The organism is Selenomonas sp. FC4001 (assembly GCF_000701565.1).
Lineage (GTDB): Bacteria > Bacillota > Negativicutes > Selenomonadales > Selenomonadaceae > Selenomonas_A > Selenomonas_A ruminantium_B.
In genome coordinates this window covers 1-176,787 of the sequence record NZ_JNJF01000006.1, presented here as the reverse complement: position 1 = coordinate 176,787, position 176,787 = coordinate 1, and the positions used below count along the sequence as shown (strand labels likewise).

Below are 176,787 nucleotides of genomic sequence, written 5' to 3'. Positions count from 1 at the left end.
ACTTATTTGACCAGCCGCAACCTCGGCCCCTTATCCTCTTTTCCCCCAGGCGCATCTCTATCTTCCGATGTTTTGCTCCCGTGGTCACAGATATTTAAGAGCATCCCCATGGCCACCATGGAGACCATCAGTGATGAACCGCCATAACTGATAAAGGGCAAGGGTACACCGACTACAGGCAGCAGTCCGCCAACCATCATAATGTTGGCAATGGCCTGTCCGGCTATGAGCACCATAATGCCCGTAGCCAGCATCTGTCCAAACTCATCCGGTGCCCGGTTGGCAATGCGCACGCAGAAGAGCACCAACAAAGCCAAGAGCAGGAATACCAGAAAGGCTCCCATATAGCCGTGCTCCTGACTGAAGATGGCAAAGGCAAAGTCCGTATGGGCTTCCGGCAAGTACTCGTACTTGCTGACACCTTCGCCCAGCCCCATACCCCAGAAGCCGCCGGAGCCGATGGTGGACAAAGACTGCACCGTCTGATAGCCCATCCCCTGCGCATCCGCCCAAGGGTCAAACCAAACCTTAAGTCGGGCCATACGATAGGGCTGAACATTGACCAAAATGAGAATGAGCAGGGCGAGAAATCCTCCCAGCCCCAACACATACTTAAAGGACATGCCGGCCACCACCGCCATGATAACGGGCACGCCCAGCACAATGGCTGCCGTTCCCATATCCGGCTCCAACTCGATGAGCACAGCCATCACCACGATGATGCCGTATTTCAGATTGCATACGTTGAACAATGAGTTGGCCTTGCCCCGCTTTATCCTTGCCGACAAAGTTGAGGCTGCAAGCATTAACGACACCAGCTTAGCCAATTCCGCCGGCTGAGCACCGAAGAGCCACCTTTTGGCGCCGTTAACCTCCGTACCGATAACCAGTACCCCGACCAACGACAGGAATGTCGCGCCAATGACCGCCAACATCAACGGCCCCTGCAAGGGCCGCCAGCGCCGGTAGTTAATCTTGCGGAAGACAAAGAACAGTACCAACCCGGCCAGCATAACCAATACATGGCGGCGCAAAAAGTGATAGGGATTTTCGTAATCCGTAGTGCCCAGCACAAAACTGGAACTAAAGACATTGATGGTTCCCAGCACCATCAGCACCACCATAATGGCAATAATGGGCTCCGCATCGTTATTCCAAATCTTTTTCCGAATCCGCACGAAAAAGCCTCCTTGTGCCTTATGCGAATATTACCTCACAACGGTTGATTTTCTCGCCAAAGCCGCTGAACTTGCGTTCATACTCCGTCATGATATTGTCCGGTCGATTCTCCGCATGGAGGTCAAAGGAAACATCCTGCACCTTGAGGCCCGCTTCCTCGAACTGCTCCAGAGAGAAATCAAACAGCGGACGGTTGTCCGTCTTAAAGTGAAGCTCGCCAGGCTTTTTCAGCAGCTTGCGGTATTTTTCCAAAAAGCCCACATGGGTCAGACGGCGCTTGGCATGGCGCTTCTTCGGCCAGGGGTCGCAGAAGTTCACATAGAAACGGTCCACTTCGCCTTCCGCGAAGATATTTTCAATGTTGTTAATATCAAAAACCAGCAACCGCACATTGGTCAGGCCTTTTTCCGCAACTTTTTTGGCCGCGGAATAAAGCACATCCTGCTGAGCTTCAATACCGATATAGTTAATGTCGGGATTGCGTTCTGCCAGCTGGGTGATAAAATCGCCCTTGCCAGTGCCCAGTTCCACATGCAGCGGTGCCTGGCGGCCGAAGATGTCTCCCCACTGGCCCTTTTTCTCCTCGCCAATTTCCTGGTCCTTGCTGAACACAAAGTCATCGAATTCATGGATAGCTTCATCTACCCAAGGCTTTCTCCGTAAACGCACAATCTTTCTCCTTACTTCTTTTCCAATCCATACTTCTTCAAATACCGGTACAGGGTTACACGGCTCACATTCAGGAGGTTAGCCAGTCGGCTCACATTGCCGCCGGCAGCCTGCCAAGCCTTTACAAAGACTTCTTTGTCTTCCTTCCACTTGTTGTCCGGCTTCACATCTCCCATAAGACTGATGTCATTGGGATTGATTTCCGTGTCACTCGTGTTGAAGAAGGCATACTCCAGCACGCTCTGCAGCTGCTTGATATTGCCCGGCCAGTCGTATTCCCGCAGCACACGCTCCGTTTCCGGCAAGATTTTCTTGGGCTGCATCTGATGCTGCTCTGCAAGCTCGCTGATGATATGGGAAGCCAGCTTGGGAATATCCTCCCGGCGGCTGCGCAGCGCCGGTACCCGCACGATGCTCTTGGACAGCGCTTCATAAAGGTCACGGTCAAAGAGGCCGCGTTCCGTGAGGCGCTTCAAGTCGCTGTCGCAGGCGGCGATGATGCGCACATCAATGCTGCGCTCCACCTGTTCGCCCACACGGCAGGCCTTGCCCTTGTTCAGGGCATCTGCCAGAGCCTTGGCGATATTTTTCGGCATCTTTTCAATTTCATCTAAGAACAGGGTACCACCAGAAGCCAGTTCCAGACGGCCCTGATGGCTGACTTCACTGTTCAGCACCACACCAAAGAGTTCCTGTTCCAAAAGTTCAGGGGTGGTATCGCCGCAGCGCAGGGTAATCAGCGGGCCTACCGCACGATTGCTGGCCTGATGAATGCCATGGGCCATACGCTGCTTGCCCGTACCAGCTTCGCCCTGAATCAGTACATGGTGTTTGTTCTTCGCCACGCGGGCCGCCTTGTTGCGCACGCTGGCAAAAGTCGTACCTTCTCCGACCATGGAACCCAAGCTGTACTTCGCCGTATACCCTGCCGCATGTGCAACCAACGTACGCAAATCTTCAATGGGCATGGAAACTACGACCACACTCTGCACAGCCTGGTCTTCATCACGTTCCAAGGGAACCACCGTGGTGATGTCCTCGTAGGTCTTGGCCGGGGTAATCCAGGTCACTTCTTTATTATAAGATGGTATCCCACGGAAGCCCTTATAGATAGGCGTATGCTGATAGTTCATAATCACATCATTGAGGTTGGATGCGCTGCGGCGGGCGCCAGGGTCACGTTTGGCGCCAATGCCTTCCAGACGGGTATGTCCCAGGCGGTTGGCATAGGCCACTTCCCCGCCGGGCAGTACATGATAGACAGCAAAGGGCGTAGCATCTAAGATAGCTTCATCCGCCTTGATGCGGATGGCTTCGTTCAAATGACGCTCCAAAGCCTTGCGCATGGTAAAGAGCAAAGAAATTACAGCATCCTGCGGCATGGCCACCTGCTCCATGGACACCAGGGTAATGATGTAGTTCAGTTCACCGCTGACCATAACCGGTGCCGAGCAGGCATCACCGAGCTGACATTCCTTAACCCACATCTCAGGGCCGAACATCCAGAACGGTGCCTTATGTTCCAAGGCCACGCTGATGGACGAGGTGCCCACCTGGTCAATACCCACATTCGCCCCTTCGATTTCGCCCGGGGTCATCTGATAAAAGGGCAGGGAATAGCTCTTGAGTACCGTGCAGTCTGCGTCAATAAGCAAAAGACTCAGGTTGTATTCCTGAAAAAATTCCTTGATGCCATCGGAAAGGTCGCTTAAATACTCAATGGCATCCGCATGCTTTAACTGAAGCTCGTGAAATTCCTCTTTGGTAAGCAGATGCTTAATGGCCATCTTCTCCAGGCCCACGCCGAACTTCTTGCTCTGCTGCCAGGAATCCGCCACCCAAGGATGGACGTTAGGGTCCAGTACACCCTCCTGGGCAAATTTTTCATAATAAGCTTCGAGCTTGGCACGGCTCCGATGCTCTCTAATCATAATTTATCCTCCCTAAGAACCGTTATTTTATCTACCTTTTCAAGCAGAATATCCTTCCGCAATTTCTTCCGGTCAATAAGTTTCGTACCTTACATTTTAACAAGCCTAAAAAATTACTGCAACAACTTTCGGAAAAAAAGTTTACATTTTTTGAAAAAAAACACGTAAATTCGTAAACATATCGCAAAACACCCTTGCAACAGCTGTCAAGACAGTGTATAATGCAACTTGTTATTTTTCATTGTCATGACAGTTGTCGTGTTATTTTTAGGAAAGAGGTATGATTATGATTTTACAGCGGCTGGAATCCCTGCCTGTGGGGAATTTCCACTACAAGCTCTTATTGCTGACAGGTCTGGGCTGGCTTTTTGACTCCATGGATACAGGTCTTATCGCCTTCGTACTGCCGGTACTGGCCAAGGAATGGGCTCTGACTCCCGCGCAGGTGGGCTGGATTGGTTCTATCGGCCTTATCGGCATGGCCTTGGGCGCTGTGCTGGCCGGCACTTTGGCTGACCGCATTGGCCGCAAGCGGGTATTTTCCCTGACCGTGCTCCTCTACAGTTTGTCCACGGGGATGTGTGCCCTGTCCTGGAGCTATGAATCTCTGCTCGTGTTCCGCTTCCTGGTTGGCTTCGGCCTCGGCGGCGAACTGCCCGTTGCCGCCACCCTCATGAGTGAGTACGCTCCGGCACATCTGCGCGGCCGTTTCATCGTCCTCTTGGAAAGTTTCTGGGGCGTGGGCTGGCTGGTGGCCGCCTGCATCTCCTATCTTCTGATTCCTGCCTTTGGCTGGCAGATTGCTTTCGTCATCGGTACCCTGCCCGCTCTCTATGTATTCCTGATTCGCCTGCACATGCCGGAATCCATCCGCTACCTGCTGACGAAAAACCGCATTAAGGAAGCGCAGGATGTCATCCTGATGCTCGAAAGAAAATTAGGCGTGGAAAGCAAGCCCTTCACCGGAGAAGTTGACATGTCAAAACTTTCCAGTCAAGGCACGGAAACCAAACCCAAGTTCTCCGCTCTCTGGAGCGCTCCCTTCCGCACCCGCACGGCCATGCTCTGGCTGGCCTGGTTCGGCATCGTCTTCAGCTATTACGGTATCTTCATGTGGCTGCCCTCCATCGTTTATGCGCAGGGCTTTGCCGTGGTCAAGACCTTTGAATACGTGCTCATCATGACATTGGCGCAGCTGCCCGGTTATTATGCCGCCGCCTGGCTCGTGGATGTAATTGGCCGCAAGTACACCCTGTCTCTGTTCCTGCTGCTCTCCGGTGTCTGCTCCTTCTTCTTCGGCAACGCCGAAACTTCCACCGCATTGCTCGCCTGGGGTTCGGCCATGAGCTTCTTCAACCTGGGTGCCTGGGGTGTTATCTACACCTACACGCCGGAACAGTACCCGACCGCCATCCGCGCACTGGGCAGCGGCTGGGCTGCCGGCTTCGGCCGTATCGGTGGCATGCTCGCCCCGATGCTCGTGGGTGTAATGCTCGGCAATGCCTTCGGTATGAACACCATCTTCCTGATGTTCGCCTCCGTATTCGTCATCATCTCTGCCGTAGTAATCCTCCTGGGTAAGGAAAGCAAAAAGAAAACCTTGGAAGAACTGGAAGTCGCCCTTGAAGGCTGATAACCAAAACAGATATTCATCATACGAAAATGTAAAAATATCTAAATAAACTTCGCAAGCCCATGAATACTTGTTCCTAAGCGATTTACGCGCCCCGCGCGTACTAGCGCAGGAATAAGCATTCATGGGCTTGCGGCACGTATGAGGAATTTATCTCTGATTCCCCATTGACTTTTTTTAGTACCTGCTTATATAATGAATTATCTTATTCATATTATTTTCATGCTCTAATTAATTGGAAAGGACTTGATTTTTTGTTTTTATTAGCGCTTTCACCAATCCTTTGGCTGGCTATAGCGCTGTGCGTACTGCACATGCAGCCGCACAAAGCCTGCCTCTTGGCTCTGCTCATCTCTGCTGTAGTGGGTATTGGTCTCTATGACATGACCACTATTCATGCGTTCCAGGCTTTCCTGGAAGGTGTAGCTCTTGCCTGCTGGCCGATTTTGCTGGTCATCATTGCCGCTATCTTCACTTACAACCTGTCAGAACACACCAAGGGCATGGAAGGCATCAAAAAGATGCTGACTTCCGTCAGCAACGACCGCCGCGTGCTGATTCTTCTGATTGGCTGGGGCTTCGGCGGCTTCATGGAAGGCATGGCCGGTTTTGGTACGGCTATCGCCATCCCCGCCAGCATGCTGGTTGGTATCGGTGTGAACCCAATCTTAGCTGCCAGCGTCTGCCTGGTTGCTAACTCCGTCCCCACAGCTTATGGTTCCATTGGTATTCCTCTGGTAACGCTGGGCAATGTCACGGGCACGGATGCCACGACGCTGGCTACTTACACCTGCCTGCAGCTGGCTCCGCTGACCATTCTCTGCCCCTTCATCATGACGCTCGTTGCCGGCGGCTCCTTGAAAGCCCTCAAAGGCATGACCATCATCTGCCTGGGTGCAGCACTGGGATTCCTGATTCCGGAACTGGCCGTAGCTCTTACCATGGGCCCGGAACTTGCCGTTGTCGCTGGTTCCATCGGTGCTATGGGTGCGATTGTCGCCTGCGCCAAAATGTTCCCGGTCAACGACCCGGCTTATGCTATGCCTGCCCATGAAGATGACGAGGAAAAGCTGACGATTGGCAAAGCCATCACGGCCTGGCTCCCGTTCATTCTGATTTTCGTCTTCCTGCTGGCTACCTCCAAGCTGATTCCGGCTATTCATGACCCGCTGAATCTCATCAAGTCCTCCGTACTGATTTATGATGGCGAGGGCGGCGCTCCCTATACCTTTACCTGGGTTGCTACTCCGGGCGTGCTGATTTTCCTGGCTGCCTTCATCGGTGGTTCCAAACAGGGCGCAGGTTTCGGCGAAATGCTGGGCGTCCTCAAAAACACGGTATACGGCCTGCGCTTCACCATTCTGACGATTATCTCCGTTATCGCTACGGCAAAAGTCATGGGCTATGCCGGCATGACCCACGAAATCGCTGAAGCTGCTGTTGCCGCTACGGGTACAGCTTACCCCTGCATTGCCGCCTTTATCGGTTCCATTGGTACCTTTATCACCGGTTCGGCAACGTCGAGCTGCGTGCTGTTCGGTAAACTCCAGACCGAAGCTGCGCAGGCTATCGGCGCTACGCCTGCCGCACAGGCATGGATTGCTGCTGCTAACGCTACGGGCGCCTGCGCCGGCAAGATGATTTCCATCCAGAGTATCGCCATTGCCGTTGCAGCCATCAAAACCGCTGGTGCTGATGGCAAGCTGCTGGCGTTCGCTGCCAAGGTTTACGTTCCCTTCATCATTGTGATGGGCCTTATCGTTTACTTCGGCCAGAGCTTAGTCGGTTAAAAATTTGCATATAAAAAAATCCCGGAATGACCGCCGTCATTCCGGGATTTTTTCTATGCATAATTCCTGCTGCTTGATTTTTCCGTTCTAATGCCTTCAGGATGTTTTGATAAAAGTTATGATGTGTTGAAGTGATGTTTATCACATGAAAGAACGCCTTCATCCGCTAAAATAATACCGATTTATGTGATTTTGTTTTGGGAGGGATGTTAACGTGAGCAATATCTTTCAGAAGTTCAAATATTTGATTCCGAAAGAGCGTTCTGTCAGCGGACATCAGCAGCTAAATGAAGGCGGCCGTGACTGGGAAAACACCTATCGGGACCGCTGGTCATTTGACAAGTGCGTACACTCCACCCATGGGGTTAACTGCACGGGTTCATGCAGCTGGAACATTTATGTCAAAAATGGTTTAGTAGCCTGGGAGAATCAGATTCATGATTACCCGGAAACCAGCCCGGATATGCCGGACTTCGAGCCCCGCGGCTGTCCCCGCGGCGCGTCATTTTCCTGGTATCTCTACAGCCCCCACCGCATCAAGTATCCCTACCTGCGCCGTGAGCTGGCGGAGGTTTGGCGAGAGGCCAAGAAAAATCATGCGACGGTGCTGGAAGCATGGCAAAGTATCGCCAATGACCCGGCCAAGATGAAACGGTATAAGGAAGTCCGTGGTCTCGGCGGTTTTGTGCGTTCCACCTGGGAGGAAGCTTCGGAAATCGTGGCGGCCTCCATGATTCATGCCGCGGTCAAATACGGACCGGACCGAAATTTCGGCTTTTCCGTTATCCCGGCCAAGTCCATGCTGTCCTATGCCGGCGGCTTACGCTTTATGCAGCTGATGGGCGGTGCCGGCCTCTCCTTCTATGACTGGTATGCGGATTTGCCGCCCGCCAGCCCGCAGGTTTGGGGTGATCAGACCGATGTGCCCGAGTCTTCGGACTGGTATAATGCCGGCTACATCATCACCTGGGGTTCCAACGTGCCCATGACGCGCACGCCGGATGCGCATTTCCTGGTGGAAGCCCGTTATAAAGGTACGAAAGTCGTTTCCATTGCGCCGGACTACGCCGAATCCACCACGGTTGCCGACACCTGGATTCCGCTCAAGGTCGGCAGTGATGCGGCCATGGCCATGGCTATGGGGCATGTCATCCTCAACGAATACTATTGGGGTGAACCGGCGGATTTCTTTGTGGAATACACGCGTAAATACACGGACTTCCCGTTTCTCGTGCGCCTGGAAGAACGGAATGGTAAATATCAGGCTGTCCGCTTCCTGAACGGTCAGGATATGGGACGCCAGGACAAGCACGCGGACTTCAAGCACTATGTGCTGGATGAAAAGACCGGCAAGCTGGTGGTGCCCAACGGTACCATGGGCGACCGCTGGGACCGCAAGGAAAAATGGAACCTCAAAGAGGAAAACAGCGACAATGGCACAGCCATTACGCCACAGCTTTCTGTCCTTGGTTCCATGGATAAAGTCGTAGAAATCGAACTGCCCTACTTCGGCAACGAGCGGGAAAACCGCATGCTGACCCGCGCCGTCCCCGCCAAGCGCATCAAGACCGCTGACGGTGAAGTACTGGTAACCACGGTTTATGACCTGACATTGGCCAACTATGCCATTGACCGCGGGCTGGGTGGCGAAGCAGCAACCTCCTATGAAGATGATGTGCCCTATACGCCGAAATGGCAGGAAAAATATACGGGCGTTCCAATGGAAACCGTGATTCATACGGCCCGGGAATTTGCCGATAACAGCCTCAAGACAAAGGGGCGTACCATGGTCATCATGGGCGGCGGCATCAATCACTGGTTCCATGCGGATGTAGTCTACCGCACAATTCTGAACCTGCTGCTCTTTGTCGGTGCCGAAGGCCGCAATGGCGGCGGCTGGGCTCACTATGTCGGTCAGGAAAAACTGCGTCCGGCCGAAGGCTGGCAGCGGATAATGACCGGACTCGACTGGAAGAAGCCGCCCCGCCTGCAAAACAGCACCTCCTTCTATTACTTTGCCGCCGACCAGTGGCGCAGTGATGAAGTGGATGTGGCCGATTTGACCGCAGCTGGTGTAAAGCCCCGCTATCGTCATGCTGGTGACTATAATGTCATGGCAGCACGGCTGGGGTGGCTGCCCTCCTACCCGACTTTTAATAAAGGAGGCCAGCAGCTACATGATGAGGCCAAGGCAAAAGGCATGGATGTGAAGGAATACATCGTAAGCAGCCTCAAGAACAAGAGTCTGGAATTTTCTGTAGAAGACCCGGACAATCCGGCCAACTTCCCGCGCAATCTCTTTATCTGGCGCAACAACCTGATTGGCTCGTCTGCCAAAGGCCATGAGTTCTTCCTCAAGTATCTCTTAGGCACGAAGAATGGCCTGTTCTCCGAAGAAGAAGGGCCCCATCGCCCCGAGGAAATCAAATGGCGGGAAGCGGCAGAACTCAACCAGCTGGATGGCGCGGCCAATGGCAAACTGGATTTGCTGATTGACCTGGACTTCCGCATGGCCAGCTCTGCCCTCTACGCCGATGTGGTACTGCCCACGGCTACCTGGTACGAGAAAGACGACCTGTCCTCCACGGATATGCACCCCTTTGTGCATCCCTTCCAGGCTGCCGTTAATCCCATGTGGGAAGCCAAGACCGACTGGGAAATCTTTAAGACCTTAGCGAAAAAAGTTTCCGAAGTGGCCAAGGAAGCAGATATCAAACCTTACCACGATGTGGTGGCTATGCCCATCCAGCACGACAGCGAAGGCGAAGTTGCCCAGGCCGAAGGCCGCATCCGCGACTGGAGCAAGGGCGAAGGCGAACCCATTCCGGGCAAGACCATGCCGAACCTCATTGAAACCGAGCTGGACTTCACCAAAGTCTATGAAAAATGGATTGCCCTGGGCCCCGGTGTTTCCGAAAAGATGGGCAGCCTGACCATGAACTGGGATTCTGCTGCCGAATATGCAGAAATCGGCCGGCGCAATGGCACGATCCAGAATAAGGATTATATCTCCTATGGGATGCCCTCGATCGAGGATGCCAAGCAGGCCGCCGATGCGGTGCTCGGTCTTTCCACCACCACCAACGGCAAAGTCGCTGTCAAGGCCTGGAAATCCCTGGAAAAAGAGACTGGTTTGTCTGACCTCACAAAGCTGGCCAAGGACCGCGAAGATGAGCGCTTCACCTTTGAACAGGTTGCGGTACAGCCTCGGGAGACCATTACCTCCCCCACCTTTACGGGCAGCAATCAGAACCGACGCTATACGCCGTTCACCACGAGCATCGAGGAACTTGTGCCCTTCCGCACGATTACAGGACGCCAGTCCTTCTTCCTCGACCATGAGATGATACGCGAGCTGGGTGAATCCATGGCGACCTATAAGCCTATCCTCGACTATCTGCCTATCAAGAATAAATTGGGCAGTACGAAGGAAATCACCCTGAAGTATTTGACGCCCCATAATAAATGGAGCACCCATTCCATGTACTTTGACAGTCAGCAGCTCCTGACCCTGTTCCGGGGCGGCCAGACCGTCTGGTTCAACGAAAAGGATGCGGCGGAAATCGGCGTCAAGGACAACGACTGGGTAGAACTTTACAACCATAATGGCGTGGTAGCCTCCCGGGCGGTGGTTTCCCCGCGCCTGCCCCGCGGCGTGGTCTATATGCACCATGCCCAGGACCGCCATATCAACGTGCCGGGCTCCAAGATTTCCGGCACCCGTGGCGGTACCCACAATACACCCACACGCATCCATATGAAGCCCACCCATATGATCGGGGGCTATGGACAATTAAGCTATGGATTCAATTATTATGGCCCCACAGGCAACCAGCGGGACATGTATGTGGTAGCCCGCAAGATGGAGGAGGTAGATTGGCTTGAAGATTAAAGCACAGATTTCCATGGTCATGAATCTGGACAAGTGCATTGGCTGTCATACATGCTCCATCACTTGCAAGAACGTCTGGACCAACCGCCCCGGCGCAGAATACATGTATTTCAACAACGTGGAGACCAAGCCCGGCATCGGCTATCCCAAGCACTGGGAAAATCAGGAAAAATGGAAGGGTGGCTGGGAGCTCAAAAACGGCGAGCTCCGCTTGCGCTCCGGCAATAAGCTGGAACGACTGGCCAAGCTCTTCTACCATCCCGACCAGCCGGAAATGGATGATTACTACGAGCCCTGGACCTATGACTATGAAACACTGATTACGTCCAAGCGCAAAAACCATCAGCCCATTGCCCGGCCCCGTTCCCTGATTACCCAGAAGCGTATGGAAATTAAATGGGGCCCCAACTGGGAAGACGATTTGGCCGCTGGCGAATCCGCCCGGCAGGATTACAATCTCCAAAATATCGCTGAGGATATTACCTTGGAGTTCCACGACCTCTTTATGAAGTACCTGCCCCGCACCTGCAACCACTGTCTGAATCCGGCCTGCGTAGCTGCCTGCCCCTCCGGGGCCATCTATAAGCGGGACGAGGACGGCGTGGTGCTGGTATCCCAGGACGGCTGCCGCGGCTGGCGTCACTGCATTCCGGCCTGCCCCTATAAGAAGGTCTACTTTAACTGGAAGACGAATAAGGCGGAGAAATGCATCTTCTGCTTCCCCCGCCTTGAAAATGGCCTGCCCACGGTTTGTGCCGACACCTGCGTAGGGCGCCTTCGCTATATGGGCGTACTGCTCTACGATATGGATAAGGTCAAAGAGGCTGCTTCGACGCCGGATAAGGGTGAAATATATCACAGTGTGCTGGATATTATCCTGGACCCTAGCGAGCCGGAAGTTATCAAGGCCGCTAAGGAAGCGGGCATTCCCGCCAACTGGCTTAAAGCTGCTCAGAATTCCCCTGTGTTCAAGATGGTCAAGGAATGGCAGGTGGCCCTGCCCCTGCATGCGGAATACCGCACCCTGCCCATGGTCTGGTATGTACCGCCCCTGTCCCCCATTACCCGGCGGGCCGAGGCCGATGTCTACCTGCCAGCCGTACAGGAAATGCGTATTCCCCTTTCCTACATTGCGGAGCTCTTTGCCGCCGGCAATGTAAGCGTGGTAGAAAAGGTTCTCCAGCGCCTGCTGGATATGCGTATGGTCATGCGCACCCAGGAAACCGGCGAAAAGCTTTCCCATAAGCTCGAATACGATGTGGAAACCTACAAAGATATGTACCGGCTGATGGGCATCGCCAAGTATAAAGACCGCTTCAATATTCCTGCAGGCCTTACCGGTGAATCGCAGGATAAGCTGCGGGAATTGCAGGGAAGCTGTGGCTATAACTGTCCAGGGGGGTGCTGATGATGAACAACAACCAGGAATATCAGACCACACTGGCCCTCGTGGCCTACCTCTTTGACTACCCGGATGCAGACTGGTGGGCGAAACTGCCGGACTGCCTTGACCAGTCAAAAAAATTGACCCGTCAACAGAATCGTCAGGTCCTTATGGATACGCTGAATTACATCGAAACCATGGGCCGAGAGGAATACGAGGACCTCTATGTACGCACCTTTGAATTTTCCAGCAACACCAATCTGTATCTGACCATGCACGACCGCACAGATTTCGGCAAACAGGCCCGGGAAATGCTGGAATTCAAGAATCTCTTCCTGGATAACGGCTTTGACCTGGATAAGGAGCTGCCGGATTTTTTGCCGGCCATCCTGGAACTGGCGGCTGCCTTATCCCCTGAGCAGGCAGGAAAGGTTCTGGCCGCAGCCCGGTCAAAGATTGAACTTCTGCGCCAGCAGTTTGTGAAAGCCACGCTAGCCCATACCTTCCTGCTGGATGTAATCCTAACCGAAGCAGATGTATTGGAGGGTAAGACAGCATGAATGAATTTTTCTACGGCGTGCTGCCCTATATCGCCCTGACGATTTTCATAGGCGGCACCATTATGCGCTACACAGTCTATGAACGCAACTGGACCACAAAATCCAGTGAGTTCCTGTCCAAGCGCGATTTGAAATGGGCAAATCCCCTTTTCCATATCGGCCTCTTCATGGCCCTTGGCGGTCACTGCGTGGGCATTCTCGTGCCCAAGTTCGTAACCGAGGCTGCAGGTACCGATGAGCATATGTACCACCTGATTAGCCTTGCCGGCGGCCTGCCGGCAGCCGTGCTGTTCTTAGGCGGCTTCTTATGGCTCTGCAAACGGCGCTTTGCCGGCAGTGACCGTATGCGGGTGAATACGAGCAGTATGGATAAGCTGCTCTATCTCGTACTGTTATTGACCATTGTCTCCGGCACCATTGGCACAGTGAGCAATATCCCCGACGGCTTTGACTACCGAGAATCCATTTCCCCCTGGTTCCGCTCCCTGCTCATGATGCAGCCGGATGTGAGCCTTATGGAAAACGTCCCCCCTGTTTTCCAGGCCCATATGCTGCTCTGGATGATAACGGCCATCCTATTCCCCTTTACCAGGCTGGTGCATTGCCTGAGTTTCCCCTTTGAGTATCTGCTCAGAAGCAATATCATCTACCGGAAGAAATAAGTTCTTACACAAAACGATACCCACATTCAAAAAGCCCGCTGACGATGTCAGCGGGCTTTTCCTGTAAATTGCAGTTTGTCAATACGTCATTAAATACAACCTGTTACAGCTCAGTTAGGCGGAGGTGGGAATACTTTTGCGCCGGGCAGGCCGGCGCATCCAAGCTAAGGAACGCTAACCTTACCGAGCGGGTCGTTTAGCAGAGACAGAAAAAGTACTCCCCCGTTCCCCCTGTTGACGCATTAACGAGCTGTTATTGAGCACGCACTAGCCAACAAACTGCAATTTATTCGATATTGCAGACTTCACAGCCGCAGTTCTCACATTGAATGGCTTCTTTGAGATAGTTGATGTCCTTGATGAAGATAAGATGGCCCCGGTATTCGATAATCCCGGCTTTCCTGAGCTCACTGAGCATCCGGTTTAAGCTTTCCCGGGCGGTGGCGGAATAATTGGCCAGCTCCTGATTGGTCAGCGGCACCGAAATCAGGATGCCGTCCTCGTCTTCCTTGCCGTAGCTGTTGGCCAGGCGGATAAGGGTGGAATAGAGGGCGCCCTTCTTGCCATAGAGCAGCAAGTCCCGGAACTTGGTATGCTGCTTGCGCATATGAGCACTGATAATCCGCAGAAGGTTCACCGCCATCTGAGGACGCTTTTCCAGATAACTCTGCAGCACAGGAAACTCTATGGCATAAACTTCTGCAGCACTTTGGGCAATGGCATTGAAGATATAGGTGGGATTTTCCTCATAGAGGGGCAGTTCCCCGATAATGCTGCTGCGGGCAGCCAGCCGCAGGGACAGCACCCGCCCGCTGGTGGCGTATTTCGTAATGAAAATCTGCCCCGTCCGCACGATGTAAAAATACCTCGCCGGATCCCCTTCATGAAACAGATACTCCCCATCGTGGAGCATCAGCACCTTTCCCGGAATTTCATAGAGCTGCCGTACCAATGATTCCATTTCCTTACCTCACTTGCCTAATAATCTTATCCTTATCATACAAGAATCTTTTCCCGAAAAAAGTGATATATGTTACAAGGCAGGTGATATTTGTTACTTACACGTTGATATTATTCAATTATACTTAATACGAATCAATACAACTGTGATAAAAGGAGCAGGTGATTAAGAAATGACAACAAACGCAGCCCTCAACGGCCTGGGCGAAAATCCCAGCCGCCAGGAAATACTACGCCATTGGGAACCGGAAAATACTGCCTTCTGGGAAAGCTACGGCAAAAAGATATCCAACCAGAATCTGGCCGTATCCACCTGGGCACTGGTGCTGTCCTTCGTGGTCTGGACCCTTTGGGCCACCATTGCCGCCAAGCTCAACACCGTAGGCTTCCACTTCAGCGACGAACAGATTTTCACCCTGGCTGCCCTGCCTGGGCTGGTAGGCGCCACCGGACGCCTCTTCTACACCTATCTGCCAGGACTCTTAGGGGGCAAGACCTCCACCCTCATCACCACCGCCTTGCTGCTGCTGCCCATCATCGGCCTGGGCAATGCCCTGCAGGATACCTCCACCTCCTACGATACCTTCGTGCTGCTGGTGGCCTTTATCGGCATTGCGGGCGCCAACTTCTCCGCCTCCATGGCCAATATCGGCTTCTTCTTCCCCAAGGCAAACAAAGGGCTGGCTCTGGGCATTAACGCCGGAGTAGGCAACCTGGGCGTATCCCTTATCTATCTGACAGCTCCCCTGCTCTTAGGCTGGAATCTTTCTTCCTTCTTCGGTGACGGCCTTGTAAATGCCAGCGGCGATATGGTCTATCTGCAGAATGTCTGCTACTTCTGGGCTATCCCTACGGTGATTACCTTAGCACTTATCGCCCTCTTTATGGATAATCTCCCCCTGCCCAAACAGAGCCCCAAGAGCATTCTCTCCATCTTCGGCAACAAGCACACCTGGCTCATGTGCTGGATTTACACCTGCGGTTTTGGTTCCTTTATCGGCTTTTCTGCCGCATTAGGCCTGCTGGTAGCTAAGGAATTTCCCGATGTGTCCTTCTCCATGGCCGCTTTTCTTGGCCCCTTTATCGGTGCAAGTGTACGTCCTTTAGGCGGCTGGCTGGCCGATAAGATGAACAGCGGCTCCCGGGTGACGCTGCTCTCCCTCTTTGTGATGCTGGGCGCCAGCCTGGTGACCCTGATGGGGATTCAGGCCCATAACTTCGTTCTGTTCTTCGCGTCATTCCTCGTGCTCTTCCTGACCACCGGCTTTATCAACGGCGCCTCCTTCCGCATGATTCCCTATATCTTTAACAATCCCTTCCATTCTTCATTGGTGACGGGCTTCACCGCCGCCATCGCCGCCTACGGCGCCTTCCTGATTCCCAAAATTTTCGGCTGGGCCTACTCCACTTACCAGAGTGTTGCCCCCGCCTTCTACATTCTGATTGCCTTTACGGTCAGCACCATTATCATCACCTGGTACTTCTACGACCGGAAGAACTCCGGCCAGAACTGCTGATACCTCAGCCATGGTCGCTGGCCAGTACCAGTCCTCGGACGGATTTTGCCCCGGCTTCCCTTAACACCCTGGCACATTCCGCCATGGTGGCACCGGTGGTCAGGATATCGTCCACCAACAAAACAGTTTTCCCCTGCAGCGCCTTTGCCTCTGTTACGGCAAAGGCGTTTTTGAGGTTCTCCGCCCGCTCCTGCTCGCTGAGCTCGTACATGGGCTTAGTCGCCCTCCGCCGTTCCAACAGACGCAGCAGCGGGATGTTTTGACATGTCAAAAAGCTGCCAAAAATCAACTCCGCCTGATTGAAGCCCCGCTGTTTTTCCTTGGCCGGATAAAGGGGCACCGGCACGGCTATATCCACCGCCGCCAGCAGCTCCTTAATGTCAGCCTCGTCCCCCGCTGCTGCCAGCAGACTTTCCAGATAGGGCAGATTGCTGCGCTGCTTTTGGTATTTCAGATGGCGGATTAAATCCCGCAAACTGTCCTTATATAAACCAAGTGCCCATGCGTCGGCTAAAAAAGCACGCATAGGCACGGAAAGAGGCAATCGATGAGGCTGCAAAGCCTGGGTGAGGCACGCAGGGCACCAGCCGCCCTTTTTCTCCACATAAGCATGGCACAGGGGACAATGAGGCGGAAACAGAAAATCCAACAGCGTTTCCCACAGATTAACCACGGCCAAAGAACCTCCGTTTCGGCCGCTTGTTTTCCCAAACCATCACGGCCTCCAATACGGAACCGGCCACACAGCGAGCCTTGTCGGAAATCGTGAAGCATTCTTCCTGCCCCATGGTGGGATGGATATCGGCAATCTTCTGCTCCTTCTTCACCTTGCTGCCCCGATGCAGGGCACCGCGCAAGACGCCGTCAATCGTGGCCTTTATCTCAATGTCACGGCCATCTTCCGTATGGAGCACCGCCAAGGGTTCTCCCTTTTTGACCATCAGGGAAATGGTACTCAGCACATCCACCGTGCCAGCTTCCGGCGCGAAAATCAAATGCTCCATGTTGGCGCTTTCTCCCACCGTGCTGCTCTGAATATCCTGACTGCGGGCAGAAAATCCCTCGTAAATCAAACGGCCCAGATTGTGGCCGCGCATGGTTTCCACCACCACATCGACATCACGGCCGGCGCAGAAGCCCGGGCCTAATGCAATGGTATGCTCTGCCATATCCTTGGTCGTACCATTGGTGCTATGGGAAAGAATGGCATCCACCAGCACCTGCGGCTTCAATTCCTTCACGCTGCGGGCAGTCGGATCTTCGAGCATCACGAGCTCACCCTTCTTCAAGCGTTCCTTGGCCTCGATGAGATTCTTGGCCTTATAACAGGTTATGCGCTCCACTTTGGCCTGACCGCGGTACATGGCCTCCGAAAAAGCCACACGCCGTCTGGTGGCCGATGGTTCTTTTTTCTCCAGTACCAGCACCCGGAACCCCGCCCGGTATAAAGCATGAATCGTCCCGCTGGCCAATTCGCCACCGCCACGCACAACAACCAAATGTTTCATTGCCTCTGCTCCTTCTCCGTTACAAATGTTATCTTTACTATTATACTATATATTTTCCTCCATGGTTTACGATAATTTCTCTCAAAACGTTAATTTTATTATTCATAAGTATTGCAATTATCAGATAAGTATGTTATTATGGAATCGTAAAGAGGAGATGGATACGCAAACCACTAGAAAAGTAATTCTGTCGTTTGAAATTTTAGCAGGTGGGTATCTAGCCGAAACAGGCTCTCTTCAAAACCTTACATACTTGTTTTACGAAAGGATGTGAGTGTTTATTGAAGAAATCACTTGGCAGGAGCTCTTTTGAAACCTAGCTAGCAAGTGCATTGGTGAAGTACAATAATATCCAACAGTCGAAAAAGAGACGTGATGATGGCTATGCCGCCAGACGTACTCAAAAGCAGTTGGAAGTTGGGAGCACAACGCTAGGATTGAGGAAGCACATACTGCTACCCCGGGTAAGTCTTTACGTTCATCTATGAGCATCGAAACTGTAGTAACCCTATTGTTATCGAATGAGAGATGACGCGCGCGCAACAAGTGAATCTGTGTATTCAAAAATGTTTCAGCTGAACATCCATATATTATGGAACACTGCGCAAGATTTCTGCTCGAGAGGAAATCTTTGCCGACAAATGAATATGAGAAGGATACGTTAATATCTATGAATATCCATAAATAAAGCCGGTACGCGATGCGTGCCGGCTTGCCTTATTTGCACTTGTTTTACCTGTTATCTTTCGGCATTATATGATAAAATAAAAGCGTAATAATCTATTTATAAGATTGGAGATGTTACTTATGGAAAATCCTATGCTCGGTAAAGTACAAGACCTCAGCCGTGGGGCTTTCATGACCGAAGCAGCCAGCTATTCCGGTATTGCCATGAAGGAAATCCTCATGGTGCTGCTCGTAGCAGCTTCGGCTTTTGCCACCATGATCAGCGGCTATGCCACCATGGTTACAACGGTAGTCGCCTGTGTGGGCTGCCTGATTATGACCTTTATCGTGAGCTTCAAGCCGGGGACGGCAGGCTTTATCTCCCCGCTGTTCGCTATCTTTGAAGGTGCTTCCATTGCTATGCTGTCCATGGTTGCAGAAGCCTTCTTGCCCGGTGTAATCATCCAGGCAGTAATGCTTACCTTCACCATCGCCATCGCCGCTGCTTTGGTATTCAGCCAAGGATGGATTACAGTAGATGGCAAGTTCATCAAGGGCGTTACCATTGCTTTAATCGGCCTGCTGCTCAGCTATCTGCTGCGCTTTGTCCTGGCCCACTTCTTCGCTGTGGACTTTGGCTTCATGGAAGGCGGCCTGATTGGCGTTGGCATCAGCCTTTTGATTATCGCCATTGCCACCGCCTGCCTGTTCATTGATTACCATCAGATTCAGGAAGCAGTAGCCCAGGGCCTGCCCAAGGACTACGAATGGTACTGTGCGTTCTCCCTGCTGATTACGCTGGTCTGGCTCTATGTGCGCTGCATTGACCTCCTGCTGACCATCAGCAATATGGGTGATGACTAAATCACGCAATAAAAAAGCTTGTGGATGATAAAAATCTGTCCACAAGCTTTTATTTTTGTCTTAAATCAGCTGTCTTCGTAAGGACGCACCCGCAGGGTCAGCCCCCGCGCATCACAGATGGCCTGGCATTTGGCGATTTCTTCCGGGCCTTCCACTTTGTCCACTATGGTCAGCACCACGTTCGGCACATACTTCTTGCAGTGCTCTGCAAAGTCCAGCATGGCCTCGTAGGACTGCAAGCCATACTTGGCTCTGGTCAGCTCGTAATAGCGCTCCGCATTGGAAGCATTGAGACTGATGGAAATGGTATCGAGAACACCCTGAAAATCTGCAGCGATTTCCCTGCCATATTCCAGTTCCCCGAGCCCATTGGTATTGAGACGGGTCGGCAGTTCCGGATGCTGTTCCTTCACATAATGCAGAAGTTCCGTAAGTGTTGCCAGCTGCATAGTAGGCTCACCGAATCCACAGAACACCACTTCCCGGATATATTCCCAGGGGACATCATCCAAGGCTGCTTTTAGCTCATCGACTGTGGGCCGCTTTTTCAGCCACAGGCTGGATTCTTCCGCCATCTTTTTCATATTGCGCAGGCAGAAGGTGCAGGCGCAGTTGCATTCATTGGTAATGTTGACATAGAGATTCCGCTTGCCTTCCGGCTGCTCTTTCAGGCTTTCCTCCAGAGGCAAGTACCTGCCCCCCTTGTGGGTTGCATAGACTAACAATTTACTTCAGCTCCCTAAGATATTCTTCAAATGGCAAACCATAATTCCAGGGCAAATCCAGTTTCACCGCATAGCCCAGACATTTCTTGATAAACTCCGCAGCCTTGACAGCGGCTTCCTCTAAGGATTCCCCGTTGATAAGGCTGCCGGCCACGATGGCAGCAAAGGCATCTCCGGTGCCGGAGCGGTCCCCCCCGACTTTTTCCACCGTGAGCACCTTGCCCCGGCCAGCCTCGTAGATAAAGTTCCGCAGGGAATCCTCACCATGCAGTCCTGTGATAATCACCTGTGACGGCCCCTGCGAAGCCAGTTCACTGGCCATATACTCCAATTCCTCGTTGGTCACCTGACCATCCTTGGGATAGGGAATATCCAGCAGGATGCAGGCTTCCGTGAGGTTCGGCGTCACCAAATCCGCATAGGCCAGCAGGCGGCGCATCTCCGCACACATCTCCATATTGTAGGAGCTGTAGAGCTTACCGTTATCCCCCATCACAGGGTCAACCATCACCCGGGTATAGGGCTGCTTGAAGCGGCGGATAAACTCCTCCACAATGGCAATCTGCTTCACCGAGCCCAAAAAGCCTGTGCAAATACCATCAAAGGACAGCTGGTTTTTCTCCCAGCTGTCCATATAGGGCTTCATCCTCGCTGTATAGTCGTCCAGATAGTGGTGCTCAAAGCCTGTGTGCACCGACAGGATGGCTGTGGGCAGCGGGCAGGCCTGAATCTTCATCGCGGAAATCAGGGGCAGCTCCACCGCCACGGAACAGCGGCCAAAACCGGTTATATCATTTATCAGGGCAATGCGTTTTTGACGTCTTCGCAAGGAATCTCCTCCCAGAATCTAGTGGTTAGCGGTTGTCCACCTTATCCATGGCCACCATATCGTGCTCCGCAAAACGGCGCCAGGCCAGTTCCTCGAACTTGGTACCGGGCTGTCCATAGTTGGCATAGGGATCAATGGAAATGCCCCCACGCGGCAGGAATTTGCCCCAAACTTCGATATACTTGGGCTCCATCAGCTTCACGAGGTCCTTCATGATGACATTGACAACATCCTCATGGAAATCCCCATGATTGCGGAAACTCACTAAATACAGTTTCAGGGATTTACTCTCCACCATCTTCTCATTGGGCACATAACTGATGTAGATTGTCGCGTAATCCGGCTGTCCCGTAATGGGGCACAGCGCCGTAAATTCCGGGCAGTTGAACTTCACCCAGTAATCATTCTCCGGATGACGGTTCTGGAATGTCTCCAAAATCTCCGGACAATAGTCATAGTGATACTTGACTTTCTTCTTGCCCAATAATGTGATATCTTCTTGTTCCTTGTTTCGCATTATGCTTCTTTCTCCAACTTAAGAAATTTCTCTTCAAAGTCGGCCACACTTTCCGGATGGCCGAACAAATATCCCTGAATGGCATCTGCCTTGCATTCCTTGGTCAAAAGCTCATATTCAGCTTCTTCTTCCACCCCTTCAATGCAGCAGTAAATGCCAATGCTATGGCAAAGGTCTACCACATACTGCACCAGACGGCGATCAAACTCATTTTCCAGAATCTTCTTCACGAATTCACGGTCAATCTTGACGATATCGCAGGAAAGATTCTTCAAAGAGGCCAACGAAGAATAGCCCGTACCAAAGTCATCCATGGCCACGGCAATCCCCATCTGACGGAAGGAATCAAACTGCTTGTTGATAAACGTCCAGTCCGCTACAATCTTGCTCTCCGTAAGTTCCAGCACAATGGAATCCGACGGCATATCATAACGCTCCAGACACTCCTCTACGAATTTCTTAAAGGATAAATCCTTTATTTGCTCGTAGCTCATATTGACGCTGACCCGGAAATTCGGCACATAACGCCGCCACTTCTTACAGGTCTTGATAGCCTGCTCTGCCACCCATTTGCCCACGGGTATGATGAGCTTGGTTTCCTCCAAAATGGGAATGAATTCCATCGGTGCCACCATGCGGCCCTTGGGATTTTTCCAGCGCAGCAGGGCTTCCGCACCGATAAGCTTCTGGTCACCGGCGCTGACCTGAGGCTGGAAGAACAGACTGAACCCTACGCAGCCGTTTTCCACGCTCTCCCAAATACTATCCCGCATGGAAATCGAGCGCACCCAGCGGTTGTACTGCTCTTTGCTGAAAATCGTATTGCGGTTCTTGCCTTCCCGCTTGGCAATATCCATAGCCGCTTCTGCATGCTTATGCAGCACCAGATAATCCTTCCCAGCCTCGGGATAGAATACGGTGCCACAGGAAGCCGTGCAAAAATACTGGTGACCTTCAATGTCCTGAGGGCGTGACAAGGCACTCTGCACGCTGGCAAAGATTTCCGCCACTTCCTGCTCCTTAGCACCGGGATAAATCAGGGCGAACTCATCCCCGTCCAGCTTGAACAGCGTGAGCTCTGAAGGGATAACATTGCCAATGATATCCGACACCCGCTTCAAGACCAAATCCCCGGTCATACGGTTATACGTTTCGTTGACAATCTTGAAATTATCCAGGCCCATCACCATAATGGCCCCGCCTTCACCAGTTGCCCGGTACTGCGCCAGCGCCATCTTGACCGCATGCTCAAACTGATACTTGTTCAGGAGGCCCGTCACCTCATCCGCCTGATTACGCTGAGCCATGCGGGACATGGTTCCCACAAACATATAGGGATTACCGTCACGGTCAAGTCCGACCCGGCCACGGCAGCTTATCCAGACATACTCGCCTTTGCGGGTCTTAACCCGGTACTCCATATTATGTTCACAAGGCACCTTAGAAGCCATGACCTTGGCGATTGAAGCCTGATAGCTCCCCCGCTCCTCGGGATGAACTAGTGGCATCCAATACTGGTCAAAGTCATACATGATTTCGCCGGGCAGGTCAAACTCATTGGCCAGATTCGGCGACACCATTACCAAATTTTCCTGTAAATCCGTAAAAAACAGATAGTCTTTGGCCGTCTTACCCAGCAAATCAAAATAGAAGCGGAAACGGCGCAAACAAGGGCTTAGGGGAATACGATTATTCTTTCTCATAATTATCATCCTACATTGCCGATTATCATTATTGGGGCAACATACCCACTTATCTATATGATATACCTAAACAGGGGTTATAAGCAAGTGAAAACAAGAAAAATACCGCCTATTATCAGCAAATGCCCCCGCCAACGGCGGGGGCATTATTGCTATTGCTTATGCAATTAGTGGTTGAAGATATTCTTCAGAGCCTGCTTATTCACATCGCGGTTAAGCTGTGCGAGATAAGTCGTGAGCTTGATGTTCTTCGGGCAGGCCTGTACGCAGTTCTGGCTGTTGCCGCAGCTGGTGATGCCGCCTTTTTCCATCAGGGCATTCAGGCGCTTCGGAGCGTCGAATTTTCCCAGCGGATGCAGGTTGAAGAGATATGCCTGAACCGTCGGGGACGGGCCGATGAAGTCGGACTGCGGACCAACGTTCGGGCATGCTTCCATGCAGCAGCCGCAGGTCATGCAGTGAGAAATCTCGTAAGCCGTCTGTGCGGTGTACGGGTTCTGAATCGGAGCATCCTTAACTTCCCAGGAACCGTCAACTTCAACCCAGCCCTGAATGCGTTTGAGGCTTTCAAACATAACAGAGCGGTCGATTAAGAGGTCGCGGATAACCGGGAACGTACGGGCCGGCTGCAGGCGGATGGGCTGTTCCAGATTGTCAATCAGGGAGCAGCAAGCCTGACGAGCTTTGCCGTTGATAACCATCATGCAGGCACCGCAAACTTTTTCCAGGCAGTTGCATTCCCAAACAACAGGAGCAACTTTCTTGCCGTCAACGGTGACCGGGTTCTTCTGAATTTCCATCAGGGCGGCAACAACGTTGAGGCCCGGACGGTAATCTACATCGAATTCTTGCGTATAGGGGGCCGAATCCGGGCCATCCTGACGCTCGATTACGAATCTGACTTTTTTCTGTTCTGCCATTGTTATTGTCCTCCCTCTTACTCTTTCTTAGCTACAGCGTAGTTACGCAGACGCGGCTTAATGAGAGAGTGTTCAAATTCACGATAGGAAACTTCCGGTTCACTGTTGGCAGCGTCAAAAGATACCACCGTGGTACGCATGAATTTCTCATCATCACGGCCAAAGAACAGCAAATCATCATTGCCATCGTCAGTCATGGCACGGCCAGTCTCAGCATCAAAATGGTATTTACCATTCTTTTCATCGAAGGCCTGCTTCTTAGCTGCATCCCAGGAATCGTAGTCGGATTTGAGCACAATCTTGGCATGAGCGCCACGGCTTTCATCACGCTGCAGAGCGGACTTAGTGATGGCCATAGCATAGATGATCATGTTGCGGAGCTGACGGACGAACATAGCTTCCTGGTTTGCCCAGTTGCCATGGTCCGTAACACCGATGTTATCCCAACGTTTGAGCAGGGCATGGAGTTCTTTCATGCACTGTTTGAGGCCGTTGTTATCGCGTTCGATGGACACATACTTGTACATGATGTCACCGAGTTCATGGTGCATCTGATGTGCATTTTCCGCACCGTTCATGTTGCGAATCTTATCGAATTCAGCAACGCATTCCTGACGGGCTGCTTCGAGTTCTTCAGCGGTGAGAGCGTCACCGAGCTTGCCGCTGCGAGCGAGGCGCAGAGCTTCCGGACCGGAAATCGTGCCGGAGTAGGTAGCAGACAGCAGGGAGTTTGCACCCAGACGGTTTGCACCATGGTACTGGTAGTCGCATTCGCCGGAAGCCATGAGGCCCGGGATGTTGGTGTGGTGTTCTCTGTCTACCCAGATACCACCCATGGAGTAATGGATGGACGGGAAGATTTCCATCGGCACCTTACGCGGATCCTGGCCTACGAAATCATCGTACATTTCGAGGATACCGCCGAGCTTGCGTTCGAGGTAATCAGCCGGGATATGGGAGAGGTCGAGGTATACGCGGTTCGGGTTGGTCATGCCGAGGCCCATGTGCACAACGACCTTGTAGATTGCACGGGAAGCAACGTCACGCGGTACGAGGTTGCCGTATGCCGGATACATATCTTCGAGGAAGTACCAGCGTTCTTTTTCGCCCGTCTGGGGGTTCTTGCGATATACCCAAACGCGGCCGCCTTCACCACGGCAGGCTTCGGACATCAGACGGTTCTTGTCGGAGCCCGGAATAGCCGTCGGATGAATCTGCAGGAATTCGGGGTTACCGATTTCTGCGCCCTGCTGGTAAACAGCAGATACGGCGGAACCATTGCAGATGGTGGAAGCCGTGCAGCGGCCATATACCTGGCCAGGGCCACCAGTAGCAAGGATTACCACATCAGCGGGGAAAGCCTGGATTTCGTTGGAGTTCATGTTCTGGGCAACGATACCACGGCAAACACCGTCTTTGTTCTTGATGATCTTGATGAATTCCCAGAATTCATATTTCTTTACGCCGCCCTTAACTTCCCAACGGCGAACCTGCTCGTCGAGAGCATAGAGGAGCTGCTGGCCCGTCGTAGAACCGGCAAATACGGTACGTTTGTTCTTCTGGCCACCGAAGTTACGGAGGTCAAGAACACCTTCCGGCGTACGGGTGAAAGGCACGCCCATGCGGTCAAACATGTGCACGAGCTTCGGAGCTGCTTCAACCATGCCCTTAACAGCCAGCTGGTCAGCCAGGAAGTCACCGCCGTATACCGTATCATCGAAGTGCTCATAGATGGAGTCATGCTCGCCCTTGGTATCCATGCAGGCGTTCATACCGCCCTGTGCGCACAGAGAGTGGGAGCGTTTTACCGGGCAATAAGAGAAGAGGTCAACCTTACCGCCGTCTTCGCAGATTTTCAGCGTAGCCATGAGGCCGGAGAGGCCGCCGCCTACGACAATAATCTTTTTTTCAGGTTTATTAGCCATTGAAATTCTCCTTTACTTTGCCATACACAAAGGCAATTACATCACAAAGTAGCTGCCCATAAATGCCAGGGTCACAAGGCACAGCACAGCGCAGAGGCCCATGCTCAGTGCACTAATCACATTCTGGACGCGGGGGCCTTTTGCAATACCCCAGGTCATGCAGAAGGTGGTGATACCATTGCAGAAATGGAAGATGGCAGCAAACATACCGAGGATGTAGAGAACGGCATAAACAGGATTTGCTACGAAGTAGTTCTGCAGAAGTTCATAGGAAATGGGCACGCCAGCGATACCTTTGGTGAAGATACGCAGGTAGAAGATGTGCCATACGAGGAACACTACCAGGAACCAAGCCGTCCAGCGCTGGAGAGCGAACTGCCAGTTGCGGACATAGCCATAGCGTTCCGGATTGTTCTTAGCCTGCAGGCAGATGTAGATGCCATAGATGGCATGGAAGAGCAGCGGTGCTGCGATTGCACCAATTTCCAGTCCGAGGAAAATCGGATGCGGAATGAGCTCCATCATTGCCAGGGCTCCGTTAAGTGCAGGAGCGCCGCCCAGAGCCATGGAGTTGGTGAAGATATGCTCAAAGAGCACCATGCCCAGCGCCAAGAGGCCCACTAGTGAATGCAGACGACGCACGTAAAAAGTTGTGTGAAACATTCTATACCTCCTAAAATAATTCCTGGAATAGCGGGCAAAATCTCGTGCCCGCCTTGTTCCACTCTTTTACCTTTATCAGTAGCCTTTCAGCGTACGATACTTAGCCTGATTCGTCTCGTAAAGGTTGTTGCCTTCACAGTCGATTACGACGATAGCGGGGAAGTCCTCAACGGTGAGGCGGGCCACAGCTTCAGGGCCGAGCTCAGGATAAGCGAGAACTTCATACTTCTTGACGGACTTAGCAATCAGGGCAGCAGCACCACCCACGGCAGCAAAGTAAGTCACGCCGTTTTTCTTCATGGACTCAACGACTTCCTTGGAGCGGGAGCCTTTGCCAATCATGCCCTTAATGCCCTGTTCGAGCATGGTCGGGGTGTAAGCGTCCATACGGCCAGAGGTCGTCGGGCCACAGGAACCGATGGGGTCACCCGGTTTTGCCGGCGTCGGGCCGAGATAATAAACCATCTGATTCTGCCAGTCAACCGGCAGTTTTTCGCCACGGGCAAGCGCTTCCGTCATTGCCTTGTGAGCAGCGTCACGGGCAGCGATGATTTCGCCCGAGATCAGTACCGCATCGCCTGCTTTAAGCTTGCGGCTCATTTCTTCCGTAAACGGAGTCTGAATCCGAATCTGTTCAGCCATTTATATTTCCTCCCGTCTTCCATCAAAGTACACGCTGTTTATGACGCATAGCGTGGCAGCAAATCGTTACAGCTACCGGCAGGCCTGCAATATGCGTGGGGCCCCACTCTACGTTTACAGCCAGTGCCGAGGTGTTGCCGCCCAGCTGGGGGCCAATACCCGTCTGATTGATGAGTTCGAGGAGTTCACCTTCCAGTTTGGCATATTCCGGCATCGGGTTGCGTTCGTCAACAGAACGCGTCAGAGCCAGTTTGGAAAGGAGGGCTGCTCTGTCCATGGTACCACCGATACCAACGCCGACAACCATCGGCGGGCACGGATTCATGCTGGCATGGAGGATGATGTCCATAACGGCTTTCTTAACGCCTTCCACGCCATCAGCGGGCACCAGCATCTTAACGCCGGACTTATTCTCGGAACCAAAGCCCTTCGGAGCTACGGTGATTTTGAGCTTGTCACCGGCTACAATCTTCGTGTAGATAACACCCGGCGTGTTGTCCTTGGTGTTTACACGGTTGAAGAGCGGTTCGCCGACCACGGATTTACGCAGATAACCTTCGGTGTAGCCTTTGGAAATACCGGCATTTACGGCATCTTCCAACAGGCCGCCCGTAATGTGCAGGTCCTGACCGACTTCCAGGAATACAATGGTCATGCCCGTATCCTGGCAGTAAGGACGGTCTTCTGCCTTGGCGATTTCCGCATTGCGGATAATCTGGTCGAGAACATTCTGACCGACCGGAGAAGTCTCCGTTTCTCTTGCCTTCTTCATGGCGTTATACACGTCATCCGGAAGGTAATAGGCCGCTTCTTTGCACATCTGTGCCACGGTTTCCGTGATTTGTTTTGCGTCAATTTCTCGCAAAGTAATCCCTCCCATAAATACACTTTATCACACATCAGCAGGCACATAATAACACATTTTCTATTAGTTTTCAAGCATTCTGAAAATGCCATCTAACCGCATAAATAGTGAATCGCGTTCACTTTTTGTATTCTTTGTTACCTCTTAGCGTGACTATTATCACATCAATATTAATATTAGATATTCGCAAAAAAAATCCTGCTAAAAGCAGGACTTTTTTATAAAAAAATATAAAATTTTTCTATTTGATAATGATTATACGATTAATAGAATTTATATTCTTATCAGTTTTACACAAGGAGATTTATCGGGCTGCAAATCCATCACCATGAACGAACCATTGCTTGCATCCCGCGGACGTGATATGCTGCCAGGATTTAATATCAGCACATCACCTTTCATCTCCTCTACTGCCACATGCGTATGACCGTAGACTGCAATATCTGCGCCGACATCCAAGGCTGCCTGCTGCAAATTGTTCAGGCCAAAATTCACGCCGAACAAATGGCCATGTGTCAAAAGGATGGTATGACCTGCAATATCGACGGTTTCATAGTCAGGCAGACGCCCCCCGGGCCAATCGTTGTTGCCTGCTACACGGATGACTTCCTTATCCGTCACCATAGCCAGATAGTCCGCGTCCATGGCAATATCCCCGGCAAAGAGCCACAGTTTCACATTCTTGGCTTCTTTACAGGCCAGCATCGTATCAAGATACTGATAGCCGCCGTGGCTGTCGCTGACAATGCCTATCTTCATGCCAGATGCTCCTCTAATTTCTGCGTAAGCTTGCGCAGAGCCCGTCCCCGATGGCTGATGCGGTTCTTTTCCTCCATGGTCAGTTCTGCCATGGTACGGCCAGCATATTCATTCGTATAGAAATACGGGTCATAACCGAAACCATTCTTGCCATGGGGAATTTTCCTTACGACGCCATCGCAGCGGCCATCTGCCGTCAGAAGCGTACCATCCGTATCCGCAAAGCAAAGGCTGCAGCGATAGTTCGCCGGAGATTCTTCCACATCGGCAATGCAGAGTTCTTCCAGCATCTTCTGATTGTTGGCCCAATCCTCGGCATTATAACCGGCATAGCGGGAAGAATACACGCCAGGACGGCCGCCCAATACAGCTACTTCCAGCCCGGAATCATCCGCGAGACAGGCACAGCCTGTTTTTTCCATATAAAACTTCGCCTTGATGGCCGCATTTTCTGCAAAGGTTTCCCCGTCTTCAATGGCATTGGGCAGCTGCCCAAATTCCGACAAAGCCACCACTTCCACAGGCAGATGTGCAAAAGCATCCTTCATTTCCCGAACTTTGCCTGCATTTTTCGTGGCAATGACAATCTTCTTCATGTAAAACTCCCCTAAAATTATCCTTCTCGGCCAACCAGCCAGACCAGTTGGCTCCCCAATATATCCTTCTCGTAGGAAATCAGCTCACGGCAGCCTTTCTCCCCCAGAGAAAGCAGGCTATTAAGTTCCTGATGGTCAAAGGGACGGCCTTCTCCAGTCCCCTGTACCTCCACGAACTTGCCAAACCCCGTCATCACGACATTCATATCCACCATAGCCGTAGAATCTTCCTCATAGCACAAGTCCAGCAGAGGCTCATTATCAGCGCTTATGCCCACACTGATAGCTGCGAGAAAGTCCTTGACGGGAAAGATTCCCCCCTTCTGATAGAAGGTCGCACAGGCCTCCACCAAAGCCACAAAAGCACCGGTGATGGAAGCCGTGCGCGTGCCGCCATCGGCCTGAATCACATCACAGTCAATCATGATGGTGCGCTCGCCCAAAGCCTTGGTATCCACCACAGAGCGCAGAGAACGGCCGATAAGCCGCTCGATTTCCTGGGTGCGGCCGGACTGTTTGCCCTTCACCGCTTCCCTCTGCGTGCGGGTTCCTGTGGCGCTGGGCAGCAGGGAATACTCCGCCGTAATCCAGCCTTCGCCAGTGCCTTTCAGAAAGAAGGGCACTCTTTCCTCCACGGTTGCCGCACAGATGACCTTGGTGTTGCCCATCTCGATAAGCACGGAACCGGCAGGATACTTTTGAAATTTGCGGTGAATTTTACAGGGGCGCAGTTCGTCTGCGGCACGGTGCCTAAAACGCTCCATATCATCACTCCTAAAAAAGAGCCGTGAACTAACACAGCTCTCCTTACAATCACTTTATTTGCTTTCCTGATACTGCTTGTAATTCTTGATAATGCAGATTGGCGTCTTCTGGGAAGCGTTGCCGAACGGATTATCAATGAGCAGATTGCGGGCAATCTCGCCGTCCGTACCTTCGGTAATGCCCACCACGCGGCTGCGCTTAAGGTCATTAACGTCAGCAATCATAGCACCGAAGCAGCCCAGGCGTTCCTTGATGCGCTTTACAACTTCATACGGTTCGCCCGGCCCGTAGACAATGCACTTATCAAACGGAGGCATGGTGCCCGTAACATCGTCAATCATGGCCGTTTCCTTGCCGCCCCAAACGTAGAACATCCCGCTCTTGCCAAAGATTTTGGCCACGAAGCCGGCGAACAGAGCAAAGGCTACCCGCCATTTGCCTTCTACGTCCATCAGGGACTGCATGCCATGCGGCGAAGCAAGAGAGCCGTAGTCCGGAATAAAGCGGCAGCAGAATTTTGCCAGACCGGAGATTTTGAGGTCCTCAGGACGCACGAAGCGGCCCTGGGTGATGGCTACTACAGATTCAGCGCAGCAGAGCAAATCGTTTTCCCCGATTTTATCTTTCGTGTAATGCTCGATGGCATCCACAATATCATCTTTTTCCGTCAGGATGCGCGTAGGCACCGGGATAAGTTTCATTTCGTCAGCCATTTCAGTGCCTCCTTAGTCCTTCACCAGCTGTACGCCAGCCAGTTTTGCAATTTCTTCCGCCGTGATTTCGATGCGCAGCTTGTTGTAATGCTGAACAGCACGGCCCGTTTCCTGCCAGATGAAGTCCACAGGCAGGTCAACCATATGGGACAGTGCTTCATCAAGGCTCATACCCTTGCGCGGGGTCAGCTTGATTTTGGCAAAGACGTTCAGGCTGTCTTCGCCGGCCTTGTCGCCCTTCTTCTGGATGATAACAGCTTCGAAGTAATCGTCCTCACGAACTTCGCCCTCACGCTCCGCCTTGGCACGCACTTCAATGCCGTCATACTGCTCGTAGGGCAGCTGGCTGCGGCAGATGGCATCCATGATGGTTGCGCACTGCTTGCCTTCATTATAGAAGTGCAGCTTCTTGGACAGAACAAGGCTGTTTTCGTCCTTGCTCAAAAGTTCTACCGGGCTGCTCGTATCCACGCGGATGTCCTCCCAGCCCAGATAGGCCAAAACGAGTTTCGTCACACAGATAACAATCAGGATGACGAGTAACACTATGGTCAAAAAACTCACGATAATTCCTCCCTAGAATTCCCTGCTTATTCTTTATTTTGCGCCTCTGCCACCGCTTTTTCTTTTTCCATAGCAGCCTGCAGACGCGTAAGATACTTTTCCGGCAGACGGGTGATATGCCCCGTCTCCTTGCTGGTGTAGACGTTCTGGGACTTGCCCGTCACCAGCACTTCCCCGGTCTCCTTCCGCAAGATGCGGTATTTGAAACACATCTTGACCTTGGTAAGAGCCGTGGCCGTGGTTTCAATGATGAGGTTATCATCAAACTTACCCGGAGAAACGTATTTGGCGCTGATGTCCGTAATGGGGAACACATAGCCGTCATCCATCATTTCCGTCAACGTAATGCCAATCTCGCGCAGGTAGGCCACGCGGCCGATTTCAAACCAACGGATGTAGTTGGCGTGATGAACCACCGCCATGGCGTCCGTGTCGTAGAAGTTTACATGATGTTCGATATTTACTGGCACAAGAATTCCTCCTTAACACTTTACGCACAATGTATAGACTAGAACAAAAACACCGTAAAGTCAAGTTATGAATGCCTTAAATCCGGTACATCTTCTCCAGCCGGGAAAGGCAGTTTTCCAGCCGTTCCAATTCCACCACATCCGTGACCTGACGGCCGGAGTAAAAGTACGTGACCGTCTGGGGATTGTGCTCCAGCTGATTGCGCTCCTTAAGGCGGCGGATAAGTTCCCGCACCGTGCCCTCATTGCCATCCACAAACTGCACATTGTCCGGCAAAAGTTCACGCAAGGTGTCCTTGAAGTAGTTGAAGTGCGTGCAGCCCAATACCAGCGAGGAGTATTTGCCCAAGTCAAATTGCGATAGTTCTCCCCGCAGGTAATCCGTCACCGCCGGCGAGTTGAACTCCTGGCGTTCTGCAAAAGTCACAAGGTCCGGCAAAGCCAGTCTATCCACCAGATGGTCCTTATCCACCTTTTCAATCAAAAGTTCCATCTTGCGCCCCTTTACGGTAATGGGCGTAGCCGTCACCAGCACGCGTTTCGTGCCGTCCATGTCCAGCGCCTTCTTGGCCGCCGGCTCCATGCCGATAATGGGCAAATCATAACGGCGGCGCATCTCCGCCACCGCTACCGAGGTTGCCGTATTGCAGGCCACCACAATGGCCTTCACGTCCTGTTTCAATAAGAAGTCAAAGGCCTCGCCCACAAATCTCTGCACATCTGCCGTGCTCTTGGTGCCGTAAGGAACATTATCCTCATCGGCGTAGAATATAAACTCCTCATGGGGCAGAACTTTCATGGCATGATGCAGTACCGAAAGGCCTCCCATGCCGGAATCAAAAAAGGCAATTTTCAACGCCCTCAACTCCTGAACTTGCAAATTCTATCTTTAATATGTAACGAAACAAAGTAGCAACGTATGATAGTATAGCGCAATCACCGTCATTTGACAAGTTCAGGGACCACCTGCTATAATAATTCTGTTGACTAATGGAGAGGTACTCAAGTGGTTGAAGAGTCCGGTCTTGAAAACCGGTAGGCTCGAAAGGGTGCGTGGGTTCGAATCCCACCCTCTCCGCCATAATGGAGTGGTACTCAAGAGGCTGAAGAGGACGGTTTGCTAAATCGTTAGGCTGGGTAACCGGTGCGGAGGTTCGAATCCTCTCCACTCCGCCACTAGAAAATACGGAGCTGCAACAAATGCAAAAGCATTTGCCGCAGCTCCTTTTTGCTGCCTGCAAAATACTATGCACGTTCTGTTTAACACCATTTTCTACACACATAAATTGCTGTATATCGGTGTTATTGCGAGCTTGCTTATATTTGGTTACAACTCAGTTTGGGTGGAGGTGGTAATACTTTTCGCCGTTGCACTAAATGACCCACAAGTAAATTTATGGGCTTTTTAGCTGCCTGCGCCGGGCAAGACCGGCGGCGCGTATGTTCAACCCAGTGTTTAGCCTGTGCCGTTTGTGGGCCAGTCCTCACTGCGTTCGGACAGTCGTTCCACAGCGAAAAGCATCACCACCTCCGCCCTAAGTGATGTCCGTACAAACCGTCATTTTCGCAGCGATAAGCTACAAGTACATCGATGTTCTTGTAACGGGAGCAACGAGTTCGTGTCAATAGCATAGACCGTATCTTGGGGCGAATGGGGAGTGATTTTTCTGTAGGGAGCGACTGCCTGAACGAAGTGAAGGCCGGCCCCTGTAGAAATCAGCTAAGCAAATACGCTGAAAGCAGCGCCGTTGGCCTGCCCGGCGCGAGTAAATGGACAGCTATTTTTTCCGAGGGGGTCGTTTAGCGGAAAACAGAAAAATTACTCCCCGTTCGCCCCTGACAACGTATGAACCAGATACCTTTAGCATGAACTGAACTCCACACAAACTGCAATTTGCACAACAAAAAGGCTCCGCAAATGCGGAGCCGTAATCCTCAATGGAGCTGATTATAGGACTTGAACCTACGACCTGCTCATTACGAATGAGCTGCTCTACCAACTGAGCTAAATCAGCAATATTTATGGAGCTGATTATAGGATTCGAACCTACGACCTGCTCATTACGAATGAGCTGCTCTACCAACTGAGCTAAATCAGCAACATCTGCCACTTTCCGTGACTGACAGACTATATTATAAGCGAAAGTGGCCACTTATGTCAACATCTTTTTTCAAAATCTTTTCAGACCGAACCAGCCGTCCTGTGCATTCCAGAAAACCTGTGCCCGCCAGTCCATATTTCCACGGGCAGTATAGCTCGTAATAATGAGCTGCTGGTTCTCAATGGTCGCCTTCAACTCATGCCATCTATCGGTACGGAATCCCAGATTGGCAAAGCTGTTCCAGGACACATAAGTGGTCCAAGCACCGCCAATATGATTGCCCACGAGCCAGTAGCCGCAGTTCTTACCCTCACGGGTAGCAGCGATTTCAAAAATACGCATAGCCGGATCTGCAGTTTCCACGGCTCTTACGCTGTAGTCCACACCGCTGTAAATGCCATCGAAGCTGCTGAAGGACAGGAAATCCTTCGTGCCATCTGCACTCATCAGGCGCAGAACCTTGCCATCCGACACGAACTTAATCTTTTGCCCATTCTCATCACTGGCCGTAACCGTTTTATTGGCAATGGTCATTGCCTGGCTTACACCGGTAATATTCATAGCACTGGCAGAAGCTGCAGAACCAGCTACTACGGAAGATGCCAACAATGCACATGCCAAAAACTTTGCCAATCGATTCATAAAAGAAACACCCCTTCTAAATTTGACTCTTAGTTATTATTCCACACTTCCGCCCAGATTCCTTCTAAAAATATAAAAATCCCCACAGGTATAAGTTCCTGCGAGGATTTTATATACAGCAATCAATGCTCACACAGCTGATAGTCCGTATCGCTGTCGATAATCTGCAGCATGACATCCGCAAACTGCGGGTCAAACTGGGTACCACGGCCCTTGGCAATTTCACTGCGCACCACATTCTGAGGCAGCACATCGCGGTAACTGCGCCGGGAAGTCATGGCATCATAAGCATCCGCCACGGCAATCACCCGGGCATAAACCGGAATCTGACTGCCGGCAAAGCCGTCCGGATACCCCTTGCCATCATAACGCTCATGATGGGAGCGGGCGCCCACGGAAAGCTCCGGGAACTCGGCTACCAAATCCAGAATCTCGGAGCCGATAACCGTATGCTGTTTAATCTGACCGTATTCATAATCCGTGAGACGTGTGGTCTTGTTGATGATGGCTTCCGGCACACCGATTTTGCCAATATCATGGAGCAGCCCCATAAAGTATATCTTGCGCTGCTCTTCCTCGAGCCAACCCAATTTATGAGCAATATGACGAGCATAGCGGGCCACACGCTGAGAATGACCACGGGTATAGGCGTCCTTGGCATCGATAGTCTTTGCCAGTGCCATAACCGTCTCTTCAAAGAGCCGTTCACTGGCCGCCAGCCGGTCTTCTGCCAGCTTGGTCTGCCGATGAACCTCTTCTTTTAATTTGCGGTGCAGGTACTCCATCTCCAGTACCTGTTCCACCTTTTTGACTACGATGATGGGGATAAACGGCTTGCGGATAATATCAGTACCGCCTGCCATAACCACCGCAGCCTCTGCCTTCTGTGTCTGGTCACTGCTCAGCATAATGACGGGCAAGTCTTCAAACCGAGAATCCGCACGCAACGTACGCAGAAGCTCAAAACCATCCATATCGGGGAGCTTGACCGACAACAGCAGCAAATCAACGCTATTCCTTTTAATGTACGTTAAAGCCTCGCCACCGGTCTTAACCCCGTCAAACTGCACACGGGGTTCAAGCATCTGCTGAAGTCGCATGCGGTCGCTGTCAATACCGTCAACCACCAGCACGGAAGTCTGCATCATTTGGGAAATTTGCATGTATTCGATCGTCCTTGCTTGACTAGAAAAAAACTCTGCAATTCATTTTGCCCTATTTTGCAGAAAAAATCAAGCATCCGACATGAAAATTTTAGCTATATATGCTCTGTTTTGCCGCCTGGTCCTTGAGAATGCTGATTAACACATCCGAAACCACCTTTTCCCAGTCAAACTCGCGGCTGTTCCGCTGCGGTGTCTGCTTTTTCCGCGGTTCCTCAGCGGCAGGCGGATAAGCATGGCGCTTGGCGCGCAGCATAGCTGCCTCGATATCACGATCCTGATGTCCCGAAGCATCCCAAGCCCGGGCCAATTTCCCATAAGCCATTTCCCACTGTTCCCGGTCGGAATAGATAAGTCCCTGATAGTAGTAAGTCCGCCAGACTGGATATATCTTATCATTGTGAGGAGTGGATTCTGCAGCGGAAAAATCATTCAGCGCCTGATTGTCCAGATTGCGCTCATAGTAAGCGCGGCCCCGCAGGTAATAAGCATAGGCTAGCGGACTGTCCGTCACCTTGCTGTCGGCGATGACCTTATCAAGTTCTGCGATAGCCCGGCGCTGTTCGCCCTGCTGAATGTAACGGGCACAGCGGTCAAAGACATCCTGCAGCGAATACTGGTTTTCCAGTTCCGTGCCGATTTTCTTCTTTTCCTGACCCTTGGCTTGCTTGTATTTCTCTAAGAGTTCCTCATTCTGCTTTTTGAGTGCATCCCGCTCCTGCTGCAACTTTTCCAGCTTGTTGCGGTTTTCCAGCAGATTTTTCAAGTCAATCTTATCCGTATCCACTTCACAGGTAAGGGTGACGGTGTATTTCCATACACCTGCCGTAAGTGTCGGTTCTGCCTTTTCCTGCATGACCTTCAGCACGGCACCGGATATAATCTTCACATCATCCGCACTAAGCTCCATATTTTGACTGCGGGAGTAGCTTTCCACATATACCCCTGCTTTTTCCGTAGCGGAGCGCATAGCCTCCTGTCGGGCTGCATCCTTGGCAATTTTCGGCGAATCATTTTCCCCCATGATGTACACGCCGCTGGCCGTTATAATCTGCGGGGCAGCCGCACCAATAGCCGGAAGCCCCACCAGACAGCACACAGCCCAAAGCAGGGCCCCCATCAACATCCTTCTCATCATATCCACCCTCCCCAGAATTAAGCTTCTACTTTTATATCGTATATTATACTACATAATTTAAGCAAAATTGTTGACAAAGTCATTAAAATTCAATTAAAAATTATGCCAAATACGACAAAAGGCGCCCAAGCGCCTTGTTGTCAATTATTATAGGTAGGAATAGCTTTTTTGGTCAGTTTACTGGTCAGCCAGCCAAAATTCATTGCCAAGTAGCGTCCCACCTGTTCTCCAATATATTTTTTGCCATAGTAGTCAGGGTGCAGCCCGTCGGTGGTATAGGTTGACCGCAGATTGCCCATGCTGTCCGTCAGAGCCGTGGCCACATCCACATGATACTGCTGGCGCATTACCCAGTCATTGACATACTGCTGATGTTTTTTCCAGTCATAAGGCGGCTGGTCAATATGTGCCCGGCTCACCATCATAGTCGGATTGATAGGCGTGGGCGTCAAAAATACCACGATAATGCCATAGGCATCGCATTTTTCCTTGATGGCCTGCAGATTGGCTACAGTCTGTGAGCCAAAGGTGCCCAGGCGATAGTCATTGACGCCACCCATTACGACCAAAACTCTGGGCGAAGCCGGCAGTACATCCCGCTCGAAGCGTTCCAGCATGGCCTCGGTGGTATTGCCGCTAAAGCCCAGATTCTTCACCGGAACCTGACTGTAGGATTCCCAGTCATAAAGCAGATACCCCGGCGATACCGACATCGCGCCGCCACCATGGGTAATGCTGTCCCCGAGTGCCGCAAAAGGAGGCTTCTCCCCTTCTACCGTGAAATAACTCTTTTCCGACCAGCCGCTCAACGGACTGCCGTCGCTGTTTAAGGAGCGCACCCGCCAGTAATATTTCCCCGGCAAGGTGTAGCCGCCATCCTCGTAAACATCATATTCGCCCCCCTGCAGGGTGCGGATAAGTTTTTCTCCGGCCTCTGTCACCCGATAGACTTGCACTTCATGCTGTTTGGCCTTGCCATAAGGAATCCAGGAAAATACCGGATAAAGGGGCATATAGTCCATGCGCTCAAACTGAGTAGTCGGCTTAGGCGCATTCACATTCAGCTTGCCGCCCGCCGTGATGGGTTTCGGCTTGGAAAAGTGCATATTCCCCACCGGCCTGCCGTTGTAGTCCAGCGGGCAGACCTTCCAGTAAAAACCTGCGGCCTCGGCACCAAAGGATGATAAATCCACCGTGAGACCGTTGGTATACACCTGATTATAGGTAAGGGCAATATTTTCCCGGGTATCTTCCGCCGATTTCAGGATAACCACCTGATAGCGCACCGCACTGGGGATTTCCTTCCATACTAATTGCACATTTTTTATCTGCATAGCTGTCTGCCCCTCACTTGGCGGGGCCGTCTTCTCCGTGTTGACCACCGTATGGCCAAAATTTATCCGCACATTGTCGGTCTGGGTTTCCGCGCTGGCACCGCCCATATTCAGCAACATGCCGGCAGCCAGGGCCAGCATTCCCGTCAACAGACGGACTTTTCCTGATTTCAACAACTGGCAAACCTCCTGAAAGCAACTAAAATTAGATATTACTATCATATCACGGAAAAAGGGTTGTGCCAACATTTGGCCAACCCTTTTAACCGGCAAATATCCTTGCCTATATTATGAAATTAGAAGCGGAAGCTGGACAGAGCAGCCTGCTGGTCCTGTGCCAGTTTGGCCAGTGCTTCACTGGCTGCGGCAATTTCCTCAGCAGAGGCGGACTGTTCTTCCGTGGCAGCGGATACAGCCTGCATTTCGCTGGCCACCTTGCCGCTGTAGCTGTTGATATCGTTCATCTCGCTGGCGATGTCATTGGTGGCATCTGCCATGGCGTTGATAGACTCCGTCACATGGCTGATTTCGCCGGATACACCGACTACCAGCTGATTGATTTCCTCAAACATGGTACGCAGGGATTCCACGCTCTGTGCGCCTTCCACCACTGCTTCACGGCCGGTACGCATAGAGAGCACAGCTTCTTCCGTATCGCCCTGAATCTCCTTGATGATTTTGGCAATTTTTTCAGCAGATTCCTTGGATTCCTGCGCGAGCTTGCCGACTTCACCGGCTACCACCGTAAAGCCACGTCCATGTTCACCAGCGCGGGCCGCTTCGATAGAAGCGTTAAGAGCCAGCAGATTGGTCTGCTCGGCAATACCTGTCATGGTATCTACGATTTCTCCGATTTCCTTGGAGCGCTCGCCCAGACGGTCAACCATCTTGGCAGAAGCCGTAACGGTTTCCTCAACATCCTTAATCTGGCGGACGGAATCATCGATGGCCTGATTGCCCTTTTCGGCGCGCGTAGCAGCGGCGTTGGAATTTGCCTCTACCTGGTCAGACTTCTGACGGATTTCTTCTACAGAAGCCTCGGCACTCTGAACGGCTTCATTGCTGTCCATGACAGATTTCTGCTGATGCTCAACAGATTCCACAACCTCCGTGGCAGACTGCGCTACCTGCGTAGCAGCCTGAGCAGCCTGACCAGCGCTGGCCGTAAGTTCCTCGGAGGAAGCTGCCAGCTGTTCAGCAGATTCGCTGACATGACGCATCAGCTTGTTCAGGGTCTTACGCATATCCTGCATAGCGGCATCCATCTGACCCAGTTCGTCCCCACGGGGTTCATAATTGCCATTGAGACGGAAGTCCCCATCCTTCATGCGGTTGCATTCCATAACCATTCTGTCCAGATTGGTCATGATATCGCGAACGATGAAGAAGGCAATGCCCATCAGCACCACAAAGCACAACAGAGTCGTAATAATCATCGCAGTCATAGTGCTGGCATTGCGTTCAACGATTTCCTCATTGAGTGCATCCGCATTGTCATCTGCTACCTTCTGCAAAGCTACAAGACTCTTTAATAGTTCCTGTGTTACACTGGCTTCCACGCCTTTGTAATACACCCAAGCTTCCTGGGTCTTGCCGGCATCTGCCAGCTTGCGGGCTTCCTGAATCCCATTTTTATATTCCGCCCACTTCTTTTCCGTATTGGGAATTTCGGCAGCTGCTTTATCTGCTCTCATGCCCAAAGCCTTATATTCCGGCCATTTCGTTTCATAGCTTTTCATCGCTTCGTCGATGGAAGCATTAATCTGTGCATCCTTCGGGTCGAGAATATGCTTTACAATGCGCACCTGAATCATACGCATGTAATTGATTTCATCGCCCAACATACGGGTTGCTTTCAGTTTACGGGAATACATGTTGTCAATATCGTCACTTGCCTGACTCATAGCCCGATAACCAGAAAAACTCAAAATTGCCATGCCCATGATGCCGATAACAACCAGCACCAATATCTTGGCTCCAATACGAACGTCCTTTAGTCTCATTTCCACACATGCCTTTCTACGTCGGCCGTATCCCTGCGGCCTCTCGATTTTACTTACGTCTTTTTTCCATTCTCGCTATATTTTTGCCAAAAATATGTGCTAACTTTATCACATGTTTAGGACTTTCGCACTAGGAAAGTTTATTCACAATTAACGAATTGATTATTATTTTTATACAAATTAAAGAATGACCGCTAATCTATTTGTGATTAGCGGTCATTCTTAGGATATATTTATATTTTTACTACCTATAGGCGACATTTTCCTTTAATAAATATCATCTATATTTTTTTCTTATGGTTGAAACTAAAATCATTATCAGCATATTTCCTAAAAACGGAAGTGAGACAACGCTTCCTGCTGACTCTGCGCCAACGTTGCCAGTGCTTCACTGGCTGCAGCGATTTCCTCTGCCGAAGCAGACTGTTCTTCCGTGGCGGCAGATACCGACTGCATTTCACTGGCCACTTTGCCGCTGTAGGTGTTGATATCATTCATCTCACCAACTATTTCGTTGGTGGCATCAGCAACCGAATGAATAGCTTCCGTAACTTGGCTGATTTCCTCGGACACTCCCACTACTAACTGATTGATTTCCTCAAACATGGTGCGCAGTCCCCCAACACTTTGTGCGCCTTCAATAACAGCAGACTTGCCAGAACGCATGGCGATAACCGCATCTTCTGTATCACTCTGAATTTCTTTGATGAGGCTCGCAATCTTTTCTGCAGATTCTTTGGATTCATGCGCCAGCTTGCCCACTTCTTCTGCCACCACTTTGAAGCCACGACCATGATCACCGGCGCGGGCCGCTTCGATAGAAGCATTCAGCGCCAACAAATTGGTCTGTTCGGCAATTCCTGTCATGGTGTCCACGATTTCCCCAATTTCCTTGGAACGTTCGCCCAAACGCTCCACCATCATGGCGGAGGAGGTTACAGTTACCTCCACATCCTTAATCTGACGCACAGACGCATCAATGGATTGATTGCCCGCATCTGCCCGCTGAGCAACAGATGCAGAATTTTCCTCCACCTTGGCGGATTTCTGACGAATTTCCTCCACGGAGCTTTCCGCATTCTGTATGGATACATTGCTTTTCATAACAGCTTTCTGCTGGTGTTCCACCGACTCCACCACATCCGTAGACGACTGCGCCACCTGCGTTGCAGCCTGAGCAGCCTGCCCGGCACTGGCAGAAAGTTCTTCAGACGAAGCCGCCATCTGTTCGGCAGATTCGCTGACCTTGCGCATCAAATCGTTGAGTTCCTTGCGCATTTCCTGCATAGCAGCTTCCATCTGTCCCAACTCGTCTCCACGCGGTTCGTAATGATCATTAAGACGGAAGTCCCCTGTCTTCATCTCATTACACTCTGCCACCATCTTGTCCAAAGTGGTCATAATGTCGCGGATGATGAAGAAGGCCACCGCCATCAAAGCAAGGAAACACAATACCGTCGTCACAATCATCATGAACATCTCATGTGCATTGGTCGCTGTGACTTCCTCATTCATCGCATCCGCATTGTCATTGGCCAGTTTCTCCAGATTATGCAGACTGGCCACCAAATCCTTGGTAATGCCATTTTCCATCTTTTTGTAATGTTCCCAAGCTTCCTGTTTTTTACCTGCATCCGTAAGCCGCTTTACTTCCATAATTCCTTGACGATATTCAGCCCATTGTTTCTCCACTTCGGGAATATGCGGGGCAACATTATCCGCCCGCATAGCCAGTTCCCGGTACTGTGGCCAGGTCTTTTCATAGCTTTCCAAAGATTCTTTCACATAGGCAACAATCTGCTCATCCTTAGGATCAATGATATGCTTGGTAACCCCCAGCTGAACTTTGCGGGTATAGTTGATTTCATTTCCCAACAGGCGGGTTGCCTTCAATTTGCGGTGGTACATATTATCCAGGTCATCCCCGGCCTTACTCATGGCACTATAGCCTGAAAAACTCAGAATCGCCATGCCGATAATACCTATTACCACCAACACCAAGATTTTAACTCCAATACGAATGTCTTTTAATCTCATTTCCTCACACGCCTTTCTACGTTGGCCGTATCCCTCGGCCGCTCGGTTCTGTTTACATCTTTGTGATTCTGTGAAAATCACTTTGGAATCATAACATGAATTTGGAGCCTTTTGCACTAGAAAAGTTTATTCACAATCGACAAATTGATGATTATTTTCGTATTAATTAGGACAAATTTATCTATTATTCTACTGTTAATAGATGTTTTATCACTATTGCACTATTTTTATTGCATATATTATGTAAACCTTACTAATTTAGTTATGTATATTTTTCGTATTCATCATACGAGTATGTAGGCCGAAATCATCCATAAAAAAAATTGACATGTCAAAATTTGACATGTCAATCTGAGAAATCCACCAACAGCCAGTACGTACTGCGGACGGGGACGTGTTTTGTGGACTTCGCTAAATGTCTGGCAGGATAAATGCCTACCTCGTTGCCACCCGCGCCGGTTACCACGGCGCATTAACATCGTTATGTATTGTTTATATTCCTCACCAACCAGCCTGACGGCAGTCGCTGCGTTCCACAAAACACGTTCCCGTCCGCAAGCAGCTTTTCTAACTGCACTCGTTAGAGCTAATCTCTTGCCTTGGCGCGGGTGCTTGCTTTTTGACCGCAGTCCGTTGCCGTAGGCTGGCGCCTAAGCGAAAAAAGCTAAACAAATCGTTGAAAGCCGCGCCGTGGTGACCGGCGCCTCCCTCCTAAGTCAACGGCATTCACGAGGGAGTCATTTAGGGCGGAGTTCAAAAAGTAAGTACCCGCGCCAGCAGTGCATGTGAACCAGAACCACAGTAATCATTGCTGCTGTTGGTATGCACTTCTCTCTGCCTGCAGTTCTTCAATCGTAAGATTCCGCAAGTAGGACTTATGCTCCTCATCTCTCTGATACACGAACCCTACATGGCTGACGAAGGGCTCAATCGTGGCGATTTTTAGGAGCGGCGTCACCACCAGCAGCTGCAAATCGAGTTTCTTGAACAGTTCCAAGCCGAAGCGGGCACTTTCATCCGAGCTCTTGAGGAAGGCTTCGTCAATGACCACGAAGCGGAAGGACTGCTCACCGGCGCGTCTGCCCCGCAGGCCGAAGTTATAGACAATGCTGGCGGCCAGTATCGTATAGGCCAGCTTTTCCTTCTGTCCGCCGGACTTGCCGCCGGAGTCGGTGTAGTGCTCGTATTCCTTGTCCATATCCGGAGCAGGATTGCGCCACAATTCCGAAGCCGCAAAGACAAACCAGTTGCGCACGTCGATAACCTCACTGCGCCAGCGGGCATCCACATCCGTCATGCCAGGACGGCCCTGCAGCCGTTCCAAAATTCTGGCAACCTGCTGAAATTTTTCCTCGCTGTAGCTGTTGTCCATATTCCCTGTCAGGGCATCATCGGTGCAGGCCCGCAAATCACGGCGGAACTGCTGAATGGTATCGCTGACGGCAGGATTGCATTCAATCTGAATGTAGCGTCCCTCATTGTAGTCGATTTCCGCCAGCGAGTCATTAATCAGCGCAATCCTGTCGTGAATCTCATGGCAGGCCTCCTCCAGATGAGTCTGGAACAGGGCAATCTGATTGATGGTGTTTTCCCGCAGCAGATGGCTGAACCGGCTTTCAAATTTCGGCAAGTCATCTTCCTGCAGACGGTGCAGCAGGGCCGTATAATCCTGATAGCCCTCCGGAGCAGCCAGCAGTTCGCTGGCCGACTCTGGATATTCCTGCCGGAACTCCGTCATGGCCTTGACCAGTTCTTCGCTGGTCTTTTGCAGTTTTTCCCCCAGCTGATGGGTGCGGGTGTTCAGCCACTGGTTATACTCCTTCTGCTGCAGGCTGCGCTTCTGCATATCGAACTGCGGACTGCCCAATTTCTCCAAGGCCAGGGCAGCGTAATGCTGCAACAGAGGATAGCCCTTCTCTCGGTCATCACTTTCTGCCCCGGCAAAGAGTTCCTCATCTATGACCATTTCCGCCTTGTGCAGGCGAATGCGTTCAGCCAGCTGGCTGCGCTGATTCTTATAGTCATCCAGCGCCGCATAACCTGCGCCGATTTCTCCTTTAAGACGCTGTTCTTCGGCCTGCAGTTGTTTGAGTACATCATTTTCCGCCCGCAGTTTTTCCACCTGGGCCTTGAGTTGTGCCATACGCTCCAGCAGCGGCTCTATATGAATTTCCGCAAAGGAGGTTACCACTCCGGCCCGGACGATGGCCTCGCTCTGCTCCCGGAGTTTTTTCACGGCCCGTTTCGCCTGATTTTCCTTCTGCAAGAAGAACTTCTGCTCCTCTCGCCGGTCTTCCATTTCCATCTGCAGGGCCTGAATCTTTTTGAGATTGGAAAAGCCCAATACATAATAGCGCTGGTCGTGGATATCGTGGCGGTCGTCCTTTTCGTGGCGCTTACCGCCAGTCTTGACCTGACCAGCTTTGGTCAGGGCAAATTTTGCCTGCCGGAATTCCTTGATGGTCTCACAGCAGATATGGTTGAAGCGGGTCAGAAGTTCCACTTCGAGCCAGGGAGCCAGCGGACTGTCCTCCTTGATATGGAGTTTCTGACACACGGCGTCCTCGTGCACATTGGCATTGACCTGTTCAGGGTAGGCCGGCACACGGAAGTAAACCATGCGCATCTTGAGGTCATGGCGTTCCATCCAGTCAGCCACTTCCCCATAGTGAACCTCTGGCACCAGCAGGGATATGCCGAAACTGCGCAGCAGACGCTCAATGGCGCCTTCCCATTCAGCCTCCTCCTCTTTCACGGCAATAAGTTCCCCGGCAAAGGGCATTTCGCTTTCGGCAAGATTCAGGGCCTTGCAGATTTCCTCGCGCACAGCGATGAATTTCTGGGGAATATTAGACTTGCGTCTGGCCAGCGAATCGATTTCTGCCTGAATGCGGCGCTCCTCCTGCTCCGCTTCCTGGCGGTTGGCCTTCATGGTGCTGGCTTCCGCCGTCAATTCTTCCTGCTGTGCCTCACACTCTGCCTTGCGGCTGGCCAGCTTTTCCTGCAGCAGGGCAAAATCTTCCTCGTCCACGGGCAAAGTCATTTCCAATGCGGAAAGCTCCTGCTGGAATTTTTCCCGGCTGGCTTCGCACTGCGCCTTGCGCTCCGTAATCTTGTCGAGCTGATGGCGCACTTCGTCGAGCTGCGCACCGCCGTTGCGGGCGATATTGCCCTGCAGTACCGTTAGCTCTCCCTGCTTTTCCTGCAGGCTCTTGCCCTGCTGCGTAATTTTCTCTTCCAGGCGCCTGAGCTGCGGCTCCATAGCTGCTAACTGCTCTTCTCTGGCCTTGTAGTCCTGCTGAGCATACCAGCTTTCGAGCACCTTCTGCATGGCCTGAAACTCGTCCTGCTGACGGTTGTCCCGGGCATAGCTTTCCCCGAGCACTTCGATGGGCTGGAGCATCTTCTGCTGTTTCTTGGCCTTCTGCACAGCCTGATGTGCAGCTTCCAAATCATGGTACTGCCGCAGCATCAGTTCCACTTCCTGCTCCGTCTCCGGCACTTCGAGCATATTCTGGCGCACGAAGCTCGTGAGGCTGTCCACCTTCTTCATGGACACGGTCTGTTGGAACAAATCCATGGCCTGTACCTGACGGATGCCGAAAATCTTGCGGAACTCGTGGCCATACTGCGGATAATCGTCAAAGGTCTTGATGAAGGCATCCTTTTCCAAGGCCTTGCGGAAGGCCCGCATATCCCCGCCAATCTGGGAGAACCTGTCCTTGATGGAAAGGGTCTTCTGCGCGAGCACATAGAAGCGCTTGGGATAGCTGGCCGTTTCCTCTGGGAACCAGAACACCTGTGCCAAAGTCACCGTGCGGCCAAAGTTCTTATCCGCAAAGACGCCCAGAATCACGCTGTATTTATTCTTATCGCGCAGGGCTTCGGGACGGCCGCCGCCGTTATCCGTGCGCTTTTGACCATAATAGCCCCGCACATAGGAAGTCAGACTGCGCTCCTTGGCACTGGCATCGGCCGCCTTGTTGTAGGTGACTTTCCGCGGGGGCACGAGCAGGGTCAGCAGGGCATCCACCAGGGTGGACTTGCCCGAGCCCACATCACCGGTCAAAAGAGACATTTCCCCGTTTAGCTCCAACGACCAAATCCGGCTGTCAAAAGTGCCCCAATTATAAACTTCCAGACGTTCCAAACGGAAGCCCAAGGGGATGTTTTCATTTTCCTCATTCGTTGCGAACAAATTCACCTAACAGCCCCTCCTCTCCCTCATTTTCATCGCTCTTATCTTCGGCTGTGCCCTGATGAAGCATCTGTCCATGGGCTTCGTATTCCGCCAGCTTCTCATTGAAATCGCTGAGCCACTGGGCATCCACGAAACTGCGCAGCACAGGGCGTACCTCGTACTCATCCTCCGAGCCCTTGAGCTTCTGCAAAAAGCCCAGCTGCACCACCTGTCCAATGGTGTGTTCCAAAGACTGACGGAATTTCATTTCGTTACCGGGCACAGGCAGGAAGGGTTCCATGCGCCGCATGATATCGGCAAAAGATATGACCAGACGGGTATCGCCGCTGGCGGTATCCTGTTCACCCAAAGCCTTTCTAAGCTGCACCAGCAGCATGGACACGGGGTAACTCAACTGATAGCGCTGTACCAGCCGGGGCAGACCTGCCGCGTCCTCCTGCTTGAGGTAAGCATACTCATCCACTTCATCTATAATCAGAATCAGGCCAATGCGCCGGAAATAATCACTGAGCGCACTCCTGTCATTTACGATAAACTGCCACAGGACTTCGTCCCTGCCACGGCTCACAATCCCCTTCAAAAGGGTTATCGCAGCCCGGGAAAAATTCTCTTCATTGCGTTCCGTCATTTCTTCTACTGTACTCAAAATGCCCCTGCTCCTTTCCGAAAGGTAATCTGCTCGCAGACCGCCAGTAATTTGCGGCCATCCCGCTCAAAGACCAGACGTTCCAGCCTGTCCTCAGTAAAGCCTGCCGCATCGCGGCTGGCCAGCACCAGATAGCCCAAAAGTTCCGACAGTCCCAGTTCCAGCGGATGAACCGCCAGAACCTCAGCTAGCGTCACCTCATCCCGCTCGGCCAGTAAATCTGCCACATTGGCCTTTAGTTTTTCCTTGTCCACCACGACCTGCTCGAAGATGGCGGCAATGCTGCCACTGCTGCCATCCCCCTCGGTAAGTTCCGGACTTTCGAGCCTGGTCTTCTTCGGCGGTGCATAAAGCCGCCGCTCCATGGGCAGCTGAACTTTGGGCAGGGTATCCATTTCCATGACCAGGCCAGAAGTCCCCGCTCCCCGCCTGTCTACAGCCTTGCTTTCGATGCTCTGAATGAGCTGATAGATGCTGCGCTCCTCCCGCAGATAATCCTCGTCCACATAGCGGCGAAGCTGGGCAGAAAGCTGCCCCAACGTCTTTTGGACGGCGGCTGCGGCCTGCACCCATTCCCGGTGAATATCCCGCAGACTGTGCTCCTGAACAATTCCCTGGACTGCTTCGGCGCTTTCCACCTGCTGCAGCGTCTCGCGCAAATCATCCTGCTGCTGGGACAGCATCAAAAAACGCCAAAAGGCCATAAAACTGCGGCCCTGTTCCGACTTGCGGATGATGTCGCTTTCGCTGAAAATCTTTTCCAAGAGTTCGCCCTTGCCGCGCGTCCACTTCACCACATCAGCCTGCACCTGACGCGTCAATTCCCGGAAGTTTTCCTCCACTTCGCGGAAGTCTGCCAGAATAGCTGTGGCCGTGGCCTCGGCCTGCAAAAAGCGCTCCTTGACCTGCACATCATCCAGCTGAGGCTTCACCTCGCCGGTTTCCTCGATGGCTTTGATTTCAGCGGCAATTTTTTCCTGCTGACTCGTGAGATACGCCAGCCGGTGCTCGGCATTGGTATCCGTTTCCTGGGCGATTTCGTGCAGGAGGTTGAACACCGTACGCAGGCGGGACTCTGTGCCGATAAAGTCCTGCTTGTGGAGGCTCAGCAGCCACTCCACCGCCTTCTGGGCCGGTGCTGTCAAATCGTAGTACCAGTCCCCATGGTATTCGTATTTTCTGAACCAGCCATAACTGCTGTCCGCCCACATCTCCAGATAATCCTTGGGCGAGCGGGCAAATTCTCCCTCCTGCCGGGTGCAGTCGTAGAGGAACATATCCAGTGCTTCCAACAACTCCTGCGCTTCAATGCCGCGGCGCTTAGGGCCAATAAACACCTGATAGAAAAACGCCGCCGCCAAAGGCGCATAATCAGCCCGCAACAGCCGCCAGGCGGCATGATTCTGCCGCAAATCCCGCAGGTGCTCGTAGCTCATGTATTTATTCTTTTTGGGCATAAAAATCCCCCTTATAAAAAAGCCTTCCCCTCCGGGAAGGCTATTATCATTTATGTGCTAAGTTCACTGCCAGCTCTGCATTATGAGCGGCCATATCCCGCAGCTGGGCGAGAAGCTCGCCATTTTTCTGCCGGAAAGTCTGTTTATCATTCCACTTGCGGCGGATTTCCATCATCAGTTCTTCGGCGGTAACATCCTTGAGGTTGCCCACAGGCTCTTCCCCAATGGAGGCCAGGAAGCGGTCAATCTTGGGGTCATAGGAGATGCCCAGCATGGGAACCCCCATAACGCCGGCAAAAATCAAGGCATGCAGGCGAATCCCCAGCATCAAATCCATATTCCCTACCAAGGACAGGAACTCGCTGGTGGTATACTCGTCTTTGAGCACCGTGCACTCCTCTTTGGTAAGAGAGGCGATAGCCTGAGCCGCCTTCACATCATCCGGGAACTGCATGGGGATGAATACCACCCTTGCACCCAATTCCCGCACCACCATATCGGAAACTTCCGCCAGCACTTCCTTATAATGGCGCCAGCCCTGCCATTCCCGCACGGAAATGCCCAATACAGGCTTGGCTCCATCCGCATGGTAGGCCTTGAAGATAGCCCGGCCGGCTTCCTTGCCTACAGGATGGATGGCCAGCACCGGGTCAGCGGTACATTCAATAATGGTTTTATGAATCCCCAACCGGGCCAGTTCCTTCAGAGAACCTTCATCCCGGACGGTGATTAAGTCCACATGATTGCCCAAAAAGCGCATGGCCATTTCCGCCACACGGCCGATAATCGGGCCGATGCCCTGCGCATAAAGCATGACCTTGGTGCCCAGAAAATGCGCGAGCATGATGATGAACATATAGTAATAGAGGCTGCGGCGGCTGGTGACGTTTTGCAGGAGACTGCCGCCACCGCTAATCAGGAGATCCGCCTGCCGCAGTTCCTTGATAATGGCGGGAAAACCCAGCCAGGAGATGGCATCCACTCCATGACGCTTGCGGGTATCCTCGGGGTCGGCAGAAATCACCGTAATATGAAGTTTTGGGTCCAGGTCACTGAGGACTTCCAGCATTGCGGAAAGCATTGCCTCATCCCCGGCATTTTTCGAGCCGTAGTAACCAGACACGACGATTCTGCTCATTACGCTGACTTACGCTCCTTTGCTCGTGAAATAACAGTCTGCCACAGCTGTACCAACATCATGGCGATGGCGCCGATACCGGCACCTAAGACAATGCCGCCAATGCCCCGCATAAAGGACATGAATACAGGCGTCCGCATATGGGCGAAGGTTTCTACCATAGAGCCCTGGCCGATGGTGGCAATGAGCACCAGGCCGAAGAAAATCATGGTGGGCCACTTGCGCCAGAAAGCCATAACCGCCATGAGGAAGGCCGGATGGCCAATCATCAGTTCCTTGGTACGGGGGCGGGCATAAAGGGCCTGTTCCAAAAAGGCGCGGAACTTGAGTTCGGCTGCCGATACCGGCATACCGGAGGTATGACCGCTGCGGGCCACAAAGACCACCCCGGCAACGAGTACCAGGAACAGCACAAACAACGTCTTGACCTTCACAGGCATATCCATGATTTTTTTGAGCTGATTCAGAACGCCGTCTGTATCGTCCATACGGCCGTCAAAGATATCAAAGCGCTGCAGGAAGGCAATGCCCACCAGAATCAGCGGCAGGACAAAGGTCAGCTTGATGCCACGGAAAATCTGGAATTCGAGCAGATATTCCGTATCCGCCAGCGATGCAGACAGGTAAGCCGCACCGATATAGGACAGTGTGCCCGTTACCAGCAGAGCGATAATGCCCGTGATGAGCATCTTGCCAAAGCCCAGCGTGATTTTATCCCGCAGATGACGGATTCGGTCCAGCTGGAAGATAACCGCCAGTGCCGGGAACAGGTTCGCGCTGGCCAAAGCTGCCAGCACACGAATTTTGGCGCCAGTGCCCATCAGAATCGGCACCATTGCACAGAGGGCAAAGATAACGAACAGAAGCCACTGCTTTTTCACTGCAGTATTGAGTGCCGGAATAACGAGGCTCAAATAGAGCACAGCTGCCGCTGCTACGCCGGCCATCACCAGCGCCCGGAGGTACTTGCTGGGATAGAAGGAAGCAAAGGTACCGGCAGGCCCCACCGTATAGCCATGAGCCACCAGAATATCATGCGTATCCTTGAAATACTGCATATTGGTTTCCATCAGGCTCATATTCGGCGAGGGCTTATCGTAAATCCGCAAGAGGTCGATGCGGATATTGCGTTCTTCGTCGGTGTTAGCCCAGCGTTCCACTGCGGTGGAAATTTTCAGCTTGGGCTGCTCGTCCTTGGGAATGGCGTAGAGGCGGACAATCTTGTCGTAACCAATGCCCTTGGCGATTTCCTCCATGCCGTCCTGCTTGTAGAACTGCAGCTGGGTCACACCTTCAATAAGACCCATGTTGAGATTGCGGGCCTTCATTTCATCAATGGTGGTCTGCAGGGACTTATTGGCACCGAGCACCTGAGAACCGGAGAATACCACTTCGGAGATATCCATGCCGTCCAGCCGCTTGAACACAGCCTTCACATCATCTTCCGTGCACTTGTTGAAGTTGCTGGGGCGGGCGATAACGTGGAAACCAGCCTTGTTCACCGCTTCCATTTCGTCCGTCGGCATGCCGATATCCATCTTCACGAAGGACTCGAAATGGGCCTTGGCGGCCATGACTTCTTCGTCCCCGACTTTCAGCAGCTGCACTCTGTCCTTGCCTAAGCGGCGGGGCACATCTTCTTTAAGTTCCTGCCAGGTGCGGGCATCATGGCCTACGATGTAGACTTCGTTGCCCTGAATCTTCCCCTCGGCCACCAGCTGACGCCACAAGGGATCTGTCAGCGTGCCGCTATGGTAACTCCCCAAAAGCTCACTGCCGGCAATGGCCGTAGCCTTGCCGTTGGCATTGAGTTTCTTAAAGGTGGTATCGTAAACTGCCAAAGAGGTGATGCCGGCTTCCTTGGCCTTAGCCATCACTTCCTCTGCTGGCAGGCCTTCCCTGTCGGCCAGTTCCAGCAAATCCTCATAATTGGTTGCCAAATCTATCTGGCGGTTGTTTTCCTCCACGCCATGTCGGGCAAAACTAATCATAAGAGAAGCGATTAAGCCAACCATTATAATCAGCACCAAGCCCCGGTTGTATTTGAAATCCTTCATTATCCTCTTTCCACCTTATTCCACATTCTCACGTTTAGCCGTAATCACGATGGCACCATTTGTCTGCTGCACATCGCTGATTTGCATCCCCATAGGCAACCGCCCCGGCGGAGCCAGCTGAATATTGCCGAACATCTCGCCTAACTTGGCTGTGCCCAATCGGCTGTTCTTAAAGGCCAGATGCGTCATCTGAAAATAGAGCGAGCCGCTTTCTTCAATTACATTTCCCTCTAATTCAATATCCACGAGCCGCCCAAAGAGTTTGGTATTGGCTGTGGCCAGCACGCCTGTTGGCGAGATGCTGACCTGCACATTTTCCACCTTGTCCAGCTTGCGGGTCAGGACTTCCTCAAGGTTTTCCTCATCCACGACACCCTTTAATTCCAGTTTGTCTGCGGATTTCAAGGCTACTTTTCCCGCCTTGAGCAAATCCCCTATGTTCAGGCGCACGTTTTCCCCGGAAAGGCTGAGTTCCCGGAAGTAGACCTGCCCCACCTTGGCCTGATGAGCCACAGCATGAAGATGCTGAATCTCACCCAAGGCCAGCAAGATTCCCGGACGGCTGTCCACCGACACCTGGGCATCACTGGTTACCATCCGCTGATTCATGCGGGTCTGCAGGGTTTCCCGCGCCAGCCAGGGAAGCAATGTCTCACTAAACACGATTATTATTATGAATAAAGCACCTGCAATAGTCAAGCCCTTTCGCAAAATCAGTGCCCCCCTTGAATGATACAAGCCTTCCCCCACTGGGGAAGGCTCATTACTTAAATTTCATGATTGGCCTTGGCGGCGAGGAATGCCCGGATGAAGGGGTCGATATCCCCGTCCATAACCGCCTGCACATTGCCGGTTTCCTGGCTCGTACGGTGGTCTTTGACCATCGTATAGGGCTGGAACACATAGGAACGAATCTGACTGCCCCATTCGATGTTCTGCTGGTCGCCTTCGAGCTTAGCCAGCTCTGCTTCCTTCTTTTCCATTTCGAGTTCAAAGAGCTTGGCGCGGAGCATTTTGAGGCACTGCTCGCGGTTCTGCAGCTGAGAACGTTCGTTCTGGCACTGCACCACGATGCCCGTCGGCTCATGGGTCATACGCACAGCCGAAGACGTCTTGTTGATATGCTGACCGCCGGCACCGGATGCGCGGTAGGTATCCACGCGCACATCGGCCATGTTGATGTCCACTTCCACCGCATCGTCAATTTCCGGCATGATATCGCAGGCCGAGAATGAAGTGTGACGGCGGGCATTGGCATCAAACGGCGAAATACGCACGAGACGGTGTACACCCTTCTCCGATTTCAGGAAGCCATAGGCGTTATGGCCCTTGATAAAGAGCGTAGCGGATTTTACGCCCGCTTCATCACCGGGCAACAAATCAGCGGTTTCCACGGTGAAGCCGTGGCGTTCAGCCCAACGGCCGTACATACGCAGCAGCATCTGCGTCCAGTCCTGAGCTTCCGTTCCGCCCGCACCAGCATGCAGGGTCAGGATGGCATTGTTACCATCATAGGGGCCGGAGAGCAGCACTTCAAGCTGCAGGGCTTCAAGGCCTTCGGCCACTTCATCGAGTTCGGACTTGACATCATCTTCCATGCTGGGGTCATCTTCTTCGAGGCCCATTTCCAGCAGGGTTTCCGCATCTTCGTGCTTGGATACCAGGGACTTATACTTATCCACGCTGGATTTTAAGTCCGCCAGTTCCTGATTGATTTTCTGGGCAGCTTCCGCATCATCCCAAAACGTGGGTTCGCCCATCTTATATTCGAGCTCAGCGATTTTTTCTTCCTTACGGGGAATTTCCAAAGACTCGCCCATATGGTCAAGTTTTTCCTTGAGTTCGCCTAAGCGGGGTTTCAAATCTTCTAACATTTTTTCCTTTCACACCTCATTTGGCAGTCCAAGTAACGGCTTGTCCGGGGAGTCCACCGGACTCCCGCGGCTTTACCATTCCTTCATTATGAATACTTAAACCATCATACCAGACATCATATACAGACTGCTAATCAGCTCAACGCCGCCCACAGCAATTTTTATATTTCTTGCCGCTGCCGCAGGGACAGGGGTCATTGCGGCCGACTTTTTCTGCAGCCTGTGCCTTGTGTGCCGTTGCCGTGCTGACTTCATCACCGTGGCTAGCCTGAGCGCTGCTCAGGTGGTCAGACAGCTGGGAGCGCTGTGCCTTAATGGTTTCTTCCATCTTCTGCTTCTGGGTGACGCTGGCTTCGACCGGCTCACCTGCTGCTTCGGCTTCCTGCTGCTGCGGCGTTACAATGCTCACATGATACATCAGGGAAGCAATCTGGTCCATGATGGCCGATTCCATTTCCTCGAACATATCGAGCGCTTCAATCTTGTATTCCACGAGCGGATTACGCTGGCCATAAGCCCGCAGGTTGATGCCGTCACGCAGCATATCCATGTGGTCCAAGTGTTCCATCCACTTGCTGTCGACAACGCGGAGCATAACAACCTTTTCGAGCTCGCGCATATTTTCTTCACCGAACAAGAGTTCACGCTGATGATAGCCGTCAGCAGCCGTCTGTTCGAGTTTTTCCTTCAATTCATCGCGGGAAAGTTCAACCAGTTCTTCCTTCTTCAAGGCCCCTGCCGGCGCGTAAATCTTCTCGGCATCCTCAATCAGGCCGTCAAGCTGCCATTCTTCCGGATAGAGCTGTTCGTTGGCATACTGATTCATCTCATCTTTGATGATGTGGTTGACCATGCCCATGATGTTTTCACGCAGGTTTTCGCCAAGCAGAATCTTGCGACGCTCACCGTACATGACTTCACGCTGCTGATTCATGACATCATCGTATTCGAGCACGTGCTTACGAATATCGAAGTTGCGGGCTTCGACCTTCTTCTGTGCATGTTCGATGGAGTTGGTGATGAGCTTATGTTCAATCGGCTCATCTTCTTCCATGCCCAGCTTGTCCATCATGCCGGCAATTCTATCGGAGGCAAACAGACGCAGCAGGTCATCCTCCAGGGACAGGAAGAAACGGGAGGCACCCGGGTCGCCCTGACGACCGGAACGACCGCGCAGCTGATTGTCGATACGGCGGGATTCATGGCGCTCCGTACCTACGATGTACAGGCCACCGAGCTCCGGCACACCTTCGCCGAGTTTGATATCCGTACCACGGCCAGCCATGTTGGTGGCAATGGTAACCGCACCGCGCTGACCGGCATCGGCGATGATTTCGGCTTCCTTTTCATGGAACTTGGCGTTCAGCACACTATGCGGAATGCCGTTTTTCTTGAGCACATTGCTGAGTTCTTCCGACTGCGTGATGGAAGTCGTACCGATAAGCACCGGCTGTCCCTTTTCGTGCAGTTCCTTGACGAATTTGCCTACCGCGCGGTACTTGGCCGCCTTATTCTTGTAGATAACATCCGGATAGTCAATACGCTGCACCGGCTTGTTGGTGGGCACCACGATAACGGGCAGATTGTAAATCTTCAAGAACTCGTCTTCTTCCGTCTTAGCCGTACCGGTCATACCGGAGAGCTTGTTATACATACGGAAGTAGTTCTGGAAGGTAATCGTCGCGAGCGTCTGGGATTCGCGCTGAATCTTTACGCCCTCCTTGGCTTCGATAGCCTGATGCAGGCCATCGGAATAACGGCGGCCTTCCATGAGACGGCCCGTGAATTCATCGACAATGATGACTTCATCATTGCGCACCACATAATCGCGGTCACGCTTCATGAGCGCCTTGGCTCTGAGCGCTGCCGTAAAGCAGTGAGACTGTTCGATATTTTCCGGGGCATACAGATTCGTAATGCCCAGCATTTTTTCAATCTTGGGAATGGCATTATCGGCCGGCGCTACCGTCTTCTGCTTTTCATCAACGGTGTAGTCCTCGCCCTCTTTGAGGGTGGCTACTGCCCGGGCCATGGTGGCATACATATCCGTAGACTTGGCACCGGGACCGGAAATAATCAGCGGCGTACGCGCTTCATCGATGAGGATGGAGTCCACTTCATCGACGATGGCATAGTTGAGCTCACGCTGTACCATCTGGTCCTGATGGATAACCATGTTGTCGCGCAGATAGTCAAAACCGAATTCATTGTTGGTACCGAAGGTCACATCACAGCTATACGCATACTTGCGTTCCGGGAAGTCCATATCGTGCACCACGAGGCCAACAGTGAGGCCCAGGAAGCGGTAGAGCTTACCCATTTCCTCGCTGTCGCGGCGGGCCAGATAGTCATTTACCGTAATAACATGGACGCCCTTGCCCGTCAGAGCATTGAGGTATACCGGCAGCGTTGCTACCAGTGTCTTACCTTCACCAGTACGCATTTCTGCGATACGGCCTTCATGCAGGCACATGCCGCCAATCATCTGTACATCAAAGTGGCGCATACCCAGCGTACGGCGGGATGCTTCGCGGACTACCGCAAAAGCCTCCGGCAGCAAGTCATCCAAAGTCTCGCCATTTGCCAGACGCTCCTTGAATTTTCCTGTATAACCCGTCAGCTTGTCGTCCGTCAGATTTGCCATCTGTGGCTCCAGGGCATTGATTTTTTCGACAACCTCGCGATAACGGGCAATCTCTTTATCGTTATTGTCGCCTAAGAATCTTTTGAGAAATCCCAGCAAACAAAATCACTCCTAACATTAAAAATAAACCTACCTTACAATATTAACAAAGACAGGTACATAAGTCAATTAAGGCCAGCTTATAAACCATAAAAGAAAGGACAACAGCGCCCTTCACTATTGTCCTTTCTCTTCCTATTTATTATCTTTATGCGCCTTTTTCCATTCTTCGGCATATTTTTTCCGCGCTTCCGCCTTATCCTTCTGGCGCTTCTCGTATTCCTTCTGCGAAATGGCCTGCAGGTATTCGTCCGGAATACGGCTCACAGCCTTGGGCTGCAGACGGTAAAGCTCGGCAAAATCAGCCTTGGCCTGCTCCGTGTTGCCCTGTTCATCTTCAATGACCGCCGCCAAATAATAGGAAACTGCGTTCTTTTTGTCAATTTCCTTCGCTTGGGCGATATCTGCCAGCGCCTTGTCCAGCTCGCCCAGCATATGATAGATGTCGGCCCGGTTCAAATACGTGTAGATGTTCTTATTGTCCGCAGCTACCGCCTTATCCGCTTCGCTGAGCGCTCCGGCAAAGTCACCGCTTACCGCCTTGGCCCGGGCGTTGATGGCCTGACTTTCCGCCAGATTGTCCATATTGCGGCTGGCAAAGACCCGCTGCATCTGCGCCAGCGCCTTGTCGCCCTGACCGTAATCACTGTAGGCGTCCGCATTCTCCCGCAGCTTCTTGACCGCCTTGCCGTCAGCATTCAATACTTCTTCCCGCCGTTCGGCAAGCTTCTGGCTCCGCTTGCTTTCTTCTGCCAGCATCTTGTTGCGGGCGCCGCTGGCCGCTTCCCCGGCATAGGCTTTTTCCACCAGTGACTGGAGTTTTGCCCCGGCCTGCGCCTTTACTAGAAATTGCTGCAGCAGCGCATTCACCCTGTCACTCGAAAGGCAGGTCAGATTTCCCTGCCCATCCTGACGAAAATTCCAGCCCGTGATGCTGTCGTAATCATGGAAGGCCTTGGCCAGCGCACCGGCTATGAGATAAGCCGTTTCCGCTGTATTGTCGTAATTCTCGGAGGTGGACTCTGCTGAAAGCAGCTTTTCCCCATCCACATAGATATACTTCCTATCCTTTACCGTCACATGCGCGCAGCCATAATCGGACATCATCTGCGCCAGCTTGTCTTCCCGCAGTTTCGTCTCGGGATGGTCGCTGTAGCTTTCCCGCTCCTGCCGCTTGGTGTCCGGGTCCTGATATTCCAGGAAATTCTGCGTTTCATAGGTCAGGTAGTAGGCCATGCGGGCCATGGCCGCTGCCCCGCCGCCGGGATTGAAACCGGCACTGGCCATCAGGTAAAAGCCCCCCTCGTCGGCCTCGTACTCTGTGGGCAACGTGATATTCTTGGCAATGGAATAGTTCACCAAACCGTTGAGCTTGTTCCAGTCCATGGAGTTGGTATCCATATTAATCATGCTCATGCCCATGTACTGCGCCACCGCCTGGGCATAATTCTTGGCACTGTGCTGTTCGAGGCCATGCGTCATTTCATGGGCGAATACCGATGCCAGCTCATCCGGCTCCATATTAAGCCCCCGCACCAAGGCCCGGTTGATGCTGATGTAGTTGGTAGGATAGCAGGCGGCATTGAAATCCTTGCTGTCGTTCACGGCCCAGACAAAGGGCAGGGAATTGACCTTGAGCACATAGTTCCCATTCGCCAGCAGCTGTGCCATGACGGAATTCACCACCTGCACATCGTTGTCGTTGCCATCAAGGCCGTTCTTCTGCACATCCTGAATCCGGCTCTGCACCTGGGCATTGACATCATTGCCCAGCGCCAGAATGCCAGCCAGACTGGACTTATAGGCCGCATAAACGCCCAAGGCCTGCGCTGCTGCCCCCCAGGCATCCACCGCCTCCGCTTTGGGCAGCGGCGCCGCCACACTTATTCCCAAGGCCCCCATCACGATAAGAGCCGTCAATTTTTTATGCCATTTGCTATTCTTCCACAAAAAAATCACCTCATATCCATAAGCATTTGCTTTATTCTACCACAAATTGATTAGAAATAGCTGAAAACACTTCGGATATAAGGTGATTTTATTCAGAAAAGAATCGTCTTATTTCGTATGGTTAAAGGCTGCCTTGCCCGGATAAACGGCACTCTTGCCCAGTTCTTCCTCAATGCGCAGCAGCTGATTGTATTTCGCTACGCGCTCGGAACGAGAAGGAGCACCAGTCTTAATCTGACAGGTATTGAGGGCCACTGCCAAGTCGGCAATGGTGGTGTCCTCCGTCTCGCCGGAACGATGGGAAACCACAGCGGTGTAACCGGCCTTATGGGCCATCTTGATGGCTTCCAAGGTTTCCGACAACGTGCCAATCTGATTGAGCTTAATGAGAATGGAATTGCCGCAGCCCATGTCGATGCCTTTTTTCAGGCGCTTCGTATTGGTGACAAAGAGGTCATCACCGACCAGCTGAACCTTGTCCCCAAGCTCTTTGGTCATCTTCTGCCAGCCTTCCCAGTCTTCTTCATCCAGACCATCTTCAATGGAGTAGATGGGATATTTTTCAATCAAGGACTTCCAATGGGCAATCAGTTCATCAGAAGTATACTCCCGGCCGGACTTCGGCTGCTTGTAATGGCCCTTGCCCTTCTCACTCTTCCACTCGGAAGATGCCGCATCCATAGCCAGCACAAAATCCTTGCCCGGCTCATAACCGGCATCCCGAATGGCCTGCAGGATGTGTTCAATGGCATCTTCATCGGATTTCAAATCCGGTGCAAAGCCGCCTTCATCCCCAACAGACGTGGTATTGCCTTCCTTCTTCAAGAGTTTCTGCAGCGCATGGAATACCTCTGTGGACCAGCGCAGAGCTTCGCGGAAAGTGGGAGCGCCCGCCGGCATAATCATAAACTCCTGCGTGTCCACAGAATTGGTGGCATGTGCGCCGCCATTTAAGATGTTCATCATCGGCACCGGCAGCTGATTGCCATTCAGACCGCCAAAGTAGCGATAGAGGGAAATGTCCTGCGCCGCAGCTGCCGCTTTGGCGGCTGCCAGAGACACGGCCAGAATGGCATTGGCACCCAGATTGGATTTATCCTCTGTACCGTCCAGCTCCAGCATAATACCATCCACAGCATAGCCATCCGCTGCATCCACACCGCTAAGTGCAGGCGCAATCTTCTCGTTGATGTTGGTCACGGCCTTGGAAACGCCCTTGCCGCCAAATTTATCTTTATCGCCATCCCGCAGTTCCAAAGCCTCGAACTCGCCGGTGGATGCCCCGCTAGGAGCTGCCGCCCTTCCCCGGGAACCATCCGCCAGTACCACTTCAGCCTCCACCGTAGGATTGCCCCGGGAATCAATAATCTCCCGGCCAATAACCTGCATGATTTGCAAATAATCCTTCATGGATATCCTCCTTATCTTCAACAAATGAATCTTACAAATCCATTATAATATAATCGATAAAGATTTTCAATATCATAAATCTCGTAAAAAAAATACATTTTTTCTTTTTTTGTAACTCAAGTTACATATTCTTTTCATAAAACTTTGCTATTATAAGGATGTCGATAAGAACTGCTTGGTTAATCCCCCAGGCTGGTGTTCTTATTGATTCCCTAGACAAGAAGGAATATCCCACCCTTCTTGCTTCCCATTTCTCAAATTTTTTATCATCCCTTCCCTAGAGGGCCACGGAGTCAATCCCACTCCGTGGCCTTTTGTTATGTAATAATATGGAAAGGGGGGGAATCGCGAATACGACTCCCCCCTTCCATATTTAAGATATTCAGATTTTATCTACCATATCTACAGCTGTCCATATATCAGTCATTTCCCCTAAAAGTTCCATCCGTAACAATACATTGCTTTTTCTTTTATCAAACTTCTGCACTGAACCTTCCATCCCCATCAGCTCACCCGCGATAAACTTCACACGTCCGTCCTCTAGAATTCCTTGGCTGATTTCGCCTGTCAATTTGCTGATGATCTTTTTCTCTTCTTCGGTAACAGTCTTCCCCCCTTCCCCTCGCTTCTCCAGCAGAGTATAGAAATGTTCATTGGTAAAATGAATGAGTGCCTTATATAATTTGACAAAATCATCACCATCGGCCAGCACATATCCTGGAAAAAGTGTTTCATACCGTAACCAGACAACACCTTGTTTCCTTTTATGTATAGGGCGTTTAGGCACCCAAAAATGAAAAGTCTGGGTAGGTGGGAAAGATTCCAATGCAGCCTTCACTTCGTCTTCTTTCCCTGTCGCTACGTGCAGTACAAACGTAGGCACCATGTTCACTCCCTTCCCAAATAATGACTTGCACTATCTTTTAATCCGGCCTCACTGTATATATTCATTCTTGTCCTCAATCTAAAATTGCCTTAAAAGTTTTTAAAATTATCATAAAGTCCCCTACCAGAGAGCGGTTCTGCACATATTCCCGATAATATTTAATCTTTATAGGCAACACTTCATTAATATACGCCCATTCCGGATCTTGAGCCCTACCTAATATTTCATTTTCAGAACGAAATACGATAGATGCATTGTCCGTAATACCTGGCCGCACCGACAAGACTTCTTCTCGCTCTTCTACTGTATATTTAGCAATATAACATGGAACCTCCGGACGTGGGCCCACTAAACTCATATCCCCCAATATCACATTAAACAACTGCGGAAGCTCATCCAGCTTATACTTACGCAAGACCTCACCACAACGGGTAACCCGTTTATCAGCCCCTACTGTTATCTGCGTTCCTCTGCTTTCCGCATCGAACACCATGGTACGAAATTTAAATATACGAAAATTAATACCATTTCTGCCTACCCGCTCCTGTCTAAAAAAAACAGGCCCATCCGAGTCAAAATGAACCCACAAGGCCAGCACAATCAACATCGGCGATAGAATTATAACACCTGGTATGGTAAACAGCAAATCAAACAATCGCTTTGCCATAAAATATAAACCTCTTACTGTTCCAACTCTTTTAGTGTATGCAATAAGCACTCTATTACATAATCTACTTCCTCATTCGTAAGTCTTGTATGAAGCGGCAAAGAGACTTCGTTAGCAAACTGGGCATATGCATTAGGATAATTCTTTATATCAAAGCCCATATTTTTATACGCAGTATGCATAGGTAGTGGTTTATAGTGAACATTTGTCGCTACGCCCTTTTCTGCCATCTTCTCAATAAAGGCGTTGCGGTAGCCTTCATCCTGTCCGATCAATCTGATCAAATACAGATGCCCACTGCTCCTAAAGCCGTCTCCAAAATGGCGAAGGACTTCCACTCCAGCATCTTTAAACCCATCATTATAACGAGAAATAATCTCCTGCCGTCTTGCCAGCATGGAAGGATAACGCTTTAGTTGAATCAATCCCATAGCAGCCATGATATCCGTCATGTTGCACTTATAATAGCACCCCTTAATATCATATTCCCAGGCCCCCAGTTTGGTCTTGGCCAAAGCATCCTTATTTTGACCATGAAGCGACAGTAACTGATAAGTCTTATATATTTCCTCATCATGGATACCAGGAATACTTCTCCATGTAGCACAACCACCTTCTGCAGTGGTAAAATTCTTCACCGCATGAAAAGAGAATGAGCTAAAATCGGCAATATTACCTGCCAACTTCCCCTTCCTCTCCGCTCCCAAAGCATGAGCACAGTCAGCTACCACAGCCACTCGCCCAATAGCCTTTTGTATTTCATTGGCTGGTTTGAACAGTTTCTGCTTTGACTCAACGATGTCAAAAATTTTCTCGTAATCGCAAATAACACCACCGAGATCAACTGGCACAATAGCCTTAGTTTTTTCGGTGATTGCTGCAGCCAATTTGTCATAATCCATTTCATAGGAGCCTGGCGCAGTATCTACCAACACAACACTAGCTCCTACATGAACTGCCGCACTGGCACTGGCAGTATAAGTATAGGCCGAGGTAATAACCTCATCCCCGGCGCCAATCCCCAGCACATGCATGGTCATCTCAAGCGCCGCTGTAGCTGAATTTAAGCATACAGTCTTATTCGTTCCCATATATTCCGAAAGCTGCTTCTCCAGCTCTTTGGTCCGCGGCCCGGTAGTAATCCAACCACTGCGCATAGCCTCCGCAACTTCCTTAATTTCCTCTTCTGTTATATCTGGTGGTGAAAATGGTATTTTCATTTGCTATTCCTCACTTTCCTAATATTATACTAATTACTTTATCCCCTGCATGACCGTCGCCGTACAGATTCATGGAAAAATCGAGCTTTTTAGTGAGCAACTCTTTTTCTGCTGCCAAAATCTTTTCTTTTTCGGCGCCCACTAAGGTGTTGTAACCATTCCTTACAAGTTCCACCCATTCGGTTTCATCCCTAAGAGTGATACATGGCTTTTGAGCAAAGAAAGCTTCCTTCTGCACTCCTCCACTATCAGTAAACACAGCCAAACAATTTCCCTGCAGATGAAGCATATCAAAATAGCCCACTGGTTCAATGCAGGTAATATGCTGCAGATTCATCCCCAGCTTATCCAGTACCTTTCTAGTGCGAGGATGAAGTGGCAACACAACCTTCGTCTTCTGGGCAATGGTCTCCAAAGCCTCAAAAATTCCTTTTATTCTAACCGGGTCATCAGTATTCTCTGCCCGGTGAACAGTTGCTAAATAATAATCTTCCTTCGCCAACGCTTTTATCTCATCACAGGCCTTGCCCTGAGCACGATAAAACAGAGCCGCATCATACATTACATCGCCAATGCACAGCATATTGGCCCCTAATTTTTCATAACCTTCAGCACGAAGATTATCCATAGCCGTTTCAGTTGGACAAAAGAGCCACTTGGAAACCCTATCCGTCAGAGCCCGATTGATTTCCTCCGGCATATTCATGTTGAAAGAACGAAGTCCCGCCTCCACGTGAGCCACTGGAATATGCAGCTTGGCCGCCGCCACAGAACCCGCCAATGTGGAGTCCGTATCCCCATATACCAGCACCACATCCGGCTTTTCGGAAAGTATTACTTCCTCCAGCTTTTCCAGCATCCGTCCGGTCATGGCACCGTGGGTGCCTCCACCTAAATGAAGATTATACTTTGGCTGGGGAATGCTCATCTCCTCAAAGAACACCTCTGACATATTGGCATCATAATGCTGGCCAGTATGAACGATAACTTCCTCAATATCAGCCTTCCCAACAGACTCATTATGCTTTTCAATGGCCCTGGACACTACTGCAGCTTTAATAAACTGCGGCCGTGCTCCTATTACTGTGATTATTTTCATTAATATTTATCCTCCTAACGCACCACATCCAGAAACATTTTCGCCAATGCTTCGTAATTATATTTTTCTAATACCGCTTTTTTGCCATTATTACCCATTTCACGCAATTTTTCCGGTGTTGACTGCAATAATTCACTAATACCAGATACCAGCGCCTCCACATTCTCCGCTTCAACGCTGACGCCGCAATTATATTCTTTGGCAAAATTATTCGGAGCATTAACCGCGTACAACAATGGCTTTCCGCTCATCATTGAATCGAATAATTTATTCATCCCGATGCCAAACTTAAACATTTTATTGTTAATAGCCGCTACATAACAAGCATCCAACAAAGCGGTAAATGATGGGACAGCCTTCTTTGGCACAGCATCAAAAAAAGCAAAGCATTTTTTATCAAGATTTAATTGTTCTGCAAGTCTTATCAAATACTCCTTGTAATTTCCGTTACCCAAAAATGCTACAAACAACTTGTTTTGATCGCATTTCGATAGGGCTTGCAACAATATATCCAGGCTATAAGACTTGGTATGGCTTCCAAAAAAACCAATTACAAAGCGTCCCTCCTGCTTTGCATCCATTATGGTATTTTTATATTGTTCTGGAATATCATTCATCGATGACCAATCAGCCAAATTGATACCATTTGGCACATGCGCAAATTTATCTCCAGCCATTCCATGTTGTACTAGATACTCTTTGGCACATGGCAAAATTGAAACCACCTTGTCCGCGTTTCGACAAAAAAAGTTTTCACCCATTTGCATTATCATAACAAAGGGGTGCCACTTGGACATACCATAAAGTTCCATTGGCGTAATTGGCCACATATCATGAATTTCGTGCACATATTTCGCATGAACACTATCGGCTATTTTTTTTGCTGGAAATGCATCCAAAGGATATGTGGAAGAAGAAATAACTACATCTGGGTTAAAATCGTCTATCATTCGATTAACATTAAAATATAACTTTGAAATAAATCGAATCATTGAAAGCAGCCGCCCTACACCATTTCCTGTATATTGTCCAGACTTAATCCACTGATATTCGATTCCATCAACCATATCTATCTGAAAATCTTTTTCCACATCAGGATTTTCTGTCCGCAAATGGGAATACTCCCCGGCAACTATGCGAACCCGATGACCATTTTTCACCCATTCCCTTGCAAGATAATACGGACGAAATTCCATGCCGTATTTCAGCCCGCCAGCATAATGATTAATATAGAGTATATTCATAGCTATCCCCGATCATTCAACAATTGCCTTAAAGGTCTTCAAGATAATAATAAAATCACCCCACACAGAGTGATTCTGCACATACTCCCGATAATACTTAATCTTTATCGGTAAAACCTCGTGAATATAGGCATATTCAGGGTCATCTGCCTGCCCCAAAATTTCATTTTCCGAACGAAATTCTATGGATGCATTATCTGTAATTCCAGGACGCACAGAAAGAACCTCCTGCCTCTCTTCCTCGGTATATTCAGCAATATATCTAGGTACCTCCGGGCGGGGCCCAACCAAACTCATATCTCCAAGAATGACATTAAAGAGCTGTGGCAATTCATCTAGCTTATAATGACGCAGTACCTCGCCGCTTCGGGTTACTCGCTTATCGATTCCAACAGTAATCTGCTTGCCTTGTTTCTCCGCATCCACCACCATAGTACGAAACTTAAAAATACGGAAGGGAACGCCATAACGCCCCACCCGTTCCTGCCTAAAAAAATGGGGCCATTTGAATCAAAATGAACCCATATAGCCAGCACCAAAAGCACCGGGGATAAAACGATTATCCCCGGTATAGTAAACACCAAATCAAAAAGACGCTTCAACATACTCTTTTCCCTTTTCTTTCTTTTTACCTTCCCCTCTGGGGAAGCACCTAAAGGCACTCAGAGCAAAGCTCCGTCGGTGTCAGTAATGACAACAGAGGTTTTTCTATAGTTCTTTCTGTGTTTGCAAAAAGCACTCTATTACAAAATCCACATCCTCATCCGTGAGCCTTGTATGCAATGGCAAAGTAATCTCATTGGCAAACTGATTATAGGCATTTGGATAATCTTTAATATCAAAGCCCATGTTCTTGTATGCCGTATGCATAGGAAGTGGCTTGTAGTGAACATTTGTTGCCACACCCTTTTCTGCCATCTTCTCAATAAATGCATTGCGATATTCTGCATCATGCCCCAGAAGTCTCACCAGATAAAGGTGCCCGCTACTCTTAAAATTATCACCATAATGGCACAATACTTCCACCCCAGCATCTTTCAGCCCCTTATTGTACCTTTCGATAATCTCTTGACGTCGTTTCAGAAGCCCAGGATAACGCTTTAACTGCACCAGTCCCATGGCAGCCATAATATCCGTCATATTGCACTTGTAGTAGCAGCCCTTAATGTCATATTCCCAAGCCCCCAGCTTTGTCTTGGCTAGAGCATCTTTATTTTGCCCATGGAGAGACAACAGCTGATAAGTCTTATAAATTTCCTCATCGTCAATACCTTGAATTGGTCGCCAGGTAGCACAGCCCCCTTCAGCGGTAGTAAAGTTCTTTACTGCATGAAAAGAGAATGAACTAAAGTCTGTTATATTACCAGCCATTTTACCATGCCATTCAGCACCAAGGGCATGAGCACAGTCGGCCACCACAGCCACACGTCCTATAGCCTTTTGGATTTTATTTGCAGGCTTAAAGATAGCCTTCTTGGACTCCACAACCTCAAATATCTTATCATAATCACAGACAACGCCACCCAAATCAACAGGCACGATTGCCTTGGTCTTTTCGGTAATGGCAGCAGCCAGCTTGTCATAATCCATCTCATAGGAATCAGGTGCGGTATCAACCAGCACTACTTTCGCTCCAGTATGCACTGCTGCACTAGCACTGGCAGTATATGTATAGGCAGAGGTAATAACCTCATCTCCAGCCCCGATGCCCAACACATGCATGGTCATCTCAAGAGCCGCAGTGGCAGAATTCAGGCACACAGTTTTATTGGTGCCCATATATTCAGAAAGCTGCTTCTCCAGCTCTTTGGTACGAGGCCCAGTGGTAATCCAACCACTGCGCATAGCCTCCCCGACTTCTTTGATCTCATCTTCAGTTATATCTGGTGGTGAAAACGGTATTTTCATATTTTGTTCCTCACTTAAAATAATATTATTTCACATCATTTATAAAAAGTGTTCATCTTGCGCAGCTTTTCTAATAATATTCTCTATTTTGTTTGTCTTATCAACTATAGAAGCAATATATAAAACTGAGTAAAATATCCCCACCAATAATACCAGCACAATCATTACAGACAGGTTACCTGCGTACACATTCAGTGCTGGAACAAACGTAAAAAAGGCTAAAATATTCTCTATTAAATATCGTTGATTATTAGCTACCTTTTCAATGTTATACTCAATATTTGCTTGATTGATGTTGCTTGGGACATCAGATATATTAGAAATTTCATTTGCCTCTGTCCTGTATATCTCTTCAATTCTATTACGATGCTTTATTTTACTATATTCTTCATCGGCTTTAAACCCACACCATATCAGTACAATCAAAATAATTATTTCGACTAGTATAACCCCCCAAAAACATTCATCCATCGTAATTGCTTTATAATATACTTCGTAAATTGTATAGATAACATTGCATAACAGTACAGCAGTCGGTAATAACACCAAACCGAACAGACCACGCTTTATCTTTCGACCCGTATATGCCCCATCTTCTATCCTTTCTCGATAATCCATTATTTACCAAATCCCTCATACAACTCCAGCAACTTCTTCTCTTCATTCTTCCAGTTGTACTGCGCAATAACCGCCTTATGGCCTTGTCTGCCCATTTCCTGAGCAACCTCAGGATTATCAAGCAAATATTTGCACGCATCACGTACAGCTTCCGGATTTGTCGGGTCTACGCATATACCGCAATTATTCTTCTCAACAATGTTTTTCCAATGTGGGAAATCAGAAGCAACAAAAGGCAGCCCAGCAGCCATATATTCAAACATCTTTATGGGCTGAGATGCGTAATGATTTTCTGCGGGCTGATACAGCACTATTCCTGCCATGGCCTTACCATAAAGTTCATTGACTTCTTTTCTAGTTATTTTTCCAATGTATTTAACCATCTAATTGCCCCCGTTGTATAGATTCTTCATTTTCCTTTTGCTCACCATCATTATCATCAGGAAAACACCAAAGCATCAGCAACATAACAAACCCACCATGGCTTACCATTATTGTTGTCAACACAGAATTCATAATATAATTTGCAAACCACAGGGCCAATCCCATAAAAATAATAGCATTTTTACCTTTTAAAACATAATCAAAACAACATAAGATTATCCCCAGAACAACTGGATATACCAAAACTCCATATACTCCCATGTTAACGAAGCAATCCCCTAATAATCCTGTATTTGCATGACCTAAAGGAGAGTTGAAGTACACATCCGATATATAATTTTCCAAACCTGGGCCTATACTATATTCTGGATTTATCCCCCAATAATTTGGGGTACGGTCAGCAAAATAACCAACATAAATATTTTGTAAGTACACAGGAAGAAAAACTAATCTTCTGAATATATCAGCTGGTATGGGGCTTCCCAAACTGGATAACATATCCAAAAAATCAGATTGATCACAAGCAATCACATGATAAATGTATTTAAAGCAAGCCAAAAACATACATATTAATGCCGTAGCTATATGAAAAACAATTACCCTTCCCATAGTTATCTTCATGGCTACCAAATAGATGACAACAGCCATAATAACACTTAAGAAAACACTTTTTTCTGCAGCAAGTGAAAAATGCATATACCATATAATAATCAAAAAAACTGCATATAAATATTTTTTTATATGCAAACAATATATCATCATTATGATTTCTATAGCATTAGCGAACCCCAAAACATAAACCAAAACACGTGGCATATTGCTCTGTATTGTTGAAAAAAATGCTCTTTGCTCATATACATTAATTCCATCCAAATATAACCTTCCACCAACAAAATAAAAAAATGTTACCAATATAGAGAATATTGTTATACTGCACATAATCGCAAAAAAAATTTTCTTTATTCTGCATATTTTATGGTAATTGTTATTTTTTATTTCAGATAATGTAGTGTTGGTGTAAAAAAAATAATTGATGCCAACCTGAACAAGCAATAAAACATAGAACAATATATTGTAATAATAACAACATTCATCAGAAATTACACCTGCACCATACATACTGAAAAATGGTATAACAGATAATAAAATCAATAACAAAATCACCTGCTGTGAAAAACTCGTTTTCAACTTATCCCTGTTAAAAATAAAGCAAGTATAAAAAACTATTAATAGCAAAAACAATATCCATGATAATGCATATTTATCAAGTGACTCATCCAATCCCAGCCGTTCCAGACCAGGAAAAATCCCCTGACAAAAAATATAAATAAAATCTATAAGTAGCCTATATATACAAAATAATGCCAACAATTTCGCATTATGTCCGTTTGGCAATTCTTCTACCATATATAACACCTGCAATCTGCACTACAGAAATAGCCAATGAGTATAACAATAAAGTATACTCCACAGATAAGAATCTTCCCGATAAAACAAACACGGTTACGATAAGGCTCAATGATATAATTTGTAATATCATATACTCACGCACCTTAACCGTTAATACATAAATACTACTAAGAGGCGAATACACCCAGCCTGTTGCCCCAGCCAATACCAGTAACTGTGCATACTTACCAGCCTCCTGCCACTGTGATCCCAAAACAACAGAAAAAACAACAGGAGCTAATGCTAAAACCAACACTGCATACACAATGCTTCCCTTGACTAACAAGGATGACACCTTTGAATATATTGAAAGGCAGTCACCTGTCTGCTGATAATTATAGCTGGCTTCCTGTTTAAAAACATCTCCCACTGATTTAGCTGCCAATGCTGTTGGCAAACTAATACAGCGATTAGCCATACTATAGTACCCTGTCACTGTTACACCATAAAAATAATTAAGCAAAAACGAAGGCACTTGAGCTGCAATATTATTAAAAACGTTACCTGGCAAAGCATATTTGACAAAAGCATTATAACGACGTAACACTCTGAAAATACATCTCATGTTTATAATTTTATAGTATTTAATAATAACGCCTTTGGCATTATAGCACAAATACCCTATAGCCAATATCTTTGCAATTACCATGCCTTTAATTAGCCCATAATCCACACCAATATAAAAAATAAATAAAGGTAATCCAACACATCCTATGGCGTTAATAACATTTGCAGTAACTGTCCTTTTGTATTGCGCCTGTCTTACAAACCACATATAACACACCTGATATGAACAGATAGCCAAAGTGTAAAGTCCCAACCATAGAGATATTCCATTAAAATACATGGACTGAAAGAACCCCCGCTGTCCATCCACTATATATATATATACAGTAAACACAGACATCATCACAATAGATATTGCTGTACTGATAAACACCGTCGCAGTTGCTAATGTAAATGCCACATAATTATATTTGGGAGCAATAATACTCAACTCATATTGGCCAGTCACCATAATAGCAACAACACTGCAAAATGACATGAATAGCTGATAAACACCAAAATCATCTGGTGTAAAAATTCGTGTCAGTACTGGTAATAATAGAATTGCTATTAGGTGTGAAGCAATATTCCCTGAAAATATTAATGCAACATTTTTATAGAATTTCCCAATTTGCATATATAAATATGCTCCTTTATATTACTTAAAATTAATTTTTACCGTTAACATTCCATACACCAAACAAATAATAAGGCCTGCTAGAAATCCAATTCCCACGATGAAGCCAGTTCTGGAGGGGATTGGACTAGTAGGCAAGGTTGCTTCACTGATCAAATTGAGCTGATAACCTTTTTTATTTTTTTGTCTAAGATTATCCCTAAGAAAATCCTGATAGGTTGTTTCCCATTTTATTACGTTGTTATATAAATCAATTTTCTTTTGGTAATACTCATTATTATCGTCTGGAACAATCTTATCAGCATTCAACTTACAGTAATTATCATATGCCTGCTTGGCAGAATTATATTTTTTTTCCAATTCCTTCATTACGTATTTCGTTTCCCAGTCATCGTGCTTTAGTCTTAAAGAATATGCCTTAAAATGCTCATAGGCTCCATTACATATATTTTGCGCTTCTTCCGGGGTCTGCCCATGAGCATATATTTTAATCATGCCATCAGTCATCTGGTTCTGTGCTCTTATAACCTTGCCACGATAATCAGTCGACAATAGTTCCTTGTTAAGTGACTGTTCGGCGTCTTCTGGTGATCCATCCGTTACAGCTTGCAAAACTCCATCTGTAGTTATTATTCTTGATAACGCTGTTACACGCTTATTATCATTGAACTCATTATACGCAGCATTGAAACCCACTGAAAAAATAAGCTCACTCTGATAAACCACAGGCCTTGATACGGCAAATAGCGAAGCCCCCAAAACACATAGCACCATTACAGTTGCTGGAAATTTATAGTGTTCTGTCAAATAACTTAATACTGTTTGGCCAAAATTTTTATTGTCCACAACACACATAATTTTTATACCACCTATGTCTTACATATCTGCCTTATCCCCACCAGATGTCAAAACATCATGAGGACCAGCCAAAATCAATGTCCCATCAACATCATTCATGGCCTCAACCATTACCATTTCTCCACGAATTTCACTTATGCCACCCGCATAGCAAACGATTGGCTCACGTTTATCAAACGGAGTACCATGGAATTCAATATCATCCAATTTAGGATAATTATTAATCACAACGACTTTACTACAACGCCCATTAAACTTTTCTGCGATATGCGGAGTAGCTGTCACCACTGCGTCAAACTGCTTCACACAATTAGTTTCATATAACTTGTACACCACAGATACCAGTTTTCTAACTGGAAATGGCAACCATTCTTTATCAAGAATTTGTCCTGGAACATCTTCATGGCTATCAAAAATAACCTTTTTCCCCAATTTCTTCAGCTTGACACCATAGGGTAATAATTCAGGATCATGAAAATGATATACATCACAATTCAATGCCATAGCCCGTTCATATACTTTTTTAGCAAATCCCCGCATACGCACTCTTCTGCTTTCAGGCTTTTCCCCGCAACCAACTATGTGTACACCATTTTCTTCGTGGTCAACCCCCTCAGCTACGAGATAAACATCATAACCAGCTGCTGCCAAGGACTGACACTCTTTTAAGAAAATTCTATCGTCATTCCAATCATGTGCTGATGTCATGTGACAAACTTTTTTTACCATAGCTCATTCTCCACATCATTTATATCCTAATATTTTTTTAATTTTTGGTTTAAGCCTATTTAGCAGTTTAAAAACTATCCCTCCGCGCCATATGCGATAATAAACTTTCGGAGTTCCTCCAAATCCTCTAAAAAAGCTCTCTATACCAGGAATCATTGAACCCTCAAAATCAAAGACTTTAGATACAGTAGCAGCAAATTTAATACCTTCCCACAAAATTGCTTCCTGGGCCCCTGCTGTGTTTTTTTCATAATCTTTGCCGCCCAGCAGATAATAACAGGAATGTTTATCATAAAGAAAAAAGGCTACCGAATCCACTTGCCCTGATTCCTTATTAACAGCTCCAATTATTTTACCCGCATTATGTTCAAATGCTTCTCTGTACAAGCGACGAAGGACAGTTTCTCCCATAGGGAGATCCCGACCTTGCTTTTTAAAAGTGTCCCCTACCAATCTCACCAAATCATCTTCTGATACATTATCTGTGATAAAATATTTTTTTCCAGCATTTTTTATCAGATTTCTAACTTTAGATTCCATTCCTTGAAATATACTATCTAAATTTTCAAGATTATCAATCACATATGTAAATTTTGGCTCCACATTGTATCCTGCCCAAATAAAGGGCAAAACATATTGAGCGCTATGATGAAAGTATAAATCTACATTTGGCGTTGTTTCGAGTCCCCTAATAAATTCCTCAGAGACCTGTTTTACTCGCTTTAATGTGGCAACTGACTTCATATTTGATTCTAATTTAAACCATGGACCAACATGCTGCGTTAATACTGGAAGCCCAAGATAGTCCATACCATATTTCTTGGCTTTTACATACGGCAATCGCCCTATGCAATTACCATTCTTGTCATTAACAGTAATTTCATTCCACTGTCCCAGTGCCACTACATCCAGCCACCACGGTTGCTCAAAAACACTGCCACATTCTGCAATTTCTTTATCGCTAACTGAACTATTCACCACAAACCTCGTCTAACATCGCAGAATAAAATTCTCTTTCATTCTTATCATCCAACATAGTATTATGCCATAAAATCACAAATTCACCATTATATTTTTTGCACTCATCCGCTAATTTCTTGATAACAGGCATAGCCTCATCATGCGATAACCCCATATAGTCATCATCATATAAAGTTCCATCCATAATAATCAACGGATGCTCTATCAGGGCCAGTTGTTTTCTTGTCTTTAAGTTAAAAACAGGAAAAGGGTAACACACACCGCACCTAAAACCTACATGACCAGCATAAGTCATCGTTGAATCAAATGAAATTCCAGCATCCTCATAATATTGCCAAGTATCTGGATTTTTCCACTTCAAATAATGTTGCCTGGCACCAACAAGAGGTGGAAGCTGATTTTTGATAAATACTTCATTCATAAAAGCAACTTCTTCTTTTATTTCATCCCTATCCAAATAAGAATCAAAGGAAGGGTGCAAACCAATATGGTGCCCTTCAGATACAAGATTTTTAATTGCATCTAACACATCAGGGTCATTCACCATATAATTTCCATCATACAATGATCTTTTCGAGTTCATAAAGAAAAAAATACTTTTTATATGATACTCAACACTTTTTTTTGAAATAAATGAAAAAACTTTATTTTTATTTTCAACATATATTTCTTTACAAAAACATAAATGAAAAGTGTCTCGAATACGTCCTATTATATCAGAAAAAGACCTCCTATATACAATATCCCCTGCAAAATGTCTCATAATCTGCAAAGGTGTATCATACAGCATTCCAAACGGTCTATCTATATCATGAGTTGGTATTACCTTATACTTGCGTACTTTCCTAATCAAGGCTGAATCCATTTTCTTTAGTAAGTACCATAAAATCTCAATATATTCATTTATAATAGGTCGCTCCAAAAAATTAAATTTATAGGCCAAAGACGATTCCACCGGAAAACGATCATAATGATCCCTATCTTTTACGACAAACTCTTCATAACGTGAAAGCATAAAAAAAGCCGCCCCAAATATATCAATCCCCAATCTGATATCTTCGTCCTGAACACTGACATATTCTTTTCCAGTAACTGCATTTCCAAAAATAATTGGGATATAGTGTGAACTTAAAACTCCACAGATTTCTTCACTCTGAGGATACCATACTGGCAGATTACCGATGGGCATACTTCTTTCGGTCAAATAGTCATCAGCTTTAATATCAAAAAACACATCATTAACATATAGGCGTTTATTATTTACCTGTAAGCAAACCTCTCTCCTGTCCTCAAATATTAACTCATATGGTATGCCTATGAAATATTTAAATATTACCTCAAAAATATATTTACGTTCAAGTGAAAAACCGTCTTTAGGTGCTTTTATCAATATATTATGATTATCTCCCATAAAAATTCCTCATCTACCACTTAAATAAAAATAGACCTCATTTATCAAATATCCCTATTCCCATCCACTACCTGCTTAAGTGCCTCCAAAAACTCATATCTCCACTCTTCATCCGGTTCGAGATAATTTCCCTCTCCCCATTCATTCCAAGCATCCAGCAGCAAATACTCAGACTGAAATATTGTTTTAGTACGTTTTAACTGTATTTCCATGTATTTTTTAAATATTTCAGGAGAAATATTTTTCATTACTGTGCCGTCGGCACCTCGTCTGGGAGTGTCATCATAATTTACAAAAGCACCGGGATAATTAGGTAAATTACCATACGGCTTTACCTCTATTACATTTTTCCACATTGTTTCGTAGTCCCAGACATCTTTTCTATATTTATCAATATTAAGCTTATTGCCTATATTTCGCTTAATTCGATTAATTATCTTGTTGCCGATCCCTGTAACCAACTTACTACGAGAAGCCTTGTGAAACCCATAATGAGCGATGGCTTCAACTTCTGGTATATCTTGAGGCTCTTCATTCACAGATATTAAATGAATACCGGCAAATCCATGCTCTTGTGCCATATCATTCCAAAGAGCAAACATTTCTTTTGCACATGTAATATTATTAATCTGATACACAAAAAATAGTGGTTTGTTATCCTTTTTAATATACCTATTATCCTTGAAAAAGTCCAATAAATAATAAAAATGCTTCTTCCAATCTTTTTCCTCACCATAAGTTTGTTCAAGAAGCATTCTCGTACCATGTTTTATACCCAAAGCTTCCTGTTCTACTGCCCAAGATGTGCCAGTGCTGTTCATAGCATTTGACCAGGTTCTGCACCAAGATTCATTTGCCCAAAAGAAACAGAAATTTTGTTTTATATCTTTCCATTGCAAAAGATTCTCTGCGGGCTTTTCTAATATTTTCCTTCCATTGAAATAATAATGAAAATAACAAAACCCATATACTCCGTATTTATTGGCCAAATTAGTCTGCCATTGTACAGTTTCTTTATCCAATAAATTATAATAATTACCGTTGAGTGGCTTTTTAGGCTGCGTTTGCCATTCAAATACAGGTTTTGCTTTTTTTACATTTGTCCACTCGGTAAACCCTTTCCCCCACCACTCATTATTCTCTGGTATCTCATGGTATTGAGGAAGGTATAAGGCTAATATTTTTGTTTGCATGAATTATCCTTTTAAAACATTAAAAACGATGTTTGTCTGCTTATAACATCCCACAACATAAATCTTACAACATTTTTCCACTAAACACTTATTAAATAAAACTACTAATATATTTTTGACTTATGGGATGCATAAAAAAATGATGATTATACCAAGGCACTCATCAAATACTCTCCAATAGCAAAATCAAGCGCATCATCAATATCAATACTTCTTCTCTTATCCATGATAAATGCTATTTCTCTATCATCTTTTAGGCTCGCACCACCACTATGATATTCCACCTTGCGAATAAATATGGCACCGTTTAACCGATAATACGTGTCTAGCTTTTGGCGCGGGGCAGCAGTATTTTTCTGCCTAAACTCAGTTAGCAACCTATCATCGCCAAGTGTCATTGTCCAAAGCGGGGAATGATCTACTTCGCATACCGAGGTCAATGCATCTACATCATGCTCATAAAAATCTTTGTATGCATCAGATATATCATTAGCGATTCTCAACGGAGAAGTAGGCTGGAGCAAACATACCGTATCAAAATTCCGTCCCACCTCTTTGTAATTATTCAGAACTTCCAATACCATATCCCAACTGCCAGCGGTATCAGAACTATTTTCTGCTGAACGTAAAAATGGCACATTTACCCCGTATTGTACAGCTATGTCAGCGTATTTCTTGGAATCAGTACTAACCATTATTTCATCGAACACACCAGATTCCTTTGCAGCTGTAATACTGTAAGAGAGTAACGGTTTACCATTCATAAGTTTTATATTCTTGTCCTTTAACCCCTTAGAACCGCTACGAGCAGGAATAATTGCTATATTTTTCATGAAATTACCTCAATATCAAAGAAAACTTTTTTCAAATCAATCTTATCTTCACTAACGATCATATGAATCTTCTTGGCGATTTTTTCTGCAGCATGGCCATCACCATATGGACTGACAACTTTATTGCATATCTCTTTAAAATCTTTGATCATCGCTCTTTCGATTGCCTTTACAATACTATCAGTATCTTCACCACAGTTTATTACACTCTCTGACTGTAAACGTCCTCGCTGCCGATCGCCAATATTTACCGTAGGCACATGAAATGCCGGGGTTTCTATTATCCCACTGGAGGAATTGCCCAAAACAAACTCGGCATATTTCATTAGTGAAAGATATCGCCTCACCCCAAGAGAGGTATATACATAGAGATTAGCGATTTCCTTTTCAGCTTCATCCAACAATTCATTTATCCTTGCGCCGCCCTGATCAGCATTGGATTTTGTCACAATAAAAATTAAGGACGGAAACGCTTTAATAGCTGCAAGAAAGGACTCTATCTGCTCATCGACACTGCCATTTTCCATTGTAACAGGATGATAAGTACAAAGAGCATATCCACAATCACTCAAACCGATACTTTGTAATGCTTCTCCTTTTGTCATATCAGCAACATGCATAATATTATCTATGCTGGTGGAACCATAATTAAACACACGGTCAGGGGCTTCACCCAGTTGTATGACCCTTTTACGGCTTTCTTCATTGGTAACGAAATGAAGATAACTAATTTTGGTTATGGAGTGCCTAATCCATTCATCCAAGGCTCCCTCTGTGGTATCACCACCACATAAATGGAATATTGGGGTATGGGTATTACCCGCCGCAATAGCTATTGCGAGCATTTCATAACGATCTCCCAGCAAAACAACGCCATCATATTTTTCTGACAAAAATAAATCAGTAAACTTAACTAAAGCATCTGCCTGATTAGCAGAAATATCAGCCCCAGAGGCTGATTGTACTGATATGGGTATTTTATGGTCTATCTGGTCATCTATTTCACTGACAGTCATCCCATACTGTTCACTAAGATGAGTTCCAGTAACAATTAATTCAACCTTAAAATTTTCGCTTTCAAATTCACGCAATTCCTTTATGACTGGCGACAAAAGTCCATATTCTGCCCTTGTGGCTGTAACTACAGCGATCTTTTTCATAGCTCAATCAACTCATCTTCATCAAAATTCCTTGGGGCAATTTTGCCAAGCACCTCATGCCATTTCATAGGAGAAATACCATTTCCAGGGCGTTTTGTGGTTATATTATTCTCAGAAAAAAACTCACCCTTGGCAATTTTACAAGACGTCACAATGCTTTTTCTTGCAATATCCTTATTACTAATTTCAGAAGCTGTAGGTTCCTTTACACCATTCCCTATAGCTTTTTCTGTATGTCGAATAGACCTTACCATCTGTGAAAGCTCATCTGGTTCAAGGCTGGCCCTATGATCAGGCCCCTCCATAGTTTTATCCAAGGTAAAGTGCTTCTCAATAACAGTTGCCCCCATGGCCACAGCAGCGATAGGAACCTCTATTCCTTTAGTGTGATCAGAATACCCAACTTCTTTACCCGTTTCTTTGGCAATAGTACGCATAGCGGATAAATTTACATCTTCATAGGGAGTGGGATACTGAGTATTACAGTGAAGCAGAACTATTTCCATTGTCCCGTTGTCCTCCAAAACCTTTACCGCATCTTTTATTTCCTGAATATCACTCATACCCGTGGAAAGAATAACCTTTCGCTTAGTTTTAGCTATTTTTTCAAGATAGGGCAAATTGGTAATCTCACCAGATGGAATCTTCCAAAAATCCATATTCAGTCTTTCCAGAAAATCGATACTTTCCAAATCAAATGGAGTTGATATGAAGCCAATACCGACCTCTTCACAGTATTCTCTTAAAGATACAAATTCATTCTCAGATAATGACAGCTTTCTCAGCATATCCAACTGGGACTCAGCTGCATCTGTCGTCTTCTTCTGATACTCAGCCTTTTCAGCATAGCGGGAAACTAACTTCTCCGGTACAAAGGTCTGAAATTTTATATAGTCAACACCAGCTTTTTTTGCCACATCAACCATTTTTTTTGCAGTGGATATTTCGCCATTGTGGTTAACCCCAGCTTCGGCGATAATCAATATCTTACTCATACAATTCTATCTCCAACTCGAATTTTACCATCGTATTCGTATTCCAATACTTCTATAAAAGTATCTTCTGTCTTCACATAAAAACCATGTTCACTTTTACCAAGAATTTGTCCTGGCTTACCAATATATTTTCTGGCACCTTTAATTTCCCTGACCTTATTTATCTTTATTTTAATCCCATTCAACATAGAGGTCGCCATTGGCCCTGGCTTACAAATTGCCCTGACAAAATTAAATAATTCCCGGCTTGTAGAGTTCCAATTTATTATTTCATCTCCTGGACCTCTCATCCCACAATACATGCCAATAAGGTCAATCGAAGCTTGTTGTATACACTTCACTGAACCATTTTGTATTTGCTTTATTGCTTCGTATAAAGTATCTGCACAGCCAGAATATGCTCTATGCAACAATGTTTCATAATTATCTTCATCTGTTATAGGATATGACTTCTGTAGGATTATGTCACCAGTATCAATTCCTTCATCGACATAATGTACAGTAATTCCAAATTCCTTTTCATCATTAATTAATGCCCAATTAAGAATATTTCTGCCGCGATAATATGGTAATTTACCTGCATGACAGTTAATAGTTTTCTGCGGTGGATAATTTATAGTTCTAGCCTTAAATATCTGATTAAAAGACATGGAAACAAACAAATCAACCGCATATTTATCAATTCTATTTAAGAATTCATCCGAATTAATATTTTCACTTAACTCTACAGGAATACTGTATTTCTCAGCAAGCGCAATTAATTTATGATCCCTATTATCAAATCTAACCGTAACGAATTTAATTTCAATTGTTTCATCTGCTATAAGTTTGTAAAATGCCTCGTGTGCCCATGGTCCATCACCAAAATAGCCTATTTTCATCATGCCACCCCCCGGCTTTCATATCTAGCCAACAAGGTATGGCATATACCCACAGGTACACTCAAGGAGAATATTAATCCCCCCCGCGGATTTTTAACTCCATAATATTTCATATTGCCCTCCAAATCACGCAACACAGTGCAATTGGCTCCTATAATTGCACTCTTACCAACTGATACTCCTTGTATCACCGTAGCATTTGCTCCAACAAACGCCGCTTCGCCAACCTGCACCTGGCCACACAATACTGCTCCAACAGCCACATGTGTAAAGTCACCAACAATGCACTCATGCTCAATCAATGCCTTCGTATTGATAATAGCCATCTTGCAAATACTGGCATCAGCATTTATTACTGCACATTTGCCGATAAAAGTACCTTCATCAATGACTGCACTACTAGACACTACAGCCGACGGGTCGATTATGATAGGTAAATTGAAACCAATATCCTTCAACTTTCTATAAAGCTGTTGGCGTATAGTCCCCTTTCCCATATAGCCAATACCAACAACAGCATTGGTTATACCTCCAGCAAAAATAGCTTCAAGCGCATCATCAGTTCCCAAATATCGGTACCAATCACTTGAAGCTTTACATCAGTATAACCAGCTATATGGTATTTTCCTTCCCGTTCAATACAGTCAGCCACACTTTTGGCGTGACCACCAAAACCAACCAGTACAATATCTTCCATATCATTTCTCAGAAATTATATTCAATTTCTGCTCCATACGCTTCATTTCCTCAAACTCCCCCATATCCAAGAATGAGTCTTCGCTTATTGGATAGGTGCCCACCTTGCCACCATTTTTCATAACCTTTTCCACCAAATGAGTCATGTGAAACATTGTACCATCTGGTATTAAGTCAATGGTTTCAGGATTAATAATGTACATACCAGTATTAATAAAATAGGACAATGTAGGCTTTTCTTCTATGGAAATAAGCTCTCCATTTTCACCTGAGTTAACGACACCATAAGGAATATTGATATTCTTCAAGGCAGACACCATGGTAATATCATTTCCACACTTGATGTGATGATTATATATATCGGCATAATCGGCCCGAATCAGTGCATCACAATTTGTAACAAACAACGGCTTATCAAACTTGTCATCAATCAGCTTAATACTGCCGCCAGTCCCTAAAGGCTTATCTTCCTCGACAAATTTTACATTATAATTAGGTGCCAAATCATTGAAATAAGACCTCAGCATCCCCTTTTTATAATTAACCGTCATGTAATATTCATCAATACCATATTCCACATAGCAGTCAATAATCCGCTCTACAATAGGGGTATCACCAATAGGAATCAAAGGTTTAGGCAAAATTTTGGTGTAAGGGTAAAGGCGAGTACCTTTACCGCCAGCCATAATAACAACTGGAACTCCTTTGAGACTTTTTTTACGATTTTTAATTATGCTTACTTCACGTGACAAAACAATATCGATTACTCTATTGTCACCATTTGTAATAGGAACAGCTGTAATAATCTTTTCCAACATCAAAGCCTTGGCATTGGTCTTCTCATTTTCAGTCAAATAAATGGGATTTTTATGCATGGCCTGCTCGGCTGGAGCCGTTAATTTACCGCCTTTTAAAATCCAGCGACGAATATCTCCATCAGTGATACAACCAACCAGTCTTGAAGCTTCATCTACAATAAATATCAGTCCAGCTTCAGCAGCATGTCCCTCAATTTTTGCCATTGCTTCAACCACAGTCAAAGGTAATTCAGTTACAAATTCCTGTATTCGCTCCTTATTCATGAGCAAACTCACCTAACACTTTCTTTACCTGCTCAGCCACGAACTCTATTTCGTCATTGGTTATCTGGGTACTTGAAGGCAGATTTAAAATTCTCTCCGCATAATATGGCGCCTTTTCCAGCTTATAAGTGACTTCATTCTTATATGGCACCTGCTCATTGATCAGTCCCCAAATGGCACGGGTCTGAACCCCGCACTTCTCCAATGCAGTGATTATTTCTCGCATGGTGGCTTTAACCTTATCACGATTGATTTCCAAGGAATAGAACCACATATTGGAATAAATATCCTCGCGGAAGCCTATCATCTTGCCCAGTTCAAAGCCTTCGAACAGTTCACAATAAAGCTGATAATTGGTCTGCTTACGACGAATAAACTCTGGCAATTCCTCCATCTGGGCCACTCCCAAGGCTGCCTGGAGATTTGTCATGCGGAAATTATAGCCCACTTCATTATGGATATAATAATGAACATCATCCTTCGCCTGGGTAGACAAATACCTGATATGGTCCACAACCTTTGTGTCGTTAGCAGTAACAGCGCCACCACCACCAGTGGTGATAATCTTATTTCCATTAAAGGAATAACAGCCAAAATCACCGATAGTACCAGCATATTTTCCAACAAGTGGCCCAGCAGTGTATTTACTGCCCAAGGCCTCAGTGGCGTCTTCAATTACTTTGAGATTATACATCTTGGCAATATCCATAATAGCAACCATATTAGCCATATTGCCAAAGACGTGAACCACAACTATTGCTTTAATAACCTGATTGTTATAACGGAGCTGAGAACCATCAAAGCGACACTCATTTTCACAAAATGCCTGTAATTTCACCGGATCCATACAAAAACTGTCATCACAGTCGATAAATACAGGAATGGCAAATTGATATTTTACAGGATTTACCGCAGCAATAAAGGTTAGAGGAGGAACAAGCACCACATCACCAGGCTTTACTTCAGCTTCCACCATAGAAAGATGCAGGGCAGCTGTACCGCTCTGACAAGCCGCTACATTATCCGTATGTAAAAAATCTGCAAGTTTTTCCTCCAGCTTGGTAATATATGCACCGCCAGTGGAAACCCATCCCTGATCTATGGCATCATCTACATATTTTCTTTCATTACCTTCAAAATTTGGTATAGATAAAGGTACAAATCTGCTCACATTTACATCTCCTTCGTTTTTTGCCTTCCCCTCTGGGGAAGATGGCAGCCGCTAGGCTGACGGATGAGGTTAATCCCCTAAAAGGCTGATGATGTCTTACATTTTGCTGTCCAGTGACTTTCCAGTCTCAATATGCTCAAAATTAGGTAAATACTCAGCCATAATAGCCACTACCTCTTCCTTGGTAGTACTATCCTTCTCAAATACAGCTGTTAGTTTATCAAACAAAGCTTCAATTTTTGCTTTATCTGGTATATCCTTACCAGTCACCACACCCAAAGATTTCAAACGATTCAAATCCACCTTTTCAGTATTGGTATAGAACTCCTCATAAGCCTTTTCACCAGAGGTATTGGAGCCAGAATAGTGAACTGGGTATCGCTTGCTGCCATTTTTCAACTCTACAGCCTTGTCAATAGCCTCTTCATCACTAGCACACTCCAGTACTTCATAGCCATGCTCTTCTAAGAATGCCGTGGCTATTTTATCAAATGTCATCATATGAGCTTCTTCTAGACGTGGGAAGAATATTTCCCGATTATTTCCCAGCATACAGGAAAGCATACAAATCTGCCCGCTTTCCTCCGGGGAAACGAAATAACGCTTTACATCAGACGGGGCACTTATAGGCTGAAGCTTATGCAATCTGGCAATAAATCCAGCTGGTAATGAGCCATTGGAAAAGGCCACATTGGCAAAACGTGCAGTCTTTACAGGGAACTTATCGGAATACGCAAAGATAACGTCCTCCATTATCCGCTTGCTGGCCCCCATTATATTCACTGGATTGGCAGCCTTATCTGTAGACACACAGAAATACACCTCCGGGGTAATTACTTCCAATAAATCCAAGAGCTTCTTAGCCTGCAAAACATTATTCTGCAAAAGAGCTTCCACAGAATAAATATCCTTTTCAGAGCGCACATGCTTATGGGCTGAAAAATTGGCTACAATATCAAAGCCCCCACGGTTCCTGAACATTTTTTCAAAAACAGGCGAGGCAAAATTCATAGGGTACGGAACATAATCCTCCGGTACATACATCCCCTTGGTGGACCGTAAATCACGTGTCAACTCTGCCAAGCCATTTTCATTTGTGTCCACCACAACAAGAGAGGCTGGCTTAAATGGCAGTATCGCTTTGATAAAGGACGAGCCAATAGATCCAGCCCCACCAATAACTAAAACGTTTTTTTCAGCTATTTTTTTACTTAACTGCTCTTTATTTGCTTCGATATCCTCAAGGAACATACTTTGTTCCCGCTTGGTAACGTATTTGTTTATGAAATCATCTAAACTAAACATTTTACACTAATCACCATACATGAAGAAAATAGAAAAATATCTTTACTTACCCTCAATTTTTTCGAAATAATCCATATATCTCAACTGGTCCTGAATTGTCTTTTTCTTGCCATCGTCAATTTCATTTATAAAAGACTCGACTTCCTTATAAAATCCTGGTTTGTATTCCAAATCTAACTTATCGTCAATTTCAATTGGATTTACAGCAACAGCCCCCAGCTCCTGAATGGACAATTGCTCCATGGGCTTAAAATACAATCTATGTTTACTAGTTAATATTTCAATTGCCCAACGGCCAGGAGCGGCCCAATTAGCCTGATAGCTAAAAAGTGCCTTATCTCTGGTCACCCCTGCGCCAGCATAAACGCAACCGCTCTTGTGCCAGTTTAATTCGCCAGTTATAAAACTAGCCATTTTTTCTGGCTCGCCCCCCAAGAAAAAAGCCAAATCGACTACATGTGTTGAATTAGCCAAAAACCACTCTTCTTTTACATCAGCTGGAGTAGGCAATGGCTCGATGACATGACTCCATTCGGTAAATTCAAAATTGAAGGATTTTATTCCACCATCTTCATGGATTACTTCCAAAGCTTTGGCAGTGGAAGCATAAAATCTTCTGTTATATGCCACATAGACTTTGGCATCATTTTTTTCTGCATAGCTACATATCTGTTCAATCTCTGCCTTGTTCATGCCAGCCGGTTTTTCCGTGAAAATTTTTTTTATGCCATACTCAAGCAGAGAACAGGTATTGGCACATAGATTCAAAATATCCGTGGCAACGATGGCATAGTCATACTTTTTGTCGTTGGTAGATAAATAGGCATCAATACCTCCACCAATCGCCGTGACAGAATGTTCCTCACCAAACTTCTTTGCCTTGTCTTCATTTCTCCCCACTACATCGGGCTCTATCCCCATAGCATGGAGGACCTTACAATACTCTGCTGCTATCACACCTGCACCTACAACTAAGACTTTTTTTAAGTTATTGGACATGAATTATTCTCCCATCCATTTTTATTAAAAAATTTTATAAGTGGCTCAATAAATTCCAAATGAAGTCTGCTTGATACATCATACTCGGTAAGACGTGACTCTCCAGTCAATAAAATATCTTCCATTACAAATTGTGTCATCTGGCTCTGATATGGCATAACAAAATCTTTTTCTATAAGGTCATATTCGCCATTCTTTACCATGCACATCATCTTTTGTTTGCTTTCAAAAATAATATACTGACCGACATCAGTAGAAATTGTAACCACGATTGGGACATTAGTATCCTTCATACAGGTAACAGAAAAAAATGAACACTTGCCGCTATGTCCCGATATGTTGCCATACACTTCCTTGAAACCAGCCCTCTTGCTATCTGTAATTATAGGAAGGAGCTCAATGGAATCAACTTTGGTTTCCGAACTGCCAGATAAGAATTCTATCAAATCTATTTGATGAATGGTATTGCATGCCAAGCCCCACTCACCGCCAGATATAGTAACTCGCATCTCCTTAGCATACTCCAGTTCTTTCTTTAGTTCCTGATAACATTCCATTTGTCGTCTGGCACAATTCACCCAAGCCTTTATGCTAAGTTCCTTTAGCTTACGGCCAACATACTCATAATCTTCAACCTTCTGGAAGAGCACTTTTTCGAATAAAATTTTCTTAACCGTGCAGTGTTCAATAAGTCTGTCAAACATTTCCCGCCGCCCATTAGCAGTCATGGCAAAAATGGCAAAATCTACCACCTTCGGCAACTCCTCAAACGAGGTAATCATAATGAGTGTTTTATTGTTGTACTTATTTTCCCACTCAAAGCTGTCTAATACATGCTTATTAATATCGTAGCAGTAAATAACCATTTCTAACTTTGAATTTACGATTGATTGCAAGTGACGTTTTCCTAAAGCGCCTACACCTATTATAGCGATTTGATACACCATTAGTTCCCCCTCTAATCTCCCCGAAAATGATTTTGTTTTTTAAGTAACCTCATTTTTTTTTATAAAATCATATACATATTCGTAAAAATCCTTATCTCTATATTTGGAATTGTTGTCAATAATAGCAATATTTTCTATTTTTTTATACGTCTCTTCATTGTATCTAAAAATATAATCCTCAAAATTGTTTACCGCTTCTCTATCAGATATATCCAATAATTTACATTTGAGAAGTTTAAATGAGTTATAACAGTCTTTATATGATTTTCTCGGAGTCAACCACATTTCTTTAGTATAAATATCAATAAAATTTTTTTTATACAGTATCGCTAAAAAAAACGCCGCACTATATTGATTAATCACCAACTCTGCATTTCTAATTAACTCTGGGGTCTTTCCTAAAATTATTTCTCTATTACCAAACATCCCATTTTCATACGACGATTTAGGATGCGCAGCAACCACTACCGGACATCCATATTTTTGCTCTAACTTTGAAAATAAATTACATAAATCTGATACATAAGCTTTTGAATCCTTTATTGGGAGCTCATAGCCTGTAGCTAAAAAAATCTCATCTCTATTAATCAGCCCTTGATCTAAAAATACTATATATTTCTTGCTATTATTATACCTCGAAATATTATCTTCTCTTAGATATTCCGAATAGGTTATTGTATGTACTAATATATTATTCTCTAACCATTTACTAAATGGTTGAGGCATAGAATAATAGGCTAATTCCGTGGTGACAAAATTACAATATGAAGGATATAACAACGGTCCAATTATACGGTACCAACAATCAACTAGATTATTTTTACTAACAGAATCAGTGAATCTACTTTTTAGCCACTTAAAAAAAAAGTAAAATGAACCCAAAAAATAACGACGTATAAACTGCCTTACACTTAGGATAAAACTAAACGGAAGCTTTTTTAAAAGTGCATACGACATGCCTGGTGAATAGGTTATATTAGCAAATTGCAATCTACGTTTATGTAGTTCTTTACGAATGAAATAACTAGTTTTACTGTACCCTTCATATGGGTAGCATAAAAAAAATGTCTTTGTATAGTCTAAATGTTCCACGTGATCAATAAACTCTTCTTGAGTATTAATATATTTAACATAATCTGCCTCATCTAACCTGATATTTTTTGAAACTTTTTTTATATTAATATCAGGATTCATCCCAATTAAACACCAAACTTCAATCTGCCATCCATGGCTCATCATTATATCGTAGCCAAATTTTATACCATCACCTGTATAAGGTAATCTTCTTTCAAATAAATATATTATTCTCATTACTATCTCATTCCCCCTGAACGAACAACTGAACAATATTAGTGTATATACATAACAATCAAATATTGTACGTATAATATAATATCTTATCTTAATCCCTACTTCAATAATAATTAACTTCCGGTTTTAAATTATGCAGTGCCTTCACAATAATAACCATTTATAGTTGGTCATCATCAATATCTCGTGATATTATTAGCTCTCTAAAATGACTTACCAAAGCATCTTGTGCTTTCGGCTGTTCTTCTACTGTGAGCAAATAATATTCTGTTGTCCCTTCAAAAATGTACTTCTCCAGTGTCTTAAAATATATTTTCATTTTTTTGTAGTAGTCTTTGTCAATACAATCATTACCAATCGTTTCAAAAGCTTTTTTACAATCTTCATTATTTTTTATATGAAAAACATTAGGCGCATATTGAACATAACTATATCCAAACATAAAACAAGGTATCCCTTGCGTTATTGCTTCTAAACCTGCTGTACCTGTTAGTGTTGCTACAGCTTTTGCATTACTTATTAAATCATATGTATTTTCTTGTAATGGTACGAACTCAACATTTGGACAAGCTTTAATTCGTTCATAAAAACGCAATGCACGATATGACGTTGCCAGTCTAAAGCTTTCTTCCACTTGACTTGGGTGCTCTTTAACATATAATATCCAACCTTGCGGAAGATGATAGGATAACATCTCAATCATCAACGCCTGATCAACAAAAATTCCTCCTAAAGGGGATGATGTATTTTCTGGTTGCATATGTAATGCAACATATACATACTTTTTTTTGTAATCAACAGCTACCGTATTATTTTGATAATAATCTAATGCAATATCATCTTCGTGGAAAACCTTCGTCCCATATAATCTTTCTTCAAACCATTTATATGTATCTATCGAAAAACTAAAGAGCTTTAATACAGCATGGATTGTAAAATATACCCTATAAAACAATCTCCATATATATCTCGTACAAGGCAAACTTGTATCTCTGTGCTTAATTTTTATAAGTTTTCTAATTAAACTATAATTTTTATACAAATATTTTTCAATATTTGAGTTAAAAATCGGTTCAGAAGGCTTCATGTAGAATGGTGTACGGTCTCCTTTACCAGTATAAAAATTAAACATTTCATCAATATGGGGTTTAAGAATAATATTTTTAATATCACTATTTTCATATCGCTTTAACAACTTCGTATAATTTTTTTCAAAATCTGGTAACTGATCATATATATCATTAAAAACATAAATTCGATTATAGTATGCCGCTGGAAAACCCGTAACTATCCTTATTCCCTTTACCTTACATAATATATAAATAACATAATCATAGGATTCATGAGTAGTACAAGGTGTAAAAAAAACATCTATATTATAACGGTCTAAAACGTAACTCCAAAAACGCAAATGTTGAATATAAATCCACCATCTATGGTTATATTCAACAGTTTGAGTACGTTCCATCATACAAAAAAGCTGTTTTTCATATTTTGCCACAGAATCAAGTAACGCCTCATCTACCGGTGGAGCTTCCGTCATTATCTCCTTCACATGGTTATAGTCACCTTTTTTCAATTTTTCTCTATTCAATTTCATCGTTGCAAACCGTGAAGCAACAACTCCTTTCTCTGATATATCACCATTAGCAAAAACAGCTATACATTCATTAATATCCAATTTTGATAATAATCGACTAATCCACTCGTCACTATAATTAGATGTTACACTACTAATTAGTATATTCATAGCAAGCCACCTCGTATAATCTTCACTTAATAACACACAATAAAAAAATACGACAAGTACTCCACCATTTTTTATATATGTCATATACATAAAAGAATAACTAAAGCACTTTCTCCAATATAAACTTAGTAATCAAATATATGTCCACTCAAATGCTATTCTACCTTTTAATGTCACTAATAACTTGTTTTCTCAACAACATTTCATAATACTTTGGTGCTAAACCCAATCCCGTTCTAATGAATCGCACTTTTTCTCCATGATTATCTCTCTAGCCTTCATATCCCCTAAAATATAATTGCTGTTTCTAATTTGCAAAGATTTCTTTTCCTGACCGATTATTGTGACTATAGCTTACCTCACCCAAAGATTCAAAGGTGTATTACATTCACGAACCTCCAAGTTCAGTTCTTCCATTTCCAAAGAAAAGGCACTGTCCACGCCACCATCAGCACGGGATAAGATAAAGTTCTTTTCGATTACGGTTGCTTACAACTCTATACTGGATACAGCTTCGCTAAAAACAATAGCATGGTCATACAACCCCACATCAAAATTAAATAAATGCCTCATGTGAAGTATAGGTATTATCTTAGCCCCCTTCGTTGAAGTAGGATAGCTACTTGGTTAACAGCCCCATGTAAAACATTAGCTTTCTATGTAATCGGAAGCACATAGCACCCAAACTCTTGTTCTTTCTTCTAAACACCCCTATATTATCCAATTCACAGCAGATAAAAACTACACCATGTCCTTCTTTACGCTATCGTTGTCCCAATGTTCCCCCAAATAAGATATCCATTTCTTATTACATTTGAAGAATCGCCCTTACCCACAATATTCGTACATCCATCACAGCTTCTATCCATTTTACAAATAACGTACTAATCCTAATCTATATTCGATTTCCAAGCAATAAAAGACGCAGGAGACAATGCATTCTCTCCAAAACTGTTTTTTTCAACTTCTAAAATTTCAATACGGCCATCTTTTTCACCTGAATTAAGTATTTCAACGAGATTACGATTATAGTCATTCACTTCTACATATTTTTTACATAATGCTCCATGCAGCGATGATGTAGAATAATATTCATAGCAAGGTTCTATATTGATACAAACTCTTGGTTTCATTTCTAGAATATAATCCAGAAAACCAGATGACAATTCTGGCACATACATCAAAGAATACGATGTAAATATAACGCCATTAGCTGGAAGCTGTATTTCTTTACTTAATTCAAAAAAATCACATTTTCCCATGTGGATATCAATATTGCATCTTTTGGCAAATTCACTGAGTGCCCAAACTCCATTGTCAGTGTACTCCAAACCATAAACACCACATGGATTAAAGTGCTTTGCCAGCTTCAGAAGCATTGAACCATAACCAGCCCCCAATTCAATCAAGGGACTATCCTCAACCCAATATTTTCCTATGAAATCCACATACTTTTCAATCTGTTTTTCATAGAATTCAATCATACTTCCTACACAAAACCCACCTTGAGAAGCTATGTATCCAGCAGTATCCCCCCCCCCGAGACTTATGATTTCTTCAAGCGTACTCTGGGAGTTTTCCATAAGATACTTCTTAACATCATGCCATTTCTCTTCATTGTATTCTCTTGATATTTCATATGGATTTTTGGAGTAATGTATATCCTCAAATAAAAGCCTATTAACCCACGGAGTATACTTTGGTAACTCATCTAATGATATGTTATACATACTTTCCTCTCCATTTATAATACAACAAAATATTTTGTTTTTTGATTAGCTTTTAAGTAACGAAGTCAGTCGTTCACAAACCCTGTCTGTGGATTTTCCATCTTCCCAAATCAGTGGTTTTCTGTTTTCTTCACCAACACTACTCACGTTTCCCGCCAATAATTCTTTTAATTCTTCTTTAGAATCAATACGCTTGGTTATCCCCAATATATTGGTTATACACATATCTTTTCCTACTAGTCCAGGTTGATAGGAAATTATTGGTACACCCCAAAAATACGAGTGCAATAGTGCCATGGTCGACATCCCTATCGCCAAGTCAAATTTTGGAACTACATCGTCAAGATTACCTGCAACTTCATAAGAAGAATACTTTTTTCGCATATATTCATTATCTTTGGGGTGAAATTTTATATTTACTTTTCTTCCCAAATCATTACATACATCTAATATATCTAAAAAAACGGATTCCTCAGTATAACCTAAGCTCGTGCCATATAGATCTGATACAGGATCCGATAAAAACAGTATATCACCATTTTTCTTTGTGTCAGATGCTCTTTTTGCCTTTGAAATGGCGATGTATTTATCAAGCCCCGGACTGCCTGTAATCTCCAGAATGTTCGCATCTATACCATCTTCAACTGCTTCCCTATAGGCTATTTCGTCCATTACAAAGTACTTTGTTGGAAAAATATACTTTTCACATTCCTGATAACAAAACCTCATTTTGTAATTAGACCAATAATCCAAAACAGCTACTGTAGGTATCCCATTAGAATTACATAAGTCAATGCATTTAACTTCGATATCATTTCCCCAGCTTGTTCCTGTGACCAGCATTCCCAATTCATCACTAACAATCATGGTTTTGATTTTCAGTAAAAGTTCTGAGCATTCCAAACCTTCGCCTGCCATTTTCTTACTGGGCCCTACCGGAAAAAAGCAACAAATTTCATTTGAAGTTTTTAATTTTTCATACACAGGATGTATTACATCATAACCGCCAGGATCATGACAAATCAAAACTATCTTTTTCATTTTGTTAGCAATCCCCTATTTTTCCATACCTTTTCGATAGCATACAAAAATTCGTCAACATTTTCTGGTTCATACGGTAAACGACACACATCTGCAATCAATAATTTCTCAAAATGCATTTTCTCCGTCACTGGACAAAGTCCCAATTCGTATTTCTGCGTTGCGGTATCTACCAAATCAAATGGATAGGTATTTCCTGTATTATATAGGTGTCTGTGCTTATACATATTGATGAGATAAATTGGCTTCATATAACCTTCACCTAATTCAAATCCTTCCGCTTTCATGGCGGATGCAAATTGTTCTCTGCTTATGCCCCATATCTCATCATCATACTGAATAGGATATACATAATATGAATGTGTGTACCCTTTTGGCACAGTGACACCTTGCAAGCCTTCAAATCTTTTAAGGCCGTCCGTAACCTGTTGCGCTAATTCTCTACGCTTTATCAGAAAATTATCCAATTTCTTTAATTGTTCCGTTCCAATGACAGCGTGTAACTCACTGATTCGATAGTTGCTGCCAATAATACATGTCTCCTTATCCCCCTCTTCGTCCAAAATTATTTCGCCATGATTTCTTACCAACTGGCATCTGTATGCCAACTTATCGTCATTGGTAAGGAGAACACCTCCCTCTCCACACTGAATCACCTTATGATAATTCAAGCTAAACACGCCAACATCAGCTATTGTTCCAGCTTCCATTCCATCTATAGTTGCACCGGGAGCCTGTGCATTATCTTCAATAACGTAAAGATTATGTTTCTTTGCTATCTCTTTAATTTTGGGCAAATTACTAGGCAAGCCAAAAATATTGACTGTCAATATTGCCTTCGTACGAGGAGTAATCCATTTTTCAATCTGTTTTGGGTCCATTGTATAAGTGTATTCATCTATATCTACAAATATAGGTATCGCCCCATTCAATAATATGGCACTGGCAGATGCTACCATTGTATACGGAGATACCAATACCTCATCCCCAGGACCAATTCCGCAAGCTGCTACTGCTATCTGTAATGCTGTGGTAGCAGAATTTACTGCAATGGCGTTTTTTGCTTTAAATCGTTTACAAAAAGCTGCCTCCATTTCTCTGACTCGTGGGCCACCTAAAAATCCTTCTCCTCTGTTAGCCAAAAAAGCCGATAAATGACCATCCTCCATTACATCTCTAACAGCATTGATTTCTTCTACGCCCGTGGTTGGAACCCAAGGTATTTCTCTCTCTCTTACAGGAGTTCCTCCTAATATTGCAAGTTCAGACATCATTAATTACCTCCCAAATAGTCAATAGTATAAAACGATAAATATTTTCAACATTTAAACTTTTTTGTGTATTTATCCATACGAATCTAATTTAACGCTCAGATTGTATCAACTAATTCCTTTACGCTTAATACCTTTTGTTAATTTCATTAAATCGGGATGAGCATCTATATATCTTATTACATCGACACAAGAGAAATCTTCATTCTCTGGATATAATGCATCAAACACAGCTTTAATTAATTTATAATCTCCTATCTCGTCAAGCGTTACTTCCAAATCAGGTCTATCCTCTTCCCCATCTGCCTTTAAATTAAAGCATTTATACTTGTCTGGATGTCGCGGGAAATAAATTGCCACATGCTCATGATCTAATGGGTCGTTTGAGATATCATTGACTTCTTGCAATGCCTTTTGTGAAAAAATTCGTATATCAAACCCATCCGGAAATGATCTTTCAGTTGCATTTGAAACGAAATCATAATCTTGAGTCATATAGATGTCAATCAACTTATCAATATGCCGCCAATCAATAAACGGACAATCTCCTGTGGTCTCAACAATGACATCGACAGAAAATTCCTTGGCAGCATTTAGTACTCGCAATAAAACATCATCTTCGCTCCCCCGAAAGTAACTGCAGCCAATTTCCTCGCATAATTCCACCACACCATCATCCGTGTCATTAACCGTTGTGGCCACAATAACATCATCCAAGTGCTTACTTCTTTTTAATCGTTCAATCATATGCTGAAGTAAAGGTTTTCCACAGCCTTGCATTAATACCTTTCCCGGCAGTCGTGTGGACGTCATTCTAGCTTCAATAATTGCTACAACTTTTGGTTTCATAAATAACAAATCTCCTTATTCGCTCCACTTACATAACAATAACGTATTATAGGCATCATTAACAGACGAAATAATATTTTCTTTTCCACATATAAGATTACTCATATGCGAATATAAATTCTTCATAGCTTCACCAGGTGCTATTGCAAGTGTTTTATTACGTACATAATTCTTTTCCCCACGATAAATATCCGATTCAGCTATATTATAAAAATATATTTTTTCTGCTGCACCATCATATTTCACTCTGCCTTTAGTAAATCTTAAATCAAATTCAAACGTGGTAACATACCCTGAGTCAACTGGTTGAAATATGATATGTTTACCATTAATATCATAAACTACTTCCCTACTGCAATCATCTTTAGAATAATCATTTACCTTACCTAAAGCAGAAAATTTTTTCATATTCTCAAACAAATATAACAACATATTAACCATATGAGAACCATTGTGAAGTAAGCCCTTGCCATAAAAAACCGTACCACCAAGAAAATTGCCTAATTCAGTAATATATTGCTTTAGATACGAAAATCCCTTTATAAATCTTCTGGAATAATTCACCTCGGCGTATATATTGCTCGTTTCAAGCAAATTTATAAGATTTTGCCCCTCGTTTATATCTACTGTTATGGGTTTTTCGATGATAATCATTTTGGGGTTATAACTCACTATTTTTTTAGTCTCTTGATAGTGATATCGATCCGGAACAGCCACACAAAATAAATCAATTTGTTCCTGAACCTCATCAAAAGATTTATATGCCATACCGCCCCATACATCAGAAGCTTTTTTGGCTTTTTCGATATCAACATCAACAAATCCAGCCAATCTAAACTGGTCATTTAATGTTATCGCATGCGCATGTGTTAAAATTTCCTTCGAATCCGGACTGTCATAAAATGCCGATATATTTCCTGCACCAATAATCAATGTATTTATTTTCATATTGTTCCTGCCCCACTGACTGAATATTTTACATAACAAATGACCAATCCACAGCAGTTCCTTTTCTTATATCACAACTTACTTCTTTTCCCAGCAACATATCATAGTATTTAGGTGCCAATCCCAATCCAGGTCTTATACACCTCATATTTTTCTCCGTAATTACATCCCCAGCCTTCATATCTTCTACAATATATAGGCTTCGTCTAAACTGCATAGATTTCTTTTCCTGCTCTGTTATTCCATAGCTGACATCGCCAAGAGCTTCAAAGGCAGTGTTACACTCACGAACCAACAGCTTCATTTCCTCAGGCTCCACGGAAAAAGCACTATCTACGCCACCATCAGCTCTTGATAAAGTAAAGTGCTTTTCGATTACTGTAGCTCCCAAAGCAATACTTGCCACAGCTGCACCAAAACCAAGAGTGTGATCAGACAGCCCCACATTACAGTTAAATAACTGTTTCATATGAGGGATAGTCATTATATTGGTCCCCATCGGTGAAGCAGGGTAGCTGCTGGTACATTTCAACAATGTCAGATCATCACAACCATTTTCCCTAGCTGTAGTAACCAAATCATCCAACTCAGACAAAGAGGCCATACCCGTGGAGGCAATAATCGGCTTACCAGTTGCTGCAACTTTTTTTATAAGCGGAATATCTATATTTTCAAAGGAAGCGATTTTATATATTGGATTTCCTAATTCTTCCAAAAAATCTACTGCCGTAGCATCAAATGGCGTACTAAAGCATATTATCCCTTTTTCTCTGCATCTATCAAAAATTGGCTTATGCCATTCCCAAGGAGTATATGCCTTTTTATAAAGATTATATAATGACTCCCCTTCCCATAGGCTATTAGGATCAGATATAAAAAATTCTCCATCCCTTTTATCAATAGTCATGGTATCCGCAGTATACGTCTGTAGCTTTAGCGCATCAACACCAGCACCTGCAGCAGCATCAACAATAGCCAACGCCCTATCCAGGGACTGATTGTGATTACCGCTCATTTCGGCAATTATAAATGGTTTGCTAGTTTTCATTTCTAGTCTCCTTAGCCTACAATAATTCTCCCCACCATAAAGGCCTCTGCATATTCTATTCCTACAGAGAACCCTCTTAACTTGGATAAAATCTCTACCGCTTCATATGAGCGCGAATGAGGATATTTTCTCATTTCTGATTCATACAGATGTAATGCCTTAATCTTTTTATCTAGATGCTTGTCAATATTGACATACATCTGTGGCATAAATATTTTGTCACCAGTGGGTATTTGCCACTCTGTGCTAGATAAAGTTTCAAAGAAATATAATTCCTTAACTGTGTTTCCAGGTAGCGGGCGACAAGCCGTAACTACAGCATTATGAGTGATTAGATGATCTATATTAACGTCACCAGCATGATGAGTATATACAATATCTGGGCAAAAGTTATCTACTTCTGCTTCAATCTGCTTCACCACATCCAAAAGCTCTACACTATCCATGCGGTTATCAGGGAAATCCAATAATGTTAATTTTTTCGCTCCAAGAAGTTCAGAAACCTTATGGGCATTTCTATGTAATTCGGATAGCTCTCCCTGACGAAGGCCAACATCCCGCTGATTATCGCGACTTGTTAGCCCTTCAGCCATAATCATTATATGAACTTCATCGCCATTTGCTACATGACGTAGTATTGTACCACCGCATCCAAGCACCTCATCATCTGGATGAGCAGCTACAACCAGAACTTTATGCGCCATTTTATTCACCCTTCACTGTAATTCTCACATCAGCTAAAACCTCATTTTCTAGCAATGAGGCACGACTGAATTCCAGCCTAAACTTTTCTGTTTCCAAAAAAGCCTTTGGATATGTATCCGCATCTAACATACGAATATAGTCAAATATCTGATTCAAATTATCACATAATTCAACATTGCCATCCGCTGGTTTACGGCGCTGAAATGTAACTATATTACCACTCTGTGGAACAGGTTCAACGTGATTCAATACTAAATCTATTATTATTTCCTTAGTAAGTTCAGCAGCTCGTAAGTAAATTTCTTCTGCAGTTCCCCACAAAGATAACGGAACCTTCTTATATACATCACCTGCGTCAAGTTCCTTATCACACTTTATAGCAGACAACTTCGTTTCATAAATACCTCTGGCAATAAGATTTTGTAAAGGACTACCACCACGACCAAAAGGCAAATCTGTCATGTGGAAAATCACACAACGAAAATTTTCATATACATCAGCAGGGATTATATGCGACCAATGCGGGAAAAATACCCACTCTGGCTGTAATTTTTGTAATTTCTCTTTAGTCAGTTCCTGCTTATCATCCCAATAAAGCACTTTAGCTGAGGTTCTCGCCTCAATTTCAGCTACATAACGACGATGCCACTCCTTATTGGACGCAATTACGATTCTCATTGCATGCCAACTTTCTTATAGTACTCATAACAATTCATTTCCAAATTTTCTTTTTTAGAAAATCTCAATCCTTCTAAAACACGTTGAGAAGCAATATTGTTACGTTTTACTTCCGCAACCAGTTCTGTCCCCATAGGCACTTCATTAACTAAAAGTTCAAAGAGTTTCTTTCCATATCCCTTCCCCCGATAAAGAACATCTACAGAAGAATCCATATCCCACATCTTCTCTTTGGCTGTCAAGCGAATCTGCCCTACAGGGACATCTCCTGCCATCAGCACAAAAATTCGCACGCCATCATCTGCCAATACCTTCTCAAACCACTTTCGATGGCTTTCCCAAGGAATGGGTTCTGTATTAAACGAATTTTCTCGGACAGCAGGTTCATTTACCCACCTAAAAAACACTTCTACATCTTCTCTATCTGCCCGACGCAAATAAACATTACCTTCCACAACATCCAGCTCCTATCACATCGCACCAAAAACATCCTCATCCACAAATGAGTCATCTCATCATCTGACTCATTTTTCTTTGCATAGGCAACAACTGAGAAGGTACCATCAACTTGTTTATCGCTTTGCAAATGTCTTCCTGACGCACCTTATCCCAATAGCCGAGATAGAAAATCAGCCCTTCCTTAGCACAATCTTCGCAAATCTGAACCTGATTCTCCGCAATAGCTGTTACAATCGCCGGAACCCCTAAGAAACAACGTTCCCAAGTGGTACTCCCTCCAGCTCCTAACATCAAGTCAGCCTCTGCCATCAATTCTGCCATATTGCTGACCTGACAAAGATACCGGAAGCCTGCCTGCTTGCAACGACTGGCAATGTCCTCTTTTCGTTCATTGCTTGCACCTACCACTACAGTAACCTGCAAATCATGCAATTCGCCTGTATCCCGTAAGGTTTGCAAAGCCTGTATCGCTTTGCTCGTTTCATCCGTGGCATCAACGCCACCATAAAACACCAGGATATTTCGTAATTGTCCATCACGAACTCGCATGGATTCCCTGATTTGGTAAAATTCTTCCCGCAGCAGTGCATATTTCGGACCTAAAATCAGTTGACAGTGTTCTGGCACAAGTCCCTGATATCTTGATTCCTTGTTCAGATAAAAGTTCTGGTCTAACAGGATATCACAGTCATGCTGCCGGTTAGCCAAATCATCGATGACAATAATTTCGCCCACATATGGTCGAAGTAAATTTTCCCAAATTTCGTCAATAGCATAGCTATCAACAAGCAGCCGGTCAACCTGTCCCAATGTCTTCACAATAGCAACGGTTTCCTCTGCATCCTGTTCTTGTGTGACCGTCAGCCACTTAGCATATCCAGTCAAATCATTCTTGCCTTCTACTGCAGGAAGCATTTTCAATACAAAGCCATTCTTCCAAACAAGGTCTGCCATATTCCCATTCAAATTCCGGCAAACAAATATGACATTATCCCCGTCCCTGCCATAACGCTGAGCTAAGGTCATACACCGCATAAGATGACCACTACCAATTAATGTGGAAGAATCTACCCTTATTACAACTTTCATTTTGTTAGAACCACCTAAAAAATATCGCCTATTCCTTACGAAACAAGAAGATACTCCATGTTTGAAAAAACGATATTTCAAAGACTGCTAAATAGCACACAAATTAGTACAAACCAGCCCCATGAGACACCATATTCCTTTAGGGACTGTTTTATTTATCTTTTACTTGATGTTTCGCTTAAAAACAGGATCCACTTTTCCACCTTTAAGAATATGGTCGACACTATCTCTTTCCACTGCCTCCTTGATAAGCGCAAAAGCTTTATCTGTTGCATTCAGATATGCCTCGGCCTCTTTTTCCGTATGCGATTTGTTCAGATTGTAAATAGCAAACACCAGAATGCCATTTTCTACCATAATCTGCGAATACACCGACTGAATATCGAGATAAGACAAGGAACCATGACCTTCAAACGAAACCCCCGCATGAGCTGGCAAACCACTTACGGAAAGTACTTCTTCCAAACCATACTTATGTATAAGTTTTTCAATACCATCACGCTGTATAGTACCAATTTGGGTGATATGCTCATAGAACCCCGGCTGTTCCAAAATTTTAATAGTAGCCAAAGCTGCCGCCATTGAGATACTATCACCGCCAAAGGTCGTGGAAACAAATACGCCCTGCTCAATCTGCTGCAGGATATCCTTACGGCCAGCTACAGCAGAAATAGGATATCCATTCGCCATGCCTTTACCAAAAGCAGCCAAATCTGGCACTACACCGAACATCTCTGAGCCGCCACCTAAAGCATAGCGGAAACCAGAAACTACCTCGTCAAAAATCAACAATGCGCCGTATTTATGTGCCAATTCCTTTACGCCATGCAAATAACCTTCCTGCGGACCATTGCTCTGCACCGGTTCCAAGATAACTGCAGCAACGTCATGCTTTTTCAACTTACTTTCCAAATCATTCAAATCATTGTATGTGAAATTAACGGTCAACTTACGTACAGCCTCAGGAACACCTTTATGATTTTCCGAAGCACCAATAGACCAGTCATGCATGCCATGATATCCAGACATCAATACCATTTCCCGGCCAGTAAAAGCACGCGCCAAACGAATGGCTGCAGTCGTTGCATCTCCACCATTTTTCACAAAGCGTACCATTTCTGCACAAGGCACGATTTCGCAAAGTTTTTCTGCCAATTCCACTTCCAGCTCAGACTGTAACGACCCACTGGCAAATTTATTAACTTGCTTAATAACAGCTTCATTAACGCTGGGCTCATTATAACCAACGGTAATTGGCCCCAAAGCACACATATAATCAATAAATTTATTACCATCTACATCATAAATATAGCAACCTTCACCATGATCCATATAGCTAGGTGCCAACCCCTGGCAAAAATATCGATAAGATTTACTATACGTCTGTGCCGCCAAAGGTGAAACCTGTAATTCTCTATTTAACAGCTCATGTGATTTTGTAAAGTTCTGCATGACAATACATCTCCTAAAAATTTAAATCATTTTATCATTTGCTAAAGACTTAGCCAATCCTTCGTTTCTCTGTATGCCTCTATTAATATCCATAAGTTCAGTTTTTTTTCTTAATAGTAATAAAATATCCTCCATACTGAAATCTTGATTAGCGCTATACAATTCAGCAAAAACTTGTGTAATAAACATAAAATCTTGAGGTTCATCTACTGTCCATCGCATGGATTCTAGATTTTCCTTACAAGGAATAGTTTCTAGTTTGAAATCATTTCCATGATTCCTTAAATATAATGTAACATGTTCACGTTCTGAAAGGAGCTTTGACTTATTCCACGCTTCTTCCAATGCCGAGAACTTCATTACTTCCGTATCCAAGCCATCAGGATAGTATTCACTTAGCGTTGTGTAATCATTACCATGTTTAATATGTGTATTAATTACATTATCAACAAGACGCCAATCTATTACCGGACAATCTCCTGTTATCCTCACTACATGCTGCGGCTGGTATTCACTTGCACATTGATAATACCGATCCAACACATCATCAAGATTGCCACGATAAACTGTCATCCCTGCATCTGCCACCACTAGGGCCAAAGGATCATCACTAGCTTCCGTACTAGTAGCAAGTACTATTTTATCTATCGTTTTACTTCGGCTTAACCGTTCGAGTTCATGTATAATCATTGGCTTGCCTGCCAATTCTTTTATTACCTTCCCCGGCAAGCGACTAGATGAACAACGTGCCTGCACTATAGCCAATACTTTCATTTAATTCATATCCTTTATTTTTTCCACAAGCTAGGCATAACAATGTCTGCCTCAATATCCCTAAATTCTTTAGCAATATCATTTATAATATTCTTGGAAATATCTTCTTGATAAATCTGAATATTTTCCTTTAACTGCTCTATATTATCCACACCAAAAACTAAATGGCTTATTCTGGACTGTTGTTTAACATAATTCATTGCCAAAGATATTCTAGATATCCCATGACGTCTGCACAGTATATCTATTTTCCTAACAATCGGCTTTGCTTTTTCCAAAAATGATGGGACCTCATCTTCATTCATTAATATCAGCCCTTGGATAAAAGCACTCCTCGAATGTATCTGAATATTATCCGTCTTTGCGTATTCGAAAACTCCAGCCTTTTCCATACGTTGATCAAAAATACTATACGGAAGCTGCATAAACTCTACATTTGGACGTTCAATACATTTTTTTGCTTCCTCTGGCTCATATACCGATACACCCACTCGCCTTACCAACCCATCTTGTTTCATTCGATTTAGCGTATCAATTATTTCATCATTAAATATATATCGGGCGCTATGCAATAAGTAGCTATCTAAATAGTCTGTATGAAGCCTAGATAAAGTATTCTCAAGATTATCGCGCATCACCTTATAATACTCATCTGATGTTACATCATCCAATAAATTAGGACGGAATTTAGAAATAATAAACAGCTTATCTCTAGTGATTGTTTTCTTCACCAAGAAACTCCCCACAACATCCTCAGCAGTACCGTAGGCGTTAGCAGTATCTATAGTACTGATACCATTTTGGGTGGCATAATCCAGCATCTCCACCGCCTGTTCAACACTTGGCTGTGTCTGACCTTTTATGCCATAATCCATGCCGAACTGCACAGTTCCTAAGCAAAGTTCCATGAAATCACCTTCTGTAATATGTTATAACTTTCTTTACAGCCTTAATTACCTTATCCTGTTCTTCATCTGTCAGTGAATAATACAGAGGAATAGATATAATTCTTTCATATAATTTCTCAGCGTTCGGACATTCACCCATCTTATACCCCAGTTTTTGATAGTATGGTAATGAATACACTGGTATGTAGTGAACATTGACTCCAACACCCTCGGCCTGCAAAGCTTCAAAAACTTCCAACCGTGTGGATTTTAATAAATCCAAGTTTAGCTGGATAATATAAAGATGACGAACCGTATCCGACTCAGCAATTTCCTTCTGCACAACTATCTCCGGCATAGCTGAAAATGCTTCATCATAACGCTTTACCAGTTCCTTACGACGTTTGCCAAACATCTCCAGTTTATCCAACTGACTGCTTAAAAGAGCTGCCTGAATATCCGTCATGCGGTAATTGTAACCAAGATCTACCTGCTGATAATACCAGCCACCTTCACTAGGCTTATCCATAAGCTCCTGGCTACGAGTAATGCCGTGAGTACGAAACAGCACAAGTCTCTTATATAATTCGTCATCATTAGTGGTAATGGCTCCACCTTCACCGGCAGTACATGTCTTAACTGGATGGAAGCTGAACTCCGTCATATCAGCCAAACTGCCCACTGGTTTACCATTGTACTTAGTTCCCAAAGAATGCGCCGCATCCTCAATGAAAATTAGATTATACTTATCACAAATAGCACGAATTTTATCTACTTCCACAGCCTGACCTGTAAAATCCACCGCTACAACTGCTTTGGTCTTGCTGGTAATCTTTGCTTCAATACTAGCTGGGTCTATATTGTAGGTTTCAGGGTTTATATCTGCAAATACTGGCTTAGCACCACAGTATAAGGCACAATTAGCTGAAGCTGCAAAGGTAATAGGGGTTGTAATAACCTCATCACCTGGACCAACTCCAGCAGCAAACATAGTGGCATGAAGTGCTGCTGTGCCATTAGCTATAAGGACTGCATACTTTGCCCCTGTGATTTCACACAGCTTCTTTTCAGCTTCTTCAATCTTTGGTCCACAAGTAAGAAAATCACTTTTTAAAACCCCAACTACTGCCTGAATATCTGCATCATCAATATACTGATGTCCGTAGCCAATTTTCTTGTCAAATACTGTCTTTCCACCGTTTATCGCTAACTCGTCCACTGTATTTGCCCCCGTATTATATACTACCAATCTTTACCCGATTTTTCTCAATCCAAGCCTGTAGCTGCGGGATAGTCATCCATTCCTTGTTGTTGTCAGAAGTATAGCTAAATCCTTCTGGAACCTGGGTACCGCCTTTTATCATATTCTCAATTTTACCCCAGTCACAAATCTGTGGCAAAATCTTAAAATGCTCAGGGTACTCATAGGTGAAATGGGCATCCTCCACACCTATCATCTGCTCATGAAGCTTTTCACCAGGGCGAATGCCAATCTCTATTTGCTCCGCCTTATCATCAACAGCTGTGGCAATATCACAGATATTCATGGAAGGAATCTTCTTCACATAGATTTCTCCGCCCTCCATATCGTCAAAGGCATGCCAAACCAGCTCAACTCCCTGCTCAAGTGAAATCATAAATCTCGTCATTCTTTTATCTGTAATAGTAAGCTTACCAGTCTTGGCAATTTCCAAAAAATACGGAATTACAGATCCACGAGACCCCATTACATTGCCATATCGTACTACCACAAATTTCGTTTTACCACCAGAATAGGAATTACCAGCTATAAAAACCTTATCCGAACAAAGCTTGGTAGCACCATATAAATTTACTGGTGAACTTGCCTTATCCGTGGAAAGGGCAACTACACGCTTAACTCCACAATCAATACAGGCATCAATAATATTCATGGCACCATTTACATTGGTCTTTATACACTCAAACGGATTATATTCCGCCGTAGGCACAATCTTAGTAGCAGCGGCATGAACAACATAATCAACACCATTCATTGCACGGTAAAGTCTATCCTTATCCCGCACATCACCAATAAAAAATCTGACTCTTTCATCCCCCTGAAACTTCTTAGCCATATTCCACTGCTTCATCTCATCACGAGAATATATAATAAGTTTCTTTGGGTTGTATTTCTTTAATGTCATTGGTACGAAGGTGTTTCCAAATGAACCTGTACCACCTGTGACTAATATTGTTTTATTGGTTAACACATCTGTCGCTCCTCACCCATATTTTATTTGCATATTATTACTGTCTTAATTCAGATAACTAAAATGCGTAGCTTTAAGTAAAAATCGCCATCAATAGGCTAATATTTTTAGATAAATGTTATTTTGTCCTTTTTAGTTGTAATTATCTTTCGGTGTAAATTAAAAATTAATTATATTTAGAAGATAATAGATACATTAATTACAGGTCATTCCCCGCTTTTATTGATGATTCGCTCTTATCATAGATATTATTAATATCATGAGCATCATAAAAATTGAAGCCTATGTTATCATTTTGCTTCCATGCCTGCATAAGATGATAATAACGTATGTCACTGTCAGCATCCATGGAAACATAGACTTTATTATGATATGACATATCTCACACCTTCTTAAGGTCACTTTTTGTATTGAATGCGTGTTATCTAAGTTCACGTTTTAAAAAAATCTATCTCCATAACAAGTATTTATCCCACTCAAAGGATTTGTACTAATAACAATATATAAGACAATCTACCATATGATTATATTATAATATATCATCAGCGTTTTCATTTCTTGCTATAACCCTTAGCAAAACGGGATCAGAGGTCTCGGTCTTTGAAAACCCAGTATTTTCATCTAAATACAAAATCTCAAATCCAAGTTTTTTTATAGCATCTTCCAATTCATTCTTGTTAATAAATCTTCTATAGTGATCATTATACAAATATGCGTTCTTTCCTACCAATGTCCCCTTACCATACAAATCATCATTTATGGTACGTGCCTCAATAAATAGAAGCCCTCCAGGCTTAATCGCAGTAGATATATTATTAAACAATTCTGATTGCTGCTTGTCATTAATAGCATGAAGTGTAAATCTGCTATATATATAATCATATTGACATTGGTACACTGCTTGGCATTTTACAAAATCATCACAAATAAACAAGGCGTTGGTATCAGTACTTGTAATATCATTCAACTTATCAATAGCACATTCAGATGCATCTATACCTGTTACATGCAGACCTTCATTAATAAAATATAAACTATCTCTACCATTACCACACCCAATTTCTAATAATTCAGCGGTGTTTCGATGTGTTCTCTTAGAAATATAGTTTTCATAAACATATTTAGCAAAATTACTAGGTATATCATTTCTTATGGTATTACCACTATATATCTTATTCCAATAAGCCCTGTCTCGATCATACTCATCATCATTCTTAGGAACCAATGAAATAATATCGCTTATATAATGTTTTACACTAATACTGCCATCATTATTAATAACAATATCTGGTTGTTTGGGCCATTCAACATTATCATTTATTCCCACAACATAATCTTTGGACGTAACATCGAGCTTGCTATACAACCCTTTTTTATCACGACGTACTAAAACGTCCATCGGTACATCAAGAAAAATTTCTATATAACCCGTAATATTATCACGATTCCATGATCTAACTTCATCAAACATAGCAACGGTACAAATTATCACCCATAAACCTTGATCAGCCAATATTTTACATAATTTGGAATATTTCTTAGCTCGTTTGAAACGATCATCTTTAGCATAGCCAACTTTTTCGCCAACAAATAGTTTTAACAAATCACCATCTAATATAATAACGTTATCGTGTGTTTTTTTCAATTCATAGTACAGAGCATTACCGATAGTAGTCTTTCCACTTCCGGACAGTCCAGTAATCCAATATACTCTTCCATGTTTATTACTATCATTTTTCATCAAATCTTCCTCCAAGATCCCATTCTTATTATTTGTTCAAATATTTCTTAACTAATTTTGTTCCATAATCTCCTAATATTTTTTTTACAATAATGCGAAAAGTTGTAGAAGGACGACGCTTATTTAGAATACCAATCAGTTGTTTATCTGCCGAAAAAAAACCATAATCTATGGACTCAAAGTCTAGATCTGTTGGTTTACAACCTCCATATAATCGTATTACTTCCTCAAATAATGCCCCGCGTAATTTATAGTAGTACTTTGTAATCTCCTCAATTATATCTTCATTAAACACAGAACTAAAGTGTGTTGATTTCAATTCATAAAACACACTATTAAAATGCAAGCTACCCGATTCTAACTTGAAGAAATCCAATAAATTCCTGGCATTTAATGGATCAATTGCCGAGCAATATAATCTAACCCCTCGCGTTGATACCATAAGAGAATATGTCCCATCTGAAACCATATAGCTTTTATTAAACGCCTCAGGCTTGGTATCTTGTCCAGAAAATAAATTCCTAGAATATATGTATTCACGGGCAACCGCACAAGGACTCACCAAGCCGAGTTCTTGTTTTATTATATTTTTCAAATCAATTGTGGAAATCAACTCGTAAGATATAGTTCCTTGTTGCTCAACATTCCAAATGACCAATGGACAATTTATTAGGAATGGAAATGGTTCGATAGCATGCGTGTAACCATCATGAATACCATGTCCCCAATAATCATCACCATGATCTCCATACAATACAACTGTGGTATTGCTATCTTTTTTACTATCTCGCAACATGGTCATTATTTGGCCTATAAACTCATCCAGCTTTTTAAAACGTTTTATAAAAATATCACATTGATTATCTGTAGAATCAACAGATAGATGATTATATCCTTCCAAATGGCTTTCAAGATTCGCCAAAAAAATAGCAAATTTAGATTTTTGTGTGATATAACTTTCAATATCATCAACTAAGAGTTCCGAAGTGCCAGATATAATATATTTATCCGAATTGGGGGCATATACATTCACATATTCCTCCGCCCCACCAACAACATCTGCGCTATAAATTTTAGTTGCATAACCTGAAGAACGCAAATCACTAAATAAGTCATGTTCTATTACAGGGGTAGAGAAAATTTCTTTAAGCTTTTTACATTTCTCAAACGCTTTATTGGTACCCAAAAAGAGGTCACTCATAACCATATATGTAGAAGTTGCTGATGAATAGTATTTTTTATATAAAATAGCCGATCTTAAAAGCCCCGATATATTAGATAATTCCTCTCTTAAATGCTCAAAAGTAACATTGTTTAAGCTTTCAAGATGTATTAGAATAAGATTTTTAGGCAATTTCATCCACCTCATACATATATTTACTTATAAATCCAACTATCCAAACATTACAGCATTCAATTAATTAATTTTACAAAACTGTAAATCAATATAAAATATTAGAATGCCCATTTTCTAATTTAACTTTAAAATCACATTGGTCCAAAGTGGAAACCCTATGAGCAATTGAGATAATCGTTATTTTACCTTTCAACTTCAAAATCGTATCTGTTATGCTTTTTTCGGTCTGATTGTCTAATGCAGACGTTGCCTCATCTAACACCAAAATTTTAGGGTCACGGTAAAGAGCTCTTGCTATGCCAATACGCTGTCTTTGACCACCAGATAATTTCACCCCTCGTTCACCGACCAAAGTATTTAATCCCTGTGGTAAAGAATTGATGAAATCCATTAACTCTGACATTCTCAATACTCTGGCCAATAGTATTTCATCTATTTCCCCCAGAGACACACCTAAAGCAATATTTTCACCTATTGTTCCATCTATAAGATATATATCTTGTGGCACATAAGCTAACATCGATTGCCACTCAGAAATATTATTGTAAATATTTTCATTATCACATAGTATTTCACCAGTACTAGGTTCAAGTAATCCCAAAAAAGTATCTACAAAAGTTGTTTTTCCGGCACCTGATGGGCCAACTATCCCCACGAACGTTCCCTTAGGTATTGTAAAAGATACTTCTCTGAAAATAGCATTGTCACTGTCAGGATATCTAAAGGATAAGTTATTAATACTTATCTGCGAACGAAAAGTAATTTCTGGCGACATGATATCTGACACCTGTTTTTCATGCGTAAGAAGCATTTTTTTTACATTGATTAAATCCGGATAAATCTCATCAAAAAAAGGGATCCAACTTTTTATTCCGTTGTAATATCCTATTATCCTGTTAGCACTCGGCATCAACCTAAATGCCGCTAATGCCAACACACCCAAAAGTGGAACTATTGTTTGAGGGTTTTCTCCAATTAAGGTTTTAAATATAATCAATAATAATAAACCAGATACTACTAAAACTTCAATTATTAATCTAGGACAGTCTGATAAAAGATATATTTTTTGAACCGCTAACGCGTATTTTTCATATTCTTTTCGAAATTCATTAACAAAAAAACTTTCTCTCTGCAAAATCTTAGTTTCTTTTACCGCACCAATCCCCTGATTAATCCACTTCAAAAATTCGGCTGATGCATCATTCTGCCTAATCCCTTGTAAATAAATCTGCTTCCTTAAACTTCTTATTATAAAATACATCATAATAGCCATAATCCCAGCAACAATCACAGCAGTAAATGCATCAACGAATACCAGCATCAACCAAATCATAAATGCTGTAATTAATTCGGTTAACAATAGGAAAACTGGCATAATTAATCCATTAAAAACATACGATCCTCCTTGATTAACATTTCGCAACAACAAGGAGGTATTATTACTAACATGAAACAAATACGGTTTATTAATATACAACTCAAATAATTTTTCAGAATATTTTATCTGATTTTTTCTGGCGAATGTTCTTTGAATATATATTTCTACACCTATATATATATTTTTTAAAATATATAAAATAATTAGCAACAATGACGCACAAACAATAAAATCACCATGTGTCGTAACGCCAATTCCATTTAATAATACAACTATATCCTCGTGATCCTGTAGAAAATCTTCCTGCCCAATTATTGATATAAGAGGTAATATTGACCCTATTCCGACCGATTCCAAAACCGCACCAATTAACATTAAAGCAATTAGCATATAGCACTGTTTTAATTGGCTAGGGGTTAATATTGCAAAGATTTTAATGAAGTCTTTCATCTATTCCTCGTTTGTATATGTTAACTTTTTTACTATGAGCCTTATCTCTTCATCACTAACATAAGCGCTCATAGGCAGGCTCATCACATGCTTAGCTGCCTCTTCAGCAATAGGCACGCTACCTCTAGTGCCAAGGTAGTCAAACATTGGCTGCTGGCTGAGTGGGATTGGGTAGTGTACCGCAGTAGGAATACCTACTTCTTTTAATTTTGCCTGAACTTCCTCCCGATTCTCCACCTGAATGGTGTACTGGGCAAATACACTGGTGTTATACTCCTCAATAAATGGAGTAACTACACCATCAATTTTCTTTAATGCTTCGGTATATTTTCTACCAATCTCAGCACGCATTTTTACTTCTTCTTCAAATACCTCAAACTTTGCCAATAAAATTGCTGCTTGCAAAGTATCCAGACGGCTATTCAAACCCATGCAAATGTGATGATACTTTCTGTCCTGGCCATGCTTGTGCAGAATTACCAGCTTTGCTGCCAACTCATCATCATCGGTAAAAATAGCGCCTCCGTCACCATAGCAGCCCAATGGCTTAGTTGGGAAGAAGCTAGTGCAACCAATGGTAGACAATCCACAAGATTTGCGCCCCTTATATGTTGCACCAAAGCTCTGTGCTGCATCCTCTACTACTGGCAAATTATACTTTTTAGCAATGGCAATGATAGCATCCATATCTGCGCACTGTCCGTAAAGACTTACCGGCATAATAGCCTTGGTCCTGTCGGTGATAGCTGCTTCAATCTTTGTAGGGTCAAGATTATAAGTTTTGGCATCAATATCCACAAATACCGGTTTAGCACCGATACGGGCAATTACTTCACCGGTTGCCACATAAGTAAAGGCTGTAGTAATAACCTCATCACTTGGCTTGATACCAAGTGCCATAAGGGCAATAAGCAATGCATCAGTTCCGCTGGCACAGGCAATACAATGCTTTACCCCAACAAATTCTGCCAGCTTTTGTTCAAGTTCAGTTACCTCAGGGCCAAGAATATATGCACCATGAGACAACACCTTGGAAATTCTTTCATCCAAGGATTTTTTTATTTTTTGCTGCTGGGCAGCCAAGTTACAAAATTGCACTGGAAAGGCCTCCTATAAATCTACATCAACGCCACAACGTTCACATTTCAAATGCTTGGCATCTGCTTTTACGATAGTGTCACCACAGGCACACATATAGCCATGAATCTTTGCCGGGTTGCCATATACCATGGCATAATCCGGCACATCCTTGGTTACAGTGGAACCAGCTCCTACAAAGGCATTTTTCCCCAAAGTAGTGCCACAAACTATGGTAGCATTAGCACCTATGCTGGCACCTCGTTTAATCAAAGTATCAGTGTAATCCGCTGAGGTATTTCTTGGAAATTCACAGCGTGGAGTCCGCACATTGGTAAATACCATACTAGGCCCACAGAATACGTAATCCTCCAAAGTTACTCCCTCATAAACGCTGACATTATTCTGTATTTTTACCTTATTGCCAATTTTTACCCCATTGCCAATAAAGACATTTTGGCCAAAGTTACAGCCCTCTCCGATTTCAGCATTGGAGGAAACATGACTAAAATGCCAGATACGGGTACCCTTGCCAATTTTTACATTATCATCCACATAGGAAGATTCGTGGACAAAATAATCTTTTTCCATTATTTGCCGAACCTCCCTACAAAATCCAAGGAGCTACAATTTGTCAAAGGTAATTTTACCGGCTTACCTTCGGCAGCGGATTTATAAATAGCCAATACTGTTTCCAAAGCATTCTTGCCCGCAACAGCATCCACGTATGGCTGACGATTATTTTTGATTGCATCCATCATATCTGCAAAGAGTTTTGTATGACCGTTGCCATATACATTACTGGTTGGCTCCTGAAAACCGCGATTTTCCTCATCCTCTGGCTGGCTGTCCGCAAAATCCCATACATCAATTGTGTTGGTGGACTTGCCACCCAGCTTTGCAGTACCAGTTTCACCAAAGATATAAAGGGTTTCTTCCAAGTTCTGTGGATACACATTGGTTGTGCCTTCGATGGTAGCAACAGCACCGTTAGCGAAGGTCAATACCGCCATGCCCAAGTCCTCAGCCTCCAGATAATCATGGAACTGCTGACGGGTTTGACCGTAAACCTCCACAATATCCTCCCCCATCATCCAACGGAGCAAATCAATACCATGAATGCACTGATTCATAAGAGCACCGCCATCCTGAGCCCAAGTACCTCTCCATGGGGCCTGCTTATAGTAGTTTTCATTCCTATTCCAGCGAACATGAATAGAACCATGGGAAAGCTTGCCAAAGCGCTTTCCCTCAATAGCTTTACGAAGCTTCTGCACTGCAATATTAAAGCGATTCTGATGACAGGCGGAAACCTTGACATTTTTTTCTTTAGCCAAATCAATAATGCGCTGGGCATCATCAATATTCATGGCCATTGGCTTTTCAATGATAACATTGACTCCTTTTTCGATACAATAAAGTGCGATTTCAGCATGAATACCACTTTCAGTGGCAATAGATACAAGCTCGGGCTTTTCCTTTTCCAGCATTTCCTTGTAATCTGTATATCTCTTTATGGAAGTATCATTATTAAGTTCCTTTTTGGCAAGCAAATTCTCCATTGCCTCAGGGAGCACGTCACACACAGCAACAAACTCAAGCTCATTATTTACTGCAGCTATTACATGATTGATCGCAATACGACCACAACCGATTAATGCGTATTTCATTATGTTTAGACTCCTTTACACCTCATCCGTCAACTTCGTTGACACCGACGGAGCTATGCTCCTAGTACCCTTGGGTGCTTCCCCTCAAGGGTAAGGCTTTTATAATCTCCAGTATCTCATACCAGAAATATCCAACTCATCCTTACGATAAAGGCTCTTGACATCAATAAGTACCTTTTCCTCATCTGGTAGCTCAGACTTAAACATGTCCTTAAGCTGCATCATGGAGAGATTTCTGTACGCCTTGTGGCCTACAGCCACGATAATACAGTCTGCTTTTGGCACGTCATTCATTGGTACCAAATCCACACCATATTCCTGCTTGGCAATGGCCTTATCGGCCCAATTGTCAACCACAACAGGCTGGATATCATATTCCTTCAGACGATTAATAATATCTGCTACCTTGCTGTTTCTAGTATCCGGGCAATTCTCCTTAAAAGTAATGCCCAAAATAACCACAGTGGCCTTTTTAGGCGCCATGCCAGCCTCTATCATCTGTTTAATGGCGGCATCAGCCACATAAGCCCCCATGCTGTCATTAACCTTGCGACCATTTATAATAATCTGGCTATGATAACCATATTTTTCTGCAGCATTAGTGAGATAATATGGATCAACCCCTATACAGTGACCGCCAACCAAACCTGGTTTAAATCCGAGGGCATTCCACTTGGTATTCATCCCGGCAATAACCTCGGCAGTATCAATGCCCATTTTGTCACATATCATGGCCACTTCATTTACAAAGGCAATATTGATATCTCGCTGGCTGTTTTCCACAACCTTAACTGCTTCAGCAGTCTTTATAGTAGACACTGGGAATGTTCCGGCCTTAATAACAATATCGTATACTTTCTTAATGACATTGGTCGATTCCTCATCCATGCCAGAAACAATTTTCTGGATGTTGGTGAGAGTATGCACTCTGTCACCTGGGTTTATACGCTCAGGGGAATAACCTATTTTCCAATCCACACCGCACTTTAATCCTGACTCTTTTTCAATTATTGGTACACAAATATCCTCAGTTACACCAGGATAAACTGTCGACTCAAATACCACCACTGTACCTGGCTTAATATTTTGGCCAACAGTTCTGGAAGCCCCCTCAACCGGTCTTAAATCTGGGGAGTTATCCTCTTTTACCGGGGTAGGCACTGCCACAATTATGAATCTTGCCTCTGACAGTTTAGTAGGGTCTGCAGTAAATTCCACTGTACTGTCTTTAATGGCCTCACCAATTTCATTAGTAGAATCTATACCGTTTTTATATTCTTCTACTCGCTTTTCATTAATATCAAAGCCTATCACCTTAACATGCTTAGCAAATTCAACAGCAATAGGCATCCCTACATATCCCAGTCCTATTAAAGCAATCTTATCCTTACCGCCAATTAATCCAGTATAAATGTCCTTAAATTCCATAATAAATTGCCTACTTTCTAAAAAAGGCATAGCTTCGCCATACGTCACTGTAGATTATTTTCTACAGTGGAATGAAATCTATATCCGCTGTCTTGCTAGCCGCGTAAACCACGTCGTCCCAGCAGTTTCAGTTTCATATTCAAGCTATGCTACTCTGCTATTTCCAACTCATCCAATTGTTTACTCTTGTATGTTGGAATCATGTGTTTTAGAGTTTTAAGAATAACCGCTTTATCTGTAGTTTCCTTAAGTATGTTGAAACTTTCTTTAAGATCATCCTCATCCAAAGGTTGAATTTGCGCTTTAAAGATTTTCTTGTGCTTGGTACTAGTAGCACCTTCTTCGCTGGTGAGTAGTTCCTCGTAAAGTTTTTCACCAGGTCTTAGGCCTGTATATACAATATTAATGTCTTTCCCTGGAACCAAGCCGTGCAGTCTGATTAGGTCTTCAGCCATATCTTTTATTCTTACTGGCTTCCCCATATCGAAGAGAAATACTTCCCCACCTTCAGCCTGACTACCAGCTTGGAGTACAAGCTGCACTGCTTCAGGTATAGTCATGAAATATCTGGTCATGTCCCTATGGGTAACTGTTACCGGTCCCCCTTGGGCAATTTGTTTTTCGAAAAGGGGAACCACACTCCCTCGGCTGCCTAAAACATTACCAAACCTTACGGTGACAAATTTGGTACCACTATGTTGATTAATCTCCTGCACTACAAGTTCTGCCGTACGTTTAGTAGCCCCCATTACGCTAGTGGGATTTACTGCCTTGTCTGTGGATATTAACACAAATATTTCCGCATGGTTTTGATCAGCTAAATCTGCTACATTTTTCGTACCGAATACATTATTCCTTACAGCTTCATCTGGTTGAAGCTCCATCAGCGGTACATGCTTGTGAGCCGCTGCGTGGAAAACCACCTGGGGCTGAAAACGGTGAAAAACCCTTGACATACGGTCTTTGTCCGTAATATTAGCAATAACCGTATGATAATTTTGCTCAGGGTGTCTTCGTGTCAATTCCTGATGAATTTCGTAGATGCTATTTTCTCCTCGTCCTAAAAGAATTATCTCTTTGGCACCGACCCGGCTTATTTGTCTTGCAATTTCTGAACCAATAGAACCACCAGCACCAGTGATAAGGACTGTTTTCCCCGCAATATAGCCAGTAATTTTTTCAAAATCCAACTGAATAGGGTCACGACGCAATAAATCCTCCAAACTGATTTCACGCATTTCCCCCATATCCAGCTCGCCATTTACCATGCTATAAATACCAGGCATAATACATACTTGTGCACCTGTAGATCGACAGACATTGTCAATATGACGAATAGTTTCTCCGTCAGCAGAAGGAATCGCAATAACTATTTTATCAACAGCTTTGGCTCGAACAATTGGAGCCAGCTCATCTACTGCACCTAAAATTGGAAAACCAGCTAAGCGACCGTTTCTTTTCTTCTCATCATCGTCTACGAATCCCACAATATTGGTAGTAGCTGCATTATTTTGTTCCAGTTCCCGCACTAACATCGCTCCAGCATCCCCAGCCCCCACAATCAGTAAGTTCTGGCGATCACCTTTGTATTCGGTAACAAAGTCAATGTTAATTTTAAACATCAAACGACTGACACCAATACCTCCCAATGTAAGAATCCAAGTAAGAATCGGAATACTACGAGGCATATAAGTGTCAGTCATGACAATAATGATAAAAATTAACATCTGCGATAAGGAGACTGCACCGATAAGCGCCACCAAATCCCGCATACGAGCATAATGCCAAATACGGTGATACATACCATAAATGTAAAAAATAGCTAGACTTATCAACACCATCCAAGGAATGCATCCTTGCACTATTGTTATTTCCTTAGTTGGCATTTTTCCCTCAAAACGCAACAAAACAGCTAATATAGGCGCTACTGCAAAGACAATTGCATCTATCAATATCAATTTAATTTTATCATGATAATTTTGTAGTATATTCACGGCTAACCATCATTCCTTATGTTTCCATTCTACCGCACTTAATAGGCATAAATTAACTTTCCTATTACCACATTCTGTGTATACAAGCGCTTATCCTATTTTTGATTGTAATTTGCACTACTAAAGATAATACCACTTGCATTTGTATATCGCAATACTTATTCTATAAATAAAACGCAAACAAAAAAGGTAGCATTCTCATTTCAAAATGAAAATGCTACCTCTTTGATATTCCCTTATCCATAATTCCCTTTCCCGCCATCTCCTCACAGCGAGTCTAGCATCTTAATCCCTTCATCAGCCTTTGGCATCAAGCCGTCGTACTGGCTGAAACCGTATTCCCCAGCAGATGCTGCTGTTCCAGTACGCTCGTGCCATCCAGTTTGGCTTCGGAAATCACACGGTTTCCTTCCACCTTCAGAATGACCAGCGAACCATCCGCCAGCAGTTTGGTCAGGGTCACTGCCCCCACACCACTTTCCACTTCGGAATCCGCTGCAGCCTCGCTCGATGTCAGCTTAGCCAGAATCTGGCCGAAAGTTCCCGCCGCCGAATGCAGATTGTAATCGGTTCTGGCTTTGGCTTCCTGCTGCCAGTAATTGAGGCTGCTGGTTGACGCAATCGTATTAATACTCATGCGTATCCTCCTTTCCACAAACGTCAGAAAAAAATCCTGCATCTATACTATCGTATAAATGCAGGATTAATTAATAGCTAATCACAAATTTTAATGAAAATTTAATTTGTTGTGCACGAAGAAAAATTCTTATTCAAACTCAATGGTTGCAGGCGGCTTGCCCGTACAGTCGTACATGACGCGGTTGACGCCCTTGACTTCGTTGACGATACGCGTGGTAACCGTCTGCAGAACTTCCCAGGGAAGCTGTGCGCTTTCCGCCGTCATAAAGTCAGAAGTCATAACCGCCCGCAGGGCAATGGCGTAATCATAGGTACGACCGTCACCCATAACGCCAACGGAGCGCATATTGGTAAGCGCGGCAAAATACTGGCCCAGATTCTTGTCAGCACCGGCTTTAGCCACTTCCTCACGGTAGATGGCATCCGCTTCCTGCACGATTTTGACCTTTTCTTCCGTAACCTCGCCGATGATGCGGATGCCCAGGCCCGGCCCCGGGAACGGCTGACGGCTCACGAGATATTCGGGAATGCCCAGTTCACGGCCGGCGTTGCGCACTTCGTCCTTAAAGAGCAGGCGCAGCGGCTCCACGATTTCCTTGAAGTCCACAAAGTCCGGCAGGCCGCCCACGTTGTGATGGGATTTAATCACCGCGGATTTGCCCAGACCGCTTTCGATAACATCCGGATAAATCGTGCCCTGCACGAGGAAGTCCACCGCACCAATCTTCTTGGCTTCTTCCTCGAACACACGGATAAATTCCTCACCGATAATCTTGCGCTTGGCTTCCGGCTCCGTTACGCCTTTGAGCTTAGCATAGAAACGGTCCTTAGCATTTACGCGGATAAAGTTCACATCATAGGGGCCGTTTTCACCAAACACTGCCTCTACCTGGTCACCTTCATCCTTGCGCAAGAGGCCATGGTCAACGAACACACAGGTCAACTGCTTGCCGATGGCCTTGGACATGAGGACAGCTGCCACAGACGAATCCACACCGCCGGACAGAGCGCAGAGCGCCTTGCCACCACCGATTTTTGCCTTGAGTTCTGCAATGGTCTTTTCCACGAAGGAATCCATCTTCCAGTCACCGGCACAGCCGCAGACATTGTAGACGAAGTTCTTGAGCATGGTCTGGCCCTGCACCGTATGCATAACTTCCGGATGGAACTGCACGGCGTAGAGGTTTTCCGCCGCATTTTCCATGGCGGCTACCGGACAAACAGGAGTATCTGCCGTAACCTTGAAAGAAGCCGGGGCACTGGCGATATAATCCGTATGGCTCATCCAGCAGATGGTCTTGGCATCCACACCCGCAAAGAGCTTAGAAGCCTGCTCTTGGATGGTGACTTCCGTCTTGCCGTATTCGCTGGTAGGTGCCGTATCCACCTTGCCGCCCAGCTTATGGGCCATCAGCTGGGAACCATAGCAGATGCCCAGCACCGGAATGCCCAGCTTAAAGAGTTCTTCGCTGCAAGTAGCCGAATCTTCCTTATACACGCTATTGGGGCCGCCAGTGAGGATAATGCCCTTGGGTGCCATTTCCCGAATCGCATCCAAAGACAAGGTATGCGGATGTACTTCGCAGTACACATGGTTTTCCCGCACCCGCCGGGCAATCAGCTGATTGTACTGCCCGCCGAAATCCAACACCAAAATCATTTCATTTGCCGGCTTGCTCAAAATATCTTCCTCCTGTTTTCTATATGTCCATAAAGCTTTTTAACGATTATATCATAAGGACACACGAATTAAAAGCGGTCAGCATATTTTCAACAAAGAACTAAAAAAAATTGTTTTATTCCTGTATACAGCTGAATATCTGCCTATATTCCCCTCTTTCTCCTTAATCCTCCCATTTTCTTCGCTTGCCTGGACGTTGGGAACTTGCTATAATAGCACCGTTGTGACATAGGGATGTTTCCTTAATCGGTAATATTTTTATTCTCACAGCGAGCGTACTGATTTTATATAGAGCTTTTATCCTAACCGGGTGAAGCATTCCCAACTTTTACCTGCCATTCCCCATGGCAGGATTTTTTTATATAAAACTCAAAAAGGAAAAGCCGCAGGCACGATAACCTGCGGCTTTTATCATATAATTCCTTTACCTGTAAAGCTTCCCCACTTTATTTCACAAAGAAAGGCATGTGTGTCATCACTTCCCCAAGTGACAATTGCTATTATACGATTGAATATTACCAAGGACAATACCACCAAAGTATATAATATGAGTCATTCTACTACTTTGGTGGTAGTCCCAATCAAAATAGCGAAACGTGCTTAGCAACGTTCATACTTTTTACACATGGCTTTCAGTTCTGCCGGTTCGAGTTCCAGCAAATAATCCGGCTTCAGACACCACTTCCAGTTGAGTCCTACGGTGCCTGGCGTATTCATGCGGCCGCGCTCGTCAAGTCCGAGCAAATCCTGCATGGGCGCAATGGCCAGTCTGGCCTCGCTCGCATAGGCAAATTTCAGCAGCCCTTTGGCAATCTCCTTGGGTCTGTCCATCGGCTTGTTCAGCAGGGCGGCCACCGCAGCTCGGGTGGCTTCATCAATGTCCTGCTTGTACCAGCCCACGGTAGTATTGTTGTCGTGAGTGCCGGTATAGACAATGCTGTTTTCCGGAGCCACAAAGCCCAACCGCCCCTGTTCGTTGAAGTGCAGGGTAAAGTGCAGGACTTTCATGCCCGGGAAGCCACATTCCTCCCGCAGGGCTTCCACCTCGTCGGTGATGATGCCCAAATCCTCCGCCACGATTTCAAGTCCCGGAACTTCCTTGCGGATGATGTCAAAGAATGCCTTGCCGGGGCCCTTACGCCAATGGCCGTTAATGGCCGTTTCCGCTTTGCCATCCACTTCCCAATAGGACTCGAAGCCCCGGAAATGGTCGATACGCACGATATCCACGAGCCGATGCAGATTTTCAAAGCGCTTCTTCCACCAGGCATAATTTTCCTTCTCCATGGCCTTCCAGTCGTACTGAGGATTGCCCCAAAGCTGACCATTCGCACTGAAGTAATCGGGAGGAACGCCCGCCACGGTCTTGGCCGTGCCATCTTCGTTCAAGTCAAAGAGTTTCTGGTTGGCCCAGACATCCGCACTGTCATGGGAAATGAAGATAGGCATATCTCCCATGATTTTAATGCCCTTGCTGGCTGCATATTCGTGAAGCTTGCTCCATTGTTTATGGAAGATAAACTGCACGAACTTGGCATAGCCCACATTCTCCTCCAGCCGCTCAGCCAGTTTCGCCAAGGCTTTTTTATCGCGGCTCTTGATGGGTTCCGGCCATTCATACCAAGCCTTATACTTAAAGTCCTTCTTGGCCGCATCAAAGAGAGCATAATCATCCAGCCAGCTGGCAGCTTCCTCGGTAAAGGCCTGGAACTGACCTTTTATCTCCACATCTTTGCTCTTCTGGAAAGCCAGCCATGCCTTCTTGAAGCATTTTTGCTTGAAGGAGATAACCCGCTCAAAGTCGATAAAGGAGGATTTGCTGGCATAAGGCATCTTTACTTCGGCCGGTGTCAGCCAGCCCTGCTCTAACAGTTCATCCACATCAATGAGCAGCGGATTTCCCGCAAAGGCCGAGGGTGACTGATAGGGTGAGTACCCAAAGCCCACCGGCCCCAGGGGCAGAATCTGCCAAACTTTCTGTCCGGCTTCTGACAAAAAGTCTACAAACTTATAGGCTTCTTTGCCCATATCCCCAATGCCGTACTTAGATGGCAGGCAGGTGGGATGCAGCAGGATGCCTGCACCCCGCTCGTATTTCCGGGGCAGTGGCTCATATTCGAGCAGTCTTGCCGTCAGCGGCGGCATTTTCACCGTCAGCTTACCCCGCACGGAAACAAGTTTTTCGACCTTCACACCTTCCACCGCCACCATATCCGCAAACTGCCCATCGGCAAAGTCGCTGATATCCAGCGTGACGGTATGGGATTCACTGCGGCTGCGGTTAAAGACGGCGATAAAGGCGCCACTGTCCGCATCAGCACCGAATACATCATGACCGCTGCGCACCACCCGGGCAAAGGCCAGAACATCTCCTTCTGCCGTCAGGGACAACAATTCACCGGTCTGTAAGGCATCGTGTTCATTGCGGGCCTTGATGATGGTGCGGTAGTATTCCCGCAGTTCCTCATCGCCGCCCTGCCATTTGTAAGGCCGACGGTTCGTGGGGTCCTTGAACCCCTCCATGCCGATTTCATCCCCATAATAGATGCATGGGACACCGGGATAAGCCATCTGGAACAGCGCCGCCATCTTGAGACGGGCCTTGCCCACCTTGTACATTTCCGGCGTGAGTTTTGCCCGGCATTGTTCAACGGCCGGCATGCCGTCGTAATAGGGCGTTTCCCCTAAGAGGGTAATAGCTCGCTGCACATCATGGCTGCCAATCAGATTCATCATGGCGTAGAAATTTTCCCGCGGATAATTTTCCCGCAGACTGTTCAGCTGCAGCATGGTATTATGAGCTGTCACATATCCGAGCAGATAATCCAGCAAAATCTTGCGGAAGGGATAATTCATGGCCGAATCCATTTCCTGACCGCAAAGATATTTTCGGGGCGTTCCATAGGCGATTTTATTGGAAGCATCCTCCCAAACCTCGCCTATCATCACGGCATCCTTATCCGACTTTTTGAGCTCTGCATAGAATCCCTGCGAGAAGGGTTCCGGCAATTCATCGATAACATCCAGACGCCAGCCCGCAATACCTTCCTTCAGCCAATGGTGGAGCACGCTGTCCGGTTTCCGGTAAATGAAATCCATATAGGACGGGTTGGTTTCCGTTACATTGGGCAAAGTGTCAAAGTTCCACCAGCAATCGTACTCATAGGGGAAATTGCGGAAATTATACCATTCATAATAGGGCGATTTTTCTGACTGAAAAGCACCTACACCTTCATACTTCCCCTTGCGGTTGAAGTACCGGCTGTTGCTGCCTGTATGGCTGAACACACCATCGAGAATGATGCGGATGCCCTTCTTTTTCGCCACTTCCACCAAATCCCGGAACTCCTCATTCGTGCCCAAGATGGGGTCAATTTTATGGTAATCCCCGGTATCATAATGATGATTGCTCTCGGATTCAAACACCGGATTAAGGTAAATAACGCTGATGCCCAATTCCTTCAGATAGTCGAGCTTGGCCATAATGCCGGCGATATTGCCGCCATAGAAGTCGTAAGATACGATTTCCTTGGTGTCCGGATCCTTGTAGTAGCAAGGGTCATCTGTCCAGCTGGCATGGTAAACAGCACCTTCTTTTTCGATGAGCTTATCTCCCTGACGATAAAACCGGTCGGGGAAAATCTGGTACATCACCGCATGCTTGAACCAGTCCGGAGTCTTTGCGCCCTTGTTGTAGACGGTAATCTGATAGGATGGCGGCACATTGGGATAAACACCACCGCTGCCCCCCAGATGCTCCATATTGTTGCCATAATAACAAGTACCATCACTGCAGGAAATAATGAAATAATACCAGAGCAGACAGCCCTTTGCCGGCATCTCCACTTCCAGAGAATAATAGCGGACCTCTGCCTCCTGAGGGTCTTTGGTGGTCAATGGCAAAAGTTTCTCCCCTTGTTGGTCCTGCCAAAGGCGCAGCAATACCTGATTAATCTGCTGCTTTGACTTAATCTGCAGCCCCAGTCTCACCTTGCTCCCTGCCTCAGCAGCCCCTATCGGACTGCGATAGTACACGTTATGGGAGTTATGTTCAACTTCATTGCGTACAAGCAACCTAACCCCTCCTTTTTTTGCGGTTAAGGGCGGCAAATGCTTGCCGCCCCGTACAACCTAATCCTTATTTATTTGCCAGCTGCTCATAGAGCTTCTTATATTCCTTAGCCGAATTATCCCAGCTGAAGTCCGTTGCCATAGCGTTGTGAACGATATGGTTCCATTCTTCGTAGTTTTCATAGGAACTCAGGGCACGCTTCAGCGCATACATCATCTCATGTGCGTTGTAGTCGCTGAAGACGAAGCCATTACCCGTCTGGGTGTACTTATCATACTGCTGCACCGTATCCTTGAGGCCGCCCGTCTCACGTACTACAGGAATCGTACCGTAGCGCATTGCTACAATCTGGCCGATACCGCAGGGTTCGTAATTGGAAGGCATCAGGAAGATATCCGCACCGGCATAGATGCGCTGTGCCAGTTCATTGGAGAACTTGATGTTGCCGGACACCTTGTGCGGGAAGCGCCATGCCAGACCCTTGAACCAGTCTTCATATTCCTTGTCGCCAGTACCCAGCACGATGAACTGGATATCCTCGTGCATGAGGATTTCATCCATCATGCGCACGATGAGGTCAAGGCCCTTGGCGGCTACCAAACGGGAAACCAGAGCGACAACCGGCGTACGGCGGCCTTCCGGCAGACCCAGCATCTTCTGCAGGGCAACCTTGTTGTCCATCTTGCGGTCCTGACTGTCCACATCGTAGGTTTCAAAGAGGTTCTTATCCGTCATCGGATTGTACACATCATAGTCGATGCCGTTGACGATGCCAAAGAGGTCATCCCGGCGGCTGCGCAGCAGGCCGTCCAGATGCTCACCGAAGTATTCATACTGAATTTCCTGTGCGTAGGTCTTGCTGACGGTGGATACATAGTCGGCGTAAATGATACCGCCCTTCATGAAGTTCACCGCATCGTAGAATTCCAAATCGCCGTTGTTGAAATACTTCCAGTCAAGTCCAAGTACATCCTCCATGACATTCTTGGGGAACACACCCTGATATTTGAGATTGTGAATCGTATACAGCGTCTTGATTTTCTGATAGCGTTCATCATCCATGTGCTCCAGCTTCAGGAACACATTCACGAGACCTGCATGCCAGTCATTGCTGTGAATGACATCGGGCCAGAAGTCCATAGCCGGCAGGAGGTTGAGTACCGCACGGCTGAAGAAGGAGAAACGCTCGGCATCATCGTCATAACCATAGAAGCCTTCTCGATTATAGTACTCCTGATTATCTACGAAATAATAGGTTACGTTGTTGTAAACCAGCTTGTCCAGACCGACATACTTGCTGCGCCAGGCAACTTCGAGTTCGCCGTCATAAACATGTTCCATCTGGTCTACAAATTCCTTGGCAATCGCACCATACTTCGGCATGATTACCCGGATATCCACGTCTTCTTTCAAAAGTGCTTTGGGCAAAGACCCGGCCACGTCAGCCAAGCCACCCGTCTTGACAAAAGGTACAGCTTCCGATGCTACATAAAGAACTTTCATTTCGGATTTCCTCCCTAACCTTTAAGCGTATGTTTCTAAGCATTAACCGCGGCTTCCTCCAGCGGAGTTTTGACCGCCCTCTTGCGAGTCGCAGTTTTGGATGCTGCCTTGGCCTTGGTAGTTGCCTTGGCCTTCGGCGCCTTGACTGCTGTGGTTTTCTTACTTGCCTTTTTCGTCGTTGTTTTCGCTGCCGTCTTTTTGGCAGTCCCTTTTTTCACCTTGGCTGCAACTTCTGTGGAATCTTTTTCCCCAGCAACTGCAAAGCCTCTGGCCTCCACCTGTTCATTCACCTCGGGAAAGGAGGCATTCGAGCCGTCCTGCCGCTTGAGGCGCAGATAAATGGTGGAAAGTGGCGGGATGGTCAGCTTAATGGACTGCTCCCGGTTGTGCCAGGGTACATCCTGGCTCTGGATTTCCCCTGCATTCTTCACGCCGCTGCCACCGAAGTCTTCCCCATCGGAGTTAAAGACCTCGATATAGCTGCCCTTGGCCGGTACGCCAATGCGGTAATCCTGATGGACTTCCGGCGTAAAGTTGCTGATGCAGATAACAAAGTCATTGCTGTCCTCCGCCTTGCGGATAAAGGAGACAATGCTGTTGTTATTGTCGTTGGGGTCAATCCACTGGAAGCCATTCCAATCAAAATCAACCTGCCAAAATGCACGGGTATCTACATAGAATTTATTGAGCGCCCTGGAATAGGCCTGCATCTTTCTATGCATATCAAATTCCTGTACCAGATGCCAGTCCAGACTGTCATCGAAGTTCCACTCGGCAAACTGAGCGAACTCACCGCCCATAAAGAGGAGCTTCTTGCCGGGATGGGCCATCCAGTACCCGAAGAATCCTCGCAAGCCTGCAAATTTCTGCCAGTAATCACCGGGCATCTTACTGATGAGAGAACATTTGCCATGTACGACCTCATCATGGGACAGGGGCAGGACAAAGTTCTCGGAGAAGGCATACATGAAGGAGAAGGTCACCTTGTCATGATTCCATTTACGATAAATGGAATCCAGGCTCACATACTTCAGCATGTCATTCATCCAGCCCATGTTCCACTTGTAGTTAAAGCCCATACCGCCCATATAGACGGGTCTGGAAATCAGTGGCCAGGATGTGGATTCCTCGGCAATCATCAGGGCCTGCGGATGGAATTTGAAGATGGCTTCATTGAGCTTGCGCAGGAAATCCATGGCTTCCAGATTCCCTGTATCGCCGTACTTGTTGGGCACCCATTCCCCGTCCTTGCGGCCATAGTCCAGATAGAGCATATTGGCTACTGCGTCAATGCGCAGGCCGTCAATATGGAATTCCTCAAACCAGAACATCGCGTTGGATATGAGGAAGCTCTGCACCTCTGTGCGGCCGTAGTCGAAGTTGGTGGTTCCCCACTCCCAGTTCTCCGCCCGCTGCTCATTGTCAGACTCGTAGAGGTTCTGGCCATCAAAGTGGCGCAGCCCCTGCTCGTCCTTGCAGAAGTGTCCCGGCACCCAATCCATGATGATGCCGATGCCATTCTGATGGGCGCGGTCCACGAGATAACGGAAGTCATCCGGAGTGCCATAGCGGCTGGTCACGGCATAATAGCCGGTAGCCTGATATCCCCAGGAACCATCAAAGGGATGCTCACAAAGGGGCATGAACTCAATATGGGTGTAGTTCATGTCTTTGACGTAATCAATGAGCTGGTCAGCAGCCTCCCGGTAGGAGAGATATTCCCCATCTTCCCCCCTGCGCCAGGAGCCTAAATGCACCTCATAAGTCAGCATGGGACGGTCGTAAGACGCTTCCCGGTTCTTCTGAACCTTCCAGGCATCATCGCCCCACTTGTAGTGGTTCATATCAAAGGTGCGGGAAGCCGTATCCGGCTTCTTTTCCGCATAGAACCCATATGGGTCGGCCTTCATGATATGCGGGCCTCCCCACTGTGGTTCAATGGCGTACTTATAAAGTTCGCCTTCCTTCATTTTTTCCACAAAGGCCACCCAGATTTCCCCATCGCCAATCTTGTGCATGGGTGTTACCCGGGTATCCCAGTTGTTGAAGTCCCCCACTACACTGACGGACTTGGCATGGGGTGCCCAAACTGCAAAGCGGATGCCTTTCTTGCTGCCCTGCTTTGCAAAATGCGCCCCCAGCATTTCATACGCATGATAGTTTGTGCCCTGATGGAACAAGTACAGGTCAAACTCGCTTAAATCCGAAGTCTTCAAATATTAATCCCCCTTAGCCCCTGAAACTTACGAAATTCTCACGGGTTTAACGTGCCAGATTTCGTTGGCATATTCGTCAATGGTTCTATCCGAGGAGAACTGACCGGAGTTGGCGATATTCATTGCCGAAGAAGTCAGCCAGCCCAGCTTGTTCTTATAGCGGCGCATGATTTCTTCATGACCCCAGGCGTAAGAGCTCAGGTCCTTCAAAATGAAGAATTCATCATTGCCGTGAATCAGGTAGTCATAGAGGGAACGGAAATCGCCATAGGTGCCATCAATGAGCTGGTTCATCACGAAGCGCACCATTTCATTGCTGTTGTATTCGTCCCAGGCAGAATAGGAACCCGTCATGTAATAGGACAGTACCTCCTCTGCCCGCAAACCGAAGATGACGCAGTGGTCATCGCCGCCATGGTCGCCACCGACTGCCTCGCGGATTTCGACGTTGGCGCCGTCCATGGTTCCCAGGGTAATGGCACCATTCATCATAAACTTCATGTTGCCAGTACCGGAAGCTTCCTTGGAAGCCGTGGAAATCTGTTCGCTGACATCAGCAGCAGGATAGACGATTTCACCAATGGATACACCGAAATTTTCGATAAAGACAATCTTCATCTTATCCTTGATGGATCTGTCGTTGTTGACCTTTTCCGCCACTGCATTGATCAGGCGGATGGTTTCCTTGGCGATATAGTAGCCCGGCGCAGCCTTACCACCGAAGATATAGGTGGTCGGAATCATATCATAGCCCTTATCATTTTTCAGCAGGTCGTACTGATACATGATATGGAGGATATTCATCAGCTGACGCTTGTAGGAATGAATTCGCTTCACCTGGATATCAAAGATACTGTCCGGATTAACCTTGATGAGGTTATGTTCCAGAATATATTTGGCCAAATGTTCCTTGCGCAGATGCTTGATTTTCCCCAGTTCTGCCAGGAAGGGCTTATCGTTTACATAATCGTTGAGCAAATCCAGCTGTTCCGGATAGCGGTGCCAGCGGCGGCTGCCCAAGGTATCATCAATAAGGCCGGCCAGTTCCGGATTGGCTCCCATCAGCCAGCGGCGATGCGTGATGCCGTTGGTCTTGTTATTGAACATCTTGGGATTGTATTCATAGAAGTCATGCAGCGTCGAAGCCTTCAGGATGTCGGAGTGAATCTTGGCTACACCGTTTACACTGTGACCGCCCACGATAGCCAGTCGGGCCATGTGCACCATGCCGTTTTCCAGAATGGACAGGGCCTGTACCTTGGCATCGTTGCCCGGATAGCGTTCCCGTACATCTTCGAGATGGCGGCGGTTGATTTCCTCGATAATCATGTAGACACGCGGCAGCAGTTCCTTGAACATATCCACCGGCCAGGTTTCGAGAGCTTCCGGCATGATGGTATGGTTGGTGTAAGCGATGGTGTTCTTGGTAATAGCCCAGGCCTCGCTCCACTCCAAACCGTATTCATCAATCAGGATGCGCATAAGTTCTGCCACAGCCACTGCCGGATGGGTATCGTTGATATGAATAGCAATTTTCTGGCTGAGGTCATGAATCTTCATGCCCGTCTTGACATAATGACGTACAATACTCTGCACGCCAGCAGAAGTCATGAAGTATTCCTGAATCAGGCGCATCTTACGGCCTTCCCAGGTACTGTCATCCGGGTAGAGATAACGCGTAATACTCTCAACAAAGTTACGGTAATCGTTTTTCTGGCGAATCTGTTCCTGCGTGAGATAACCGTAATCGGAGAAATCGCGGTTAACTTCCGCATTCCAAAGGCGCAGGTTGTTTACCGTACTGTTATGATAGCCAACAACCGGAACATCATACGGTACAGCCATAACCACCATGGGGTCTTCATGCACGAGTTTCAGGCTGCCATCCGGCATTTCCTTCATATAGGCATTGCCGTAGAACTTGACATCGATGGCCTTATCCGGCTTGCGATACTCCCAGGCAAAACCGTTCTTGAGCCAGTTATCGGGAATCTCAACCTGGTTGCCATTGATGATTTTCTGCTCGAAAAGACCATACTGATAGCGGATGCTGCAGCCGTGTCCCGGCAGATGATGAGCAGCCATGGAATCGATAAAGCAGGCAGCAAGTCTGCCCAAACCGCCGTTGCCCAGACCTGCATCCGGTTCTTCTTCGTAGATCTTATCCAAATCCAGCTTGAAGTCGCCTAATACGTCGCGAATAGCTTCTTCCAGCCCCAAATTAATCAGGTTGGATTTCAGCAGACGGCCCATGAGGAACTCAATGGAGAAATAGTAAATCTGTTTCTCTTCACGTTCCATATAAGCCTTGTTCGTCTTAATCCAGTTTTCAGAAATATACTGTTTAGCCGTAGCGGCTACCGTCTGATAGATTTCATTTTCCGTCAGTTCATCCAACTCACGGCCCCACATGATATGGGCGGTAGCAATAAAACGGGTCTTTAGTTTTTCTTTGAGCTTCTTAAACTCCGCATCGTTAACTTTTTTCTTTTCTTTTGCCAAAAAAAACACTCCCTTTTTTCAGCTTCAACACAACACAAGAAGAGACCGTCATAACTTGGCTTATGCCCGTTATAGGCAGATTGCCTCGTTACAACGGCCTCTCTAATATCAGATTACGACGTTCTTCGTGATAATCAGCGGGTAATTATTAGCACCTTTGAGCCATTTCTCCTTCGAGATAACCACGTTTTTGTCGCAGATGACATTTTCCACCAAGGAATCATCCTGTATATCACATTTTTGCATGATAATGGAATTCTTGATTTTTACGCCCTTGCCTACGGTGACACCTCGGAACAAAATGCTGTTTTCCACTTCGCCGCGAATGACGCAGCCATTAGCAATCAGCGAATTTTTTACCTTTGCTGTCTCCTTATATTGAACTGGGACCTCATCCTTGCCCTTGGTGTAGATGGAATTGTTGCCCATAAAGAGCTCTTCCCAAACCTCCGGCTGTAAAAGATCCATATTCGCTTTGTAATACGCAGCAGTCGAATCTACATGGGCTACGTAGCCATCGTGCTCGCAGGCATAGATGTTATACTCGTTTGCCCGGCGGATGATGCCATCCATCAGGAGATCCTGACCACCATGCTCGTAGGTATAACGCACCAATTCAACAAAAATGCGTTTCTCGATGAGATAAACATTCATCGCTACCTTGGAGTCATCATAAATGGCTGGTTTCTCAGCCAAATCCGTTACCAGTCCGTTTTCTGCTGTTTCCAGAACCACATTGCGGCCCGGCTGCTCTTCCTTTGCCGTGTAGTACACCATCGTGATATCCGCCGAGGTGTTCTGATGGAAGCGCAGCATCTGGGAAAAGTCTACATTATAGACGAAGCTGCCGCTGGTTAAGAGCACATATTTCTGACTGCTGTGTTCGAAGAAATCCAGATTGTGATAAAAATTCTTCAAATCGCCCTTGCGGATACTGTCTTCTTCACTTGGGGACGGCAGGTAGAACAGGCCGTCATGACGGCGGGCCAAATCCCAATCCTTACCGGAACGAAGATGGTCAAGCACAGAACGCGGCTTATCGGGAAGCATAACGCCCACATTCAGAATTCCGGAATTCACCATGCTGGACAACGTAAAGTCAATCAGCCGGTAACGCCCGGCAAACGGCATGGATTCCACTGCTCGCTTATCCGTAAGTTCACGAATTAATTTATTATCTTCTTGAAGATTGATAATCCCCATTACATCTTTCAATTTCTTCCACTCCTTGCTGTATCTAGGCTGTATCGATAGGGAAATGCTCAGCCGGCCTGCTTGCCGCTAGCTTCTGCCATGACGGTTTCACCTTCAGCGACTACCGTAATAGCACCCAGCTCACCGGTTACCTTGGCACCAGCTGCCACTTCGCAGTTCTGGGCCAGGATAGCGTAATCCACCACAGCGCCATCACGGATAACCGTAGAAGGCATGATGACGGAATTGGTTACCTTTACGCCCTTGCCGATGCGCACGCCCGGGAAGATAACGGAATTTTCCACTTCACCGAGAACCATGGAGCCTTCGCTGATCATAGAGTTCTTTACCTTGGCATCCGGGCCGATGTAATGCGGCGGCATGGATGCATTGGAGGAGTAGATTTTCTTCTCGCCCTTGAGGTCGAAGGGAGGTTCATCCTGCAGCAAATCCATGTTGGCCTGCCAGAGGCTTTCGATGGTGCCCACATCCTTCCAATAGCCTTCGAAGGCGTAAGAGTACAGGCGCGCATTGTCCTTCAGCATCTTCGGAATGATGTTCTTGCCGAAGTCATGGCTGCTGGTTTCGTCCTTGGCATCTTCTTCCAGATACTTCTTGAGGAAGTTCTTATTGAATACATAAATACCCATGGAAGCCAGATTGCTCTTGGGTTTAGCCGGCTTTTCTTCGAATTCTTCGATGCGGCCCGTCTTGTCCGTGTTCATGATACCAAAGCGCGGAGCTTCTTCCCAAGGCACTTCAATAACGCCGATGGTAGCCTCAGCCTTGTTCATCTTATGAGCTTCCAGCATCCAAGAATAATCCATCGTGTAGATGTGGTCGCCAGACAGAATGAGAACATACTCAGGATCTGCTAAATCGATGAAATTGAGATTCTGGTAAATGGCATCTGCCGTTCCCTGATACCAGTCAGCACCTTTTTCACGAGCATACGGCGGCAAAATAAAGATACCGCCATCCTTCTGGTCCAAATCCCAGGCACTGCCGGAAGCTAAGTAATTGTGCAGTTCCAGCGGACGATACTGGGTAAGAACACCAACCTTGTCAATACCGGAATTCGCGCAGTTACTGAGCGGGAAGTCAATAATGCGGTACTTTCCCCCAAACGGTACAGCCGGTTTTGCAATTTTTTTGGTTAGCGCGCCGAGGCGGCTGCCCTGACCACCGGCCAAGATCATGGCCAAGCATTCTGTCTTTCTCATAAAAAATCCCCCTTGGATATCATAGTAAACAATAATCTCCCCTTATTCGACTAAAGTTTACCTTTTATATATATTTTAACAGATATTCATCTGTTAGTATACAGTTTTTCCTGCTTTTTATCTATTTTTTACAGCAGAATTGAAATTGTTACATTTGTCATGCTATTATGACGCATATCATGGTAGAGACAGAACGCAACTACAGGTGATTGTATTCCACTAACAATCAATCTCATATTATTTAATATTCGCCCTGCGGCACCAATCTCCTGCTGCCATTGCAAAAAAATGTAAATAATTTTTTATAATTATTTTTGGCAAATGTGCGAAAATTTGCATTAATAAACGCAAATTCACAAAAATGTCCAAAACAGTGTCCCCACGAACATAGCAATACTGAAACCTGTCAGTGCATTGCTTACGGCCCGACCGTTTTTCCCCAAACAAAGTCTGGCTAAAGGACGCAATTCAAATGTTAGGAAAGACACACACATAAACATGACATGAGCGCTGTCTCCAACAAACCATTCATAAACCAGTATAAACGCCACCACAGCTATGGCCAGCATTTCCTTCGGTTGGTATACAGGAGTCTTTTGCGGATGCAATGCTTCATCATACTCCGCCCGACTCACTGGCACGCCATATTCATCTGTCTGCTTTTCCTCATCAACAAACCAGCGGTAACGCATCTTCCTCGCTCCTTAATAGTATTTGCGGGTCATGGTCACCAGCCGGGGCAGTCTGTCATAAAGCAGCTGTCCAGGGCAGGCAGTGGAATTATAATCCCGATGCCCCACGATATGCTGGCGGTCTGGAGCAATGCCATAGTAACGACAGAGGGCTGCCAAAAGTTTTGCCGCCGACTGCATCTGTGCCGGCTCCGGTTCGTTATTGTCGAATTCGCCCACAATGTTTACGCCAATCGTATGCCAGTTTTCTCCATAGCAGTGAGCCCCGAGCATATCCATAGGACGCCCCCGCTCGATGGTGCCATCCTTGCGGATGACGAAGTGATAGCCAATGCCGGCCCAGCCGTTATTCTTGTGCCAGCGGTCAATCTCCGCTGCGGATACATCCCGATTGGTATTACCCACATGATGAATGACGATAGCATCCGTGGTTTCCCGGTTCTGCAAAGAAGAGAATTCAAAATTCGTTTCCTGAATGGGAATTCCCAGCAGCGAATCACGTCCCTCAGCGTTCACTGCACCCCCATCAGCGTTCCAGGCTGCTTCCGCTGCCTTTGCTTTCCACAGTTGAGGCAGCAGTACCGCACCAGTACTCAGCAGTATCAAGTTTTTCAAGAAGTCTCTGCGTTTCATGCCAACCATTCCAATCTTACCAAACGACGGGTTATATTATAATATCTGTTTCTGAAAAAATTATGATAAATATTAAGAATACATTAGGGAATTTAGTCCCTGTCACTCACGCAAAGAAAAAGCACATCATTACTGATGTGCTCAAGACTTCATATTGGTGGCGGCAAAGAGATTTGAACTCCTGACACTGCGGGTATGAACCGCATGCTCTAGCCAACTGAGCTATGCCGCCAAAGTGGTGGGCAGGGATGGATTCGAACCATCGTAATCCGAAGATGACAGATTTACAGTCTGTTGCCTTTAACCACTCGGCCACCTACCCATTAACGCAACAAGCGTTAAGAACAAGATATATTATATCTATATTCTCAACGCTTGTCAATAATTATTTTTACATATAATTATTTTTTCTGCATCCAAACCGGAATATCAATGAAGTCTGCAGCCGGAGATACCGTCTGCTGTGCATCGCCATCAGCGGCAGGTGCACCCTGACTCAGATTAAGGTTCGGCATTACCGGCTGAGCAGCGGAAGGAGCTGCCTGCGGCTGTACACCGATGGTTTCCGGTGCATCAAAGCCCGTAGCGATAACGGTCACGCGAACTTTGTCACCCATGGTATTGTCAATGGACGCACCCCAGATGATGTTAGCCTGACTGTCAGCAGCATCATGGATGGCTTCGGAAGCCTCCTGAATTTCGTACATGCTGAGGTTTTCTTCGGCACCGGTGACGTTGAGGAGGATACCGCGCGCACCATCGATGCTCGTCTCCAGCAACGGAGAAGCAATAGCTGCCTTAGCAGCCTCAATGGCAGCACCTTCACCGGAAGCCTCGCCGATACCCATGAGGGCAGAACCGGCGTTACTCATAACGCTCTGCACATCAGCAAAGTCCAGATTTACCAGACCCGGCAGGGCAATCAAATCGGAGATACCTTTAACGCCCTGACGCAGAACATCATCCGCAATCTGGAAAGCCTGCGTAATCGGCGTCTTTTTATCCACGACCTGCATCAGGCGGTCGTTCGGAATCGTGATGATGGTATCCACATGCTGCTTGAGGTTCGCAATACCAGATTCTGCATTGCGTTCACGCTTCTTGCCTTCGAAGCCGAAGGGCTTGGTCACAACGCCAACCGTCAGCGCGCCGATTTCCCGTGCACATTCTGCGACTACCGGTGCAGCACCAGTACCAGTACCGCCACCCATGCCAGCGGTAACGAAAACCATATCAGCCCCGCGCAAAGCTTCCAAAATATCGTCGCGGCTTTCCTCGGCCGCTTTCTGCCCGATTTCCGGACGAGCACCTGCACCTAATCCCCGGGTGAGCTTCTCGCCAATCTGCATGCGCTTCGGAGCCAAAGACTTCAACAGCGCCTGAGCGTCGGTATTTACTGCGATAAACTCGACCCCCTGCAGTCCGAAGTTTATCATGCGGTTAACAGCATTGCTGCCGCCGCCGCCTACACCAATTACTTTAATCTTGGCCAACTGGTCGAGGCCATTATCATCCAATTCAAACACAGCGTTAACCCCCATGACGTTCGTATTCTATATCCCGTGCAAACAGTAAACTGTCCACCGGGATTTCTAGTCCACACAAATATACTCCTTAATTCTACCATTTATTGGCTTATAATGCTATAACTTTCCCGAAAAAAATTAACAAAAATCATAAATCCCCATTTATGCACGAAAAAAGGAGCCAAACGGCTCCATTTTATATCACTATGATGGCGAATTCACTGCGCTTTTTCATTGACCTTCACATCCGGGTCAACCAGCTTATCTTTCAGCCGGATAAAAGGCGCGGTATAACTGAAATCCACATACTCAATCTGATGGCGGGCATGGGGCAAATTCAGCAGGAAATCCCGGGTGAGTTTTGCCTTCTCATCCCAGCGTTCGAAATTCCCCAATCGTATCTGCACGGCTTGATTGGTATAAGCCATAATGGCGTCAGGATTGGTCACATTGACTTCGGACAGATGATTCAGGGCTTCCTCATCCAACTGGGACAGGAATTCCAACACCTTGGCCACCCGCTTGTCCTTGTTATCGTCCCCAATGTACATATCATGCATCTTGGTGCCGGTAATCAGCGGGATGGGCATCTTTCGCAGTTTTTTATAACTGCCAATGACCTTTCCCTGCCTGTCCAAATCCAGATAACCATACTCGCAGGCCACGGTTGCCACAGGCATCCGCTCCTTGACCTCAATCTCCAAAGTATCTGGCACGCGCCGCCGCACTACAGCGCTTTCAATGCGCAAATCCTTCATGAGATTTTGGGTAACTTCACTGGTCTGCAACTGAAACAGCGGTTCGCCCTTATGCAGCCGCCCACTGGTCAGGATATCCTCCTCATTCAGATAAGTATTCCCCGTAAGCACCACCCGCTGCAGAGTGAAAAGAGGCGAATAGACAATAATGGACATAATGCCGCCGCAGATGATGAGAAAGGCCAGCCCCTTTAGCAGGCGCCGGGGACTGCGGCGAAGCTTTTTCGGCGGCGGAAACTGGTTACCCAATTCCTGTTCTTCTGCCTCGGCTATTTCTTTTTCGTCCATTGTTTTGCCTCCTTTCATATCTGCCAGCAAACTTCAGCCGCCGCATTGCGCGAAGGCTTTTTTAGAAACCTGCCATTTCCAAAATACGCTCACACAGTTCCGGGAATTCAATGCCCATCGCCCGGCCAGCATCCGGTACCAGAGAGGTTTCCGTCATGCCCGGTACGGAATTCACTTCGATGACATAGGGCGTTTCATCCTCGCTGTACATCATATCCACGCGGGCTACGCCCTTGCAGCCACAGGCCGTGTAGGTCTTAATTGCCAGTTCCTGCATTTCACGGGTCTTTTCTTCGCTGACCGGCGCCGGAATGATATGCGCAGAAGCACCTTTCGTGTACTTGCTGTTGTAGTCATAACGGCCGGAAGTCGTCGTGATTTCGATAATCGGGAAGGCTTCCTTCTTATCTTCATCGCCCCAGACAGCAACGGTCATTTCGCGGCCCTTGATGAATTCTTCCACCAGGATTTCGTCATTGAAGGAGAAGGCTTCCTTGATGGCCGGTGCCAGTTCTTCCTCTTTTTCCACGATGTACACACCGATACTGGAGCCCTGTGAAGCAGCCTTAACCACTACGGGCAGGCCGAACTCGGCCAGGATTTCGCCAGCCAGGTCACGCTTCTGCTCAAAGCTGTTATAGGTATGGCATTTCGGTGTGGAAATCCCCTCACTGATAAAGACTCGCTTGGAAGCAGCCTTGTCCATGGTGATAGCCGCCGCCAGCACCCCAGAGCCCGTGTAGGGAATGCCGAGCATATCGAGCGTTCCCTGCAAGAGGCCGTCTTCACCGAACTTGCCATGCAGAGCATTGAACACCATCTTGGCGCCGGCTTTCTGAATGTCCATAGCAAAGGTCTGGGGATTGAGTTCCATGCCTTCGGCATTATAGCCTTTTTCCTTGAGAGCATCCAAAATGGCCTTGCCAGTACGACGGGAAACTTCGGCTTCGGTGGAAGTACCACCCATAACTACTACTATTTTATCCTGCTTCATTGTATCTTAATCCTGCTTTCCAATCTTACTTATTCAAGAGTTCCACTAATTCTTCGCCAGTCTTGTAGATATCCCCGGCGCCCATGGTGATGATTAAGTCGCCGTCCTGGGACTCGCTTTCCAAATACCCGGCCAGTTTTTCCCGCTGCGGAATGTAAATGACATCCTGACCGGACTGCTTGCGCACTTCATTGAGAATCGTCTCGCCGTTAATGCCCTCAATCGGCGCTTCACCGGCACTGTAGATATCCGTGAGAATCAGCCGGTCTGCAGAGACAAACGCCTTGCCAAATTCCTCATGCAAGAGCTGCGTGCGGGAATAACGGTGCGGCTGGAATACGCATACCAAACGCTGCGGATTCAGCTCCTTGGCCGCCTTGAGCGTCGCGGCAATTTCCGTCGGATGATGAGCATAATCGTCAACCACCCAGACGCCTTTCGCCCTGCCCTTGGTCTGGAAACGGCGCTTGGCTCCATGGAAGGCAGAAAGACCTGCCACCAGCTTCTCAAACTCCACGCCTATGGTAAGTCCCGTCACAATGCAGGCCAATGCGTTGAGCACATTATGACGGCCCGGAATGTTCAGAGAAACATGGCCCAGCAGTTCCTCACCATGCACCACATCAAAGGCAATGCCCTTGCCATTGGTCTTGATGTTTTTCGCCATGTAATCAGCTTCATGGTCAATGGCATAGGTATAGAACTTGCGGTCAACGACCTTGGCGATATTGCGCAGGTTCTCGTTGTCGAAACACAGTACAGCCCAGCCCGTTTCCTTGTCCACATTCTGAATGAACTGCGTGAAGGCCTTGATGATGTTCTCCATCGTACCGTAATGATCCATATGGTCATCTTCCACATTGGTGACCACAGCGATATGCGGATGAAGTTTCAGGAAAGAGCCATCGCTTTCATCGGCTTCGGAGGTCAGGTACTCGCTCTCGCCCAGAATGGCATTGGTGCCGAGGTCCGGCATTTCGCCGCCCACAACAACTGTCGGCGATACACCAGCCTTGGTCAGCGCCACGCCGAGCATGGAGGTCGTCGTGGTCTTGCCATGGGCACCGGCTACCGCAATACCCTTGTACTCATTGACGAGCGCCGCATTGATATCGGAGCGGTGTAACTTGCGGATGCCGAGGTCACGGGCCGCGAGCACTTCCGGGTTGTCAAAGGGAATGGCCGTGGATACCACAATGGCGTCGGCCCCCTTGACGTTTTCGCCCTTTTGGCCGTCCAACGTGATTTTTGCCCCCAATTTTTGGAGGTTCTGAATCACTTCCGAATCAGCTCGGTCGGAACCGGTGACTTCATAACCCAACTCCACCATAATCTTGGCCAGCGGGCTCATGCCGGCACCGCCAATGCCTACAAAATGAATTTTTTCAATATCCTTTAGCTCTTTCAGCCGTTTCATTTAGTCTTTCTCCCCTGTGTCATATCGATAACCATTTGCGCAATATCTTCTGCCGCCTGCGGCTTGCCCAAGGATTTGCTGGCCGCTGCCATGGAGGCAAGTTTCGCATCATCAGCCAGCAGTTCCTGCAGGGTGCTTTGCAGGATGTCGCTCTTAAGCTCGCGGTTCAGGATTACTTTTGCCGCCCCGGCCGCTTCCAAGGCCCGGGCATTGTGTTCCTGATGATTCTCGGCCGCATAGGGATAGGGAATCAAAATCGCCGGAATCCCCCGTGCGGTGAGTTCTGCCAGGCCTGTCGCGCCTGCCCGGTAAACCACCAAGTCTGCCATAGCCATGGCCTGCGGCATATTGTAAAGGTAAGGCTCCACCTTGATATTCGGTATTTCGGCTAAGTTTACACCTTTTTCAGCCAAATGCCCGATAATATCTTCATAGTCCAGCTTGCCCGTCACATGCAGATACTGCACTTCACGCTGTTTGGCCGCTTCGACGAGAACATCCACCATGGCATTGTTGATGCTGCGGGCCCCACGGCTGCCGCCGGAAATCAGCACCGTCTTTTTGGCCGGGTCAAAACCAAAGGCCTTAGCCCCTTCCTCCCGCGTTGCCGTAAGCACCGCCTTGCGGATAGGATTGCCGGTGCAGACAACCTTGCCTGCGGGAAAATGTTTCTCCGCTTCCGGCGTGCCCGCCGCAATGCGCGTGACGAACTTGGCGAGGATTTTATTGGTAATCCCCGGCACTACATTCTGTTCCTGAATCAATGTCGGAATCCCGAGCATGCTGGCCGCCATAAGTACCGGGCCGCAAACATAGCCGCCCGTACCGATAACCGCATCGGGCTTGAACTTCCGCACTACGTTCATAGCTTTAGCCACGCCCACAGCCGCCAGTCCTGCCCGCACAAAATTAGCAGGTGACAGGCTGCGCTTAAATCCCTGAATATCCACTGTAGCAAAAGGAATATTTTCCTTCGGGATAATATCGGCTTCCAGTCCTTTATGCGTACCGACATACAGGAAGCTGGTATCCGGATATTTTTCCTCAATGGTGCGCATAATGGTCAGCGCGGGATAAATATGCCCGCCGGTACCGCCACCGGAAATAATTATCTTCATCTTCATCCCTCTTACAACTTATTTACTAAATCCTTGAAGTTACGACCGCGTTCCGCCATGCCGTTGTACATATCGAAGCTGGCGCAGGCAGGCGACAGCAGTACCACCTGCGGTGCTTTGGCTAAGAAATGCGCAATTTTGACCGCTTCTTCCATGGAAAAACCGGCGCGATGAATATGCTCAGCAGGGTAACCGTTCTTTAAGGCCTCCTGTTCAAAACGGTCAGCGGCAGCGCCAATGAGCACCATATCCGTAACGCGCTCTTTGACACGGCTCAAGAAATCCGTCAAATCCGTCATCTTGTCATCGCCGCCCGCCAGCAGCACAATGCCATTATCAAAGGTTTCCAACGCCTTGATGGCCGAATCCGTATTGGTGGCTTTGGAGTCGTTGTAATACTCGACACCATCCAGCGTGCGAACGTATTCAATGCGATGCTCTACGCCGCGGAAGGATTTGAGCACCGGCACCATTTCTTCTGCCGTGCAGCCAGCCAGGAAGGCCGTCATGGCTGCAGCCAGCGCATTTTCCACATTATGGGCGCCCTTGATGCCCAATTCGCCGATGGTGCAGAGCGGATAATCTTCCCCATTCCAGGCAATGGTCAGCATATCTCCTTCAAGGTACGCACCTTCATGGAGATGCACCTGACGGCTGAAGAATACCACATGGGCGCTGGCGCGGTTTGCCATATCCTTTACGCGCTCGTCATCATAGTTGAGCACGAGGAAATCCTTGCCCTTCTGCTGGGCAAACATACGCTCCTTCATACGCTGGTATTCCTCGATGGAACCATGGCGCACAATATGGTCGGGGGTCACATTGAGGACCGTGGCCACATGGGGATGGAATTCCTCGGTGACTTCCATCTGGTAACTGGAAATCTCGGCGGCAATATAACCGTCCGCAGGAATTTCCAAAGCCACCTCCGACAAAGGCACGCCGATATTGCCGCCCACGCCGACCTTGTCATAGTGGCTTTCAAGCAGCAGACCGAGCAATGTAACCGTGGTAGTCTTGCCATTGGTACCGGTTACAGCGCAGATAGGCGCCTTCTTGAGCCGGTACGCCAGTTCCACTTCGCTGGCCACCCGGATTTTCCGTTTGTAGGCCTCCTGAATCAATGGAATACGGGCCGGTACCGCGGGGGAGACAATCACGAGGCTCACCCCGTCCAAGAGTTCTTCCGCCTGCGGGCCGAACACGCAGCTTACGCCCATGTCCCGCAGCTCTTCAAAATCATCATCCAAATCCGCTTCGTTCTTAGCATCACTCAGTGTAACCTGCGCGCCTAAACGGCGGGTGATTTTTGCTGCTGCAAAACCGCTGATGCCAGCGCCGATAATCAGTACCTTTTTGCCCGTTAAGTCCATGGTAAATCCCCCTAAATTATAACAGTTTCAGTGCCGTAATACTTGCCAGCAGGCCCACCGTCCAGAAGACGAAGACCACTTTCCATTCCGACCAGCCGCCCAGTTCAAAATGATGATGAATGGGGCTCATGCGGAACACCCGCTTGCCCGTAGACTTGAAGGAAGCCACCTGAATGATGACCGACAGCGCCTCACAGACAAACACGAGGCCGATAAGCGCCAGCAGCACTTCCGTATGGGTGAGGATGCCCAACGCCGCCATGGCACCGCCCAACGCCAAAGAACCTGTATCGCCCATAAACACCTTGGCCGGATGTGCATTGAAGCGCAGGAAGCCCACGCAGGCAGCAGCCATAGCCGTAGCAAAAATAGCCAAATCGCTGTGCCCGAGCAGCGTGCAGACCACAGCATAGGAGCTGGCGGCAATGGCTACCGTACCGGAGGCCAAACCGTCCAGACCGTCCGTGAGATTTACCGCATTGCTGGTGCCCACCATCACGAACAGCACCAGAGCATAATAGCCAACGCCGATATTGATGTGGCTGTCGAGCACCGGAAGCCAGATGGTCGTGTCAATGCCCAGCATCCGCGTGCCGATAACCATGGTAACCACCGCAATGATAATCTGCCCAAGCATCTTCTGCTTCGCTTTAAGACCCAGGTTCCGTTTCTTGACCACCTTGATATAGTCATCGAGGAAGCCCAGCACAAAATGCCCCAGCATGATAAAGAGTGCCAACAGAATTTCCGTGGAAAACGGTGCCGCAACGAGCGTGGCAATGGTAATCCCGAGGATAATCATAATGCCGCCCATGGTGGGGGTACCGCTCTTAGCCTGATGACTTGCCGGCCCTTCCTCGCGAATGCTCTGGCCAAACTTCAACTTATGCAGTTCCGGGATGAAAAACGGCCCGGTCAGCAAAACGAAACCTGCGGCGATGACGGCCGCCAATATAAAGCTATCCAATGTTATGCCTCACTATCTATATTTCAATCAGAGTAAATCAATAATCTTTTCCATAGCCATGCCACGGGAGCCCTTAAAGAGCAGGGTATCACCGGGCTGCAGCAGTTCATGGAGTTTTTCTGCCGCGTCTTCATGGCTTGCACAGCGGTAAACCGCCGTCATGCCTTTGTTTTCCGCGCCTTTAGCGATAAATTCGCCCATTTCGCCGCGGGTGACAAGTGCCGTGAAACCATGTTCGGCCACTTCCTCGCCCACATGCAGATGCGCTTCTTCGGATACGCTGCCCAATTCGAGCATATCGCCGAGCACCGCAATCTTGCGCCCCTTTGTAAGTTCCGACAGCGTATTGATGGCCGCCGTCATAGACATGGGGCTGGCGTTATAAGCGTCATTAACCACGTTCCATTCCTTGACCTGCTGCAGTTCAAAGCGCATCTTCGTGGCTTCGAGATGCGAAAGACCTTCGCGCACTTCAACTGGCGTCAGCCCCATGGCAAAACCTGCGGCAATGGCGGCCAACGTATTATAGACGTTATGACGGCCTACCATATTGACTTCATATTCATGGCGCTCATTGGCATAAGTCACCATGAACTTCGTCACATTGCCTTCCGTATGAATGGCCTCGCCCTTGACATCGGCCTCCTGTTCCAGACCGAAGGTCATGACCTTTACACCCTCTTTTGCGGCAGAACGCATACCGGCCACATATTTATTGTCGGCATTCAGGATAACCGTGCCGCCGGCTGGAATAGCTTCCACCAGTTCCTGCTTGGCCTTGGCGATATTTTCAAGCGAGCCTAAAAGTTCCATATGGGTTTCGCCCACATTGGTCACAATACCAATCTGCGGGGAAGCAATCGGCGCCAGCGCCTCAATCTGATGGAAGCCGCGCATACCGATTTCCACCACAGCTGCCGTATGTTCTTTCTTAAGCCCCAACAGGGTCAATGGCAGGCCGATTTCATTGTTGAAGTTGGCCTGAGTCTTGAGCACAGCACCTTTAGCCGAGAGCACAGCCGCCGTCAGGTCTTTGGTCGTGGTCTTGCCGTTGGACCCCGTGATGGCCACCACGGGAATTTGCGGGAACTTATCCCGCCATGCCTTGGCCATCAGCTGATAGGCTGCCAAAGTATCCTTAACCTGCAGAACCGTACCTGCACACTTTTCCAGCTGCTTTTTGTCGCAGGCTTCGCTTACGACTACACCGGCAGCGCCCTTTTCCAAGGCCTCAGCCGCAAAATCCTCACCATTGAAGCGCTCACCCTTGAGGGCCACAAAGAGCACACCTTCGCTGATTTTGCGGGTATCGGTAACGATGGCGCTGAATTCTTTTTTCTCTTCCTTATATATGTTGGCGCTGGTGGCCTTTACAATCTCATTAAGCGTAAACATCCGTCAGGCTCCTTTTTTCGCTGCCACAGCCTCGCGGGCAACTTCCTTATCGTCGAAGTGAATCGTCTTATCCTTCAGAATTTGATAATCCTCATGGCCCTTGCCCAGGATAATCACAATATCATCCGTTTCGGCAAGTTCCACGGCACGGAAGATGGCTTCACGTCTGTCGATAATGCACTCATGGTGCTTATCGCCGATTGTTTCCTTCACACCGGCTTCCACTTCACTCAGGATAAACGCGGGGTCTTCACTGCGCGGATTATCGGAAGTGGCGATAACCACATCGGCAAGCTCTGCCGCCAGTCTGCCCATAATCGGACGCTTCGTGCGGTCGCGGTCACCGCCGCAGCCAAATACCGCGATAATCTTCTTCTTCGCAATGCGGCGGGCCGTGTTGAGTACGTTTTCCACCCCGTCCGGCGTATGCGCATAGTCCACGATAATGGAGAAATCCTGTCCGGCCTTCACGAGTTCAAAGCGGCCCGGCACACTGGTGAATTTCAGCAGTGCTTTCTCAATCACTGCGGGGTCAATCTTCTCCGCAATGGCAGCACCCACAGCGGCCATGACATTATAGACATTGAAGATGCCCGTGATATGGAGCTGTAAATCCAGCTTGCCCAGAAATTCTTCTGTCAGGGTGAAATTTGCCCCGCTGGCCAAAACTTCCACATTGGTTGCCTGCAGGGAGGCCTTGTTTTCGATACCATAGGTCAAATGACGGCACTTGGCATGCTCGAGCATGGTCTTGCCAGCTTCGTCATCGGCATTGACCACGGCCGTCTTGTTTTCCTTAACGCCCTCTTTACCGAGCAGGTCAAAGAGCCTAGCCTTGGCCAGCTTGTAATTTTCCAGCGTCTTGTGATAGTCCAGATGGTCCTGCGTGAGGTTGGAGAACACCGCCGTATCAAATTCGATACCGGCCACACGGTTCTGGTCGAGCGCATGGGAGGAAACCTCCATGACCACATAGTCCATGCCCTTGTCCCGCATGATGGCCAATGTGTGCTGCAGTTCCACCACATCCGGCGTCGTATTGTGAATGGGGAATACTTCTTCCTCCATCATAATCTGAATGGTACCAATAAGCCCCACCTTGTAGCCAGCTTCGCGCAGGATGGCACGGATAAGATAGCTGGTCGTGGTCTTGCCATTGGTACCCGTAATGCCGATTACCCGCATCTTCTGCGCAGGGTAGTCATGGAAGAACGGCACGATAACGTCCAAAGCCGCTTTCAGCTCCGACACCTGCAGGACAGCAACACCTTCCGGCACGTCCACCGCCTCAGCAGAGCGGGTGGTCAGGATGGCCTTTGCGCCCTTCTCCACAGCCTGCGGAATAAACTTATGACCATCCACATGGAAGCCTTCTATGCACACAAAGAGTGTACCCTCTGCTGCCTTGCGAGAGTCATGCTCAATTCCCTTGATCTCTATATTCTTATCGCCGGTAACTACAGAACCATTTACCAGTTCTGCCAGTTGCGCTAATGTCTTCATATAATATCCTCCCTCGCCTCATAATGCGAACCGTTACCTATTATATAACGGATTGCAAAAAAATTACAGGATTTTTCTGCAGAAAATCCTGTAATTTTTGATATCTGGTCATTATTTCTCACTGCTAAAATAAGTCTGCTTAGGTACGCTCATTCCCAGCTGATCCTGTGCGATGGATTTGATGCGGTCCGGAGACTTGAGCTTGGCAATTTCAATCTTGAGCCGCTCGTTCTCCTGTTCCATCTGGTCAGCCTGCTGCTGGATGGCCACCAGTTCATAGCCGCGGCTGGCACTAATGCCGCTGCCCACCGTAACCAGGAGGGCCAGCACCGTCATCGTCAGGAACAGAAGCTGTCCATGGGAACGCAGGCGGGTATCCAGAACCGTCTTAAAGAGTGGTTCCTTCGGAGACTTGCGCAGTTCCTTTTCTTCCTCCGCAGGAGTCAGAACGCGCTCTTCCTCTTCATAATATTCTTCCTGTCTGGCCAGCATGGTCATCTGCCCCCCTTCTCAGCTATCGGTAACTTCTCGGCTATTCTCAATTTTGCGCTCTTGGAGCGGGAATTATGTTCCAGTTCATCGGCGGTAGCCTGAATGGGCTTGCCGATTATCTTGATTTCCGGCTGATGATTGCACATGCACACCGGCAGTTCTGGCGGGCAGATGCACCCACGGGAAAGTTCCTTGAGTACATTCTTGGCAATACGGTCTTCCAACGAATGGAAGGTGATGATGGCAATGCGACCGCCAGGCTTCAAATGTGCTACCGCCGTGCGGAAAGCCGTTTCCAAAATCCCCAGCTCGTCATTTACCTCAATGCGGACAGCCTGAAAAATCCGCTTGGCAGGATGACCGCCTGCCGCCTGCCGCACAGCTTTGGGTACGGCCTTGCAGATGATATCCACCAGCTCCCCGGTGGTTTCAATGGGCTTCTTAGCCCGTTCCTGTACGATAAACTGGGCAATGCGCTTGCTCCAGCGCTCCTCGCCATATTCCTTGAAGATGCGATTGAGCTCTTTTTCCTCGTAGCTGTTCACCACATCATAGGCGCTAAAATCCGCTTCCGGATTCATGCGCATATCGAGCGGCGCATCCTGTATGTAGGAAAACCCACGTTCTGCCGTATCAATCTGATGGGAGGAAACCCCCAAATCAAAGACCACGCCATCCACAAGCGGAGCATTCTCATCCGCAAGAATCTGCTCCAGATTGCGGAAGTTGTTGTGAACGATATCCACCCGGCACTTGGCACCTCTAAGCCGCTCCGAAGCTGCGCTAATGGCCGCCGCATCCTGGTCTATGCCGATAAGCCGACCCTTTTCCGTGAGCATGGAGGCAATCAGGCTGGAATGGCCGCCGCCCCCCAGGGTACAGTCCACATAGGTTCCCTCTTTAGTTGTCACGAGACCTTTAACCGTCTCCTCCAGCATTACGCTGATATGATGAAACTCCATGTTTCCTGAATCCTTCCCAACTTAAATTCCCAATTCCGCCAGTGACGCGGCAATAGTCGTAACATCCGGCTCCACTTCGCCGTTATAAACATTCCAATTATCTTTGCTCCACACCTCAATGCGATTGTCCACACCGGTGAGGATGACATCCTGCTTCAAAGCAATCTCCGCATGATTGCGCAGATTGGCAGGGATGAGAAAACGTCCCTGCTTGTCGCACTCCAGGGTTCGGGCCCCGGAGAAGAAAAAGCGGTTCACCGCCCGGGCTTCGGGCTTGGAAATGGGCAGGGCACGTAGCTTGGCCGCCAGTTCCTCCCAAGCCTGCTGGCCGTAAAGGAAGAGGCACTTGTCAAAGCCCTTGGTGATGATAAAGGTGACGCCTAATTCCTGACGGAAATCAGCAGGCAGAATGATGCGCCCTTTCGCGTCAATGGAATGGGTGTATTCCCCCATAAACATCCTGCCTCACCACCTTTACCACATTTTCTACCACTTTCTACCACAATTCCCCACTTTCGGTACTTTTTATTTTATAGCAAAACACGGCCAATATCAAGAGGTTATCCATAGTTCCCTGTGGATAAGTGAAAAAATCCTAACTTCTGGACTCAAAAGCCGGAGGAGAAGGACGGCAATAACTTTCGTCTGCTTATGCAGGCTTGCCTAACGCGACCGAAAGTCATTGCCGCCCCTCTCCTCCTTAATGTCGCACATTTCCCTTAACACTGCGATGTAAACAATGATGTAAGACGCACAAAAGCCGTGATGACAGATAATGTTTTTCCGAAGCGTTAGACAAGCCTGTATAAGCGCAGGAAAAATATTATCTGTTATCACGGCGGCTTAAAATCTGGATGTAAGCTCTATACGAAAACAGCCCGGTGGCTGATGATGCTTTTCCGTCGCGTTAGGCAAGCCTGTCAAAGCTACGGAAAAGTATTATCAGCCACCGGGCGTCTTAGTATATAAATGTTAACCTAACCGAACCTTAATTCTTCATCCAACCGAAGCTCTCAAAAATCGGCTGGAAACGTATGCGTTCAATAAAGTCCTTATTCGTTTCCTCCGTATGGAAGATAGGCACACGCTCCAAAGCATAGATATTGCTGGCCTTATCCACATTGCCGTACTTGATGGTAAAGGCAGCCTTATATCCTGCCTCCTTCACCATCTGGGCGATATGGAGATTATAAGTACCGGTGGGATAAGCTATATAATTAACCGCATGCCCCAGCTCGGCCTCGGCTTTTTTCTTGGAATCCACCAGTTCCGAGCGCAGTTCATCATCCGTCAAATCCGTCATGGACCTGTGATTCACCGTATGGGATTCGATATTGATGCCATTCTTATCCATCTCGCGGGCCTGGTCCCAGCTAAGATATCCCTTCTTGTGCTTATCGAGGAACCCCGTCACCACGAAGATGGTGGCCTTGAAGCCATACTTTTTGAGAATGGGATAGGCGTTGGTGTAATTATCCTCATACCCATCATCAAAGGTAATCAACACAGGATTTTCCGGCAGCGTGCTGCTGCCAGCCAAGGCATCGTATAATTCATCCGGCGTGATGGTATGGTACCCATTATTCCGCAGGTACTTCATCTGACTGTCAAAATCTTCCGGGCGCACCGCCAAGGAGATAAAGGTATGGTCAATCTTATGGTAATTCAGCACCAGCACCTTCGTGCCACTCTCGCTGTCCGCCACCATCGTAGCCTGCAATGGCTTGGGCTGCTGAGAAAAAATCACGGCGCCCGCCGCTGCCAATATGCAAACTATCATTATAATATAACGCCAGCTAAAAATTTGCCGCTTCATGCTCCGCCTCCGTCTCTAATCATACCTTGTCATTGTACAGCAAAACCCGCAAAAAAACCACACAAATTTATTTTTCCGTACCATTTGTTTCTTGTACCCTATGGGCTAACTATGTTATAATTCGGTTGTTGGTTAAATTAGTTTTATCGCGTTTTCGCATAGGAGGATTTTATAATGGCTATCACTAAGGACATGAGCATCATCGAAGTTGTACAGAAGTACCCGGACACCGTTGACGTATTCGTTAACGCTGGCATGGGCTGCCTGGGCTGCGCTGCCGCTCACTTCGAAAACATCGAACAGGGCGCAATGGCTCACGGCATCGACATCGATGCACTCATCAGCAACCTCAACGAAGTTGTAGGTGCTGAAGCATAAGTTTCATAAAGGCAATCGGCAGCAGCGAAACCATTTCTCTGCTGCCGATTTTTTTGCCGTCTGATAGAAGAATGTACAATACCATCGAAGGGAGTTTGATTTACTGATGTTTGTTCCATCCATAAAGTCCTGCGGGGCAGTCCTCTGCCTTGCCTGTTTGCTCCTTAGCGGCTGCGGCCAATCCGAAAAGGCCAGCCAGCCTGCCGCCCCTGCCGAGGAGCCCGCACCTGTGGAAGAAAAAGCTCCGGCTTATATCACCGCCGCGGATGATTTCAGCAACCTTACGCTGGACAATGCCGAAACGCCTGTTTATGACCACTATACGCTGGCCCAGCGCCGGGCCAAAGGCCTGACCACAGTCCTGCCCAAGATTACGCCTTACCGAGATAAAAAGGTGGCCTACCTCACCTTTGATGATGGGCCGGATGAAAAGAACACCGCTGCGGTGCTGGACATCTTAAAGCAGGAAGGCGTAAAAGCCACCTTCTATGTGCTGGGCAAAAATGTCAAAGCCTATCCGGATATAACCAAACGTATCTTCAACGAGGGCCATGCCCTGGGCAACCACAGCTATGACCATGACTACAAGCGCCTCTATGCATCTGCCGACAGCTATCTGGCAGAAATGGAACAGGCCGATGATGCCATCTATGAACTGCTGGGCGTGCGCCCTCTGATTACGCGTGCCCCCAGCGGCCGCATGGGCAACTTCACCGCCGCTTACGAAGCCATTATGGATGCCAACGGTTATGTGGAACATGACTGGAACGTAAGCTCTGCCGACGCTGCCCCCAACCATCCGGTCGCGCAGGATTTCATCGACAACATCTCCGGCCAGGCTGTGATGAACAGCGCCATCATCCTGATGCATAGCTCGGCAGGCCATGAAGAAACTGTCAAGGCCCTGCCGGAAATCATCCGCGTCCTGCGGGAAAAAGGCTACAGCTTCGGCGTAATTACCCCCATGACGCCCCAGCCCTGGTAAAATTTTAATTGGAAATTAATCCTCCTCACAAGGGATTTTAATCTTCGCTCCTTATAGTTATGGATATCAACTATAAGGAGCGATTGCTATGTTAAAGATAAACAACCTGCAGAAAAAACATCTGCTGATTGCCGGACTATCCCTGGCCTGCCTCGGCAGCTTCGGTGCCCAAACCTATGCCGCTAGCACCTCCCAGCCCCTTCCTATGGCAGATATCAGCATGCTGCCCGCACCACCTGACGGACAAAATCCCCCTGGCCCTCCTCCTGATGGCAAATTTGGCGGCATGCAGCAAGAACGCAGTGATGCCAGCAGCCTCAAAGCCAGTCAGATTATCGAACACACGAGCCAACTGACCGGTCAGAACCTTACCAATGACAAGACCGACGAAAATGTCCTGCTCGTGCGCAACGGCGGCATCCTCACCCTCACCGGCTCATCCCTTACAAAAACCGGTGACAGCTCCAGCGCCGATGCCAGCAATTTCAGCGGACAGAACGCCATTCTGCTGGCCAAGAACAGCACCGCCACACTGGAAAATCTGGAACTGACCTCTGACGCAGACGGAGCCAACGCCATCTTCGCCACTGGCGAAAAAGCCCAGATTTCGGCCAAGCATATCAAAATTCATACCAAGAACAACTCCTCCCGCGGCCTTGACGCAACTTACGGCGGCACCATCAAAGCCGAGGATGTGGACATCACTACCGAAGGCGCTCACTGTGGCGCATTGGCTACAGACAGAGGCGAAGGCAATGTGCTGGTAAATGGTGCCAAAATCCACACGTCCGGCGAAGGCAGCCCCTGCATTTACTCCACCGGCAACATCCAGCTCACCAATGGCGAAGGCACTGCAACCGGCAGCGAAATCGCCGTCGTGGAAGGCAAGAACTCCATTACCCTGAACCATTCCACATTGACCGGTCATGTAAAACACGGCGTTATGCTCTATCAGAGTTTTTCTGGTGACGCCAATGTGGGCGTAGCCAAGTTCACAGCCAAGGATTCCTCCCTGAACAACAACTCGGACGGCCCCATGTTCTACATCACCAACACCACCGCCGAAGCCACGCTCGAAAACACCCAGCTCAAGCAAGCCGGTGATATTCTCGTCAAGGTAACCAGTGACCGCTGGGGAGCCGAGGGGAAAAATGGCGGTGACTTTACCCTTAACGCCCAGAATCAGCAGCTCAAAGGACAAATCCTGGCCAACAATATCAGCAAAGTTGCCTTGAATCTTGGCGAAGGCAGCAACTTCCATGGAACCATCAATAGCGACAATCAGGCAGGAAGTGCCAAGGTCAGCTTGAGCAAGGGGGCCAACTGGCAGCTCACCGCCGATGCATATGTCACCTCCATCACCGATGAAGCCAGTGATTTCAGCAACATCAACAGCAACAAGCACAATATCTACTACGACAAAAACAGCAATCCCGGTCTTAACGGCAAAACCATCCACCTCCCCGGCGGTGGCAAATTGCAACCCATGCGCTAAAATTAAATCATCTACCTCTAAGGACGAATACCTACAGAAATAATCCTGTAAGTATTCGTCCTTCTTCGTCTGCGCCTTTCTGCTAACACACCCAATAACTTTTCATTAACGGCCTGCATCTTCTCTTTAATAAAATATTTTTCTGAATTATATATTATTTCTTTCATCTATGGTATAATATAAGCAGTAATCTGTTTGCAGGGAAGCAAGATACCCCTGATGGAGAGGAAGGGATGATGAATATGCTGACATCCAATCGCAAAGGCGTGCTTCGCAACTGCCCTATCTGTGAAAAGTTATTCAGCGATACCGGCATTGGCGTCTGCCAGAAATGCTATGACAAAATGCGGAATTACGAGACCCAGATAAATGAATTTGTTAAGACACATCCACACTGTACCGTAAAAGATATCGTCAAACAAACAAAGATACCACTGCGATTTGCTACCAATATGATTAATAAGGGGCAGTTCGTAGCTGGCGGTAAAATCAGTTACCCCTGCAGCCGTTGCGGCAAAGCCATTACCACCGGCCTCTACTGCGGCTCCTGCATGGCCAAGGTTCACGAAGCCACCATCACTGCCAAAAAACTAGAAGCCGAGCGCCGTGTAAAGGCTGAACAGGAACGTATCAAGAGAAAATATCTCCAAAAGAAAGAAAGCGGCTTGAATATCCTCAAAATACTGCGCGGAGAAAAATAAAAAAACTTATCCATAAAAAAGACTATACCAGCCAAAAAAGATTTGACAGGTATAGTCTTTTTCGCTATAATAGACAAGTGATTTGCGGGATGTAGCGCAGTTTGGTAGCGCGCCTGCTTTGGGAGCAGGATGTCGCAGGTTCGAATCCTGTCATCCCGACCATTCACTTAAACTTCGCGTCAGTAGCTCAGTTGGATAGAGCAACGGCCTTCTAAGCCGTGGGTCGGGGGTTCGAATCCCTCCTGACGCACCAGGAAATCCAAAGGTTCCAGCGTTTAGCTGGAACCTTTTTTGTGTTTTGGGGCATCACTCCGTCCAGCCTGCATGAATAAGCCACCAGACAGCAAGCGCTCCCATGGTAAGAAGCCCGCCCAATATCCGAAAGATATATACCAGAATGTCATAATTCCTGAGGGTTGCATAACTGTTATACGGATTGGCCGGTTCATAGTGCAGGACTATATCTTCATTTGTTTCTCCAGGTTCTGATAAACCAATATCCCCTTTCTTCTCATAGTGCTTTCCCTGTACATCATAGGCATATACTGGAAACCACATGTAACTTGTTTCAGAATTAAAATCATCGTATACCTCTTCTTGCAGCCAGCGAATTACGCATCCTGTTGTTTCCGCTGTACAAACCTCTAGTTTCCTTTTTGCCATCCACCTTATCCCACCAGCTGCAAATATAAAGATAAGACCTGTCAGCAGTATAAACGCGAGTACCCATAACGATTCAGACATATTTTTCCGTCCTTCTTGTACAATCTACATGAACTTCCTGCGGTTTGCCTTTCTACTTTTATCCCACCAGCTCATAAACGATATAGAAAAACACCAGCGATACGAATAGTGCCGTATAGCTAGCCAGTCTAAAAACCCGCACCTGTCTTAAATAGATTTCTTTATTCATGTAAAACTTATATGGCGCCTCCGGGTCGTAGTGAATGACTGTCGCTATCCCGGCTTCGCCTTCTTTCGGATAGGCTATGGGTTCTTCTTTTTCATAATGCTCGCCGCCTACATCATAGGAAACGATTGGAAACCAGCCATCTACGCCTGCTCTATAAGTGGAGTGATGATATTGCCAGCCTACAAGAACGCCCTGTACCTCCGCCGTATAGGTGTCAAATTTTTGCAGATGACTGCGATAAAGCACCTTGGATAAAATAAAAAACAGCAAACTAAAAAATAACGCCGCTGCAGGTACGGCCCACACCACTATTTGTTCCATAGAATCACTACTCCTTAAAATATTATAGATTATGCATTACGATTGCATTATACGGAGTGAATATTAAAATACAATTAACCAAAAGTATAAAAAAAGTACCGGATTAGTCTGCTACGACCAATCCGGTACTTTTCTTATCTCAGGAATACCACTCTGGTGTTATCCAGGAAGTGGGTTGCGCCGTTTTCGATGAGGACGCGGTTGGCGTCAGCCACAGAGAGTACTGGGGTGCCGCCATGGTTTTCTACATCAACAGCGCGGACAATCAGTGGGTTGCTGCCAGCGCGTCTTGCACCGCTCATGTCCTTGGCATAGGATGCCATGCCGTTTTCAATGACTTTGTCATAATCGAGGTTTTTATAACCGTAAATGGGGCTGCCGTTAACATTCTTGATTACAGGGCTCATGACCGGTTTCAGGCCCAAACCGCGGCAATCTACAATCAGTCCCGTGAAGCTGCCAATGGCTTTGCCATCCGGAGCCGTTGCAGCAGAGCTGCCATGTCCAGATGCCGTGGAAGTTTCCGGCGTAATCCAGCCGCCGCCATCATGAGGTTTCACCGGTGCAGGCAGAACGTTCGGCACCTGCTGCGGGAATGCTTCTCTTACAGCCGGACGGTCAATCACGGCACTAGCCAGGGAAGAAACACCGAACATCGGCACTTCCATGGTTACTTCATAACCGCCATCACTGGTCTGGCCTTCTGATACGATGCGGGCACCGCGAATGGTAGCCTTTACTTTCGTGCGAATCACATCGCTCTGTACAGCCGCCATATCCACAGTGGTTTCCGAATCCACGTTCACACCGCCCACGTATTCAGCCAGCTGACGGTAAGCATCCGCAATCGCCGCCCGCCGAGCCATCATACGTGCCTGCGCCATGGTTCGGGCACCTGCCGGAGCTACGCCGCCGCCGGTTGCCCGAATCACGTTGCTGTTCCAGTCCACATTTTCCGCAGCCAGAACCGTAGCCATAGAAGCTACCAGCATTGCTGCCACCAGGCTCATTAAGCCCAATACTTTTGCCAATCTGTTCATCATAATCCCTCATTTCTTCCCTATAATATTAATTTCTTTATCACGATGAAGTTATCTTGTCTTCACCTGTAATATCGCATGAAAAGATTAAAAAAGCATTGAAATCCGATTAAATTTTAATTAAAAATTGCTTTAGTCAGCTTTTTTCTTTTTATTATCCTTTTTGCTGTCTTTTGATTCCTGTGCTGCCTGCTTTTCCGCAGGCTTTTTCAGCTCGGCAATTTTCTTTTTGACCGCATCATTGACTTTGGCCCGCTTGTTTTTTTCCGTGCGTTCCACCATATCGTCAATATGGGCATAAGCGTATTTCAAAATGGCCTTGTAGAAAACACCGTCCACATCTTTTTCCGAGAGGTCGGCAATTTTGACGGCCTTGTCGGAAGTGGTGACACTGAGTACACCCCAATCCTCATCCAAATCTTCATGTTTAACCACCGTCACGGTGCCTTGGGCCAAATCAAAACGCAGGTATTCAGCGGTACCCACAAGGGCTTCGTAGCCTTCCATCGGCAACATCTTCCAGCGGCGCTTGGCCTGAACATCCTGAATCTGCACAGAATCATATGTTTTCAGTACCGGCACCAACATGATGTTGGCATCGAGAATCCCCTTGCTATCCTGTCCAAAGTACATATGCTGCTTGTTGAAAAAATAGTTTTGACGAGAGGTAGACTGCACCCACTGATAGATGTCCGGTGAAATCACCTCGTCTGCCTGTGCCTGTGGCTGTGCCATAAACAGCATGGCCGCCGCCAAAATTCCTGCGCCCCAACGCATTTTCATATAGAATCCCCCTAGCTCTAATTTACAACGTTTCTATTTTACACCTTTTTGCTGAAAAAATACTGAAGAAGTCAGTCATCCCGCTCCTTATAGAGTTCATCCAGTTCATAAGGCGTTTCCTGATAAACGTAGTAATTCAGCCAGTTGGCAAAGAGCAGATGGGCCACGCTGCGCCAGCGCACAATGGGCTTTTGGCTCGGGTCATCATTGGGATAATAATTCTGCGGGATATTCGGATTCATCCCCGCTTTGAAGTCCCTGTCATATTCCTGCTTCAGGGTTGTGGGGTCATATTCCGCATGCCCCGTGATAAAGAACTGGCGCTTTTCCAAATTGGCGATGATATACGGTCCTGCCGCTCCCTCGGCTTCCGCCAGAATGGTAAGCTCCGGCACCTTCAAAATATCTTCCTTGTGCTCCTCCGTATGGCGGGAATGAGGCACATAGAACACATCATCAAAGCCCCGCAGGAGTTTTTCATGTTCCACGCAGAGATGATGCGGGAACACGCCGAAAATCTTTTCGGGCACTTGGTACTTGGGAATCCCGTAATGGTAGTAAAGTCCCGCCTGAGCGCCCCAGCAGATATGGAAGGTGGAATAGACATGCTTCTTGCTCCACTCCATGATTTCTGCCACTTCGTCCCAGTATGCCACTTCTTCAAAGGCCATGTTCTCCACTGGAGCACCGGTGATAATCATACCATCGTATTTCTTATGGCGTACCTCATCAAAGGTGCCATAGAACTGCGCCAGATAATCCATGGACGTATGGCTGGGGGTATAGCTCTCGGTGTAGATGAAATCCACTTCCACCTGCAGGGGAGTATTACCCAGCAGCCGCAAAAGCTGTGTTTCCGTAATGTACTTAATGGGCATCAAGTTCAGAATAAGGATTTTCAGAGGACGGATATCCTGGCTGTAAGCCCGGTCGGCATCCATCACAAAGATATTTTCCCCTTCGAGAATATGCGTTGCAGGCAGCGCATTGGGTATCTTAATTGGCATCTAACTAACTCTCTCCTTACTCCAAGCCGTAACGATGTACCCAGGCACTATGGGTTTCCACGTAATTTCTCAGCTCGATGATATAACGATATTCTTCACTGTTGCGGCTCACCATGCGGTACTGACCATCAATGGCTGCATCCAAGGACTTCCAACCCGTTTTCGGCGTCCAATACTGGCCGGCAATGGCTTTTTCCGTAGCCTGCGGCAGGTTGACGGCCATCTTCAGGAACTTGATTTCCATGACCTGGCCATCGCTGTTCTTCACTTCCTGCCACTGCCAGAACACCAGATTGCTGCCCTGCATACGCATGGTGGAAGTGTCTACCTTGGTATGGGTATAGATGCCATCCGGTGAGGTGGAATCAAACACGGTCAGCCAGCGATTCTTGGCATTGACCCGTTCCATTTCCCGACTCTGATGAAAAGCCTGGTCTACCGTTGCCGCATAGAAATCTTCATTGAAGTTCTGGGAATTGATTTCCTTTTCCTTGGCCGCCGGATTTGCTTCCGACCAGATTACCTTGCCACTGGCATCATAAAAATGCTCCGCAATGCACTGCACCGTGCGGAACTGCGGACGAATAACCAGCTGCGCCGTGCTGAAATTCAGCTTGGAGGCATCCGGGAACTTGTCGCTGAGGCCATAGGCCTTCAACGTATCCTGCGCACCGCCGTAGCTGTAGGTGGTCTTCGTCCAGACCTGAATCTCCGTGGGCACCTTGCCATGTGCTGTTTCCACCGTGCGGGTCACCACCACGGATTCCGGGTCAAAATATTTGCTATAGTTATCATCTGAGGCCAACCAGTACCATTGTTCTTTCGCGTCAGCCGGCTTGCTTGTCTGCGTCGCTGCCGCCTTGGCCTGATGTTCAAAGTCAATATGTGCCGCCTGAACAGCCTGAGGATTTCCCAGCATAAGAGAACTTGCCAACAAACTCAGTCCGATAAAATTATACATTCGTTTATCCATAGTGTTCACCTCATGTTTCATCATCTAAAATTCAAGCTCACCTTACATTTTAGCGTATTTTCTTCCATCGGGCAATGCTACCCTGCTTAAAATGCCCAAAAGAGCGGCAATGGCGAGGCCATAGTTGGTCATGGGAACGCCCTGCTCCCGGCACGCCTTCACGCGGCTTAGCACCAGTTTGCGGTTGAACATGCAGGCCCCGCAGTGAATGATGATATCAAAGCCTCTTAAATCCTCTGGAAAATCCTTGCCCGACACAATATCAATCTGCAAGCCATCGCCGATTTTCTTCCGCAGCAGGCGCGGCAGCTTCACCCGTCCGATATCCTCCTGCAGTGGCTTATGGGTGCAGGCTTCAGCAATCAGAACATGGGCCGACTCCTTCAGCTGCAGGAGTTTTTCTGCCCCGGCTAAAAAGTAATCCATATCCCCCTTAAACGCGGCAAAGAGCACGGAAAAGGACGTCAATAGCGTGCCCTGCGGTTTTAAGGGATATACTTCCTTAAACGCCTGAGAATCGGTAATGATTAACTGCGGCGGCACCTTGAGCCTTGTCAAGGTGTCCTGCAACCTGTCTGTGGTACAGCAAAGGGCCTGACAGCCCTTGTCCAAAAGTTCCCGCAAGGTCTGCACCTGTGGCAGAATCAGCCGTCCCTTAGGTGCCTGAATATCCTGTGGCATCACGAGCAATACCAAATCTCCCACCTGACATAAATCCCCGGTAATCGATGGCTGTTCATAATCTTCGGGCAGGACACGGATTAGTTCCTGCCGCAATTCTTCGAGTCCCTGCTTCTTCACCGCGCTGACCTGCAGCGGGCAGACACCGGTGGCCGCCTCCACTGCCTTTGCCAGCGCCTCGCCAGCCGCCTCCCGTTCATCCGTGCAGCTGACCACCAATATCACCGGCGTTTTCTGCCGGCGGAAAATCGCCAGCCATTTCAACTCCTCTGCCATATCCAATCCACTGAATAACAGCAAAGCAATATCCGTCTCCCGGGCCGCCTGCTCCGTCTTCTCCACCCGCAGCTGCCCCAGTTCTCCTTCATCATCAAAGCCCGCCGTGTCAATAAACACCACCGGGCCAACGCCATGCAGTTCCATGGCCTTATAAACCGGGTCCGTGGTCGTCCCCGGCACAGCCGAAACAGTAGCCACAGATTGCCCGGTCAGCGCATTAATCAGCGAGGACTTCCCCGCATTGCGGCGGCCAAACAACCCAATGTGCAGACGATTCCCCCGCGTTGTATCGTTAAGAGTCAATTGAACATTCCTCCTCCCAACCTCATCTGTAATCAGTATAGCACATTCTCCGCAAAATATGATACACTAGGAAAGAACAAACGCAAAGGAGCGACCACAATGAGCAACTACGCAAACTTTCAAGTCGGGGAAAAATTCCCCCTGCCCATCAAAAACCAACAGGACGGCGGCCTTTTCCAAATTGACGCCAACGGCTGCATGTTCATCCTGCAGCTCTCCCGCCATGATGTCATCGCCGCCGAAGCCTTCCGCACCGGCAAGATGGAACTGGCTCTCTACGAACAGGACGGCCTGCTGTTCTTCCTCTATCAAATTGACGGCATCTTCAAAGAAGGCTGGGGCGATGCCCCCTTCTCCCTCTGCGGCGTAAAACCGGAGCTGCTCCCCACGGAAAAGAGCATGGCAGATGCCACCCTGCATCTTTATCTTGTGGACACCACGCTGCAGGTTTTACTGGCCCAGCGGGATGTTCCCATTCCGGCAGATTTTATGGCTATCCTCAATAAACATGTAGCGGCGCAGAAAGCTGCCACCTTGGACGAAGCAGCCCTGCGCCTTGCCGTCCAGACCATCTGGGCACAAAAAAGCCCCGCGCAAATGCGCGAGGCCGCCAGTGCCGTTATCGAGGTGCCACTCTCGATTCCCGTGCCACCTTCCAAACAAAAGTTGAATTAAAGGCAAAAAAATAGTGGGCACTTCCCACCTTGCGAGGGGAGTGCCCTTTTTCCATATTTCCATCATGCGACCCCGTCAGCCACACCTGCAATACCACGGCCATCGAGCCACTCAGCTACTACCTGCCGTTCAACGGACTTGCGGCCCATCTGAACCAGGTCGTCCATGTCATTTCCACCTGCATAAGCCTTGAAGTCGCTATGACCTAAGAGCTTTGCGGCCTTGGTGAACTGTTTGACGCGAACAGGGATAAAAACTTCTTCCATCCATTGCGAACAAATTTGTACTTTCATGATATATCTCTCCTTGTATCAAAAACTCGTGACTTCTCCTGACATTTGATGGAATAACCATCCACGGCTTTCTCGTCAGTTGTCACTGCAAGTACAATCCCCTGTACATTGCTTCCAGTTTTTTCTTACAAGGTATATCGATATTTTCTGAAAATACTTAAGGGTTTTCTGATGAAAATATGGAAAAATTTTCAGATACTTTTCAGTTCTGCATATAAGCTTCAATTACTGATACATCTTCATTTTACTCCTGTGCAATCAGTTTGTCAATATCTTGTAAAAATATTTTATTATCTGATTATTTATGATAAAAACAGCAGCCCACCGAAAGGCAGGCTGCTGATTCTACTTATTCCAGTGGCACAACTTCCCGCTGCCGCTGGGTGAAGCGGATTGTCTGTTCATAGCCATAGGAGCGGGCATAGTTCACCGCTTCGTCATGGTATGCGCCACAGTCCTCCGGCTTATGCGCATCCGAGGTTATGACAATGGGCAGGCCCTCCTGCGAAGCCACGCGCATGAACTTGTAATAAGGCGTAATCTCCGCAATCGGATAACGATAGAACGTCCCCGTATTGACATCCACCACCATATTCGCCTTTTTAAGCGCTGCCACTGCGCGAATCAGATACGGCGTGGCATCAAATTCCGGAATATAATGGAACAGGCGGATATTATACGGGTGCCCCAGAACATCGTAGAGTCCGGCAGCCGCCAACTTTTCCACTTCCTGCGTATACGCCTCATAGACGTCTGCCAAATCTTCCTTATCCCACTGCGCCATGATTTCTGCCGAATCATAAGCCCAGCCATTCAGGAAATGCACGGAGCCAATCACATAGTCAAACTTGTAGTCCTTGAGGATATCCCGCACCGCATCCTGATTCTGGAAGTTGCAGACTTCAATGCCGGTCTTGACCTTGTGCTTTTTCTTCAGCTTTGCCATAAAGGCAAAATACTCGTCCAAAGTATATTTGAACTTATTGGTCTTGAGCCATTTTTTCTGGAACTGACCAATGAAGCTGTCATCCAGAATCAAATCATCATAGTAAAGGCTCTCAAACTCCGGAAAGGTATGGGAATGCTCGGAAATGCCGATTTCTTCAAGGCCCAGCAGCTCTGCTTGATGGAAGAAGCCTTCCACCCATTCCTCATCATAGGAGCCCTTTTCAAAATGCATATGATAATCTGCCCGCATAACTACTCCCCCTTAGCCGCACAGTCCGTCGTCAATCAATTTCTGGATTCCCTGCAAAACGCCGTGCTCTACATTGCTGGCCGTGGTAAACCGTGCCAGCTCCTTGATTTTCGGATGGGCGTTGTCCATAGCAAAACTATAGTAAACCGAGCTCATCATCTCTGCATCGTTCATGTAATCGCCAAAGGCCGCACATTCCATAGGGCTGATATGCAGTTTCTTCTGCACGTGCTGAATGGCAATGCCCTTGTTGATGTCAAAGCGCATCATATCCACCCAGTAATCGCTGGATGTCGCCACCTGGAACGGGCCGCGGAATTTTTTCAGATAGGGATAAATCCGTTCCCCGGCCCGGCCCTGCTCATCATAGAACGAAGCCTTAATCATCTCATCATCGATTTCCTCGAAGCTGTCCACCACCTGGGTGCGGGTATAGTATTTGTGCAGTTCGTCGGCCAGCGTATCATTCATCTGACTGCTCAGCACATAAGCATCCTTCTTGCCGCAGAACACTTCGTAAACGCCCGGAATAGTCTGGGTCGCCTGCAAAGCCTTCATGCCCAGGCTCCGCCGCATAACGCTTGAACAAACTTCCCGGTCATGGTAGCGCACCATAGTGCCATTCTCCGCCAAAAAGAGGAACTCATCCTCATAGCCCTTGAAGGTTTCCAGCAGGGAATAATACTGCCGCCCGGAGCAAGGCGCAAAGAGCACACCTTTTTCCCGCAACTGGCGGATGATATCATCAAAGCCCTTCGGCAGCTGGCCGTTTTCGTCCAGCAAAGTACCATCCATATCCGACATGATAAGTTTAATCATTCGTCCACCTCGTCATCATTGAAAGCAAATATATCTCATTATAACGCTATCGAGCGTTTTTTGCCATAAGAAAAAGCCCTCCAAAATGGAAGGCTTGAAAATAATTTACCAGATAAAGAGACCAGCAATACCTGCGGACAGCAGGGACACCAGAATACCGGAAAGCAGCATATAGGCTACGTTGCGGGAGATGAGTTCATTCTTGTCATCATCCACCATGCTCTTGAAGCAGCCGATAATCATACCGAGCGTTGCAAAGTTCGCAAAGGAAGTGACGAACACCGTGAGCACGCCCTGCATATGACGGCTGAAGGTTGCAAGCGTATCCTGAACGCTCAGCATAACGACGAATTCGTTGGTCACGAGCTTCGTTCCCATGTACTGTGCCAGCTGGAAAGCCTCCCCGCTCTCCAGACCCATGAGCCAGGCAAAGGGGAACATGATGCAGCCCAGGATGTTTTCCAGGGTAATAGCCGGATGAATCAGCACCAGCAGCATATCGATGAGTTTTGCCAGTGCCACAAACGCGATAACGTTAGCGCAGATGATGAGTACCAGACGGCCAGCATTTAAGATGCTGTTGCCCAGGAAGGAGAAGAAGGGTTCTTTTTCTTCGCTGCCTTCGCCTACAGTTGCTACCGTATCTTCCGATTCTTTAATCTTCACCGGATGCAGAATGTTGGTGACAATCAAAGCATTGATGACGTTCAAAGGAATAGCCGTCAGAATGAATTCACCGGGCATCATCTTGATGTAAATACCCACCATAGCTGCCGTGATGCAGCTCATGGACATCATCGCAAGCGTCAGGCAGCGGTCAGCCTTCATGCGCTTTAACTGCAGGCTCGATACAGCCAAGGCTTCCGTGTTGCCAAGGAACATCATTTCGATAGCAAAGAAGGATTCAAACTTCGGTGCGCGGGTCAGGAAGGCCAGTACCTTACCTACCCATTTGATAACCCAGGGCAGTATCCCGATGTAGGTCAAAATATCGAACATCGGCACAACCAGGAGGATAGGCAGCAGAGCCGACGTGAAGAAGTTCATCTGCGGCACATGCACCCAGTCCGGGAAAGCAAAGGCAATACCTTCATAAGCTACACTGACCAGCCAGTTAAAGCCGGCAGCAGCGGCGATGATAATTTCACGGCCAATGGAAAAGGACGTCAGGAACCAGGCCAAAAATACATTAAGTGCTAAAAGCGCACCCACACAGCGCCACTGAATGGATTTTCGCTTTTTCGACAACAAGACACCAATGGCTACAAAGACAAAGATGCCAATAAGGTTTACTACTAAATACATGATTCATTCCCCCTTAGAGATTTGTACTTCCATGTCCTAATTGTTAATCATAGGACATGTGTCCTATTTTCGCACAAATCCGGTGTAATTGTCAATATATTAGAATTCTGTAAATGCATAAGGCATAATTTCTTCAAGGGTAACTACCTTCACATCACCCTTCATATTCGCCATGATGATGCGGGGAATCTTAAACTCCACCATCACCTGACGGCAGGCACCACAAGGCGAGCAGGGCCCCGGCGTATCGGCAATGAGCGCGATGGCGGCAAACTCCTGTTCCCCTTCGGATACGGCCTTGAAGATGGCCGTGCGCTCGGCACAATTCGTGATGGGGAAGCTGGAATTTTCGATATTGCAGCCGCCGTAGACATTACCTTTTTTCGTCAGCACGGCCGCTCCAACTTTGAACTTGGAATACGGCGCGTAGGCATTTTCCCGATATTTTTTCGCCGCGGCGATTAAGTCTTTATCCTCCACAGTAAAAACTCTCCTTCAATACATAATTATATGACAATTTATTGGGAAGCCTTCCCCTTGAGGGGAAGGTGTCAGCCATAAGGCTGACGGATGAGGTGGAAACGCTCAATTTGCCAATCATCACCTCATCCACCGCTAACGCGGTCCCCCTTCCCCTCAAGGGGAAGGCTTTTCTTAGTACTTCTCTACCAGGTCTTTTTCCACACGGGCATAAACCAGCGGTTTCTTTTCGGGAGCGTCCGCGCCGATAACCACGGATTTGCGGTAGAGGTCTTCGGCACCTTTAAGTGCTGCTTCCTTGGACGTATAGAGGGTAACGAGAACATCGCCCTTCTTCACTGCGTCACCGTATTTCTTATGGAGCATAAGGCCGGCGGAGAAGTCGATATCGCTTTCCTTCGTTTCGCGGCCAGCGCCTAAGATAACGGACATTTCGCCGATGGCTTCAGCGTTCATCTTCGTGATGAAGCCGTCTTCCTCAGCCTTGATTTCGGCCTTGAACGGAGCCTGAGCAAACTTGCTGTAGTCGCGCAGTACACTGTCGTCACCGCCCTGTTCCTTGACCATCGTGCAGAAGGTTTCGAATGCAGAACCGTCCTCGATGGCTTTTTCGGCCAGCTTGCGGCATTCATCCGGGTCGCCTTTGCCCACGAGATAGAGCATGTTGGCGGCCAGCTGCAAGGATACTTCCGTGAGGTCAGCCGGGCCATGTCCCTTCAGGACATCCATGGATTCGATTACTTCGAGGCTGTTGCCGATGCCAAGGCCCAGCGGCGTATCCATATCGGTAATGAGGGCTACCGTGCGGCGGCCTGCGCCTTCACCAATAGCCACCATCGTCTGGGCAAGTTTGATGGAATCATCGAGCGTCTTCATGAAGGCGCCGCTGCCCGTCTTAACGTCAAGCAGGATGCAGTCAGAACCTGCGGCCAGCTTCTTGCTCATGATGGAGGACGCAATCAGGGGAATGCAATCAACGGTTGCCGTTACATCGCGCAGGGCATAGAGTTTCTTGTCGGCAGGCGCCAGGTTGCCAGACTGGCCAATCAGGCTGATGCCGCATTTATTGACCGTATCGAAGAATTCCTTGCGGTCAAGGGCCGTCTTGTAACCGGGGATGGATTCGAGCTTGTCCACCGTACCGCCGGTATGACCGAGACCGCGGCCGCTCATCTTGGCCACCTTGCCGCCGCAGGCAGCGACAATTGGGCCAACAATCAGGGTCGTCTTGTCGCCGACACCACCCGTGGAATGCTTGTCGACCTTACGGCCTTCAATCGCAGAGAGGTCAATCATATCGCCGGATTTTGCCATCACCATCGTCAGCTGGGTGATTTCATGGTCCGTCATGCCGTTGAACCAAATCGCCATCAGCATGGAGGACATCTGGTAGTCAGGGATTTCGCCCTTGACATAGCCATCAATCATGAACTGGATTTCTTCATCCGTCAGAACCTCACCGTGTTTTTTCTTGGTAATCAGGTCGTACATTCTCATCGAAAACAGCCTCTTTTCTAAAGTTTAATCTTTGATAAAGCGCGGGAGCAGGCTCTCGCCCTTGGTTTTCAGGTCACAGTCAAACATGTCGGAAATGGTGGCGCCAATCATAGCAAAGGTGGGATACGTGCCCAGATTTACGCCTTCTTTGACATGCTTACCGTAAATCAGCAGGGGGATGTACTCGCGGGTGTGGTCAGTGCCCGGAGCGCCGGGGTCACAGCCGTGGTCAGCCGTAATCATCAGCACATCATCATCACGCATCTTGGCCATGAATTCACCGAGCTGCTTATCAAATACCGTCGCGGCATTTGCATAGCCGTCAATATCGCGGCGATGGCCATACTGCATATCAAAGTCCACGAGATTGACAAAGCACAGACCTTCAAAGTCTTCATCCATCACCTTGAGCGTCTTTTCCATGCCATCGACGTTGTCCTTGTTGATGCCCAAGGAACGGCTGACGTTTCTGCCCGCAAAGATATCGGAAATCTTGCCTACACCAATGGTATCGAGCCCCTTGCGGCGCAGAGCGTCCATCATGGTATCGCCCGTGGGGTCAAGGGAGAAATCATGGCGGCGGGAAGTACGCTGATAGTCCGGGAACTTGCCCACATACGGACGGGCAATAACACGGCCTACACCATGCTCACCCTGCAGGATTTCGCGCGCCGTCTTGCAGTAGCCATAGAGTTCATCCACGGGAACATCGGCTTCATTGGCGGCAATCTGGAATACGCTGTCTGCGGAGGTGTAGACAATCAGACCGCCCGTCTTTTCCTGTTCCTGACCGTAATCATGGATAACCGCCGTACCGGAATACGGCTTGTTGCAGAGAATCTTCTTGCCGAAAGCCTTTTCGAGCTTTGCAATGAGGTCAGCCGGGAAGCCGTCCGGATAGGTCGGCATGGGACGCTCGGACACGATGCCTGCGATTTCCCAATGGCCCGTGGTCGTATCCTTGCCGCGGGAAAGTTCACGCAGACGGGCAAAGGAACCCAGCGGCTTTTCCACCGGCTCGCCGCAGCCTACACCATCAATATTAAAGAGACCCAGCTTCTTCATATTCGGCGTGTCGTATTTCGAAGAACCCACAATAGATTTTAAGGTGTTGCACTCGCCATCGCCGAAGTCTGCTGCATCCGGTTCCTGGCCAATGCCGTAGCTGTCCAGAACGATAATAAACGCTCTTTTGAACTTGCCCATTATTTATCCACCTCGTCTTTCAGCACTTTCACCGCTGCGCTGGCTCCCAGACGCGTGCAGCCAGCTTCGATGAAGCCGACCATTTCCTCGCGGGTATGAATGCCACCCGCAGCCTTCATCTGTACGCCCTCACCGATGTTTTCCTTAAAGAGTTTGATATCTTCAAGGGTTGCACCCTTAGAACCAAAGCCCGTAGAAGTCTTGATGAAATCAGCGCCAGCTTCCGTTACGCACTTGCAGGCGGCGATTTTTTCTTCTTCCGTCAGGAAGCAGGTTTCCACGATAACCTTGAGCACGCGCTCGCCGCAAAGACGCTTGAGTGCACGAATTTCTTCGGTAACATATTCCGTTTCGCCGGCCTTGAGCATGCCAATGTTAATCACCATATCGATTTCTTCCGCACCATCAGCCAAAGCCTGTGCCGTTTCAGCAATCTTGGCCGCCGTGTTGCAGTTGCCGTTCGGGAAACCAACTACGGTTGCAATTTTAAGCTTGCCGCCATAATTCTCCCGAATCTTCGTGATGAAACAAGAAGGAATCATAACCGTAGCGGTATGATACTTCACAGCCTCCTCGCAGATTCCCTTTATATCCTCCCAAGTAGCCGTCTGTTTGAGCAGAGTATGGTCAACCTTGGACAAAATTTCCTGTGCGTTCATTGTATAGCCTCCTAGCTTAAAACCCGTGGGAACATCTATTCATCCCCTTTGTTATTCTTATTGTATCGCAATTCATCGCACAATAAAAGGACACATGTCTGTAAGTGTCCTTTTATTGGATAAAATTATTCGCTTTTTGTTCGCGCTGGTCAATTGCAGTATGTCGAGGAGTTCGTGGTAAAGGTATCCAACTCATACGTTGTCAGGGGCGAACGGGGAGTAATTTTTCTGTTTTCCGCTAAACGACCCCCTCGAAAAAAATAGCTGTCTAGATACCTGCGCCGGGCAAGCCAACGGCGCTGCTTTCAGCGTATTTACTTGGCAGCGTCCTACAGGGGCCGGCCTTCACTGCGTTCAGGCAGTCGCTCCCTACAGAAAAATCACTCCCCGTCCGCCCCAAACTACAAATTATGCAATCGGTGAGAACTCGTTGCTCCCGTTACAAGAACATCGATGTACTTGCTGCTTGTCATCACGAAAATGCCGTCTTATACGGACATCGCTTAGGGCGGAGGTGGTGATGCTTTTCGCCGTGGAACGACTGTCCGAACGCAGTGAGGACTGGCCCACAAGCGGCATATACTAAATACTGCGCTGAACATACGCGCCGCCGGTCTTGCCCGGCGCAGGTAACTAAAAAGCCCATAAATTTTACTTGTGGGTCATTCAGTGCAACGGCGAAAAGTATTACCACCTCCGCCCAAACTGAGCGGTAACAAATATAAGTAAGCTCGCATTAACATCGACATACTGCAATTAGCCTGCCAGTTCCTTCCCAGCCGCCAGCCGTTCTTCATACTCCCTGTCCAATATGCCCAGTATCACAAGATTCTCATACTTCCCATTGGTAATGATTGTCTCGCGAATCAATCCTTCCCGCACCATACCTTCCGACTCATAGAGGTGCAGTGCCCGCTCATTATAATCCTTGCAATCCAGCCAAGCCCGATGGAATTTCTTCACCGCAAAGCACCATTTCTTGATAAGCTGCATGGCCTCATGACCATAGCCCATGCCTTTCTTGGCAATAATCACATGGGTCCATTCCATTTCCTTGGCCTCGGTCTTTAACCCCGCCACGAGGAAATAGCCCACTTTTTCTCCGCTCTCCACTTCCTCCACAATCACATCCATGGAGGCCTCGCCTTTCGTGACGATATTGGTATGGAAATCCCTGTCAAACGGCACGATATAGGGCAGGTTATCTTCGGCGTATTCTAAATCGATAATGAAATCCAGGTCTTTTTCCGTGGCTTTCCGCAGGCGCAGGCGGGGCCCCGTTATTAAAATCTCGAACATAAAATCCCCCTTACTATTAATTTTCAGCTATCTATAGTATAATGATAGGGATTTTTTATTTCAAGCAATTATCGCAAGGGGGAATTACTTTGCTGAATATGGAATGGCTGAGCTGGTTTGACTGGACACATCTTATGGAAATGCTACTGGTCCCCGCCTGCATACTGGTGGTGGCCCTCACAGCCGGCATCACACTAAACCGCATGATAAAAAAACGCATCATGCATCGACTGACCACCGATGAAACCAGCTGGCAGAATATCCTGATTAACGCCCTGCAGGGAGTACCTATCTCCTTCTGCCTTGTGGTGGGCCTATACTGGATTGTCAACACCATTGACATCATCGAGCCGTTGGTGCGGATTTTCTCCTATATCCTCTTTACCGTGATTATCCTGACCATCACACGGGTTATCGCCCGCACGGTCAGCGGCGTTATCGATATGCAAATCGAGCGTTCCCAGCAGACTATGCCCAAAACCACACTCTTGAATGCCATCGTCAACGGCATCATCTACGCCATGGGCATCCTCGTCGTGTTACAATACTACGGGATTTCCATTGCCCCCATCCTCACCGCTTTAGGTGTCGGTGGTATGGCCGTGGCCCTGGCACTCCAAGAAACGCTGGCCAACATCTTTTCCGGCCTGCACCTGATTCTTTCCAAACAGCTGCGCTTAGGTGACTACATTCATCTAAGCTCCGGCGAAGAAGGCCGCGTCACCGACATCACCTGGCGTTTCACCACCATCGTTCCGGTCGGCGAAGGCAATATGGTGGTCATTCCGAACCAGAAAATCGCCTCCTCCATCATCACCAATTACAGCATGCCCCGCCACGATATCGTCATCAAAATTCCCGTAGGCGTCGCCTATGACAGCGACTTGCAAAAAGTGGAAGATGTGACGCTCGAAGTAGCCCGTCAGGTACTAGAGAGCCTCGGCGAAAAAATCGATGACAACCGCAAGCCCACTGTCCGTTTCTACAACTTCGGTGAAAGCAGCATCGATTTCAACGTGCTCCTGCACTCCGCCCGCTTTGATGACCAATTCCGCCTCAAGCACGAATTCATCAAAGCCCTGACCGCCCGTTTCCGCCAGGAAGGCATCGAAATTCCCTTCCCGATTCGGACCATCGTTCAGCAATAACGACAACAGAAACATGCAGATATCCACAGATTCCCGTCATGGCAATCTGTGGATAATTTTTTTTGCGCCTTTGGTGCGGGCTTCATGCGCCAATTTCCTTGTGGATAACTACGTGCACAAACACCTATATATAGTATTTCTATTGACTAAGCGCCATACATATTGTATAATTTCCTTACATTCACCACTTATTGTGGTTAGTCTTAAACACACCCCAACGGGTCATATAAATTAAAGGATAGGTGATTATCATGATGGTAAATGATGTAGCAGTAACCGTTGATGGTCTCAGCGATGTAACCGAGGCAGAAATCGCCCAGTACATTGGTTATGTAGAAGAACAGACCAACGAAAAAGTCAACGAACTGACCTTGACCCCTGCAGCTGACGGCCAGATTCATTTGGACTATGTACTCCAGCCGCAGAAATTTGAACGCATTCGCCGCATTACCGGTTATCTGGTAGGTACTATTGACCGCTGGAACAATGCGAAGCGCGCAGAAGAACACGACCGCGTAAAACACACGGTTATGCACTAAGCCAAAATGAAAATTCGCATTGCAGGCATTGTAGAGGAATCCATCGTGGACGGTGACGGCCTGCGCCTCTCAATCTTTACCCAGGGATGTCCCCATCATTGCCCTGGCTGCCATAACCCTGGCACCCATCCCGCCACCGGCGGCCGTGATGCCGATACGGACGAAATTCTCGCCCTCGTAGATGCCAATCCCCTGCTGGACGGCATCACCTTCAGCGGCGGGGAGCCGTTCCTGCAGCCCTCCCCCTTGACCAAACTAGCCCGTGAGGCCCATGCCCGCGGGCTTGATGTTTGGAGTTACACAGGCTACACCTTAGAACAGCTCGTTGCCAAGAAAAATCCCGCCATCGATGCTCTGCTGAAAGAACTCGATGTGCTGGTGGATGGCCGCTACGAAGAACGCCTGCGGGACCTGACCCTGAACTTCCGCGGCTCCAGCAACCAAAGAGTCATCGATATGAACGCCTACCGCAAGACAGGCAAGATTAAAACGCTATTTTAGTTCGCAATTCATAATTCGCAGTACGCCGCCAGCGGCCATACTTGCCACGCGCTGCTCGGTGGCTCGCTAAAAAATCTCCTTTGCCCTTAATTAAGCATGGTGAAAAGTCAAAACTCGCTACGCTCAAACAGTAGACTTTTCCCCAAGATATTAAGGTAGGCAAAGGAGATTTTTCTTTACGCTCGCTCGCCTAACGCTTCGCTTAGGCAAGTATGGCCACTGGCGGCTAGTTGCGAGGCTATCGCTTTTGCTCAGCCATGCGGCTGCTGCTAACTTTTCGGCGAGTTTTTGTCCCAACCAGCGATATAGTTGCATAATAATGGCTAGATAGTATCTTTGGCGGGGCGGCTGGATGTTGTCCTAAGCGGCGCGTATGACATTTCGCGTTAAGAAAATATTTTTTGCCCACCACCTAAAAAAAGCAAAGCATCTACTGTTTGAACGCAGTGAGTTTAGATGCTTTGCTTTTTATAATTGGCAAAAAATATTTTTAGCGAAATGCCATAGCACAGCGTGGACAACAGCCAGCCGCCCCGCCAGCCACTAGCCAACCAAGAACTACTTAACAACGAGCACCGGGCATTTCGCCTGTTCCACAATATACTGGCTGACACTACCCAACAGTACCCCTTTGACAATACCGAGCCCGCGGCTGCCCATAATAATCAAATCAATATCATTAGACGAAGCAAAATCCAAAATCACCACGGCCGGCGACCCCGTTTCCGAAAAGGCTTCCTTTTCAATCCCCGAGGGCACCATTTCCATCGCTCTGTCCAGAATAACATTTCCGGCCTTCGTTACCGCTTCCAGAATAGCATCCGACAGGCAGGCATTAATCGCCAACTGATTGATGTTGGCCACATAGAGAAAGTTGAGCTTTGCCTCACAGACCTCGGCCATAGCGATAGCCTCTGCCACGGCACGATCCGAACCTTCCGAACCATCCACCGGTACAAGAATATTTTTCATCATAATGATTACCCCCTCAAGGTCATTTAACCACCATCACTGCCGTTTGCGCCCGCTCAACCAATTCCTGGCTGACGCTGCCTGCAAAGAAGCCTTCCACGACTCCCAGCCCCCGGCCACCGGTCACGATTAAATCCGGCAGGCTTTCCTCAGCAAACTGCAAAATCTCCTCCACCGGCATCCCCGTGCGGGTATGATACGCATAATCAACATCATCCGGCATACAACCCTTGACCATGGTCTGGGTTGCTGCTTCATCACTGCGCACATCCCCGGCAATGACATCCGGCAGCCAGCTTTCCTCCTGCGCATCCGTTTCACTGGTAAAATAAGTCACATGGAGCACATCCAGCTTGGCTCCCATCTCATCAGCCAGATTTGCCGCAAACTTCAAAGCCCGCTTCGATGTATCGGACGCATCCACCGGCACTAAAATACGGGATAACTTCATCTGAACATACCTCCCCGTAATACTCTTTGTCTTTATACTTCGCGCCGCCGCCTGCAAAATCCTGCCCTGACAACGAGAAAATACATTGACATTTTCTCACGGATAATGCTACACTAAATAGAACATTTTAGATGATTATACTAGATAAAAATAACAATTATGTAAACCGCCATACAACGAGGAGGCCATATCATGTCCAAAGAAAAAGCCAGCAAACCAAACAATGCCGAAATTGTCGCCCAGACTACCATTGCTGGAGTCTATCAAGCCGCCCGCAATTTAGAGGGCATTGTCCGCAAAACCCGCCTGATTGAAAGTGACTTTTTCTCTGAACAGTCCGGCAACAAAGTCTACTTGAAACCCGAAAACCTCCAGCACACCGGCGCCTTCAAGCTGCGCGGCGCGTATAATAAAATCAGCCAGCTCACCCCCGAAGAGCGTGCCAAAGGCGTTATTACCTCATCTGCTGGCAACCATGCCCAGGGCGTGGCCTTTGCCGCACAGAAACTCGGCGTCAAGGCCGTTATCTGTATGCCCGCCACCACGCCAATCTTAAAAGTCGAAGGCACCAAAGCCCTCGGCGCTGAAGTCGTGCTCCACGGTGACGGCTTTGACGATGCCTATGCTTACAGCCTCGAACTGCAAAAACAGCACGGCTATGTCTATATCCACCCCTTCAACGACTTGCAGGTGCTTTTAGGGCAGGGCACCACGGCACTCGAAATCATCGACGCCTGCAAGGACATTGACGCCATCCTCGTCCCCATCGGCGGCGGCGGCTTTGCCTCCGGCGTAGCCCTGGCCACAAAACTCGTCAACCCCAACATCAAAGTTATCGGCGTAGAGCCGGAAAACGCCGCCTGTATGAAAGCCGCCCTCGCTAAAGGAAAAATCACGACCCTAAAATCCGCCGACACCGTAGCCGATGGCTGCGCCGTAAAGACGGCAGGCACACTGACCTACGAATTCTGCAAAAAATACCTCGATGATATCATCACCGTTTCCGAAATGGAAATCATGGGCGCTCTGCTCTCCCTCATTGAAAAGCACAAACTCATCGCCGAAGGTGCAGGTGTGCTGTCCCTTGCCGCCCTCTCCAAGCTCCCCTTCAAGGGCAAAAAAGTAGCCGCCATCGTCAGCGGCGGCAATATCGATATATCCACGATTTCCGCCCTGATTGAAAAGGCAAAAATTGCCCGTGGCCGCGTCTTCTGCTTCGGCGTACTCCTGCCGGATAAACCGGGCCAGCTCCTCAATGTCGCCCGCATTCTCGCCGAAGAAAACGCCAACGTCATCGAACTCAACCACAACCAGTCCAAAGTGACCGACAGTTTCAAAAAGGTAATTCTCGAAGTCACCTGCGAGACCAACAACGAAGAACACATCCAGCGCATCACCAAAGCCCTGCATGATAATGGGTATGAACTGGAACGGATTTACTGATGACGAACCCCGCTATGCAGAAAAAAGCTCTCGGCTTCTCACCAAGAGCTTTTTTTGTTTGCACTTATATTTTAGAAGGACAATAACATTAATCCTTTGCCACGCTGATCAGTTACGCCCATCCTGCCGCACAGGAACATACTGTGTCCTTTTTCCAGCCTTCTGCATTATCAAGACTCCATCGTTGCACATATTTGTCAATATAGAATATGCTTTGCTTGCCCCCACGGACAGTGCCTCCTCAACATCCCTGCGGGTAACCATCCCCTTGCTGGCTGCCAACTTCATCACGATTTCTTTTTCTGCCTCTGGCTGGTATGGCGTTACTATTTCTGGCTCTTCAGCAAAGTTTAGATTAAACAGTGTAGTCTTAAACGCCCCTGGTGCTGACTCGAAAACAGCCTGACGCTGACTATTTTTATACAGAGCTTTAATACGTTTTATACCAGTACCATAGCTTTCCACCAGTTTCAGCCTGTAAAATACATTTGCCAGACAGGCATTGCGTGACTGAGATACCCCCATCAGCACAGCCTCCATGGAAAGCCCCGATACCAATCCACCAAGGGACACGAATTCTATTCTGTCATCATATATGTTTACCAACGTACTGCCATTGAAACTGTAATCACGATGGATAATGGCATTGAGCAATGCTTCCCTGACGGCCGCTATAGGATAGTCTCTCTGCTCCTTGCGTCGCAGGCCTTCAATAGTTGATTTTACTGCTATATTTTTATCCAGAAAAGCATACCCTTCTTCCAACTGTGACAGCAACGAGCCACTAAACTCCTGATGATTGCGGAATACGACATCATCTGTGCCTTGGAATACGGCCACTTTTAGCGTATGTTCACACTGGTCAGACAACAGCAGGGCAAGATTGGTGAAAAGACCATCTTCACCAATCATGTTCAATGTACGCATCTGCACGGCCCCGCATTCCATTTCCCTCACGGCCATTTCTTTCTGAAAAGCCTCGAAGGTAAGCTCTTGGTTAAGGCTGCGACATGTTTCATAGGATTTGCCATATGACTCCACAATCATGTCTCTTATCCCTGCTTCACTGAGGGGTTGCGATGAGGTTCCCCGGCGTACATACACTCCAGTCGGCTTCAAGCCCTTGTCCTTCAAATAATACGGTCTGGCAGAACCAATGGACACTTCTACTGCAATCACGACCTTATTTTCTTGTTCGAAAGCTCGAATCTGCACAAAAGGCATAATGTCTGGTGCGATGCCATCTTTCAGACTTCCCGCCAGTCGCAACATGGTATCATCTGAATCTTCTACACCTGCCACCGAGCCATCATCGTTTATGCCTATATAAAGAGTGCCGCCTTCTGTATTGGCAAAAGCTACAATATCTTTGCGAAGCTCTTGAACATATACACGCTTGTACTCAATATCTACATTTTCTCTATTGGTCATCACGTTGTTCCTCTCTCATTCTCTTTCTTTCTCATTATAAAAGAGATAGAAAGAGAATGCAAGAGAATAACCCCACGTTTCCTCAAACTTTTACAGTCTGATACAACGCTACCTGAATACAAAGACTTTGCCCCCAATTTATTGGGCAAACTACAAGAATTAGACAAGCAACCGCGTCGTTTATCCTGATAATTACTCAAAAATAGCCTATGATATTTTTATAGAATCAGGCACTGCAAGAGCCCTGCCACACCGAACACGATGAATATCGCCGCCGACACTTTTTGCATAGTCGGGGGCGATATTTTTTTCTGCAGGTAGTTGCCAGCCACAAGTCCCATACCGTCGGCAATAATCATGCCGGCCACAGCACCGATAAAGACCATCAGCCAGCTATTCATTTCCGAAGCCAGCGCCACAGCTGCCAGCTGCGTCTTATCGCCCATTTCGCCAACGATGAATGTCAATGCTACGGTCATTACCGGCCCGAAGCGGCTGGCCTTGCATTCCTCTTCTTCCGCATCTTCCTCCCCCTTCAATGACCAAAGGCCAAAGCAGATAAAGAGGATAGAGGCGGCAATAGCCATTTTTTCCGCTGGCAGCAGACTGCCGATGGTGGCGCCCAAGAGCACCGCCATGGCATGTACCACGATTATCCCCAGGGTCATGCCCACAAACACCCGGCGGCTGTCGTAGCGGCCTGCCAGCGCCATCACGAGGAACTGGGTCTTGTCCCCCATCTCAGCGAAAAAAATCAACAAGAAAGATGCCCAAAATGCTTCCATCCATTCCACTCCTAAACTGTTGCAAATATGATATACACAATATAACACAGGTGCTCTCGAAAAAAGCAGGAAAATCCTCTCAGCCGTCGAATCTTTTTAAGTGCTGGGGGTGAAACCATGAGAGCGATTGTACATTGGAAAGGCGGTTCATCCGTCTCCATCGACGATATTTTGACCATCCGTTATACCGACAAAGACGGCCCTAAATTCCTGCAAAGCAATGATTTAAGTTCCTTTCAGTTTCAGGGAATTGATTCCTTCTCCTTCTTCACCAAAAAGGGACTGCTTATTTTTTCCGTGGCGGAAATCCTCTATATCGACTTCCGCGCCCGCTAGTGTACCTGATAAAATGAAAAGCCCTTGTCAAAGCTAAGTGCCATGACAAGGGCTTGATTTGTTAAGTGGTGCCTTCGAGCGGAATCGAACCACTGACACGGGGATTTTCAGTCCCCTGCTCTACCAACTGAGCTACAAAGGCAAAATGGCGACCCGAAGGGGACTTGAACCCCTGACCTCCGCCGTGACAGGGCGGCATTCTAACCAACTAAACTACCGGGCCATGTGAATGTGTCACTCACAGGACATAATTATACGGATAAAAGCCCTCGTTGTCAATAGCTTTTCACAAAAAAATAACCTTTCACAGCAGAAAGGTTATTTTTTCACCATTTAGTTCAAGGCTTCCACAAACTTCTTCAAGTCTTCCGCTGCTTTCGTCACACGGGACAGATTAGCCGTGATTTCCTCGGTGGAAGCGGCCTGCTCCTCACTGATGGAGCCAGTGGTTTCAATCGTCTTGGAAATGCCCTCAACGGCCTTGTTCATTTCATTCAGCGTGGACTGAATCTTTTCCGTTGCTTCACGGGACTGTTCAGCCAGCTTACGCACTTCTTCAGCTACGACGGCAAAGCCACGTCCTTGTTCACCGGCACGGGCTGCTTCAATGGCGGCGTTGAGGCCCAGTAAGTTCGTCTGGCCGGCGATATTGGTGATGAAATCGATGACCTTGATGGTATCCGCATTTTTTTCCTGCAGGAGCTTGGCCTGTTCTACAGACTCCTGACCTGCTTTGGCCAGCGCACTGGCACTTTTGGCTACCTGCTCGACTGCTTCATAAACCGTCTGGGTTGAAGTGGCGATTTCCTCAATCGCCGAAGACAGCCGTGCATTAATCTCTTCCCTGTTTTTGATATCCTCTGCCATTTATATTCCTCCCCATCTTAATAATTCACATCAATAGTCAACGCCCCATTTACATTTTCCTATAATGCCTTGCTCTTCTTTAATTCCACATACGACTCTAAAAACCTTCTTTTCTTTCGAAAAAATTTTCATAAGATTATCAAAAGGATTCTCGCCCTTGTGAACCGAATAAATACATAAAGATTGACCGTTACCGAAAAGGCACGAGGATATATGAACTAAGGAAGGAATTGCTATGGAAAATGGTATTTCACTATATCCCGGCCAGGGAACGCCCGTGGAGCAGAGCCTGGCCATCATCGAGGAAGCAGCTGGCTGTGGTCTGCGGCGGCTCTTTCTCGCTTTGCCTGAATATCCCACCGATTTGGGTGATATAAAAGGAGAATTGTCGGCCATTTTGAAGGCAGCCCGGCAAAATGATATGGAAGTTGTCGCTAACGTCACGCCGCAAACGCAGGAAAGGCTGGAACTTCCAGAACTAAGTCCCTCCCTGTTCCGTATCTGGGGCATCAAGACCCTGCGGCTGGCAGAGGGATTTTCCCCGGCAGAGATTGCCACCCTGTCACAGAATCGGCAGGGCATACGCATTGCCCTGAATGCCTCCACTGTCACCAGCAGGATTATCGCCGCTTTAGTCGAACTAAAGGCCAACTTCCGGCAAATCGAAGCCCTGCACAGTTTTTATCCACGCCCCTTTACCGGGCTAAGCGAGGACCTGCTTGTACGCAAGACCATGTTGCTGCACAAAGCCGGCATCCGAGTAGGAGCCTTTGTTCCCGGCGCTAACCGCCAGCATAATTTCTGCAAAGCTGGCTGTCCTACGCTGGAAAATCATCGGGAAGAAACTGCTTCCCTAGCGGCCCGTCATCTGGTGGCGTTGGGCATTGATGCCATCTTCCTCGGTGACCTGCCGCCACTGCCCGAGGAGCTGCAAGCCATCAGCCAGCTCTCGGATAAAGCAGTAACCCTGCAGGCCAAGTGGCTGACTCCCAATCCCCAATTACGGCAGCATTTACAGCATGTGTTCACGGCGCGTCAGGATGTGGCGCAAAACGCCGTACGGGCTGGCGACAGTCAGGATTTCTGGCAGGACACGGAGCTGCAGATTGCGCCGGAAAACGCCGTTTCCCGCCCCTTAGGAGCTATCACCATTGACAATGAACGGAATCTGCCCTATATGGGTGAAGTGCAGATTTGCCGCAGCAACCTGCCAGCCGATACGGGAGTAAATGTAGCTGCCCAGATTGATTCCCGCGAGCTCAATCTCATAGAGTACATCAGCCCTGGCCGGAAATTTTCCTTCATCTTCCACGAATGATTTGTGTTATAATAAAAGAATAAGTCGAACGAGGAAGGAAACATTTTTATGTCTGATACACTGACCGCGGATATGTGCGAGATTCATCACATACATCCCGATAAATTAAAAACCTGCGCCATGCGTAAGCTGGACGATGAAACCAGTTTGGAACTGGCAGATTTATTCAAAGTGCTGGGCGATAAAACCCGCATTAAACTGCTTTCCCTGTTGGCCGCTGAGGACGAACTCTGTGTCTGCGATATTGCCGAAAGCCTGCAGATGGGCCAGTCAGCCATTTCGCACCAGCTACGTGTCCTGCGGGCTGCCCGGTTGGTAAAATTCCGCAAATCAGGCAAAGAGGCCTTCTACAGCCTCGATGATGACCATGTGCTCATTCTCATGCACATGGGACTTGACCACGTACAGGAACATTGATTCCCTGTCAAACATTGACGAAAGGACGATGCCGATGAACAAGCAGTTGCTCAAAACAGGCTTAACCCTGGGACTGGCGCTCTTCATGTCGAGCGCGGTCACGCTGGCTTCCCCCACTCTGCAGGAAGGCTCCCATGGCCATGATGTGCTGCTCCTGCAAAAGAAATTGCAGGCAGTCGGCTATAAGATAACCAGCGTAGACGGCGTGTACGGCAGTGAAACCGAGCGGGCTGTTGCAGAATTTCAGCGGGATAACAAAATCCGTATCACCGGTATCGTCAATAACGCCACCTGGCGGGCTCTGCAAAAGGCGAAAAAGGTTAAATGGGGCGTGGACGTCCCCAAACCTGCCGCCAAAGAAAGTGGTACGCTCGCTTCAAAAGGGCCGTTGGCTCCCAACAATGCGCCCATTCTTGCCAAAGGTAAGGTCGGAGCCCTGCTGAAAACTGCCCGCTCTTATATCGGTGTGCCTTATGCGTTTGGTGGAACAACGCCCAAGGCCTTTGACTGCTCCGGCTATCTCCAATACGTCTTTGCCAAGAATGGCATCAATATCCCTCGTACTGCCGATGAACAATACAAGCTGGGGCTGCGCACCAACAGCAGCAAACAACTGGTTCCCGGAGATTTGGTTTTCTTCACCACCTACGAACCTGGCGCCTCCCACTGCGGCATCTATCTGGGCGACGGCGAATTCATCCATGCCAGCTCTAGCCGAGGTGTCCGGGTGGATGCCCTCTCCGATACCTACTGGGCACCGCGTTACTTAGGCGGTAAACACATCGTAAAATAATAGCAAAAGCCTTCCCTTTTTTGGGGAAGGATTTTTTTTGCACAATTTTAGAGACGACAAAAAAGCCATTGCCTCAGCAATGACTTTAATTTCAAGTGGCGGAGTGGAGAGGATTCGAACCTCCGCACCGGTTACCCAGCCTAACGATTTAGCAAACCGTCCTCTTCAGCCTCTTGAGTACCACTCCGTATATATGGCAGGGGCAGTAAGAATCGAACTCACAACCTACGGTTTTGGAGACCGTTGCTCTACCAATTGAGCTATACCCCTACATATTAAAAAATGGGGCGACTTATGGGGATCGAACCCATGCATGCTGGAGCCACAATCCAGTGTGTTAACCGCTTCACCAAAGCCGCCATGATAAAAAATCCCATATAGGGAAAAACTGGCAACGCCCTATCCTCCCAGTCCGTCTCCAGACAAGTACTTTCGGCGTATGAGTGCTTAACTACTGTGTTCGGTATGGGAACAGGTGGAACCACTCAGCTATCGTCACCAGATATTCTGTTGAGTATATATGCTACACTCAAAACTATACAGAAGAAA

155 protein-coding genes, 13 tRNA genes, 1 rRNA gene and 1 pseudogene are annotated in these 176,787 nt (G+C 47.1%); 25 read left to right on the top strand and 145 right to left on the bottom strand.

Going from position 1 to position 176,787, the window contains the following annotated elements:
• Nucleotides 1-2: 2 nt before the first annotated feature.
• From T320_RS03605 to T320_RS03595, 3 genes are read right to left on the bottom strand one after another with little or no spacing between them, the layout of a single operon-like run.
• On the bottom strand, nt 3-1,178 hold the full coding sequence (locus T320_RS03605; RefSeq protein ID WP_037353086.1) for an FtsW/RodA/SpoVE family cell cycle protein: 1,176 nt from the start codon (nt 1,176-1,178) through the stop codon (nt 3-5).
• A gap of 19 nt (nt 1,179-1,197) precedes the next feature.
• Complete coding sequence (gene trmB, locus T320_RS03600; protein WP_037353085.1) at nt 1,198-1,848, bottom strand: tRNA (guanosine(46)-N7)-methyltransferase TrmB; 651 nt, start codon at nt 1,846-1,848, stop codon at nt 1,198-1,200.
• 11 nt (nt 1,849-1,859) lie between these two features.
• The gene (locus tag T320_RS03595; RefSeq protein ID WP_026760031.1) at nt 1,860-3,779 is read right to left on the bottom strand and encodes a sigma-54-dependent Fis family transcriptional regulator; all 1,920 of its coding nucleotides are present in this window, start codon (nt 3,777-3,779) and stop codon (nt 1,860-1,862) included.
• Between the two features lie 286 nt (nt 3,780-4,065).
• Between T320_RS03595 and T320_RS03590 the strand changes: the two genes are divergently transcribed.
• The 6 genes from T320_RS03590 to narI all read left to right on the top strand — a co-directional run bounded on the left by T320_RS03590 (nt 4,066) and on the right by narI (nt 13,700).
• Nucleotides 4,066-5,412: an MFS transporter gene (locus T320_RS03590; protein WP_037353084.1), complete on the top strand. Its 1,347-nt coding sequence runs from the start codon at nt 4,066-4,068 to the stop codon at nt 5,410-5,412.
• Nucleotides 5,413-5,666: 254 nt separating this feature from the next.
• Nucleotides 5,667-7,202, top strand: coding sequence for an L-lactate permease (locus T320_RS03585; protein WP_037353083.1), 1,536 nt, complete (start codon nt 5,667-5,669; stop codon nt 7,200-7,202).
• Between the two features lie 214 nt (nt 7,203-7,416).
• Nucleotides 7,417-11,094 carry a nitrate reductase subunit alpha gene (locus tag T320_RS03580; RefSeq protein ID WP_037353082.1) on the top strand — a complete coding sequence of 1,226 codons (3,678 nt, stop codon included), beginning with the start codon at nt 7,417-7,419 and terminating at the stop codon, nt 11,092-11,094.
• The gene (narH, locus tag T320_RS03575) at nt 11,084-12,502 is read left to right on the top strand and encodes a nitrate reductase subunit beta (RefSeq protein ID WP_037353081.1); all 1,419 of its coding nucleotides are present in this window, start codon (nt 11,084-11,086) and stop codon (nt 12,500-12,502) included. The genes T320_RS03580 and narH overlap by 11 nt, the downstream gene beginning before the upstream one ends.
• A 2-nt stretch (nt 12,503-12,504) precedes the next feature.
• Nucleotides 12,505-13,038, top strand: a complete 534-nt coding sequence (gene narJ, locus T320_RS03570; RefSeq protein WP_037353107.1) for a nitrate reductase molybdenum cofactor assembly chaperone — start codon at nt 12,505-12,507, stop codon at nt 13,036-13,038.
• Nucleotides 13,035-13,700 (top strand): respiratory nitrate reductase subunit gamma, encoded by a 666-nt coding sequence (gene narI / locus T320_RS03565; protein ID WP_037353080.1) that lies wholly within the window; start codon nt 13,035-13,037, stop codon nt 13,698-13,700. Before narJ ends, narI begins: the two co-directional genes overlap by 4 nt.
• A 286-nt stretch (nt 13,701-13,986) precedes the next feature.
• On the opposite strand, the gene T320_RS03560 is transcribed toward narI, so the two are convergent.
• The gene (locus T320_RS03560; protein ID WP_037353079.1) at nt 13,987-14,661 is read right to left on the bottom strand and encodes a Crp/Fnr family transcriptional regulator; all 675 of its coding nucleotides are present in this window, start codon (nt 14,659-14,661) and stop codon (nt 13,987-13,989) included.
• 172 nt (nt 14,662-14,833) lie between these two features.
• On the opposite strand from T320_RS03560, the gene T320_RS03555 reads away from it, so the two are divergent.
• Nucleotides 14,834-16,177, top strand: a complete 1,344-nt coding sequence (locus T320_RS03555; RefSeq protein WP_037353078.1) for an MFS transporter — start codon at nt 14,834-14,836, stop codon at nt 16,175-16,177.
• Nucleotides 16,178-16,181: 4 nt separating this feature from the next.
• On the opposite strand, the gene T320_RS03550 is transcribed toward T320_RS03555, so the two are convergent.
• Nucleotides 16,182-16,850: a ComF family protein gene (locus tag T320_RS03550; protein ID WP_231465839.1), complete on the bottom strand. Its 669-nt coding sequence runs from the start codon at nt 16,848-16,850 to the stop codon at nt 16,182-16,184.
• Entirely contained in the window at nt 16,843-17,685 is an 843-nt protein-coding gene (gene yqeB / locus T320_RS03545; protein WP_037353076.1) for a selenium-dependent molybdenum cofactor biosynthesis protein YqeB, read from the bottom strand. Before yqeB ends, T320_RS03550 begins: the two co-directional genes overlap by 8 nt.
• Before the next feature lie 807 nt (nt 17,686-18,492).
• Between yqeB and T320_RS03540 the strand changes: the two genes are divergently transcribed.
• Nucleotides 18,493-19,215, top strand: coding sequence for a Bax inhibitor-1/YccA family protein (locus T320_RS03540; protein ID WP_037353075.1), 723 nt, complete (start codon nt 18,493-18,495; stop codon nt 19,213-19,215).
• Nucleotides 19,216-19,280: 65 nt separating this feature from the next.
• Here T320_RS03540 and T320_RS03535 read toward each other — a convergent pair whose 3' ends face one another.
• From T320_RS03535 to murI, 16 genes are all read right to left on the bottom strand, one after another.
• A complete protein-coding gene (locus T320_RS03535) occupies nt 19,281-19,940 on the bottom strand; it encodes a TatD family nuclease-associated radical SAM protein (RefSeq protein WP_037353074.1) in 660 nt (219 codons plus the stop codon).
• 1 nt (nt 19,941) lies between these two features.
• A complete protein-coding gene (locus tag T320_RS03530) occupies nt 19,942-20,769 on the bottom strand; it encodes a pyridoxamine kinase (protein ID WP_037353073.1) in 828 nt (275 codons plus the stop codon).
• A 25-nt stretch (nt 20,770-20,794) separates the two neighbouring features.
• Complete coding sequence (queF, locus tag T320_RS03525) at nt 20,795-21,286, bottom strand: preQ(1) synthase (protein ID WP_037353072.1); 492 nt, start codon at nt 21,284-21,286, stop codon at nt 20,795-20,797.
• Nucleotides 21,286-22,989, bottom strand: a complete 1,704-nt coding sequence (locus T320_RS03520; protein ID WP_037353071.1) for a bifunctional diguanylate cyclase/phosphodiesterase — start codon at nt 22,987-22,989, stop codon at nt 21,286-21,288. The genes queF and T320_RS03520 overlap by 1 nt, the downstream gene beginning before the upstream one ends.
• A gap of 167 nt (nt 22,990-23,156) precedes the next feature.
• Entirely contained in the window at nt 23,157-23,909 is a 753-nt protein-coding gene (sdhB, locus tag T320_RS03515; protein ID WP_037353070.1) for a succinate dehydrogenase iron-sulfur subunit, read from the bottom strand.
• Nucleotides 23,910-23,926: 17 nt separating this feature from the next.
• Nucleotides 23,927-25,834: a succinate dehydrogenase flavoprotein subunit gene (gene sdhA, locus T320_RS03510; RefSeq protein WP_026760019.1), complete on the bottom strand. Its 1,908-nt coding sequence runs from the start codon at nt 25,832-25,834 to the stop codon at nt 23,927-23,929.
• A 36-nt stretch (nt 25,835-25,870) separates the two neighbouring features.
• Entirely contained in the window at nt 25,871-26,497 is a 627-nt protein-coding gene (locus tag T320_RS03505; protein ID WP_026760018.1) for a succinate dehydrogenase/fumarate reductase transmembrane subunit, read from the bottom strand.
• Between the two features lie 75 nt (nt 26,498-26,572).
• On the bottom strand, nt 26,573-27,139 hold the full coding sequence (locus tag T320_RS03500; RefSeq protein WP_014423664.1) for a Fe-S-containing hydro-lyase: 567 nt from the start codon (nt 27,137-27,139) through the stop codon (nt 26,573-26,575).
• Between the two features lie 22 nt (nt 27,140-27,161).
• Nucleotides 27,162-28,004 (bottom strand): fumarate hydratase, encoded by an 843-nt coding sequence (locus T320_RS03495; RefSeq protein WP_014423663.1) that lies wholly within the window; start codon nt 28,002-28,004, stop codon nt 27,162-27,164.
• A gap of 273 nt (nt 28,005-28,277) precedes the next feature.
• The gene (locus tag T320_RS03490; RefSeq protein WP_037353069.1) at nt 28,278-28,763 is read right to left on the bottom strand and encodes a metallophosphoesterase; all 486 of its coding nucleotides are present in this window, start codon (nt 28,761-28,763) and stop codon (nt 28,278-28,280) included.
• On the bottom strand, nt 28,760-29,359 hold the full coding sequence (locus T320_RS03485; RefSeq protein ID WP_026760016.1) for an XTP/dITP diphosphatase: 600 nt from the start codon (nt 29,357-29,359) through the stop codon (nt 28,760-28,762). Before T320_RS03485 ends, T320_RS03490 begins: the two co-directional genes overlap by 4 nt.
• Before the next feature lie 17 nt (nt 29,360-29,376).
• Nucleotides 29,377-30,123, bottom strand: a complete 747-nt coding sequence (gene rph / locus T320_RS03480; protein ID WP_026760015.1) for a ribonuclease PH — start codon at nt 30,121-30,123, stop codon at nt 29,377-29,379.
• 54 nt (nt 30,124-30,177) lie between these two features.
• Nucleotides 30,178-30,837 (bottom strand): coenzyme F420-0:L-glutamate ligase, encoded by a 660-nt coding sequence (locus T320_RS03475; protein ID WP_026760014.1) that lies wholly within the window; start codon nt 30,835-30,837, stop codon nt 30,178-30,180.
• Nucleotides 30,838-30,849: 12 nt separating this feature from the next.
• Nucleotides 30,850-31,401 carry a hypothetical protein gene (locus tag T320_RS03470; RefSeq protein ID WP_026760013.1) on the bottom strand — a complete coding sequence of 184 codons (552 nt, stop codon included), beginning with the start codon at nt 31,399-31,401 and terminating at the stop codon, nt 30,850-30,852.
• Between the two features lie 26 nt (nt 31,402-31,427).
• Nucleotides 31,428-31,871, bottom strand: coding sequence for an acyl-CoA thioesterase (locus T320_RS03465; protein ID WP_026760012.1), 444 nt, complete (start codon nt 31,869-31,871; stop codon nt 31,428-31,430).
• A 76-nt stretch (nt 31,872-31,947) separates the two neighbouring features.
• Nucleotides 31,948-32,727 carry a glutamate racemase gene (gene murI / locus T320_RS03460; protein ID WP_037353068.1) on the bottom strand — a complete coding sequence of 260 codons (780 nt, stop codon included), beginning with the start codon at nt 32,725-32,727 and terminating at the stop codon, nt 31,948-31,950.
• Nucleotides 32,728-32,863: 136 nt separating this feature from the next.
• Here murI and T320_RS03455 point away from each other — a divergent pair.
• A tRNA-Ser gene (locus T320_RS03455) sits at nt 32,864-32,952 on the top strand.
• Between the two features lie 4 nt (nt 32,953-32,956).
• Nucleotides 32,957-33,047 (top strand) — tRNA-Ser (locus T320_RS03450).
• 763 nt (nt 33,048-33,810) lie between these two features.
• On the opposite strand, the gene T320_RS03440 is transcribed toward T320_RS03450, so the two are convergent.
• From T320_RS03440 to T320_RS02970, 96 genes and pseudogenes are all read right to left on the bottom strand, one after another.
• Nucleotides 33,811-33,886 (bottom strand) — tRNA-Thr (locus T320_RS03440).
• Between the two features lie 8 nt (nt 33,887-33,894).
• A tRNA-Thr gene (locus T320_RS03435) sits at nt 33,895-33,970 on the bottom strand.
• A gap of 72 nt (nt 33,971-34,042) precedes the next feature.
• Complete coding sequence (locus T320_RS03430) at nt 34,043-34,615, bottom strand: hypothetical protein (protein WP_026760010.1); 573 nt, start codon at nt 34,613-34,615, stop codon at nt 34,043-34,045.
• A 122-nt stretch (nt 34,616-34,737) separates the two neighbouring features.
• Nucleotides 34,738-35,778, bottom strand: a complete 1,041-nt coding sequence (locus tag T320_RS03425; protein ID WP_051608580.1) for an HD-GYP domain-containing protein — start codon at nt 35,776-35,778, stop codon at nt 34,738-34,740.
• Between the two features lie 91 nt (nt 35,779-35,869).
• Complete coding sequence (locus tag T320_RS03420; RefSeq protein ID WP_037353066.1) at nt 35,870-36,916, bottom strand: hypothetical protein; 1,047 nt, start codon at nt 36,914-36,916, stop codon at nt 35,870-35,872.
• Nucleotides 36,917-37,056: 140 nt separating this feature from the next.
• Complete coding sequence (locus T320_RS03415) at nt 37,057-38,427, bottom strand: SGNH/GDSL hydrolase family protein (protein WP_051608579.1); 1,371 nt, start codon at nt 38,425-38,427, stop codon at nt 37,057-37,059.
• A gap of 119 nt (nt 38,428-38,546) precedes the next feature.
• Nucleotides 38,547-40,253 (bottom strand): methyl-accepting chemotaxis protein, encoded by a 1,707-nt coding sequence (locus tag T320_RS03410; RefSeq protein WP_072023985.1) that lies wholly within the window; start codon nt 40,251-40,253, stop codon nt 38,547-38,549.
• Between the two features lie 330 nt (nt 40,254-40,583).
• Nucleotides 40,584-42,290 (bottom strand): methyl-accepting chemotaxis protein, encoded by a 1,707-nt coding sequence (locus T320_RS03405; protein WP_072023984.1) that lies wholly within the window; start codon nt 42,288-42,290, stop codon nt 40,584-40,586.
• A gap of 805 nt (nt 42,291-43,095) precedes the next feature.
• Entirely contained in the window at nt 43,096-46,494 is a 3,399-nt protein-coding gene (locus tag T320_RS03400; RefSeq protein ID WP_037353065.1) for an ATP-binding protein, read from the bottom strand.
• Nucleotides 46,472-47,137, bottom strand: a complete 666-nt coding sequence (locus T320_RS03395) for a DUF4194 domain-containing protein (RefSeq protein WP_051608576.1) — start codon at nt 47,135-47,137, stop codon at nt 46,472-46,474. The genes T320_RS03400 and T320_RS03395 overlap by 23 nt, the downstream gene beginning before the upstream one ends.
• On the bottom strand, nt 47,134-48,594 hold the full coding sequence (locus T320_RS03390) for a DUF3375 domain-containing protein (RefSeq protein ID WP_051608575.1): 1,461 nt from the start codon (nt 48,592-48,594) through the stop codon (nt 47,134-47,136). Before T320_RS03390 ends, T320_RS03395 begins: the two co-directional genes overlap by 4 nt.
• A gap of 46 nt (nt 48,595-48,640) precedes the next feature.
• Nucleotides 48,641-49,732 (bottom strand): polysaccharide pyruvyl transferase CsaB, encoded by a 1,092-nt coding sequence (gene csaB / locus T320_RS03385; protein WP_037353064.1) that lies wholly within the window; start codon nt 49,730-49,732, stop codon nt 48,641-48,643.
• Entirely contained in the window at nt 49,732-51,789 is a 2,058-nt protein-coding gene (locus tag T320_RS03380; protein ID WP_037353063.1) for a DUF5693 family protein, read from the bottom strand. The genes csaB and T320_RS03380 overlap by 1 nt, the downstream gene beginning before the upstream one ends.
• A 15-nt stretch (nt 51,790-51,804) precedes the next feature.
• On the bottom strand, nt 51,805-52,452 hold the full coding sequence (locus T320_RS03375) for an LmeA family phospholipid-binding protein (protein ID WP_143142254.1): 648 nt from the start codon (nt 52,450-52,452) through the stop codon (nt 51,805-51,807).
• 104 nt (nt 52,453-52,556) lie between these two features.
• Nucleotides 52,557-53,663: a peptide chain release factor 2 gene (gene prfB, locus T320_RS03370; RefSeq protein WP_026766192.1), complete on the bottom strand. Its 1,107-nt coding sequence runs from the start codon at nt 53,661-53,663 to the stop codon at nt 52,557-52,559.
• 139 nt (nt 53,664-53,802) lie between these two features.
• Entirely contained in the window at nt 53,803-56,406 is a 2,604-nt protein-coding gene (gene secA / locus T320_RS03365; RefSeq protein WP_037353062.1) for a preprotein translocase subunit SecA, read from the bottom strand.
• A 135-nt stretch (nt 56,407-56,541) separates the two neighbouring features.
• Complete coding sequence (locus T320_RS03360; protein WP_369793427.1) at nt 56,542-58,365, bottom strand: M48 family metalloprotease; 1,824 nt, start codon at nt 58,363-58,365, stop codon at nt 56,542-56,544.
• A gap of 99 nt (nt 58,366-58,464) precedes the next feature.
• Nucleotides 58,465-59,766: a phosphopyruvate hydratase gene (gene eno, locus T320_RS03355; protein ID WP_037353061.1), complete on the bottom strand. Its 1,302-nt coding sequence runs from the start codon at nt 59,764-59,766 to the stop codon at nt 58,465-58,467.
• 382 nt (nt 59,767-60,148) lie between these two features.
• Nucleotides 60,149-60,652, bottom strand: coding sequence for a transcription termination/antitermination NusG family protein (locus T320_RS03350; protein ID WP_037353060.1), 504 nt, complete (start codon nt 60,650-60,652; stop codon nt 60,149-60,151).
• Between the two features lie 73 nt (nt 60,653-60,725).
• Complete coding sequence (locus tag T320_RS03345; protein ID WP_037353059.1) at nt 60,726-61,319, bottom strand: sugar transferase; 594 nt, start codon at nt 61,317-61,319, stop codon at nt 60,726-60,728.
• Between the two features lie 14 nt (nt 61,320-61,333).
• The gene (locus tag T320_RS03340; RefSeq protein ID WP_037353058.1) at nt 61,334-62,539 is read right to left on the bottom strand and encodes a DegT/DnrJ/EryC1/StrS family aminotransferase; all 1,206 of its coding nucleotides are present in this window, start codon (nt 62,537-62,539) and stop codon (nt 61,334-61,336) included.
• A 10-nt stretch (nt 62,540-62,549) separates the two neighbouring features.
• Entirely contained in the window at nt 62,550-63,638 is a 1,089-nt protein-coding gene (gene wecB, locus T320_RS03335) for a non-hydrolyzing UDP-N-acetylglucosamine 2-epimerase (RefSeq protein ID WP_037353057.1), read from the bottom strand.
• A gap of 14 nt (nt 63,639-63,652) precedes the next feature.
• The gene (locus T320_RS03330) at nt 63,653-64,882 is read right to left on the bottom strand and encodes a glycosyltransferase family 4 protein (protein ID WP_037353056.1); all 1,230 of its coding nucleotides are present in this window, start codon (nt 64,880-64,882) and stop codon (nt 63,653-63,655) included.
• Between the two features lie 12 nt (nt 64,883-64,894).
• A pseudogene (locus tag T320_RS03325) lies at nt 64,895-65,371 on the bottom strand (sugar transferase); the annotation flags it as partial.
• A gap of 219 nt (nt 65,372-65,590) precedes the next feature.
• The gene (locus tag T320_RS03320; RefSeq protein WP_037353055.1) at nt 65,591-66,790 is read right to left on the bottom strand and encodes a DegT/DnrJ/EryC1/StrS family aminotransferase; all 1,200 of its coding nucleotides are present in this window, start codon (nt 66,788-66,790) and stop codon (nt 65,591-65,593) included.
• A gap of 39 nt (nt 66,791-66,829) precedes the next feature.
• The gene (locus tag T320_RS03315; RefSeq protein ID WP_037353054.1) at nt 66,830-67,408 is read right to left on the bottom strand and encodes a hypothetical protein; all 579 of its coding nucleotides are present in this window, start codon (nt 67,406-67,408) and stop codon (nt 66,830-66,832) included.
• Nucleotides 67,408-67,791: a glycosyltransferase gene (locus tag T320_RS03310; protein WP_051608574.1), complete on the bottom strand. Its 384-nt coding sequence runs from the start codon at nt 67,789-67,791 to the stop codon at nt 67,408-67,410. Before T320_RS03310 ends, T320_RS03315 begins: the two co-directional genes overlap by 1 nt.
• On the bottom strand, nt 67,784-69,199 hold the full coding sequence (locus tag T320_RS03305; protein ID WP_037353053.1) for a hypothetical protein: 1,416 nt from the start codon (nt 69,197-69,199) through the stop codon (nt 67,784-67,786). The genes T320_RS03310 and T320_RS03305 overlap by 8 nt, the downstream gene beginning before the upstream one ends.
• Nucleotides 69,171-70,424 carry a lipopolysaccharide biosynthesis protein gene (locus tag T320_RS03300; protein ID WP_037353052.1) on the bottom strand — a complete coding sequence of 418 codons (1,254 nt, stop codon included), beginning with the start codon at nt 70,422-70,424 and terminating at the stop codon, nt 69,171-69,173. Before T320_RS03300 ends, T320_RS03305 begins: the two co-directional genes overlap by 29 nt.
• 21 nt (nt 70,425-70,445) lie before the next feature.
• The gene (locus tag T320_RS03295) at nt 70,446-71,279 is read right to left on the bottom strand and encodes a YveK family protein (RefSeq protein ID WP_037353051.1); all 834 of its coding nucleotides are present in this window, start codon (nt 71,277-71,279) and stop codon (nt 70,446-70,448) included.
• A gap of 21 nt (nt 71,280-71,300) precedes the next feature.
• Nucleotides 71,301-72,011, bottom strand: a complete 711-nt coding sequence (locus T320_RS03290) for a glycosyltransferase (protein WP_051608573.1) — start codon at nt 72,009-72,011, stop codon at nt 71,301-71,303.
• A 15-nt stretch (nt 72,012-72,026) separates the two neighbouring features.
• Nucleotides 72,027-72,989, bottom strand: coding sequence for a GNAT family N-acetyltransferase (locus tag T320_RS03285; protein ID WP_037353050.1), 963 nt, complete (start codon nt 72,987-72,989; stop codon nt 72,027-72,029).
• Nucleotides 72,982-74,403: a polysaccharide deacetylase family protein gene (locus T320_RS03280; protein ID WP_037353049.1), complete on the bottom strand. Its 1,422-nt coding sequence runs from the start codon at nt 74,401-74,403 to the stop codon at nt 72,982-72,984. Before T320_RS03280 ends, T320_RS03285 begins: the two co-directional genes overlap by 8 nt.
• Nucleotides 74,404-74,447: 44 nt before the next feature.
• Nucleotides 74,448-75,596, bottom strand: coding sequence for a glycosyltransferase WbsX family protein (locus T320_RS03275; protein WP_037353048.1), 1,149 nt, complete (start codon nt 75,594-75,596; stop codon nt 74,448-74,450).
• A gap of 146 nt (nt 75,597-75,742) precedes the next feature.
• Nucleotides 75,743-76,429 carry an acylneuraminate cytidylyltransferase family protein gene (locus T320_RS03270; RefSeq protein ID WP_037353047.1) on the bottom strand — a complete coding sequence of 229 codons (687 nt, stop codon included), beginning with the start codon at nt 76,427-76,429 and terminating at the stop codon, nt 75,743-75,745.
• The gene (gene neuC, locus T320_RS03265; protein ID WP_037353046.1) at nt 76,426-77,589 is read right to left on the bottom strand and encodes a UDP-N-acetylglucosamine 2-epimerase; all 1,164 of its coding nucleotides are present in this window, start codon (nt 77,587-77,589) and stop codon (nt 76,426-76,428) included. The genes T320_RS03270 and neuC overlap by 4 nt, the downstream gene beginning before the upstream one ends.
• The gene (gene neuB / locus T320_RS03260) at nt 77,586-78,584 is read right to left on the bottom strand and encodes an N-acetylneuraminate synthase (RefSeq protein WP_037353045.1); all 999 of its coding nucleotides are present in this window, start codon (nt 78,582-78,584) and stop codon (nt 77,586-77,588) included. Before neuB ends, neuC begins: the two co-directional genes overlap by 4 nt.
• A complete protein-coding gene (locus tag T320_RS03255; RefSeq protein ID WP_051608572.1) occupies nt 78,581-79,468 on the bottom strand; it encodes a methionyl-tRNA formyltransferase in 888 nt (295 codons plus the stop codon). The genes neuB and T320_RS03255 overlap by 4 nt, the downstream gene beginning before the upstream one ends.
• A complete protein-coding gene (locus T320_RS03250; protein WP_072023983.1) occupies nt 79,465-80,034 on the bottom strand; it encodes an acetyltransferase in 570 nt (189 codons plus the stop codon). Before T320_RS03250 ends, T320_RS03255 begins: the two co-directional genes overlap by 4 nt.
• Nucleotides 79,989-80,162 carry a PglD-related sugar-binding protein gene (locus T320_RS14550; protein ID WP_156032724.1) on the bottom strand — a complete coding sequence of 58 codons (174 nt, stop codon included), beginning with the start codon at nt 80,160-80,162 and terminating at the stop codon, nt 79,989-79,991. The genes T320_RS03250 and T320_RS14550 overlap by 46 nt, the downstream gene beginning before the upstream one ends.
• Nucleotide 80,163: 1 nt before the next feature.
• Nucleotides 80,164-81,243, bottom strand: coding sequence for a nucleotidyltransferase family protein (locus T320_RS03245; RefSeq protein ID WP_037353043.1), 1,080 nt, complete (start codon nt 81,241-81,243; stop codon nt 80,164-80,166).
• Complete coding sequence (locus tag T320_RS03240; RefSeq protein ID WP_037353042.1) at nt 81,236-82,414, bottom strand: LegC family aminotransferase; 1,179 nt, start codon at nt 82,412-82,414, stop codon at nt 81,236-81,238. Before T320_RS03240 ends, T320_RS03245 begins: the two co-directional genes overlap by 8 nt.
• A 96-nt stretch (nt 82,415-82,510) precedes the next feature.
• Nucleotides 82,511-83,719 (bottom strand): polysaccharide biosynthesis protein, encoded by a 1,209-nt coding sequence (locus tag T320_RS03235; RefSeq protein ID WP_037353041.1) that lies wholly within the window; start codon nt 83,717-83,719, stop codon nt 82,511-82,513.
• Nucleotides 83,720-83,761: 42 nt separating this feature from the next.
• The gene (locus T320_RS03230) at nt 83,762-84,718 is read right to left on the bottom strand and encodes a Gfo/Idh/MocA family protein (protein WP_037353040.1); all 957 of its coding nucleotides are present in this window, start codon (nt 84,716-84,718) and stop codon (nt 83,762-83,764) included.
• Nucleotides 84,703-85,665: a Gfo/Idh/MocA family oxidoreductase gene (locus T320_RS03225; RefSeq protein ID WP_037353039.1), complete on the bottom strand. Its 963-nt coding sequence runs from the start codon at nt 85,663-85,665 to the stop codon at nt 84,703-84,705. Before T320_RS03225 ends, T320_RS03230 begins: the two co-directional genes overlap by 16 nt.
• Before the next feature lie 39 nt (nt 85,666-85,704).
• Entirely contained in the window at nt 85,705-86,976 is a 1,272-nt protein-coding gene (locus T320_RS03220; protein ID WP_037353038.1) for a hypothetical protein, read from the bottom strand.
• Nucleotides 86,977-87,136: 160 nt separating this feature from the next.
• Complete coding sequence (locus T320_RS03215; RefSeq protein ID WP_037353037.1) at nt 87,137-88,726, bottom strand: hypothetical protein; 1,590 nt, start codon at nt 88,724-88,726, stop codon at nt 87,137-87,139.
• Between the two features lie 354 nt (nt 88,727-89,080).
• On the bottom strand, nt 89,081-89,206 hold the full coding sequence (locus T320_RS15105; protein ID WP_156032726.1) for a hypothetical protein: 126 nt from the start codon (nt 89,204-89,206) through the stop codon (nt 89,081-89,083).
• 410 nt (nt 89,207-89,616) lie between these two features.
• Nucleotides 89,617-90,456 (bottom strand): methyltransferase domain-containing protein, encoded by an 840-nt coding sequence (locus T320_RS03210; RefSeq protein ID WP_037353036.1) that lies wholly within the window; start codon nt 90,454-90,456, stop codon nt 89,617-89,619.
• A gap of 45 nt (nt 90,457-90,501) precedes the next feature.
• Nucleotides 90,502-91,497, bottom strand: coding sequence for a polysialyltransferase family glycosyltransferase (locus tag T320_RS03205; RefSeq protein ID WP_037353035.1), 996 nt, complete (start codon nt 91,495-91,497; stop codon nt 90,502-90,504).
• The gene (locus T320_RS03200; protein ID WP_051608570.1) at nt 91,494-92,771 is read right to left on the bottom strand and encodes a DegT/DnrJ/EryC1/StrS family aminotransferase; all 1,278 of its coding nucleotides are present in this window, start codon (nt 92,769-92,771) and stop codon (nt 91,494-91,496) included. Before T320_RS03200 ends, T320_RS03205 begins: the two co-directional genes overlap by 4 nt.
• 105 nt (nt 92,772-92,876) lie before the next feature.
• Nucleotides 92,877-93,617 (bottom strand): cytidylyltransferase domain-containing protein, encoded by a 741-nt coding sequence (locus tag T320_RS03195; RefSeq protein WP_037353034.1) that lies wholly within the window; start codon nt 93,615-93,617, stop codon nt 92,877-92,879.
• 15 nt (nt 93,618-93,632) lie between these two features.
• Nucleotides 93,633-94,565: a Gfo/Idh/MocA family protein gene (locus T320_RS03190; RefSeq protein WP_037353033.1), complete on the bottom strand. Its 933-nt coding sequence runs from the start codon at nt 94,563-94,565 to the stop codon at nt 93,633-93,635.
• A gap of 28 nt (nt 94,566-94,593) precedes the next feature.
• The gene (pseI, locus tag T320_RS03185) at nt 94,594-95,613 is read right to left on the bottom strand and encodes a pseudaminic acid synthase (RefSeq protein WP_037353032.1); all 1,020 of its coding nucleotides are present in this window, start codon (nt 95,611-95,613) and stop codon (nt 94,594-94,596) included.
• A gap of 11 nt (nt 95,614-95,624) precedes the next feature.
• Nucleotides 95,625-96,317 carry a PIG-L deacetylase family protein gene (locus T320_RS03180; RefSeq protein WP_037353031.1) on the bottom strand — a complete coding sequence of 231 codons (693 nt, stop codon included), beginning with the start codon at nt 96,315-96,317 and terminating at the stop codon, nt 95,625-95,627.
• Nucleotide 96,318: 1 nt separating this feature from the next.
• Nucleotides 96,319-96,996, bottom strand: coding sequence for a formyl transferase (locus T320_RS03175; RefSeq protein ID WP_037353030.1), 678 nt, complete (start codon nt 96,994-96,996; stop codon nt 96,319-96,321).
• Nucleotides 96,993-97,451 carry a GNAT family N-acetyltransferase gene (locus T320_RS13840; RefSeq protein WP_051608569.1) on the bottom strand — a complete coding sequence of 153 codons (459 nt, stop codon included), beginning with the start codon at nt 97,449-97,451 and terminating at the stop codon, nt 96,993-96,995. Before T320_RS13840 ends, T320_RS03175 begins: the two co-directional genes overlap by 4 nt.
• 52 nt (nt 97,452-97,503) lie before the next feature.
• Entirely contained in the window at nt 97,504-98,544 is a 1,041-nt protein-coding gene (gene pseG / locus T320_RS03165) for a UDP-2,4-diacetamido-2,4,6-trideoxy-beta-L-altropyranose hydrolase (protein WP_037353029.1), read from the bottom strand.
• Nucleotides 98,545-98,706: 162 nt separating this feature from the next.
• Nucleotides 98,707-99,996, bottom strand: a complete 1,290-nt coding sequence (locus tag T320_RS03160; protein ID WP_037353028.1) for an aspartate aminotransferase family protein — start codon at nt 99,994-99,996, stop codon at nt 98,707-98,709.
• Between the two features lie 21 nt (nt 99,997-100,017).
• Complete coding sequence (locus T320_RS03155; protein WP_037353027.1) at nt 100,018-100,770, bottom strand: cytidylyltransferase domain-containing protein; 753 nt, start codon at nt 100,768-100,770, stop codon at nt 100,018-100,020.
• A gap of 14 nt (nt 100,771-100,784) precedes the next feature.
• Complete coding sequence (locus T320_RS03150) at nt 100,785-101,678, bottom strand: aldo/keto reductase (RefSeq protein ID WP_037353026.1); 894 nt, start codon at nt 101,676-101,678, stop codon at nt 100,785-100,787.
• A 4-nt stretch (nt 101,679-101,682) separates the two neighbouring features.
• Entirely contained in the window at nt 101,683-102,876 is a 1,194-nt protein-coding gene (gene pseC / locus T320_RS03145; RefSeq protein ID WP_037353025.1) for a UDP-4-amino-4,6-dideoxy-N-acetyl-beta-L-altrosamine transaminase, read from the bottom strand.
• A gap of 16 nt (nt 102,877-102,892) precedes the next feature.
• Nucleotides 102,893-103,888: a UDP-N-acetylglucosamine 4,6-dehydratase (inverting) gene (gene pseB, locus T320_RS03140; RefSeq protein WP_037353024.1), complete on the bottom strand. Its 996-nt coding sequence runs from the start codon at nt 103,886-103,888 to the stop codon at nt 102,893-102,895.
• A 529-nt stretch (nt 103,889-104,417) separates the two neighbouring features.
• On the bottom strand, nt 104,418-105,629 hold the full coding sequence (locus T320_RS14795) for an adenylyl-sulfate kinase (protein WP_037353022.1): 1,212 nt from the start codon (nt 105,627-105,629) through the stop codon (nt 104,418-104,420).
• Nucleotides 105,630-105,657: 28 nt separating this feature from the next.
• On the bottom strand, nt 105,658-106,983 hold the full coding sequence (locus tag T320_RS03125; RefSeq protein WP_037353021.1) for a sulfatase-like hydrolase/transferase: 1,326 nt from the start codon (nt 106,981-106,983) through the stop codon (nt 105,658-105,660).
• Between the two features lie 88 nt (nt 106,984-107,071).
• Complete coding sequence (locus T320_RS03120) at nt 107,072-108,814, bottom strand: ABC transporter ATP-binding protein (protein WP_037353020.1); 1,743 nt, start codon at nt 108,812-108,814, stop codon at nt 107,072-107,074.
• On the bottom strand, nt 108,815-109,897 hold the full coding sequence (locus tag T320_RS03115; RefSeq protein WP_304412710.1) for a DegT/DnrJ/EryC1/StrS family aminotransferase: 1,083 nt from the start codon (nt 109,895-109,897) through the stop codon (nt 108,815-108,817). It lies immediately after the preceding gene.
• A gap of 27 nt (nt 109,898-109,924) precedes the next feature.
• Nucleotides 109,925-110,482 carry an acyltransferase gene (locus T320_RS03110; protein ID WP_037353018.1) on the bottom strand — a complete coding sequence of 186 codons (558 nt, stop codon included), beginning with the start codon at nt 110,480-110,482 and terminating at the stop codon, nt 109,925-109,927.
• The gene (locus tag T320_RS03105) at nt 110,482-111,561 is read right to left on the bottom strand and encodes a Gfo/Idh/MocA family protein (RefSeq protein ID WP_037353017.1); all 1,080 of its coding nucleotides are present in this window, start codon (nt 111,559-111,561) and stop codon (nt 110,482-110,484) included. The genes T320_RS03110 and T320_RS03105 overlap by 1 nt, the downstream gene beginning before the upstream one ends.
• A 99-nt stretch (nt 111,562-111,660) precedes the next feature.
• Nucleotides 111,661-112,989: a nucleotide sugar dehydrogenase gene (locus T320_RS03100; protein WP_037353016.1), complete on the bottom strand. Its 1,329-nt coding sequence runs from the start codon at nt 112,987-112,989 to the stop codon at nt 111,661-111,663.
• Between the two features lie 149 nt (nt 112,990-113,138).
• Nucleotides 113,139-114,983, bottom strand: a complete 1,845-nt coding sequence (locus tag T320_RS03095; protein WP_051608567.1) for a polysaccharide biosynthesis protein — start codon at nt 114,981-114,983, stop codon at nt 113,139-113,141.
• A 310-nt stretch (nt 114,984-115,293) separates the two neighbouring features.
• Nucleotides 115,294-115,620, bottom strand: a complete 327-nt coding sequence (locus T320_RS03090) for a hypothetical protein (protein WP_026759994.1) — start codon at nt 115,618-115,620, stop codon at nt 115,294-115,296.
• 129 nt (nt 115,621-115,749) lie between these two features.
• Nucleotides 115,750-117,282 (bottom strand): glutamine-hydrolyzing GMP synthase, encoded by a 1,533-nt coding sequence (guaA, locus tag T320_RS03085; protein ID WP_081824763.1) that lies wholly within the window; start codon nt 117,280-117,282, stop codon nt 115,750-115,752.
• 621 nt (nt 117,283-117,903) lie between these two features.
• Complete coding sequence (gene malQ, locus T320_RS03080) at nt 117,904-121,377, bottom strand: 4-alpha-glucanotransferase (protein ID WP_037353014.1); 3,474 nt, start codon at nt 121,375-121,377, stop codon at nt 117,904-117,906.
• A gap of 64 nt (nt 121,378-121,441) precedes the next feature.
• Nucleotides 121,442-122,878, bottom strand: a complete 1,437-nt coding sequence (gene glgA, locus T320_RS03075; RefSeq protein ID WP_026759991.1) for a glycogen synthase GlgA — start codon at nt 122,876-122,878, stop codon at nt 121,442-121,444.
• A gap of 35 nt (nt 122,879-122,913) precedes the next feature.
• Entirely contained in the window at nt 122,914-125,094 is a 2,181-nt protein-coding gene (gene glgB / locus T320_RS03070; RefSeq protein ID WP_037353013.1) for a 1,4-alpha-glucan branching protein GlgB, read from the bottom strand.
• 27 nt (nt 125,095-125,121) lie between these two features.
• Nucleotides 125,122-127,596: a glycogen/starch/alpha-glucan phosphorylase gene (locus T320_RS03065; protein ID WP_037353012.1), complete on the bottom strand. Its 2,475-nt coding sequence runs from the start codon at nt 127,594-127,596 to the stop codon at nt 125,122-125,124.
• Nucleotides 127,597-127,704: 108 nt separating this feature from the next.
• Nucleotides 127,705-128,811, bottom strand: coding sequence for a glucose-1-phosphate adenylyltransferase subunit GlgD (gene glgD / locus T320_RS03060; protein WP_156032722.1), 1,107 nt, complete (start codon nt 128,809-128,811; stop codon nt 127,705-127,707).
• Nucleotides 128,812-128,858: 47 nt separating this feature from the next.
• Nucleotides 128,859-130,013: a glucose-1-phosphate adenylyltransferase gene (locus tag T320_RS03055; protein WP_026759988.1), complete on the bottom strand. Its 1,155-nt coding sequence runs from the start codon at nt 130,011-130,013 to the stop codon at nt 128,859-128,861.
• A gap of 353 nt (nt 130,014-130,366) precedes the next feature.
• On the bottom strand, nt 130,367-130,705 hold the full coding sequence (locus T320_RS03050; RefSeq protein ID WP_026759987.1) for a hypothetical protein: 339 nt from the start codon (nt 130,703-130,705) through the stop codon (nt 130,367-130,369).
• A gap of 12 nt (nt 130,706-130,717) precedes the next feature.
• On the bottom strand, nt 130,718-131,320 hold the full coding sequence (locus T320_RS03045) for a peptidoglycan recognition protein family protein (protein WP_231465838.1): 603 nt from the start codon (nt 131,318-131,320) through the stop codon (nt 130,718-130,720).
• Nucleotides 131,321-131,493: 173 nt separating this feature from the next.
• Nucleotides 131,494-131,570 (bottom strand) — tRNA-Met (locus tag T320_RS03040).
• A gap of 4 nt (nt 131,571-131,574) precedes the next feature.
• Nucleotides 131,575-131,660: transfer RNA gene (locus tag T320_RS03035), tRNA-Tyr, on the bottom strand.
• Between the two features lie 79 nt (nt 131,661-131,739).
• Entirely contained in the window at nt 131,740-132,864 is a 1,125-nt protein-coding gene (gene ftsZ / locus T320_RS03030; RefSeq protein WP_026759986.1) for a cell division protein FtsZ, read from the bottom strand.
• A 218-nt stretch (nt 132,865-133,082) separates the two neighbouring features.
• The gene (locus T320_RS03025) at nt 133,083-133,910 is read right to left on the bottom strand and encodes a cell division protein FtsQ/DivIB (RefSeq protein WP_026759985.1); all 828 of its coding nucleotides are present in this window, start codon (nt 133,908-133,910) and stop codon (nt 133,083-133,085) included.
• Nucleotides 133,911-133,971: 61 nt separating this feature from the next.
• Nucleotides 133,972-134,904: a D-alanine--D-alanine ligase family protein gene (locus T320_RS03020; RefSeq protein ID WP_037353010.1), complete on the bottom strand. Its 933-nt coding sequence runs from the start codon at nt 134,902-134,904 to the stop codon at nt 133,972-133,974.
• Nucleotides 134,905-134,929: 25 nt separating this feature from the next.
• Nucleotides 134,930-136,321, bottom strand: coding sequence for a UDP-N-acetylmuramate--L-alanine ligase (gene murC, locus T320_RS03015; protein ID WP_026759983.1), 1,392 nt, complete (start codon nt 136,319-136,321; stop codon nt 134,930-134,932).
• Nucleotides 136,318-137,439, bottom strand: a complete 1,122-nt coding sequence (murG, locus tag T320_RS03010; protein ID WP_037353009.1) for an undecaprenyldiphospho-muramoylpentapeptide beta-N-acetylglucosaminyltransferase — start codon at nt 137,437-137,439, stop codon at nt 136,318-136,320. Before murG ends, murC begins: the two co-directional genes overlap by 4 nt.
• A gap of 11 nt (nt 137,440-137,450) precedes the next feature.
• Nucleotides 137,451-138,812 (bottom strand): UDP-N-acetylmuramoyl-L-alanine--D-glutamate ligase, encoded by a 1,362-nt coding sequence (gene murD, locus T320_RS03005; protein WP_037353008.1) that lies wholly within the window; start codon nt 138,810-138,812, stop codon nt 137,451-137,453.
• A gap of 16 nt (nt 138,813-138,828) precedes the next feature.
• On the bottom strand, nt 138,829-139,779 hold the full coding sequence (gene mraY, locus T320_RS03000; RefSeq protein ID WP_026759980.1) for a phospho-N-acetylmuramoyl-pentapeptide-transferase: 951 nt from the start codon (nt 139,777-139,779) through the stop codon (nt 138,829-138,831).
• 27 nt (nt 139,780-139,806) lie between these two features.
• Entirely contained in the window at nt 139,807-141,174 is a 1,368-nt protein-coding gene (gene murF / locus T320_RS02995) for a UDP-N-acetylmuramoyl-tripeptide--D-alanyl-D-alanine ligase (RefSeq protein ID WP_037353006.1), read from the bottom strand.
• A 3-nt stretch (nt 141,175-141,177) separates the two neighbouring features.
• Nucleotides 141,178-142,677 (bottom strand): UDP-N-acetylmuramoyl-L-alanyl-D-glutamate--2,6-diaminopimelate ligase, encoded by a 1,500-nt coding sequence (locus tag T320_RS02990; protein ID WP_037353005.1) that lies wholly within the window; start codon nt 142,675-142,677, stop codon nt 141,178-141,180.
• Between the two features lie 111 nt (nt 142,678-142,788).
• The gene (gene ftsL / locus T320_RS02985; RefSeq protein WP_329811655.1) at nt 142,789-143,175 is read right to left on the bottom strand and encodes a cell division protein FtsL; all 387 of its coding nucleotides are present in this window, start codon (nt 143,173-143,175) and stop codon (nt 142,789-142,791) included.
• Nucleotides 143,172-144,131: a 16S rRNA (cytosine(1402)-N(4))-methyltransferase RsmH gene (rsmH, locus tag T320_RS02980; protein WP_026759976.1), complete on the bottom strand. Its 960-nt coding sequence runs from the start codon at nt 144,129-144,131 to the stop codon at nt 143,172-143,174. The genes ftsL and rsmH overlap by 4 nt, the downstream gene beginning before the upstream one ends.
• A gap of 21 nt (nt 144,132-144,152) precedes the next feature.
• Complete coding sequence (gene mraZ, locus T320_RS02975; RefSeq protein WP_037353004.1) at nt 144,153-144,590, bottom strand: division/cell wall cluster transcriptional repressor MraZ; 438 nt, start codon at nt 144,588-144,590, stop codon at nt 144,153-144,155.
• 529 nt (nt 144,591-145,119) lie between these two features.
• Entirely contained in the window at nt 145,120-145,911 is a 792-nt protein-coding gene (locus T320_RS02970; RefSeq protein ID WP_231465837.1) for a polysaccharide deacetylase family protein, read from the bottom strand.
• Between the two features lie 210 nt (nt 145,912-146,121).
• On the opposite strand from T320_RS02970, the gene T320_RS02965 reads away from it, so the two are divergent.
• From T320_RS02965 to T320_RS02940, 6 genes are all read left to right on the top strand, one after another.
• Nucleotides 146,122-146,325: a DUF1858 domain-containing protein gene (locus tag T320_RS02965; protein WP_014423547.1), complete on the top strand. Its 204-nt coding sequence runs from the start codon at nt 146,122-146,124 to the stop codon at nt 146,323-146,325.
• A 106-nt stretch (nt 146,326-146,431) separates the two neighbouring features.
• Nucleotides 146,432-147,310, top strand: a complete 879-nt coding sequence (locus T320_RS02960; RefSeq protein ID WP_037353002.1) for a polysaccharide deacetylase family protein — start codon at nt 146,432-146,434, stop codon at nt 147,308-147,310.
• Between the two features lie 88 nt (nt 147,311-147,398).
• Entirely contained in the window at nt 147,399-148,805 is a 1,407-nt protein-coding gene (locus T320_RS02955) for a hypothetical protein (protein ID WP_051608565.1), read from the top strand.
• A 233-nt stretch (nt 148,806-149,038) separates the two neighbouring features.
• Nucleotides 149,039-149,506 (top strand): hypothetical protein, encoded by a 468-nt coding sequence (locus tag T320_RS02950; protein ID WP_051608564.1) that lies wholly within the window; start codon nt 149,039-149,041, stop codon nt 149,504-149,506.
• Between the two features lie 85 nt (nt 149,507-149,591).
• A tRNA-Pro gene (locus tag T320_RS02945) sits at nt 149,592-149,668 on the top strand.
• A 14-nt stretch (nt 149,669-149,682) separates the two neighbouring features.
• Nucleotides 149,683-149,759 (top strand) — tRNA-Arg (locus T320_RS02940).
• A 53-nt stretch (nt 149,760-149,812) separates the two neighbouring features.
• On the opposite strand, the gene T320_RS02935 is transcribed toward T320_RS02940, so the two are convergent.
• The 7 genes from T320_RS02935 to hydF form a co-directional block, all read right to left on the bottom strand.
• A complete protein-coding gene (locus T320_RS02935) occupies nt 149,813-150,250 on the bottom strand; it encodes a DUF3592 domain-containing protein (protein ID WP_037353001.1) in 438 nt (145 codons plus the stop codon).
• Between the two features lie 58 nt (nt 150,251-150,308).
• Nucleotides 150,309-150,740 (bottom strand): hypothetical protein, encoded by a 432-nt coding sequence (locus tag T320_RS02930; RefSeq protein ID WP_037353000.1) that lies wholly within the window; start codon nt 150,738-150,740, stop codon nt 150,309-150,311.
• A 134-nt stretch (nt 150,741-150,874) separates the two neighbouring features.
• Nucleotides 150,875-151,780, bottom strand: coding sequence for an LPP20 family lipoprotein (locus tag T320_RS02925; RefSeq protein ID WP_037352999.1), 906 nt, complete (start codon nt 151,778-151,780; stop codon nt 150,875-150,877).
• A gap of 132 nt (nt 151,781-151,912) precedes the next feature.
• The gene (locus tag T320_RS02920; protein ID WP_026759941.1) at nt 151,913-152,563 is read right to left on the bottom strand and encodes a hypothetical protein; all 651 of its coding nucleotides are present in this window, start codon (nt 152,561-152,563) and stop codon (nt 151,913-151,915) included.
• 71 nt (nt 152,564-152,634) lie between these two features.
• Nucleotides 152,635-153,570, bottom strand: coding sequence for a homoserine O-acetyltransferase MetA (metA, locus tag T320_RS02915; protein WP_026759940.1), 936 nt, complete (start codon nt 153,568-153,570; stop codon nt 152,635-152,637).
• Between the two features lie 16 nt (nt 153,571-153,586).
• The gene (locus tag T320_RS02910) at nt 153,587-154,543 is read right to left on the bottom strand and encodes a hypothetical protein (RefSeq protein WP_231465836.1); all 957 of its coding nucleotides are present in this window, start codon (nt 154,541-154,543) and stop codon (nt 153,587-153,589) included.
• Between the two features lie 42 nt (nt 154,544-154,585).
• A complete protein-coding gene (gene hydF, locus T320_RS02905) occupies nt 154,586-155,806 on the bottom strand; it encodes a [FeFe] hydrogenase H-cluster maturation GTPase HydF (protein WP_037352998.1) in 1,221 nt (406 codons plus the stop codon).
• A 99-nt stretch (nt 155,807-155,905) separates the two neighbouring features.
• Between hydF and T320_RS02900 the strand changes: the two genes are divergently transcribed.
• Nucleotides 155,906-156,481, top strand: a complete 576-nt coding sequence (locus T320_RS02900; RefSeq protein ID WP_037352997.1) for a hypothetical protein — start codon at nt 155,906-155,908, stop codon at nt 156,479-156,481.
• Between the two features lie 62 nt (nt 156,482-156,543).
• Here the strand turns inward: T320_RS02900 and T320_RS02895 are convergent, their stop codons facing one another.
• The 9 genes from T320_RS02895 to T320_RS02855 all read right to left on the bottom strand — a co-directional run bounded on the left by T320_RS02895 (nt 156,544) and on the right by T320_RS02855 (nt 165,237).
• Complete coding sequence (locus T320_RS02895) at nt 156,544-156,774, bottom strand: hypothetical protein (RefSeq protein ID WP_026759936.1); 231 nt, start codon at nt 156,772-156,774, stop codon at nt 156,544-156,546.
• A gap of 349 nt (nt 156,775-157,123) precedes the next feature.
• Complete coding sequence (locus T320_RS02890) at nt 157,124-157,972, bottom strand: PHP domain-containing protein (protein WP_026759935.1); 849 nt, start codon at nt 157,970-157,972, stop codon at nt 157,124-157,126.
• Between the two features lie 12 nt (nt 157,973-157,984).
• Nucleotides 157,985-158,791: a Cof-type HAD-IIB family hydrolase gene (locus tag T320_RS02885; RefSeq protein ID WP_037352996.1), complete on the bottom strand. Its 807-nt coding sequence runs from the start codon at nt 158,789-158,791 to the stop codon at nt 157,985-157,987.
• Between the two features lie 105 nt (nt 158,792-158,896).
• A complete protein-coding gene (locus tag T320_RS02880; RefSeq protein WP_026759933.1) occupies nt 158,897-160,096 on the bottom strand; it encodes a NupC/NupG family nucleoside CNT transporter in 1,200 nt (399 codons plus the stop codon).
• Between the two features lie 99 nt (nt 160,097-160,195).
• The gene (locus T320_RS02875) at nt 160,196-160,576 is read right to left on the bottom strand and encodes a cytidine deaminase (protein ID WP_026759932.1); all 381 of its coding nucleotides are present in this window, start codon (nt 160,574-160,576) and stop codon (nt 160,196-160,198) included.
• A 174-nt stretch (nt 160,577-160,750) separates the two neighbouring features.
• Nucleotides 160,751-162,073 (bottom strand): pyrimidine-nucleoside phosphorylase, encoded by a 1,323-nt coding sequence (locus tag T320_RS02870; RefSeq protein ID WP_037352995.1) that lies wholly within the window; start codon nt 162,071-162,073, stop codon nt 160,751-160,753.
• A 24-nt stretch (nt 162,074-162,097) separates the two neighbouring features.
• A complete protein-coding gene (locus T320_RS02865) occupies nt 162,098-163,279 on the bottom strand; it encodes a phosphopentomutase (RefSeq protein ID WP_037352994.1) in 1,182 nt (393 codons plus the stop codon).
• Nucleotides 163,279-163,938: a deoxyribose-phosphate aldolase gene (gene deoC, locus T320_RS02860; RefSeq protein ID WP_037352993.1), complete on the bottom strand. Its 660-nt coding sequence runs from the start codon at nt 163,936-163,938 to the stop codon at nt 163,279-163,281. Before deoC ends, T320_RS02865 begins: the two co-directional genes overlap by 1 nt.
• Before the next feature lie 756 nt (nt 163,939-164,694).
• Nucleotides 164,695-165,237 (bottom strand): GNAT family N-acetyltransferase, encoded by a 543-nt coding sequence (locus T320_RS02855; protein WP_037352992.1) that lies wholly within the window; start codon nt 165,235-165,237, stop codon nt 164,695-164,697.
• A gap of 98 nt (nt 165,238-165,335) precedes the next feature.
• On the opposite strand from T320_RS02855, the gene T320_RS02850 reads away from it, so the two are divergent.
• From T320_RS02850 to nrdG, 3 genes are all read left to right on the top strand, one after another.
• Entirely contained in the window at nt 165,336-166,385 is a 1,050-nt protein-coding gene (locus T320_RS02850; RefSeq protein WP_037353088.1) for a mechanosensitive ion channel family protein, read from the top strand.
• Nucleotides 166,386-166,636: 251 nt separating this feature from the next.
• Nucleotides 166,637-166,924 (top strand): anaerobic ribonucleoside-triphosphate reductase, encoded by a 288-nt coding sequence (nrdD, locus tag T320_RS02845; protein ID WP_026759926.1) that lies wholly within the window; start codon nt 166,637-166,639, stop codon nt 166,922-166,924.
• Between the two features lie 6 nt (nt 166,925-166,930).
• Nucleotides 166,931-167,425: an anaerobic ribonucleoside-triphosphate reductase activating protein gene (nrdG, locus tag T320_RS02840; RefSeq protein ID WP_026759925.1), complete on the top strand. Its 495-nt coding sequence runs from the start codon at nt 166,931-166,933 to the stop codon at nt 167,423-167,425.
• 558 nt (nt 167,426-167,983) lie between these two features.
• On the opposite strand, the gene T320_RS02835 is transcribed toward nrdG, so the two are convergent.
• Both T320_RS02835 and T320_RS02830 read right to left on the bottom strand, forming a co-directional pair.
• Nucleotides 167,984-168,400 (bottom strand): universal stress protein, encoded by a 417-nt coding sequence (locus tag T320_RS02835; RefSeq protein ID WP_026759924.1) that lies wholly within the window; start codon nt 168,398-168,400, stop codon nt 167,984-167,986.
• Nucleotides 168,401-168,419: 19 nt separating this feature from the next.
• Complete coding sequence (locus tag T320_RS02830) at nt 168,420-168,848, bottom strand: universal stress protein (protein ID WP_037352991.1); 429 nt, start codon at nt 168,846-168,848, stop codon at nt 168,420-168,422.
• 192 nt (nt 168,849-169,040) lie between these two features.
• Between T320_RS02830 and ilvA the strand changes: the two genes are divergently transcribed.
• Nucleotides 169,041-170,291, top strand: a complete 1,251-nt coding sequence (gene ilvA, locus T320_RS02825; protein ID WP_037352990.1) for a threonine ammonia-lyase — start codon at nt 169,041-169,043, stop codon at nt 170,289-170,291.
• A gap of 108 nt (nt 170,292-170,399) precedes the next feature.
• On the opposite strand, the gene T320_RS02820 is transcribed toward ilvA, so the two are convergent.
• Together T320_RS02820 and T320_RS02815 are read right to left on the bottom strand one after the other, a co-directional pair.
• The gene (locus tag T320_RS02820) at nt 170,400-171,722 is read right to left on the bottom strand and encodes an RNA-binding domain-containing protein (protein WP_037352989.1); all 1,323 of its coding nucleotides are present in this window, start codon (nt 171,720-171,722) and stop codon (nt 170,400-170,402) included.
• A 218-nt stretch (nt 171,723-171,940) separates the two neighbouring features.
• Nucleotides 171,941-172,507: a TMEM165/GDT1 family protein gene (locus T320_RS02815; protein ID WP_037352988.1), complete on the bottom strand. Its 567-nt coding sequence runs from the start codon at nt 172,505-172,507 to the stop codon at nt 171,941-171,943.
• Nucleotides 172,508-172,624: 117 nt separating this feature from the next.
• On the opposite strand from T320_RS02815, the gene T320_RS02810 reads away from it, so the two are divergent.
• Entirely contained in the window at nt 172,625-172,843 is a 219-nt protein-coding gene (locus tag T320_RS02810) for a hypothetical protein (RefSeq protein WP_026759919.1), read from the top strand.
• A gap of 66 nt (nt 172,844-172,909) precedes the next feature.
• Here the strand turns inward: T320_RS02810 and T320_RS02805 are convergent.
• The 3 genes from T320_RS02805 to T320_RS02795 all read right to left on the bottom strand — a co-directional run bounded on the left by T320_RS02805 (nt 172,910) and on the right by T320_RS02795 (nt 173,710).
• A tRNA-Phe gene (locus tag T320_RS02805) sits at nt 172,910-172,985 on the bottom strand.
• Between the two features lie 4 nt (nt 172,986-172,989).
• Nucleotides 172,990-173,066, bottom strand: a tRNA-Asp gene (locus tag T320_RS02800).
• A gap of 110 nt (nt 173,067-173,176) precedes the next feature.
• Entirely contained in the window at nt 173,177-173,710 is a 534-nt protein-coding gene (locus T320_RS02795) for a methyl-accepting chemotaxis protein (protein WP_026759918.1), read from the bottom strand.
• Nucleotides 173,711-173,945: 235 nt separating this feature from the next.
• Here T320_RS02795 and T320_RS02790 point away from each other — a divergent pair, with 235 nt between their 5' ends.
• From T320_RS02790 to T320_RS02780, 3 genes are all read left to right on the top strand, one after another.
• A complete protein-coding gene (locus T320_RS02790; RefSeq protein ID WP_037352987.1) occupies nt 173,946-175,028 on the top strand; it encodes a MupG family TIM beta-alpha barrel fold protein in 1,083 nt (360 codons plus the stop codon).
• 120 nt (nt 175,029-175,148) lie between these two features.
• On the top strand, nt 175,149-175,445 hold the full coding sequence (locus tag T320_RS02785; protein ID WP_037353087.1) for an ArsR/SmtB family transcription factor: 297 nt from the start codon (nt 175,149-175,151) through the stop codon (nt 175,443-175,445).
• A gap of 34 nt (nt 175,446-175,479) precedes the next feature.
• A complete protein-coding gene (locus T320_RS02780; RefSeq protein WP_037352986.1) occupies nt 175,480-176,238 on the top strand; it encodes a C40 family peptidase in 759 nt (252 codons plus the stop codon).
• A 96-nt stretch (nt 176,239-176,334) separates the two neighbouring features.
• Here the strand turns inward: T320_RS02780 and T320_RS02775 are convergent.
• The 4 genes from T320_RS02775 to rrf form a co-directional block, all read right to left on the bottom strand.
• Nucleotides 176,335-176,425, bottom strand: a tRNA-Ser gene (locus T320_RS02775).
• A gap of 7 nt (nt 176,426-176,432) precedes the next feature.
• Nucleotides 176,433-176,508, bottom strand: a tRNA-Trp gene (locus T320_RS02770).
• A 13-nt stretch (nt 176,509-176,521) separates the two neighbouring features.
• A tRNA-His gene (locus T320_RS02765) sits at nt 176,522-176,597 on the bottom strand.
• 27 nt (nt 176,598-176,624) lie between these two features.
• Nucleotides 176,625-176,741: ribosomal RNA gene (gene rrf / locus T320_RS02760) — 5S ribosomal RNA — on the bottom strand.
• Nucleotides 176,742-176,787: the final 46 nt, after the last annotated feature.

Excerpts from the sequence above, each read along its gene's own strand:
- T320_RS03595 (WP_026760031.1), bottom strand. The coding sequence starts at position 3,779 with ATGATTAGAGAGCATCGGAGCCGTGCCAAGCTCGAAGCTTATTATGAA.
- T320_RS03590 (WP_037353084.1), top strand. The coding sequence starts at position 4,066 with ATGATTTTACAGCGGCTGGAATCCCTGCCTGTGGGGAATTTCCACTAC.
- narJ (WP_037353107.1), top strand. The coding sequence starts at position 12,505 with ATGAACAACAACCAGGAATATCAGACCACACTGGCCCTCGTGGCCTAC.
- narI (WP_037353080.1), top strand. The coding sequence starts at position 13,035 with ATGAATGAATTTTTCTACGGCGTGCTGCCCTATATCGCCCTGACGATT.
- T320_RS03560 (WP_037353079.1), bottom strand. The coding sequence starts at position 14,661 with ATGGAATCATTGGTACGGCAGCTCTATGAAATTCCGGGAAAGGTGCTG.
- T320_RS03555 (WP_037353078.1), top strand. The coding sequence starts at position 14,834 with ATGACAACAAACGCAGCCCTCAACGGCCTGGGCGAAAATCCCAGCCGC.
- yqeB (WP_037353076.1), bottom strand. The coding sequence starts at position 17,685 with ATGAAACATTTGGTTGTTGTGCGTGGCGGTGGCGAATTGGCCAGCGGG.
- T320_RS03540 (WP_037353075.1), top strand. The coding sequence starts at position 18,493 with ATGGAAAATCCTATGCTCGGTAAAGTACAAGACCTCAGCCGTGGGGCT.
- queF (WP_037353072.1), bottom strand. The coding sequence starts at position 21,286 with ATGCGAAACAAGGAACAAGAAGATATCACATTATTGGGCAAGAAGAAA.
- T320_RS03520 (WP_037353071.1), bottom strand. The coding sequence starts at position 22,989 with ATGAGAAAGAATAATCGTATTCCCCTAAGCCCTTGTTTGCGCCGTTTC.
- sdhB (WP_037353070.1), bottom strand. The coding sequence starts at position 23,909 with ATGGCAGAACAGAAAAAAGTCAGATTCGTAATCGAGCGTCAGGATGGC.
- sdhA (WP_026760019.1), bottom strand. The coding sequence starts at position 25,834 with ATGGCTAATAAACCTGAAAAAAAGATTATTGTCGTAGGCGGCGGCCTC.
- T320_RS03505 (WP_026760018.1), bottom strand. The coding sequence starts at position 26,497 with ATGTTTCACACAACTTTTTACGTGCGTCGTCTGCATTCACTAGTGGGC.
- T320_RS03500 (WP_014423664.1), bottom strand. The coding sequence starts at position 27,139 with ATGGCTGAACAGATTCGGATTCAGACTCCGTTTACGGAAGAAATGAGC.
- T320_RS03490 (WP_037353069.1), bottom strand. The coding sequence starts at position 28,763 with ATGAAGATAGGCATTGTCAGCGACAGCCACGGCGGCTATCAGTATCTT.
- T320_RS03485 (WP_026760016.1), bottom strand. The coding sequence starts at position 29,359 with ATGAAGAAGATTGTCATTGCCACGAAAAATGCAGGCAAAGTTCGGGAA.
- rph (WP_026760015.1), bottom strand. The coding sequence starts at position 30,123 with ATGGAGCGTTTTAGGCACCGTGCCGCAGACGAACTGCGCCCCTGTAAA.
- T320_RS03475 (WP_026760014.1), bottom strand. The coding sequence starts at position 30,837 with ATGGCTGACGAAATGAAACTTATCCCGGTGCCTACGCGCATCCTGACG.
- T320_RS03430 (WP_026760010.1), bottom strand. The coding sequence starts at position 34,615 with ATGAATCGATTGGCAAAGTTTTTGGCATGTGCATTGTTGGCATCTTCC.
- T320_RS03425 (WP_051608580.1), bottom strand. The coding sequence starts at position 35,778 with ATGCAAATTTCCCAAATGATGCAGACTTCCGTGCTGGTGGTTGACGGT.
- T320_RS03420 (WP_037353066.1), bottom strand. The coding sequence starts at position 36,916 with ATGATGAGAAGGATGTTGATGGGGGCCCTGCTTTGGGCTGTGTGCTGT.
- T320_RS03410 (WP_072023985.1), bottom strand. The coding sequence starts at position 40,253 with ATGAGACTAAAGGACGTTCGTATTGGAGCCAAGATATTGGTGCTGGTT.
- T320_RS03405 (WP_072023984.1), bottom strand. The coding sequence starts at position 42,290 with ATGAGATTAAAAGACATTCGTATTGGAGTTAAAATCTTGGTGTTGGTG.
- T320_RS03390 (WP_051608575.1), bottom strand. The coding sequence starts at position 48,594 with ATGCCCAAAAAGAATAAATACATGAGCTACGAGCACCTGCGGGATTTG.
- csaB (WP_037353064.1), bottom strand. The coding sequence starts at position 49,732 with ATGAGCAGAATCGTCGTGTCTGGTTACTACGGCTCGAAAAATGCCGGG.
- T320_RS03380 (WP_037353063.1), bottom strand. The coding sequence starts at position 51,789 with ATGAAGGATTTCAAATACAACCGGGGCTTGGTGCTGATTATAATGGTT.
- prfB (WP_026766192.1), bottom strand. The coding sequence starts at position 53,663 with ATGTTAGAAGATTTGAAACCCCGCTTAGGCGAACTCAAGGAAAAACTT.
- eno (WP_037353061.1), bottom strand. The coding sequence starts at position 59,766 with ATGAAGGATTATTTGCAAATCATGCAGGTTATTGGCCGGGAGATTATT.
- T320_RS03350 (WP_037353060.1), bottom strand. The coding sequence starts at position 60,652 with ATGGTGCCTACGTTTGTACTGCACGTAGCGACAGGGAAAGAAGACGAA.
- T320_RS03345 (WP_037353059.1), bottom strand. The coding sequence starts at position 61,319 with ATGGCAAAGCGATTGTTTGATTTGCTGTTTACCATACCAGGTGTTATA.
- T320_RS03340 (WP_037353058.1), bottom strand. The coding sequence starts at position 62,539 with ATGAAAATACCATTTTCACCACCAGATATAACAGAAGAGGAAATTAAG.
- wecB (WP_037353057.1), bottom strand. The coding sequence starts at position 63,638 with ATGAAAATAATCACAGTAATAGGAGCACGGCCGCAGTTTATTAAAGCT.
- T320_RS03330 (WP_037353056.1), bottom strand. The coding sequence starts at position 64,882 with ATGAATATACTCTATATTAATCATTATGCTGGCGGGCTGAAATACGGC.
- T320_RS03320 (WP_037353055.1), bottom strand. The coding sequence starts at position 66,790 with ATGAAAATACCGTTTTCACCACCAGATATAACTGAAGATGAGATCAAA.
- T320_RS03315 (WP_037353054.1), bottom strand. The coding sequence starts at position 67,408 with ATGGATTATCGAGAAAGGATAGAAGATGGGGCATATACGGGTCGAAAG.
- T320_RS03310 (WP_051608574.1), bottom strand. The coding sequence starts at position 67,791 with ATGGTTAAATACATTGGAAAAATAACTAGAAAAGAAGTCAATGAACTT.
- T320_RS03305 (WP_037353053.1), bottom strand. The coding sequence starts at position 69,199 with ATGGTAGAAGAATTGCCAAACGGACATAATGCGAAATTGTTGGCATTA.
- T320_RS03300 (WP_037353052.1), bottom strand. The coding sequence starts at position 70,424 with ATGCAAATTGGGAAATTCTATAAAAATGTTGCATTAATATTTTCAGGG.
- T320_RS03295 (WP_037353051.1), bottom strand. The coding sequence starts at position 71,279 with ATGTGTGTTGTGGACAATAAAAATTTTGGCCAAACAGTATTAAGTTAT.
- T320_RS03290 (WP_051608573.1), bottom strand. The coding sequence starts at position 72,011 with ATGGTAAAAAAAGTTTGTCACATGACATCAGCACATGATTGGAATGAC.
- T320_RS03280 (WP_037353049.1), bottom strand. The coding sequence starts at position 74,403 with ATGGGAGATAATCATAATATATTGATAAAAGCACCTAAAGACGGTTTT.
- T320_RS03275 (WP_037353048.1), bottom strand. The coding sequence starts at position 75,596 with ATGCAAACAAAAATATTAGCCTTATACCTTCCTCAATACCATGAGATA.
- T320_RS03270 (WP_037353047.1), bottom strand. The coding sequence starts at position 76,429 with ATGAAAAATATAGCAATTATTCCTGCTCGTAGCGGTTCTAAGGGGTTA.
- neuC (WP_037353046.1), bottom strand. The coding sequence starts at position 77,589 with ATGAAAAAGATCGCTGTAGTTACAGCCACAAGGGCAGAATATGGACTT.
- neuB (WP_037353045.1), bottom strand. The coding sequence starts at position 78,584 with ATGAGTAAGATATTGATTATCGCCGAAGCTGGGGTTAACCACAATGGC.
- T320_RS03255 (WP_051608572.1), bottom strand. The coding sequence starts at position 79,468 with ATGATGAAAATAGGCTATTTTGGTGATGGACCATGGGCACACGAGGCA.
- T320_RS14550 (WP_156032724.1), bottom strand. The coding sequence starts at position 80,162 with ATGGAAGATATTGTACTGGTTGGTTTTGGTGGTCACGCCAAAAGTGTG.
- T320_RS03245 (WP_037353043.1), bottom strand. The coding sequence starts at position 81,243 with ATGAATAAGGAGCGAATACAGGAATTTGTAACTGAATTACCTTTGACT.
- T320_RS03235 (WP_037353041.1), bottom strand. The coding sequence starts at position 83,719 with ATGTTTAGTTTAGATGATTTCATAAACAAATACGTTACCAAGCGGGAA.
- T320_RS03230 (WP_037353040.1), bottom strand. The coding sequence starts at position 84,718 with ATGTCCAATAACTTAAAAAAAGTCTTAGTTGTAGGTGCAGGTGTGATA.
- T320_RS03225 (WP_037353039.1), bottom strand. The coding sequence starts at position 85,665 with ATGGTGTATCAAATCGCTATAATAGGTGTAGGCGCTTTAGGAAAACGT.
- T320_RS03220 (WP_037353038.1), bottom strand. The coding sequence starts at position 86,976 with ATGAGAATAATATATTTATTTGAAAGAAGATTACCTTATACAGGTGAT.
- T320_RS03215 (WP_037353037.1), bottom strand. The coding sequence starts at position 88,726 with ATGAATATACTAATTAGTAGTGTAACATCTAATTATAGTGACGAGTGG.
- T320_RS03210 (WP_037353036.1), bottom strand. The coding sequence starts at position 90,456 with ATGTATAACATATCATTAGATGAGTTACCAAAGTATACTCCGTGGGTT.
- T320_RS03205 (WP_037353035.1), bottom strand. The coding sequence starts at position 91,497 with ATGAAAAAGATAGTTTTGATTTGTCATGATCCTGGCGGTTATGATGTA.
- T320_RS03200 (WP_051608570.1), bottom strand. The coding sequence starts at position 92,771 with ATGATGTCTGAACTTGCAATATTAGGAGGAACTCCTGTAAGAGAGAGA.
- T320_RS03195 (WP_037353034.1), bottom strand. The coding sequence starts at position 93,617 with ATGAAACCAAAAGTTGTAGCAATTATTGAAGCTAGAATGACGTCCACA.
- T320_RS03190 (WP_037353033.1), bottom strand. The coding sequence starts at position 94,565 with ATGAAAATAAATACATTGATTATTGGTGCAGGAAATATATCGGCATTT.
- pseI (WP_037353032.1), bottom strand. The coding sequence starts at position 95,613 with ATGAAAACTAGCAAACCATTTATAATTGCCGAAATGAGCGGTAATCAC.
- T320_RS03180 (WP_037353031.1), bottom strand. The coding sequence starts at position 96,317 with ATGGCGCATAAAGTTCTGGTTGTAGCTGCTCATCCAGATGATGAGGTG.
- T320_RS03175 (WP_037353030.1), bottom strand. The coding sequence starts at position 96,996 with ATGAGAATCGTAATTGCGTCCAATAAGGAGTGGCATCGTCGTTATGTA.
- pseG (WP_037353029.1), bottom strand. The coding sequence starts at position 98,544 with ATGAAAGTTGTAATAAGGGTAGATTCTTCCACATTAATTGGTAGTGGT.
- T320_RS03160 (WP_037353028.1), bottom strand. The coding sequence starts at position 99,996 with ATGCAGAACTTTACAAAATCACATGAGCTGTTAAATAGAGAATTACAG.
- T320_RS03155 (WP_037353027.1), bottom strand. The coding sequence starts at position 100,770 with ATGAAAGTATTGGCTATAGTGCAGGCACGTTGTTCATCTAGTCGCTTG.
- T320_RS03150 (WP_037353026.1), bottom strand. The coding sequence starts at position 101,678 with ATGGAACTTTGCTTAGGAACTGTGCAGTTCGGCATGGATTATGGCATA.
- T320_RS14795 (WP_037353022.1), bottom strand. The coding sequence starts at position 105,629 with ATGAAAAATGATAGTAATAAACATGGAAGAGTATATTGGATTACTGGA.
- T320_RS03120 (WP_037353020.1), bottom strand. The coding sequence starts at position 108,814 with ATGAAAGACTTCATTAAAATCTTTGCAATATTAACCCCTAGCCAATTA.
- T320_RS03110 (WP_037353018.1), bottom strand. The coding sequence starts at position 110,482 with ATGGAAAAAGATTATTTTGTCCACGAATCTTCCTATGTGGATGATAAT.
- T320_RS03105 (WP_037353017.1), bottom strand. The coding sequence starts at position 111,561 with ATGAAATACGCATTAATCGGTTGTGGTCGTATTGCGATCAATCATGTA.
- T320_RS03100 (WP_037353016.1), bottom strand. The coding sequence starts at position 112,989 with ATGGAATTTAAGGACATTTATACTGGATTAATTGGCGGTAAGGATAAG.
- T320_RS03090 (WP_026759994.1), bottom strand. The coding sequence starts at position 115,620 with ATGAGTATTAATACGATTGCGTCAACCAGCAGCCTCAATTACTGGCAG.
- guaA (WP_081824763.1), bottom strand. The coding sequence starts at position 117,282 with ATGATTTTGGTGTTGGATTTCGGCGGGCAGTACAATCAGCTGATTGCC.
- glgA (WP_026759991.1), bottom strand. The coding sequence starts at position 122,878 with ATGAAAGTTCTTTATGTAGCATCGGAAGCTGTACCTTTTGTCAAGACG.
- T320_RS03055 (WP_026759988.1), bottom strand. The coding sequence starts at position 130,013 with ATGAGAAAGACAGAATGCTTGGCCATGATCTTGGCCGGTGGTCAGGGC.
- T320_RS03050 (WP_026759987.1), bottom strand. The coding sequence starts at position 130,705 with ATGCGTTACCGCTGGTTTGTTGATGAGGAAAAGCAGACAGATGAATAT.
- T320_RS03025 (WP_026759985.1), bottom strand. The coding sequence starts at position 133,910 with ATGGACGAAAAAGAAATAGCCGAGGCAGAAGAACAGGAATTGGGTAAC.
- T320_RS03020 (WP_037353010.1), bottom strand. The coding sequence starts at position 134,904 with ATGAAGCAGGATAAAATAGTAGTAGTTATGGGTGGTACTTCCACCGAA.
- murC (WP_026759983.1), bottom strand. The coding sequence starts at position 136,321 with ATGAAACGGCTGAAAGAGCTAAAGGATATTGAAAAAATTCATTTTGTA.
- murG (WP_037353009.1), bottom strand. The coding sequence starts at position 137,439 with ATGAAGATAATTATTTCCGGTGGCGGTACCGGCGGGCATATTTATCCC.
- murD (WP_037353008.1), bottom strand. The coding sequence starts at position 138,812 with ATGGACTTAACGGGCAAAAAGGTACTGATTATCGGCGCTGGCATCAGC.
- murF (WP_037353006.1), bottom strand. The coding sequence starts at position 141,174 with ATGTTTACGCTTAATGAGATTGTAAAGGCCACCAGCGCCAACATATAT.
- T320_RS02990 (WP_037353005.1), bottom strand. The coding sequence starts at position 142,677 with ATGAAGACATTAGCGCAACTGGCAGAACTGGTAAATGGTTCTGTAGTT.
- ftsL (WP_329811655.1), bottom strand. The coding sequence starts at position 143,175 with ATGACCATGCTGGCCAGACAGGAAGAATATTATGAAGAGGAAGAGCGC.
- rsmH (WP_026759976.1), bottom strand. The coding sequence starts at position 144,131 with ATGGAGTTTCATCATATCAGCGTAATGCTGGAGGAGACGGTTAAAGGT.
- mraZ (WP_037353004.1), bottom strand. The coding sequence starts at position 144,590 with ATGTTTATGGGGGAATACACCCATTCCATTGACGCGAAAGGGCGCATC.
- T320_RS02970 (WP_231465837.1), bottom strand. The coding sequence starts at position 145,911 with ATGATAGTTTGCATATTGGCAGCGGCGGGCGCCGTGATTTTTTCTCAG.
- T320_RS02965 (WP_014423547.1), top strand. The coding sequence starts at position 146,122 with ATGGCTATCACTAAGGACATGAGCATCATCGAAGTTGTACAGAAGTAC.
- T320_RS02960 (WP_037353002.1), top strand. The coding sequence starts at position 146,432 with ATGTTTGTTCCATCCATAAAGTCCTGCGGGGCAGTCCTCTGCCTTGCC.
- T320_RS02955 (WP_051608565.1), top strand. The coding sequence starts at position 147,399 with ATGTTAAAGATAAACAACCTGCAGAAAAAACATCTGCTGATTGCCGGA.
- T320_RS02950 (WP_051608564.1), top strand. The coding sequence starts at position 149,039 with ATGATGAATATGCTGACATCCAATCGCAAAGGCGTGCTTCGCAACTGC.
- T320_RS02935 (WP_037353001.1), bottom strand. The coding sequence starts at position 150,250 with ATGTCTGAATCGTTATGGGTACTCGCGTTTATACTGCTGACAGGTCTT.
- T320_RS02930 (WP_037353000.1), bottom strand. The coding sequence starts at position 150,740 with ATGGAACAAATAGTGGTGTGGGCCGTACCTGCAGCGGCGTTATTTTTT.
- T320_RS02925 (WP_037352999.1), bottom strand. The coding sequence starts at position 151,780 with ATGAACAGATTGGCAAAAGTATTGGGCTTAATGAGCCTGGTGGCAGCA.
- T320_RS02920 (WP_026759941.1), bottom strand. The coding sequence starts at position 152,563 with ATGAAAATGCGTTGGGGCGCAGGAATTTTGGCGGCGGCCATGCTGTTT.
- metA (WP_026759940.1), bottom strand. The coding sequence starts at position 153,570 with ATGCCAATTAAGATACCCAATGCGCTGCCTGCAACGCATATTCTCGAA.
- T320_RS02910 (WP_231465836.1), bottom strand. The coding sequence starts at position 154,543 with ATGGATAAACGAATGTATAATTTTATCGGACTGAGTTTGTTGGCAAGT.
- T320_RS02900 (WP_037352997.1), top strand. The coding sequence starts at position 155,906 with ATGAGCAACTACGCAAACTTTCAAGTCGGGGAAAAATTCCCCCTGCCC.
- T320_RS02895 (WP_026759936.1), bottom strand. The coding sequence starts at position 156,774 with ATGAAAGTACAAATTTGTTCGCAATGGATGGAAGAAGTTTTTATCCCT.
- T320_RS02890 (WP_026759935.1), bottom strand. The coding sequence starts at position 157,972 with ATGCGGGCAGATTATCATATGCATTTTGAAAAGGGCTCCTATGATGAG.
- T320_RS02885 (WP_037352996.1), bottom strand. The coding sequence starts at position 158,791 with ATGATTAAACTTATCATGTCGGATATGGATGGTACTTTGCTGGACGAA.
- T320_RS02880 (WP_026759933.1), bottom strand. The coding sequence starts at position 160,096 with ATGTATTTAGTAGTAAACCTTATTGGCATCTTTGTCTTTGTAGCCATT.
- T320_RS02870 (WP_037352995.1), bottom strand. The coding sequence starts at position 162,073 with ATGAGAATGTACGACCTGATTACCAAGAAAAAACACGGTGAGGTTCTG.
- T320_RS02865 (WP_037352994.1), bottom strand. The coding sequence starts at position 163,279 with ATGGGCAAGTTCAAAAGAGCGTTTATTATCGTTCTGGACAGCTACGGC.
- deoC (WP_037352993.1), bottom strand. The coding sequence starts at position 163,938 with ATGAACGCACAGGAAATTTTGTCCAAGGTTGACCATACTCTGCTCAAA.
- T320_RS02855 (WP_037352992.1), bottom strand. The coding sequence starts at position 165,237 with ATGTTCGAGATTTTAATAACGGGGCCCCGCCTGCGCCTGCGGAAAGCC.
- T320_RS02850 (WP_037353088.1), top strand. The coding sequence starts at position 165,336 with ATGGAATGGCTGAGCTGGTTTGACTGGACACATCTTATGGAAATGCTA.
- nrdD (WP_026759926.1), top strand. The coding sequence starts at position 166,637 with ATGATGGTAAATGATGTAGCAGTAACCGTTGATGGTCTCAGCGATGTA.
- nrdG (WP_026759925.1), top strand. The coding sequence starts at position 166,931 with ATGAAAATTCGCATTGCAGGCATTGTAGAGGAATCCATCGTGGACGGT.
- T320_RS02835 (WP_026759924.1), bottom strand. The coding sequence starts at position 168,400 with ATGATGAAAAATATTCTTGTACCGGTGGATGGTTCGGAAGGTTCGGAT.
- T320_RS02830 (WP_037352991.1), bottom strand. The coding sequence starts at position 168,848 with ATGAAGTTATCCCGTATTTTAGTGCCGGTGGATGCGTCCGATACATCG.
- ilvA (WP_037352990.1), top strand. The coding sequence starts at position 169,041 with ATGTCCAAAGAAAAAGCCAGCAAACCAAACAATGCCGAAATTGTCGCC.
- T320_RS02820 (WP_037352989.1), bottom strand. The coding sequence starts at position 171,722 with ATGACCAATAGAGAAAATGTAGATATTGAGTACAAGCGTGTATATGTT.
- T320_RS02815 (WP_037352988.1), bottom strand. The coding sequence starts at position 172,507 with ATGGAAGCATTTTGGGCATCTTTCTTGTTGATTTTTTTCGCTGAGATG.
- T320_RS02810 (WP_026759919.1), top strand. The coding sequence starts at position 172,625 with ATGAGAGCGATTGTACATTGGAAAGGCGGTTCATCCGTCTCCATCGAC.
- T320_RS02795 (WP_026759918.1), bottom strand. The coding sequence starts at position 173,710 with ATGGCAGAGGATATCAAAAACAGGGAAGAGATTAATGCACGGCTGTCT.
- T320_RS02790 (WP_037352987.1), top strand. The coding sequence starts at position 173,946 with ATGGAAAATGGTATTTCACTATATCCCGGCCAGGGAACGCCCGTGGAG.
- T320_RS02785 (WP_037353087.1), top strand. The coding sequence starts at position 175,149 with ATGCGTAAGCTGGACGATGAAACCAGTTTGGAACTGGCAGATTTATTC.
- T320_RS02780 (WP_037352986.1), top strand. The coding sequence starts at position 175,480 with ATGAACAAGCAGTTGCTCAAAACAGGCTTAACCCTGGGACTGGCGCTC.